This window comes from Serratia aquatilis (assembly GCF_044865145.1).
GTDB classification, from domain to species: Bacteria; Pseudomonadota; Gammaproteobacteria; order Enterobacterales; family Enterobacteriaceae; genus Chania; species Chania aquatilis.
Genome location: NZ_CP173186.1, coordinates 634,384 through 865,069, shown reverse-complemented (window position 1 = coordinate 865,069; position 230,686 = coordinate 634,384). Strand labels below are relative to the sequence as shown.

The following is a 230,686-nucleotide window of genomic DNA, read 5'->3' as shown; positions in this document are numbered from 1 at the left end:
TTAATGAAGGCGAAAATATTTTTCATCCCATTATTCACCGCGTTAGTCTGTCAACCGGCATTAGCCAACAATGTCAGCTTTGTTGCGAAAATTGAAGAAATATTAGTTAATCGTTCAGTAATGAATGATGATTCGGAGTTAATCCGCGCTGAGAAAATATCTATTGACGGTGAATCCCCTTGTGACAACTCGGTTATCTATACCAATGCCGAATCTCTCTCATTAAAACATGATGACTACATAGAGTTTATCCAAAACCTATGGCAGCAGGCGCAAGATGATAAATACTTTCTTTTCACTACCGCAGAGTGTGGTAAACAAGCTTCTAAAATAGCAACAAAAATAGAGGCTTGCAATGAAAAAATATGTGATGCCAAGTATGTGACAGAAGACAATATTATCTGGATAGGTGGTTCGATCGCTGATTTTGAGATATTAAATAGAAAAGACGCGCTTGAGTCTGCAAGATATTTTTTCCGATTGCCACTAGAGCTGGATAAAGAGAAGAATTTATGGAAGATTACCGGTTGGTTTCTTGGCGAAGATCTAGATACCTCAGGGGAAGGTAAGCTTAAAGCTTTTGAGGGTTATACTGATACTAAAGATTTCAGTTCCCAGAAATTCATTTCAAACTTTACCGGCTATTATCAAACAGGCGAAAAGTCAGTAGCATCCAGTTTTAATCAACAAGGCTTGCTCGACGGTGAGTTCACTTCCTGGCATAAAAATGGAAATAAACATGAAAACTATTATTTTATTAATGGTAAAGTCGAGGGTGAATATATTGAATTGAATGAAAATGGCACCATCGCCAATAAAAACCAATTCAAAGAGGGTAACCATATTGATGGCCCTTGTAACCATTATGACAGTAATGGTGGTCTGATTCGTGAGCATAGCTACCGCAACGGTCGTTATGATGGGAAATATGTTGATTATTACTCACCTGGTAAACCTAAGGTTGAAAAGCATTACAGAGAGGGGAATATCTTAGGAGAACAAAAAGAGTACTTTGAGAATGGTAAAATTAAGGCTGTGAGCCATTTTGACGATCAGAGTAGATATGACGGCATTCACGAAGCTTATACCGAATCAGGGGTGTTAATTTCAAGAGACGTATATAATCACAGCAAGAAAATTTCTAGCGAAAAATGGTACCCTACAGGTAAACAACAGTATCTTCAACAGTCTGACGAGAATGGTAATAATCATGGAGACACCAAAAAATGGTCTGAGAATGGGCAACTAATACAGCATATAAAATACGAAAATAATAATATCATTTTTGAAAAAGAATGGACCGAAAATGGGGCGCCGCTCAAGGAGGCCACCTATAAACAGGGTTCAGAAGCTCATATTCAAAAACTGTGGAGCCGGGAAACGGGTCAATTGATTGAGGAAGCGAGTTATGGCAGAACTCAACTTTCTGGTCCAACCAAGAAATGGGATGAAAAAAGCGGCAAGCTGATCTTGGAAACCAATTACAAAAATGGAATAGAAGACGGTCTACGCAAAGATTATGATCCACAGACCGGCGAACTAATACAGGAACAATGGAACGCGAACTTTAGTATACTCCCCCACTATGTAAATAACTCACCATCATTACAGAAATATAAAGATGGCAAGTTGATTACTGCGGGTTGCAATATGGCTATGTTACTGGATAACCCAGAAGAGATTAAAGAGCAGGCAACGAATGGAGTTGCAGATTCGCAGGTTAAACTTGGGTTATATTATAAAGGTTGCTCTATACATAAAGAAGCTGAATCCTGGATGTTGAAAGCCGCAGAGCAGAAGAACAGTGATGCGCTATATTACCTTTCGCAACTTTATCTTCTGGGCGAAACAGATGTAATCCCCCGTGACAGTGCAAAATATTTACAGTACCTAATACAGGCCGCAGAGGCAGGTAATGCTGATGCACAATTTTCTTCAGGAGCAAGTCTGCTGCCAGATGATATTTGCGGCGTATTGATGTCTAGTTGTGACGCTCAATCTCGCTTTGCGAAATCCGACCTTGATAAAGCGTTGTACTGGTTGAACAAAGCTGCCGAGCAACAAGATACTCAAGCACTGCTGACGCTGGGTTCGATATTTGGTTACGGCATAGGCGTGCAGAAAGACACAGAGAAAGCTTTACGCTACTACCAGATATTAGAGAAAGTATCCCCTGAAATCGCGAAGAATAAAATTGACGAGTTGAATGCTCATAACGCATCAAATAACGAAAAATCTTAACCCAACAGACCTTTGCCCGGCAGCCTAGGCTGTGTCCCTCAATTGCACGTGAGCGCCGCTGGTGGTCATTTGCGCACAGGGCAAGGCGTGAGCCGCGAGGTTTGGTGGACCAAATAAGCGGCGAACAACGCAGCAATGCGCGCAAATGGCCCCAGCCCGAAGGGTCGCGCCCCAAAAGCCCGTTCTCTGTGTTGTCGGGCTTGAACAGAGGGCCACTCTGCCCTTCACCCTCCGCCTTGATAACGGGCTTTTGGGTCTGCGACGGCACCACGGGCAATTGAGGGACACAGCCTAGTATTGCCGGGCAAGTGAGGTTTTAATTCGTGTACGCAATCATCAAATTGTTAAGTTCAATGCGCTGAGTGCCGTGAAATACCCCCCTCCTCTGCGGCAAAGGGTTTCATAGCCTGCTGTAAGCGCCGGGATCGCCAAGACGAATATTGTTCGCCACCGTGTCATTAAACAACCAACTGTGCTGCAGAACCCAGGCAATATGTTGGCAAAAGTAGCCAAACCGAGATCGCGTAGATCGATAGCGTCACGCGCAATCCAGAGCGGAAAAATACAGGCTGCAATTAGGGATAGGGGGATAGCGGAGTTATTTAGAGTATATGTTCAAGCCCGCCTTATTTACGGACGGGCTTTGGCAGTGTGGGCAAACGGAGTTCTACCGCCGCGTGATTTGCTTAAAGGCCTTAACTGTATTTTTGATGGCGACTTCGGTCGGTAAACGCTCCATGGAGCTGGCACCATAAAATCCGTGGCAGTCGGGGCAATGCGAAAGAATATAGGCCGCATCCTCCGGCTCCGCGATGGGGCCGCCGTGGCACAGCACAATTACATCGTCGCGCACGGCTTTTGCCGCTGCCGCGCAGGCATTGATCACCGGCACGCAAGACTCCAGATTGTGGGCGCTATCGGCGCCAATATCGCCACCAGTGGTTAACCCCAGATGCACCACAATAATATCAGCGCCCGCATGGGTCATGGCAACGGCATCTTCAGGGTTGAACACGTATGGCGTAGTCAGCATCCCTTTTTCATGCGCCAGACGGATCATCTCCACTTCCAGGCCATAGCCCATGCCTGTTTCTTCCAGATTCTTGCGGAAGTTACCGTCGATCAACCCCACCGTTGGGAAGTTCTGAACACCGGCAAAGCCCTGAGCCTGCAACCCATCCAGAAACAGTGCCATATTACAGAAAGGATCCGTTCCACAGACACCGGCCAAAACTGGCGTTTGTTTAACTACCGGCAGCACTTCATTACCCATATCACGAACAATATCGTTGGCATTACCATAGGGCATCAGCCCAGCCAGAGAACCACGCCCGGCCATTCTGAAGCGGCCACTATTGTAGATCACAATCAAATCCACACCGCCTGCCTCTTCACAGCGCGCGGAAAGGCCGGTCCCTGCCCCGGCACCGATGATGGGTTCCTGACGCAGAACCTTCTGTTTCAGCTTTTCCAACAATGCATTGTATTGTTTCATAGGGTTTTCCCTGGCGTTGAATGATCGGCAGTTGTCTGCTGCTGCATGGCACTATGAAACTGCTCTATCACAAGCGAGCAAAACTCAGGTGCGTTGATGTGGTGAGGCGTTTTGATAATCTGCCGCTGTGCCGTCTGAACCACCGTTGACTCCAACCCGTCGGCAAAAGCAAGCCTCGCCTGGGGATCGTAGAACGGCTGCCCTGGAGCATCTAAAGCCGAGAATCCGCCTTCTGGAATGATGAAGCGTACCGGCCCGTGGCAGAGATTGAGTTTGCGACCAATCCACACGCCAAGCTGGTAGTTCTCCTCTGGTGTCGTACGCATTAGCGTCACCTGAGCGTTATGCTCAACAAACAGCCGCTGAGCATAACGCTCAGGGATACTGTCCTGACCGCTGAAGTTGATCATATCCAACGCCCCGGCGCTGCCCACCCAAGGTATTTGGGTATGCGCAATGCTGTCTAAACGAGTCTCAGGGCATGCCAGCACGCCGCCAAACAGTAAATCGGCCACTTCCGTCAGGGTAATATCAACAACGCCGATGATTTCATGATTTTCAACCAGGCGTTCCATACTGCTGCCGCCATTGCCGGTGGCATGGAAAACCAACGGATCATACTGCTCATTCAACGAGGTAATCAGTTGATTGATGCAAGGAGTTGTTACACCGAACATCGTTAGCCCGAGAACCGGCTTTTGTGCCCGGTCAATATCAACCTCATTGTTGACTGCACCAGCGATCATATTGGCGGCGTTGGTCAGAATGGTGCGTGACAGATAGTTCAAGCCACTGAGATCTGTCACGGTATACAGCATGGCGATGTCCACACCGCCGACATATCCGCCGACGTTACCCGATGCCATTGTGGACACCATTAATTTGGGGATCCCGATTGGCACCGCCTGCATTGCTGCCGTTATCAGCGCCGTTCCTCCGGAGCCGCCGATACCGATAAGGCCAGAGATATCTTCTGCCGTACTACGCAGAAAACGAGTCAGTGCCACGGACATAGCCGTGACCGATTTGCCCCGTACGTTACAAAAAACCGCATCGACGCCATCAGGATGGTAGGCGGCAATCTGGCTGGAACTGATATCAATTTGATTGTTTTTATTCGTAGTGTTATGCGGTTTAGTCGATACATCAATGATATGAGAGTCTACTCCCGCAGCATGCAGACAGGATTTCAGCCAGAGCAACTCCTCTAGTTTGGTATCTGCAGTCCCTATGACATACACAAATTTCGCCATGTAAATCACTCCTTGTAAGGCGTGAAAGATTTATTGATATGATGCAATATAAAGCTATGATAATATTTTATATCTATCAAGATATTTTTTATCCATAAGGATAAAATTGACGTAGAAATGGGGTAACACTATGATTTTATTCGATGAAAACAATCTCTCCCCTATACGCCGCAGAACACTGGAGCGCTTGACCAGTGCGGCACTCAAGCTTTACCAGGAGCAAAAATTCCCCTCTGCGGAACAGATTACGCAGGAAGCCGAGTACGCGAAAGTGACGCTGAAAAGCTATTTTTCTACCCACAGCGAATTCGTTGAGTACGTGGTGAAACAGGTAGTCAACGGCTTTGATAAACCCCCGATGAACAGTAACGCCGAAGAGAATGTGGAAAAGTTGCTGACCTGGGGCTTCAATGAGCTGGATTCGCACGAAGCGCTGATGCGTGACGCACTGCGGATTTCTCAACAGCGCTGGCAAGAGTGCGCCAGCGGGGAACTGGAGAGCAGAGAAGGGTTTTTACTCAAAAAGAGCAATCGAAAAGTTGCCCTATCCGATGCCCTCTCCCCGCTTGAAGAACAGTTACCGCAAGAAACGGTGCAAAAGCTGACGATGTTAATGTCCGTGCTGTATGGAACCGAGGCGCTGACGGTGCTCAAAGACAGTTTTGGTTTAAACAAAGATGAGGTTGTTGATCTAACCGTCTGGGGAGCCAAATTGATGCTGCGGCAGGCACTGCAAGAGAACGGCAAGGGCTGAACATGTGCAGCGGGTAAGAACCGCTGCACGCACCAAGTCCGCGAGGATGACGCCACCCATTCGACCTTACGATTATTCAAAAGCCTCCGAGATCACTGTAAAGTCGAGTCCGGTTGTAGAAGATTTCAATGTCAAAAAAATATCGGCGTGGGCCAGATCGCCAGCGTTCAGGGTGTCGGCTCCGGTCTGTTCACTGTCGCGCACTTTAACCTTTCCAGACTTACCGACCGATTGTTGTCGCGTCAGCATACGCACAGCTATGCTTTGGTGAGATTACAATGCAATTGCATTGTACAATGCAAATGCATTATTATTCCCTCAGGCTTGGCAGACAAGGTTCCTGCCGGATTGATAACCCGCAGAAGGAACCGAGGAGTAACAAAATGATTAGCATAAACAAAGCGGACGTGTCTTTACGTGCTGAGTCCCGTCTTACCGAACGCAGCCAGACCACGATCCCCGCAGCGATTCGCGATGCATTGCACCTGAAACCGGGAGAAATCATAGAATACTCTTTGTTATCAGGTGGGAGAGTACTTATGTCCAGACAAGAAGAGGTACAGGACGATCCTGTAGTGTCTCAGTTCCTGACTTTTCTCGAACATGACATGAAGAAAAATCCGCAGCATCTCCAGTCTGTTCCACCCGCATTCTGGGCGGGAATAAAAGCAATCACTGCTGGAGTAGAGGTCGACTTAGACGCGCCACTTACTGACGATTAAGGATGGTGGCATGGAAACGTTAGTAATTAATGGATGGAAAGTGTTTTTTCATTTGTGTTTTTTGCAGCAGCTCGTTGAGCTAACAGTAACCGTTGGGAAATTAAAAGAGGCCGATCCAGACGGATACAAGAGGAAAGCACCAACAAAGTTGTTAGCTGCAATCAACCGGGTTATTGAGGAGCGGATATCCGCTAATCCTCTTGATCCCCAATTCCGTCTGGGTAATACATTAAGTACCGATCACAAACACTGGTTTCGTGCCAAATTTTTACAGCAGTTCCGTTTGTTCTTTCGTTGTAGCGAACGGAGTAAAGTTATCGTTATTGGCTGGGTAAATGATTTTGACACGCTACGCACTTATGGTTCGAAGACGGATGTCTATAAGGTGTTCGCTGCAAAATTAGCAGCGGGTGATCCCCCTGACGACTGGAATACACTATTCAGCGAAGCTCAGGCAGCAACAAAACTGATGGTTCCTGGCTCACTGCCTGGTTTTCTTAGTCCTTAATATAATAGAGAATTGTAGCCGACACCCTTGGGTGAACTGTGTTTTTACACCGATAAAAAGCCGCATAAAAATGTTCAATGAAAAGCCCTGTGGGGCTTTTCAGCAATCACATCTGCAAACATTAATTACCACATCAAATCATCGGGCACTTTAAAGTCGGCATACGGATCATCTTCATCTTGCTCTTCCTGACTAAGCGCGCTGTTTAATACGATACTGTTCGCGTCTCGCTGGGCAATTTTATCGGCAACGCTCGCGGGGATGATTGCATATTGGCTCTCACCACTGTTATCCACCACCAAACGAGCAATGGCGAGGCGGCCGTTAATCAGCTGAGCTTGCGTAAGCTTATCCACATATATTTTTTTAATTAAATTATTATCTGTGAAGTTAAAACCAATATCACCTTTTGAAATGTCGATTCTGTTCATTTCAATCAGTTGCTTCACCTGAGCTTTATATTCTTTAGATAAGGCAGCTTGTTTTTGTTGTTCGCTTAGCTGTTTATCACGCTCAAGCTGTGCTTTTTTATTTTCTTCCACGGCCTCTCTTGCCTCACGAGCCTGAACTCGTGATTTTTTAGCCGTTCTCTGGACTTTAGCCATTTTCTTGCTGGTCACTAGCCCAGCTTTTAGCATCTGCTCTTGTAAGGTGAGCTTGGTCATCTTCGCCTCTAAACCCGTTGGAAATTTTGGCGATTATACCTGTAATTTTTGAGGCTGTTCCAGTTTGCAGAGCCTGATTACTGTTTGGCTTGAGTTTGGTGTGGTCTATCAGAGGCTTGCGGAAGTTGCTGTCAGGATTAGACACAACGCTCAGTTAATACGGCAGAAAGGAGCGCCCGACAGGTTAAACTATCAAGCGCTCTCTTTTAAGGGAACCAGGCTAGGCTGTGTCCCTTAATTGCACGCGAGCGCCGCTGGCGGTCATTTGCGCACAGGGCAAGGCGTGAGCCGCGAGGTTTGGTGGACCAAATAAGCGGCGAACAACGCAGCAATGCGCGCAAATGGCCCCAGCCCGTAGGGTCGCGCCCCAAAAGCCCGTTCTCTGTGTTGTCGGGCTTGAACAGAGGGCCACTCTGCCCTTCACCCTCCGCCTTGATAACGGGCTTTTGGGTCTGCGACGGCACCACGGGCAATTAAGGGACACAGCCTAGGCTTCTCAGCCCAGATCGCCGCCGGCCACCGGCAGGATAGTACCGTTGATATAACTGGCTTCGTCGCTGGCGAGGAATAAGATGGCGCAGGCCTGTTCATTCACCGTGCCATAGCGATGCATCAGGCTGGTATTGATGGTTTGATCGACAACCTGTTGATACCAGCTTTCCTCCTGCCGTGTTGGCGTCTCGTGATTGCGCGGCGTCAGGCGCGGTGGGGCCTCGGTGCCGCCCGGTGCAGTGGCATTGATGCGGATGCCCGCCTGAGCATACTCAAACGCCAATGACTGTGTGAGTGCATTAACCCCACCCTTCGCCGCCGAATACGGCACGCGGTTTACGCCACGTGTCGCCACCGAAGAAACGTTGACGATCACCCCATGTTGCTGTGCCAACATATAGGGCAATGCCGCTCGGCAGCCCCATAGCGTCGGAAACAGCGAGCGCTGTATCTCTGCAGTAATCTGCTCTGGGCTATATTCGGCAAATGGCCGTGCCCAAATGGTACCGCCGACGTTATTGATCAGAATATCCAGGCAGCCAAAGTGCTCCTGCACAGTGCTCATTGCGTTGCTGGTCTCGGCCCAACTCTCAAGATCGGCACTAATAGCCAGCACTTCGCAACCCTGTTCGCTCAAGGTAGCCGCCAGTTCACTAAGGTACGGCGCACGGTCAATCAGCGCCAGCCGGGCTCCTTCATGAGCGGCCTGTTCGGCCACCGCTTTGCCAATACCCTGCGCCGCACCAGTAATTACCATCACTCTGTTTTCAAAACGCATTTCGCGCATGTTGGCTCCTTATGCCGTTTGGCTGAGTCAAACACCCATCATTTACCGGCCTCATGATGCCGGTTCCATGCACGCAGCAGGCACTGCGGTGTAAGGACGAATGAGCAGCAACCCCAACGCTGCGATAGATAAAGGCGCGATCAGCGCCAGATAGAAACCGGTCGTGCCCCCATGTTCAAGAAACCAACCACCGCTGGCTGAGCCGATAATGGCCCCGAAGCGCCCCAATGCGATGGCCCAACCGGTTGCAGTGGCACGCAATGAGGTTGGATAGGCTTCTGCCACCATATAATTCAGCACAATTTGCTGACCGCCGATGCCTAAACCAGCCGCGCCAGCGAAGATAAACATCAGCGTCCAGTTAGTACCGCTATAGGCAAGCCCCAGGCTCAAAAGAATGCCGAAGATAAACAAGGCCAGTAGTAGCAGGCGTGTATTGACCTTTGGCAAGACCATCGCCAATGGCAGTGCACAAAGGACAAAAACGGCATTAACGGCGACGGTTCCCATGGGTGCTTGCGCAATGGATAATCCCCCAGCTTTAAGTACCGTTGGTAACCAGGATAAAAACATAAACCAGGCTACCCAATTAAAAAGATAAATAATCCAGATAGCTAATGTATTACGCGCCAGCCCTGCGGAAAATAGTGAGGATAAGCGTGTTTTAATATCTCGCTCAGGCACCGTGTAAGTTGTTCCCTTTGGGTGTGGGTTAACTAAAATATTAGCCAGGATCCTGACGACCTTTTCTCTATTTACCACTTTATTCTGCTGAACAAGATAATTCAGTGACTCTGGCAAAATAAAGAACAGCACTATCAGCAATGCCAGTGGGACCACGCCACCAACAACAAAAATGCCCTGCCAGCCGATCACCGGCAGCATTTTGGCGGCAAGCAGGCCCCCGCAAATCGCGCCGATGGGTAACCCCATCAAGACAGTGGTCATAATGACGCCACGTCTATTGGCAGGCCCATATTCAGCCGATAGCGAGAGGATCAGCGGTGTTGCACCACCCATGCCTATCCCTGCGATAAAACGCAACAGCAGGATCTGATCGGTGGTCTGGGCAAATGCTGTAGCCAGTGAGGCAAGACCAAACAACAATACGGCCCCCAGTATTGCCGGTCGACGGCCATATTTATCACCTAGAAGGCCGAGTATCATTGCGCCAAGTACCATACCGACAATGCCGGCGGTCAGAATAGGTGCCAATTCACCGGAATTTAAGTTAAACGCTGAAATAATTGCCGGGCCGGTAAAAGCAATGGATTGAGTATCAAAACCATCGAATAGTGCGATAAGAAAACACAGTGTAAATATACGCCATTGAAAACGGGTAACTGGTGATTGATCAATTAGCAGGGGAATAGAGTATTGATTATTCATATCAACTCCGATTAGTTTTTATTATGTATGTGTTTTTTGTATAGCCGAACACCACCGACTTATATCAATAGGTCAATATTTTTCCCAAGACCATTTAAGTGTCAAAGTTATGCTTTAAAGGTATTGGTAATAAACAGCACTAGGCTGTGTCCCCAATTGTTCGTGGTGCTGTCGCAGACCCAAAAGCCCATTATCAAGGCGGAGGGTGAAGGGCAGAGTGGCCCTCTGTTCAAGCCCGACAACACAGAGAACGGGCTTTTGGGGGGCGACCCTTCGGGCTGGGGCCATTTGCGTGCAGTTAAGGGACACAGCCTAATGGACGGGCTTCGGCAAATCAGCAGTGGGAAATTATTTCAGAATCGTGTGTTGCCTTTCATGCCCTTACGGGCAAAAGTTCTGATGGAAAGTGCCAGCAATAAAAGTTGGCCAGCGCAGCCTATCGGGAAAATTGCCAGCAAAGTCTCGCCAGGCATCGAACTGCAGCGGCTCGGAATGCCAGCAAAACACCGACCTATGGTACACAGCGTTAGTAACTGGGGTTATATGCCGGAACCCCAGAAATTTCCGTCGCAAGAAACGTTGAATGTGACTGCAGGTTTAGAAGGGGCATGAGAGTAAAAATTGTATGCTGAACCTCTTTTATCGCTTTTGATCCATAAAGCACACTGCTGGTATATACTCGCAGTATTCAAATGAGGAGATACCCTATGAAACACAGAGTCAGTGTGACCGTGGACAAAGAGCATTACCAGGTATTACACGCCGCAGGCGTGAACATTTCCGGGCTGGTTAATGACGCTATTGGCCGGGAAGCCCGCCGCATAAAGGCCGAGCAATGGAAAGCGGAGAACCGGGAAGGCATGGAAGAAGTGGCAAATTTCATTGCACAACATGGCTCATTTGCCGACGAAAACCGGAGCTGGTGACATGCAGTTCACGGTTTATGAATACAAACGCGAGAGCCATTACAGACTGTTTGTAGATGTGCAGAGCGACATTATCGAGACACCCGGACGGCGCATGGTGATCCCACTGCTAGAGTCCCGGAATTTCTCGCAGAAGGTCAACCGCCAGTTGTTCCCGGTGGTCAGTGTAAATGGAAAAGACTACCGGGTTATGACGACAGAACTGTCCGGCGTGTCAGCCAGTGTCACCGGCGAGGCCCAGGCTGATGTTAGCGCGGATGCGGAAGCCATCAAAAACGCACTGAACCTGATGTTCTGGGGGATCTGATAACACCTCACTGTCCCACTATGTGACTGGTGCGAATGGACGTAGCCAACACCCATGCAGCTTGAAGTATGACGAGTATAGTCGGGTAGCATCGTGGATATTGCCTTCTATCCATGACGTTGCGCTGTTCTGCTCACCAGACTACACGCTACTTGCCGGAATATTGATATTGCTGTCTGCCAGCGACCCCATGTTGTGATACATGGCGCAGGCAGCATCCACAATGTGCATGGCAATGGCGGCCCCGCTGCCTTCACCCAAGCGCATATCCAAGTGCAGATAGGGTGCCAGTTGCAGATGGTTAAGTGCGATAGCCGCGCCTTTCTCGGCGGAGAAATGGGAAGGCAGTAAGTAGTGACGCACTTCCGGCGCAATGCCGCAGGCCGCCAGCGCGGAAGCATAGGAGAGGAAACCGTCCAGGATCACCGGCAAGCCCGCCGCCGCTGCCCCCAGCATCACGCCGGTCATCCCTACCAGATCATAGCCGCCCAATTTGGCCAGCACCCCTAAGGCATCCGCGGTATCAGGCTGGTTAACCGCAATAGCCCGGCGCACCACCTCCACCTTATGGTGCAAACGCTCGCGGGGGAAATTGGCGCCGATGCCAACCACATCCTGCGGATCACAACCGGTAAAAACGCTGACCAGCGCTGCCGCCGGTGTGGTATTCGCCATACCCAGTTCCCCGACGCCGAACAGCTTGACGCCCAGCGCCGCCTGCTCAAGCGTCAGTTTGGCACTCGCCAGCAGTAGCGTTTCCGCCTGTTGGCGCGTCATGGCGGCTTCGCAGGCGATATTGCCGCTGCCTCGGGCCATCTTCATATTGAGCAGGCCCGGTAAGGGCTCACTGTCGATACCCACATCCACCACGTTGACCCCGGCACCAGCATTGGCCGCCAGCACGCAGACGCCGGTATTCCCTTTCACCATGTTCAGCGCCTGGATCACGGTGACTTCACGCGGGGTGACCGCCACACCCTCGTGATAAACACCATGATCGGCAGCCATAACGATGATCTGCTTACGCATGGCGTTCATTGCCTGGAACCCGCGCATCCCGGCCAGTTGCACCGCAAGCTGTTCAAGACGGCCAAGGCTGCCGGGCGGTTTAAGCAACCCATCAATCCTGGTTTGCGCCAGTTGCATGGCTGCAGCGTCCAATGGTGCGATGGTATCGATTAACGATGACAGTGTTTGCATTGATCTATTCTCTTATTTCCGGTTGCCAATGAGCCTGACTGTTAAACACCCGTAGCGCGGCAAAGCCTTGATGAATATCCAACACGCTGTAGGTTCCCTGCTGGAAATGGAAGTGCCACATTGCTGTCGCAGGCATGGAGAAAAAGCCGGCCATCAGCAGGCTTAAGGTTCCCTGGTGCGCAACCAGTAAGCGGTCCCCATCGCCACCGTCGGCTAACAGTTGCTGCACTTTATGGCCGATACGCTGCGAAAATAGCGGGAAGGATTCGCCCGCCGTCGGGCAGGCATTTTGCCAATCCGCCACCCAGGCGGCCCAGGCATCGCTATCTTGCTGCTGTAAATCACGGTGATGGCGCATTTCCCAATCACCAAAGTTCATTTCGTTGAAACCCGCGTCGGGCTGAGCCGTTAGTTCACGTTGCCCCAGCACGATTTCGGCGGTATGCCGGGCACGCAGCAACCCGCTGCACAGTGCCTGAGTAAAGGGCACCTCGGCTAACCATTCCGCCACCTGTTGCGCCTGAGAAACGCCTTGCTCGGTTAACGGTAAGTCCGTCATACCGCAGAAAACCCCCTGCTGGTTGGCTACCGTTTGCCCGTGTCGTACCAGAAATAAGCGCATCAGACTCACTCACAACAGTGCAATTAAAAACACCAGTTCGGCCACTTCTATCGCTGCACCCAAGGTATCACCGGTCTGGCCCCCTAAACGGCGGTTGAGGTAGGCGCGTAGTAACAGCAACGCAACCAACGCATACCCCAGCGCAAACATGGCTTTGCTCTGTCCCAGCAGCATCACCAATACCGCCCCGAAAGCCAGGGTGAGCAGGGTTTGCATGCCGTTAACCCGTCCGATATAGATATTCCCCAGGCCATCCCCTTCACGGGCATAGCGCTGACGATGCATCAGCAACACCACCAGGCTCCGGCTGGCCACGCCTGCCGCCATCAGCGTAGCCAGCATCGGCAGACCACGCAGCGCCAACTCACTGACCACCAACACCTTTGCCAGCACAATAAACACCAGTGCTAACCCGCCATTGGTGCCGAGGCGGCTGTCACGCATGATCTCCAGCATATTTTCCCGGCTGCGGGCAGAGAACACGCCATCGCAGGTATCCGCCAGGCCATCGAGATGAAAAGCGCCGGTAACCAAGGCCAGCGCCAGCACATACCCCAACGCTGCCAGCGGTAAGCCACACCAGGGGGCCAACAGCGAGAAAACAGCGCCGCCAATGGCGCCGACAATCAGACCAATCAGCGGGAAGCCCACGATGCCTTGCTCGTAATGGTCCAATGCCAGCCCTTGTGTCCAGCGAGCAGGCACCGGAATGCGTGTCATAAACTGCAGGGTGGCCAGAAACATACGTACATTCATTTAATCTTTACCTCAATGCCGGAGATCACCAAAAACACCGACTCCGCGGCGGCTGCCAAGCGCTGATTGACCCGTCCGGCAATGTCGCGAAAATGCCGCGCCAGGCGATTTTCCGGCACAATACCCATCCCCAGTTCATTGGTGACCAGATAGATCGCCGCCGGGCTGCGGGCGCAGGCCGCTAACAGTTCACTAGTTCGCTGCTGGATAAGCGCCTCTACCGCGTCAAAGTCGATCTCTTCAACCGGGATGTCGCCGGTCAGTTCAAACATCAGGTTAGCAATCCAGGTGGTGATACATTCAAGAATAACCGCTTCTCCCCCCGCTACCTGCTGCTCAATCACCCGATCAAGCCACTGGCTTCCCTCCCAGGTGCGCCAGTGCGCTGGCCGCGCCTGACGGTGCAGGCGTACCCGTTCAGCCATTTCATCATCGGTGACCACCGACGTGGCGATATACAACACGCTCTCGCTGCTGCCAGCCGCCAACCTTTCTGCCAGTGAACTCTTGCCGCTGCGCGCCCCCCCGGTGATCAGGATCACTTGGCAACCTCCTGTTGATGCTGGTCGATAATGCGATAAAGCCTTGGTATATCAATATGTTCACGCATGGAAGCGGCCAGAATATCAAACTGCCGCTGCTTATGGTCGGCATAGTTGAAAACCGGCCCATCATAAGGTGGCAGCCCTTTGCGCAGGCGTAAGTCATTCAGCAACGCACGGCAGAACGGGCCACTGTCGAACAGGCCGTGGATATAGCTGCCGATAACGTTACCGGCACGGTTCACCGCACCGTCAAAAGCGCCATCCGGCTCACCGTTACGCTCGGTGACGCGGGCAAATGGCACGGCCTCTGCGCCAAGCCGTGTCGCCCCCATATGGATCTCATAACCAGCCACTGGTTGCCCAGCACAGCCGGCCAAGATACCGGGTAGCACAGGCTGGCAGGTAGCCGCCACCTGAGTGGTGACTTTCTGTTGTGCGAACTGGGTTTCGACATCCAACAGGCCCAGGCCGGCCATCTGCGCCACGCCAGATTCCACGCCATCAATAATCTGTTTCCCCAACATCTGATAGCCGCCGCAGATGCCGACAATCGGCACCCCGGCCTGATGCTGTGCCTGCAATGACGCTGCCAGTCCGCTCTGCTGCAACCATTGCAAATCCCCCAGAGTATTTTTACTGCCCGGCAGAATGATCAGATCGGCCCCCGCCAGCGCCGCCGGGTGCGAAACGTAGCGCAGTCCCACGTCCGGCTGCACCGCCAGCGCATTAAAATCGGTGAAGTTGGCGATGTGCGGCAACTGGATCACCGCGATCTCCAGCGCATCGCCGCGCGCCACCTGGCCGTATTTGCCATTTTGCAGCGCCACGCCGTCTTCATCTTCCAGATCGATATTCAGCCAGGGCATCACGCCCAGTACCGGTACGCCGGTCAAGGCTTCGATCTGTGCCAATCCCGACTGAAGCAGAGAGATATCGCCACGGAATTTATTGATGATCACCCCTTTCACCCGCGCTTTCTCTTCCGGGTGCAGCAGGGCCAGCGTGCCGTAAATGGCGGCGAAGACGCCACCACGGTCGATGTCTGCTACCAGCAGCACCGGCGCATTGGCAATCGCCGCCATCCCCATATTGACGATGTCCCGGTCGCGCAGGTTGATCTCCGCCGGGCTGCCCGCCCCTTCCAGCACCATAACGTCGTACTCGCTGGCCAGGCTGTGGTAAACCTCTCCGATCTGTTGTTGCAGTTGAGGTTTGTATTGATGATAGGTTACCGCGTCCATATTGCAGGCCACCTTGCCCATCAGCACTACCTGCGCCTTACTGTCGCTGGTCGGTTTCAGCAGTACCGGATTCATCCGCACGTCGGGTTCAATGCCTGCCGCTTCGGCCTGAAAGATTTGCGCTCGCCCCATCTCTTCGCCATTGGCGGTAATACCGGAGTTGAGCGCCATATTTTGCGATTTGAACGGCGCACAGCGATGACCATCCTGTGCAAAAATCCGGCACAATCCGGCAACCAGCACGCTCTTACCCACATCGGAGGCCGTTCCCTGCACCATCACACAACGCTTCATCGCATTCTCTCCACGTCACGCTGGCGTAACAGCGCAAACAGTTGTTGTTCCGTTTTGCACAGTGGCAGCCCAAGCTCGCTGTGCAACTTCACCAGCCAGGGTTGTACCAGCCCGGCGGCGGCTAATTGTTCCCGTTGCATAAACACTTCGGCGGTTTCCCCGGCGTTAACTAAGCGCCCCTGTTCCAGGACGTACAGGTAATCACAAATCTGGTAAATCAAATCGATATCGTGGCTGGAAATGATCACCCGTTTACCCTCGGCAACAATGCGTTCGATGATGGCGATCATATGCTGCCTGCCCGCAGGATCCAGCCCGGCAGTGGGTTCGTCCAGTAGCAGATACTCCGCTTCCATCACCAGTGCCCCGGCAATCGCCACGCGCTTTTTCTGCCCGTGGCTTAAATGCTGGACCGATTTATGACGGAAGCCCTGCGCATCCACCAGCGTCAACGCCCGATCCACCCGCTGCGCAATCACCTGTTTATCCATGCCGAGATTATGCAGGCTGAAGGCGATGTCGCTGTCGATATCGGTATAAAATATCTGCTGCTCCGGGTCCTGAAAAACGGTGGCAACCCGCTGGCGCAACGCTCGCAGGCTACCCTTGTCGTAGCGGATCGCTTCCCCCTGCCATAACACTGCACCCTGCTGCGGGCGTACTATACCGGTCAGATTCATAAACAGCGTCGATTTACCGCAGCCGTTGGCCCCCAGCACACCGGTCACGGCGTGCCGACCAAAATCCAGCGTCAAATCCTGTAATACCGGTTCATCCTGATAGCTGAAACTTAATTGTCGGGTGGTTAGCATCGGCGGCCTGATCTCACAGGTGAAAATCTCCCTGATAAAGTTTGATATCCAGCGCAATAATCATCTGTTGGTAGCGGATCATCACGCGGGTAAACAGCATGCTTACCAGCATCGCCATTGAACGGAAGCTGCTCCCCAGCGAGACATAGCCGAAACGCAGGGACTGGGCGCGGTGAATGGCTGCCGCTTCTTCAACGAAGATAAAGATGAACCGCCAGGTCAACAGGATCTGTTCAGTCAACAGGCGCGGCATATGGCAGCGCTTCAATAGCTGGATCATCTGCGGAAAAGGGGTATTGAGCATAAACCAGAAGGTGGCCGCCAGAGCAGCCAGGCTGCGCCATAGCGTCTGATTGGCGGTGTTCAGCCCCACCCTGTCGATGCCAAACCACCAGTTCCCCATCTGTACGCCCCACCACAGGCTATCAGGCTGACGGGCGACAGAGAGCGTAATGGTCAGCACACCAACCAGCAGAAACGTCAGAGGGATCGCCAACCAGCGCAGATAACGCACCGGGCCGATGCGCAGCAGGTAACAGGTCAACACGGCGATCAGCAGCAGCAACAACGCCTGATAAAGCGGCGGCAAAACCATAGCCAGCAGAATAAACAGGCCATAGAGCCACAGCTTTGCCAGCGGATCACGCTGCCGCCAGCGGCTCCGCTCGCTGAGTTGATCAATCCCCAGCATGCTCACGGCGTTGGCCCCGGTAGTAACCCAGAATATAAAAGATCACCGCTGTCCCTAATGATCCTTGCAGGGTAAACAGCAGGCTTTCGATCTCTGCGCTGGCAGGTTGGTACCATGGCGTAAACCACGGGGTGTAATGCGGGGCCGTTTGCTGGATCAGCGCTGCGGCTGCGCCGTCGGAGCCGCCATACTCGCCACCGTGGTTAATAAAGAACGGCAAGATCACCAGTGCGATCACCATTGCCAGCAAAATCAGTGTCTTTTTCATCTCAGTGCCCCGCTGCCGGGATCAGCCGGCGCTTGGTTAGCTGGTCATAAATCATCACGGTAAGCAGCCCTTCCGCAATGGCGATAGGGATCTGCGTCAGGCAAAATACGCTCATAAATTTCACGCTGGAACCGATGATGCCAAACTGCGGATCGGGAAAAGCCATCCCCAGCTGTATCGAGGTGACAAAATAGGTGGTCAGATCCGCTATCGCCGCGCACAGGAAAACTGCTATATCGCGCCGCATCCCGGATTTACAGGCCAGTTGCCACACCAGATAGCCCACTACCGGCCCAATCACCGCCATCGACATGCCGTTAGCACCGAGCGTGGTTAAACCGCCATGGGCCAGCAGCAGTGCCTGAAACAGCAGCACGATGCCACCAAGCACCGCCACGATCCTCGGGCCAAACAAGATCACTGCCAGCCCTACGCCGGTTGGGTGGGAACAACTGCCGGTCACCGAGGGGAGCTTCAGCGCCGAGAGCACAAAAATAAACGCCGCGCACAGCGCCAGTAACACTTTCTGATTGTTGTCTTCGCTGACGATCTGTTTCAGCCGCCGTAATCCGACATACAGGCAAGGCAAAAACAGCATCCACCAGGCCATGGCCCATATCGGTGGCAAGAAGCCTTCCATAATGTGCATGGCGAAAGCGTCCTGGGGCAGCAGGAGCATGGATAATGCGCATGCCAACCCCATCAGCGAAAGTTTGCTGGTTGTTGTTTCCATTACAGTGACTCCTCGCTGAGCCAGCTTTTATTCACCAGAATGGTGGAGAAATAGGGCAACGCGCTGTCGCTTGGCATCTGATCCAGCCGCCGCCAGCACTGCTCACCGGGTAATGAAGCTTCTGCCATCAATACCGCATGCTCAAACAGTTGTAGGCGTGCCAGCAGCGATTGCACCAATCCCAGCCGACCATACACTTTCATCAGCACTACGCAGTCGTGGGTGAGCAAAGCCTGTTCCAGTTCTGCTTCCGGTGCGGTACAAGACATCACCGCCAATGACTGGGACTCCATCGCCAAAGGCACCACCGCGCGTGCGGCAATTGCGGCAAATGAGGTAACACCGGGCACGATCTCCAGCCATTCAGGGCGGCCTAGCCGTGCCAGCAGAAACACCCAGGTGCTGAACAACATGGCATCGCCCAGGGTAATAAACCCCACCTGTTTCCCTTGCTCGACCTCCTGCCGGAGCTGTTGGGCAACGTCATCCCACACCGCCTGTTTTTCCCCCTCTTCAGCACTCATGGGGAAATGGCAGGTACGGATCTCGGTATGCGGCAGCAGATACTCGCGAACTATCGACAGCGCCAGGCTATCACCGCCTTTGCGGCCAGCAGGGGCATAGAGCACATCCAGTTGCCCCAGCAGCCGGGCGGCACGGACGGTGATCAGATCGCTGGCCCCAGGGCCAACGCCTAAGGCATAGAGTTTGCCGTTCATCAGGCTGCCTCCTGTTGGCTTTGGCGCAACGCCGCATCCAGATGATCAACAAACATCTGGCGAATTAACGGGTTTTCACCCAGCCCTTGCAGCCAGCATTGGGTTTCAATGCCTGCCGCCGCTATTTTTGTGCGCCAGGAATCTGGGTCGCTAGAAGCCATATCATTGATGGCATGATCGCCCGCCACCAGCATCAGTGGCATCAGGTGAACCTTACGCACCCGTTGCAGTTGTAAGCGGTCAATCAGCCCATCAACTTCCGGGTAGCTTTCCACCGCGCCGACCAACGCCGGGAAGTTTTGTGCAACCATCAAATGGTCAAGGCAGGCATAGGCAGAAAACGAGTGATGGCTGGCACCATGCCCCATAAACACCACCCGCTCATCGGCAGCCAGCGGTGGCATCTGCGCCTGCAGTGCCGACAACAGTTGCTGATAATCGTCGTAGCTGCTGAGTAACGGTTTGCCCAACACCAGCCGCTGAAAACGATGGCTATAGGCGCGAACCTCATTGGCTATCTTTTCATACTCGTCACCATTGATGATGTGCAGCGACTGGATAGCCACATCCTGATACCCCGCGTCAGCCAAGCGCTTTAGTGCCTGCTGTGGGTTATCGATCTGCAGGCCATCCCGCTGACGCAGTTTGCGAATAATCATTTCAGAAGTGAATGCACGAAACAGTTGACGATCTCCCCAGCAGGCAGCCAACTGCTGTTCGCAGGCGGCAATATTCTTTTGCCGGGTGCTCTCATAACTGGTGCCAAAACTGATCACCAACAACGCTTTCTTCATCTTGTTTTTCCTCGTTGGTTTTGCCACAAAGACAACAACTGGGCGAAGGCATCCAGTGAGCTGACCTGCTCATCCCAGCGTTCTGCCGCCAAGGGCGTTGGGCGGCGCACCACAATGCAGGGAATACGTAATGCCAAGCAGGGCTCGACTTTTTGCAGGTAACCCCCTTGGTTGCCAGATTCCTTGGTAATCACCACATCAGGTTGGTAAGTCTCATACAGCGCCCGGTTTAATGAGGCGCTGAAAGGGCCGCGCAGCGCGATAATGTTATCCACCCCAAGCCCCAGCGCTTCGCATTGCATCAATACTTCTGCGGTGGGCAACACCCTTACCAACAGCTTTTTGCCCCGCAGAGCGCTTTGATACTCTGCCAACTGCTTGCTGCCAGTGGTCAGCAGCACCTTGGGGCCGAGGGTTTGCGCCAAGCGGCAGGCCTCTTCCACGCTGTTGACCTTGTGCAACAGCGGATGGGATAGCCGTTCGATATCGCTCGGGCGCTGGTAACGGGTCAGCCTGATCTTCTGGCGATGGCAGGCGGCAATCACATTTTCACTCAGTGCATTGGCGTAAGGGTGAGAGGCATCAATCACCCAGTGGATGCCGTGCTGTTGCAGATAGTGCGCCATTTCGCCACTATCCATACGCCCTACCACTATCTGGCCAAGGATCCCTTCCGCCAGTTGTCTACCGGCTTCGCTGGCGACCGACACGCTGTAACCTTCACCCGCCCGGTCAAGAAGCTGGCAGATCAGACGGGCATCGCTGGTGCCACCGAAGATGTGGATCACAGTTGATAACCTCGCGGGGTGATCATCAGCCCGTTGCGGCAGTAGGTGGTCTGGTTTCCGACAATCACCAGGCTGGTCATATCAACCGGCGTGAAATCCATCTCGCCGATGGTGGTCAGCCATTTCTCCTGTTTTTTGCGCCCGGCAGCCTTCACCACGCCAACCGGCGTGTGGGGGGATTTATAGGGCTGCATCAAGTCAAAGGCGCGGGCCAGATGCCCTTCCCGACCACGGCTGCGCGGGTTGTAAAAGCAGATCACGAAGTCGGCCTGTGCGGCGGCAATGATCCTTTTCTCGATCACCGGCCATGGGGTCAGCAGGTCGCTCAGGCTGATGTGGCAAAAATCATGCATCAGCGGTGCCCCCAGCAACGAGGCGGCAGCGATACTGGCGGTGATCCCGGCCACCAGCTTCACTTCCAGATCCAACTGCTGTTGGCTAACCAGCTCCAGCACCAGCCCGGCCATGCCGTAAATTCCGGCATCGCCGCTGCTGATCAGCGCCACTTTTTGGCCCGCCATCGCCAGATCGATGGCCACCTGACAGCGCTCAATCTCTTTGCACATACCGGTTTTGATCACCTGCTTATCCCCGGTCAGGGACTTCACCAGATGGGTGTAGGTTTTGTATCCGACAATGATTTCTGCTTCACGGATCGCCTCGATGGCGTCCTGCGTCATCATCGTTTCACTGCCCGGTCCAATACCGATTACGCTTAGCATAAATGCGACACTCCCAATGTCATGGTGACCCCTTGCTCACGCAACGTGTTGCCAACCAGTTTTCCTTCACTCATCAGCCAGGCAACCGGCTGAGAAACGCTGCCAACGCCCACCGTGGCGCGCACAAAATCGGACGATGGAAAGCGCTGTTCATGGCGGCGCAGTTCGTGGCTGCTGAACAGTTCAAACGGCACCCGCCAGCAGCGCGCCAACTGCTGTAACGCCGGTTCATCTTGTTTAAGGGTGACGCTGCCGATAGCCCGTAACGCCATCGGATCAAAATGGTTATCCGCCAGCTGTTGCTGCAGTAGGTCGATCAGGATTTTCAGTGAGGTTGCCCGGCGGCAGCCGATCCCGACCACCACCCGGCGCGGGACCAGCTTGTAAACCGGCAGCGGCAGTTCCGGCAGGCTATCGCGCAGGCTGACGCAGACCAGCGCGTCCAGTTGCGGTAAGTTCTGTAAATCCGCCACGGGGACAAAGCCCCGGCAGTCGCACCTTGCCTGCTCTGCTCGCAACGGTTCATCCCACCACAGCCCGACCTGCTGGCCGCTGACCAACTGCTGATTGACGGTTTTCACCGCGTGCCGAAAATCTTGCATCTCGGCATCCAGTTGCGTGGCCAAGGTGTCCAGCGCCGCCATCTGGTTCACATCGGTGGCGGTGGTGATCACCGGATCGGCCCCCAGCAGCCCGGCCAGAAATAGCGTCAGCGCGTTGCCGCCCCCCACGTGCCCCGACAGCAGGCTAATCACATGCTCCCCGCGCTCATCGATCACCACCACCGCCGGGTCGGTCATTTTGTCGTTGAGCAACGGCGCCAACACCCGCACCGTCAACCCCGTTGCCCCGACCACCACCAGAGCCGAGTAGCTTTTAAATGCCTCGCGCAGCGTCTCACCAAAGCTGCCGTTAAAAGCTTGGAAGCCCGGAGCCAGCAGCTTTTCGCTGGTGAAGCAGTTGAGTGGTAGATGCTCCTGTAAACGTTGCGCCAGGCGTACTCCGCCCGGCGTCAGGCAGAAAAGTGCGATGGACTCAGGCTTGACGATATTCATGGCTGAACCCCGCGTCGTAGAGTTTGGAGTAGTGATACTCATCACCCAGAAAAGCCCCGACCAGGATCAGCGCGGTTTTGTTGATCCCGGCTTCACGTACCTTTTGTGCAATATCCGTAAGCTGGCCGCGCACCGTCTGGCTCTCCTTCCAGGTTGCCTTGTAGACCACGGCTACCGGCGTCTGCGCTGGATAGCCCCCGACGATCAACTGCTCTACCACTCGCCCCATTTCCTGCACGGAAAGGAAAATGGCCATCGAGGTCTGATGGGCGGCAAACGAGGCCAACTGTTCACGGGGCGGCATCGGTGTGCGCCCTTCAATGCGGGTAATAATCAGGCTCTGCGCCACCTGGGGAACGGTATATTCCACCCCTAACTGCGCTGCCGCGCCGAGAAAGGCACTCACGCCCGGCACCGAGACAAAGCCAATGCCATGCTGCGCCAGCACTTCGCCCTGCTCGCGAATCGAACCATACAGCGAGAGATCGCCGGTTTGCAGCCTGACCACCAGCTTGCCTGCACGAACGCCCTCGACCATCAGCGTAATAATTTGCTCCAGCGTCAGGCCTGCGCTGTCGTGAAGTTCCGCCTGTGGCGGGCAGTATTCCAGCAGTGCGGTATTAATCAGCGAACCGGCATAAATCACCACCTGCGCCTGTTGCAACAGCCGGTAACCTTTCAAGGTGATCAATTCGCAATCCCCCGGCCCCGCGCCAACAAACCAGACTTTTTGTGTATCCCAAATGGGTTGGGCATCAGGGTGCTCAGACATCGCTTCCCTCCTTGTAGCAAGAGATAAGATAGGTGGGGTTGTTGGGCTTGAAGTAATGGCCGCTGCCCAGTGGCGTCAGGGTTGAGAACTGCAACTGCTCGCAGCTAATCTCTGCCACTTCGCGCGTCTGCAGGCAGGCCAGCGCTTCGCTAAAGTTATTCAGTAAAATAAAGGTCAGGACCAGACGGCCTCCGGGATGCAACCGGGCCAGAGACCAGTCGATCAATTCCGCCAGTTGCCCGCCACTACCGCCAATAAAGATGGCATCGGCCTTCGCCGCCAGCGCCAGAGGAGCCGTTCCGGCCATTACCGCCACATTGTCACACCCCAGTCGCAGGCAGTTTTCTGTAATCAGCGCCAATGCCGCCGGGTTACGCTCAATGGCGGTCACCTGTAGTTTGGGAAAACGCAGCGCTGCTTCCAAAGCCACGCTGCCCGTACCGGCACCGATGTCGATCAAGTGCTCCGCGCTGGCTAATTCCAAACGCTCCAGTGCCAGCAAGCGCACCGGCTCTTTAGTCATAGGCACGTTTTGTCCGCGTAAAAAAACGTTATCTTTCATTGAGGATCACCACTACGTTGATGTCATAACGCTGCGCTACCGCTTCCGGCTGCAAACGGTAAATCCGTTCCGTAGGCAGTGAGAGGTTCTCACCGATAATCAGGCTACGCCTCAGGCCGCGCTGAATAATGGCGTCCGCAATAGCTCGTGGCCCGATAACGGCATCGGTCACCATCGCGACCTTGTGGTGTTGCAATAGCCAGTCGAAATCAGGGGTGCGGCCATGGCTGCTGGTGAGATAGAGCTCATTCATATCCAGGGCGACTTGGGCGCAAAGATATTGGATGGCACTGATGCCGGGAATAATGCGCAACTCCTGTGGCGGAAAATGCGCCGCCAGCCACTTGCCAATGCCGTACAGCAACGGATCCCCCGAGGCCAGGACGACAATGCGCTGCCGGCGATGGTCGCGGCGTAACTCATGCAACAAGCCGTTAAGATCGGCATCCAGTAGACGGGTTTGCTGGCGCGAAGTGGCAAAGGTCGCCAGATGGCGAGAGCCGCCCACCAGCAACTCCGCCGTGGCGATTGCCGCCTGCGCTTCCAGCGTCAGGAATTGGCTATTACCCGGGCCTACGCCAACGGCAGTGATCATCGCATCGCCTCCTGGATCTGGTTCAGTGGCCGGTTGCAACCCAGGATCTGTTGGTCGAAGGAGAAAAGAATGGCATCGCACACCGGGGGATGGCTGCTGAAGCGCAGCATTTCCTGCACGCGCTGGCAAATACGCTGAGCAATGCGCGGATAAACCGCCTGCCAGCCTTGCTCGGCGATCAGTTCCAAAGCCGCTTCGGTGGTATCGCACCGCTCTATCTGCCGGAGCAGTTGATAAGGTGCCCCCATCAGCGCCAAATGGGCGATCAGGGTTTCCATGCGGCCATCGGCAATATGGCTGTGGGTATGGAAAATCCCGGCGGCCACCTTGATCAACTTCCCGGGGTGCCCCACCAGTAACACATGGCGGAAGCCCAGCCGTACCGTTTCCTGCAGCATGTAACCGACAAAATTACTCATGGTCACCACCCACTGCCCTTCCAGCCCAAGTTGTTCGCGCACAAAGCGTTCGCCGTGGTTCCCCGGCACCAGGATCACTTTATCCAGCCCCGCAGCCCGTTTCATCTCCAGTTCCAGCGCCAGCGAGCGTTTCCAGCTCTCTTCCGACATCGGGGTGACAATGCCGGTGGTACCGATGATCGAAATACCGCCCAGGATCCCCAACCGACCGTTGTAGGTTTTGCGGGCGCGTTCTCCGCCTTCCGGGGCAAATATCTCCACCACTGCGCCGCGTAACGGGCCGATCACTTCACGCACCGCAGCCTCAATGGTTTGACGCGGTGTACGGTTGATCGCCGCGCTGCCTACCGCCAGACCGATACCTTTGCGGGTCACGGTGCCAACCCCTTCGCCCCCACGCAACAGGATCTGCTGGTGGCTAGCCTCCAGAGTGACGCGGGCAAAAATCAGCATGCCGTGGGTGGCATCCACATCGTCACCGCCATCTTTGCGGATCGCCGCCGTTGCCTGTTGCCCTTCGATCAATGGCTGTTCAACATTCAGATTTAGCGCTACGCCGGAGGGGGTAACGATCGAAACCTGATGGATAATCTGCTGGCGTAGCACCATCAGTGCCGCCACCTTTGCCGCCGCCGTGGCACAAGACCCGGTGGTGTAACCTTTGCGATAGCGTCTGCCGTTGTGCCAGACGCTGTCTTGCAGTTCGGCCTGGCTCATAGGCCCTCTCGCATCTGATAGAGCGTGGCATTGATGATCGCCGCAGCGACATTGCTGCCACCTTTCCGCCCGCAGGCGACAATGCTCGGCAGTGTGCTGTTCTTGAGCGCCTCTTTTGACTCTGCGGCTCCCACAAACCCCACCGGAACGCCGATGACGGCTAACGGCTCCGCCTGCTGTTCCAACAGCCGGAACAGCGCGGTGGGGGCGTTGCCAAACACAAACAGCTTGTCACCGGTTTCTGCCAGTGCGATGTCCACCGCCGCCATTGAGCGGGTAATGCCCTGCGCTTTGGCTGCGGACACCACCCGTGGATCGCTGATATAGCAGCGGCATTCGCACCCCATCTGTTGCAACAGGGTTTTATTGATGCCGGAAAGTGCCATGGTGGTATCGGTATAAAGCGTGCAACCACGGCGTATCCCTTCGGTCAGGGCGGGCATCACATCGGTAGAAAACCAGAGGATATCCAGCCAGTCGAAATCGGCGGTGGTGTGGATCACCCGCTTGATCACCGCCTCCTGCCAAGGGTTGGCAAAGCGGTACTCTGGCCGCTGCTGGGCAATTATCTCGTCGATAATGGTGAAACTTTGCTGTTCGATACGTTGTGGCTGTCTGATGTAATCCATATCGTTCCCTTTTAAGCGCCAACCCACAGCAGGCGCAGCGATGCAAACAGCAGCAGCGCCAATAGCGAGGCCATCATCATCAAATGCGTACTGCGGGGAATATCCTCCAGGGCGATGTCCCGATAGTCATCACCGATCCAGGGCTTTTCGACCCGCTGCCCGAAGTAGTCGTTGCTGCCGCCAAGCTGGATCCCCAACGCCCCGGCCACGGTAGCCTCCGACCAGGCGCAGTTGGGGCTGGTATGCTGATAGCGATCCCGCCAACCAATGAGCAAGGCTTGCCGATAATCAAGCCCGATCAGCCAGGCTGCCGCGCTTAACAGCAACCAACCGATCCGGGCAGGCAGCCAGTTGGCGAAGTCATCCATGCGTGCCGATACATAGCCAATGGCGCGGTACTTTGGCGTTTTATAGCCCACCATCGAATCGAGGGTATTCACCGCTTTGTAGGCCATCGCCAAAGGTGCGCCACCGAGCATCAGGAAGAAAAGCGGCGCAATCACCCCATCCACGCTGTTTTCCGCCACCGTCTCTACCACCGCACGGGTAATTTGCGGCGCTTCCAGTTGCGAAGTATCACGCCCGACAATCCACGACAGCTTGCGGCGGCTCTCTTCTAACCCGGCGTGCTGCAACGCGCGGTAAACCTCCATCGCCGCCTGTTCCAGACAGCGCCCGGCCAATAGGGTATAAATCAGCCACACCTCTGCCACCCAGCCCAACCAAGGGTGGATAAGCCCCATCAGTAATAAAAAGCCCCAACTGACCAGCCAGGTTGTTGCCACCACCGCCAGCCATAACGCCCCACCACCGATCTTCAGTGCGCTGTCGCTGTGACATATCCGGCGGATAAGGCGCTGCAGAACATTAATCAGGTTACCGATCCAACGAACCGGGTGCGGCCAGTGCGGTGGATCGCCCAGCAGGCTGTCGATCAGAAACGCCACAAACCAGGCTATTACCGTCATAGCACGCTCCTGGCCGCCATTAGCCAGCGTTCGAGCATGCCTGGGCGTTGAGCAAAATGAACATGCAGGTAGCCCGCCTGGGTACGACCAAGCTGATACCCGCCGCTCCAGCGTTGAACGGCTACGCCGTCGCGCCATTTGGCACAGTCAAATACCGGGGGCAGTGGCGTGGTGAAATCGGAATAGTGGAATTCGTGACCAAGCAGCGTTTCCCCCCTGGCCGCCAGCAAGGTGTCAGTGCTGGCCTGCCACTGGCAATAACCAAAACGTGTCAGCCGCTCCCCCATACGGCTTTCACCGGGTAGAATGCCGCTCATCGGGTGGCGCTCACCGGCGCTGTCGGTTAACCCGCTGCCCAGATACATCAACCCACCGCATTCGGCATAGATCGGGATCTGCTGGCGGTGAGCGGCGTGAAGTGCCGTATGCATTGGTAGGTTGACCGCCAGTTTGGCGGCGTGGACTTCGGGGTAACCGCCGCCAAGGTAGATCATCTGGCAATCTGGCAACCGGCTGTCGTGCAACGGGCTGAAGCGTTGAATACGCACGCCCGCCTGTTCAAGCAACTCGAGGTTATCGGGGTAGTAAAAATTGAAGGCTTCATCTTCAGCCAGCGCCAGGGTTAATCCCTCGGCCAAAGCCGGAGCCGCTAATACCGGTGGCTGCCCCACCGGCTGAGAAGTCAACGGGCTTAACGCCAACAGGCGATCGAGATCGATAAACTCTTCAACCTGCTGTGCCAGCCGCAGCCAGCGCGGGTCATTGCCTTGCGCTCCCTTGGGTGGGATCAGCCCCAAATGACGGGAAGGCAGAGCCACATCCTCCAGCATAGGCAGACGCCCGAGCACCGGCACCGCGCAATAGCGCTCTATCGCCTGACGGATCAGCTGGTAATGTGCCTGTGAATTCACCCGGTTAACGATAACGCCAGCCAGCTTTAACGCCGGGTCAAAGTGGAGAAAACCCAGAATGGTTGCGGCGACCGAGGTGGACACGGCTTTGCCGTCGACCAGTAAGATCACCGGGCAATCGAGCTGTTTAGCCATCGCCGCGCTGCTGCAATAATCCGGATCGATACCATAGCCGTCGTACAAGCCCATCACGCCTTCGATCACCGCAACGTCGGCGTGGCGCATATGTTGGTTATACAGGCCATTGAGCGTGGCGGTTGGCAGCATAAAGGCATCCAGATTGCGCGAAGCGACGCCGCTGACCGCGCTATGCCAGCGGGTATCCAGATAATCAGGCCCGACCTTGAAGGGCTGAACGCGTAGGCCGCGCCGTTTCAACGCCAGCAACAGCCCCAGCGTCAGCGTGGTTTTGCCACAGCCGCTGCCGGTTCCCGCAATAACAAATGCCTGCTTGCTCGTTGACTGCATAAAAAAATCCCGGCCTCTCGGTCGGGATTTGGGCGTCAAAAAGATGCGATCATGCAGCGCAATCGCCACATGCATCTAATGACAACCCACTTCCCACCGAAGGAGTTGAATATTTAACCAACCGGCCGGTCTTCTGGCTTAGCGTCATCCTCATCCACACCCTTCCCAATCTTTCGATCAGTGGTTACCGTGGAATCGTCAGCATCACAGCAGCGGGGGCTGCGGGGGAATTACACCCCCTTCCCAATCACAATCTGAAATTATCAGGTTGCGGGTTATCCGGTTGGCGATAGTGTTTCAGTATTCTTTAGCCGTAGCTATTGGGTCATTCTCCGAACGTATTACTTAATTAACATTTCTGTATCATTAACACTGTTCACTTGCGATGGAATCAACATACGCCAGTTAGTACATAAAAAAAGGCTGAGTTTATTTTTTTGCAGGGAAAATATTGTCACGCCATAACAAAATATTGCTATTCGATATTACAAAATAGCTTGGTGGCGCGGGTTTCATTGCCGTTTCCTGAATTTGCAAATAGCAAAATATTGCTATTCGTTTCCCGCTTTGCAATTTAATCGCTGTTAAACTAATAGCAATAAAGTATACCCAAAAAAATTCGAGTTGCTTGTAGGCGGCAAGCTTACGAGGCCCCAGGAGCATAGATAACTATGTGACTGGGGTGAGTAAGCGCAGCCAACACCCAAGCGGCTTGAAGTATGAAGGGTATAGCTATTATTGAGAGAAATGAGATACGCATTCAGTTTCGAGCGCTAAACGGGGGGGGTTATCTCACAATTAGTGATTACGCTCGAGCAGGGGGCTCAAAAGCCAGCCCCCTGCACCCCGGCCCCTGCCAAATCAGGCGGTCGCTGCGCGACTCCCGAATACTCGGCTCATCCCTGAGCCTCGCCCCTTCGGGGCCGCTGCAAGCAGCGTTCAACTCTGCTCCAGGCAGAGTTGTACTCCGCCACCGCGCATTACGGCCGGCTACGACAGGCGTCCATGCCTGTCTCGCCTGAAACCGCCGTCCGTGGCGGTTTCGCCTATGCGCCGCGTCTGCGTTCGGCGCCTTCAATGGCGTCAACACCAGTGCACACCTCACTATCACCGGAGCTGCAATTTTTTTGTATATACCCGTCGCCCTTCAAGCTGCATGGGTGTTGGCTGCGTTACTCGGCCCATGCTGGGCCTCGCCCCTTCGGGGCCGCTGCAAGCAGCGTTCAAATCTGCTTGGCAGATTTGTCACTCACCCCAGTCACTTGGTTTACCAAGCTCCTGGGGCTTCGCTCAGTGGCCGCCTACATGCAACTTGAAGTAACTTGGGTATACTCTAAATAATTCGAGTTGCATGACAAATATATTCAATTTCTAATGTTTATTTACTCTACATTGCGCTGTTCAACCGCAAGCGAACGAAATACCTGCGGTGTGACGTTATATGTTTGGCGAAACACTTTACAAAAGTAGCTGGTCTGGGAAAAACCTAGGTTCTTGGCAATGCTGGCAATGCTCCAGTCGCTGTGCTGTAGCATCTCTTTGGCATTGGCCATGCGCTGTTGATTGACCCAGACATTAAACCCAACGCCCTGATATTTTTTAAATAGCTTGCTGAAATAATAGGGGCTGAGATAGACCTTGGCCGCTACATCCTCAAGGCGTAGTTCTTCCGACAGATGCGCATCAATATAGCGCAATGCCTTTTTCATTTTCGCTTCATGGGGATTAGGTTGGCGCGCCGTAGCCTGCTCTTTGGCACCATTATTGTCTTTGATCACCACAAAGTTCAGATGTTTCTTCAGACAGTTTTCAACGATCAGCTTCAACAGATCGGCGGAAGCCATAACGCGTGAGAACTCCATCACCTGAACGTTGTGGAATTCATCCAGCAGCACGGGATTTTTCTGCCAGCAGTCATCTACATTCAGAATGTCAATCAGCCCAACTTCCTGTTGTAGCCTGACCTGCCCGCATAACACAAAGCCCACCAAATGACCGGCAATTACCAACGGAATAGAGAAATCCGTCAGGCCAGCGTGGCAACGATAGATACAAGGCTCGTTAGATTTTGAAGCCTCTAGCCCCCCACAGCGGTCGCTCATGCGGCAACGCAGGTGATTGACGGGATCCTGGCGCATCATCTGACAAAATGAAGTGAAATTGAACATGCCGGAGATTTCTTCCCCATGAATGTTCACCACCACAACGGCCAATCCTGTAGCCTGTGCAAAATCTTGGGCTATTTTATCTATGAGTTCTGAGTTGAGTAAACTGGCAGAAATCATGATAACCCCCCTTAAGTATATTTATATTTATTATGATAAGCGGTCCCTTCGTTATCGTTATCAACTTGTTATATTCTTACTCCGCCCCTGGTTATAAAAACGTAAAAAAATAAGATTCACTAATCAGATTAATCAGCAATAATCAAGACTATCAGACTAAAAAAAAACTTAAATCAATTTAAGTCTATTAGCCCAAACAGATCACAAAAATCCTCCTCACCCCGGTTAAGGAGCGAGGAAGATTAAATTCAGATGTTTTCTTCTTCTAATTGGCAGGCATTACAAGGTAGGTTTTTGCCAATTAAATAGCGATATCCGGCAGCCCCCAGGCAAGCACCGATAACCGGGGCCACGATAGGCACAATGAAATACGGTAAATCGCGCCCACCGGTCAAGGCCACGTTGCCCCAACCCGCAAAGAAAGCGAACAGTTTAGGCCCGAAGTCACGCGCCGGGTTCATGGCAAACCCGGTCAACGGCCCCATGGAAGCCCCAATCACCGCCACCAGAATGCCGATCAGTAAAGGTGCCAGTGGCCCGCGTGGTACGCCGTTGCCGTCATCGGTCAACGCCATTACCAGGCACATCAGAATGGCGGTAATAACCACTTCTACCAGAGCCGCCTGTAACACGCTGATGGCTGGTGCAGGATAGGTGCTGAAGATGCTGGCTAGCTGCAGGCTTTCCAGGCTGCCGCGTACCATATTCTTCGCCGCTTCAGTTTCAGCAAACAGGTTATGATAAAGGGCGTAGACCAGCGCTGCACCGCAAAAGGCGCCAGCTATCTGTGACACGCAATAACCCAGCACCTTCTTACGCGGAAAGCAGGCGAACAGCCACATGGCAATAGTGATTGCCGGGTTAAGGTGCCCGCCAGAAATACCGGCGGTGAGATACACGGCCAGTGAAATCCCCAGCCCCCAGACGATGCAGATTTCCCACAGGCCAAAGTTGGCCCCGGCCAGCTTTATTGCACTCAGGCACCCGGCACCAAAGAAGACAAACAGCCCAGTGCCAAGAAACTCGGCAATGCATTGCGCTTTCAATGAATCATTCATAACCTTCCCCTGCTTGATTGGATAGGAGCCTGCACCGCGCCAACCCCGTTTGAAAAAACAGGGCTTAGAGCCTATCCCATTAGGCGTTATTGGCGCAGGCAGTTTGGACACGAACAGCGCGCAGAAACCGCAGCGTACACACAGTACGTGAGGATTTTGAGCACTGCCCAGGTTCAAAATGACCAGTGAAATAGCCCTAATGGGATAGACGCCTAGGCGATGCTAATCACTATAAGGAGCAGGAAAAGGAAAGTGTTGTTGCAATAACTGGCGGGCCAGATAAAAAATTGATTACCTATAATATATTCTTGTCATCGCTTAATCAGAAATTCATTTATTCTCATAGTAATAGGTGAAAATTAACGCCAAAAGAAATAGCAATTTATTGCTATACGCTTCTTTCGTTATTGCTATCCACCTCTCATTTTTCCGAAAACTTAGTCGATAAAAATAATAAATGACCAAAAAATGAAAATTGAAACGCCAATTTTTGTTAATGAGAATTTTCTATAATTCTTTATCAGAACATGAAGATAGAAAATTTCAGTGCCAATTTTTTGTTATTAAAAAACCAACCAGTCTCCGCAGAAAATTCAATTCAGCCATTCTTTTTCGTTGCTTGTTTGTATATTCGCTGCATCACAGTCCAGACAACTCCCAATACGAGGTGTTTATGCAACAAGAAGCATTAGGAATGGTGGAAACCAAAGGGTTAACCGCCGCCATAGAAGCCGCCGACACCATGGTGAAATCAGCCAACGTGATGCTGGTCGGTTACGAAAAAATCGGCTCCGGCCTAGTTACCGTGATTGTGCGCGGTGACGTAGGTGCGGTGAAAGCCGCCACGGATGCGGGTGCCGCCGCCGCTGCCAAGGTGGGGGAAGTTAAAGCGACGCATGTTATCCCGCGCCCACATACCGACGTGGAGAAATTCTTACCGAAGGGAAATAGCCAATGAGCAGCAATGACCTGGTCGACAAAATCATGGCCCAGGTAATAGCGAAAGTCAGCGAACACGCCCCGGCCTCTTCCTCACCAATCACGAACACAACACGAGATACGGTTATGGCAGAAAAGAACTGCAGTTTAACGGAATTCGTAGGGACCGCTATCGGCGATACGGTGGGTCTGGTTATTGCCAACGTAGACAGCGCCCTGCTGAGCGCCATGAAGCTGGAAAAGAGCTACCGCTCGATTGGCATTCTCGGTGCCCGCACCGGCGCAGGCCCGCACATTATGGCGGCGGATGAAGCGGTTAAAGCCACCAATACCGAGGTGGTGTGCATCGAACTCCCACGCGATACCAAAGGGGGGGCTGGCCACGGTTCGCTGATCGTGTTCGGTGGCAACGATGTTTCCGATGTGAAGCGTGCCGTCGAAGTGGCGTTGAAAGAGCTGGATCGTACCTTCGGTGATGTTTATGCCAACGAGGCCGGTCATATCGAGCTGCAATATACCGCTCGTGCCAGCTACGCGCTGGAAAAAGCCTTTGGTGCACCGGTAGGCCGTTCCTGCGGGGTGATCGTCGGGGCTCCAGCCGCCGTCGGCGTGCTGATGGCCGATACGGCAGTGAAATCCGCCAATGTCGACGTGGTGGCCTACAGCTCACCGGCTCAGGGCACCAGCTACAGCAACGAAGTCATTCTGGTGATCTCCGGTGACTCCGGTGCCGTGCGTCAGGCGGTGATTTCAGCCCGTGAGATTGGCAAAACCGTTCTGGCCACCCTGGGTTCCGAACCGAAAAACGACCGCCCTTCTTACATCTGATGCCAAGTGAGGCTGTTTCATGAAATCGAAAAGATTTGAAGCACTGGCAAAACGCCCGGTCAACCAGGACGGTTTTGTCAAAGAGTGGATCGAGGAAGGCTTTATTGCCATGGAAAGCCCCAACGATCCCAAACCGTCGATCAAGATCGTTGGCGGCGTGATCACCGAGTTGGACGGTAAACCGCAGAGCGAGTTTGACCTTATCGATCATTTCATCGCCCGCTACGGCATCAATCTGGCACGCGCAGAAGAAGTAATGGCGATGGATTCGGTGAAGCTGGCGAATATGCTGTGCGATCCTAATGTGTCACGCACCACTATTGTACCGCTGACCACCGCGATGACCCCGGCGAAGATCGTCGAAGTGGTTTCGCACATGAACGTGGTGGAAATGATGATGTCGATGCAGAAGATGCGTGCACGCCGCACGCCTTCCCAGCAGGCACACGTTACCAACGTGAAAGACAACCCGGTGCAGATCGCCGCCGATGCCGCTGAAGGGGCATTCCGCGGATTTGATGAGCAGGAAACCACCGTTGCCGTTGCGCGCTATGCACCGTTCAACGCCATCGCCCTGCTGGTAGGTTCGCAGATTGGCCGTCCTGGCGTTCTGACGCAATGTTCCCTGGAAGAAGCCACCGAACTCAAGCTCGGCATGTTGGGCCACACCTGCTATGCGGAAACCATCTCCGTCTACGGTACCGAACCAGTGTTTACCGACGGTGATGACACGCCATGGTCGAAAGGTTTCCTGGCATCTTCCTATGCCTCGCGCGGGCTGAAGATGCGTTTTACCTCCGGCTCGGGTTCTGAGGTACAGATGGGCTATGCAGAGGGCAAATCCATGCTCTATCTGGAAGCGCGCTGTATTTACATCACCAAAGCGGCGGGCGTTCAAGGCCTGCAAAACGGCTCGGTGAGCTGTGTTGGCGTACCTTCTGCCGTGCCATCGGGCATTCGCGCCATTCTGGCAGAAAACCTGATCTGTTCCGCACTGGATCTGGAGTGTGCGTCCAGTAATGACCAGACCTTCACCCACTCGGATATGCGCCGTACCGCCCGCATGCTGATGCAGTTCCTGCCGGGAACCGACTTCATTTCTTCAGGTTATTCCGCCGTACCGAACTACGACAACATGTTCGCCGGTTCCAACGAAGATGCGGAAGACTTTGACGATTACAACGTGCTGCAACGCGATCTGAAAGTGGATGGTGGCCTGCGTCCGGTGCGCGAAGAAGACGTTGTGGCTATCCGCAACAAAGCGGCCCGCGCCCTGCAAGCGGTATTTGCCGGTATGGGGCTCCCTACCATCACCGATGAAGAAGTCACCGCCGCTACCTACGCCCACGGCTCGAAAGACATGCCGGAACGTAACATCGTCGAAGACATCAAGTTCGCTCAGGAAGTCATCAGCAAGAACCGCACTGGCCTGGAAGTGATTAAGGCGCTGGCACAAGGCGGCTTCGAAGATGTGGCGCAAGACATGCTCAACATCCAGAAAGCCAAGATCGCCGGTGACTATCTGCATACCTCCGCGATCATCGTTGGCAACAGTCAGGTGCTGTCGGCCGTCAATGATCTCAATGACTATGCCGGCCCAGCAACGGGTTATCGCTTGCAGGGCGCTCGCTGGGAAGAGATCAAAAATATTCCTAACGCACTTGATCCTAATGAGATCGACTAAGGGGTTCACGCCATGGTGGATATTAACGAAAAACTACTGCGCCAGATCATTGAGGGCGTGCTGCAGGAAATGCAGACGGACCAGAAAGTGGTCTCTTTCAAACAGGATGCAGCTCAACCTGCACCAGTATCAACGGCGGCAGCCCCTGAGGGTGGCTTCCTGACAGAAGTGGGCGAAGCCAAGCCAGGGAATAGCCAGGATGAAGTCATTATTGCCGTTGGCCCGGCGTTTGGCCTGGCGCAGACCGTCAACATCGTCGGCCTGCCACACAAAAACATTCTGCGCGAATTGATTGCCGGTATTGAAGAGGAAGGCGTTAAAGCCCGGGTTATCCGCTGCTTTAAATCTTCCGATGTCGCCTTTGTTGCGGTGGAAGGCAACCGCCTCAGCGGTTCGGGCATTTCAATTGGCGTTCAGTCGAAGGGCACTACGGTGATCCATCAGCAGGGCTTGCCGCCGCTGTCGAATCTGGAGCTGTTCCCGCAGGCACCGCTGCTGACGTTGGAAACCTACCGGATGATCGGCAAAAACGCCGCCCGCTATGCCAAACGTGAATCACCACAGCCGGTTCCGACGCTGAACGATCAGATGGCCCGTCCGAAATATCAGGCCAAATCGGCGATTCTGCACATCAAAGAAACCAAGTATGTGGTGACTGGCAAGAATCCGCAGGAACTCCGGGTGACGCTTTAACAAAGGAAAACACAATGAATTCCGAAGCTATTGAATCCATGGTTCGCGATGTCCTGAGCAAGATGAACAGCTTGCAGGGGCAAACGGCAGCGGCGACTTCCGCGCCAGCAGCGGGCAGCACTAATAAAGCCAAAGTGGCCGATTACCCGTTGGCCAATAAACACCCGGAATGGGTGAAGACGGCCACCAATAAAACGCTGGATGACCTGACGCTGGCAAACGTGCTCAACGGTAGCGTCACGCCGCAAGATCTGCGTATTACGCCGGAAATCCTGCGTATTCAGGCCGACATTGCGCGCGACGCCGGGCGTGAACGCCTGGCGATGAACTTTGAGCGGGCGGCTGAACTCACCGCTGTTCCCGATGACAAGGTGCTGGATATCTACAACGCGCTGCGGCCTTTCCGTTCAAGCCGGGACGAGTTGAACGCCATCGCTGACGATCTGGAGAAAACCTATAACGCCAAGATCTGCGCGGCGTTTGTGCGCGAAGCAGCCACGCTCTATTTGCAGCGTAAAAAACTCAAAGGTGACGATTAACAGTCATGCTGGCGGCGCCCTCTTGTTGCTGGAGAGGGTGCTTACTATCCGGGAGCACTGAGGACGGGACATGCGCTATATAGCAGGTGTTGATATCGGTAACTCGTCAACAGAGGTAGCGTTGGCACGCTGTGATGCCAACGGGCGGCTGGAGTTCGTCACCAGTACCCTGACGGAAACCACTGGGATCAAAGGCACACAGCGCAATATGTTTGGCATCCGTCAGGCATTGGACATGCTGGTTGCCAAGGCCGGTATCGCGCTCAGCGACATCAGCCTGATCCGTATCAACGAGGCCACCCCGGTGATTGGCGATGTGGCGATGGAGACCATTACCGAAACCATCATCACCGAATCCACCATGATCGGCCACAACCCGAAAACCCCCGGTGGGCTGGGGCTTGGCGTGGGGATCACCATTGATATTGCCGAACTGGTCACGCGGGATCCGGCGCAACCCTACATTCTGGTGGTACCGAAAGCGGTGGATTTTGCCGATGTGGCCTCGGTGGTCAATGCCGCCAACGGTGCCGGTTTCCGCATCACCGCCGTGATTATGCAGCGTGATGATGGGGTGCTGGTCAGCAACCGCCTGACGCACCCGTTGCCTATTGTCGACGAAGTGTTGCATATCGACCGCATCCCGATGGGCATGCAGGCCGCCGTGGAAGTGGCGATGCCAGGCAAGGTGATCGAAACCCTGTCCAATCCCTATGGCATTGCCACCGTGTTCTCGCTCAGCGCCGAAGAAACCAAAAATATTGTGCCGGTAGCGCGTGCACTGATCGGCACCCGTTCAGCGGTGGTCGTCAAAACGCCGGAAGGTGATGTTAAGGCACGTTCCATTCCGGCAGGCCATCTGGAGCTGTTTGCCGATGGACGCAGCCTACGGGTCGATGTTGCCGCAGGCAGCGACGCGATCATGAATGCCATCAATTCGGTTCGCCATATCGATAACGTCACTGGCGAAGCGGGTACCAACATTGGTGGCATGCTGGAGCACGTCCGTCAGACCATGGCAGAACTGACTAATAAACCCACCAGGGAAATCTTTATTCAGGACCTATTGGCGGTAGACACCTCGGTACCGGTGAACGTTACCGGCGGATTGGCCGGGGAGTTCTCACTCGAACAGGCGGTCGGGATTGCCTCGATGGTGAAATCCGACCGATTGCAGATGGCACGGATCGCCAGCGAGATCGAGCAAACCCTGCACATTGCTGTCCAGGTCGGCGGAGCGGAAGCCGAGGCCGCCATTCTGGGGGCCATGACCACGCCGGGAACCCGTGAACCTCTGGCGATCCTCGATTTGGGGGCCGGTTCTACCGATGCCTCGATCATTAACGCCAAAGGGGAAATCATCGCCACCCATCTTGCCGGTGCCGGGGATATGGTGACGATGATTATCGCTTCTGAACTGGGGCTGGAAGACCGCTATCTGGCCGAGGATATCAAGAAATATCCGTTGGCCAAGGTCGAAAGCCTGTTTCACCTGCGCCATGAAGACGGCAGCGTGCAGTTCTTCCCTCAGCCATTACCTGCCGAAGTGTTTGCCCGTCTGGTGGTGGTTAAGCCGGAAAATCTCGTGCCGTTGCCCGGTGAGTTCTCACTGGAAAAGGTGCGCAATATCCGCCGCTCGGCAAAACAGCGGGTGTTCGTCACCAATGCGCTGCGCGCTCTGCGTCAGGTCAGCCCCACCGGCAACATCCGCGATATTCCGTTTGTGGTGCTGGTCGGTGGCTCATCGCTGGATTTCGAAATCCCGCAGTTGGTTACCGATGCCCTCTCTCACTACAAGCTGGTCGCCGGGCGCGGCAATATCCGGGCCTGCGAAGGGCCGCGTAACGCCGTCGCTACCGGGCTGATCCTCTCCTATCTGCGGGAGGCACAGCGATGATCGGCTTAAACGATGCACCAACCATTGTGATCAGCGCAGCCGATGGCGTCACCGAGCAGCAATGGCAACAGGTGCTGTTCGGTATTGAAGAAGAGGGGATCCCATGGCGCTGGCAGCAGGAGGGGAATGACGACATCGTCCAACGAGCCTGGGAAGCCGCTGCCCGTTCACTACTGCTGGTTGGCCTGGCCTGTACCACCGAGGAAATGGTGGTGCATTACCGTAATTTGCCCGCGTCCGAGCCGCTTTTTCGGCTGGCGCGGCCACAGGAAGAGCAACAGTGGCGGCATTTGGGAAACAACGCCGCCCGGTTGGTAAAAGGCTTGCCCTTCAAACCATTATCACCCCGGCCAAATGGCGCGGGACTGAACCCGATGCCCGGCACGCCGGGTAAACCTAGTACAGGAGAGTAACGGCATGAACAACGCATTAGGACTGATAGAAACAAGGGGGCTGGTAGCCGCAATTGAAGCTGCCGATGCCATGGTCAAATCGGCCAACGTACAGCTGGTCGGTTACGAAAAAATTGGTTCCGGGCTGGTCACCGTGATGGTGCGCGGCGATGTGGGTGCCGTCAAGGCGGCGGTGGATGCCGGATCTGCGGCGGCCAGTGCAGTGGGTGAAGTGAAGTCTTGTCATGTGATCCCGCGCCCGCACAGCGATGTGGAAGCCATTTTGCCTACCTCGGCCTAGGCTGTGTCCCTTAATTGCCCGTGGTGCCGTCGCAGACCCAAAAGCCCGTTATCAAGGCGGAGGGTGAAGGGCAGAGTGGCCCTCTGTTCAAACCCGACTTTACTTCGAACGGGCTTTTGGGGCGCGACCCTTCGGGCTGGGGCCATTTGCGCGCATTGCGGCGTTGTTCGCCGCTTATTTGGTCCACCAAACCTCGCGGCTCACGCCTTGCACTGTGCGCAAATGACCGCCAGCGGCGCTCGCGTGCAATTAAGGGACACAGCCTAAGGGTCACTACAGGAGTACGGTGTGAAAACATCACTGGGATTACTCGAAGTCAGCGGGATGGCGCTGGCGATTGGTGCGGCGGATGCCATGGCAAAAGCCGCATCCGTGAAGCTGGTCGGAATGGAGAAAACCAACGGTTCCGGCTGGATGCTGATCCGGCTTACCGGGGATGTTGCCTCTGTGCAGGCCGCCATTGCAACCGGCGCGGCCTTTGCCCAGCAGCGCAACGGCCTGGTTGCTCAGGCGACGCTGGCCCGTCCGGCGGACGGCTTGATGGCGCATTGGCAAGCGCCGTTACCCGTAGCTTCGCAGCCATTGCCCGCCGAACCCATTATGCAGCAACCCGTAGCCACCGAGCCTGAACCGCTCGCACCACAGGAACCGGTTCAACAGCCCACGCAGCTCCTCTCGCTGACACTGGCAAGTTGCAATCTTTGCCAAGACCCCAACTGTGCGCGTCAGAAAGGGGAACCGCGGGACCGCTGTTTGCACAGCACCAAAGGAGGTAAAGCCTGATGGATAAAGCGTTGTTGGAACCCGTTGTCAGCAAGATCCTCGACGAGATGCGCCTTCGTCCGATCCCGCTAGGCGTTTCCAATCGACACCTGCATCTCTCGCAGCAGGATTATCAGCAATTGTTCCCGCAGCAGCCGCTGGTTGAGAAAAAAGCGCTGCTGCAGCCGGGCCAATATGCGGCTGAACAGACCGTGACGTTGGTCGGGCCGAAGGGCCAACTGGAAAAAGTGCGCATCCTCGGGCCATTGCGGCGGCGCAGCCAAGTAGAGATTTCCCGCAGCGATGCGCGCGTACTGGGCATTGCTGCGCCGTTGCGTATGTCTGGCGAGCTGGAGGGCACACCGGGTATCCGGCTGGTGAGCCCATTTGCCGAACTGGTATTGACGAACGGAGCGATCGTCGCCCAACGCCATATCCATATGTCACCGCTGGACGCGCTGATCTACCGGGTACAGCACGGCGATCGTATCCAGGTTGCGGTGCAAGGCGGTGGCCGCCGGTTAGTGTTTGACGACGTGGCGATCCGTGTTTCACCGCAGATGCGCCTGGAGATGCATATCGATACCGATGAGGCCAACGCCGCCGGTGCCGACGATCCCCATGCGTACGCCACTCTGGTACCCCGCTCATGACCGGGTCAGCGGAGCAGATCGCGCTGCTGGTCAGCCAGGTTGTTGCTCGGCTAGCGGAACGGGAGCAGCGGATTTATGCCCTGCGTTTGCAGCAACTGCGCCAGGGGATCGACCCGGTGGTGTTCCTGCGCCATGCCACCTTGCATCTGCAATTGCCGGATCTGGGTTTTATCCAGCGGCTGGCTGAAGGCGATGGTGACGACCCAGCGGTCAGTGCGCTCCATGAGGCTTGGTCGTGGGGGGTGCGGGTACACATCAGCCTGCATCAGCAGTTGCTGGCCGCATTGCCCCGCAGCAAGTTACTGCCGTTGCCGTTGAGCTTCAGTGACCACCTGGGGCATCAAGTCCGGCTGAGTGCCAACAGACTGTTGAGCTATCGCGATGTCGCCACGCTCGATCCCTGCTGGCTGATCGTTGGCCGCAAAACGCTGCTGACACCGTTGGCAAAGGAGTGTCTGCCAACCCGCCATATTCAACTGTTAAGGCAGGAGTAAGTCATGCAACTAGCCAGAGTAGTGGGTTCCGTGGTGTCAACGCAGAAATCGCCGACGCTGATCGGCAGAAAACTGCTGCTGGTGCGGCGCGTTAACGGCGATGGGTCATTGCCCCCTGCCAGCGATAAACCGGATGAAGTAGCAGTGGACTCCGTGGGTGCCGGTGAAGGTGAACTGGTACTGCTCTCTGGTGGATCCAGTGCCCGCCGGGTATTTGCCGAACCCAACGACGCCATCGATCTGGCGATTGTCGCCATCGTCGACAGCGTGAGCATCTATTAAGTGCGAGGGCCATTTTGATGAGTATCTATACCAAGACCGGCGACAAGGGCACCACCGCACTGTTTACCGGCCAGCGGGTGAAAAAAAACCATCCTCGGGTGGAAACCTACGGCACCCTGGATGAGCTGAATGCCACCCTTAGCCTATGCGCACGGGTAGTTCAGCGCCGGGAAAACCAGCAACTGCTCGAAGCGGTACAGCATCAGTTGTTCTATTTCAGTGCCGAACTGGCCAGCGAGGGGGAACCCACCGCCACAGCGCATAAAACCCTTGGCGACCAGCATATTCAACAGTTGGAACAGGCGGTAGATCGCTGCATGTCGGCATTACCGCCGGTGCACGGTTTCATCCTGCCGGGTAATAGTGAAGCGGGCAGCCGCCTGCACCTTGCCCGTACCTTGGCACGCCGAGCGGAACGCCGGTTGGTTGAGCTGGCAGAACAGGTGCCGGTTCGCCAGACGTTGCTGCAATACCTGAACCGGCTTTCGGATTGCCTGTACGCTCTGGCGCGTGATGAAGACCACCAGCACTGGTTGCAGCAGATCACCAAAACGGTCGCGGCACGCTATCTGGCTGCCAGCAACAGCCAATGCTCCCCGGCTCCACAATCCACGTCGGCTGAATTGGCATTTGCCGATGTCCACCAACTGTTGAAACTGACGGTAGCCTCGGCCATTGAGCTGGCCGTACCCGTCGTGGTGGCCGTCGCGGATCGCCACGGCAACATGATCATGACCTATCGCATGCCCGATACCCTGCTGGTGAGCAGCGAGCTGGCACCGAAAAAAGCCTGGACCGCGGTTGCGATGAAAACCCCTACCCACCAGCTTAGCGCCGCCGTTCAGCCGGGTGCCGATCTGTTTCAGTTAGAAGCCAGCCTGGGGGGCAAAATCGTCACCTTTGGCGGCGGCTACCCGCTGTGGCGTAACGGCCAGTTAATCGGCGGGTTGGGGATCAGCGGCGGCAGCGTTGAACAAGATATGACTATCGCACAAATGGCCATCGAGGCTTTACACCTGAGGAATGAATAATGCACACCACAGAACTTGAATCTCTCATTCGCACTATCCTCACTGAAAAATTGACGCCGGACTCTGCGCCAACCCAACGTGCCATTGCGATTTTCGACAGCGTGGATGAAGCGGTCTCTGCCGCACACCAGGCTTTTCTGCGCTTCCAGCAGAGCCCATTGAAAACCCGCAGCGCCATCATCAGCGCTCTGCGTGAACAGCTTAAACCCCATCTGCCGATGTTGGCCGAACGGGGGGCCAGCGAAACCGGCATGGGCAACTGTGCCGATAAATTACTGAAAAATCAGGCGGCGCTGGAGAATACGCCCGGCGTCGAAGATCTGACCACCACGGCGATCACCGGCGATGGCGGCATGGTGCTGTTCGAGTTCTCTCCCTTTGGCGTTATCGGTGCCGTCGCCCCTAGCACCAATCCAACGGAAACCATCATCAACAACAGCATCAGCATGCTGGCGGCGGGTAACGCGGTCTACTTCAGCCCGCACCCTGGCGCGAAGAGCGTCTCGCTGGATCTGATCGCCCTGGTTGAAGAGATCATCTTCAACAGTTGCGGGATCCGCAATCTGGTTGTCACAGTCAAAGAACCCAGCTTCGCCGCCACCCAGGAAATGATGGTACACGACAAGATCGCCCTGTTGGCTATCACCGGTGGGCCAGCCATTGTTGCCATGGGGATGAAGAGCGGTAAGAAGGTGATTGGCGCAGGTGCAGGGAATCCCCCTTGTCTGGTGGATGAAACCGCCGAATTGGTCAAAGCCGCGCAGGATATCGTGGCCGGTGCCTCTTTTGACTACAACCTGCCCTGCATTGCCGAGAAAGCCCTGATCGTGGTGGAGAGCGTCGCCGACCGTCTTTTACAACAGATGCAAGCCTTTGATGCGCTGTTGATCACCCAACGCCAGGACGTAGATCGCCTGCGGCAGGTTTGCCTGCAAGATGGCCACGCCAATAAAGATTTGGTCGGCAAAAGCCCGGCCGAGATACTGGCTGCGGCCGGCTTATCCTGCCCAGCCAAGCCACCACGCCTGCTGCTGGTGGAAGTGGCAGGGGACGATCCGCTGGTCACCACCGAACAGTTAATGCCTTTACTGCCAGTGGTTCGCGTCAAAGATTTTGATGCTGGCCTGACCTTGGCGCTGTGCGTAGAAGACGGTTTGCACCATACGGCGGTGATGCATTCACAGAATGTCTCACGCCTTAATCTGGCCGCCCGCCGGCTGCAAACCTCCATTTTTGTTAAAAATGGCCCTTCTTATGCCGGGATCGGCGTCGGTGGTGAGGGATTTACCACCTTTACCATCGCCACCCCGACCGGAGAGGGAACCACCTCTGCACGCACCTTTGCCCGTCAGCGGCGCTGTGTGTTAACCAACGCGTTCTCTATTCGCTGAGCGAGGATGTATGAAGACCTTTTCGGTACGGACGCGTATTTATAGCGGTGAAGATAGCCTCAAGGTGTTGCAGCGCTTTCGCCAACGTAAGATCTGGATCATCTGTGACGGTTTTCTCGCCACCTCGCCCCTGCTGGAGCGGCTGAAGCAGGCGCTGGCGGAAGACAACCAGCTCAGTCTGTTCAGCGATATTACCCCTGATCCCACCATCGCCACGGTGGTGAAAGGGATCGAGCAGATGCAGGTTTTACGCCCCGACGTGGTGATCGGTTTTGGTGGCGGCTCGGCACTGGATGCGGCCAAGGCCATTGTCTGGTTTAGCCGCCAGCAAGGTATTGAGATCGAAACCTGTATTGCTATTCCCACCACCAGCGGAACCGGTTCGGAAGTCACCAGCGCCTTCGTGATCGGCGATCCGCAGAAAAACATCAAGTACCCGCTGTTCAGTGATGAGATCTACCCGGATATTGCCATTCTTGATCCGGCGCTGGTTGCCACCGTTCCCCCGGCGATCACCGCCAATACCGGCATGGATGTGCTGACGCACGCACTGGAGGCCTACGTTTCCCCGCGTGCCAGCGACTTTACCGACGCACTGGCAGAAAAGGCGGCACAGCTGGTATTTCGCCACCTGCCTACCGCTTGCCGTAAGGGAGACTGTCTGATCACCCGGGGTAAAATGCATAACGCATCCACGCTGGCCGGGATCGCCTTCAGTCAGGCGGGGTTAGGGATCAATCACGCCATTGCCCACCAGCTTGGCGGACAGTTCCATATTGCTCATGGCTTGGCGAATTCCCTGCTGCTGGTACCGGTGATCCAGTTCAATGCCGTGGATAACCGCGCACGTAAACGCTATGCGCGGCTGGCGCAGGTCTGCGGTATCAGCACGCCCCAGTGCAGCGAGCAGCAGGCGGTTAACCAGTTGATCCACCAGATCGAACAGTTGAAAAAACAGTGCGCCATGCCGCGTCATCTTGCCGAACTGAAGATCGATGCCAACCAGTTCGCCGCGAACATTCCGGCGATGATCGCTGCCACCCTGGGCGATGTCACCCTGAAAACTACGCCACGCGCCGCCACGGCCAATGATATTCGCGACGTTATTGAGGCCTTGCTATGAATACCACATTGCTCGATGCCCCCTGTGATGCCGCAACCATCCGCCAACGCGTACGCGAGGCGGGAGTGGTGGGCGCTGGCGGGGCCGGTTTCCCAACGGCGGTGAAATTGCAGGCTCAGGCCGAGATCTTTTTGATCAATGCCGCTGAATGCGAACCGATGCTGAAGGTAGATCAACAGTTGATCCCACAGCAGGCGGCACGCTTAGTGCGCGGCCTGCAATATGCCATGAGCGCAACCGGAGCACGGGAAGGCATCATCGCGCTGAAGGCCAAATACGCTACGGCCATCGATGCGTTGACGCCGCTGCTACCTCCATCGATCCGATTACATATCCTCCCCGACGTTTATCCCGCCGGGGATGAGGTTATCACTATCTGGCTGGCTACCGGGCGTCGGGTTCCCCCGGCGGCGCTGCCTATCAGCATTGGCGTGGTGGTGAACAACGTGCAGACGGTGCTGAATATTGCCCGCGCCGTAGAACAACAGTGGCCAGTCACCCGCCGCACGCTCACGGTGAACGGCGCGGTCGCCAAACCAGTAACGCTAACGGTGCCATTGGGTATCAGTTTCCGTGAGGTGCTGGCGCTGGCCGGTGGTGCCACGCTGGATAATCCCGGCTTTATCAACGGTGGTCCGATGATGGGCCGCCTGCTGGAAGATCTCGATCAACCGGTAACCAAAACCAGCGGCGGTCTGCTGGTTCTGCCTGCCGATCACCCACTGATCCAACGGCGCACGCGGAGTGATGCGGCCATCATGGCGGTGGCGCGCACCGTTTGCGAGCAGTGCCGCCAGTGCACGGAACTCTGCCCTCGCCACCTGATAGGCCATGAGCTCTCCCCCCATCTGTTGATCAGAGCGGTGAATTACCAGCAGGTAGCCACTCCCGAGATCTTACTGAGCGCCCTCACCTGTTCCGAATGCAGCCTGTGTGAAAGCTACGCCTGCCCGGTCGATATCTCCCCGATGCGCATCAATCAGCTGTTGAAGGCGCGACTGCGCCAGCAGGGGGCCCGTTACACCGGTGAGCTGCGTGAGGCGGACCCGATGGCGCAATACCGCATGGTGCCCACCTCCAGGCTGGTCACTCGGCTGGCATTGACGCAGTGGTATCACTCCGCCCCGCTCACTAGCGAGCAGTATCAGCCACAGTGCGTGGTCCTGCCGTTGCGCCAGCACATCGGTGCCGCTGCGGTGCCGACGGTTACCGTCGGAGAAAACGTGGTTCATGGCCAGTGCATTGCGCAGATTCCCGAAGGGGCGCTCGGTGCTCCCGTCCACGCCAGTATCAACGGTTGCGTCACCGAGGTCAGTACCACTGCCATCACCCTCGTCAAAGGATAAGTTATGTCACAAGCCATTGGAATTGTTGAATTAAGCAGTATCGCCAAAGGCATGGAGGTCTGTGACCTGATGCTGAAAAGTGCCAACGTAGAGCTACTGGTCAGCAAAACCCTGTGCCCCGGTAAATTTTTATTGATGGTGGGGGGTGATGTGGGTGCCGTAACGCAGTCGGTGCAAAGCGGCACCCAGCACAGCGGCCATCTGCTGGTCGACAGCATCGTATTACCCAATATCCACCCTTCGGTACTGCCAGCCCTGAGCGGGCTGAATGCGGTTGAGGAGCGGCAGGCGATTGGGGTGGTGGAAACCTGGAGCGCCGTGGCCTGCATTACCGCCGCCGACCGGGCGGTGAAAGCCGCGCATATTACGCTGGTTCGTATTCATATGGCGTTTGGCATCGGCGGCAAATGCTATCAGGTGATCAGCGGTGATATTGCCGATGTGAAAAACGCGGTGGAGGTCGCCAACCAGAGCGCCGGAGAGAACGGCCTGCTGATTTACAGCACCGTGATCCCTCGCCCGCATCAGGCCCTATGGCAACAACTGGTTCAGGGGGCATGATGGAGAAGCCAACCGCGACTGAGCGCGTGATCCAGGAATATGTGCCCGGTAAACAGATCACCCTGGCACATTTGATCGCCAACCCCAATAAAGCTCTCTACAAGAAACTTGGCCTGAGCGAAGCCAGCAATGCCATCGGCATTCTGACCATCACCCCCAGTGAAGCTTCGATCATTGCCAGCGATATCGCCACCAAATCCGGCGCGGTCGAGATTGGCTTTATCGATCGTTTCACCGGTGCCGTGGTCTTCACCGGCGATGTCTCGGCGGTGGAATATGCCTTGAAACAGGTGATTTACACCCTCGGCGACATGATGAAGTTCACCCCCTGTTCGATGACGCGGACCTGATGCCATGAAGCGCATCATGCTGATCGGCCCCAGCCAGTGTGGCAAAACCTCGCTGATCCAGCGCCTGCAAGGGGAGGCGCTGGATTACCGCAAAACTCAGGCCATCGTCTGGCAGGACTGCGCGATTGATACTCCCGGCGAATATTTGGAAAACCGTTGCCTATACAGTGCCCTGCTTGCCAGCGCCTGCGAGGCGGACGTGGTTGGGCTGGTGCAAAACGTGGATGCCGAGCAGAGCTGGTTTGCCCCGATGTTCGCGCAGGTTTTTACCCAACCGGTAATTGGCATTATCAGCAAGGCCGATGCCCTGACACATTCCAATCAGTTGGCCTGGGCGACAGAACGCCTGAATCAGGCTGGCGTACAGCAGGTGTTTTATACCTCGGCACAGACCGGTGCCGGGATGGAAGACCTGGTCCGTTTTTTAAACCACGATGGAGAGTCGTATGTCCGGTAAGATTATGGCGATTAACGCCGGCAGTTCTTCGCTGAAATTTCAGTTATTCGCCCAACCCGACGAGCGGGTAATCTGCCAAGGGCTGATCGAACGTATCGGTATGCAAGATGCGGTGTTCACCCTGCGGGCCGGGGAGCAGAAATGGCAGCAAACACTGCCGATCAAAGATTGCCGTGAAGCCGCCCTGCACCTGCTCAATGCGCTGGTTGCCCACCGTATTCTCGGTTCACTGGCGGAGATCTGCGGCGTCGGCCACCGCGTCGCCCATGGTGGCGAGGCCTTCAGCGATTCCGTGGTGATCACCCAACAGGTACTGGAAAAGATTGAACAGCTTGGCGCTCTAGCTCCGTTGCATAATCCGGTTAATGCCCAGGCTATCCGGGTGTTCCAGCAAGCGCTACCCGATGCCCAGGCCGTTGCGGTGTTTGATACCGCCTTCCACCAGACGCTGAGCGATGTCCATTATCTCTATCCGCTGCCTTGGCGCTATTACGCCGACCTTGGTATCCGCCGCTATGGATTCCACGGCACCAGCCATAAATATGTCAGTAGCCTGTGCGCACAACGCCTCGGACGCCCCTTGGAGTCACTGCGCATGATCTCCTGCCATCTGGGCAACGGTTCCAGCATTTGCGCCATCCACCAAGGCCGTTCGGTGAATACCTCTATGGGCTTCACGCCGCAGGCCGGTTTGATGATGGGCACCCGCAGCGGTGATATCGATCCGTCCATCCTGCCCTACATTCAGCAAACCGAGGGGAAGAGCGCACAGGAGATCAACCAGTTAATCAACAATCAGTCTGGGTTACTGGGCGTCTCTGGTATCTCCCACGACTATCGCGACGTTGAACAGGCGGCGGCTTCTGGCAACCCTCAGGCACAACTGGCGTTAAAACTGTTTGCTGAACGTATCCGGGCGGTAATTGGCAGCTATATCGTGCAACTGGGCGGTATCGATGTGCTGATCTTTACCGGTGGGATCGGCGAAAACGCCCGCAATGCGCGCCAGCAGATCTGTCATCAACTGGGTTTTCTGGGGATTGAGCTGGACGAGGAGAAGAATAATACCAACCAACCCTTCATCCAGCGCGCAGGCTCAGCGGTACAGATTGCAGTGGTGAATACCAACGAAGAGTTGATGATCGCCCGCGATGTCGTCCGCGTGGCCCTCAATGACCCACAGCCTCAGCCCGCCTGATAATGGTATGAAAAATATGATCAACAATGGAAAAGTTTGGCTGGTTGGCGCAGGCCCAGGCGATGCGGCATTAATCACCGTGAAAGGCCTGAATTGTATTCGACAGGCTCAGGCGCTGGTTTACGACCGTTTGGTCAACCCGGAGCTATTGCAGGAAGCCCCCAGCGATTGCGAAATGATTAACGTCGGTAAAAACCCGGATCATCACCCGGTACCGCAGCCAGAGATCAATCAACTGCTGGTTGATTGCGCCCGACGCGGCCTGAACGTGGTGCGGCTAAAAGGCGGCGATCCTTATGTATTTGGCCGGGGGGCCGAAGAGGCCGAAGCCTTGGCACAGGCCGAGATCCCCTTTGAAGTGATCCCCGGTATCAGTTCGTCTATCGGTGGCCTGGCCTATGCCGGTATTCCCGTGACTCACCGTGACTACGCTTCCGGTTTTCATGTTATCACCGGCCATTTGCGGCAAGGGAATCAGCCACAGGACTGGGCAACCCTGGCCAAGCTGGAGGGGACACTGGTGATCCTGATGGGGATGACGCAGTTGGAGGCGATTTGCCAGCAGTTGATCGCCGGTGGCAAACCGGCCTCTACCCCTGCGGCGGTGGTTATGCACGCCAGCCATCAACAGCAACAGATTGCGGCCGGTACGCTGGCCACGCTGGTCGAGCAGGTGGCGGCACAGGGATTAACCGCCCCGGCATTGATCGTGGTGGGTAACGTGGTCGACTTACGGAAGAGATTGACATTTATACCGCAACGGCAGCCGTTAGCCGTTATTCCTGCACGGGTGTTATCCTGAGCACAGATGAGGTCCGGGGGATGAAGAAACCGTGAGTGAACATGGGGGTAACGTACTGGAAATGGCGCTGAAAATCGGCCTTAACCCAGCCGATATTATTGATTTCAGCGCCAATATTAATCCACTCGGCATGCCAGCCAGCCTGAAGGCGGCGATTATTGCCCATCTGACCAGCGTCGAGTGCTATCCCGATGTGGAGTACCGGCAATTGCATGCGGCACTGGCACGGGCGCATCGCTGCCTGCCTGAAAATATCATGGCGGGAAACGGTGCCACCGAGCTGATTTATGCCATTGTCAACCAGATACGCCCGCGTACCGCCCTGCTGCTCACACCGGGTTTTGCCGAGTACCGCCGCGCATTGCAACGCGTAGGCTGCCAAATCCAGGACTATCCATTGGATGAAGCCTGCGGTTTTCAACCCGATGAACGCTTGCTGCACGTTCTGGTCGAGCAGCGCCCGGACTGCCTGTTCCTGGCTACCCCCAACAACCCTACCGGGTTGATGCCAGATCCCACCTTGCTGCAAGACATTCTCGCTATCTGCCGTCAACAGCAGATAGCGTTGGTGGTTGATGAAGCCTTTATCGACTTTTTGCCGGATGTTGCCGGGTTGATCCCGCAGATAGACGATTTTCCCGGTCTTTATATTCTGCGTTCACTAACCAAATTCTTTGCCATTCCCGGGCTCCGGCTGGGCTATCTGGTCAGCAGCGACCGGCAAGGGCTACAACAGATGAAACAGCTGCGCGAACCCTGGACGATCAATGCCTATGCCGCACTGGCAGGTGAGGTGATCCTCAACGATCTCGCCTATATTCAGCAAACCCACCAGTGGCTGGCACAGCAGCGGGCATGGCTATTTGACGCGCTGGCGACCTTGCCACAGTTACGCATCTGGCCTGGTGCGGCGAACTATATTTTCTTGCGCTGCCTACGCCCTGGGCTCGATCTGCAGCAGGCGCTGTTGCAACACCGCATCCTGATCCGCCACTGTGGTAACTACCCCGGTCTTTCCTGCGACTATTATCGCGTGGCGATAAAAAGCGAGGCGGCCAACCGCACACTGATCGCCGCATTACGGCAGGTATTTAACGATGGCTGATGCGAGTTGCCCAGCTTCCTGCGGTGAACTGCTTCAGGGTTGGATACTCGGCGGTGAAAAACTGGTTTCCTGCCCGATAAACTGGTTCAGCCATGTTTCGGTAACCGAAGGAGCGCCGGGGCAGCGGGAACGCCCGCTGATGCGCCAGATGCTGCTAAAAGTGCTGGAACACCTTGGTTTACCCAGCGAGGCCGCACGCGGATTGCGTATCGACTTCGCTTCAACCATTCCGGTGGCAAAGGGAATGGCGAGCAGTACTGCCGATATTGCCGCTACCGCACAGGCCACGGCACGCCATCTCGGGACTGACTTTGATGAAGATACGTTAGCCAGACTATGCGTGCAGTTAGAACCCACCGACAGCACGCTGTTCCGCCAGTTGACGCTGTTCGATCACCAAACGGCGGCCACCCGGCAACCCTGTGGTTGGTTGCCCGCACTCGATATTATATTGCTGGAAAGCCCACTCACCCTGAACACTGCCGACTATCATCGGCGCGACCGTCGCCAAGCCTTGTGGGACAATGCCGCAACGCTGGAACAGGCTTGGGCGTTGTTCTCTCAAGCGGTGAAAGCCCACGATTGTAATAAGTTAGGTGAAGCCACTACGTTGAGCGCGCGTGCCAGCCAGGTTTTGTTACCCAAGCCACGGTTTGAGGAGTTGCTGACCCTCGTTGAAAAGAGCGGTATTTACGGCCTGAATGTGGCGCACAGCGGTAGCGTGGTAGGGTTGCTGTTTGATGCCGATAAGCACGATAGTGAAAAGCTTGATGGGTTACTGCAACAGCGGCGCATCGTTGAAGCTTACCCCCGGCAACACCGGCTACGGCTGATCCACGGCGGCGTGCGCTGATGCTGTCGGGTGTTTTACGCCATCGAACCGTAATATGGTGTCAGTGTCCCGTTAATAGGCTGGAGCACCGAACATTAGGGTTTGGAACATAACTATATAGACACATTTATCAGAAAGCGGTGTGGGATTATTCGATACCGTATTTTTTATCGGTCACGAACTGGGGTTCTTTCCAGTTGGGACCTTTTTTAACCAGCATTTTATCTCCCCATTCAACTACGCCACTCTGACGTAATTGTTCAAATACCCGCATAAATTCACCATTACCAATTACAGAGAAGTTGTGGCGAGTAAAGAATCGATCCATCTGGGGATAACCATAGCCGCCTTCTTTTCTCACCAAAAAGGCAATGACATCAGAAACTTTTTCTTCTTTCGCCAAACGTTCTAAATCGATCATTTTTACATCCCTAATTCTTCTGCAGCAGCCTTTAGAGCTTTACGGATATAGGATCATAACACCCACTCCAGTGGCATCAGGCTACCAGTAGATAACATAATGAATTTATTCAAGATAACCCACTGTGATGGCGACTGTAACGATACTATCCACCTGCTTCATCGTCGTGCCTGTATCGATGGTGTCCAATTTTTCAACCAACTGGATCAAGTCTTTCAGAGATCGGCCAAGACGATCCAGCCGCCAAACAATGACCGTATCGCCAGGTCGCAATACGGTCAGCAATTCGGCTAACCCACGCCGCTCTGCTTTAGTTCCGCTGGCGGTATCTTCAAACAAACGAACACAGCCAGCCTGATTCAGCGCATCACGCTGTAGATCGAGGTGTTGGTCATCGGTTGAAACCCGCGCATATCCCATCAGCATGGTGCGAGTGTCCCCTTATCACGCTAAAACGCAGTATATCGGAACATAGAAAAGCGGATAGATTAAAAGAGCGCCGAATATCATAGTTTTGAGCAAAAAAACACAATCGCAAAAACGTCCAACAAACCCTCGTTTGCTGGACGTTGCTCAAAAACACTAATCAGAAAGTACAGGAGATTAAAGCAGCCTGAACTTTTCTAGCGTCGCTTTTACTTCTTTCTTTAATCCAGCAGAATCCAATTCGCTTTCTCTTCTCTCTGGATCAGATGTATAGCAGTCAGCTAGAATAAAAATCTCAGATGCACACTCACCAACATCTTTGGTATCTTTTGTTAATTCCCCTGACTTGCCTTCCTCCCGCCATGTTTTTAAAAATTGAGATTCAAAATCATCAGCCGTTATTTGTGATGACACTAATTTTTTAGCTAAATCAATCAATTTCATGCTCATTATAAAACCCCTGTATTAATGTAATTGTTATATTTTGGTGATCCCGGCGTTAAATGCCATGTAGTTATAAACACACCATCTTTGTCGAGCACAACAACATTGTTTGTTTTAGTATTAAAGAATACTTTAGACCCTTTTTCCCGTCGGTAAGTACCTTTTTCTACCATCCCTTTATCCGCTAAGTGCGCCTCTAAAGCATCGCGGAATTTAGTCAAAGTTTCACAGTTTTTCTTCGTGTCATTAATACCAAAATCGATGGCATGCTTAAACTTCTTATCCAATTGTTTACGAGTATATCGCCCCGAGTCAAGCGGATCGCTCAGCAGCACATAAATCGGCTCAACACCGCTTCCTGTGGCATCAGGTTGCCAGTAGATGAAGTCTCGAATTTCTTTAAGATCATCCGCTGGGAAGGTGATTGTAACGATGCTGGCAACCTGCTTTATCCCATCAGCATAGTGCCAATATCACGCTAAAAAGCAGTATATCGGAACATAGAAAGCGGATAGATTAAAAGAACGGCGAATATCATAGCTTTGAGCAAAAAACACACAACCATAAAAACGTCCAACAAACCCTCGTTTGCTGGACGTTGATGAAATGACCGCTAACACTTAACGATCATGGGCGACAGCCTCGACAGCAACGATTGTTACCCTTGCTTGAAGCCCGGCTTGCCGTTTTTGGCACGCCATTCTTTAACTGTTTTCACTATATTTACTGAGGTTCCATCATTGCCATTCTCAGGGTAATAAATAAGATCTGACCCACTAGGGTGATCAGTCATAGAAATGAAATGCTCAAGCAAAGCATCTATTTCACTCTCTGTACCTTCATTTTTAATGATAATTTCTACTAATTTAATAAATTCTTGCTCGGTATATTGAGTTAGATTATTTTTCAACTCCATCTCATTTACCTCCATTTTTTGAATGAATTTCGATATGCCGTTTTGGTGTTAACACCCGAAGATTGTCAATGTCATAAACCGCACCACCTTCGCTAATTGGTTTGACATGATGTATTTCAAAAGAACGGCGACCGCCTACAGTATCAACAAATCTTGCTCTAGGTGCCAATTCATCTTCCATTCGTTTTTTATTCGCAGGGATAAACTGCTTCACCAGAGTCGCGTCTTTCGCCACTTCAGTCCAGAACGCCTTACGGAACGCATCAAAGTTCACAAACTCCCGCCCACGAAGTTTATCAGCAATCTGACTCGGGATCGGTGCGCCCAGTTCTTTACCTGCATTGTTAAGCCAACCTTCACCGACAGGTTGACCTTTTCCGGTCACCTTACCCGGCTGATAACGAGGGGGTCACTCAGCATCACATATATCGCTTCAACACCGCTTCCTGTGGCATCAGGCTGCCAGTAGATAAAATCCTGAATTTCTTTAAGATCATCCGCTGGGAAGGTGGTTGTAACGATGCTGGCAACCTGCTTTATCGTCGTGCCGGTAAGCGGCACTCACGGCAACTAACGCGAAGATACGCCCAGGGCCACTGTGTATGACTTTGTAATGAGGCTATTGTGGTACGTTTGGCGAGGTTGGCTTCGCAGGGCGGTGAGGGGTGGCGGTGGACCCTATCAAACCAGAACCGACTGCGCCCAGCAACCGGCTCCCCTCACCTGTGGTGATACTTTTTAGCTATTGTTGGTGGCTGCATGCGCGAAGCACATTTTATTTATTTAGTAAATTGTACTTCGTTAGCGTTTTTTCTACCTCGACCTTAAGTTCATGTTCATCTAAATCACTTTCATCCCGCTCTGGTGAGGATGTATAGCAATCGGCAAGACTAAAAAGCTCAGCTGCGCAATATCCAACATCATCATTATCTTTACTCAAGGTACCATCATCACGTTCTTTTCTCCATAAGGCTAGGTACCTAAATTCATATTCATCTGCAGTCAATTTAGAGTCCAGTAAAGCTCTTGCGATATCGATTAACTTCATGCTCATAGTAACACTCCTTTTTCTATATAATTTTTATACTGTGGTGTTCCGGGTTTTAATTTCATCCCAGTAGAGAAAGAACCGTCTTTTTTTATCACCACAGCATTATTTGTTTTTGAATTAAAGAAAACCTTTGAATCTTTTTCCCTTATGTATGTACCTTTCTCCACCGTCCCTTTATCCGCTAAGTGCACCTCTAAAGCATCGCGGAATTTAGTCAAAGTTTCACGGTTTTTCTTCGTGTCATTAATACCAAAATCGATGGCATGCTTAAACTTCTTATCCAATTGTTTACGAGTAAACCGCCCCGAGTCAAGCGGTTCACTCAGCATCACATATATCGCTTCAACACCGCTTCCTGTGGCATCAGGCTGCCAGTAGATAAAATCCTGAATTTCTTTAAGATCATCCGCTGGGAAGGTGGTTGTAACGATGCTGGCAACCTGCTTTATTTCCGTGCCGGTATGTACTGGAGTAACAGGAACTGGTGAACTATTTCCGGTATTGGAAGGTACCGTTGGCCCAACAGGTACCGGATTAATCAGAATAGTTCGCGATGGCACTGTCCCAACAGCTGGCAGTGTGATTTTATCCAGCCCGGTTTTCTCATCTCGCACGGCCCTGAGCACCGGTACGTTGGCAGAGACACCGTTTATCCCCGTTTTAACCAGACTGACGTACTGCCGGCCATTCTCTGTTACCAGCAAACCACGCACAGGTAAATTGACCGAGGTCATTTCCGGCTGAATGCTAACTTTGCCAGCAGCAAACAGTTGGGCCTGAGCAGCAAACATCTCAATTTCACGACCAGGAACCCTGTCACTACCCAGCCCAGCTTCCTTTGGCCAAAATCCTATAACCAAAGCACTGACTGTCGCCCCGGCTGTGCTGACAGTGGCAATCCGACTCAACTCTATAGCACCTCGCCACAACGCACTGGCTATCGAACCAGCCCCTTCACTGGTCGTAGTCAGAATACCCTCGGCGATAGTTGATAATTGCATCATTCCTGAGGCGCGATTCAGTATCATCCTTCCCGCAGCAGCCAAGGCAGCCTGAGCGGATTTAACCATCGCCGAGGTGTAGATTGGCGTGGGGTTAACACCGGCTACCAACATAAGTGCTGCGAGTTTCGCTCGGGCTTCTGCTTCAGCTTTTGCTCGGGCCTCTGCTTCGGCTTTTGCCTTAGCTGTAATTTCCGCTTCTACCTTATTTATAATTGCAATTAGGGTATTCTTCTTACTACTCACGTCTTCCTTGACAGTCTTTACCCAATCAAGGTACGTGACAAGTTTATTTTTTGCCTCAATCTCCACGTTAATTTTTGGGGGTACTGCTTTATTCCACAAGTCGATGAACCATGGCCCCGTTGTTGATATCGCGACGTCAATCATGCCAGCAGACTTGTCGATAAAATTCGACATTTTATTGTTATTCATAAAATCCAGGAAGGTGATTTCTGTCTCCTGCATTTTTATATTTACGATTTGCTCTTCCTGATTTTTTAAATCGAGATTTATCTGTAATGAATTAATCGCCTCCTGCAATGCTCTTGCAGCTGAGTTAATTTCTGGATTATTAATGAGTTCTGAGTTTCTTAAGCTGGTAAGTAACGCGTTGGCCTCATCCCTGATTTGTTCTGCATTCTGCGGATAAGCATTTCTTGCCTGTTCCAGAATTTGATTTATTTTTGTCTGACTTTCACGCAGAGCAGATAATCCGTAAAAAACCACCTTGTTTGGGTCATACGCTATGCTCCCACCGCCACGCGTTACTCCCCATGGAACATAAACGGGAAGTGGCGCGATGGGGCTAGTCCCAACATTGCCCACGGGGCTGGTAGGGCCGTTTGTGATGGTTATGATGACCTGACCACTGGCCTCATAGGGCACGCCATTGATATAGTATGCGGGTGTTGTCATAACACCATCTCCTTGATTTTATTTACAGTAAAATATTTTCATTTGGCTGTATGCCTGCGAAGCCCCAAGCATCAGTCCTGTTTGCCGCTAGTAGATTTTTCTAGCCTTGCCAACCGAGATTCCAGCTCACGTCTATCTTCAATCCTCTCTGCACGCTCTTCCTTGAGCGCTTCAATCAGCAGTGCCACTACTCCATTAATATTGATCCCCCGGGCATCTTTCAGAACGCTGCCGTCATTCAGTTTTAGCTCAGTCGCGGTTACTGATTGGGGCAATACTTCTTCTATCTCCTGAGCTATTACCCCAGCCTCTGGTACCCCTTGTTTCAGGTAGGTATACCCACTGATCTTTTCCAGCTTCTCCAGTGCGCTATCAATCTTCACGATTTCTGTTTTCATGCGGGCATCGGAGCTGCTGTGCCAAGCACCGTTAGTGTAAGCATTGCCTTTATCTCTAAACGAATACCAACCACCGCCACCACCGTTCATCCCGCTAACATTAAGCGCCATCTGGTGATATTGACCAATAACCTCCTGATGGAAGAGGTTTGTATATAGACCAGCGTTCCCAAGGATAATTAGCCCGTAGGTAAGGCGTTGCGTATTGTTTTCAATGAGCTGGCTTCCAGTGGCTGAAATCCAGCCATTGGCATTGTTTTTTGTCAGTTGCCCCACAGAAAGCTCACTGTTTGGCTTCACTAGAATTTCATTCCAACGCCCTGAAAAATCGCGGTAGGAAAGTACCCCCACATCTTCTTTACCAGGAATGATACGAGAACCGATCATCATCGTAGTAGTCACATTGCCGCTGGTGAAATTGGTATGGATAGCTGGGGCCCCATACGTCTGGCCGCTGATAAGAGTTGCAGGACCGGTAGTCTTGGCCCCAATACCATCATTATGTAATACCAGTGCACCACCCGATATATCAGCACCGTTACGCAGGGAAACTCTGCCGGTAGAGAGATTGAAGGAGAACGGGCGCAGCGTGTTCCACGACCCATCCTGTGCCTGACCGCTTGGCGTGGTCAGGGCATAAAAGTCTTGCCCATCATTACGCAGCATTACGCCGGTCTTGCCGTTTGCCAGGCGAAAACCGTTTGGTGACTTGGACACAATTTCACCATCACTAACGATGCGTTTGCGGAGCGTGGAGACGGATTTCAGTTCAGTAATATCGTCATTAACACCGTTAAGCACCAGGGCATTTTTCTTTTCATCAGCCATTTTTATGTTCCTGTTTTATATATTTTTTTCAGCGCGCAGCTTCAGGTGACCTTCCAAACTTAAGAACGAAAAGGGCACCCGGTGGCCGCTGGCCAGTAAAAACATACAGCAAAGTACTGTATGTATAAACAGTACTTTATTGTGATAAATGGGCGGTGTCAATCGCCTTTTTCATGCGGTAGCTGATACCGAAATTGAGAGGAACTTGCAGAATTTTCAGGGTGGACTGATGCCGCAGCTGTGTGAGCAACGTCGAAATATAGGTTTCTTAGTAATGTGGGTTGGGAAAGATGGAATGCAGGCTGGGGCAATGAATGTGGCTAGAGAGGCTGCTGGTGAAGATCACCAATTGCGGGTTGAAAACTGCCTTTGATTGCAGGGTATTACATCACCCCGCAGTTGCCTTTGCGGGGTGCACTTACGTTGACTGGTTTATTCTACCGTAACGGGTTTAGCTACCAGTGTTGGCTGAACGCTAACGCGCCGCTTGAGTATATAGCACGCCACGATACCGAAGCAGGCCATTACGACGGTATAGCCGAAGTAAAGTTGATAACCGGTTTTCTGGTCGGGGGCATAGTCCATAATGTAACCATTGATCAGCGGGATAAAAATATCCGGGCAATAGCCTATGGCGGAAATCACGCCGATTGCCAGGCCAAGTTTGCTCTCGGGTACTTTCAGGTTCTCGATGATCGCCCAGTACAGACCACGCACGGCATAGGTCAGCAGGCCGACAAACAGGATGAAGAAAATGCAGAACCCAACCACCACACTCGGTGGCAGGTTGACTGAAGGAATACAAATCAGCCCAGCCAGCCCTAATGCGCTCAAGGTCAGTGCGTAAGTTAATATTTTGATATTGCCGAACTTATCCCCCAGGAATCCACCGCCAACGCCACCGACGGGGCGTAGCCACAGTTTGATGGTAGTGATTGTCCCCGCCATTACGGCAGTAAAGCCCCAACCTCCAGACTGTAAATAGCCAGAGAAGCTGTAAGTAGACCAGAACAAGTGGTAGCCAGAGGAGATTATGATAGCGATCAACCAGACTTCAGGCTGCCGCAGGATAAAACCAAGATCTTTGAGTAAGCTCTTATTGTTTACTTTTGCCTGCTTTTCTTCCTTCACTTCAGGTTGTTGATTCTCAAAATAGATACAGATAAAACAAACTGCTGCCAGAAGAATACAGAACCAGGAATACATATGAATAACGTACACCAGCCCCTGAACCACATTCGCATCGTTCGGCCCCACCGTTACCGAGAAGATATATAGCGCGATACTGGCCAGGATCGATTCAACCAAACCACGGCCACCATCATAGATACCGTAGAAGCGCCCGGCCTCATTCTTGGAGGCAAGAAGTTTGATACGCTTCATTACCGCCCCCCAGAAGGTTAGCCCGGTGGTGACCCCCCAGCCGGAGAATATAATCAGTAGCGCGGTGTACGACGGCAAGGTGCTATACCACAAGCCCAACAACCCGGTCCCTAGCAGAGAGATAGTGATCAGTTTCATCGGTTTGATTTTATCTGCCAGCCAGCCGCTAGGGGTGTAGCAGATAAAGAATAGCAGCCCCATTACTGAATATAATTCGCCGAGTTGCACATGAGTTATATTGAAGGCTTGAATCATCGTATCCTGGTAGATTTGCCTTAAATATAACATAGGGTAGATAGCCCCACCTGCGGCGGTCAGCAGCAATATTTGCATATACCTACTGCTATTTTTTACTGGCTCTTTATTTGCTGTATTTTCCATAATTGCCTACCTGATTAATGCTGTTTACCCTTGACCGTCCACACGACGAAACATCCTGCTCAGGTATTTATTCAATACCTGAGCATACCGTCGCCTGCATATGGGATTAGGCTGGAGGAATATTGTTATATACTCGTCATACTTCAAGTTGCATGTGCGTTGGCTTTCCTCGCTCACCCCAGTCACTTACCGGAGTAAGCTCCTGGGGATTCACTGCGTTGCCGCGTTACTCGGCACAATTCTGGGCCTCGCCCCTGCGGGGCCAGCGCAAGCGCTGTTCAAAAACGCATTGCGTTTTTGTCATGCAACTCGAATTATTTAGAGTGTTTCGACGTTCTATTCAGAAAGTCATAGACCTCTGATAGCAATGGGTCTGTGTGGTTTCTTATTTTTTTATAAACGTTTTCATTCATGGCGTCATAGAAAATATGGTTTTCCTGATTAGGGACATATTTCTTATTGATATGCGCCATCTCGCTTTTTGCCTGATTAAAATCTTGCGCCAGTCCTAAACCAACCGCAGCGCACATCGCAGCTCCCAGGCAAGCCGAGCTGTTAGCTTTCAGGGTATAAGTCTCTTTGCCAAACAGATCGCAAATAATCTGCACTAATACATCACTTTTTGCCCCGCCACCGATAATATAAACCTTATTAATCTTGGATGACGTTTCTTCGAGCATGGCGTCAATATGATTTTTTATCGTGTACGCGATGGCTTCTAAAATAGAGCGATAAATATGGTATTTAGTGTGCCGCTGATCAAAACCAAGCATAACCCCCTTGCGGAACTGATGACTAGGCGGGCTCAACCAGTCAAGCAGGGTGAGCAGCCCTTCAGAGCCGGGTGCAATGGATTCAGCAATACGGTTTAATACATCCTCTTCGCTGATGTTTTCCATCTCGGCGATTTTGCTGATATCTTCACCAGCCAGATTTTTAAACCAGCTTACCGTCCACATGCCACGCCGGATCCCCGTGGATTCATAGACATATTTGAACGGTTCACAGGCCAACGTTGGGAAAAAGCTCTCGGCATTGGAGTAATAGTCATGGCGGTAAACCATGGCCGAAATAAATGTCCCCAGCGAGATCATAATTTCATCAGCGGAGTTAATCCCCGCCCCCAGGACTTCTACCGCCTTATCATTGCCGGTCGCAAAGACCTGAATATCTGAACGCAGGCCAAAACGCTCGGCCAGCTCAGCCCTTAGCGGACCAAAGCTTTCACCCGGCTTGATCAGCTCAAACAGTTGGCTACGCTTTAGCCCCTGAGCTGCGATTTCGGCGTCATCTGCCCACTGAAGCGTTTGCCAATCCATCGGCCAGTAAACTTCCTGATTGGAACAGCTATCTTTAAAAGCACCCGTTAGCCTGAACCCAAGGTAACCAGAGGTGGTGGTGACATATTTCACCGCCTCATTCTGATGAACATAGGGTTGCGACATGCGCATGTCCATCCAACTGATAACAGGCTCCGCCAACTCGCCCTCTTCATCCAGCAAAACTCGGCAACAGCGGATGGTACATAACCCGATTCCCTGGATCTGCTCCCGGTCACCGGTGAATTTTTCCAGGCAATTCGCTATGGCACGCTGCAGGCTCTCCCAGAGATCTTCGCCAGGATGAAAAACGACGCCTGGTGCCGGTGTTTCAGTACTTTTTAACAGATCGCTGCCGTAACAAACCTCATTTCCCTGTTGGTCAAAAAGACCCACTTTGGTACTTTGTGAACCACTATCAATGCCCATTAATAGTTTTTTCATTATTCACTTCCATTATTCTTGTTAGTAATGGTTATTTATTAATTCACTCGAATCATGTCATCGAGTATTGGGCATATACCCAAAATAATTCGAGTTGCTTGTAGGCGGCAAGCTTGCGAGGCCCCAGGAGCATAGATAACTATGTGACTGGGGTGAGTAAGCGCAGCCAACACCCAAGCAACTTGAAGTATGACGAGTATACGTTTCATCCTTGTAACGTATGCCATAGTTTCAATACTTATCTGACAAATATAGAAATCAACACCATTCAACAGGCATTAAATATAATGCCTGCTTGTTTAAGGTGATTACTCAAAGAAATGCTCAGTACCCGGTTGTGGATAGATACAACCAAAGTTCATAATACCCTGCGGGTCAAAGGTCTCTTTCAAGCCTTGCAGAATATAATAGGCACTGCCATGTTCTTCTTTCGTCCATTCATTACGGTACTTACCAATACCATGATGATGACACATAGAACCACCCAGTTTCAGCGTTTCTTCAACAATGATCCGTTGAATAGGGTGATGATAAATACGCATCTCATCTTTCGGCTCGCAATGAATATTGTAGTTATAAACAAAATACATATTGGTGCCGTTAATATAGCTGTGTGAGGAGTGGCCGCCCAACATGGTGAGATCTTCACTACGCGCAAATTCACTACGAATACGCTGGATCACACGGTCGTAGATTTTGGGGATCATTTCCCAACTTGCTGAAATTTCGGTGGTGAAACCATCGTGGCGACTGTGGTTAACCATGTCACTCACTTCCTGTTCGATCCTGGCCTGCGACCAGTTTAGATGGTTGAACCAATCCTCAATCAGTTGGCTTTTAACCGGCTTGAGGATCCCGGCAGCATGTTGCTCAATAATGGCGTTGATGCCATCAATGGTTGCTTTGACGATACCGGACGGGCCTTCCACCATAAAGATCAGTACGCATTTGCCTTCATGGAATGCCGAGAAATGCTGTGCCGCGTCCTCTTCTGAGTACACCCGCGCCACAGAAGGACGATATCCCGCAGCCATCACGTCGCGCAGGATCTTGATACCTGATGGAACGTCTTTGATTAAGTGGCCGATAAACCGATTGTTCTCAGGATAGAAGGTGAACAGCTTCACCGTGACTTCGGTGATAAAGCACAGGGTGCCTTCGTTACCAATCACCACATGGCGGATATCCGGCCCACCAGCACGGCGCGGCACGCTTTTGATACGTGAGATATGGCCGTTTGGAAACACACATTCCAGGCCAACCACCATATCCTCAATACCGCCGTACAGGGTTGAAAACTGGCCAATACTGCGCGTTGCCACCAATCCACCGAGTTGTGCAACAGGTTTGGATTGTGGGGAATGGCCGGTTGTCAGACCCAGCTTGCGCACTTCATCTTCCAGCGTTTGCAGGCAAACCCCCGCTTGCACGGTGGCTTCCATATTGTACTTGTCAATTTTGACGATCTGATTCAGGCGCGCCGAATCAATCACCAGGGTATTCTCTTTCCAGTTTTCCAGGCCACCTTCTGTGGCCGTCTTGCCGCTTCTTGGAATAACGTTGATGGCATTTTCATTACAGAACTTCAGTAGCTCGGCAACCTCAGAGGCACTTTCCGGCAGCACTATCGCCGTAGGCAATGGAACATTGAGTTGCTCTTTGGCCTTGGCATATTTTTTATATCTGTCCGCAGCAGCATCATACAGCTTGGCATGTTCAGTGATGATCTGATCGGCCTTCAGCAACTTATGTAACTTTTCTAATGTGTCATGCTTGTTCATAATTAACCTTTTTATCTTTATTAACGCACTAAAAAACCGCCATCAACGGCTATCACTGAGCCGTTAACGTAGTTAGAAGCATCAGAGGCTAAAAATACCGCCGTCCCCATCAGATCGGCGATATTTCCCCAACGATTAGCCGCAATATGGGAAAGTACCCGAGCATTAGCAGTGGGATCTGAACGGGTTTTTTCAGTTAATGGCGTGGCATAATAGCCAGGAGCGATAGCAGTGACTTGAATATTGAACTGCGCCAATTCATCACAATAGGCTTTGGTCAGGCCAACGATGCCGTGCTTACTTGCCGAATAAGCCGGTGACCATTGCCCGCCAAGATAAGAAAACATAGAGGCAATATTGATAATCTTCCCACTACGTTGCGGGATCATATATTTGGCGACTTGGTGAGACATTTCAAATGCCGCGCTCAGGTTAAGGGCGATCATTTTGTCCCACTGTACACGGGTAAATTTAAGCACGTCCGGCTCGTTGATGCATATTCCCGCATTGTTAACCAGTATATCGATGCTGCCAAAGCGCGCGGCAACCTGATCTATTGCCCGCTGGGGTTCACCTTCCTGGGTAATATCGGCAAGAATAAACTGATATTCTGCCCCACACTCCTCCACCAGCCGACGGGTTTCCCCCTCATCATCAGCAATAGCGATAACCGCTACATTGGCCCCTGCCTTGGCAAACGCCACGCTATACGCCTGGCCTAACCCACTGTTGCCTCCGGTAACAATGGCTGTCCTTCCTTTAAGAGAGAACAGATTCAAACTGAAGTCTGTGATTTTTTCCAACATATTTCTTCCCGATCAATGTTTAACTTTTCAATTTCACTCCGCATCATTCTGGTTAACATTTATACCAAAAATTTTCCATAAAAACGTCGTTTCGATCACTTTATTGGAAAATTTAGACAATAAAAGATTTTAAGTTCTATAAAATAGAATTAATTGGTTTTAAATGTTAATTTTTAATTAATTATTAAAATATAATGTTATTATTTTAAATAAAAATAGAGTTTAAAACTTTAAATGAATCTAGAGCAGCCAAAAAAAGCGCATAATAATCCCACCAAGCGCCGATCTCTGCGATAAGCGGGGTACTCATCGGGCAGATTTTCTCGTAACATTAGGCTGTTGGGTGCCTGCTGAATCTTAGGCAATAGCGTAAATTTCAGGCATTGATGGGCTATTTAAATGCTTGTGTCTTACTAGGCTGTGTCCCTGCCAGCCGTGCTGCAGTTCGAGATCCTCAGTGGATCGTTCAGTACATTACATCGGAAATAAATCATGATTAAAGTTGATTACACGAGTCTGAATGTGTTGGAAAGGAAGCTACTGGACAGTACCAAGGAATGCATTCAGCATAATTCAACGGTCTCTATTACTGAACTCAGCACACAGCTCGATGTATCGACCTCAAAAATCTCTAAATTTGTGCGAAAAATGGGGTTTGAGTCGTTCAAACAATATAAGAAATTTCTTATCAGCGGGCAAACTGAGTCCCCGCCGATAAAACCTTCTGACGAATTACAGCGCATATCAGAGTACATCGCCAACTTTGACGACAATCTGGCCCACGATTTCTGGTTAAAAATAAAAGATTGCAATAAGTTGATTATCTACGGATTAGGGCCCTCTTTTATTTGTGCAGATTACTTCGCCTATCGCCTGCGTATTTTTTCTGATGTTTTTACGCTGGCGACCAACGAGATCACCACTGTCAGGAACGCTGATAATAAAGATACCAAACTGCTGGTGCTCTCTACCACGGGGCTATTTCAGTCTTTCGATGATGAGCTTTCCGGCTTGAATTATAAAGAGATTATCTTTTTATTTGAAGAGTTTCGTTATTTTCCTAAACTGCAAAAAAACACGCTTTTTTACCTCACGAACAGCAGTGGAAATAGCACACTCAAGCCCTATGAAAAGTCGCGGACGCTGTTTTTTATTTTTTTGGAAGAGATTATTCAGAAATTTATCCCTAATCACTGACTCGAATAAGTGATTAGGCTGTGTCCCTTAATTGCACGCGAGCGCCGCTGGCGGTCATTTGCGCGCAGGGCAAGGCGTGAGCCGCGAGGTTTGGTGGACCAAATAAGCGGCGAACAACGCCGCAATGCGCGCAAATGGCCCCAGCCCGAAGGGTCGCGCCCCAAAAGCCCGTTCTCTGTGTTGTCGGGTTTGAACAGAGGGCCACTCTGCCCTTCACCCTCCGCCTTGATAACGGGCTTTTGGGTCTGCGACGGCACCACGGGCAATTAAGGGACACAGCCTAGGGAGATTGTGGGAAGCGGTATACCCTTCATACTTCAGAGTGGAGGGTATACTGCCGCTTTACGGTTTGAAGTAACCGATGCCAATGGTTTGGCGAAAATGCCATGTCTGCCATTGCGGCCATAACACTTCGGCGATCATGGCTATTGCTATCCATCGGAACCATGTGGCGAAAGTATTGCTATAACCCTGCGGTTCTTTATAGCCCTTCACCCAACCATCATAGCCGCGCTCACCGAGCAGGGTGTCAGGAAAACCGCCATCGGAATTCTGAAAATCCAGTAGTTTCACCAGCATGCTTCGCAGCCAGAATTCGATTTCGTCACGCCTATGTGGGCAACGGCTACTGCCGTGGGCCAGAATATCGATAATATCGACATCAATGCAGCCGCTGCGAACCGCTATCGGCTGTTCCAGACAACGGCTTATCGACTGGTTGAAATAGGGAATATTTTCTTCCAGGGCATAAAAAACATGAAGGTTATGGGTGGCACCACAAAGGGCAAACAGCAGTGCCTCTTGGCTGAACTGCTGACCAGGGCCCCAGAAACCAGAATAGGGTTCGCTCTGCTGGTTATGCCAGAAGATCATATCCTGCAAGCGCTGTGCTGCCGGGCCGTGCGGGTTCCGCTGTTTTTCAAGCAGCAGAAAGCTGCCGAGATTAACGATGTTATTCCCTTCCAACCAAGGGTCGCGCATGTCACGTTGCCCCAACCACGCCCAGAAAAATTGCGGGTCGAGAAAAGGTGCCAGAAAAGGCAGTTCAAGGCGATCCAGTTGGCCTAAAGCCTCTAATGCTCCCATGCAGTAGTTGGTGGCATGAAAGCGCATATACTGGCGGGTTTGTTCAACATCCGGGCGTTTCCAGGTGTCACTCCAGTCTAAACCGGGCAACAGGAAATAACCGTCTTCCCGTTGATGGCTTAACACCCAGTCTGCCAGTCTGTTTTTCTCTTCAATATGATCGCCCAACAGCACTCGGGCCATGGTTCCGTCATAAGTGCCGGAAAGCAGCATCTGCGGCCACTGTTCGGGTTGATGATATTCGCTGACGCGCAATACGCCAGGGATGCCATCCGGTAACTGCATGCTATTAAGCCAGCGGAGACTCTGGTTTCGGGCCACCAGAATACTCTCCTGTAATAGGCTATCGGTTAAACTCATCTTTTATTCCTTCGCTATTTTATATTAATGCTAACCGGAAAAATAAATTAACGGGAAGTTTTAAGTATCAAGATTATTTCTATTAAAGCTTTGCCGCAGACATATTCGGTATTAAAAAGTGCATGATGATAAAACCAAGCAGATAGGCAAAACCTCCCATCAGGAAAATGGACCAGTAGCTGCCGGTTGCCTGCAATATATGCCCAGTTGCCTGTGCAAAGATAATTGAGCCGATTGAGCCAATCAGGCAACCAATACCCACAACTGCACCTACAGCCTGCTTGGGGAACATATCCGATACGCTGGTGTAGAGATTGACCGACCAACCTTGATGCGCCGCTACGGCAACGCCTATCAGCGCCACGGCAACCCAAAGATTAGAGACGTTGGAAACCAGCAGGATAGGTAACACGCACAGGGCACATAACAGCAAGGTTGATTTACGTGCCTTATTGACCGACATTCCCCGATTCACCAACCATGCGGGAAGATAACCGCCACCGAGGCCGCCTAGCGTCGCCAGAATATTGATCAATACCAGCGGCATTGCCATATGAGCCATATCGATACCACGGGCATCGTGCAGCCATTTCGGTAACCAGAACAGGAAAAACCAGAAGATCGGATCGGTAAGGAATTTACACACCGCAAAAGCCCAGGTCTGGCGATGTTTTAATAAGCCTAACCAACTGACTTTTTGCGAAGTCTGTTTTTCAGTTTCAGGGGTATCATCCTGGTGGATCCAGGCTAACTCCTCCTGATTAACTTTTTTAACCTTACCCGGTTTACCGTATAAAAATAGCCAGAAAGCAATCCAGATAAAGCCCACGGCTCCCGTTACCACAAAGGCTTCACGCCATCCCCATTGCAGCGCAATCCACGGGATAATAATCGGGGCAAAAATATTGCCGACGTTTGAGCCAGAGTTAAAAATCCCGGTAGCAAATGCCCGTTCGCGTTTGGGAAACCATTCTGCTGCCACCTTGACCGCAGAAGGAAAGTTGGCGCTCTCCCCCAGACCAAGAAAAATACGGGCGTAAATAAATCCAACAACCGTACTGGCTGCGCCATGCGCCATTGCCGCGACACTCCAGATCGCCAATGCAATAGGTAATACCAGACGCGCGCCATAAAGATCGACAATCCGCCCGCAGAGAAATAACCCTACGGCGTAGGCGGCCTGAAACGCGGTGACAATATTGCCGTACTCAATTTCGGTCCAGCCAATATCCTTTTGTAGCATCGGGGCCAGCAGGCCTAAAATAGAGCGGTCGAGATTATTTATGGTGACAGAAAAGAAAAGCAACGCACATACGGTCCATCGGTAGCGGCTCATGGTAACGCCTGTTTTTACCGCCTGCTCACTGATATCACTTTGTAACTGACTCATCGTATTTCCCTCCATTGCCAGATAGAAACAGCTTAAAATCACGCCAATTTAGTCTACGGGGTCGGTTCAAAAGCAGAGACTGGCAAGAAATAGAATTGAGATCTCGGCAGGCACCCGGTTATTTTTTGTGAGCGTTGTCGCTGCCACCAGGGGTTATTGTGATGCAGTTCTCACCGAAAAAAATAAATGTGTGAGGAACATCACTCTATAAATCAGACAGATTTAGATGTTGGTCACAATTCTATTTCTTTCGGCATAGCGTGCTATTCGGTCAGCGGAGCCCGCCCCTTTTTCGCAGCCGATACCGGCTATTCTCCCGCAATACTTTTATGCTGATAAGGAGATATCATGCTGGAAAAATCTGACATTGCCGAAAACGCCGTCGAATGCCTGCATAACGAACAGTACGATCGCCCCTATAACCTGCAGAATCTTAATCATCAGACCCTACTGTTCACTGGTGGCCGTGAGCGGGAAAGCCTGGCGGGCGAATGGCGATTTACCCTGGATCTGCATGACACCGGTTTGCGGCAGAAATGGTTTTTGCTGCAACAAAGCGATGCGGAAACGCGCCGAGATCCCTACGACTATGATCCTTTTGCCGGTGAAACCATTCCGGTCCCCAGTTGCTGGCAGATGATTAAAGACAAATGGTTTTATTTTGAAGGGAGCGCCTGGTATACCCGCGAAATTGACTATCTGAGGCAAGATGAGGATGAGCGTGTGTTCTTGCGAATTGGTGCCGCTAACTATGACTGCAAGGTGTTTCTCAACCATCGCTTTATCGGTAATCATTATGGGGGATCGACCCCTTTTTGCGCCGAATTAACCCCGGAACTGCAAGCGGGTAATAATGTACTGATGCTGTGCGTGAACAATAACCGCACTACCGACAGGCTACCGCTGCGCAATAACGACTGGTTCAACTACGGCGGGGTTTATCGTGAGATCGACCTGATCCGAACGCCAAACAGCTATATCCGCGATCTGTTTGTCTACCTGGTGCCGGATGGCCGTTACAATCGTATCGCCGTCAGGATCGCCGTTGAAGGAGAGGCAACAGAGGTCAATTTTATCCTGACTGAGCTGGGTATCAACCAGACGCTACCGGTGGTTGAAGGGATTGCCGAGGCCACACTCCCCGCACACCCGGTGCTTTGGTCACCTGAACAACCCAAGCTATATCAGGTTATGGCAACCTTAGGGCGCGACTGGGTAAGCGATCGCGTTGGCTTTCGGCAAATTGAGGTAGCTGGCACGGATATTCGCCTGAATGGACGCTCGCTCTACCTACGGGGGATTAACTGCCATGAAGACGATTTGCTGCTGGGGAAAATGACCAGTGAAGCCGATATTCGCCGCCGCTTTCAGGATGCCAAGGAGCTCAACTGTAATTACTTGCGCCTTGCGCATTATCCACACCACGAAATGGCCGCCCGCATTGCTGATGAAGTTGGCCTGCTACTGTGGGAAGAGATCCCCAACTATTGGGCTATCGATTTCAGCAATCCGGCTACCCAGCGCGACGCACATAATCAACTGATGGAGCTGATTATGCGCGACCGTAATCGCGCTAGCGTGATTATCTGGTCGGTAGGCAATGAAAACGCGGATACCGATGAGCGGCTGCACTTTATGACCACGCTGGTAGAGGCGGCACGGCAAGCCGACCCCAGCCGTTTGATTTCCGCGGCCTGCCTGGTTAACCACGCCAAAATGAAGATTGAAGATCGTCTGGCGGATCACCTCGATATCATCGGATTGAATGAATACTACGGTTGGTATGAAGAGAATTTTGACGATCTGATCGTTTTGGGGGAAAACTCGTCGCCCACCAAACCGGTGGTGATCACGGAAACCGGTGCCGAAGGTGTTCTGGGGGATCATGCGCCACGCTCCGGCCCCTTCTCTGAACACTACATGGCTGAAGTCTATCGCCAGCAAACCGCTTATCTGCCCAAGCTCAACTATGTACGCGGCTTCACGCCTTGGCTGTTGTACGACTACCGCACAGAAAGACGGCAGAACCCTTATCAGCAGGGGCTTAACTGTAAGGGGTTGATCGCCGCCGACAAACTCACTCGCAAGGCGGCTTTTTACATTCTGCGGGATTTCTATCAACAGTTGAAACAGTCGGAATCGTTAGCTGATTAGTCCTGAACCAGGCTGTCCGCCAGGCTAATCAACCTGGCGGGATCAAACAACATCGCCAGATAGTGAGGCTGCTGCTGTTCGTCTTTGGCTAGCCATTCATCGAGGCGATATGACAACTGCCGCAACTGACGGATCTGCTGTGCCAGCTCAAACGAGGATATGCCACTGCGGCTGCCATAACGTTCAGACATCAACTGCATGGCAACCGCTTTGGCCACGGCGTCAAACATATCGGTATAGTAGGCCACCCGCTCCCAGACCCGTTTAAACAGTGCCCTTTTTTCTTCAGCAATATCAATATGCAGCAACAACTGGTGCAACTGACTGCGGGAATGTTGCGCCAGAAAAAGTGCCCGTTGCTTCTCCAGTAACAGTTGTTGGTACTGTTCGCGGCCAGCGTCAGGGCTATCGGTAGGGAAAAGTGAGCTCGCCCCGCTGTAATCTTCTGAGTGGCGGGCGTGCAGTTGCAGCAGTTTTACCGCCTGGGCATAGCTTTCTGGCACCTGGCTGTTGTGGTGCAGCAGGTGCCCTAATAGATAGGGAGTTTTCCTCATCCATTCATAGCTGCTGGTATAAACCTGATGGAAGGCGCTCAGTTCCGCAGCATCCACCTTGTGGTCCAGCATATCGGTTAACCAGCAGTGAAACGCCTGTTTTTCTGACAGGCACATTTCGCGGCCAAACATTGCCAGCCCATGAAGGTTGACCGAATTCACCGAATTAATCAGCGAACTGTTGGAAATCCATTCCCAACTGAGCCGGCCGGTGATGGCTTCCAGATCGTCACCCGCCACGTTTTCTGCCCAGCTTAGCCGCCCCTGGATCTCTTCCAGCAGATAGCAGGGCAGCAGTGTCCAACCATACTCCAGCCCCCACATATCGAACTCGACCCACTTAATACGGCCCTCCAGATGGGTGAGCAACGGATTATTGGCAAATCCGGGCCGATACCCCTGCGGCACCGCTTTCAGTGAGACCCGTACATCTTTCGGTAGCACCTGCAAAGCGTTAATCAACTGCCAGGGCGCAGCGGCATCGTCCATGTAATCACGCAGAACCATCTTCTTTCCCAGACTACGTAACGTTTGATAGAGGAAGGGGAGCGTTGACGACCAGTTAGCGCGATAGGCTTGATGCCGCGGGAGATTGACAATCACCCCGTCGATACCAGGCAACTGTTGCAATGTTTCAACCAATGCCTGCTGATAGAAGTTTTTCCAGAACAGTTCATCTGCTTGGCTGTTTTCTATCAACGCATATTCAGGGAATTTTTCCTGTAATTTGCCGCCATGGGGCAAAGCCTCACCCTGCAACCAGACGCCGATACCAGACTTATTGCAATAGCGATATAAGCGCTGCAAATACAGCAGGCGTTCCTGCCGTTCACGCAATAGGTTCTCACGGCCATGCAGACAATAAGGGGAAGGTAATACCAGTAAGGCTAAGAGATCTTGCTGATGGATAACCAGACCGTTAAAACGATCCCGCTTCATCACGGTGATCACTTCCTGCAAATGTGGCCAATGCCAGATCAGCGGAGAATTAACTTCCAATAAACGAAGCGGTATCAGCGTTTGCACCGTGATCAATCACTCGACGTGTTAAGCCAGGTTGCATGAAGGCCGCAGAGACAACCCCTGCCACAGAAATTACTGCGTGACAGGGATCCGGCCTGCAGCCAACACACTGGCAACTTGAAGTACGACGAGTATACACATAAAACCCCTACGGGGACGTAGGCTGTTTTATTGCACTTTGATGCTACTCATAGTTAATCACAAAGGTCGCATCAGCATTCGCAACACCCGGCTGCGGATTGTTAGCGATGGCGATATAGTTGGCATAAAAGACCATGGTGGCATCGCCATTCGCATCGGTAGTAATTTCCTTGCTTGCCTGCGTGAGCGGCAACCGGGTGCGGTCGCTGTTACGCAGTTCCAACGCAATATTGGTTGCGCTGCTGCTGCCATTCAGCGCCAACAGCTCGCTGTTACTGGCGGAGGCGGTTCCTGAAAAGGTTATCGACGCTTTACCACTCTCCGGGCAGCCCGTCAGTGACAGGGTAAACGGGATCTGCCATGAGGTGTCCCCGGTATTGCGGATCTGCTTGGTTGCCCAAGTACCCATGTTGACGGTTTTGTCCAGATCGCCCGGTGCGGCAATACAGGTTCTGTCGACAATATTACCTCTAAGCTCTATGTTGATCTCACCCAGCGGAGTATCGGCACGTGCGCCCCCCACCAGCAGGTATGCGATCAGCGTCAGCAGGACGAGTTTTTGCATACTTTGCATAGCGTTATCCTTAGTCATAGTCCACACGCAGGTAGCCGCGCGCAGTAAAAGGCCCAGCCTCAGGCTTATTGCCCGTTACGCTCACCGGTACGGCGGTGATAGTCACGTTAGCTCTGGCTGCATCATCCAGTTGGAAACCGAGCGTGCTGGTCACGTCATTGGGGATAAACACCGGGCCACTGCCCGTACCGCCCGACACCTTGAAGCCAAGATCGGCGTTATCCGAAACCATGATGTCGCCAGAGTTTTTTTCGGCTTCTAACCGCATGGTGAGATAGGCCTGGGCGTCTATGTTGGTACATTTGATCGCCACGGATTTTGTCTGCGGTGTAACCCCTGCCGGGCTATTACCCGCACCCGCCTGGCTGAACAGTACCGAAGCGATATCACCAAAATCGAACTTCACTACATCCCCAAGGTTGAGCTCGCAGGTCTGTGGCACATTAATCTTGCCGCTGTAACTGATGGTATAAACCGGAGTGATCAGCGGATCCGCGTTGGTGGTGGTCACATAAACGGTAAACAACGTCTTTTTGGGGATTACCACCATATTGATAAACGGCCTGGTTATCCTCAGTTTAAAGATTAGTCCACGGTCCCAAATATCAAACTCCTTATTTAGCGGAACACGCTCGTCCTCCCCCATTTGTTCATAATTAGTCGGGGGAAAGAATGTTTTGTCACCAGTGTTACCATGATCTGTGATTTGCATTGCGCCTTGCAGATAATCATTAAGCTGCAAGTACTTAAAATTATCGATAACTGTTACCACCGGCAAATCGGTGACATAGCTACGCATAGTGGTTTTGCCAGTGGTTCCTGGCGGGCAGATAGCCTTAACACCAACGTCTTGGGTTTTGTCGGACAAAATAACAACCTGACCGACCTGATTATTGGATGCGTTAAAGGCATTCGATAATTCATAAGGCACATCCCTAACAACACCATCTTTTGGTGCACATACCGTGGCATACGCCGGGGCACCCGCGATTAACAGCGCCGCCCCGGCTAAATACATTTTGATATTCATTCTGCTTTTCCTGGCTTGTCGGTTAATTACAGGTAGCCGTGGCTACCATGACAGCCTGCTTCAGGTTTTCCTTCGGCAGTGAGTAAGATGCCTTACACTGCGAGCCCGCATCCTTGCCCCATGAGATCAGGAACTTGCCTTGCAGCGGTAACCCACTCATATAGAGCTGACCATCCTCACCCACCATACTGGTGGTTCCGGTGGTTTCCTCACGTACCATTGCGCCAAACGGCACCAGATTATCGCCACGCTTCACGGTGAACAGTGCACGAACGCCAATGCGTGGGTCGAACGTTGCCCGTACCACCGCACCTTCGGTCGGTACTACATTGGCAACGTTGTCAGTAATATCGGTGTTCTGGTCCATCGAGTTGGTATCCAGCGCGATGCGGTTATAGCGATAGTTGGAGGCATACGGGACTACCGCATAACCACGCCAGTCGGTCCTCACGCCAGTCTGGTTTTCCACTCTGACACCGGCGGCACCAGGGGCTTTGATCAGCACGTTGGTATCGCCCAGCGGTTGGCTGAAGGTCACGCCATCGGCATGCCCTACCACCCCACCGGCAACCTGCCAGTTCAGATCGTGCTGCCCTCTGCCGTAGCTATAGCCGAGGCCAAGAGTATTGTAGGTGCCCTGCCAGTTGAGGTTGACATTACCCCCGCTGGTGCTGCCGCTGTTCTGGGTCACACTGTAAGCCAGGTTGCGCCCTTCCAGTAAGGTGCCGCTCAGGCCGGTTCGCACGGTATTTTTCCCGTTGGAATCACGGCTGGCTGCGACGGTGGCATAGGCCCGGTCCAGCAGGGAGTCTGTCGAGTAACGGCGGCCAAACAGCACGCTGAACGGTATCGACACGTTGAGCGACGCGATGCGGTTGTTCTCGTTGGTATCCAGCGTTTTGTTCCAGGCTAAACCGAGGGCATAATTGATCCCGCGCCAACCGCTGGAATACCCCAGTTGATACATCACGTTGGTTCTGGTGGTACCCCAATAAGTCTGCTGGTTGCCAGAAAGATACAGGGAACCATACTCGCCCAACGACTGGGTGATGTTAGCCTGGAAATTCTGCTTCCGGTTGTAACGCAGGTTGTAATAGGTGGCGACGATCGGCACTTTGCTGTAGTTGCCGTCAATCTCCAGCTGATTATCGTACCCTTCCAATTGCTTGTAGGCGACATCACTCAGCGTGTGGAAGCCCTGGGTAGAATAGCGATACCCCAGAACGCGGAAGTTGGTACCGTATTCATTGAGGGATTTGGCATACAGGAAACGGACTGACTGCCCGTCATAGGTGCTGTCATCCGCCAGTTTGCTGTACGCATGGGTAGCATCAAACGAGATAGCGCCCCAGTTACCCAGGTTTTTGCCGATGCCGATGGCCGCAGCGGCATAACGCGCCGCAATCTGCCCGCCGCCGTACACGGTATAGCCGTTCGGTAACCCGCCAATCAAGGTAAGCTGGGAGAACCCCGGCTCTGACTGCTGGCTATTGCCGCTACGGAACGTCCCTACCACCACGTCATACTTGAAGCGCCCTTCGCGCAACAGCATCGGCACGGTAGAGTACGGTACCGTAAACACCTGATTGTTGCCGTCTCTTTCTTCCACGGTCACTTCAAGGTCACCGCTGGAGATACGTGCGTTCATGTCATCAATCACAAACGGCCCCGGCGGCACGAAGTTTTGATAGATAACAAAACCGTTCTGGCGGATGGTGATTTTGGCATTGCTTCTGGCAATCCCTCGCACCGTAGGGGCAAACCCCTGCAACGCATCCGGGTACATGCTGTCGGTAGAGTACATGCGCGCACCACGGAACCCCGTGCTGTCAAACAGGCTGTTGTTGGTGTTACTTTCCCCCATCACCAGGGTGCTTTTCAGCGGAATAATGGCACGCTGAACATAGGTACCGATGGATTTCCAGCGGTTGTAAGTCGTACCATCGCTACTCGTGCTGTAGCTCCACGAACTGTTGTTACGCAGACGCCATGCGCCCGCATTCGCGCCACTCTGCAGGTTCAGGTAATAGCTGTCCCCGTTCGAGCCACTGTTGCCGGAAGCGTTATAGTTCAGCAAGACGGCAGGAATACCTTCGTCCCACTCTTCCGGCGGAATATAGCCACGCACCGCGTTAAGCAGTGAAGCCTGCGGAATATTGATGGTCAGGCGTTGGCGCGCAAAATCAAACGTAACCTCTGCACCGGTGACCTCTTTAACCAGATCCACACACTCTTCGGGCTTGAGTTTGCTCAAGTTGGGGTGGGCGGCAATATTCACACCGATACGTTTCAACCAACGCTGGTCCATGCAGGGCTCGAGCCCGCCTGCCGAGGGTTTGATGCTCGCGCCACTGGGGGCGGCAATGAAATTCATATCCTGGGTAGCGACAAGCTCCTCGTTGACAATAATTTCAACGCGGTAGGTGCCCGGAGCCTGGTTGGTACCTTTTTCAAAACGCGAGAGATCCGAGACTTTGGTCACGTCATCAGATAAAAATGCCGGGTTGAAATAGCTCTCTGCGGAACTCATGCCGGAATAAAGAATGGCCATAAGCGCCGCGGCAAGCGAGCTAAAGTGGGGCATCAGGCCCTTTTCCTCAAATATGTCACGTCTAACTGACCTTTTCATCATTGCCTCTATAATCTTCCGCTGACAAAGAGCTATCCTTTACTGCGTCACACCATTCTGTACTGGCGTCAGTGCACCGTAATCATTAACGGTCTGGAACGAAATACTGCCGGAAACACCGGCTGGAACCACCGCCTGCGCACTGCCCATTGGCGGGATCATGGTGTTAGCCAACTTCTTGCCACCGACCTTCAGGTTGACCATAGAGACGTAATACGGTGATGGGTTAGTGATATTCAGCTTTCCGCCAGACAGGTTAAACCGCACTTGTTTCAGCGCTTCTTCTGGCTGAATAGGCAGGTTTTCTGGGCGAACAAACAGCTTGATACGCGACAGGATCGCTAACTGAAGTACGTTCTTCCCTTCAATGCTATTTTTATCCACCGAGGGGATAGACTTTACGTTCAACCAGAAAACCGTCTCGCGATCTTTCGGCAATGGCGGCCCGGCGTAAATAATGCGCAACGTATTTTCACTCTTGGGCTCACTGACAAACAGCGGAGGAGTGATGACAAAACTTTTTTCCTTCTGACCATTGGTGTTTTCAACCCAGGAGTTGACCAAATAACGGTTTTTTGCATCCGAATTATTCAGCGCTATCGAGGTCTGCTTGGCCAGGGAGGGGTAAATAACGCGTGTTGCGCCCAGGGAGATGCCACCGGGCCCTTTGGCACTGAAGGCTGCCATTGGCAGCACCATAGCTAAAGACATCGCTATAGCTATGGTACATTTAAAAATTTTATTCATAACAAGGGTTACCATTGTATTTTCTATTAAAACAATAGAGAAAAAAGAAATAAATCGGCGTAGTTCAACCGTTAAGGGGGGTATTTCCGATTTTGGCCATTCCGAAAAAAGCAATGGAAAGTTAGCAGACCAGAGGCGTTTAAAATTGTTCACTACTGCTTATACAACCGGTTAAAACAGTCATCTCTGCTGGATTATAATTACGCCACCCGTCATCTTTAACTCTCTGAGAATGAACAAAAACGCGCAATACTTCCTTATTTCGTCATTGTCTTATCAATGTTAAAGAAACAGCCTCATCCATGAGGCTATAATCATCCATAAATGGCTAATAGTAAGCTATTAGTTGTACTGCATAACGAAGGTAGCGTCAGCATTCGCCTGACCAGCGGTAGTTACAGCAGCAGTTGCTTTGTAACGCGCTACGAATGGCAGGGTGTTGGTGCCATCGATCAGAGTCTGTGCAGCAGAGAAATCAGTACCGTCTGGAGTCAGAGCAACAGAAGTACGGTCCAGAATTTCAATGCCTACGCCAGTTGCAGTAGTAGAGTTGGTTGAAGAAGCAATCGCCAACAGGTCTGGGTTGCCAGCAGTAGCAGTACCAGAGAACGCTACAGAAGCAGTCGTTGAAACAGCGGTATCACAGTCGTTCAGAACGATTTTGAACGGGATGTCAGCAGATACGTCGCCAACAGCAGTGAACGCTGCAGTACGGTACTGGCCCAGTGTAACGATCTGGTCAGCAGATTCGGTGCTTACTGCGCAAGCTGCGTTTACCAGTGAACCCTGGAAGTGAACAACGCCACCAGGTACGGTAACTGGAGCAGCGAAAGCAGCACTGCTTGCCAGAACGAGGGTAGCAACCAGAGAAGAAGCGATTGTATTGAGTTTCATTAAAGCATCCTTAAATTAACGATAATTGAGATAATTAACCAGTCAATCCCTGACTGGAACTATCAAATCCTTTAAATCTTATATAAATTCACCATCAGGAAAATCTATATAAGCCGGTAATAATCATGCATCCTTGAATGATTATTCATGAATATTTTCTTGCAGTGTAAATAATTCTAACTGCAGCAAACACGTAAGGTTACCTATACTCTTAATAGTTCGAGTTGGTAAGCTCGGTTGTTCCCGGCAACATAGGTGACTATGTAATCGGGATAAGCGAACGCATGCAACCTGAAGTATGGCGAGTATAAATCTGCCCGTAGCAGATTTCCCCTACTGCTCACAGCCCCTTAATGGGCGAGACCAAATAAAGCAATTAACTTTATTATGCAAGTTAAAAAAATGATAAATAAAATAATTAATTCGGCGGTCCGTTCCTTGGCATTTCGGATGTCATCCCTTAGCGCTAACAAATGTCAATATTTGTCAGGCTTCTTAGTCTGGAAACATCAACTTCGAATCAAATGCTATTTCCATAGCGATATTTAATTTAGAAATATCCTACAGAACGAACGAGCCTTGCGCAATCCATGAGGTTTTATAAGGATTTAATAATGCCAAATCCACCAAATGAAACAAAAACCTTTAAACAAATTTTTTAAAAAACTTAAAATCCAAAAAAAACTAAAAAACCAGAATATTTCACTCTTTTTATTTTAATGAAAAACTCAGCCATTTATCTCTTTTTTTTAAATTAAAAAGGATAAAAAACTGATAAATCTACTTTTCTCACACAAGTTAGCATGTTAACTAACTGTTATAAAAGAATAAAATGAGTGAAACCGTCGGTTGCTGACCACAGTTCACCTGAGTAGGAAAAATCTAAACAGGGTAGGAAAAATCTAAACAGAGTCTGTAACGCTGACAAGCGTTGGAACGCGGAGTAAAACGTGAGGTTTAACGGAGAGGCCCATAAATAATGGGCCTCATAGCGGTAGATTGTGTAGGATGGCTGCTTAGTTGATAAACTCAGCCTAATAGCAACCCATCATCATCGAGTTTTTCGCCGCGAGTTTTTTCAAACATCTCCAGCAGATCGGTTACCTGCATGTTTGCCCGCTCCTTACCGCAGACATCAAGCACTACACGCCCCTGATGCAACATGACCGTTCGGTGGCCGTGATCCAGCGCCTGACGCATAGAATGTGTGACCATCAACACCGTCAGTTGCTGTTCAGCAACAATACGGTCGGTCAAGGCCAGTACAAAGGCCGCCGTTTTCGGATCGAGTGCGGCAGTATGTTCATCCAGCAACAGCAGACGAGACGGTTGCAGTGATGCCATTAGTAGGCTGACAGCCTGCCGCTGCCCACCGGAGAGCAAGCCCATATGGTCACCTAAACGATTCTCCAGCCCCAGTTCCAGCGTCGCCAGCTTTTCACGAAATAGCTCGCGCTGTTTCCCTTTAACTGCGCGTTTGAACCCCCGGGCCTGGCCGCGCTGTAGCGCCAGCGCCAGGTTCTCCTCAATGCTCAATCCTTCACAGGTACCCGCAAGCGGATCCTGGAATACCCGTGCTACCATGCCAGCACGGCGCCAGGCTGGCATTGAAGTGACGTCCTGATCCCCGATAAACAGCCGACCACGATCCGGCGTAATATCGCCGCTGATAGCATTGAGCAGAGTGGACTTCCCCGCTCCATTGCTACCAATCACCGTCACAAATTGACCGGCTTCAATGCTTAAAGATAGGCCGCGCAATACCGGATTCTCCAGCGGGCTGCCGGGATTAAAAGTTTTAAATAACTGCTCGGCACGCATCATGATGGCTGCCTTCCTTGCTTGCTTCTCAGTTTTTGTTTCAACTTCGGCAATATCAGTGCCAGGGTCACCAGTACGGCGGTGATCAGATTCAGATCCTGTGCCTGTAGGCCGATAAAGTCGGCGTTCAGGGCCAGAGCAATCATCAGACGGTAAACTAATGCGCCAATTAAGGTCGCCAAAGTGATCAAATACAGACTACGAGCAGGTAGCAGCGTCTCACCGATGATCACCGCCGCCAGCCCAACCACGATGGTACCGATCCCCATCGAGATATCCGCACCGCCCTGAGTTTGTACGTACAGAGCCCCCGCCAGCGCGATCAGCGCGTTGGATAGCGCCATGCCAATTACCGTCAACCGACTGGTGGGAATGCCCTGGGCTCGAGACATACGGGGATTCGCGCCAGTGGCACGTAGAGCCAGACCGAGTTCGGATGACAGGAATGCATCCAGCGCCAGCTTAGCCAGCACCACCACAAACAGCAGCAGTATGGGTTGGATCAACCAGGAATTATCTTCAACCTGATTGATGAAAGGCGTGAACACACTAGGCATACCAATCAGCGCAAGGTTAGGCGCACCCATAATTCGTAGGTTGATCGAGTACAGTGCAATCATCACCAGAATACTGGCCAGCAGTTGCAGAATACCCAACCGCACATGCAGCCAGGCGGTCAGACAACCGGCTCCGGCCCCTGCGATAGCGGCCAAACCACATGCCAGCCAGGGATTGTACCCGTTAACAATCATGATTGCGGCAACGGCACCGCCTAAAGGAAAACTACCATCGGCGGTTAAATCGGGAAAGTTGAGCAAGCGAAAAGAAATCAGCACTCCCAGCGCCACCAGCGCAAAGATCAGGCCGATCTCCAAAGCCCCCATAAGGGAAATTAGCGACATGCATACCTCATAAAAAACCTTGGCCCGCCAGAACAGGCGGGCCACAATACAGAAGAAAAACTATTCTACGCAATGTGTTACTTGATCACTTCCTGCGCTGACTGCACCAGTTCGGCAGGCAGGGTTACGCCTTGTTTCTCAGCAGCACCGGGATTCACGCTCAGGCTGAGCTTTTTACCCACCTCTGGTGCGATAGTGCCAGGCTTTTCCCCTGCTAACAGGCGCACGACAACCTTACCGGTTTGCCGGCCCAGATCGTAGTAGCTCATACCCAACGCTGCAGCAGCACCACGTTTGGCAACGCTATTGTCGCCAGCGATCAGCGGGATTTTTGCCTGATTTGCCACACCAACCAATGACTCGTAAGTAGAGATAACATTGTTATCGGTGTTGGTATAGATTACATCGACTTTACCCACCAGGCTCTTCGCCGCCGGGGTAACATCAACGGTGCGTGCTGCCGGTACTTCGACCAGCGTCATGCCACGCTTGGTTAATTCATCTCTCAGCTCTTTAACCACTACCGTCGAGTTGACTTCGCCTGGGCTGAAGATCATGCCAACACGCTTGGCATCCGGTTTAACTTTTAAAATTAGATCTACCTGCGGGCCAATGGCTACGCTGTCAGAAACCCCGGTAACGTTGGTGCCACTCGGTTCCCAGCTTTTGACCAGTTTTGCCGCGACGGGATCGGTTACGGTAGTAAACACCACGGGAATACTCTTGGTGGCGGCAATGACTGACTGAGCCGCTGGGGTGGAGATCGCTACGATAGCATCGGGTTTGTCACCAATAAATTTGCGTGCAATCTGCCCGGCGGTGGCCATATTTCCCTGCGCACTCTGGAATTCAATCTTGACCTTATCCTTGTCATAACCAGCATCTCGAAGCTCATCAATAACCCCATCGCGCGCGGCATTCAGCGCCGGGTGATCAACGATAGAGACGATAGCCACAGATTTCGGTGCAGCCGCATAGCTGCTGACTGAGAATAAGGCCGCTGCAAAGGTGACAAAAATCTTTCGATTATTTAAAAACATAGCGACATCCTTTTAGAGTTATAGTCAGTGCCCCAAATAGAGGTAAATCATCCTAGCACAGTGTTTTACAGCCATCTACGAGCCAACATTCCGTTAACAACCAAAATCAAAAGAAACCCTTTGATCGGCTTACGAAGAATGGTGATGATGCTCACAAATCCGATTTTTTGCTCGGGTAAGGAACGAAACCTAAAACAATGCAATAAGTGAGATGAGCACGAATGTTAAAGCCATTGAAGGTGCCGAACGTAAACGCGAGGGTATATACCCTTCAGACTGCTGACAAAGCTCGTTATTAGGGAGAGCGTGCCGAAGGGGTCGTAACGGCGTAAGCCGTCGGAGCGCCCCTCGGTGCGCTAGGCCCGTGTATCTCGGGCTAAAATCAACCTCGAGGGTATATACCCTTTATACTTCAAGTTGCTTGGGTGTTGGCTGCCCCCTGTCGACCCAGTCACATAGTTATCTATGCTCCTGGGCTCTCCAGTGCTTGCCGCCTACAAGTAACTCGAATTATTTTGGGTATAGGCAAAACCGGCAGGGAAGCAACAGCTCCGTGCGAAAGGTGGGTTAAGCGTAGGTGCAGGGCCCGCCCTTGGGCCATACAATTGCCATTTATGATTACTTAAAAATCGCGGTTACCACATCCTGCTCACCCGCGTAGGCGTAACCACGGTACATTCCTTCACTGTTGAAACAAAGGCTGATATTACCCTGGGCATCAACGGCAATCAGGCCGCCTTCACCACCGATCAGCGGTAGCTTCTCCATCACGACCTTATGGGTGGCCTGCTCAAGGGGCAGGCCCGCGTAGCTCATCAATGCGCAGACATCATAAGCAGTCACCATGCGCATAAACATTTCGCCGGTGCCGGTACAGGAAACGGCGGCGGTGTGGTTATCCGCATAGGTTCCAGCACCAAAAATCGGGCTGTCACCAACGCGACCAACCTGTTTATTGGTCATTCCCCCCGTTGAGGTAGCCGCTGCCAGATTGCCCTGCCTATCGAGCGCTACTGCACCAACGGTGCCGAATTTCTTTTCTTCATTGATCGGTGTGGGCTGTGTGGCCAAGGCTTCGCCACTGTGGTCAAGCGCGGTGCCGCCCTGATGATCTCTCACCCGGTAGAGCTGCTCACGGCGAGCTTCGGTGGAGAAATAGCTGCTGTCTACCCGTTCCAGTTCATGCTGCCGGGCAAAATCCTCTGCACCCTCGCCAATAAACAGCACATGCTCACTCTGTTCCATGACGGCACGGGCGGCTTTGATCGGGTTTTTAATCTGGCTGACGCAAGAAACCGCTCCGGCCTGCAGATCTTCGCCCCGCATGATCGCCGCATCCAATTCATGGGTTTCCGCATGGGTAAATACCGCCCCTTTTCCAGCATTGAATAACGGGCAATCCTCCAGCATGGTCACCGCCAGGGTTACCGCGTCGACGGCACTTCCACCATCAGTGAGAACCTGCTGGCTTGCCAGCAAAATAGCGCGCAAGGCGCTATGGTATTCCTGCTCTTTTTCTGCCGTGACGGCCTGGCGGCTGATGGTTCCAGCGCCGCCATGGATCACAATTACGGGTTTAATGGCTTTCATTGAGTAACCTTAACAAGTTGCTGATTACGGGCCGTTACTGCCAGCGGCCTGCTGCGAATCAATTAATTCTCTCCACATGGTGGCAGGCCACCTGGGTGTTGCCGAAGCTGCGCAACTGCGGCTCGTCATGCTGGCAACGCTCATCGGCAAATGGGCAGCGTTTGTGAAACGCGCAGCCCGAAGGCAGATTCAACGGGCTGGGTAACTCGCCCATGATCTTAATCTTTATTTTGCGATCTTCCGGATGGATGGTCGGCGTCGCCGAAAGCAACGCCTTAGTATAAGGATGCAGCGGCTGCGCATACAGCGTAGCTTTGCTGGCGATCTCAACGGCGCGCCCCAAATACATTACCATGACGTCGTGTGCGACATGTTCCACTACGGAAAGGTTATGAGAAATAAACACATAGGTGGTGTTGAACTCAGCCTGTAGATCCATAAAAAGATTCAGTACCTGCGCCTGGATGGATACGTCGAGCGCGGAGGTGGGTTCATCGGCAATCACAATCTTCGGGTTGAGCATCATGGCGCGCGCAATAGCGATGCGCTGCCGCTGGCCGCCGGAAAACATGTGCGGGTAGCGGTGATAATGTTCCGGGCGCAAGCCCACTTTGGTCATCATCATACGTACCCGCTCCTCACGCTCTTTGGCATTGAGCGCAGTGTTAATCACCAGCGGATCGCTCAGTTGTGTGCCAATCTTGCTACGCGGATTTAACGAAGCGTAGGGATTCTGGAATACCATTTGTACCTTGGCGCGCATCGCTTTGCGCTGTGCACTATTGGCACTCACCACATCCTGCCCGTCCAGGATCAGCGAACCCGAGGTGGGCTGTTCAATCAAGGTTAACTGGCGGGCCAGAGTCGATTTGCCACAGCCAGACTCACCCACTACTGCCAGGGTTTTACCGGTCGCCAATGAAAAACTGACCCCGTTAAGTGCCTTGACGCATTGGGCTTTACTCAAGAAACCTTGGCCCACCTCGTAATGACGTGTCAGATCGGTGGCCTGTAATATTGTTTTCATCGTTGACCCTCGGCACTGAGAGGAAAGTGACACCTGACGGCATAGTGATCCATCGCCCTTAGCGCAGGCCTGACGGTACAGCATTGCTCCCGAACATAGGGGCAGCGGGGTGCCAACAGACAACCCGTTGGCCGATCAAACTGCCCCGGCACGATACCGGGCAAGGTAAACAGCCGTTCAGTTCCCTTACTGTGCTCGGGAATGGATCTCAACAGCGCTTGGGTATAAGGGTGATGCGGGCGGCGGAAAATCTCTGGTACGGTTGATACCTCAGCGATTTGCCCGGCATACATTACTACCGCTTTATGGGCGATCTCAGCCACTACCGCCAGATCGTGAGTGATTAGAATCAACGCCATTCCCTGCGTTTTCTGCAAGTTCAGCAACAGCTCCATCACCTGCGCCTGGATGGTCACATCCAGCGCCGTGGTGGGTTCATCGGCGATCAGTAACTTGGGCTTGCAGGCAATTGCCATAGCGATCATCACCCGCTGGCTCATGCCACCCGATAATTGGTGGGGATAAGCCTCTAAACGGCGCTCGGGATCGGGGATCTCTACCAGCGTCATCAATTCAATAGCACGATCGCGCAGCGCACTGCCCTTAAGGCCATGGTGCAACGTCAACACTTCCATGATTTGCCGCCCTACGGTGTAGCTGGGATTGAGGGATGACATGGGATCCTGGAAAATCATGGAAATGTCTTTACCAATTATTTTGCGGCGCTCACGCGGCGACATCGTCAGCATGTCATTGCCGTTAAATTGCAGAATATCGGCAGAAACCCGCCCCTGTTTTTCCAGTAGACCCATCATGGCCATCATAGTGACCGATTTACCCGAACCGGATTCACCGACGATGCCGACGATCTCCCCTTCTTCGACGGACAGACTCACATTTTCAACGGCACGAAAAGGTTTTTCACGCGCGCCAAACTCCACGGAAAGATTACGAATTTCTAACAGACTCATGTATTCACCTTATCCCGCCTGCTTCAGCCGGGGATCTAATGCGTCGCGCAGACCGTCACCGATCAGATTGATCGAAACCACGGATAACAGGATCGTCAGGCCCGGCATGGTAACGATCCACCAGGCGCGTTCCATATATTCACGTGCTGAAGCCAACATGGTTCCCCATTCAGGCTGCGGTGGCTGAATGCCCAGGCCCAAAAAGCCTAACGCGGCAATTTCCAGGATCGCAGAAGAGAAGCTCATGGTCATATGCACAATCAGCGGTGCCATACAGTTTGGCAGGACGGTGAAAAACATCAGGCGCAAGGTACCCGCGCCACCAACGCGGGCGGCGGTGACATAGTCGCGATGCAGTTCCATCATCACCGAGGAGCGGGTCAGGCGGACATAGCCAGGCAAAGAGGCAATGGCAATAGCGATCATGGCATTAAACAGGCCTGGGCCTAATACCGCCATAATGGCGACGGCCAGCAGCAGAGTCGGCATCGACATCATAATGTCCATCAGGCGCATCACCGCAATGCCGATCACTCGCGGGTAAAACGCCGCCAGCAAGCCAAGAATGGCCCCAGGGATCAGTGCAAACACCACGGCGCAGAAACCGATAAATAGTGACAGACGCCCGCCGTACATCAGGCGAGAGAGAATATCGCGCCCAACTTCGTCGGTGCCTAAAGGAAACGCGGCGCTGCCACCGGCTTGCCACATCGGCGGCTGCATTAAATGATCGCGATACTGAGTAATAGGGTCATAAGGCGCTATCCAAGGGGCGAAAACAGCCGCAATCAGCACCAGTAACATGAAACAGAAGGCGATGGTTGCACCACGGTTCGCAAAAAAACTCTGATAAAACTCTTTAAACGGCGAGGGATAGCGATCCGAGAGATCGTCATTTCCTACCTTTGTACCGAGATTATTTAAAATAGTCTGAGTCATATTCAGGCCCTGTTAAGCGTGGCGAATGCGGGGGTTAACCACACCGTATAAAATATCCACCAGCAGGTTGGTCATAATGACCAGCGTAGCCACCAGCAAGATACCGTTCTGAACTACCTGGTAATCGCGCCGACCAATGGCTTCGATCAGCCATTTACCGATACCTGGCCAGGAGAAGATGGTTTCCGTCATTACTGCGCCACCCAATAGTGAGCTGACGCTCAGTCCGATAATGGTTAACACCGGGATCAGCGCATTACGCAGCGTATGACCAAAGATCACCCGCAGAGGAGATAACCCTTTGGCATAGGCGGTGCGCACATAGTCTTCACGCAGCACTTCCAGCATCGACGAACGCGTCATGCGGGAGACAATCGCCAGCGGCACGGTAGCCAGCACTATCGCCGGTAGGATCAGGTGTTTTAGGGCGTTCAGGAACGCGCCTTGGTTGGCATCGGGATCCTGATATTGCGCGATCAGGGAGTCGATCAACATAAAGCCGCTATGTGGCTCAATATCAAAATCCAGATCGATACGCCCCGAGACCGGTGTCCAGCCCAGTTGCACCGAGAAGAACATGATCAGGATCAGACTCCACCAGAAAATCGGCATGGAAAAGCCAGTCAATGACAGCCCCATTACGCCGTGGTCAAGAATGGAACCCCGCTTTACCGCAGCTAATACACCAATCGGAATACCGACAATAATCGCCAGGATCATCGCTACGGTGGCCAATTCCAACGTGGCGGGAAAAAGCGTTAAAAACTCATGCAGCACGGTTTCATTTGAGGTTAATGAAATGCCTAAATTACCGTGCAGCAGGTCAGCCAGATAATTGAAGTATTGCTGATGCAACGGAAGATCCAGTCCCAGCTTTTTGAGCATTTCGGCATGATAGGCAGGATCCAGGCCGCGCTCGCCCATCATTATTTCCACCGGATCGCCTGGAATAAGGTGAACCAGCATAAAAGTGATCAAGGTGATCCCGATAAAGGTGGGGATCAACATCAGTAAACGCTTGATAATAAATTTAATCATCGAAGTACCTGTATCTTGCCTGGGTACGGCAACAGCGGCGACTTGCCGTACCTGTGAAAGCTGGGCGCGTTACTTGCCACCATCAACCGACAGCGTTTGTCCTGATACCCAGCCCGAATCCGGGGAGGCAAAGAACAACACAGCATTGGCAATATCTTCTACCTTCCCCAAACGACGCATGGCGATTTGGTCAAGAATGGCCTGTTGTTTGGCTTCGCCAAATTTCTGCCACTGACGTTCACTGCTGGGGTTGGAGCGGACAAAACCGGGAGCCACGCTATTGACGGTGATACCGAACGGCCCCAGTTCGTGGCCGAGTTGGCGGGTCAGGCCAATCTGCGCCGCTTTCGCCGCCGCATAGGCCTGTATTCCGGTCAGACTGATGCCAAGCCCTGCCCCGCTGGAGATGTTGATGATCCGGCCATAGTGAGCGGTTTTCATCAATGGCGCGACCGCCTGGGCAAACCAGAAGGCACTATCCACATTGACCTGAAACAGAGCGTGCCACTGCTGCGGCGTCACGGTTTCCAGCGCTTGACCTTCCTGACCGCGAACGCCACCGGCGCAGTTGACTAGCACATTCACCTTACCCACTTCGGCAATAAAGGCTTTGACCTCAGCCTGAACGGTCACATCAACGGTACGTACCTGGATCGCGGTTGCACACTCCTGTTGGGTGATTGCCAGAGTTTCTGCATCAACATCACAGGCCCACACTTGCCCCCCTAAGGCGGCGAAAGACTTGGCAATCGCGCGGCCAATGCCTTGCGCTGCGCCAGTTACAACAATGGTCTGCCCGGTAAAATCTAAATTCATACATCACTCCTGGTGAGCTTGGAATGCAATGCGGCAACCTGGTCGAGATTGGCCCACGTTAGCGGTGCACCCTGTTCAATCTGATGAATACCCGCAATCACTGCCTGCAGCAGCGGTGTAGCAATACCCAACTGCTCAGCCTGGCGTACGATCACCCCGAGCTGTTGATCGACTTCGGTTTTGCGCTTGTGAATGGCTAAATCACGCCAGATGCCGCTGTGGGTTTTGGCCGAGCGCTGGTTGAACGCTACCATCGCGTCCATCGAAGCATGGCTTTCCGCCATGGGAGCATCGCTGCGGAAAGCAGGGGGATGGAAACCATTGAACCCTTCCAACGGGATGCATGCGGCATCCGCAACGGCGCAAACCTCTTTGCCTATGGCAATCAAAACGGCGCGATAATCGGCATGAGCCAACACATCGACAATCGATTCATTGGTCAGGGCGGTACCGAACAGCAGTGCTCCGTACCCTAGTTTTCCCCACAGATAGCTGAAGATACGATCCGTTTGCAGCGCGTTCGGTTCAAATACCTGCATCAGTTGCAGGATATCGGCCAAGCGGTGGGTTAAAGTGCCATTCAGTTCACCCACCACCACCGCACCACGCCCGGCATAGTGAATATGACCAGGTTCCAGGATATCGGCACCAAAGTTGATAAAGCAGCCAATACAGCGCGATTCACCGATGATGTCGGCAATGATCAGCTCATTAAGGCCATTTTGTACCGAGATCACTTCGCCCTGCGGCGCGAGATGCGGTGCCAACGTGCGGCAGGCAACTTCGGTATGTTGTGCTTTGGTGCAGAGGAAAATGCGCGGATACTTTTCCGGGATCGCCTCGCCCTGTGCATTGGTTGAAAAGAGCTGTTCCGGTAACACCGCTTTGGCGTTGACGACAAACTCTTCTATCGGCCCGCTGATGCGTAGTCCATGTTGGTTAATTGCTGCCACATGAGCAGGATTGTTATCCACCAGCAGTACATTCTTACCGGCACGGACCCAATAAGCGGCAAGCGTGCCCCCCATCGCCCCGGCCCCCCAAACGACAATCGGTGAGTCACTCATTGCCAAGGTCCTTCCAGGATGGCGCGGGTTTCCGCTACCGCAATTTGCCACATAGCTTCTTCCACTTCGGCAGGACGCTGATAGTAACCACCGAAGTTGCCGTCCCCCAGATACTCCTTGGCCTCCGCCACATTCATCACGTGGAAACGCTGATAGTCGATGGGTGCTTTACGAGCATCCGGGCAAGGCGCATTAGCTAAACGCGTCCAGGGCAGGTTTTCCATCCAACTGGCGTGGGAAGAGGTCGCATCGACCGAGCGCACGTTGGCCAAGGTGTTTGGTGCATTCCACCAGTTGTAGAAGCGTACTTTGACCTCAGGGTTAGCAAGCATCCACTCCGTCGCCGCGCTGTGGGCAGGCTGGTTACCGCCATGACCATTCACCAACACGATACGTTTGAAACCTGAGCGGGCCAGGCTGTCCAGCAGGTCGTGGATCACTCTGACATAGGTTTCCACTCGCAAAGAGACAGTGCCGGGGAAAGCGGCGAAGTAAGGCGTTACGCCAAACGGAATCGCCGGATAAACCGGAATGCCCAAAGGCTCAGCAGCATCCACCGCCACCTTTTCAGCCAGGATCATATCGACAGCCACGCTTAAATAAGCGTGTTGCTCCACGCTGCCCAATGGCACCACCACACGATCGTCCTGCTGTAAATAAGCTTCGATCTGCATCCAGTTCATGTCTGCAATTTTCATTATCTTCCCTCTGGTTAATCAGGTTTACAGTTGATATAGCGCGGTGAATTTCTGTTCCAGATAATCCAGATAAGGCGTGGCATCCAGTCCCTTACCGGTGGCGCGCTGTAATAATTCGTGAGGTAAATAAGTACGGCCATGTTGCAGAATATTTTCCGTCAACCAGTTCCTGAGAGGCAGGTAGTTACCCTGCGCCAATTCGCCAGCTAAGGAAGGTTGCTGCTGCAGGGCAGATGCCATGAATTGTGATCCCATGACGTTGCCAAGGGTGTAGGTTGGGAATGAGCCGATCATGCCTTTTGACCAGTGAATATCCTGCAGCACACCCTGAGTATCGGTGGTTGGCTTAACGCCCAGGTATGCCTGGATCTTTTCTGCCCAGAAGCCCGGTAAGTCGCTGACTCTAAGGCTGCCGTCGATCAACCCCATTTCGATCTCAACGCGCAGCATGACGTGGAAGTCATAGGTCAATTCATCGGCTTCAACGCGGATCAGGCTCGGTTCAGAACGGTTAATTGCCCGGTGGAACTGCTCAAGGGAAATGTCATCCAGCACGCCGGGGAAGGTGCTCTTCAAGGTGGCGTAATGATTTTTCCAGAACGGCAAAGAACGGCCAACGCGGTTTTCCCACAGACGTGACTGCGATTCATGCACGCCATAGCTTGCTCCCGCTACCGCATACAGACCGAACAGATCCATCGTCAGTGCGGTGCCGCTAAGCGCCGGGGAGACACTCTGTTCATAAATGGCATGACCCGCTTCATGCAGCGTGCCGAATAATCCGGCATTGAGAAATTGTGGGTTAAACCGGGTGGTAATGCGCACATCTTCGCGGGTGATGGATATTTCAAAAGGATGGGTGGTGGTATCCAAGCGGCCACGCTGAAAATCATAGCCAATCATCGCCGCCAGTTGTGTGGAGAGCGTGCGTTGCTGTTCAACCGGGAAGTGGCGGCGCAGGAAGCTATTATCGGGTTTAGGCGCAGCATGAACACGTTTCACCAACGGTAATAAACGTTCCTGCAACTGGGAAAACAGACCTTTCAGCGCAGGTACCGTCAAACCGGGCTCATACTCATGAGTCAGCGCTTCATAAGGGTGATTTTCATAACCCACAACGTCGGCAAAGCGGCGTTTTAAATCGATAATTTTCTCTAAATAGGGTTGAAACAGCTGGAATTTATTCTGTTCACGTGCTTCGCGCCAGGCCACTTCCGCCACGGCGACCAACTCTGCCTGTTCGATCACCAGGCTGGCGGGTACTTTTTTATAATGCGCTATCGCCTGTTCTAACGCTTGATGTGAGCGCTGCTTGTGCAAGGTTAAATCCGCTGCCTGCTTCTCTTCTCGCAGAGCGGAGGCCAACTCATCAGACAGGATCATGTTTTGGGCCAGGCTGCTCAGGGTGGCAATTTGTTGACCACGGCGAATGCTGGCACCATTTGGCATGCCGGTGCTGGCATCCCAATTTAATAAGTTAATGACGTTCAGCAGATCGCTCAGGCGAGCAACCTGTTCTTTTAACGGAGTATGGCTCATAAGAATAATTATCCTTTTATTGCTCTGTCAGGCGCACGCAGGCTCCCCCCAGATAAGTTTGGAGGAAGTCAGGAAGAAGAAATATACTCGTCATACTTCAAGCTGGATGGGTGTTGGCTACCTTTACTCACCCCAGTCACTTGATTTACCAAGCTCCTGGGGCTTCGCTCAGTTGCCGCCTACAAGCAACCCGAATTATTTTGGGTATACATGCAGCTCGAATTATTTAGAGCATAATGACTGCTACAGTGAAATTATTTTATTTGGTAATATCCGCGTCGGCGTAGTTATTCAGCGTTAACGGGCTGGCCACCACGCCTGTCACCTTCTTGCTGGTCGCCAGTGCATTAAGCGGATGGAATAGTGGGATCCACGGTAAATTATCCTGGAAGATCACCTGCGCGTGCTTATACATTTCAGTACGCTTGGCAATATCCGACTCTGCGCGGGCATCCTTCAACAATTGGTCAAAAGGCTTATCACACCAGCGGGAGAAATTACTGCCGTCTTCCAATCCTGAGCAGGAGAGGTTATTGGACAGGAAGTTATCAGGATCGCCGTTATCCGATGCCCAACCTAATACCACTGACGTATGCTCGCCATCGCGTGCTCTGCGCAGCAGTTCGCCCCACTCAATGGTTTTGATGTTCACATTCACACCAATTTTCTTGAAGTCTGACTGTAGCATTTCGGCGGTGAGTTTAGGATTCGAGTTGGAACCGCTGGTTCCGGGACGAACCCAGATTTCCATGTCGAAGCCGTTTGGATGCCCGGCCTCTGCCAGCAGTTGCTTGGCCTTATCAATATTCAGTTCAAGAGGCTTGATATCCGTATTATAACTCCACTGCGAAGGTGGGTACGGATTGGTCATTGGCGATGCGGCATCGGCAGTGACCACTTTAATAATATTCGGACGGTCTGCGGCCAAGGCTAATGCCTGACGTACCAACTTATTATCCAACGGTGGCTTTTGCGTATTAACCTGTAAATAGGAACTGGTTAGCGCTTGGCCTTTGATCAGATTTAATTTGTCATTGGCCTCGATGGCTGGCCAATCCTGCGGGCTTGGGTACAGCATAACGTCACATTCACCCGCTTTCAGGCGCTGTAAACGCACCGAAGCATCGGGAGCGATACTGAAAATCAACTGATCGATTTTAGGTTTGCCACGGAAATAAGTCGGGTTTGCTTCGTAACGCACCATCTGGTCTTTATTATAACGTTTGAATACATAAGGCCCGGTACCCACAGGTTTCACATCCATATCCCGCAATTTATTCTCTTTCTCTAACTGCGTGGCATATTCGTGCGAAAGTATCGACGTAAAGCCCATAGCCATATCTGCCAAGAAAGGCGCTTCAGGGCGATTCAGCTCAACGCGGACGGTAGAATCATCCACCCGCTCGACGGACTTAATCAACTCTTTAAATCCCATCGCCTGAGCATAAAACCAACCTTGAACAGCCGTTTTATACCAAGGACTGCTTGGATCGATCTGGCGCTGCAGGCTATAGACCACATCATCAGCATTCATATTGCGCGTTGGTTTAAACCAAGGAGTGGTATGGAATGGCACATCTTTACGCAGATGGAAGGTGTAGGTTTTACCGTCCGGGCTAATCTCCCAGCTCTCTGCCAATGCAGGCCTGAGTTCTGTGGTGCCCGGCTTAAAGTCTACCAGGCGGTTATACAGTGCCTCAGATGAGGCGTCTGCCGTAGAGTTGGCATGATACAAGGAATAGTCGAAGCCATCGGGGCTCGCTTCCGTGCAAACTTTCAGTGTTTTCACTGGCTCGGCAGCATTCGCCATGCTAGCCATCAGCAGCACACTTGCACCGATACTCAACGAGAATTTCTTTATCATGATTGCTCCTGGTAAATGAATTAAAAGGGCTCACTCAGTTGGACGTTGGCGCGTCTGGCGGCATTGCGCAGATGCTGTTCCATTGCCGTCCGTGCTAAATGGGGCTCCCCCATTTTTATGGCTAAAAAGATCCGCTGGTGCTCCGCAAGTGCCGGTTCCATATCGGCAAAACTGCCATGCGGTGGTGTTTTACTCTGCTCATACGGTTGACGGATCAGCTTGATAATCTCTTGCAACAAACGGTTACCCGCGATACGAATGATCTGGGCGTGAAAGTCCAGATCGCACAGCTTGACCAACAGCAGATCGCCCTGCTTCGCCGCCTGATAGGCGTCCGCTACCGAGGCTTCCAGACTGGCAATATCTTCAGCAACCGCGTTCGCGGCGGCATGAGCGGCGGCAAACCCCTCTAACTGCAGACGCATGGCCATTACTTCGGCAAAAGAATAGTTTTCAAACCCCCATTGCCGCGGTTCTGTGGGCGAGCGTGCAGTGACATACACTCCTTTCCCTGGTTTGATACTTAGCAATCCCCGTGACTCAAGATGGCTGAGTGTTTCCCGCAGTGAAGCGCGGCTGAGCTGGAGCATTTTTGCCAGTTCATGCTGCGAGGGGAGCCGCTGCCCCACCTGCCATTCTCCCGCGCCAATCCGTGTTTCAATCTCTTGAATTGCTTGTTGCACTACAGACATTTTGGTTGTCACTACAGGATCCTTAGTGTTTGGCAGACAGGTCAGACAGGTTCGACTTGTTCGCACTTAGAAAATGCTGGATAGGATTTTTTTTGTCAATTGCTGTAATTGACAATAGATCTCACATATTGAAATCTATGTTTTAATAATAAATACAAAAAGTTAATCGATGACTGAGTTTTCATTAATGAGCTGAAAATATGTTAACAGCAGCAAGTGATGCTTTCAGGGCCGGATAAAAAATGATTAATAACTGTGGGGAACGAATATTTCGGGATACCGGTACAGGGATAAATCAGCCAGAGGCAGAGATGATGGCGATGTTTTGTGGCCCAGGATACACAGGCCAAGATAGGGTACATCCTTATGCCCTGCCCAGAACTAGGCTGTGTCCCTTAATTGCCCGTGGTGCCGTCGCAGACCCAAAAGCCCGTTATCAAGGCGGAGGGTGAAGAGCAGAGTGGCCCTCTGTTCAAGCCCGACTTTACTTCGAACGGGCTTTTGGCGCGCGCCCCTTCGGGCTGGGGCCATTTACGCGTATTGCGGCGTTGTTCGCCGCTTATTTGGTCCACCAAACCTCGCGGCTCACGCCTTGCCCTGCGCGCAAATGACCGCCAGCGGCGCTCGCGTGCAATTAAGGGACACAGCCTAATTGAATGTCACCAGCAACTCTGCGGCGGCGTCTACCGGGCCGTCGGGCAGGCTGGCTCCGCCAGAACACAATCGCCAGGTCACCTGTTTATTGATGGTTTGGCTGTTTTGATTATTGCCGATCTGCCCAATCTTCAGCGGCGTATTGTCAAACAGGATCCCCCCCAGGCTGTCACAGGTGCCTGCGGGGGTCACACCGTCGATACTGCCAGTAATATAGCCGCCGCCCTGCCTCAACGCCAGCCGCCCCGGAGCACCGTCAATACCGCTGATAGCTCGCCACTGTACGTTGATATTGGTATTGATGAAGTTTCTCGTCTGCGAACAGGACACGATGAGCGGATAAGTCAGACGGGCCAGTTCTGCACCGCTGCGGCCAGAGTATTGCACATCGCCAAAGTTCACCTCCGTTGGCGTCGATACGCGGCATTCCAGCATAGAGACGCGCACTACCGTGCCAAGGGGTAAAATTTCTCTGATTTGTCTACCTTTACGTGTAAAGGTAGCGGCGTAAAATGATACAGGAAATCGGTACTCACCACTGGTTTGACTACCATCGGCCACAATAGCAAGATCCCCATCAATCTCTGCCTGGTACGGACTTCGATCCTTAAAAAAATTGTCGGCATCTGAATCGTTTGGTGTTAAACACCAAGAAAAAACCGAATTACTCACGGTTTTCCCGTGACTGGTAAGCAACTTGGTGTCGGGTATTCCCAATGTCCCTGTGAAGGTTTCAGGCGTTCCGTCATTGAGAATATAGCTTGTAAAAGCAGTGCTCCGCGGAACAAACCCTATATTCATCCCAACACCAAACCTAAAGACATTATATCCGGCTATCCAGCCCATCAAGTTAGAAGGGTAAATACATGAAGAAGTAGAGCTTGTTACAGATATCATGCCCGATGACATCCAGAGTCCATCGCTTTCTGTTCCGTTAAACTCAACATGAAATGGCAAACCTTCCCACAAAACGCCGGCTCCCCTACCTACGGTGATAACCGGCGCGGCCAGACCAGACGTTGACACTATCTGTAATGTCAGCAGCATACCCACGTAACCCGTAAACCGCGTTTTTTGTGTCATTTTGTACACCCCGTTTTTGTCTCAATGTTTGCCATATCTTCGTTTGAAACAGGCTTTACGTTATTGGCAATTGGCTTTTAATACTCGAATTGGCGTATCTGCGGGTATTTCCGTCAGGTTATACGCAGCATGACATTGCTGGTTCCCCCCATTCCCCCATTTGACCCATAGCGTGCCGCTTTCCTGCAGCCCACTTAGATATACCTGCCCACCATCGCCCACGATACCGGTGTTTGGCGTGCTGCCTGCCGTATCCTTGACCGTAACCAGTGCACCAAAAGACAGCGGAGCACCTTGATGCTGCAAAGTCACTAACGCTTGATAACCGACCCGCAATGAAAAGTTTGCCATGACAACCGCTCCCCAAGTCGGGTAAACATTGACGCTTGACTGGCCCATATCTACATTTTCCGGCAACGTCGAAGGATCCAGGCTGATGCTGTTACTCTGATAGTTCGACAGGTAGGGCACTACCGCATAGCCCCGGCTGTCCGTTTGTATATTGCCAACTATCAGCTTGGAACCGCCCGCCCCTGCCGCATTCACTACGGCGACAGAACTTCCCAACATCTGGCCCAGCGTTATGCCGTACGGATGGATCACTATGCCGCCACTGCCTCCCAAATTCAGGGAGCGGAAAGCCGAGCTGTTGCTGTAGCCCGCAGTGATCGTTCCCTGACCGCCCTGATAGCCAAAGTTTAAAGTACTGGTGTTATTTCCGATCCCGTTCGACCAGCCCTGCATCGCGCTGTAGGACAAGCGGTTATCCAGTGCGCTGCCATTGATTCCGGCCTGCTGCTGGATTTGCCCCAGATTATCCTGTGTCATCTGATAGCTGGCATACATCGGGTTCCCTGAATTGGATGAACTGAACAGGTTCAGTGGCACCTGCACATTGAGCAACAACTGCCGGTTCTCCGCCCAATCCCCCTCCCCTTTGATACTGTCGATGCTGTAGGCAAGGCCGTAACTCACTCCGCGATAACTGACGTTGTAACCCGCTGAAAGCGTGTTCAGCACCCGACTATTCCCCCAGTAATCACTGTGTGAGCCATCCATATATAGCGAGCCAAAATGCCCCAACTGTTGACTGACCCGCACCTGAACAGTGGAACGCTGACGCTCCAGGTTCCACGGTGCCTGGTCGCTGTTGAGCAGATAGTCAAGGCTGTTGAAATCGGCAAAGCTGTAGTAATGGCGGGTGGAATAGCGGTAAGCGGCTAGGTCAATCGAGGTGCCGGTAGCTTGCAGGCTCTTGGCAAAGCGCAGGCGGTAGGATGTACCTTGCTGGTGGCGTTCTTCTTGGTGCAGCCGGGCGCTGGAGGTGGTGATATCTGCCGACAACGCACCAACGGCGCCCAGTGATATGCCCGTTCCCAGCACCATGGCACCGTAATCCTTGGCGACCAAAGTCCCACCGTATAGCGTCACGTCATGGGGCAACCCATAAATGGCCGTTCCCTGCACGAAATGCGCTTCTCGTGAGGCCTCGGTGAGGCCACCATTGTAGCGCCCAGCAGTCAACTCATACTTAAGGCTGCCTGGACGGCGCATCACCGGTAACGATGAAACCGCTATCCTCTGTGTGCGAACCGTACCGTCAGCTTCGGTAATAGTGAGGGTCAGATCCCCCCCTGGCCCGGTCTGATAGAGATCATTAATGCGAAACGGCCCAGGGGCAACATAGGTTTGATAGATGACGTTGCCATTCTCACTGACCGTTACCCGAGCATTGCTCTGGGCAATACCTGTGATAACCGGCGCAAAACCGCGCTGGCTATTGGGCAACATATCATCACTGGAATTAAGCCTGATGCCACGGAAGGGAATACTGTCAAACACCGCGTTATCGGTCGAGTTTTCCCCCACCAGCACTGCCGAACGCCAGGTAGGAATATCGCGTTGCAGAAAGGTGTTGATAAACTGCGTCCGACGAGTGGTTTGCCCGGCCTGACCGCTTTGATTGAAGGCATTGTGCATATACGTCAGAGTGCTACGCAGACGCCAGGCTTGCCAGTTGGCCCCACCCTGCACGTTGGCGAACAGGTTGCTCATAGTGCTACTTACCATCCCGGCCTGTTCACGCTGCCAGTTGCGCCCACCGTTCAAGGTGTAATTGAACAGCAGTGCAGAAACCCCCTCATCCCACAGAGCCGGATCAACCGCATCCTGAACGTTGGGCTGCATGGCGATTTGCGGAATACTCAGATCCAGCCGCAACTGGGAGAAATCAAATTTTACCCGTGATGCCGGGATCAGTTTGTCTAATTCCTGTACCGGCGAATCTGGCGATAGTTTGGCAAAAGCAGGTAACCCTTTGGTATTGATCCCCAGTTGCTGCAGAAGTTCTGGCGTCAGTCCGGGCTGGATGTTGCCATGACTATCTGGTTTGAAATCCAACCGGAACTGGCCACGCTCGACCTGATTTACATACAGATTTACCACATAGTTGCCCGGCGGGATTTTCCCTGGTGTTTCAAACAGGCTCAGATCTATCTCGGAGGGTTGCACCCCGCTCAATGTCAGCAAACCGGGATCAAAATAATCGCGCGCCATGGCAGAGAAACTCACCAGAACCGTACTTACTGCCAGTAAGCGGAAAACAGCACAATCTGTCTGCCGTGGTTTGATGATTCTCATAGTATTTGCTGTCATAACGAAAGCCTGTGCAGTAGCTCCTATAGCATCAGAAAAGTCACAATGCGCGTTGCTGCTCCGGAGTATCCCAACCATCTTCGTCAATCAATTGCCAGACCACCGGCCCAGAAGCCCCGGCGGGCAAAACGTACTGCCGCTGCCCTTTTGGCGGAACCATCAGGCGCAGTTGTGCTTTGTCCACAGCAGTAGCTCCTACCTTCAGGCGTGAGAAGGTCAGCCAGTAGGGAGTGGGATTGTCGGCAATCAACCGGTTTCCCTCACGCCGAAAACGCAGTTGTCCCGCTACGTCCGCTACCGCACGCCGGGATAACCCTTTTGGCCGGTAGAAAACCTTCAGGCTGCTGACCACCGCCATTACCACTTTGCTTCGCGCGTCATCGTGCTCATTGCGGGCCGGGATGGCTTTCATCGAAATAAAAAAAACCGATTCCCGATCTTTCGGTAACGGTTCGCCATTACGCCGGATACGTAAGGTCAGTTCCCCCTGCGGCTCCAAACGCGCCAGCGGTGGAGTCACGATCAACGGCATCAGCGGCTGACCGGTTTCATCCATCTCAACATTGCCACTGGCCGGGTCTACCGGTCTTATACGCGACTGGATCAGATAAGGAGCATGACTCTTGTTGTAAGTCGTCAGAGAAGCCCCTTGCTTTGCGCTTTCGGGGTAAATCACACGCAATACATAAAAGGCAATCCCTGCGGGCTGCCATGAGGAAGGCTGGGTATCCGCCTGTGCAGAACCGTTCATACACAGGCAAACCCCCCATAGCACCAGGAATCGTTGCAGCAAAGGACGTTTTCTCATGGCATATTCTGTTGGGAAATTAAACGCTGCTGACATGAGGGTGATAACCCGCCGTAGTCGGTCACGGTCTGCCAGTTAACATCTCTCTCTTTAGCTGAAACGGGGTAGATCTGTTCACTTTGCGGCGCCAGCATCGCTGGTTGCTTATCGAGATTGACCGGATTGTGGTTGAAGGCCAGGTTGCCTAGCGTCTGGAAGTAAGGGGTTGGGTTTTCTACCTTGACTCCCTGAGCCACCCGATGAAAGCGTAGACTGCATTGAGAGAGGCTCACCAAACCGCTTGGTCGGTAAAATAGCTTGAGAACAAACCGTATCCCCATCGACACCTGCATCGGCTGCACGCGCTGTTCGCTGCCCGCAGGGATAGCCAGCACCGAAAGATAGAACAGCGATTCACGATCCTTTGGCAGCATGGCACCTTGTGAAACAATACGTATCTGCTGAAGGCTATCCGGCTGAAGCCTAAACAGCGGGGGGACAACAATAAATGGAGCCTGCGTGGTATCGTCAGGCGTTCGTTGCACCCTGCTCTGTATCAGGTAGCTTTGCTTGCCACTATTACTCACCGCAAACGTCTGCGCTTTTGTGCTGGGGGCAAAGATAACCCTGGTCTTACTGAGACTGATGCCCCCCAATGCCATTGGTTCTGCAGCAGGCGACGCTTCAGAGATCAACAGTCCAGCACAGAGCAAAGGGATTAGACGTGAAACATCCATAAAAACCTTAGCGAAAAGAGAGTGTGAATAAGACCCGGGCAGTCAGCAAACCCAGACCTGCCTCGGCGCAGGTATCATCCGCACCGCAAGTCATACCAGCATAAAATCGCAGAGGCTGGTCCACAGGATTGACGCCCCTTGCCGCCAGCGGAAAAGTGTCACCGCTTTTTACCTCTGGCTCGCTATATGACGGTGGAACATCGGACTTAACCAGCATCACCCCTACGTTCTTGGCAGCCGAATCACCACTGCGAAATAGCCATTTACCGCCTTGTAAGACACCTTCACCACTGATGCTGACCACGGGGAGCAACCCGTCGATCGAAAGATTGCAATCCCTGACCCATAGGGTAAACGGCTGAACTGCTATCAAAGTTGCCGGTTTTAACTGCGTTCTGGCCACATATCCCAGCGGTAACAGGCTCTTGTCCAGGCTAAAAGAACAGGTGCCACGAATAAGCAAGGCCGAGAAATTAATGGTTACCGCGAGGGCGTTAGTGCTGTTCAATGCCAGCAGAGCACACAGCAACCAGAAGCGCTTACGGCAGATCATGGCTGAACGCCCTGATACCGCCCTCATCACCGATGGTTTCCCATTTGACCTTGCCATGGAGTTCCTTTGCCACGAAGGTGTGTGTGCCGAATGGCGCAATCATTAATGCCTCTGGGGTATTCAAAGGGAGCTTTTTCCCCCCTACAGACAGACTGGCAAAACTGATAAAGTAAGGTGACGGATTATTGACCCGTACCCCCTCCCCGACGCGGGAAAACTGCAGCCCCTTTTGGGCCATCAACGCCGATCCGGCCAGAGTGGATGGGCGATAGAAGAGTTTGATGATATTGCCGACCCCAAACTGCGCAGCTCCCTTGACACGTCCGGCTGACTGGTCGGTATCTGGCGCGTGGCTCGCTGGAATGGCACTGGCGCGAAAATAGAATACCGACTCACGATCCCGTGGGAGAGGAGCACTTTGGCGATAAGTGATACGCACTTGATTAATACTGGCTGGCTCCAGGCGGAACAATGGCGGGGTAGCGATAAACGGTACCGGTTCAGTACCCGCAGGCGTGCGGCTGATAGCGGTTTGCACCAGATAAGGGGTGGTGGTCAACGTATTACGCAACGTCACACTGATGCTACCAGCTCCCTGGGGATAAATCAGACGGGTAGCATCAATACCAAAGCCAGATGCCTGCCCAGCCATCGGCATCACCATTAGGGGCAAAACCGCGGAAAGCAACCGAAGAAACCGAGGCATGAGACAACTCCTGATTGTGACCAGCTCAAAGTGGGCCTGACAGCCCACTTGTAGAGGCTAAGGATCAGTTGTAAACGAACTGGAACAAGATAGGCGCACTCACCCTACCGATATCGGCGGTGGCATCACTGCCTTTGGCCAGACCAGCCTGAAGCGCCAGGGTTTTGCCATTCAATTCATTATCTGCTGGAGGATCGCCAGCTACTTTGGCAACTTCCAAGGTTTCGCCAGATTTTATATAGGTGCTGGTACCAACCTGATTCAACATCACGCCGGTATTATTGGTGCCGCTGCTGAAGATATCTGTATTTCCGAACAGGGTTTGCCCCGTTACCATCAGCCCGGCAGTACCTGCTGCCTCCGGGACTGTGCAGTTATTCAGCCCGACGCTAAACGTGCGCACACTTTCAGCCACAGGCATGGCGACAGCAGTAAAGTCAGTGGGCCGCAAGGTGCCCAAATCCAGGTTATTGGTGGAGATATCCACGTCACAGGTGGTTGATTGCACGTTGCCGGTAATGGTGATTTGAGCGTTGGAGGCCGCCTGTGAATAGCTGCTTAATGAAAGCAGAAACAGTGCGGCTGGTATTAAGATAAAGCATTTATTGGACATAGATAACTTCCTTATAAACAGATAGTAATTTATCCAGCATGTCCAGAAGGAAAGTAATACGCTATTCGCGGGCGAGACAATCCTTGACTGGCTTTTTACATTTATATCTAATGATTCAATTAATGAATAAAGTCACCTGCTAAAGAAAAAACCAATTTCATTTATCAGATGTACCAAATGAATTGCTTACATAAGGGATATTCACTTGGTAAATATCATAATGAAATTAACAACCACCATAAATATGTTTACACCGTATAATTTAACCGTAATTAATAGCCACAAGCTATTATACGTAGTCTTAATTAATAAACATCCAATTTATAAATCATGAGTTATTTTAGCTTGCATATATCCAACAAATGGAACAACTAACTTTAAGGTGAATTAATTTCACCAAAAGTCTAGGCATTGATTAACATAACTACAATTTTCTTGATGTGCTGTATTTTATATCATTTTTTTTGATTTAATTTTACAAGTCATTCATATATATTTTCCGTAATTACTCACTATAATTAGCAGCGACACAGGAAAGCACACCTCTCAACAAAGGAGCATTATCATGACAAGTATCAAAACAATCATTGCCGTTTCTGCACTGTCTCTGATTTCTTTCGGCAGTTTCGCCCAGTCCATTTCGGCAACAGGCAGTACGCTAGACACAGCAGAAGCTAGAATTGCAGCCAAAGCAAAAGCTGTGGGTGCAAAATCCTATACCATTACCAGTGCTCACGTAGGTAATCGCGTTTATATGACCGCCGAACTTTCTAAATAATCTCAGTGCGCATCGTCGGTTATTATTTACACTTCAAATAATTAAAGTCGCAGGAGGGAGGCAGCCATTGGCCCATGAATGGGCCGAATAAAATGACAGCCTCCTGCACTTTGATACGCAACAGGTCTATCACATTGCCATCAGGATCTCGATAAAGTCGTTAGTGATTACGGGAGTCGTTGGTTCATTGCGTTTGATGATATAAAAGTTCGCGCTGATATCGAGTTCATCAACCTCTATCTTCTTAAGACTCAATTGTGAATTGTACTGTGCGACAATCTGATCGGTTAACAGTGCAAGATAGCCTTGCTGCTTAACTAGACACCAGGTGGCCAGGAAAGAGTCGGTTTCTACAATAGAAGCGTGTTGAGCAAGTTGGGGCACAATGTCTTTTATCGCCGCATGGCCGACAGCGCTAGAACGTGGGATCACCCACTTTTTTTCGTCAAAAGGCTGTGCAACAGCATCCTGATTACTTGGTTGATAAAGAGAAAATTTCTCACATTTAAACTCCTCAGTCACCAGATCGACACAGCTAATTCCTTCGCTTAAGCTGCACACCGCCAAATCCAGTTCACTATTCCGCAATTTAGCCACTAATCCCTCTGGGTTATCCTCAACCACCGTGACGCGGGTTTGCGGATAGTGCTGATTAAAGCTTTTGAGTGCTTCAGGCAGATAGCACACCAGTGGATAGGTGCTCATTCCTACGCGCAAAAACTTCTCCCCCGTTTCTTTCATGCCACGTATTTCATAAATAGCATTTCTTAACTCATTGGTGATCGTATCAATCCGCTTATAGAACGCTTCCCCCACCTCGGTAAGCTTTACGCCACGGTTGCTACGTTCTAAAAGACGTGAACCGATGTTTTCTTCGAGCTCTTTGATAATACGACTGAGGGTTGGTTGTGAAATCGCTAACTTCTTGGATGTTTCATGCAGACTGCCACAGCTGACAATTTCTTTAAAAATAGTCAGGTGAGATAGTTTGGGCATACTTTTCATGGTGACATTTTCCCATTATTTTAATTAGTGATATAAAATCATGAATGACGGACTGAGCCAATAACACCTACTGGGGAGGCTCTTAGTCTTGATAACGGAGTCTGCAATGCCTCTGCATGCGCCCCACGAATAATATCGACTAGCCTGGTACAAAGGTCCGGCTATAGTACGCTTGCTTAATCATTTTATCAGCCAGTAAATTATTAACGGTTTTATCCAGTACCGCAGTAGTCACTGATGCTGGCATTAATGTTGCGGTGATCTCTACATCATCATCACCGAAAGGCTCTATATCTAGATGAGAAATAAAGCAGTTCTCAGTTTGCAACATTTTCTTAAATTTAGCCAATGTATCACGCTGTTCATGTTCAAAAGAAATAACACAAATTTGATAGGTAGATTCACCATTAGCATCATTGAATGGCTGTTTGTTGATAATATTGACAATCGGACGTAATAAAGTATTTGCAGCCAAAACATATAACGTTGCCGCCAGTGCATCACCATATAATGCACAACCAGCACAAGCACCTACGGCGGCAGAACCCCAAAGCGTTGCCGCTGTATTCAGGCCTCGAATATTCATTCCTTCTTTCATTATTGCCCCTGCGCCAAGAAAACCCACGCCGGAAACTACATAGGAAATGACTCTGACAGCCCCACTACTTCCATCAAGAGTCATAGCAAGATGGACGAAAATAGCCGCGCTGGTCGCAACCAGAGTATTGGTACGCAACCCTGCGGTACGTTGCCGGAATTGTCTTTCGTAGCCAATTATTGCGCCAAGTAAAGACGCAGTTAAGAGCGATAATAATGTTTGTATGATAGGCATGATAAGCATCAATATGTTATCCGCTTATCATGAGGCACCCATAGCAAGGTAGCTCTTGATAAACAGGTAGTTAAACTGGCAGATTTGTTATCTGCCAGACATAAACTGAATACGTCTTTCTAAACCGAAGCCGCTATCTGATCGCTCAACTCCTCGCCAATCTCCTCTATCAGATCATGCATAGCTTGCTTGGTCCGGTTCTCACGAGGCGTGGTGATTTCATAATTACCGGTAATAGTGCCGGGTTTTGAACCTAGCAAAATAATGCGATCTGACATCATCACTGCCTCATCGACACTGTGAGTCACCATAACCATCGCTCGGGTTTTGATCTGCCGGGTAGACCAGATACGCATCAGGTCACTACGCAGATTTTCCCCGGTATAAATGTCCAGCGATGAGAATGGTTCATCAAGCAGCAGTAGTTCAGGTTCTACCGCGAGTGCGCGGGCAAACCCCACCCGCTGGCGCATTCCGCCAGAAAGCTCGCGAGGATAGGCATTGCGATATTTTTCGAGGCTAATCAGATGCAACATTTTATTAACCTGATTATCGATAGTTTCCTGAGAATAGTTCTGCGCCTGTAGGCCAAAGGCAATATTCTGATAAACCGTCAGCCAAGGGTAAATGGCAAACGTCTGGAAGACCATATTGATCTGCGGGTTCGGCCCTAGCACCTTTTTATCACCCAATGTGACAGTGCCAAAATCAGGGATAATCAAACCTGAAATAATACGTAACAACGTAGATTTACCAGAACCTGACTTTCCTAAAATGCTGATAACTTCTCTATCGCAAACGTGGAAATTAATTCCATCGAGCACGAGGTTGGAGTTTTCAGACATTGGCTGAAAGCTATGGCTTACGTTGCTAACCTCAAGAATTTTTTTCTTTTTATTCATTACATTACCTTTAAAACCCTGCAAATGAGCAGGCAACAGAAAAATCGCTGCCCTTCCATTCTCTTCAGGATTGAAGATATATACGAAAGAGTGCCGTAGTGGTGCCGCCGTATGGTCCGGATCTTTGATATTCTCAGTCAGCTAAACATTGCCTGAAGAAATATATCCGTCCCGCTTTACGTTGCCTGTCAACTCGGCCCCTCCCTGGGCCTGACATTACATATGGGCTACGACGCCTGCTGAGAGATGGCGATTTTGTCGTACAAACGGCCACCTATTTCATCAATAATGGCTGCCATATTGTGCTTGTTGCGCTGTTCTCGGGGTTTATTGATAACGAACTCATCGCCAATCTGCCGGCTGCTCGCATCCATAATGACCACACGATCGGACATCATTACCGCTTCTTCCACATCGTGCGTCACCATAACTATCGCCTTAGTGTTAATCTTCCCACTCGTCCAGATCCTCATTAAATCTGCCTGCAGCTTATGCGCAGTAAAAATATCCAGAGCAGAGAAAGGTTCATCCAACAGTAAAACCTTAGGTTCCACCGCCAAAGCCCGGGCAAATCCGACCCGCTGACGCATGCCGCCGGAAAGCTCACGAGGCCATGCTTTCTCATAACCCTTCAACCCAACCAGTGTTAATAATCCCTCCAGCTTTTTGGCAATCAGTGCAGGTGGTAAGTCTTGAGCCAACAGGCCGAAAGCAATGTTGTCATACACCGTCAGCCAGGGGTAAAGCGCGTAAGACTGGAACACCATGCTGACATTGGCAGCAGGATCTTCAATCAGGTTACCTTCAAGATAAATCATGCCGCTATCGGGCGTAATCAAACCAGCAAACATGCGCAGCAGTGTCGATTTACCAGAACCAGATTGCCCGAGAATGGTGACAAACTCCCCTTGGTAAACACTCAAACTTGCACTACGGAGAACTTCTTTCGGTAGTTTGTTTTCGCCAATGAACGTTTTGCTCACTTGTTTAGCGCTGAGAACCACTTGTTGATGAGTCATTGGTTTTCCCCGAATCAGTCGTATTTAAATTTGGTTTCGGCCACGCGGTAAAGCGGTTGCCAGACAAATATCACGCATAACGCCACCAGCGCGCACATGGCGACACACCCCAAGGCAGCTTCCGGATCATTACCCGCCGCAGTCACCACTGAAATGAATCCTCCCAGCCCGGTGGTACTGATGGTAGTGGCTCCCCACTGAATAACTTCCGCCGCAATGGCACTGTTCCACGCCCCACCCGCAGCAGAAATGATGCCGGTAACGATGTAGGGGAAAATCGCAGGTAACATGTAGTAACGCCACCACTTGAAGCTACGCAGGCCAAAGGTTTGGCTGACTTCCGTGATTTGTGAAGGGATCGCAGTGACACCGGCAATCACGTTAAACAACACATACCACTGTGTGCCAAGCATGATCATCGGGATAGCCCACCAACCGAGATCCTGATGGTAAACCGCAATAAAAGCAGCGATCAACGGATAGAAAATATTCGGCGGAATAGCGGCAAGAATTTGGATGATAGGTTGGAAGAGTTTTACCAGACGTGGATTCATGCCAATCCATACGCCCAACGGGGTGAAGATCACAATGCTGAGTACCATGGCTGCGACGACGCGCGCAGAGGTCAGTAACATCCATTCAGGTAGCATTGCAAAGTATTGCTTAGGAAAGTATTCCCACAACTGGTAGCCATACTTGGCACAAACCACCACCACAGCAAGATACCAGATACTACTCCACAGCCAGTTAGCTTTGGCAATGATGCGGAATAATTTGTGCAGACCAAGCGCATACCAGATCTGTGGCAGCTTAAACAACCACAGGTTGGTCAGCGTGCGCAGGACCACGGCCAGGAAAGCACCAACATGGGAAAATGACAGGCTGTTATAAAACCATGAACTGCCTGCCGTTCTATTGGCCGCCACATCTTCATACTTGAAACGTGCGGTGTAACGAACCAATGGGCGGAAAACCAACTGATCAAGCACAATGATATTGGCAGCCAGCGCAATCACTGCAAATATGATCGCGTGAATATTCTGCTGTGCCAGTGCTTCGGCAATGTAGGAGCCCACGCCGGGTAACTCCACCGATTTGTCACTGACTGGAATTGCTTCTGAAGCGACCAGGGCAAACCACGCGGCCGACTGTGACACCATGGCATTCCACAGTAACCCCGGAACAGAATAGATAAACTCCAGGCGCCAGAAACGTTGCCAAGGGTTGTAGTTAAAGCTACGTGCCGCTTCATCCAGCTCGCGGGGAACAATGCGCAGTGTCTGATACAGCGTCAACATCATGTTCCATGCCTGGCCGGTAAATACCGCAAAGATAGCAGCACATTCCAGCCCCATAACGCTATGCGGATAAAGGCCAAGAAAATAGACCGTGGTAAAAGTCAGGAACCCGACCAGAGGAACAGACTCCATAAAGTTGACGAAAGGCAGAATCACTCTGCGCAGAGGTGCATAGCGTGCCGCCAACACGGCAAAAACGATTGAAAAGAGTAAGGACCAAACCATGCCAATCGCAAATCGCATCGTGGTTCTTAATGAATAATAAAAAAGATTCCAGGTATCCAGACTAATAGTCGCAACGCTATGCTCGCTGAAGGTTTGGTGCATATCTCCCCATGCACGCATAAAGGCAATGACAGCGAAAAATCCTATCGCCAAAACAATGATGTCATTCAAGTAGTACTTTTTGTAAATAAACGTACCGTGGCTTTTTTGCATAATGCCAATCCCATGATTTTTTCGAAATTCCAGCAGAGAGCGCCCGGCCAAATAAGGCGATTCATCTCCACTTAAACGCATATATATACCCAAAATAATTCGAGTTTCTTGTAGGCGGCAAGCTTACGAGGCCCCAGGAGCATAGATAACTATGTGACTGGGGTGAGTAAGCGCAGCCAACACCCAAGCAACTTGAAGTATGAAGGGTATATCCGTTTTATTTCCAGTTGCATGTATATTGGCGGCACGATGTTGCCCATCCTTGGGCCTCGCACCAGAAGGGCCGTTGGCCATGGCAATCAAATCCGTCAGAGACCGATTTATCGCACGGCAACAACCTACTGCAACTCGAATGATTCGGATGTAATGTAGATTTTTATGCTAATCGTAAACGATGGGTACTACTGAAATAAGGCAGGACAAGCAGATATCATTAGTATCTGGGCCACCATGGCCAGCTATTAATGAACTATAAGGTGACTGTGCTGCATTCTGTATCTTTCAGAACGCAACGCGGGTTGCATTACTGAAAGTTTATCAATAGTACTAAGCTAAAACTAAAACTTCCATCGTCCATAAGGACCCCCGTAGTGAAAAATGCGGGGGCATAATAAGGTTTTCCCATAATAGAATGCAAACGGATGTACCCTATTTTTTGGTTATATATGTAACAGGATGATAAATCCCTCTTAAAAATGATACATTCGTAATACAAAAAAATATAAAGGCTAGTAAAGTGAAAAAACCCATCAAAATATTGATGGGTACATGGGAAATATAAGCCCCTATCTTCGTATATTTGCCGCCATTTCATACTCAGATAATTTGAGCTGTAGTAATGCGGCAGCATGTTGAGAAGGAGATGTTTTTTAGTAGGATAACGTCATGGTGACCGTGTCCTTATAGACGCCTGCCGGTACGTTCGGCTGTGATGGATCCGTCGCATAGTAAACCTCAACTACATACTCTTTGCCTGTCCCCACCCCCGCCGTTTTACTTCCATCCCATACCTGAGTGTGGGAGATATCTTTATACATCTGATAACGTAAAAAAGTATCCGAGGTTTGTGATTTCATCTGGTGCCAGCCATTGATGTCATTCAACCCTTGAAAGCTGATGGTATAGGGCGTGGTGTTGGTACAACGCACGCTAATACTTTGTAAATGCCATAGCTCCGATGAAAAGGCACCGTCAAAATTTACATCCGGGGTACTAATAATGCGGCAGTCGTCTTTCAGCGTTGCCTGCAAGGTAACGGTCGGGTTGTTGGTCTGGCTCAGGTCAAAGTCGGGCAGCAATTTGCGGCCTGAGGCCACCTGCCCATTGAGACGAAGATGAATAACATCGGAATAAGTGCCAGGGGTTGGAGGAGATGAGGCAATTTGTTTCGGATCGGTGGTGATATGCACATGTGCAACGTAGTCATACGGTCCACTGTGGAAAGGGAGCCAACGGTGGCAATCGTTATGCGCCTTACAGTCGTCTGGCATTTCTCCATCAGTGACTTTCTGAAAAATCTGCGGCATCAGAGCAGGAATTGAGGGATCCGTTCCCCAATCGTAGGTTAATTTTTTATTCACCGCATCGACGCACAGCAGATTGGAACCATGATTGCCAAGGCAAAAGACAAAGGGCAATAAACTCTGGTTTGCCTGATTTGTCGACATCGCCAGAAAAGATGTTGCACTGGACTGTTGCTCTATCACTAAGCCGATATGCTGAGCATCTCCAGTGGTGACATCAGGGGCTTCATAGCACCAGACATGAACCGCCTGGCTGTAATCCTGCGGAGTATCTGCCAGCTCCAACGGTGAAACGGCACCACCTGCGGTGAAATCGATCACTTCATTGTCCCAGTGAATAGTGCAGATGTGCTTCCAGTCCGCGGTTACCGCCCAAGCGGAAGGCATACAAGTCAGGCTGAGCGCCAGCAAAAGTAAATTTAGGGTTATCATGCGCATGTTGCCACCTCAATGCCGGGTTTATTCTGTGGTGAAAGCCTGAAGGAGCAGCGTCTCTGCCCTTCCGCAACCAGCGTGTAAGTTTTGGCCACCTGTGGTCTTTCCATTGAAACCAGACTTCCATTGCCCAAAAGCGCAACGGTATGGTGATGCTGATCCTGGATCTCGCTTCCTGATGGCAGCGAGACACCCGGCGCCGGAACAAGACGTAGTAACACATGGTCATCCAGGTTTTGCAGAGAAAACTTCGCGCTGTAACCCGAGTTTTCCGGTACAAAGAAACTCTTCCTCACGTCAGTGGCATCGATATCTTCCGGTAAATAGGATGGATCAATCATTACCTGATTTTTTTCATAAGGGATGACATCACTGATAAAACCAACCCCTTGACTGTTCGTTTTACCTTTCAGGGCACCGTCCAGATAATATGGGATCCCCTCCACACCATAGGTGTCTACTTTGACAAACGCATTCCCCAGCCTTTTGGTGAAAAAGACGCTGCGATCCATAAACACCACACTCCCCTGCAACCCAACCCATGGCGTCAGGTCTCTGTAGCCATATGCACCACCACTGGCACTAAACGCCGCCGTTTTCCAGGTAGCAGACATATCGCTGTAGCCCATGCCGGCATTTCTCTCGCGGCTATAATTCAGATCCCAATCAACCCCTAAATCGCTACCGGAGTTATGCGTTAGAGAAACCACATTAGTGCTGGCGTTATTGTTGCTCTGCAGGTTTTGCAGGCCGATCCGGGTATTGCTGCCGAAAGGAAGCGAGATCCCTAACATAAAGTTATCCGCCCGTTCCTCAGAGAAGGCTTTACTGTAAGAAAGTGACAGGCTGAAAAGGTGAGCGACAAGGGTGCTGTAAGACAGATTGGCTATTTTATGCGTAATACCAATGTCGTCACGCTGATAAATAAACCCGGCACCTAGTACGCCAAGCGAAGCACCGAGTGAATAAGAAGCAAAGATCTGGTCCGAGGCTAACGCGCTACCGTAATCCGAATCAAAACTGTCCAGATCCCGGTAACCACCGCTTGAGCGGATATGGCTGATGTTAAAACTGGCGCGCTGGAATTGTTTGCTGTAACCGAGATATTCTCTGGCACCGCGTCGCGAGTGCTGCGCATCACTGATGGTTACCGTGCCGTCAAGACGGCCCCAGCTATTCATATTGAACTGAAATCCGCCTCCCGCCATCGTCAACCCGTCCGCCCCCTCAATATGGGAAAGTGAAGTTAACTGGTCCGTGATGCCGTAGCGATAAGTCCCACTTAGGGCGGCATTCTTGTAGCGATCGTCCTGCCAACCATAATTGTAGCGCAGCGCCCCCGCTGAAAAATTGAAGTCGCTTAATCCGGGGCGCAACATGTCAGTCTGGATACTATAAGGAATACGGCTAGAGACCTGCCGACCATTGGCATCGGTGGTCACCACGGTCATTGTTCCATCACCGTTAATAAAGGGTATGTTATTGATAACATAAGCCCCAGGGTCGACATGAGAACTGGCCGACCGGTAGCCATTCACGAAGAAATCCAGCGAAGAGGGCGTCGACGCTGTGCCTCTCAGACGCAACGAGGGATAAGTAACAATATCGGGGCGTAGCGTGTAGTCCCGACGGAACTGTATCCCCCCCATGTAGACACCGCCAAACCCATTACCCGAATCGGTCTGAATATCACCTAAGATCAGCTTTTGTGCGCTACTGCGGTTATTGAAAACCCAGCTGGTGTTCAGTCGTTTGAATCGGGAATACCCCTGCCCTCCTTGATGCATATTGATATACTGCCCGGAAAGATTCACGTAACCAAAGTGATTAAAGTAACGCCCGTTCATCCAGGAAGAGAAATAACGGCTATGGTGGGGGTGCTCATCATAAATATCGTAATCGAAAACCAACCCTGGGGTAACGTTCTCAGCGTAATAGGGAGAATTCCAGCGATCCGGAATTTCAACGTGCTGTAACGGTATCCAATCTGGTGGGATATCGATCGCCAACTCCAGCGTTTTGGCATTATATGTGGCTTTGACCCCGCTGATTTTGTTGATGTCCACATAATGATCCTTCACCGGGTAGCCAGCATAACGGATGTGCAGGTTGTCTAGCGTCTCTGTGGGCAGTGCAATAACGCTGCCATTCATGATCACCCGCTCAGGAGAAGTTAAATGTTTCCCGTTCTCACTGATACTGACCATGAAAATAGGGTCCTGCCCGGTGTTGCTCAGAGTAGGAATAGTGTCGACGTAGGTTGCAGCATGAACCATCATTGTCGGCATTATCATTAGCATACATGCCGTAATTTTATTCAATACCATTTCGTTCTCGCTCCCAGCCAGGCGCAGGAAATGTTGCCGTTGCTCATCGCGATGGATGAATTTTCAGGGCACTCACCGTTGCAGGGATTAAATGATCATGAGGAAGCTCGATCGCCATTTTGGTATTAGGCAGAACATAGCTGACCGGAATATCCTGGTGATAACAAGAATTCTTACCGCATTGAAAATCAACGGAAGTCATTTTAATATGCGTTTTATCGTGATTCTCTATCAATAACTTATTATTTTTGACAGACCAGATTAAGTGATGTTTTTCTTTTGGTACACCGTCAGCACCAGGAAGAATATCTGGCGGTAACGCCTGCCCATAGGCAAACAGCGGAAGAATGTATTGCATGCGTATTTTTATATTGTTCTGCGTGCTTTCCTGGTTTACATCAGGCGTAGGTAACTCGTCGATAATGACTTTAAAGTCATGTTCTTGAGCATCTTGATTGTTGATGCCATAGATTCTTATCGGAACTTTTTTTTGCGGTGGGATAATGGTAAACGCAGGAACCGTATAGACCTCATTCTGTTCCGCATACAGATTCTTACCATCTGCCTGCCGCCAGTTCAGTACCCGCACTTGTAGACTGACACTATCACTACCCACGTTTTTTAACCAAAAAACGCTATTTTTAGCACTGCCAATAAAAGAAATAGTAACTGGCCAGATCTCCATATTCGCTGCTGCGAAGCAATGAACAGAAAATGCCAGCATGGCAAATGAGAATAGTAGTCTATTCATAAGTTACCCCAAAAATAATTCGAGTTGCTTGTAGACAGCAAAAGAGTGACAAATCGGTCAGGGACCGATTTGAACAGCGCTTGTGCTGCCCGCAGGGTGAGCCTCAGGGATGAGGCTCATTAGGCTGTGTCCCTTAATTGCACGCGAGCGCCGCTGGCGGTCATTTGCGCACAGGGCAAGGCGTGAGCCGCGAGGTCTGGTGGACCAAATAAGCGGCGAACAACGCAGCAATGCGCGCAAATGGCCCCAGCCCGAAGGGTCGCGCCCCAAAAGCCCGTTCGAAGTAAAGTCGGGCTTGAACAGAGGGCCACTCTGCCCTTCACCCTCCGCCTTGATAACGGGCTTTTGGGTCTGCGACGGCACCACGGGCAATTAAGGGACACAGCCTAGTAAGAGACGTTTATAGTTGCTGTGTCCGTATAATGGCCGGGTATAAGTGGCGACGGAGGATCTTTTATTTCTACGTCAACTTCAATTTGTTTATTTAACTCATCGGGAGTGAACATAATTGGGTTTTTCCAATCAATCTTCTTTCCCTCTTTTACTGCAAAAATTTGGTAGGGGATCAGTTGGCCATTTTTGCCATCTAATGCCAATGCCCTACTGCCCCCACTTAATGGATGCTGCCCAGCATCAATACCAATGGTTGCATTAGCTCCAGGCGTACACTGCAGATTAAAATAGATTTGGCGGGAAACCGACCGTTGACCAATCAATAAGTCAGGCAGGTCCACAGAAAGCTTATTGCTCCCTGTGAACCGGCAGCCATTATTTATACTGGCCGTGACATCAAACTTTGCACTGACCTGCTGACCGGCTGCGGCTTGTACCGGGGAGTTCATAACGGATAAACCCAGCACCAGTAGCAGGGTTGTTGAAGCCAATTTGATGCCCATAGCCTTCAGTTACCAGCTTATTGTAGCTTTGATGGTATCCATATACTTCCCTGCCTGGGCATTCTCCGGCAACGTCACCTTAGCATAGATAGCAACATCTCCCGAGCTGGCAATCTTAATTGGCTGATTAGGTTTGATAACATTAGTACCCTCCTGATCGGTGGCGATGGTATAGGGCATTTTGGTTTTATTATCTTCATTCAACATATTGTATATGTCTTTATCACCTTGTTTCCCAGCATCTAATGTCAATGAAGGCTGCGCACCTGCCGTACACTGCACATTCATTTTATCTTGTGCGGTCAGTTGTGAGCCTGCTGTTGCGCCAGTATCAGGAAAAGTCAGTGTCATCCATTGCTGACCATCCGCTATGGCGGATAAGTCACTTGGCTGTTGGGCCGATTTAACAACGCAGCCGGGTAGTACATTCAGGGAAACTGAAATTTCTCCAGAAATAGAATTACTATTGACACTGGCATTCGCTATTACGGGAATTGCCATCATCAGAAGCAGGCTGAGGCTTCCTCTTTTAAAAAAATGGTGTTTCATCTCCACCCTCTTTGGTATTCATTGAAAATTTTCGAACAAACTAAATTAATCACAAAAGCAATGGAATACGTTATTACCAATGAAAAGGATTAAATCTATCGTTTTTATCTATCTAAAATCCTGCACTCAAAAAAACCTAAGCCATTGTTTTTCATTCGATATAATTGATATCACCAGGCATACAGGAAACATTTTATTTCAATACCAAAAATTATCTTACTCTAATAAATCTGGTTTTCTTACTTTTTGATATATTTTTTTACTCATTATTATTCATAAGATAATTTTCATAATAATAGATAATTTCTTCATGAAATAAGCCTTTTATTAATCAATTAGAACAAATATTCAACAAATATCGGCATTCTATGTTTAACCATAGTTATTAAAATATCGGAGGTATCTTTCTTATATTATCTACATAAAATATTTCGGATTACAGCGCAGAGGCACCATAACGGAAGGCTAAAGGATCAGGCCTGATAAATTTTTAACCAAGCGTGCTACCGACATTCCTCTCGTCTTTTGGGTATCAGGCAGACTTCATCACCAGGTGAAAATTAAAGCCGTATATGTTTAGTTGAATATAAGCACGTTAAACTGGCAACATTGTTATCCATAAGCGATGTTAAAACATCATAGTCAGGAGTCTATGCAATGAAATCCTCAACCGCCTTTTTATTACTTGGAATAGTAGCCTCATTTAACTCTTTTGCTACGGGTATTATCAGCCCTCAAAAACCTGATATTTCATGGCAACAGAAAGATAATGAAAACCATTGTATTGGCAATACCTGCTTTAAAATTCAGGAGAATCAACCAAACAAGTTTGACCGGTTGAGCAAAACCGAACGTCGAGAAATAATGGACCCTAACTCACATTTTGATCACGACAATAGCGAAAATAGAAGGAGTTTGACATTACACTTTCATCATAATTAACAGCATCCTAATATTGTGTATACTCGTCATACTTCAAGTTGCGTGGGCATTAGCTGCATCCTCTAGCCCCAGCCACATTGTGGGCTATGCTCCTGGCGACTCGCGGTCTTGCCACCTATATGCAACTCGAATTATTTAGAGTATATCCTTTGGGAGTATTTCATTATTTCCTGGCACATCTCATTCACTGTTGGCTACTTATACTCCCTCATTAGAAAGCATTCATAATGCCCCGTATTATCCAGGCTTAACGAGTTTTCTGTAATTAGTTAAATTATCCCTTCCAGCTATACCCAAGTTACTTCAAGTTGCATGTAAGCGGCAACTGAGCGACAAATCTGCCGGGAGCAGATTTGAACACTGCTTGCAGCGGCCCCAAAGGGGCTACAGCCAACACCCATGCAGCTTGAAGGGCGACGAGTATATACTCTCTACACCGCCCTAACACACTTAATAATAAAAAATTACACTTCCTAATACTAATAGAGTATTAAATACCCTTGCTCTCTTGATGAACCATAAAGCATAAGCTCAATCGCTTCTGGTGAAGAACAATGAACAAAAAAACAACATTAGCCCTTCATAAAAAAATCATATTAGCTTTTTTTTACATACTTGCAGTTAATACTATTTTTGACTTTATATTCTTTATGTCAAACTATTTTTCACCTGCACCACAGTTTAATTTAAAAATTACTTTCTTTGCTTTTATAATAGACTTTCTGATTGTCATTTTTGGATTGATTAGAAAAATAAAACCTGTGCTTTTATTAGTTTTTCCTAGTGAAATAATATACTCCATTTACCTGACCAACTTTACCAGCTACTACTCGAACGCCATTGATTTACTATTGCAATCAATGGTTTATATGATTTATATCTATGGTATCTCTTCTATGTACTATGTGAGTGGGAGCAAATACCTTAAATTTCATTTCAGCATTCCTGGTGTTATAATTACGGCAGCGTTTTCTATTTTTCTATCCATTGTCACTCTCATCAAGTTCTTTTAATCAGGCAATTTACTCCCTCTGTTAGCTGGCCCGGTACTGAGTGAGTAAATGTCTCACTAAACAAATCCCCTCCCCTGGAACTTTGGAAGCATCATAATCAGCGGATCATTCCTATTGCGCTCGGAATAAGTTTCATATAAACTTCGCATCAAGGTGATGGTGTTCCACCTTTCCCAAACCGCCGAGTTCATTCGAACCGGATGATGACACCTGATATACAATTTTGCTTTCTCTATTAGGCAGGTATGTCAGGTATTCTTATGAAAAAAAATTATATTACTCCCCCATCAATACCGTCAGAACAGGCTCAGATCATTCACGTTTTCGGGCACCGTAATCCCGATAGCGACAGTATCTGCAGCGCACTGGTTACCGCAGACTGGCTCAATTATCGCGGCCTCTCCGCTAAACCCTTCCGCTTGGGAGAATTAACGCCAGAAACCCGTTACATCCTCAATTCAGCTGGGGTCAACCAGCCAGACCAGTTAAATAAAAACCTCACTGACGAGAAGGTGTGGTTAGTCGATTTTACTGACGTTGAACAGGGACCGGATTCCCTGCCAGCCAGCGATGTCATCGGTATTATTGACCACCATCGTTTGGGTACGTTGATCACAAAAAATCCCCCTGATGTCTGGGTTCGCGCTGTCGGCTGCACTGCAACAGTGATCTTGCAGATCCTCACCCTCGAAATCCCGATGCCGCTTTCTGCAGCGCAAGCTACGCTGCTGTTGGGAGCCATTCTGAGCGATACTGTTGCGCTCAGCGCTCCCACAACGACAGCTCAGGATCGGGCAGCCGTCGAAACATTGCGTAAAATCGCCCACATAAACTACGACGATTTCGTCAGTGGGCTTCTTGCCGCGAAAACCGACGTCACTGGGCAATCTGCCGCACAATTGCTCAGTCGTGATGCCAAAAACTATCAAATCCACGATTTATCCATTCTGTTATCCCAAATCGAAGTGCGTAACATGGCAGATATTGCCCCTCTCCTCCCTTCTCTGCAGCTGGAGCTAGAACGCACCAAGAGTGGAGCTGGCCTGGATATGGTGGTGCTGATGGTCACAGACATTACGCAGCAAAACTCCATTCTCTATTTCTCAGATAACCAGATTTTTGCCCACCGCCAAGTGGCATTGGCTGGCATGACTAGCAGAAAAAAACAGGTTCTCCCGTGGTTGACAGATCGCTTATGCACAATAGATTTAATGGGGCAGGAAGGGGAACTACACACCCTTAATCCGCAAGATAAGTTATCGCCAACACACCTGTAATCTGGTCTATCTACTACTAGGAGGTGGTGTATGCAAGTATACAGGCACGCGTTGTTGCTGGTTCAGAACGAAACGGATGGTCAGCTAATGTTACATCATGCTGAACGGCTATCGAAAGAAATGGCAACACAGATCACAATTGGTCATATCAGTTCTGACTATCGGGAACTGGATTACACCAGCGACTCGCTTACCAAAGATCGCCAATCTCGCGAAGTAATTGAAGCAAACGCGATGCTTAGCCACTTGGTAAAACTCTCCAATATCCAACTTGACGTGAAATCCATCGTCAGTATCAACCGTTTCAAAGACGTTGAAACCCTGGTTAAAAACGAAGGTATAGATCTGGTCATGTTGGGGCATAAAAACCGCCTGTTCGGGGTTCTTTCCTCCTTTTCCTTAGAGTTCATCAACCACCTATCGGTTGATGTACTCATCAAACACATTCCAACTCCCTAGATAAGGTGACTTCTATGAGCTATGAAATTGAACGCGTATATGCAAGAGAAATACTGGACTCCCGAGGTAACCCGACCATTGAAGTTGAAGTGACGTCGATGGGTGGAATTGTTGCACGTGCGTCAGTGCCTTCCGGTGCAAGTACTGGCTCGCGCGAAGCGATGGAACGTCGTGATGGCGATAAACATCGCTTTGGTGGCAAAGGGGTTCTGGAGGCAATTAACAGCATCAATACAGAAATTAATGATGCCCTGCTCGGGTTTGATGTTCGTCGGCAACGCGATATCGATAATTGCCTGATTGCCTTGGACGGCACAGAGAATAAAGCGCATCTGGGGGCAAATGCGATTCTCGGGGTATCCTTGGCGGTTGCACGCCTGGCGGCACAACTATCGCATATGCCTCTTTACCGCTATCTGGGGGGTATTGGCGCCAATCTGCTGCCCGTTCCCTGCATGAACATTATCAATGGCGGGGTGCATGCCCGCTGGCAAGGTGCAGATTTCCAAGAATACATGATTGCGCCATGGGGCGCGCCTTCCATGCGTGATGCGGTGCGCTGGGGCAGTGAGGTTTACCAGGCCCTGCGTCAGGTGTTGCTGGAAAAAGGGTTATCTACCGGTGTTGGTGACGAAGGTGGTTTTGCTCCTGCTGTTGCTTCAAACCGCCAACCGCTGGAACTGATTGTGCAGGCCATTGAACGAGCAGGGTACAAACCAGGTGAGGATATTGTCATTTGTATGGACCCCGCCTCCAGCGAGTTTTATTCCAATGGGAAATACACCCTTCGCAGCGAAAATGCCGAACTCAACGCACAAGAAATGACGGATTATTACGCTCAACTGGTGAAGGATTTCCCTATCGTGTTGATCGAAGATGGCTTGGCCGAAGACGACTGGGCTGGCTGGCGTATTCTGAGTGATGCTCTGGGCGACAAAGTAGAACTGGTCGGTGACGATATTTTTGTTACCAATGTGAAATACATTCAACGGGGCATCGACGAGAAGCTGGCTAATGCAGCGCTGATCAAACTGAATCAGATTGGTAGTTTGAGTGAAACTATTGATGCAGTGCAACTTTGCCACGACAACGATTGGGGTGCCTTTATTTCACACCGCAGCGGTGAAACCATTGACAGTTTTATTGCTGATATGACCGTGGCACTCAGAGCTGGCCACTTGAAAACTGGTGCCCCCAGCCGAGGGGAACGCATCGAGAAATATAACCAGTTGATGCGCATCGAAGATCAACTGGGCGATGCGGCCATTTTTGCCGGTAAGTCTGCCTTCAAAAAACGCTAGTTTTGTAGTCGATATAATTCGAGTTGGATAAAAGCTGCGAAAGGGCTAGTCACTGAGCGCAGCCAGCGCACCAACAACTTGAAGTATGAAGGGTATATACCAAATGCCTCCTGAGCCGAAGGGTAATGGAGGCAAGTTGGTTATAGCACTGGATCGTTTATCGGTTTATCCTGCCTGAAATGCTTGGCCATCAACGGTTACGCAACACCGGAAGATAAGGGAGCACCAGGATGCACAGAGAACGACACAGCATAGAAAAAATCGGCTGGCTGAGAGCCGCTGTTCTTGGCGCAAACGACGGCATCGTCTCTACCGCAAGTCTATTACTGGGGGTGGCAGCAGCCAATGCCACGCATCAGAGCCTGCTATTGACGGGTATTGCCGGTTTGGTTGCTGGTGCCATGTCGATGGCGACGGGTGAATATGTCTCGGTATCTTCCCAATCAGATACGGAAAAAGCCGCTTTAGCCGAAGAGCAAGCGGAACTGGATGCTGATTATCAAGGGGAACACCGCGAGCTAACCTCTATTTATGTCCATCGGGGCCTTGATTTGGCACTGGCCAAACAGGTCGCAGAAAAACTGATGAACCACGATGCTCTGGGGGCGCACGCGCGCGATGAACTGGGGATATCAGAAATCACCACCGCGCGTCCGTTACAGGCGGCCTGGACCTCTGCGTTGAGCTTTGCTGCTGGAGCGATATTACCCTTACTGGTAGCTTTTATTACCAGAGCTGATTGGGCAATCCCGGCGATTGCACTTTCCGCATTGCTTTCGCTGGCGATCCTAGGCGGCATTGCAGCCAAGGCAGGGGGAGCACCAATACGCCCTGGGGTTATCCGCATAACTTTCTGGAGTGCACTTGCGATGGGCGTATCATCCGGTGTGGGCGCACTCTTTGGTTCAGTCATCGGTTAGGCTGATTTGAGCGCCAGCGGCGCTCAAGTACAATTAAACAGCACCGCTCAAGGCATAGTAATGATTGCCGTGGCCGACCCGAAGAAATCACCGGCCTCAACAGCACCCACTTTAGTTAGCGTAGAGACAAACTCCACGGGCATTTTGACACCGGCTAAAGCGCGTATCCTGATCCCTGTTGAACCGCTCACCCCGCCGATGGTCAAACGAGATTTCAGGCTGCCATCGCTCCGGAGGTTCACCATGCCATTACCGCCCCCTCCAGCAGCATAAACCATCACATCCATGGTTTGGGTGCAGCGGACATAACCGGTTTGCCGCGCCTGATTCCCTTCAATGTCTTTCAACTGAACCTGGCCGTGTGTCAGCTCAAGGCTGGTTTCGGTAAATTCACATTTGCCCACCGGCGGCGGGACAATGCCACATAAACTGCTGGGCATCATCGGGCTGCCACCGGCACCCGAGGTCCCTTTTGAGGCTTTATAATAGACACCGACGCACTCTTGAGTCACAGCAGGACCACTATGGCTTTGGGTACCGCTGCGCGGCAGCGAAAAATTACGCTGAAAAGCAGCGCCAACATCACCGACGGTGCGCAAACTCTGGATATTATCAATATATTCATTGCCGTCCGACACCCAACTGCCTGACTCCCCGCCATCACTGTGCCGGTGGCCGATAAACGCCGTGCATTGTGACCAGCCATAGCACGGATTCGGTGTGGCATCGACGGTGTCCCAGTATTCAATCGTCCACCAGTATTTTGCATTCGACGGTGTCCCTTCACTGCGCGTGATATAAGAGTAAATCGCGCTTTGGGCGCTAAACGCTGTCAGCAGCGTAGCTGTGAAAAGAATCACTCTAATGGCTTTCATAAACACTCCTGTGATTATCCCGTATCCGTCGCGGGTCAATTAGCCACGTCGTAGAGATCTGGGTAACACCCATAAGCAGGCTACTCATATTCCAATAAAAAGGTTGCACTGGCGGTGAAACTACCTGGGTGAATACTTTTCTGGCTGATAGCATCGGGTTCACCCTGTACATAAGCACGCAGGCTCAGGGTATTATTGCCAGCGATTAATCCCTGGTTATAACGCCCGGTATTAAGTGACACCAGGTCGCCCCGCAACGTTTCAATGCCGATGGCAATTCCCTGCGTCTGGCTGGCACCAGATATCGCCAGCAATCCATTAAGCTTGCTATTTTCAATACCGGAAAAGGTCAACTTGACCATATTGCCCAGGCTGATGTCACAATCATCCAGATGTAATATCAAAGGCTCACCCAAGGTGCGGCCATTAAGATAAAGATATTTCTCGACGATCGAACCAAAATCGACGGTGATGTTCTCGTCTGCCACACGCAATGTGCAGGGCTCCGCGACCAAAGCCCCCTTAAAACGAACGTTGTCGACCGCATGGGATAAGCCGGATAATCCGCCAAGTACAACGATCACCGCCAATCGCAGCGTAGAGAACCGTATCATATCGCCTCCCTATTATTGGTAATCAGCCTGCAGCGTAACTGCGGCTTCAAAGGGGCCTTCCGGTAACAGCACACCCGGCTGTTGGACCGGTACCGCAGTGAGTTGCGGCTTGCTCGCTGGCGTAGTAATAAGCTCACTGCCCAAGATAAATGGCTGGCCATTACGCTGGATCCTGATCCCCAAGCCGCTGATATTGGTTTGTACCGCCGCATTATCAAAAGAGGTGCTATTTCCTGTGAGTTTCAGTTTTAATACCCAACTATGGGTATTAGGTTCACAGACCAATTCATAATTGATGTTCTGCATATAATTAATGCCATCCACTTTTTTAATGCCGACTTTTACCCCGAAATCAACGGTAATATTATTGCCACTGTTGATGGTGCAGGGGGGCGGTTCAAGTAATGTTCCCCGAAACGCCACATCTCCCCCGGCAGCCAGCACCAACGGTAAATAACCAATTAAACCCGCTGCCAACAGGGAAAACCGTAAAATCCGCATCGCTTATATCTCCCTGTGTTTACTGGTAATCGATTAATAACGTCGCGGATGCTGTAAACTCACCGCCGGTCAGATTCGCCCCATTCTGCTTGACCAGCACCGCATAAAGCTCTGGCTTACTGGGATAGGTATAGTTAAACCAGGTATTGATATTCAGCGGCTGCGCGCCTCGATATAAAGCGATACCCAAGCCATTTTTATCTGTACGCAGCAACCTCGAATTAAAATTGGCCGTGCTACCCTGCAGGCGCATTTTCAGGTTATTGGATTTCTGAATATCACAATTCAACGTGTAGTTGATGGCCTGTCTGTAGTTAACGCCATCAATACGGGTCGTCATGACCTCATCACCAAAATCCACGCTGATGGTCTGATTATTATTAATCGTGCAGGGTGGTGGGACGATAACCGTCCCTCTGATATTGACCGGCATATTGGCGACGGATGAAGCACTCATTAACAAAATGCACAGCAGCATTCCGGTGCGATATTTCCCCTTCGCCCCTGGACGTCTTTCCCTTTGGCGAGTTCCGCCTGGTATCGGATTGTGTTGTTGCATAGGTTCTCTCCTTGCAGACCTGACCCGCGCCCTCTCCCTGCGACATGGCACGATCGGCTTGGGTTAGCGCTTCTTCTCCGGTACCAGTTGACAGTCTGTCCCGCCGCATCTGAACGTCAGCACCGGGCGTCCGCCATAATCGTTGACATAGGTCAACACCGGCTCATTACCCAGAACAGATGCATTCACCCCTAGTGAAGCGCTCCCTTTAGGATCCAGCATCAGTGGCTCAAAACCTGGTGCGCTGACCCCCTTTCGGCTCCCCACATCCACCAACGTGACATAATATGGCGTCGGGTTGCTTACCAGATACTTGTCGCCCTGCTTGGTCAACTTCAGTTGGTCTTGCCACGGCGTTGCCATCTCGGCGGTAGTTTTCACCAATCCTTTTGGCCGATAGAACAGCTTGATGCGCGTCTGTAAGGCAATCTGCAGCGTATTGGACTTTTCACTTCTTGGCGGGATCTCACGCAGGTTGAAGTAGTACAGGGTTTCACGATCCTGTGGCAATTGGCTCACCGTCGGTAGTGCCTGGATCTTTACCTGGCTCTTCGCCCCGGCCTCGATACGCTGCACTGGCGGCAGCACCGTCAGCGGGCTGGTCACCTTGTTACCCTGTGCATCCTCAATCCAGCCCTGCGCCAGATAGGGCAGTTGCGGGTTGTCATTGTTCACGCTCAGGCTGACTGACTTATCTCCCCCGGCAAAAATAATCCGGGTACGATCCAACGCAATCGCCGCCTGGGCCTGAGTTGTCAGTACGCACAGCAGTGTGCCCGCAATAAGTGCCATTCCTGTATTCACGCTCTTCATTCCATATCTCGTCATCATTTTGTCTCCATGGTTGCCTGAACGGCAGCCAGGTCTGTGGTGTCTGCTTTCGCGGTGATGGTCCTGCATGGCAATAGCAATTCACGCATTCCATCGACGGGTAACACCACGGGCAAGGTCAGCTCGCACTGTGCCCGATCGTCCCAGTGAACCGTCATCGTCTCGCCACGCTCAATACCGCTCAGGTATACGCTGCCGCCATCATTGACGATCCCCACATCACGCTTTTTCAGATTCTGTACTGTTGCACCGAAGGGCGGCATGGTGCCGTCTGCCAAGCGGATCACCGCCATCGCCTTCTCACCCGCGATAACGTCAAATCGCCGATAACCTATAGCCCCTTCAGTCAATGTCGCCTGCACCACCGATTTCAATGCCTCGGCATTGTCCGGCAGTTGATCCAGATCGATATTCACCCGGTTGCGGTAGTAGCTATTCATATCCGCCACCACCGCCTTACCAAAACGGTTGGTCAGCAAGGGTGCGCCGTAGTTACGAATAGGGATACCCGCGACCCCACCAGTATCAACCAATAGGCGGGTGCCACCCGGTATCGCAACCCGGTGCAGCGCTGCACCTTCACGGGTCGCCGTTGCTCCACCCTGTAGCGCCAGCCCCACCGTGGTATAACTCCCCGCCTGGCTACTGGCTGTCGCATTAATCTGCGCCCAATCCCCTTGGTGGCTGTAGAAACCGCTGGCCAGTGCGCCTTTGCGAGTCCAGCCGCTACTTACCTGGTAGCTACCACGGTCGCCCACGCGATCCGAGTAACTCACCCGATGGGTGTTATCATCGCCGTTCCAGGTTCCGCTATAGCTCACCGAACCTCGGTTACCCCAAGGCAGCGACAGCGACAGGAATACCCCGTCGTCATTCAATCCGTTGTACTGATTGCGGTAACCCGTCAGCGACAGGCTCAGGTTTCTGAAGTTGCCAATATTCATGTAACGCATCAGCGACAGGCTGTAACGATCGTTAGCCTGCCGATCCCAGTAGGTCTGATGGTCGTAGTTCAAGTTGGCCGTTAGCCCCATATCACGGAACTGTTGGTTATAGGACACGGTGTACATTTCTTTGCTGTTCTGGCTACGGGTTCCGAGGTTACGCATCTCGAGATATTCCCCCATAGTCATAAAGCTGCGTTCCGAGAAGCGGTAGCCAGCAAAAGTCACCTGGCCGCCTATCTGGTCGAAGTTTTTCGAATAACGCAGGCGGTACGATCCCCCGGTCAAGGTTTCCCCTTGTGGCAAACGCGCCCGTGACTGAGTCACATCGAATGAAAGTGCCCCGAATAACATCAGATCACGGCCGATCCCCAGTGCCAGTGCGTTGTAATCATCCCCGACGACACTGCCGCCGAATAGCGACCAGCCGTTGCTGACGCCCCAGGAAAACTCACCGCTGGCAAACAGAGGGCCTTGTGTGCGATGCCGCCAGTCGGTAGGCCGTCCACTCGCCAGCTTGTAGCGGATCATTCCCGGTCTGGTCAGGTAAGGGATACTCGCGGTACTGATATTGAATGCCTGTACGCTACCGTCCTGCTCTTCGACCCGAACGTCCATCAAACCCGATACGGCGTTATTCAGATCCTGAATACGGAATGGGCCAGCCGGAACCAGCGTTTCATATAGAACCCGTCCTTGCTGGCTGATCACCACACGGGCGTTAGTACGCGCCACTCCACTCACTTCCGGGGCATAACCGCGCAGGTTAGGCGGTAGCATCGCGTCATCGCTGACCAGGCTCACGCCGGTATAGCGGAAACTGTCAAAAATATCGGAATTAAGGAAATCTTCACCCACCGTCAGTTTGGCGCGTAACCGCGCAATGGCCAGATAAGCGGTGTACTGCGTCCATTCAAAATTCTGCTTTACTGGCTGGCCCGATCCGGTCTGATGATCAATCTGAGTCTGCCAACTGGCGCGCAGCCGCCAACTGCCCATATTGGCCCCCGCGACCCCGTTGCCGCTCAGGTTATAGCCCTTCTGAACATTGTCATTCTGGGTCTGGTGCTGAGTCTGAGCATTCAGGTTATAGTCCAGCAGCAATCCAGGAATGCCTTCGTCCCAACGGGCCGGTGGATCCCAGTCGGCAGAGCTGTATTCAAGGTAAGCCTGCGGAACACTGAGAAATAGCGTGTTACTGCCCAAATCAGGGCGCACCGACATTCCCTTCAGGCTGCCAATCACCAGGCACTGGCCGTTGTGCCACCAAGTCAGTTGACGGGTAAACTCTTCCTTAATCCCCATTTGCTCGACCAAAGTAGCCGGGAGGCAGGCTTCACTGCTGGCCGGATCGCTTTCTGCCGGATAAAATCGAATGGGTTGCTCGGGCAATTCCTGTTGATTGACGTTGACCACCAGGCTGTATTCACCCGGCATGACATAACCAGCACGAGAAAAACGCCCCAGATCGATATTGTCGCGCTCCTGCAGATCCAGCACGTCGGTATTAAATTCGATGGGTTTGGCAGCCGATACCTGGCCATTGACCAGTGCCAGCGCAATCAGCAACGGCAACAGGCGGGTGCGCGGAACCTGTGCTCCTACAAGTGGGGTGCTCATCATCCATTGACCTTTATGCGTTAATGACTTTTCCGAACGTTATGGTTGTTATTGAAGGGGTTACCCTGCCGGAAAAGTAAATCTGTCTTGGCCGTGCTACTCAGTAGTACTCAAGTTGGTAGCGCACCAGCGCGGTATAGGTGCCGGTTTGCAGCGGCTGATTATTGCTTACCATACGGGCTGTGTAGTGCAGTCGCATTTCCTTGCCCTGCAACACAGGTGTCTGAAAAGGCAAGGGTTCACCGGGAACAGCTTCTTGCCCTTGTGCATCATTCAGCACCAGCGCAACGCCTCGAGCCTCACCATCAACCCCAAAATGCCCACCTTCATTACGACCATCAAACGTGACCCGGAAATGTTGCTTACCCAGGATAGTGTCGCCGATATGTTTCAGTGCACAGTTCACCAGTACGATACTGAATGGTCGCGCCAACGCCTGACTGTTACTGACAATTTCGTTGAAGGGCAGCCTACCCATGTCAATAGTCTGATCGCGGCTCTTGATATCGATATCGCAGGCGGTAGCGACTATCGCCCCGTTCATGTTGAGGCTGCTTCCACCCCAAACCGGTAAGGCAATAACGCCCCCAGCCAATAGCAGCAACGTGGCAGCAGCAAACGTATTTCCTGACATCCCTGACTCCCGTTGAGGACAAGAAAAAGCTGCATGCGGGAGTCGCATGCAGCCACGTCCGATCTTAGTTATATGCCAGAGTAAAGTTGGTGGTCGAAGTGAAGTCGCCTTCCTCGATATCCGCCAAAGTAGTACCAGCATGACCCTGCAGATAAGCAGAGAAAGTCAGCGTGTTTGCACCAGCCAGGAGGTTTTGAACGGTAGTAGGGGTATTCAGTGTGATCGGCTGGTTAGAGCCATCATACATAGCGATACTCGCGCCATGCGCACCAGTGATGCCCAGCAGGGTATTGGTCGTCCCAGTTGCGCCGCCAGATGGACCACCGAAGGTCACCTGCACCTTGTTTTTGCTGGTAATATCACAACCTTGCAGTTTGATATCAAAATTCAGTACGCTGGATCTGCCGCCATTAACCAGTGCCACATTGGCTACCTGACCAAAGCTCTTAGTCTGATCCAGGCTTTCCGGGGCGATTGAGCAAGGTGCATCGATGATTTTACCGACGAAATGCACATTGCCAGAGCCTGCATCGGCATTTGCAAAAGAGACCATTCCCAGAGACAGAACTGTAGCCAGCGCAATGTTATTCAATTTCATGTTTTCTTTATCCTTAAAACGTTAATTAACGAAAAATCCAGGCATATTAATTCGCCGCAATAAACGGTATCCACTGAAGTGGCGCAGTTTAAGTTGAACGGAGATTGATATACCAGGCAGCATCCTTTCATTTGGTATAAAAGAAGGCATCCCTTTCCTTCCCCTTTTATTTGCGAAGGGGGAAGCACGCCAGAAAAAAAACACAACTTTACTGGCGCCTCATCCAATGAACAAAGCGGAAAAAAGATAAAACCTGTGTAACAGCCCTAAAAAGTCGAATTATTTACCATAAAAATGCCAGCCATCATTTATCTAAAAAGAAGCGACACAATAAAAAACAAGACATTTAAAAGACTATTAGACCAGACTTTTCCCATACCTGTCGCTGAAAAAATTATTGCAAATACACCTTGGATTTTAAAGTATTTTTTCCCAACAAGCGCGATTTCGCCATAAAAGCCTTAATTTTTAACCAGAATAATCCTATTGCGATTACACTGGTCGCAAAATTGGAATATTTAGAATATTACTCTGCTAAGTGCACTCAAAACGATTTCATTGATCGTGATTGCGATTTTTACAAAACAATAGTCCATGGTAGGGTTAGCATGGAAAAATGGAGACTGACTCAAAGAGACACCTCACATTTTGGAAGAACACATTTCTCGTTACCAAAGAGAAAATTAACAGCGCAGGACTAACCTTAACCGCTCAACTTTTTCAAGACACATTAATAGGAGATAGTGAAATGTCTTATCATAATCAAGAAAGGGAAAAGCAACTCAATAGGGTACTCACTGCTCTGCAGAACCTCTGTAAGCGGGACAATCATCACACCTCTATCCCCCCACAAGTGCAATGGCCAAAAACACGAGAGATAGCGGAATACTGCGAAATGACCATTTACCTTGCTCGTTACTATCTGCTACGGTTAGTTGAAAACAAAAAAGCTTATGTTACTGCGGGAGCACTGAATAACAGTTTGCGCTGGTATATTGCGGAACCTCCCTCGGTAGCCAGACAGCATGATAAAAAGGAAGAGCAAGCGGTTCTGCAAGATCATTAATTTTTTCAAACCACAGGTATCTGCCTCATCTTTATTTTTAAGGATATTTATCATCACTGTGTCTGCCAGCCATTTGGCGTATGGCAGACTCCCTGGTAGAAAGGATCCCATACCATGGCGCAGCCACTTTCCATTCTGATCGTCGATTCCGATCGCTATTTCACCTATGGCTTGAGTCTGAAACTGCAGACTTTTTTCAAATCCCGCAAGCAAAACATCCACCTGCTTAAAGAAACACAGACTAATGACAATATTGACATCATTTTTCTAGGCGATCTTGTCACTACTTCGCCCTGGCTTTACCGATTGCATCAGCGTAACTGCCATCCGATGGTGTGCTTGATCAAAGATAAAAGGCGCAGCCCAAACTTGGCCAATCCCGGGATGCAGTGCGACAAATGCAACGCAGGGACGCTGTACCGTCATCAAACTTTGCCCGAACTGCACAATCTGTTGGATGGAATGCTCTCTTCTCGACTCATGTCATCGCTATCCTCCCACCAAAACTGCTCGTGTATGTCGCCACTGACGCGACGGGAAACGGAGGTTTTGCAGTGTCTGTACCGGGGAATGAATGGGCGTCAGACCGCCGAGTATTTATATATCAGTCAAAAAACCGCCAATGCACATAAACAGAACGCGATGCGCAAGCTTAACTTCAGATGTAATCAGGAGCTATACCAGTGGCTGCTTCAAGGAGGGGGACGCTATTTGAACGAATGCTCACAGGCGACGCAAAACGTTTTTCCTCCGTGTAGCGCAGTTCCAGCACCAGTAGGTCCAGTATCATCGCCGCCGTTAACCCTTAGGGAAAGAGTTAGCACCTCTTTGCAGTCGAGTTGTCTGGTTGCTTACGACGCGGGTACCTATGCAGTATCAGGAAAATAGATGCTGATTAGAGGCAAAAAATCACCACAGTGACGTCGCTGCCGATAACCGGTAGCGGCACTCACCAGCAATTAAGTCACCCAGAGTGGGTTATTACTGTTAAAGTTAATAATATCAATATATTAAAATAAAACCGCTCAACTCCCTCTTGTACATTAGTACACATTTTTCTAATAACCCGATTGCTTTGCTAAACCGGTTCTTCTATGTTAGCTAACAAAAAATCTCACCTTAGAGGAATGACTCATGGCTCATCGTGTTTGGGTATTAGGCGACGCCGTCGTAGATCTGGTGCCAGAAAATGCCACCAGCTATCTGAAATGTCCTGGCGGCGCCCCCGCTAATGTAGCAGTAGGCATCGCACGGCTGGGGGGAAATAGCGCCTTTATTGGCCGGGTTGGCGAAGACAGCTTCGGTAGGTTCCTGCGGCAGGTATTGCGTGAAGAAAATGTCGATATCCGTTTCATGCTGCAGGACGCTGAACACCATACCTCAACGGTAGTGGTGGATCTGGATCAGCAGGGTGAGCGTTCATTTACCTTCATGGTCAAACCAAGTGCCGATCTCTTCTTACAACCTACTGATTTACCTGTGTTCAGTGCAGGAGAATGGTTACACGCCTGTTCGATTTCCCTCTCGCGGGAACCAAGCCGCAGTGCCACCTTTGCCGCCATGGAGAATATCCGTAACGCTGGGGGTTGGGTAAGTTTCGATCCCAACATTCGCGAGGATGTCTGGCAGCAACCGGAGGCACTCCTCCCCTGTTTACATAAGGCCCTGCAACGGGCAGATGTGGTGAAGGTTTCTCTTGAAGAGGTTCGATTTATCAGTGGTATGCAGGAGCTTGGCAAGGCGGTGGAGTGGATGATGGAGCACTTTTCGTTTCGTCTGTTGTTGGTAACTCTAGGCAGTGATGGCGTTTGTATGCATGACGGTAAACAACTACATCACTTTGATGCAACACCTGTCACCCCTGTTGACACCACTGGCGCAGGAGATGCCTTCGTTGCCGGCCTGCTGGCGGCATTGGCAGAGCTAGGCCGGATGCCACATGCTGCTGAGTGGGGCGTAGTCATCGCCCAGGCCCAGGCCTGCGGAGCCTTGGCAACCACGGCTAAAGGCGCGATGACCGCCCTACCAAGCGCCCATCAGCTAAACGAGTTTCTGCAACATTACGTCTGAACGATTTCAACGGTGGGCTGAAGCAGGGCCGTGTGGAAAGCGGCTCCCTCGCCCATTTAACACTCTCATCGTCATTTTTGTTCCGTTAACGCTGGTTGTTCTGGCCATAATGCCCCCTGTGTTAATTATTAACACAACAATAGAAATACTTGTCTTGGCGTCAATGAATGCGCGTGACCAGATTTTTCCCTCTTCCGCGAGACTTTTCCCCAAAAATACCGGGTCAGATCATAAGAATTGTACTTTTACACTTTCACTTTTCCCCACTTCCTTTTTCAGCGCTACCCTTCTTGGGGTAACTCTTAACCCTGTAACCCTGATGCGTTACGGAAAATCATTTCTCTTAAGTCCTTATTGAGGGGATCAAGGTGAAGACAAAAACCTCTTATGGCCTTAATTGGCTCCCGTTGTTAGTGATTCTACTTGTTGCCATTTTTTTCTGGCATCTTGCGCCACCTGACGGCCTGAACCTGCCAGCCTGGCACTCTGCCATCATCTTTGTCGCCACTATCGTTTGTATCGTCGTCAATGTATTGCCGATAGGCGCCATTGGTATCATTAGTATCACCGTTTTTGCGCTGACATATGCCGCCGGTGCGACCACCGCCAGCGAAGCGATTCAGACGGCCCTGAGTGATTTGAACAGTTCTCTCATCTGGTTGATTGTGGTCGCCTTTATGATCGCCCGTGGGTTTATTAAAACCGGCCTTGGGCGGCGTATTGCCTTGCAGATGATCCGTATTCTGGGCAAGCGAACTCTCGGATTGGCTTATGGTCTGGCGTTGGCTGATCTGATCCTGTCCCCTGCGATGCCCAGCAACACCGCCCGCTGCGGTGGGGTGATCTACCCGATCGCCGACTCACTGGCCCGTAGCTTCGATTCACGCCCTGAAGACGCCTCGCGCAATAAAATCGGCACGTTCCTGATTACCTGTATAGGTAACGTCAACGACATTACCGCGGCGATGTTTATGACGGCTTATACCGGTAACCTGCTGGCCGTCAAACTGGCCGCCAATGCCGGGGTAACAATCACCTGGGGGAGTTGGTTCGTTGCAGCCGTGGTTCCCTGTCTGATCTCATTGTGCATCGTTCCCTTACTGATCTACTGGCTGGCCAAACCTGAAATACGGCATACGCCGGATGCGCCCAAGTTGGCTATCAGTGAGTTGCAAAAGATGGGGGCGATGAAACCCCAGGAATGGCTGATGCTGGCAACAGTGTTATTGCTACTGGTGCTGTGGATTTTTGGTGACTTTCTCGGGGTGGACGCCACCACTGCGTCCTTTGTTGGCCTGTCTTTCCTGCTACTAACCGGCGTGTTGAGCTGGGGAGACATCAAGAGCGAAAAAGGGGCATGGGATACTCTGATTTGGTTTGCAGCCCTGTTAATGATGGCGAACCAACTGAAAAAACTGGGTTTCACCAGTTGGTTTGGCGATCTGATTGGTAACAGTATCGGCCATATGATGCACGGCACCAGTTGGGTGTTGATCTTGTTACTATTGAATGCAGCCTATTTCTATACCCACTATTTTTTTGCCAGCGGTAACGCGCAGATCGCCGCCCTGTATGCCGTATTCCTCGGCGTGGGTATCAATCTCAATATCCCTGCGGTTCCTATGGCGTTCATGCTGGCCTTCACCAGCAGCCTGTATTGCTCACTGACGCAATACAGTCATGCACGGGGCCCGATCCTCTTTGGAGCCGGTTACGTACCGACAGCGACATGGTGGCGGATAGGCTTCGTCGTCAGTTTACTCAATCAGGCTATCTTTATGACGGCAGGTTTGCTGTGGTGGAAAGCCATCGGCCTGTTTTAATCAGCCCGAAGAGTCCCCCCATAACCCGTCATATCAGCCGAAAAAATGGGCACGCAAACGGTGCCCATTTCGCCTCATCCGCAAATATAACCAAGGATATTCGTAAGATCGTTTTGATGAACACACGAAACCATCCCCCCTTATCAAGATATCAAAAAGCCATCCAGGCGAGGTTATCTGGTTACTAAATGGTCAAAACTCTGGCTTAAAGTACGAAAACTTCCGCTCTCCAAGCTCGCAACTCTCCACCTCCCCCGAATATTTGAGAGCAGGCTCACAATGGCTGAATCGGGTTAGCAAACTTTATTGCCAGCATACCTTTATCTTGTCTATTCTTTGAAAAACCGGTTTAGCAGTTTAGCAAAAAATAGCAACCTACCTCTTGGATGACAGGGAATCATGAAAAAATTACGCTATCTGGCTTTAACAACAGGATTACTACTTTCCGCATCGGGTGCGGCTCTGGCTGCCTCAAGCATGAGTATTGAACAACGCCTCAATGCGTTGGAACAGCGACTACAGTCGGCGGAGCAACGCGCCCAACAGGCCGAGGCGCGTGCAACATCAGCTGAAAAACGGGCTATGCAACTCGAACAGCGAACGGCTAAAACCGAGCAGCAAACTGTACAGGTGGCACAGAGAACGGCTTCCCTTGAAACCCAAAGCGCGCCGGGCTCCAATCTTAAGCTGAATGAACTTGCCGATCTGAAACTCTATGGCGACGTGGAATTTAATCTGGACGGTGCCAGCCGCACGGGCCAGCTCACTTCGTTGAAAAGCAGCGAAAAGAAAAATTGGCGGCCCGGAGATAAGGAACGATGGAGTGTTAATGGCCGGATACTCGTTGGTCTGGATGGCTATCGCCGTAATCAGGACGGTAACTTCTCTGGCTTCAGCGTACAGCCTCTGGCAGATATGACCGGTAAGATGAATCTTGATGATGCGGCCTTGTTCTTTGGCAACGAGAACAACTGGCGGGCTAAAATCGGACGCTTTGAAGCCTATGACATGTTCCCACTCAACCAGGATACCTTTATCCAATACTCGGGCAACACCGCCAACGATTTGTACGCCGACGGTTTCGGCTATATCTATATGATGAAAGAGGGCCGTGGTCGTAGTAACAGTGGTGGCAACGTTATGCTCAGCAAGTACGCGGGAGACTGGTACTTTGAGCTGAATACTCTGGTTGAAGACGGTACTTCCCTGTTCCAGGATCGCCAATATCACGGTAATACGCTGGAAAATAGCAAAAATGTGGCTTATTTGCGCCCTGTTGTAGCGTGGAAGAAACAGGAATTCAGTGCCGCTGTCGCTATGGAAAGCAACGTGGTGAATAACGCCTACGGCTACTGGGATGAGCAGGGCGAATGGGTTAATCAGTCAAAACGTAACGGTTATGGTATGACGTTAAGTTGGAATAATACCGCAACTCATCCAGACAATGGCGTAGTGGCCAATCTGAACACCGCCTATCTGGATGCGTCTGGCGAGCAGAACTTCACCACCGGGATTAATGTGCTGTGGAAGCGTTTCGAACTCGGCTATATTTATGCCCACAATGACATAAAACAATTTAATATCAGTGGAATAAATGTTGACGTTAATTCCCCGCTCAGTGAACCTGGCAAGTATGACATCCATACAATCCATACCTCGTATCTGATCCCCAATATTATGGATATGAAGAACTTCAATCTCTATCTGGGGGCCTATGTCTCAATGCTTGAGACCAACGCCGAAAATAACATCGTCAATAGTGGCAACGATCAGCGTTACGGTGCTCGCGCCAGATTCAAATATTTCTTCTGATGGCTGTTAATCCCCTGCCCGCTGTGGCTCGCCATGGCGGCGTTTTTGCGGATAAGAGAGAGTGAATGGACATTACCGCGATCGCAAATGCGCTTTTACCCCAGCTCGGTGGAAAAGAGAATATTTGCCACTCGCCTGAGGCTGGAAGGAACGGTTTTAATCACGCAGGATCACTGGTTGCTGGCAGTGTGCATGTTAGAATGACGCATCCTACGATGAACACAGATGCCGTCAGTGAAAAAAAGTAAACGCATAACCATCAGTGATATCGCCGGGCTGGCTGGCGTGTCTAAATCGACCGCCAGCCTGGTGCTCAACGGACGCAGCAAGGAGTACCGTGTTTCTGACGAAACCCGCGATCGTATTCTGGCCCTAGCCCATGAGCATCACTACCAACCCAGTATCCATGCCCGCTCATTGCGCTCCACCCGCAGCAATACCATTGGTCTAGTAGTGCCGGAAATGACGAACTATGGTTTTGCCGTCACCGCTCGCGAACTGGAAATGCTGTGTCGTGAAGCAGGTCTACAATTGCTGATCGCCTGCACAGACGAAAATCCAGGGCAGGAAATGATGGCGGTGAACAGCCTGGTTCAACGCCAGGTCGATGGCTTGATCATTGCTTCCTGCCAGCTTAACGATGTGGAATACCAGAAGATCAACGCCAGCCTTCCTGTGGTACAGATTGACCGTCTTATCCCCGGTAGCCAATTGCCGCTGGTTATTACCGATTCCATAGCGCCTACCGCCAGTTTGGTGGAAACCGTGGCGCGCCAGCACCCGGATGAATTCTACTTTCTGGGTGGGCAGCAGCGTCTTTCACCCACGCGGGATCGCTTGGCGGGTTTCCAGCTCGGGTTGGAACGGGCCGGTGTTCCTTGCAAGCCAGAATGGATCATCAACGGTAACTATCACCCAAGCTCGGGTTATGAAATGATCGCTCAGCTGTGCGCGCAGCTCGGCCGGCCACCAAAAGCGTTATTTACCGCCGCCTGTGGTCTGCTGGAGGGCGTATTGCGCTATTTGAACCAGCACCAGTTGATGGAAAGCGAGATACACTTGTGCAGCTTCGACGATCACTACCTGTTCGATTGCCTGACGATGAAGATCGACACCGTGGCGCAAGACTGTCGCAGTCTGGCACAACACAGTTTTGACATGATCACCGCACTGATTGAAGAACGTCCCCTTGAGCAGAACACCTTACACCTTCCGGGCCAGATCCATTTGCGCCATGCAGGTTCAAAAGCTTTAGGCCCTACCTGAGCGGCCTATCTATAACTCAACGCAATATTTGGCATAACTGAACCAATTTATTTTTTGCTGAGGACCCCGTTATGACTCGTGAAATCAACAAAGATACGCAGCTGTGTATGTCGCTGGCTGGCCGACCCGGTAACTTCGGCACTCGTTTTCACAATTATCTGTATCAAGAACTGGATCTGAATTTTATCTACAAGGCGTTCACTACCCAGGACATTAAGGCAGCAGTCGGTGGCGTACGTGCACTGGGCATTCGGGGTTGCGCTGTTTCCATGCCATTTAAGGAAAGCTGCATTCCTTTTCTGGATGAGTTGGATGCTTCAGCCACAGCGATTGAGTCCGTCAATACTATCGTCAATGATAACGGTTTTTTGCGCGCCTATAACACCGACTATATCGCTATCGCCAAGCTGCTGAAGCAATACCAGATCCCTGCGGCCACTTCGTTCGCCCTGCGTGGCAGCGGCGGCATGGCCAAGGCGGTGACTGCCGCTCTGCGCGATGCCGGGTTTATCAATGGCCATATTATTGCGCGTAACTCGCAGGCTGGTCAGGCGCTGGCGTCGCAATATGGCTACCCGTGGCTAGCGGAAATGGGGGACTTGCAGGTTGAGATGGTGATTAACGTTACGCCAATCGGTATGGCGGGCGGAGCAGAGGCTGAAGAGTTGGCCTTTGCACCCGCCACCATTGACGCTGCCAGGATCGCCTTCGATGTTGTGGCATTACCAGCAGAGACGCCATTGATCCGCTATGCACGTGAACAGGGCAAGCAGGTGATTACCGGTGCCGAAGTGATCGCTTTGCAGGCATTGGAGCAGTTTGTTCTGTATACCGGCGTGCGTCCAACCGACGAGCAGATCGCTCGTGCCGCAAACCATGCCCGCAGTTAAGTAAAAATAAAAGGGGCCATCTAGCCCCTTCAGACTGCTGACAAAGCCCGTTATTAGGGGGAGCGTGCCGAAGGGGTCGTAACGGCGTAAGTCGTCGGAGTGCCCCTCGGTGCGCTAGCCCCGTGTATCTCAGGCTAAAAAGCGACTTTGTCATCAACCTCAAGGGCCATCTAGGCTGTGTCCCTTCTACACACTTACAGCACAAACGTTACCTGGCGACACCTTCCATCCCCACCAGCCCGACCTTCAGATAGCCGGAGCTACGCAGCGTATCCATCACGCTCATCACCGTTTCATAATCAACGGTTTTGTCCGCCTGGAAGAAGATGGTAGTTTCTTTATTTGCATGGGTACGCTGGTCCAGCACTGTGGTCAGTTGCCCCGCCAACACTGGCTCATCCCCCACATACATCTGATTGTCTGCCTTGACCGACAGGAATACCGGTTTTTCCGGGCGCGGTTGTGGCTTGGCGGAAGAAGCCGGAAGATCGACACGAATATCTACCGTTGCCAAAGGTGCCGCCACCATAAAGATGATCAACAGTACCAGCATGACATCGATAAACGGCGTCACGTTGATTTCATGCAACTCGCCACTGTCGTCCAGATCTTCATTAAAGCGCATCGCCATGGCTCACCCCACTCGCAGTTGGTGAGCATGTTTGGCTCGTTTGGCCTCGGCCGCAGCCGTCAGATCCAGATCGCGCCCCAGCATCAATAGCACCTGCGCAGCCACGTCACCCACTTGAGCACGATGGCCACCAATAACACGAGCGAAGATGTTGTAGATCACCACCGCCGGGATCGCAGCGACCAGGCCGATGGCAGTAGCGAGCAATGCTTCCGCAATACCCGGTGCCACCACCGCCAGATTGGTGGTTTGTGAGTGGGCAATGCCAATAAAGCTGTTCATGATGCCCCATACGGTACCGAACAGACCGACAAACGGAGAAATGGCACCGATAGTCGCCAGAAAGCCATTTCCACGCCCCAACTGGCGCCCATAAGCTGCCACACGGCGTTCAAGGCGGAAACCGGCGCGCTCTTTAATCCCGTTGTTATCGTTAGAGGCTGCCGACAGTTCCAGCTCGTTCTGCGCATCTTGCAGCAATACCGCGCTGATGCTTTCTTGCGAGAAACTTTGTGCCAATTCGGCAGCATCATCCAAAGAGGTCACATCGGCCAGTGCCTGCTGTTCAAGACGCAAACGGCGCTTGGAGCGGATCAGTTCGCTTCCTTTGGCAAACAGAATGGTCCAGGTAACAATAGAGGCCAGGACCAGCCCAATCATTACTGTTTTCACCACCACATCTGCATGCTGATACATCCCCCAGACAGAGAGATCCATCCCAAAGGTTTCAGGGGGTTGGATAGCCGGGGCTGGGTTAGCAGAGGTAATATTCTTGGGGGTTAATGCTTCGGTAGGGGGGGCTTCTGGCGTGGTTGCCGTTGCTGCCGCAACGCTTTCAGCAACCGCAGGTGCTGTGGCCGGGGCAGACTGAGCACTACCTGCCAACCCTATCATCAAAACCAGCGTGGCAATTACGCCACGTCCCAGCGCCCCAAAACGCTCACGGCGTCCGCCACAAGCTTCCTGATTAATCGTCTTGCCAGCCGTCTTCACGCTGTGCCTCCATCCATCTCAATATTTACGCAAGAATTCAGCGTGCGATCATACCAAACCAATCAGGGATTGATAGTGGTTATCATTATTATTTACGCAATACCGTACCCGTGGATAAAAAAGAGGCTAGCCTGGGCTTTACCATGCCGCTGCGAACATAGCGGTTAAAACGTCTGGATGGCTATTTAATAACATGTTAACGTAAAGCCTATCGCAAAATGGACTTATACACGTCGCCCTTCAAGCTGCGGCGGCGTTGGCTGCCCAAAGGTAAATTCAGCATGAAATCAAAGAATCTCGAAACCGCGCTAATCGGCGCCGGGCGCAGCAAACGCTATACTCAAGGCTCCGTTAATCCAGTGACGCAACGCGCCTCTTCACTGGTATTTGAATCGGTTGCGGCTAAAAAGCACGCCACCGCCAAGCGCGCTCACGGAGAGCTTTTTTACGGGCGCCGTGGCACCCTCACCCATTTCGCTTTGCAAGATGCCATGACCGAGTTGGAAAACGGTGCAGGCTGCGTGTTGTATCCATGTGGCGCAGCCGCCGTCTCAAATGCCATTCTGTCGTTCGTGGGCGCAGGCGATCATGTGCTGGTGACCGGATCGGCTTATGAACCTACGCAGGATTTCTGCACGCATATTCTTGGCCGCATGAACGTAACCACCGGCTATTTTGATCCATTGATCGGGGCCGGGATTGCTTCATTGATCCAGCCTAACACCCGCGTCGTTTTCCTGGAGTCACCGGGTTCCATCACCATGGAAGTGCAAGATATCCCGGCAATGGTCAAGGCCATTCGCAGCGTGAACCCGGAGATTATCATCATGATCGATAATACCTGGGCGGCAGGCGTTCTGTTCAAAGCGCTGGATTTTGATATCGATATTTCCATTCAGGCGGGCACCAAATACATCATCGGGCATTCTGACTATATGCTGGGTACCGCCGTCGCTAATGCCCGCTGCTGGGAACAACTGCGCGAAAACTCTTATCTGATGGGGCAAATGGTTGATGCCGATACCGCCTATATGGCCAGCCGAGGTCTGCGCACGCTGAGCGTAAGGCTCAAGCAGCACGAACAAAGCAGCATTGCCGTGGCACAATGGTTGCAACAACGGCCAGAGGTGGCAGTGGTCAATCACCCTGCGTTGCCGGGATGTAAGGGCCACGAGTTTTATCGCCGCGATTTCAGCGGTTGTAACGGCCTGTTTTCTTTTGTGCTGAAACAGCGCCTGAGCGATACGCAGTTGGCTCATTATCTGGATAAATTCAGCCACTTCAGCATGGCCTATTCCTGGGGAGGTTATGAATCACTGGTCCTGGCTAACCAACCGGAAGAGCTGGAGGCAATCCGCCCGGCAGGCGGCGTGGATTTCTCTGGCACGCTGGTACGCCTGCATATCGGGCTGGAGAACGTGCAAGACCTGATTGACGATCTGGCCGCCGGTTTTGAGCGCCTCACGCGCTAAATTTTCTGGGCGACAGGTCTGTCGCCCACCCTTCGTCCAGGTTTTTACGTCCTCTGACACATTTCTACATTCTGTTTAATGTCCGCTTAGGCTAATAGCGTTACACTAGGGCATGTCCCTCTATTCACTGTTAAGCATTGTCATAAGCACGACAGCCGACAGAAAGTCAGCCCAGGCGCACCACAGGACAAAAAATGGATGTATTAAAAGAAATTATTCACGCACTGTGGACACAGGATTTTATTGCCCTTGCCGATCCCAGTGTAATTTGGGTGGTTTATACCGTACTTTTCGCCACTCTGTTTTTAGAAAATGGTTTACTACCAGCGGCCTTTCTCCCCGGCGATAGCTTGCTACTGTTGACCGGTGCACTGATTGCCAAAGGCGTGATGAGTTTCATCCCCACACTGATTATCCTGACCGTTGCCGCCAGCCTTGGTTGCTGGCTCAGCTATCTGCAAGGACGATGGCTCGGTCATACATCGTTGGTCAAAGGCTGGTTGCTACAGTTGCCGATCCAATATCACCAGCGCGCAGACATGCTGTTCGATCGCCATGGTCTGCTCTCGTTGCTGATTGGCCGCTTCCTGGCATTTGTGCGTACCCTGTTACCCACCATCGCTGGCCTATCAGGCCTGAATAACACCCGCTTTCAGATATTTAACTGGCTGAGCGCTTTACTTTGGGTGGGTTCGGTGGTCACTGTAGGCTATGCTTTCAGCCAGATCCCTTTGGTCAAACGCCATGAAGATCAGGTGATGACAGGATTGATGATCCTGCCTGTGGCACTACTGGTGTTTGGCCTGCTGGGTGCCATGCTGGTGATTTGGCGCCAAAAGCGCGCCTCACGAATTGAGTAATAGACCCAGCCTAGCCCTGCATTATTATGTTGTTATCCCGTAGCCGGGCGATCTCATCGCTCGGCGTTATACCAAACAGACGTTTAAACTCGCGGCTAAACTGCGAAGCACTCTCGTATCCCACCTTTATCGCCGCTGTGCTGGCTTTCAACCCATCATGCACCATCAGCAAACGTGCTTTATGCAAACGATAGGATTTAACGTATTGCAACGGTGAAGTATTGGTTACCGCTTTAAAGTTATGGTGGAATGCGGAAACGCTCATATTTACCTCATACGCCAGTTGCTCGACGTTCAGGCTTTCCGCATATTGATTCTCAATCCGCCGCAACGCCTTGGCAATTTGGCCAAAATGGGTGTGACGGTTGACCAATTCCTGTAATGAAGCTCCGCAGTTGCCCCGCAGCACGTAATAAAGCAGTTCTCGCACAATCTGCGGCCCCAACACGCGAGCATCCAGCGGTTTCGCCATAACATCCAGTAAACGTTCGGTGGCGCACAGCATTTCATCGCTCAGTGGTGCGAGGTTAACTCCACTACTTTCCATCCGGGGTTTCATCAGATAGTCGTCATCACCAATATCGATCAACAGATCCTGCAACATCTGGGTATCGATATTCACCGCCAACCCGACCAGCGGTTGCTCTGGGCTGGCAAAGGTTTCACATTCAAACGGCAGAGGTACAGTCATCAACAGGTAATTGCGCGGATCGTACTGGAAGGCTTTGCTGCCACAGTAGCCAACCTTATGCCCCTGAAAAATAATCACAATACCGGGTTCATACATCACTGCCTGACGCGGACAATGCTCATCAGCATACAGGATTTTCACCTTGGGAACTGGCGAGGGGCTGTAGCCTTTGCCAGTGGCAAAAAGCATCGCCTTGCGCGCCATTCGACCATGCAACTCACTTGTCTGCGTCACGACTTCTCTCTTGCATACTGAATAATCTGACATGGATAGTAGAGCAAAATTTGTGTTTCCTACAGACAATTGTAGGAATAGGCAAGACACTTACAGGAATATGCATTGTGTGTTCGGGCTAAGTTACTGACAATACACACCAGTTACTTTGCGCCATTTGGCGCCCCCCTGATGCCATATAGAGAAAACGATCATGCAAAACTTCATTCTTCATACCCCAACAAAAATCCTGTTCGGTAAGGGGCAGATTGCAGAACTGGGCAAACAGATCCCGGCTGATGCCCGCATTCTGATCACCTACGGTGGTGGCAGCGTCAAGAAAAACGGCGTGCTGGATCAGGTCTATTCCGCACTGGTTGGCCGAAATGTACAGGAGTTCTGCGGCATTGAACCCAATCCAACCTACGAAACGCTAATGAAAGCGGTTGAGCTGGTACGGGAAGAAAAGATCGACTTCCTGTTGGCAGTGGGTGGCGGTTCTGTGGTTGATGGCACCAAATTTATTGCGGCAGCGGCCAATTACACAGCGGATCGCGATCCCTGGCATATTCTGAAAACCGTAGGCAGCAAAGTCACTGAGGCAGTACCGATGGGATGCGTGCTTACCTTGCCCGCAACCGGTTCTGAATCCAACAGTGGCGCAGTGATTACTCGCGCAAGCAGCGGCGACAAACAGCACTTCTTCTCTGCGCATGTACAGCCACTGTTTGCCGTACTGGATCCGGTAGTGACTTACTCATTACCGCCGCGCCAGATTGCCAATGGTGTCGTGGATGCATTCGTTCACACCCTGGAGCAGTATCTGACCTACCCGGTTGATGCCAAAGTACAGGATCGCTTTGCGGAAGGTCTATTGCTGACACTGTTGGAAGATGGCCCGCGCGCGCTGGCAGAACCCGAAAACTACGCGGTGCGTGCCAACGTGATGTGGAGCGCTACCATGGCGCTTAATGGCCTGATCGGCGCCGGTGTGCCTCAGGACTGGGCGACACACATGCTGGGTCATGAGCTAACCGCTATGCACGGTCTGGATCACGCCCAAACTCTGGCTATCGTCCTGCCGGCCTTGCTGGTGGAGAAAAAAGCACAGAAACGCGAAAAATTGCTGCAATACGCCGAGCGTGTCTGGGGACTGCGCGAGGGTTCAGAAGAGAACCGAATCGATGGTGCCATTGCGGCGACGCGCACTTTCTTCGAAAAAATGGGGGTACCTACCCGCTTGTCCGATTACCAACTAGATGGCAGCTCCATACCTGCACTGATCGACAAACTACACCAACACGGCATGACTGCTCTGGGTGAACATCAGGACATCAATCTGGAAGTTAGCCAACGTATTTATCAAGCTGCGCGCTAAGTTCCCTCCCCCTTTCCCAATGTGATTTGATCGCATTGGGAAAATCTCGCCCCTTCGAACTATCAATCCCCCCAGCGGCTAAAATGACTATTTTTAGCTGCTGCAACCCTCATATTGATTTTACTTGAGTATATACTTTATGTAAGTCAGCTGATTTCCTCACTAAACACTTTATAGGTAATTGAAAAATGTCAGAAAAATACATAATTAACTATAAAGTGATATTCATCCCTGCTGAAAATCGCCTAACGCCTTTGGAGGCGAGAGGGAGTGAAATTATTTTAAATGCTCCGGTTAGCCGTATTTTGCTTCTTTTGTTGCAAAATGCTGGGGAAGTGGTTCGGCAAGAGGAGCTTTTTAAAGAGGTTTGGGAAAAGCACGGCCAATTTGTCAGTGCAAACACGCTTTATCAGAATGTCTCTCTACTGCGCAAAGGATTAAATCATACGGGGCTACTTACTGATATTGTCAGAACTGTCCCCAAAAGAGGCTTCATTTTTAAAGGAGAAGTCCAGATTTATCGGGACAACGATAAGCCATCGCAGCCAGAAAACAATAATAATCAATCAATTAATACAGCCATCAATAATGAACCGATCGCAAAGGAGATTCATAACCAAACTATTGACCATACAGAAAGTAAGGTTGTAAATAAAAATTCCGCCGATGATATTTTTATAAAAAAATGGAAGGGGATAAAACTCGTTCCTCTGATCTGCTTTTCATTTTTTTTAATCGCCAGCGTACTAATCTGGACTAAAAAAGAAGATAAATTTATTAGCACACATAATAAAATTGCCAGCATTAATCAATGCGCTATTTATGTAGATCAAGGAAACTTGCGTGCCAGCTACGAGAAATACATCCTTTTTTTAGAAGAAAAAAAAGTCGCCTGTGACCCGACGAAATTCATTTATATTACAAAAAAAATAGCCAGTAATGATGTTCTTATCTTACTTTGCAACACTGAGATTTCAGGGGACGTGAACTGTTCCACCTTGTATAAAATGACGCAAGAAAAGTAGACTTAGTAGAGGATCGTTCTTCCACACGAACAATGTACACAAACCTAAGCGAGATTCTGATTTTCAATTTTTTGGGCTGATACCACCACTGACACTGACGATTATAGCCCCATTCAATATAATCATACACAGTTGTTTTTATCGCCTCTCGACTGCTAAATCTGTTGTTGTCCCAACGAGATAACGTGTATCAAGCAGCATAAATCAACCTTGGGTGACCACTTAGCTCCACCTTTGAAGCGCGACTGTTACTATTGTTATCACGGCTAAAACGACTATTTTTAGCTGTGGCACCCCTCATATTGATTTTACTTGAGTATACTTTATGTAAGGCGACTGACTTTTTCACTAGATAATTTATAGGTTATTGATAAATGACAGAAAAATACGTTATTAACCATAAAGTGTTGTTTATCCCTGATGAAAATCGTCTAACGTCTTTGGAGGCGAAAGGGAGGGAAATAATTTTAAATGCTCCTGTTAGCCGTATTTTGCATCTTTTGTTGCAAAATGCTAGGCAAGTTGTTCCACAAGAGGAGCTTTTTAAAGAAGTTTGGGAGAAACATGGTCAATTTGTGAGTGCGAACACGCTTTATCAGAATATATCTCTACTGCGCAAAGGACTAAACCATATGGGGCTTCGTACTGATACTGTCAGAACTGTCCCCAAAACAGGCTTTATTTTTAAAGGTAAAGTCCAGCTTCATGAGGATAGCCATCACGCCTCGCACCAAGAAAACATTAATAATCAATTGATTAATCCATTCAATGATACCATTGTCAATGACGAGATGACTGTAAAAGAAGCCAATGACCAATCGATAACCCTTCCTGAAAGTCAGGTTGAAAATACAAATACCATATATGTTATTTTTATAAAGAACTGGAAGGGGATAAAATTTATTTCTCTGATATTTTTTTCATTTCTTTTAATTGTCAGCATACTATTTCTGACTAAGAAAGATGATAAATTTATTAGCACGCATAATAAAATCGCCAATATTAATCAATGTGCTGTGTATGTAGATCATGGAAACTTACGTGCAAGCTACGAAAAATACATTCTCTTTTTAAAAGAAAAAAATATTGAATGTAGCCCGCCGAAATTCATTTACATTACTAAAAGCATTGCCAGTCATAATGTTGTCATCTTGCTTTGCCACATTGAAGTTTCTGAGAGCTTGAAATGTTCAACCTTATATAATATGACGTAAGAAAAGTAGACTTAGGCTGTGTCCCTTAATTGCACGCGAGCGCCGCTGGCGGTCATTTGCGCACAGGGCAAGGCGTGAGCCACGAGGTTTGGTGGGCCAAATAAGCGGCGAACAACGCCGCAATGCGCGCAAATGGCCCCAGCCCGAAGGGTCGCGCCCTAAAAGCCCGTTCGAAGTAAAGTCGGGCTTGAACAGAGGGCCACTCTGCCCTTCACCCTCCGCCTTGATAACGGGCTTTTGGGTCTGCGACGGCACCACGGGCAATTAAGGGACACAGCCTAATCTAAGAGCTTTGGGCAGGTTTGCTACTTGCTGATTGAAGGGCAAAGGTCTAAGCACAACATGGCCGTTTCCTGCTAGGCTTTAAGCTGTGCCCGACAATTGCAGGCGTACTCTGTTGGTGGTCACTTGGGTAACCCTCTCTGATTTCCTCCCAGTGCCCAGCCAATCATCGAGCACAGCTTTGCGCCCCGTCTGCGCCTTCCGGTTTTTGCTCGTCAACCCATGGGAGAATACTATGGCAGATCAATCAAGCCTTGTTGCTGACAATACCATTCACGCCTGGGCGTCCTCTGGCAAAGGGCAGCCTCTCGAGCCCTTCAGCTTCGATGCCGGGGCACTAGGCAATGATGATATTGAAGTGGCTATCGATTATTGTGGCGTCTGCCACTCCGACTTATCGATGCTGAATAATGAATGGGGCATGACCCGCTACCCGTTCGTGCCAGGCCATGAAGTGGTTGGCAAAGTGATCCGGCTCGGGCCCAATGCGCTTAACAAAGGGTTGAAGGTGGGGCAGGTTGTTGGCGTTGGCTGGAACCGCGGTAGCTGTATGCACTGCCACCCTTGCCTTTCTGGCGATCAGCACCTGTGCCATAAAGTGCAGCCAACTATTATTGGTCGCCATGGCGGGTTTGCCGACCGTATCCGCAGCCATTGGGCATGGGCGATCCCATTACCCGAAGGCGTCGATGTCACCCGTGCCGGGCCGCTGTTCTGCGGTGGGATCACCGTTTTCAACCCTTTGATACAATACAATGTACGTCCAACACAGCGTGTTGGCGTGGTCGGTATCGGTGGTTTGGGCCACATGGCGATCCGCTTTATGCATGCCTGGGGATGCGAAGTCACGGCCTTCACGTCATCAGCCAGTAAACGTGATGAAGCGCTTTCGCTGGGTGCACACCGCGTAGTTGCCAGTAATGACAGGTCTGCGTTTAAAGCGATTGCTAACCAGCTCGACTTTATTCTGGTCACCGCCAGTGCATCGCTGGACTGGGATGCCTTTATCGGTACACTGGCTCCTAAAGGCCGTCTGCATTTTGTTGGGGCCATACCCGATCCGGTACCGGTTCAGGTATTCTCGTTTATCAGCAAACAGGCCGAGCTTTCCGCCTCCCCTACCGGCGCACCTTCGCGACTGGCAGAGATGCTGGCATTTTGCGCCCGTCATGGCATTGTGCCGCAAGTGGAGCATTTCCCACTCAGTAAAGTAAACGATGCTATAGCACATCTGGCCGCTGGCAATGCCCGTTACCGGATCGTACTGGATATGCACGCGTGAGGAGATAACACATGCAACCCATCATCAAACTCCACGACGGCAACCTGATGCCGCAGTTAGGTCTTGGCGTTTGGCAGGCAAGTATCGAAGAAACGACCTTTGCTGTTAACAAGTCATTGGAAGTCGGCTATCGCTCTATCGATACCGCCGCAATTTACCAGAATGAGGAAGGTGTCGGAGCCGCGCTGCAATCCGCCGCTATCCCACGTAGCGAGCTGTTTATCACCACCAAGCTGTGGAACGACGATCAGGGCGATCCGCAGGCAGCTCTGGAAACCAGCCTGAAAAAGCTGCGCCTCGATTACGTCGATCTGTATCTGATCCATTGGCCAAAACCCGCACAGGATCAATACGTCGATGCCTGGCGTGGTTTGATAAAACTGCGTGAGCAAGGGCTGGCAAAAAGCATTGGCGTGTGTAATTTCCACATGCCGCACCTGCAGCGCCTGTTGGACGAAACCAACGTCGCCCCAGTGATCAACCAGATCGAACTGCATCCGTTGCTGCAACAGCGCCAGCTGCACGCCTGGAATGCGACCCATAACATTGCCACCGAATCCTGGAGCCCGTTGGCACAAGGAGGCGAAGGGGTATTCGATCAGGCAGTGATCAAGCGATTGGCAGAAAAGTACGGCAAGACTCCGGCACAGATCGTGGTGCGCTGGCATCTGGACAGCGGCCTGATTGTAATACCGAAGTCGGTGACGGCGTCGCGTATTCGCGAAAACTTTGAGGTGTTTGATTTCAAACTGGATAAAGATGAGCTGAGCGAGATTGCCAAGTTGGACGTCGGCAAGCGTCTCGGCCCGGATCCAGATTTATTCTAATCGGCTGTATTATCTGCACAAACTCGGCCCAAAAACGGGCCGAGTTCCCCTGCACCTTGCCAAGTGACGGGTGTATGAAGCAATTTTGTGATTTCACAGGTTACGCAAAGCACCATGATCTTCTCTGTTTCTCATCTGTCACGTCTGGCTATATTGCTAGTGCTCATGATGCTGGTCGGTTGTTCCAGCAAATCCCAGCGTCAACATACTGGCATTCATAGCTATAGTGATGAAATCGCAGACGCGGCCAAAGAATATGGCGTCGATAGTAAGCTGATTACCGCCATCATTCAGGTAGAGTCTGGCTTTAACCCACAAGCCGTCAGTCGTTCCAACGCGATTGGTTTAATGCAGCTCAAGGCTAACGGTGCAGGCTGCGACGCCTATCGCTATAAAGGCAAGCGTGGCTGCCCGGATGACGACGATCTGCTGGATCCCGAGACCAATATCGATTTGGGAGCCGCCTATATCAGTTCATTACAACACCAGCAACTGAACTGGATTGAACACCCGGTAACACGCCGCTATGCCACCGAGGCTGCTTATGCCAATGGCGCAGGAGCGCTGTTACGCACCTTTTCCAGCGATCGAAAGAAAGCAATCCGCATGATTAATAGCCTGTCGCCCGAGGCATTTCACTGGCATATACGCCAGCATCATCCATCGCCTCAGGCACCCCGCTACATGCTGAAAGTCGAGGAAGCCTACAGCCGTTTATAGAAGGGCGCTACCGTTCAGGGAGCGCCCATTCGGCTCAGGCCTTGGTGCTGCGAACCGGCTTGCGTGGCGGTTTGTTGGTTGGCGTGCGCTGGCGGGTGATATCCGTATGCTTGGTCAACGCCGGGCGGGTATGCCGTTGTAGGCGTTTGGCTTCGCGCTGCTCGTCAAGGCTCGGTGCTGGAACCAGGCATTCACGGCGGCCACCAATCAGGTGTTTCATCCCCATTTCTTCCAGCGCGCTGCGGATCAACGGCCAGTTGAGCGGATCGTGATAACGCAATAGCGCTTTGTGCAAGCGGCGTTGACGTTCGCCACGTGGAATAAACACCTCTTCGCTTTTATATCCCACTTTGCCCAACGGGTTCTTACCGCTGTAATACATGGTAGTGGAATTAGCCATTGGTGATGGATAGAAATTCTGCACCTGATCGAGACGGAAACGGTTTTTCTTCAGCCACAGCGCCAGGTTGACCATATCCTCATCGCGGGTGCCGGGATGTGAAGAGATGAAATAGGGGATCAGGTACTGCTCTTTACCCGCCTGTTTGGAGTACTGGTCGAACAGTTGCTTGAAGCGATCGTAACTGCCCATTCCAGGTTTCATCATTTTGGACAGTGGCCCTTCTTCGGTGTGCTCCGGCGCAATTTTCAGATAACCGCCCACATGGTGGGTCGCCAGTTCCTTTATATAGCGTGGATCCTCCACTGCCAGATCGTAACGCACACCGGAGGCGATCAGGATCTTCTTGATGCCTTCCAGCTCCCGAGCACGGCGATACAGCTTGATGGTCGGCTCGTGGTTGGTGTCCATATAGGTACAGATTTCCGGATACACGCAAGAAGCACGGCGGCAGGTTTGCTCCGCTCGTGGATTGGTGCAACGCAGCATATACATATTGGCCGTTGGGCCACCCAGATCGGAAATCACTCCAGTAAAGCCGGGAACCTTGTCGCGGATCTCTTCGATCTCACGCACGATTGAGTCTTCCGAACGGCTCTGGATAATGCGCCCTTCATGCTCAGTGATCGAGCAGAACGAGCAACCGCCGTAGCATCCCCGCATGATATTCACCGAGAAACGGATCATGTCATAAGCCGGAATACGCTCTTCACCATAGGACGGGTGAGGCACGCGCTGATACGGCAGGGCAAATACGCTGTCCATTTCCGGCGTGCTGAGAGGGATCGCTGGCGGATTGATCCACACATAGCGATCGCCATGTTTCTGCATCAGCGCACGGGCACAGCCAGGGTTGGTTTCATGGTGCAGAATACGCGACGCGTGGGCATACAACACCTTATCTGCTTTCACCTTCTCAAAAGAAGGCAGCAGTACATAGGTCTTTTCCCACGGCTTCGGTTTAGCAGCACGCACAGTAACGGGCTTGGCTTCTGGCTCTGGCTTACCACCATCGGCGCAGGGCAAATCCTCCCCGTAAGGGTTCGGGATTGGCTCAATGCGGCCCGGTTTGTCCAGACGGGTAGAATCCACACCGCTCCAGCCCGGTAAGGGCTGCTTACGCATCACGGCGGTATTGCGAATATCATGGATATCGGCAATATTCTCACCCGCCGCCAGGCGATGCGCCAGCTCCACCAGCGGACGTTCACCGTTGCCGTAAATCAAAATGTCAGCCTTGGAATCTACCAACACCGAACGGCGCACGGTATCAGACCAGTAATCATAGTGCGCGATACGCCGCAGGCTGGCTTCGATGCCCCCGAGGACGATTGGCACATCTTTATAGGCTTCTTTACAACGTTGGCTGTAGACCAATGTGGCACGGTCAGGGCGTTTGCCCCCCACGTTGCCCGCCGTATAGGCATCGTCATGACGTAGTTTGCGGTCGGCAGTGTAACGGTTGATCATCGAATCCATGTTGCCGGCAGTCACACCGAAGAACAGATTCGGTTTGCCCAGGCGCATGAAATCTTCTTTATTGCTCCAGTCCGGTTGAGCAATAATCCCAACGCGAAAGCCCTGAGCCTCCAGCATGCGACCAATGATTGCCATGCCAAAACTTGGATGATCGACATAGGCGTCGCCGCTGATAATGATCACATCACAGCTGTCCCAACCCAGTTGGTCCATTTCTTCGCGCGACATCGGCAAGAATGGCGCTGGGCCAAAACATTCGGCCCAATAAGGCTTATAGGAAAACAGTTCACGTTCGGGTTGGATCAGGCTGGTGGTGCTCATTACGGGTACTCTTGTACAGGTTAATTTATCGCCGGGCGGCGATTATACGCACTCCATAGCAAAAGAGCATGGTTATTTATCCATTTGCTCAGCTATTCACCTCAAACTCATAAACATCGCTGCGGCACAGTGTTTCACTCAACTCCAACACCTCACCTTGCGCGTTGCGGCTGGTCTGAACAATTCTCAACAGCGGTGCACCGCTGTGCACATTTAGCAAACCGGCATTCTCTTCGCTGCAAGTGATGGCTTTTAAGCGAAAATGCTTTCCATCTGGCACAATACCGCGCGACTGCCACAGGGCATAAAGTGAATGTTCCAAATGTTCAGGGTCTGGCAGGAAACGCAGTGGGATATAGGTGGTTTCCAGTGAAACCGGGTTGCCATCCATCAACCGCAGGCGTCGCAACTTCACCACAGCGCTGTTACTTTCAAGTTCCAGTGCCATGGCAATATCTGCCGGTGCGGTAATATGAGTACGCAACAGCCATTGGTTGCTGACGCTACTACCACTGCGTAACACCTGAGCGGTAAAACCCTGATCCGGGTTAAGAGAATAACCGATGTGCATAGCGACACGCGTGCCACTGCCCTGCTGGCGTATGACCAAATCTTTTTCTTCCAGCAGCTTCATTGCCTTGCTGACGGTCACGCGCGATACATCCAAGACCTCCGCAATTGCCCGCTCCGGAGGTAAAAAGTCACCGACCGCTAACACATGCTGCTTGATGGCGGCCTCAATGGTTGTCGCCAGCTGAATATAGCGTGGTGCCGCCGTTGCCAGCAAAAACTGCTGTTGTAACCAGACAGTAAAATCACTCATAGTCCCTGCTTGTTGATTAGCCGAACGCCTATCCGAAGTCGTTTCTACCATATTTGTCACACCCGAGATTAAGAACATCACTCCGAGTTCCTTGGAAATAGATTGGCATCACACTTCTTAATAATTGGACTTCAATTGGATCTATTTAGCACGTACCGTTATCTTACTGATGCTTTGACACCAGTACGCTCCAACACCAGGGAACACCATTAGATGAAAATAAAACAAAACTCCCACCACGCCATTCTCGGAGCCCTTTATGGGCAAGCGATTGGCGATGCGATGGGAATGCCATCAGAACTTTGGCCATTGCAACAAGTTCGCGACTATTTTGGCTGGATAACTCACTTTCTGCCCGGCCCAGAAGAAAATATAGCAGCAAACGGATTTGTCGCTGGGGAATTCACCGATGATACTCAGCAGGCCGTTGCGCTGATGGATGCACTGCTGGCCGCCAAGGGCCAGGTTGAACCGGAACGCATTGCTCACCACATTATGCTATGGGCAGAGCGGGTCGGGGCCTTTGACAAGAATATCCTTGGCCCTAGTTCAAAAGCGGCGCTGCTGGCATTCCGTGCCGGTACGCCGCTGGCTGAAATCCCTGCCAACGGTGTTACCAACGGGGCGGCGATGCGCGTCGCCCCGTTAGGTTGCATGCTGCCAAGTGGCGATCTGCCTGGGTTTATCGAGGCAGTCCGTCTCTCTTGCAGCCCAACCCACAAGTCGGATATCGCTGTAGCGGGCGCTTTCGCCATTGCCTGGGCAATCAGCCGGGCTATCGAAGGGGCTGACTGGGTAACTCTCAAGCACGAACTGCCAACGCGGGTAGAACAGGTCCAGCAGCAAAAGATCACCACCTTCAGCCCTTCACTCAGCCGCCGTTTGGTTTGGGCAATAGAGTTCGCATCCAGCCTGAGTCATTTGCAGGATAGCGATGCATTGGCCGAGCTTTACCACACCATCGGTGCTGGCATGGATAATATCGAGTCTATTCCGATGGCGCTGGCGTTGGTTGAGCTGGCAGGGACAGATCCCAAACGTTGTGCGGTCCTGGCGGCGAATCTGGGCGGAGACACCGATACCATTGGCGCCATGGCAACGGCAATCTGCGGAGCACTGCACGGAATTGATGCCTTCCCCGCAGAATGGATTGACAAGATCAATCGCGCCAATCAGATTGACTTTCAGCCTTATGCAGAGGCTCTTCTCAGTCTACGCCAACAGGAATAAATCGCACTATGAGTGAAATTAACCGTAATGAGACATGGAAAGTAGAAAGTACGGGGATCGATCGCGTACCCAATGCCGAGCAAACCGGTAAACCGATCGAGCTTTTCTGGGTTTGGTCCGCTGCCAACATCGGTATTCTCGGTGTGGTATACGGAGCGATTATTGTCGCATTCGGTTTATCTTTCATTCAGTCAATTCTTGCTGCATTAGCTGGCGTTGCCAGCTTTGCGCTGGTAGGTTACACCAGCTTCGCAGGCAAACTCGGCCGTACCTCTACTCTCACCTTATCGCGGGTGATTTTTGGCCTGAAAGGCAACATCGCCCCCACCACGTTCAGTTGGATCAACCTGATGGGCTGGGAAGCGGTGAACGTCATTACCGGTACTCTGACCCTGGCTGCCCTTTTCCAGGCGGCGGGTATGGGCGAAAGCGTCCCACTCACTGCTTTTAGCCTGATACTGTTTGGCGGCCTGACCATTGTGGTCAGCCTGCTGGGCCAGAATACGGTGGTGTGGATGCAGAGCTGGTTCAGTAAAGTGTTCGGCACCATGACGCTGATCGTGGTGCTGTATATCGTTTTTAATACCGAGTGGAGCAAAGTACTGGCATTACCCTCTGGCAGTTGGCTGACCGGCTTCCTGCCCGCCGTTTCGGTGATCGCTGCCGGTACCGGTATCAGTTGGGCTATCGCTGGTGCGGATTACAGCCGTTATCAAAGCCCGGAATCGTCGAATAAAAGCATTTTTGCTGCGGTGGTCGGTGGGGCTTGCCTGCCGTTGATCCTGTTGATGTTCACCGGGATCCTGCTTTCTGTGCAACTTCCCGATCTGGCAAGTTCCGCCAACCCGATTGCTCTGATCGGCTCGGTACTGCCGAAGTGGATGGCAATCCCTTATCTGCTGGCCGCTACCGCCGGTATCGTCACCATTGCCGTGCTCAGCCTCTACTCTGCCAGCCTTAACCTGCTGACGCTGGGTGTGAAGGTGAAACAATCCCTGGCCGTTTCCATCGACGCTATCGTGATCCTCGCCATCGCCATCTATGTGCTGTTTATCTCCGGCGATTTTATGGGGCCATTTATCTCCTTCCTGGTGTTCTGTGGCGTGTTCCTTGCCGCCTGGGAAGCGATCTTCATTCTCGATTATACAAAAGTGCGCCGTCATCATGGCTATAACGCCAATGCCCTGTATGGCCTGAATGGTGAAAACCGTGGTGTGCGGGCAGTACCGTTATTTTGCTGGTTCCTGGGTGCGCTATGTGGACTGATGGTGACCAAAACCGGCTTTATCGACGGCCCACTGGCCAAAGGGCTGTTTGCCGATTCCAGCCTGGGGCTGTTTGTTTCATTCCTGGTCAGCCTGTTCGCTTATGGCCTCTATCTGGCCAAGAGCGGAGGACGTCAATGAGTGAGTTTGTTGCAGTAAGGCCGGTTCTGGTTATAGGCGGAGCGGTGGGCGATATCGTCCTCACTCTGCCAAATCTGCCAGTCAGTGGTGAAGATATCGAAGCACAGCCGCAAGATCGGCAAATTGGCGGTTGTGCCTTCAACGTCGCGCGAGCGTTACGTCGCCTACAGGTTCCGGTAATCAACGGTATTCCGGTTGGCAACGGTGAATGGGGAAGCGCCATTGAAGCCGCCATGCAACAGCTGGATCTGCCGGTACTATTACGCCACGGCCAGAAGGATAATGGCTGGTGTCTGGCATTGGTGGAACCAAGTGGCGAACGTACCTTTATCACGGTGACCGGTTGTGAGACACAGTGGAACAAAGCACAGTTAGCCACTCTGCCGCTCACACCGGAAACCGTGGTCTACGCCAATGGCTATGAAATGGCGGGAGAGCCTGGCGAAGCATTACGCGAATGGCTGACACGCCTGCCGTTCGATCAATGGCGGCTGGTCGATCCTGGTCCACGCATCGGCCAATTGGGTGAGGAGTTTTTCGCCATGCTCAGTGACAGCAATACGCTGCTGACCCTGAACCGTGACGAAGTAACCATCCTGTGTGGTGAAGGTGACCCAGTCAGCGCCGCTCAGCGTTATGCCGCTTCACATAACATCACGCTCATCTGTCGTCTGGATCGTGATGGTGCCTGGATCTGTGATGGCCGCAATGCTGCGCAGCATGTTCCGGTCTATCAGGTCGAGGTGATCGATACCATCGGTGCAGGGGATGCTCACAGTGCCGGTTTGCTGGCTGGGCTCTCTGCTGGCTGGCCATTGCCGCAGGCCGTCGATCTGGCTAATCGCGTAGCAGCCTGCGTGGTAGCAAGCGTTGGCGCAGCCGGTGCGCCGGACTGGCAACAGTTACAACAGCGTTTTCCTGCCTGACTTCCCAGGGCCCAGTTATCTTGCTGGGCCCAGATTTTTCCCCTAATGTGCTCTCTGCATTTCCTCAATGGCCTCTTCAGGCCGATGCTGATAGTTGAAAGACAGCGCAAAAATCACACCCAGCGCCAGGGTATAACCGGCAAATACCAGCCAGATACTCTGCCAGTCTTTCACTCCATTCTGGGTAAAGAAATCCACCACTTCGCCGCTGGCAATGGCACCGACATAAGCACCGGCACCGTTAACCATGGTCATAAACAACCCTTGTGCGCTAGCTCGAATGCGGTGATCGGCCTCTTTCTCAACAAAGATGGCGCCGGAAATATTAAAGAAATCAAACGCGCAACCGTAGACAATCATCGAGAGCAGCAGTAGCACGAAGCCAAACCCCGCAGGTGTACCATAAGCCAGGAACAGGAAGCGTAACGTCCAGGCCGCCATACTGATCAGCATGACCTGCTTGATACCATATCTGCGTAGAAAGAACGGAATGGTGAGGATGAAGAAAACTTCAGAGATTTGTGACAGAGAAAGTAAAACCGAGGGATAGCGCACGCTGAAGCTATCCTGATACAGCGGATTGAGCGAAAAATCGTGCAGGAACGGGTTACCAAACGTATTGGTGATCTGCAGTGCCGCCCCCAGCAACATGGCGAACAGGAAGAAGATCGCCATACGTTTTTGCTTAAACAGCACAAACGCATCCAACCCCAGAACGCTGACCCAACTCTGCGAACGCTTGGCATTGCTGGTTGGGCAATGCGGCAACGTGAGGGAATAACCCGCCAGCAGTAACGATACCGCAGAAGCCAGATACAGTTGCATACTGCTCAGTTCAATCCTGCTGAAGCTAATCAGCCACATTGCGAGAATAAAACCTACGGTGCCATAGACTCGCACCGGTGGGAAATCTTTCACCGTGTCGTATCCATGCTTTTCCAGACAAAAGTAAGAAATGGCGTTGGAAAGCGCAATGGTTGGCATATAAACCATGGCATTGAACAGCATAACCCAGAACATCACTAGTGGTTGGTCAACCTGCGCGGCACAGTAAAGGGCCACTGCCCCCAACAAATGGCACAGGCCATAGAGATAATTGGCCTTGATCCAGCGATCGGCGATGATCCCGGCCAGACTCGGCATAATCAGCGCCGCGATCCCTTTCGAACTGTAAACCAGCCCGACCTGTGCCCCACTGAAATGCAGGGTATTGATCATGTAAGATCCCAACGTCACCAACCAAGCCCCCCAGATAAAGAACTGGAGGAAAACCATCACTTTCAACCGCGTTTTTATTGTCATTACCATCACCTTGTTATTCTGACTAAATCGATGATTTAGGCGGTAAGGTAGGGCTTACCGCAGGGTGTTCGGATGGAAATAAGGGTTACAGCGTTTTGAAGAACTCACGAATAAGGCGCATAAAGTCGTCCGCAGCCATTGCGGCACAGCTTAACGTCTGCTCATGGGAAAGTGGGGTATCCGATAATCCTTCGGCATAGTTGGTCATGGCTGAAACCACTAACACTTTCAGACCACAGTGGCGCGCTGAAAGCACTTCAGGCACGATCGACATCCCAACGACGTCACAGCCCAGAGTTTGCATCATGCGAATTTCGGCCGGCGTTTCGAAATTCGGACCTGTGTAGGCGGCAAATACACCTTCCGCCAGTGGGATCCCAGCACTGGCGGCAACACGCGCCAACTGTGCACGCAAATCGCGATCGTAGGCATTAGCCAGGCTGAAGAAGCGCGGACCGAAACGTTCGTCGTTGCTACCTACCAAAGGAGATTCCGGCATGAAGTTGATGTGATCCGTCAACGCAACCAAGCTCCCAGGTGCGACCGATTTTCGCAGCGAACCGGCAGCATTGGTGGCCAGCAGGAATTCGCACCCCAGCAGTTTGAAAGTACGGATTGCGGTGGTCATCACCTGCATGCCGCGCCCTTCATAGAAATGCCCACGCCCTTTCATACACAGCACGGGCACGCCTTCCAACCAGCCCGCCACCAACTGCCCGGCATGGCCAACCACCGTGCTGACTGGGAATCCCGGCAGTTCGGTATAGTCGATGGTCACGCTATCGGTCATGACTTCGGCCAAAGCTCCCAGCCCAGAGCCCAGAATCACTGCCGCACGCGGTTGAAAGCCTGGTAATCTGGCACGCAAAACATCAGCACAAGAAAAAGCATCATCTTGATTAAACATAGTATTCTCTTCTGTGAGAGGGGAGGATTTCCCATAGTAGAGAGCGATAGAGGGCGGAGACCAATACATTCTTGTCCGCTGATTTATTCTGTTCGCCTATAAATAACAGCGCACCGGGAGTGCCTTGCCGATGAAAAAACAACCACTACCCGACCCAAGCCGGATCAATTTTCGTCTGTTGCATTACTTTCGTGTTGTTGCAGAAGAGATGAACTTCACTTTGGCTGCACAGCGGTTGAACATCTCACAGCCGCCACTCAGCAAACATATCAAAGAGCTGGAAAACCAGCTCGGCGTTGAATTATTCAAACGAACTACCCGTTCAATGTCACTGACACTGGCGGGACGTACGCTATTCAACAGCGTTGAAATGCTGCTGGATCAGGCGGGTAACGCGCTGCATCAGGTCCAGCAATTGGGCCGTGGCGAAGCGGGGCACATGGTGATCGGTATGGTGGGCACTTCCGTCTGGGGTGGGCTGATCCCGGCGTTAAGACGCTTTACCGGGCAAACAGAAAATGTGACATGGACATTGAACGAGCAAACGCCCAGCCAGCAGATTATTTCACTGCAGAAGCGACATATTGATATTGGTATCTGGCGTGAGGCAAAACAGCAGGTATTACCTGGATTAGCCTGCCAATTGCTGGCAAGGGAGAGTATTTCCGTGGTGCTGCCTGCCAATCATCCCCTGGCAACGGGCACTGAGATAGCCCTTGGTGCTCTGCAGCGCGATAAATTTATCGTGTTACCGCCACATGAGGCCAGCTTGGGGCTATATCTGCATAACCTGTGTCTGCAGCAGGGTTTTGCACCAGACATTGCCCATCAGGTGAATGAACCGCAAACATTGATGGCATTGGTAGCTGAAGGGTTCGGCATTACGCTACTGCCAGACAGTTACGGGCGCATTCCATGGCCCGGCGTGCGTTTTTGCCCATTGCAGGCGGCACCCTCAGCGGATCTGTATGCAATCTATCACGCCGAAAGTGCCACGCCGGTCGTACGCGCTTTCCTGAAAATGCTGCGAACAACAGTTTAAGACGACGCCTGCACCGCAAATTGGCCGGTTGAACCGCGATCGGCCATTTCCAGCGTCTGGCTGTAGAACAGGAACGGGAAGTGTTCGGAAGAAACCTGATTAAAATACACCAGTAACTCAACGTCACCATCCACCCAGACGGTATCCTTCCAACCCCGGTCTTCTGCCATCGGCTGGGCACCATTGATGCGTTTAATCAGGAATTGCACACCTTGAATATGGAATGCCTGCGGTAAGTCCGCATGGATGTTCCAGCGCTCCCAGCCCCCCTGCATCGTTTGCACATCTATACGGTTCATGTCCCAGAGAGTGCCGTTAATCCCGGGCATTTTGTCACCCAGGCGGAACTCACGCGTACGGCCTATCTTACCTTCCGGCATCTGTTCGGCCAGCAACTGCACAGGCAGATTGTCAGTAACCAGCGGCAATAGCCCCGTCGGTTTGAGCGTCAGTACCAAGGTAGAAATAAGCAGGCTGGAAGGCTCTAACAGGCCACGCAAGCGATCCATAATCCCCGCTGCCTCACCGGCCGTAATGGAAACCTCATCTCCCTTCGACATATCTATCAGTATTTCACGACGTTCACCCGGAGCCAGAGAGAGCTGCTGTACTGCTACTGGCGCTGTCAGGAACCCCTGATCGCTGGCAATCACGATGATTGGCCGCCCATCGCTTAGCTGCAAGGTATAACGCCGCGAATTGGATGCGTTCAACAGGCGCAAGCGCACCCAACCACGGGAAACCTCAATAAAGGGGTTTTGTACCCCATTGACCAGTAGCGTATCACCAAGAAAACCGCCCTGTGCAGGGGGGTTATACTCAGGCGTACCGAAGTTATCCAGCCGTTTATCCTGGATGATCAACGGAAAATCATCGACGCCATAATGGCTCGGCAACGGCAGGTTTTTACTGTTCTCATCTTCAACCAGCCATAAACCGGCCAAACCGTTGTAGACATGGGGAGCCATACGGTTTGGAGTATTGGCATGATACCAACAGGTGGCTGCGGGCTGACGAATTGGAATAACAGGCGACCAATCTACATTAGGCGACATCATCCGTGGCGCGCCCCCCATCAAGGTGCCTGGTACCTGTAATCCACTGATGGTCATTGAAACCGGTTCGGTGAGACGATTGCTGTAAATAAGTTTAACGTCATCTCCGCTATACACCCGAACCGTTGGCCCCAGATACGTGCCATTAATGCCCCAGACAGATACTTTACGGTTGTCCATAAAAGCCCAATGGGCACGCTGCAAGGTTAAAAACAGCGGTTGCCCACGGCGGGACTCCAATAAAGGAGGAATGGGTAAGAGGGTTTGCGTGCCGCTCGCCTCAGCCCTCAGAGGTACCGTTCCAGCGCATAGCGCCAAGCCCGATGCCTGAATAAACTGACGTCGACTGAGTGACATATTCTCTCCATGAAGAAAAATTAAACCGTGTGAAAAGCACCAACGCAATCAAGCCATCGGAGCATAAAATAGTCCCCTTCATTTCAAGGCACTCCTACCAAAGAGCCGGGGCCGCCTTAAAATGAGTGGGATCGACCTGCTGGTTAATTTTATTTTTTGGCAGCGTCAAGCTGGGCAACTTCCGCATCCAGCTGTTCAATCTTCACCAACATCACTTCACGGCAATGAGCTGCCAGTTCACGTACCTGCTCTTTGCTGTAGCCGCTGGTGTCAATCGGTTCCAGCATCTCCACGATAGCATGGCCATTGTTCCAGCGATTCAGGTTGATCTTACCGCTAGTGGTCGAAACACAAATCGGGACAATCGGTACCCCGGCTGCAATGGCGGCGTGGAATGCACCGGTTTTGAATGGCAACAAACCACGGCCACGGCTGCGCGTCCCTTCAGGGAACATCCAGATAGAGATATCTTTCTTCGTAATGGCTTCAACCACCTGAGCAATGGTGCCGTGCGCTTTGGCGCGATTGTCTCTATCTATTAGCAGATTACCCGTTAGCCAATAGATCTGACCGAAAAACGGGATCCACAGCAGGCTTTTCTTGCCCACGGTCACAGTACGTGGCTGCACGGCATTAGAAGCCGTGACCATATCGTAGTTATTCTGATGGTTGGCAATATAAATGCACTTACCGTTATGCGCTGCGCTAGCAGGCTTACGGACTTCAACCTTTAAGCCGAGTATCGTTGACAAGCGGCCAAACAGATGACCAAACGTCGCTACATGACGGGGATTACGCGGGCTGAACAGGCAGTAAATCGAACCGAAAATGCACACCAGAATGCAATAGATAATGATAAAAATTGCACGCAATATTAATAACATAACAACCTCATTAGCACACTGCCGACACAGCATTAACCCCAGAATTGCAGGATAACGACTACGTGGGCACTTTTATGGTAGAGGGCCGCCGACTTCACCCATATCAGTATCGCCCTGCAAATTGCAGCAAATTGGCTGCCAGACGGCGAACGACACAACAAATTTATGCCGTAAAATTTAACTCATTGAAATTAAATAGTGGTAAAAAAGTGGGCGCATTATACTGCGCCCTTTCGATGCATATACTCAAAATAATTCGAGTTGCATGTAGGCGGCAAGTCCGAGAGTCGCCAGGAGCATAGCCTACTATGTGACTGGTGCGAACGGACGAAGCCAACACCCATGCAGCTTGAAGTATGACGAGTATAACACCGGCTTACTCTTCGCTATCACCAGTTGATGGCCGCTCCGGCATATCCAGTTCAACCCGATCAATACGTTGCAGCCCACGCGGTAGCAAGGTGCCTTTACGGCCACGCTCGGCGCGGAATTTTTGCAAATCTTCCGGCCGTAGCTTCAGCTTGCGTTTGCCAACGTGCAGGGTGATCGAAGTTTGCGGCGGCAAGACAAACAGCCAGGCAAGCTTATCTTCACCGCTTGCCGCCTGTGCCGAAGGTATCGAGACAATCTTGTTGCCCTTGCCCTTCGAAAGCTGAGGCAGATCGGCTACCGGGAACATCAGCATCCGGCCAGCAGCAGTAATGGATAGCAGCATGTCGTCATCGCTGTTGATCTCCATCGGCGGTAATGCTTTGGCATTATCCGGCAGAGTAATCATCACCTTACCGGCGCGGTTGCGCGCCACCAGATCGTTGAAGGTACATACAAAGCCATAACCGGCATCGGAAGCCATCAGCAGTTTCTGATCGTCGGCGGCCATCAAGACCTGTTCAACCGTCGCACCTGGTGGTGGCGTCAGTTTGCCCGTCAGTGGCTCACCTTGTCCACGCGCCGAAGGCAGCGTTAATGGATCCAGGGCATAGCTGCGACCGGTGGAATCGATAAATACCACCGGCTGATTACTCTTGCCACGGGCCGCTGCGCGGAAGCTGTCACCTGCCTTGTAACTCAGGCCACTCGGATCGATGTCGTGGCCCTTGGCACTGCGCACCCAGCCCATTTCCGACAGCACGATAGTCACCGGCTCTGACGGCACAAAATCGTGCTCGCTCATTGCTTTCGCTTCTTCACGTTCTGTCAGCGGTGAACGACGGTCGTCACCATAAGCTTGTGCATCAGCCTGGATTTCTTTCTTGATCAAATTATTCAGCTTACGCTCGGATGCCAACAACGCCTGCAGATGATCGCGCTCTTTTGCCAATTCATCCTGCTCGCCACGGATCTTGAACTCTTCCAGCTTGGCCAAATGGCGCAGCTTCAGTTCAAGGATCGCTTCGGCCTGCGTATCAGTGATGCCAAACCGCTGCATCAGTACCGGCTTTGGCTCATCTTCGCTACGGATGATGTGGATCACTTCGTCGATATTGAGGAATGCAATCAGCAAACCTTCCAGAATGTGCAACCGCTTGAGCACTTTCTCCAGGCGATAATTCAGACGCCGACGCACCGTGTCACGGCGGAAAGCCAGCCATTCGGTGAGGATTTCCACCAGCCCTTTAACCTGCGGACGGTTATCCAGACCAATCATGTTCATGTTGATGCGGTAGCTACGTTCCAGATCGGTGGTGGCGAACAGATGGTTCATCACCTGATCTAAATCGATCCGATTTGAGCGTGGAACGATAACCAACCGGGTCGGATTTTCGTGATCGGATTCATCACGCAGATCTTCTACCATCGGTAGCTTTTTGGCCCGCATCTGGCTGGCAATCTGCTCCAACACCTTGGCCCCGGAAACCTGATGGGGCAGTGCCGTGATCACCGCACTGCCATCTTCTTTTTTCCAAATAGCACGCATGCGTACCGAACCACGGCCATTCTGGTAAATTTTCTGGATATCGGCACGCGGGGTAATGATTTCGGCTTCGGTCGGGAAGTCTGGGCCCTGAACAAACTCCAGCAGATCATCGAGCGAAGAACCCGGTTTGTCGATTAGGGCAATCACAGCGGCGGCGATTTCACGCACGTTATGCGGCGGAATATCGGTCGCCATACCCACGGCAATACCGGTGGTGCCGTTGAGCAGAATATTCGGCAAGCGTGCGGGCAACATCTTCGGCTCCTGCATGGTGCCGTCAAAGTTAGCCCCCCACTCCACAGTTCCCTGCCCCAACTCCCCCAGCAGAACCTCGGCGTATTTTGACAGGCGCGACTCGGTATAACGCATTGCAGCAAACGATTTAGGATCGTCTGGCGCCCCCCAGTTCCCTTGACCATCCACCAACGGGTAGCGGTAAGAGAACGGCTGCGCCATCAGCACCATCGCTTCATAACAGGCACTATCGCCATGCGGATGGTACTTACCCAGCACATCACCAACGGTACGTGCAGACTTTTTGAATTTGGCGCTATTGTTAAGCCCCAGCTCCGACATGGCATAGATAATGCGGCGCTGTACCGGCTTTAAACCATCGCCAATATAGGGCAGCGCCCGATCCATGATGACGTACATGGAATAGTTCAGATAGGCGTTTTCAGTGAATGTGTGCAGCGGTAAACGCTCAACACCGTCATGAGTCAGTTCACTCATTACTCAAATATCCTCAGACCGTGGCTTGGCTATCCCTGACGATGGGGCAAAGTGCTGTCCTCTACCCGCAGTATACGCAATGGATTTCAAGATTCTGCCCGCGATAGTAACCCATCTGCGGGGTAGCTGTCACAGTTGGCGCACCGATCCCCCGCTGATGTTCGCGTCTGGCGGAAACGGTGGCACTGATGGGGCTTTTATTGACTTACAGTCAATACTGTTGTGCGTTGTGTCGCATTTTTCCCAGAAACACGATGGATTACACTCTGTTTCAGCAATATGACCTCTGCCCTTTGGTGGCAGTCATAATTTATTTTCATTCTGACGGAGCCCCATACTGATGAGCAATATTCTGATTATTAATGCCAAGAAACAATTTGGCCATTCAAAAGGCGAACTGAACCAGACGCTGAGCGACGTTGCGGAGAGCTTCCTGCGTGATGCCAAGCACGATGTTAAGGTCACCGTAGTGGATGATGGTTATGATATTGAAGCCGAAGTGCAGAAATATTTGTGGGCCGATGCGGTGATTTACCAGATGCCAGGCTGGTGGATGGGCGAGCCCTGGATCCTGAAAAAATACATCGATGAAGTATTCACTGCAGGCCATGGTAGCCTTTATGCCAGCGATGGTCGTACCCGTTCCGATGCCGGCAAACGCTATGGTTCAGGTGGCCTGATCCAAGGTAAAAAATACATGCTGAGCCTGACCTGGAACGCACCGCTGGAAGCCTTTACCGACCTGGAGCAGTTTTTCCACGGCGTGGGCGTTGATGGTGTTTACCTACATTTCCACAAGGCCAATCAATTTCTGGGCATGACAGCACTGCCAACCTTTATCTGTAATGATGTGATTAAACAACCAGATGTCGCCAGTGATATCGCACGTTACCGTGCGCATTTGGGTGAGGTCTTTGCTTAACCATAGCTCCTAGATCATACAGTGGACTGCTGTCTCTTGGGTTAAACATCGCTATCTTGCAGTCGATATTCACTTTCAGCGCCTGTGCCTGTTCGGTAGAGGCGCTGAAATTTGGTAAACAGAAGCCCTATTCCCTTCAGTGCGGCATTGCTTTAGCTTGCCCGTAGGAAAGGGAAACTGGCTAACAAACCTACAAAGTCTGCTCGTTGATATGAGCACTGACATAATCCAGAAAGCAGGTGATACGTGCGGCGAGTTGGGTATTGCGGTAATACACCGCATTAATTGGCTGGCGCACATCCAGCGTTTCCTGTTCCAGTATCTGAACCAACCGCCCTTCCCGTTGATCTTTCCTGGTCATAAAATCCGCCAGCCGAACAATCCCTTCCCCACATAACGCCAGTTGCCGCAGAGTTTCCCCACTGGAGGCAGACAGCGTTGGGGTAATCGCAAAGTGCTCTTCCTGATGATTACGCAGCGGCCACAAATTTAACGATTCAGGTTGAGTAAACCCAAGCAGGCTATGGCTGCGCAGCTCTTCTATAGTGCGGGGTTCACCAAAGCGGGCTAGATATTCCGGGCTGGCGAGGATACGTAACCGGCTGGTTCCCAGTAGGCGCGCATTGATCGTCGAATCGCGCAGTGGACCAATACGGATGGCAACGTCGGTGCGTTTCTCCAGCAGATCGATAATCAGATTATCGGTATTCAGTTCCAGTTCAATTTGCGGAAAACTCTGACGAAAACCCGCAACCAAGGGAACAATAACGTGCTCCATAAACGGTGCCGCCGCATTAACTCGCAATAGACCCGCCGGTATCAGGCGGCGCAGCGCCATCTGCTCTTCAGCATGTTCCACCGCTTGGATAATTTCACGGGCGTGAACCAAAAAACACTTCCCCTCCTCGGTCAACTCCAGACGGCGGGTAGTCCGGCGCAGTAAGGTAGTATCGAGTTTCTTTTCCAGGCGGCTAAGCGCACGGCTGATACCCGAGGTGGTCTGGCCAAGCTGTTCGGCGGCGGCAGTAATCGAACCGCTGTCAACGACAGAGGTGTATGCCAGCAACTCTTCGAGGGTAATTTTCATGTATTCCGCCCTGTGCTATCGGGCGCTGCACGCAGCGCCCTCAAGGGATTGCACATGTTGCAACCACTGAAATCAGACTTAAAGATCGGCCATATCGCCTTTATCTTGCAGCCAGTTTCGGCGATCTTCGGAGCGCTTCTTCGCCAGAAGCATATCCATAATGGCCATGGTCTGATCGACGTTCTCATCATCGACCACCAATTGCACCAAGCGGCGCGTGTTGGGATCTAGAGTGGTTTCACGCAACTGTAGCGGGTTCATCTCGCCCAACCCTTTAAAGCGCTGTACGTTCGGTTTGCCTTTCTTGCGTTTCAGCTGTTCCAGTACACCAGCTTTCTCTTCCTCGTCGAGGGCGTAAAACACTTCTTTACCCAGGTCGATACGGTATAACGGCGGCATGGCAACATAGACATGCCCGCCTTTGACCAACGCTCGGAAGTGGCGCACAAACAGCGCGCAAAGCAGCGTGGCGATATGCAGACCATCGGAGTCGGCATCCGCCAGGATACAGATTTTGCCGTAACGAAGTTGGCTGAGATCCTCACTGTCTGGATCGATACCTATCGCCACAGAAATGTCATGTACTTCCTGCGAAGCCAGCACTTCATCGGAGGAAACCTCCCAGGTGTTAAGGATTTTACCTTTCAGCGGCATGATCGCCTGATACTCACGATCGCGTGCCTGCTTGGCAGAGCCACCCGCCGAATCCCCTTCCACCAGGAACAGTTCGGTCATGCTCAGATCCTGCGAGGTACAGTCCGCCAGTTTGCCCGGCAGAGCTGGGCCGCTGGTCAACTTTTTACGCACCACTTTCTTCGCCGCACGCAGGCGGCGCTGGGCACTGGAGATCGCCAGTTCAGCCAGTTGTTCTGCCGCTTGGACGTTCTGGTTCAGCCACAGACTGAACGCATCCTTCACCACGCCGGACACAAAGGCCGCACACTGGCGGGAAGAGAGGCGCTCTTTAGTCTGCCCGGCAAATTGCGGATCCTGCATTTTTACCGACAACACATAAGCACAGCGATCCCAAATATCTTCTGCGGAAAGCTTTACGCCACGAGGCAAGATGTTGCGGAATTCGCAGAACTCACGCATCGCATCCAGCAAGCCCTGGCGCAACCCGTTGACATGAGTCCCCCCTTGCATGGTCGGGATCAGGTTAACGTAGCTCTCCGTCAGCAGTTCACCGCCTTCCGGCAACCACAACAGCGCCCAGTCCACGGCTTCGGTATCGCCAGCAAAATTACCGACAAAGGCCTTTTCCGGCAGGGTAATCAGGCCGTTCACCGCTTCCATCAAGTAGTCGGTCAGGCCGTCCTGATAGCACCAGCGCTGCTCGGTGTTATTGACCTTGTCAATAAAGTAGATTTCAACGCCGGGACACAGCACCGCTTTGGCTTTCAGCAGATGAGAAAGGCGCGAAACTGAGAACCTTGGGCTGTCAAAGAACTGTTCGTCTGGCCAGAAATGGACGCTGGTACCGGTGTTACGTTTGCCACAGGTACCGGTGATCGCCAGATCCTGTACTTTGTCGCCGTTTTCAAAAGCAATGCTGTAAACGTTGCCATCACGGCGAACATTGACCTCAACACGTTTTGACAAGGCGTTAACCACCGAGATCCCCACGCCATGTAGGCCACCAGAGAACTGGTAGTTTTTGTTAGAGAACTTGCCTCCCGCATGCAGGCGGCAGAGGATCAGTTCCACTGCGGGCACACCTTCATCGGGATGGATATCCACCGGCATGCCACGGCCATCATCAATCACTTCCAGTGATTGGTCGGCGTGCAGGATCACATCGATGCGCTTGGCATGGCCCGCCAACGCTTCATCGACGCTGTTGTCAATCACCTCTTGACCAAGGTGATTCGGACGCGTCGTGTCGGTGTACATACCTGGACGACGGCGCACTGGTTCTAGACCGCTGAGTACTTCAATGGCATCAGCGTTATAGCTGGATTGAGTCATCGTTGATTATTTTTTCGTGGTTAAGGGGAGGGGCCGGAACCGCCAATCAATTCAGTATAACCCTTATGGCATTAAGCTACAGGGTGTCAGTCTCCCGAATTACTTGCCTGAGCAGGTTCATCGGAGCTCGTGCCGTTGCCGATTACCTGCAACACCAAATATTCTGTGTAAGCTTGCAGTATCTGAAGTTGCAACGGCGTCATAGCCCTAAAAAATCCACAATCTGGGGGAAGTAGTGCTCGAAACCGACAAAAGCGTGGTTGCCACCCGACTCCACCGTTTGCCGACAAGCAGTGTAATAAGCCACAGCCTGACCGTAATCGAGAATTTCATCGCCCGTCTGTTGCAGTAACCAGATTAAATCTGGTGACTCCAAGGGGTCAACCTGCATCACTTTCAGATCATAAACGTGGCGTGACTCTAACACATATTGCTGCCCGGTGTAGGGGTTCTCGTTCTGCCCAAGATAGTCGATCAACAGCTCAAATGGCTTCACCGCAGGGTTTACTACTACAGCCGGCAACGCAAAACATTGTGAAAGCCAAGTAGCATAGTAGCCGCCTAAAGAAGAGCCCACGATCCCCATAGTCTGCCCGGCTCTTGCCATGACCAGATCCTCAAGCATTTCGGCAGCCTCAGCCGGATAAGGAGGGAGTTGTGGCACCAGCATGGTAATTTCAGGATGGTGTTCAGCCAGCCAGGCCTTAAACCCGGTGGCTTTGGCTGAGAGCGGTGAGCTGTTGAAACCGTGCAGATAAAGTAATGTTGAAGGCATCAGTAGCCGTCCGAGTTCATATCGGGGCGGAAGTTATCGTTCTCCAGCCGGAATACCTGTGTTTCTACCCGGCCATCAGGCAACAGGTCAAGATAGCGCCACCCAGGAGAAACGTCGTCAATAGTGAAATTGGTACAGTGCGGTTTGAATTGTACACAGGTAGACGGCGATGCCAACAGACGGCGACCTTGCCAGTCTAAATCAAGTTCCTGATGGATGTGCCCGCACAGCACGGTATTCACTTTCTCGTAACGTAACAGAACGGCTGCCAGCATATGTGAATTGCGCAGGCTGTGTTGATCAAGCCAGGTGCAACCGGAAGGCAACGGATGATGATGCAGCAACAGCAGGGTATAGCGCTCTGGATAAGCCCTCAGGCAACGCTCCATCCACTCCAGCTGGTATTCACTCAGTTCGCCGTGCGGCACACCAAAAACCTGGCTGTCCAGTAACAGAACCTGCCAGTTATCCCCAAGCAGGACATGCTTTGAGGGCGTGATCCCTGCACCAGCCAAGGCACCTACCATCGCAGGTTGAAAATCGTGATTGCCAGGCAACCAGACACAGGGCGCAGGTAGGCGGCTAATCCCCTCGGCAAAGTGCCGATACGCCGCCGGGGAGTGATCCTGCGCCAGATCGCCTGTTGCAACAATCAAATCATAGCTACGCGGCTGTGCGATGACCGCATCCAGCACCGCGTGATAACTGGAATAGGTATTGATGCCGAGCAAGGTCTCATTTTTGCCGGCAAAAAGGTGGGTATCTGTTACTTGTAGGATCCTGACCATGGCCCCACTCGCCATAGGCAGTCTTAAAAGGCTTTCCAAATGGTATCCTTTGTTATTTCAGTCTGTCTAACAAACCGGAACCGCCATCGCTCCATGCGTTAAACAGTAGCGCAACCAATCAGCAAGGAACTGGTTAATTTGGTGCTTTTCATCACGTTGATGCAATTTTTTGTTCGGATAATCATAACGCGCTTTAAACCGGTAGATCTGCTGACTCGAACACACTTCCGCAACCAACGCATCGTGATATAGCCGCACCGACATTGCAGGCAGGCTCCAGTAACTGACAGCAGGCAATGTCTGCTCAATCTGTACCAGCGAGGTATAGCGTGTAGATTCAATAATAGTCAGCCGATAATGGGCGCCATTCACCTGATAAGTTAGGGTTTCGCCCACTTCATCGTTTCGCGGCAGCAAACGCCTTAATTGCGCGAAGTTGGTTTCACACAGTCTCATCATTTCAAGAAAATCAGGGGTATAGCGCTTTTGCATTTAGTTGACCCATTCTGCTTTCAGCGATTCATGGTGCAACGCCAGCCACTGCAATGCAATCACTGATGCTGCGTTATCAATCGCACCTTCCTCAACCCAGCGGCAGGCTTGTTCACGGCTGACCACATGGACACGAATATCCTCATCCTCTTCAGCCAATCCGTGGATCCCTTCAGCCTTTAGGGCATCAACCTCCCCCACCATGATGGACAAACGTTCGCTGGTTCCACCAGGGCTGGCCAGATAGCTCAACACCGGCCGACAACGCCCGACGGCGATACCGGCCTCTTCAACCGCTTCACGGCGGCAGACATCTTCGACACTCTCCCCGGGTTCGATCATACCTGCCACCATTTCCAGCAGCCAAGGGGAAAATGAGGTATCAATTGCAGCGATCCGCAACTGTTCAATTAGTACCACTTCATCCCTTATAGGATCATAGGGTAGCAATACTGCCGCATGTCCGCGCTCAAAAATCTCACGTGTTACTTCCCCACTCATTTCACCATTGAACAAGCGATGACGGAATCGATATAAATTAAGTGAAAAAAAACCACGGTATAGCGTCTCACGTGCAATAATTTCTATATCATTTTCGTTAAGGGTAACGGGTGAAGGTTGTGAGTGTTTCATCTGCGAATTCTCCTGATGAGTTATGTCGTTAATATAAACAGTTTTGATGACAGAAACGGCAGAGTTTTCTTCCCCGGCTTTGTGTTAGATTGTGAACCATGATATCAGGTGACGCCTATGCAAACAGTCAAGTCTCAGTCTAGATAGCGTCATAAAAGGTAAAAGTTCCGTGAGATGGCACATTAAGCCAACTTAAGCCATCGGCAGACTCTGCTAGAATTGCCAATTATTCGGTCTATCGTCAGCGCTAACATAGCAATATTGCTGCACAACAAGGAATGCAAATGAAGAAACTGCTCCCCCTTCTTATCGGACTGAGCCTAGGTGGCTTCAGTACCATGAGCCAGGCAGAAAACTTGCTGCAGGTTTACAAACAGGCAAGGGAAAGTAACCCGGATCTGCGTAAAATAGCTGCTGACCGTGATGCAGCGTTTGAAAAGATTAGTGAGGCGCGCAGCCCTTTACTCCCTCAGCTCGGTTTATCGGCAGGTTATAGCTATACTAACGGGTTTCGTGATGCAAACGGCAGCAACAGCAATGTCACCAGCGGTGCTCTGCAGCTGACTCAGACAATTTTTGACATGTCCAAATGGCGTGCGCTGACGCTGCAGGAAAAAACCGCCGGTATCTCAGACGTCACATTCCAGACCGCATCGCAGAAGTTGATACTTGATACCGCTACCGCCTATTTCAACGTGTTGCAGGCAATCGATGTTCTGTCATTCACTCAGGCAAACAAACAGGCGGTGTATCGTACTCTCGATCAGACCACCCAGCGCTTTAACGTGGGTCTGGTTGCCATTACCGACGTGCAGAACGCCCGTTCCAACTACGATACCGTGCTGGCAAACGAAGTGACTGCCCGCAACAATCTGGATAACGCATTGGAATCACTGCGCCAGATAACCGGCGTCTTCTACCCGGAACTGGCTTCGCTGGATACGGATAAATTCAGTACCAAACGCCCTGATGCCGTGAACAACCTGCTGAAAGAAGCGGAAAAACGTAACCTGAGCCTGCTTACTGCTCGTCTGAGCCAAGATTTAGCCCGTGAGCAGATCAAATCTGCGGAAAGCGGCCATATGCCAACCGTGAATCTGAACGCCTCTAGCGGTATCACCAATAGCCGATACAGTGGCTCAAACAGCGGAATGCGTACTAACTCGAATGACGGTCAGAACCAGGTTGGCATCAGCCTTAACTTGCCGCTTTACAGCGGTGGAGCAACCAGTTCACAAGTGCAACAGGCGCAATACAATTTTGTCGGTGCCAGTGAACAATTGGAAAGCGCACACCGTGGCGTGGTGCAAACCGTTCGCTCCTCCTTCAATAACGTTTCCGCGTCCATCAGCAGCATCAACGCCTATAGACAAGCGGTGATTTCTGCCCAAAGCTCTCTGGATGCGACAGAAGCCGGCTATGAAGTGGGTACGCGTACCATCGTTGACGTATTGAACGCGACTTCTACGCTGTACAATGCCAAGCAGTCACTTTCCAACGCGCGCTACACCTATTTAATCAACCAGTTGAACATCAAATCGGCGCTCGGTACGCTGAATGAGAACGATCTGATGATGCTGAATGGGGCATTGGGTAAACCGACACCAACCGCACCAGACGTTGTTGCACCGCCAACCTCATCTCAGGATGCCAGCGTAGACAATTACAACGGCGCCAGCGCTACAACTTCACGTAACTGATCGGTATAGTTATCATGGGGCGCGGCAACACCGGCCCCATTTTTCTTCCTATCGTTCGGCGTTTCAAATCACCTTCACGATATAAAGCCCTCCCGCTATTGAAGCGGGATCATGATATCAACCTGACATTGATCGGATGCTTCATCCCACACGCTATAGCGTTCTAGCGTTGGTAAGTGGCTCCGTATATATCCTGCCGCCGACAAGTCCTGCTGATTGATCTCCGCCCATGCATTCTGCAACGTACCATCAGAAATTTTACCTTTCACTTCAAACAGTAAAAAAGTGGTTGCTGGATATTCATAACAATCAAAACTGTTGAGGCTGGCGCCTTCGACACCCGCCATATAATCGTTACTGCCATCGGTTGCAAAACCGAAGCAAAGCCCTAAATCACAAGGTTGACCAGACAACGCCTCTAACTGTGCTTTGCGACCGTCTGATTTGATGGCGTCCCATATACTACTGCCGCAGGGTGCAACCATACGAATGCCAGTGACGGTAAATGCCTGTTGGTAAATCTGTTGAAAATCCACATGTCCTCCTTTTCCGCTACGCCATCCATAGTTTGCTAATGGCTGAGTTGTAACACGCCCCGTGCCGCATCCAGCATCGCTTTTTGACCAGTATGTGTTTTGGTCATACAACCACTCATGCCCACCACCATCGGGATCCCCATTGTTTTAGCAAGAATGGCGGTATGTGACAGGGCACTACCGCCGCTGAGACAAATACCGAGTACCATTCGCCGATCAAGCATCACTACTTCAGAGGGCATCAGCTCTTCCAAAATCAGTATCGATGGCGCAGTGATCAAGATCGGGGGAATTGGCTGCTGTTGCAGATGGCTCAGGCTACGGCGTAATATGTCACGCACGTCTAACTCACGCGCCCGCATGTATTCATCATCCATCGCACGATAGTCGGCGGCAATCAGCTCCAGTTCTTTCTGCCACGCCTGTTCAGCATTGCACTGATACTGTGCTATGCGAGTATAAGCGGCATGTTGCAGGTCTGGATCGTCCAGCAACATGCAATGCGCGCCAAAGATTGCCGCTTGTGGTTTACCGATCAAGGCACCCGTTCTTTCCGCCAGCTTGTTGAGATCGTTCAGCGTGTGTTGCAAAGCCACCCGCAGCCGCTGCTGCTCATTAAGAACATCATCCGGCCCAACTCGCCGTTCCACAATTTGCGGCCAAAATCGTGCGACCTGAAGGATCGGCCCGCTGCTGATACTCTCTTCGACAGGAATACCGTGCAGCGAAGGCTGCTGCGACTCAGAAACAATTTCACCGAAGTGGTGTTCGGCCAATGCCTTGAAGGCGGCCAGTGCTTCATCAGCCTGTACACCATCAGCAATCAAGCGGATGGTGTCTCCACGGTGGACCTGCAGCAAAGCCAGTTGATTCAGGCTGCGCGGATTAGCACACTGCCCGTTCTTTTCCAAAACCAGTTCAGCATCAAACAGAGCCAGTGTTTCTGCCAGTCGTGCCGCAGGGCGGGCATGCAAGCCATGCGGATTCTGCACTTTCCAACTCAGGCTTTTGCCCTTTTTCAAGGGTAAGTTTAACGGCTTTTGCCCGGGTATCATTTCGCCAAGCTGCGCCTGTTTAGCCTGTAGCGCTCCCTGCGCCTCGGCCAGCACCTGTTCCAGGCTACCGCCAGAGTTGGCCGCCACTAATGCAGCCAACGTGCCTTCTACCAACGGTGCGGAACATAGCGTGACTCGAGCGGCAATTTCTGGGTCCAATAGCTCAAGCGCAGTTTCCGCACTCAGTAATGCACTGCCAAGATCCATCAGCACGACGATTGCGGTGCAGTCGGAGACGGATTCGATCGCTTCCATCACTTTGATCGCGTCGGTACCAATCGGATGTTCTACATCATCAACCCCTGCCGCCAGTGCCAATTTGCAACCGTCACCACGCATCATCTGGCGGGCAAGCTCTTCAACCCCCTTCGCCAATAATGCACTGTGGGAGACCACCACGATGTTGATCATCCAGCCTCCTCAACGACGGCTGCCAACGTTTTTATCATCAGCATCACCGACGTTGCACCAGGATCCTGATGGCCAATACTGCGCTCTCCCAGATAACTGGCTCGCCCTTTGCGCGCCTGCATGGGGATCGTAGCCTGCGCAGCCTGCTCTACCCGCTTGCTTGCCTGCTGTAGCGCCTGCGACAGACTAAGCTTCTGCTGCACCGATTGGTCAAGGCTATCCACCAATGGCTCCCAAACGTCACACATGGTTTTGTCACCCAGTTCCGCCTTGCCACGCATCATTACCCCTTCGGCCCCCTCTTGAATCACCTGCTTTAACTCCGCCAGTTCGAGAGTCTGTTTGGCATTGGCCGCCTGGGCTGCGCACATGAAAAATGTGCCAAAAAGCGGACCACTGGCCCCGCCAACGCTGGAAAGCAACGTCATACCGGTATTTTTGAGAATAGAACCGATATCTTTGTCCGCGACCGCAGGCAATTTTTCTACCACCGTGTTAAAACCGCGATTCATGTTCAGACCGTGGTCACCATCGCCAATGTCGGTATCCAATTGCGTCAAATAGTCACGCTCGCGGGCAAAAACCTCACCACAGCGCATCAGCCAATCTACAACCTGTTGTTTGGTTAACGTCACATTCCCTCCTCAACCCCAACATAGCGCAGGCGTTTTTACCGGCGCATCCCACAGAGATAACAATTCATCATCCACTCGCAGCAAGGTGATAGAGACACCCTGCATATCCAGCGAAGTACAGTATGAACCCACAAGATTACGTTCGATGATCATTCCGGCTTCAGCGCAGCGCTGTACCAAACGGTGGTAGACACCGTACAGCTCAGAAAGTGGCGTTGCGCCGAGGTTGTTGACCAATGCAATCACACGGTCGCCTTTGGTCAAAGCCCGCTTGCCCTGCATCTCATCACGCCATTCCCCCTGCTGACGATCCCAAACGCGAATTGTGCGCTGGTAGGGGCCATGCTCAATCAAGGTGTGAAACATGTCATCCACCGCCTTGTCGAGGGTGGTGAACGCTCGCCGCTCTATTCCAGGCTCACCATGGATGCCAACACCAAATTCCATCTCATTTTCTGCCAGAATAAACGAAGGTTTCCCGGCAGCCGGGACGGTACAGGCACCAAGAGCAATACCTATAGAATGCCCCTGATTGTTGATTTTGTGGCCTAGCGCCACTAACGCATCCAGATCATCACCTCTTACCGCAGCAGCTCCGAGCAGTTTCTCCATCAATATCGTGTTGGCCACACCACGTCGCCCGGCGGTGTACAGGCTGTCTTTAACGGCAACGTCGTCATCCACCAGCACCGTTGCCACCGGCAGGCCACTGTCATGCAACAGTTCAGTTGCCGTCTCAAAATTCAGTACGTCTCCGGTGTAATTCTTGATGATCAGTAGCACACCGGCACCGCCATCAATCGCCTGGGCGCACTCATACATTTTATCCGGCGTCGGCGAAGTGAAGATCTCCCCAGGGCAGGCACCGTCTAGCATTCCTGCACCAACAAAACCACAGTGCATCGGTTCATGGCCGCTACCGCCGCCAGACAGGATCGCCACTTTGCCCGGGGTCGGTCCCGCCGAGCGAGTCACAATCCGCATTTCCTGGTGTACTCGTAGTTCAGGGTGGGCTTCGCCCATGCCAAGCAATTGTTCATCAAGTACCGACTCAACCTTGTTGATAAGCTTCTTCACTGTTTACTCCTCGTTGGGAATAGCGGCGCGAGAACCGCGCCTTGTGATTGATCCGCGTTCCAGCCAGGCTCCATACTGTTGGTCTGTCGTCAGGGGAGCAACAACACTCTGAGGGATATTTCGCTTCATGCAGTTGCAGGCTGTTCGTCACAGTATCGCCTGCCCGTTTCATCACTAAATCGTCAGCGATCACAAAGTCATAGTTACGTAATGGAACGCAGCCTCAAGCATAGCGTTGCAATATGAAACCTCCCTGACGATTTTTTAATCTATAAAGCGAACTGGCGCACAACGTAACGTATAACTGCGTAAAGAGTAGAACCTGCGGGCATTTCCGCTTTAATTGTGACCATGTTTCCCCTATCCTTACGATCAACTACTGGGTAAGGGCGGATACAGCCCGAATGATGGGATTAATATCGATGAAACGAACAAAAAACATTAACAAAGAGACATTCCGCAAATCCTGGCGCAACTACCGTGTAGCGCCCGTGGCTTTGGCGATCAGCGCAGTCTTTATGCTGGCCGGCTGCGAACAGGCGGATGAAACTGTCTCTTTGTATCAGAATGCGGACGATTGCTCCCGCGCTAACCCGTCAATGAGTGAGCAGTGCACCACCGCGTACAACAACGCGATGAAAGAAGCAGAAAAAACTGCACCTAAGTACGCTAACCGTGAAGACTGCGTGGCCGAATTTGGCGAAGCACAGTGTACTCAGGCTCCAGCACCGGCACAGGCCGGTATGGCGGCAGAATCGCAAAGCAGCGGCAGTTTCTGGATGCCACTGATGGCAGGCTATATGATGGGCCGTATGATGGGTGGCGGGGGTTATGCCCAACAGCCGCTGTTCACATCCAAAAACGGTGCCAGCCCGGCAAATGGCAAATTTGTTGACGCCACCGGCAAAAGCTACGGCCCGGCAACGGCTGGCGGCCGCACCATGACAGTACCTAAAACGGCTATGGCGCCCAAACCGGCAGTCACCAATACCATCACACGTGGTGGCTTCGGTGAAACCGTCGCCAAGCAGACCAGCATGCAGCGCAGCAGTGCAACTTCCAATTCCAGCTCACGTAGCATGGGCGGTTAATGCATGAAGCGTGTCACGATTACCGAGCGCCCGGACTGGCGTGAAAAGGCCACAGAGTTTGGTTTTAAGTTCCACACCATGTACGGCGAACCTTACTGGTGTGAAGATGCCTATTACCAGTTCACACTGGCACAGATTGAAGAGATAGAAAACGCCACTGCCGAGCTGCATCAAATGTGTCTGCAGGTGGTAGAGAAGGTGGTCAACAGCGATGAACTGATGGCCAAGTTCCGCATTCCCAAGCATACGTGGGACTTTGTACGCAGCTCCTGGCGTACCAACCAACCCTCTCTGTACTCACGTCTCGATCTGGCTTATGACGGCGTTAACCCGCCAAAATTGCTGGAAAACAACGCTGATACACCCACCTCGCTGTATGAGGCGGCTTTCTTCCAATGGTTGTGGCTGGAAGATCAGATCAAGGCTGGCAAGTTGGATCCCGAGTCAGATCAGTACAACAGTCTGCAGGAAAAACTGATCGAGCGCTTTGCCGATCTGCAAGCAAACCACGGCTTTAGTCTGCTTCATCTGGCCTGCTGCCAGGACAGTGAGGAAGATCGTGGTACGGTGCAATATCTGCAGGACTGCGCGCTGGAAGCCGGTCTGCCGACAGAGTTCCTGTTTATGGAAGAGATCGGCCTGGGTGAACGGGGGCAGTTTACCGATCTGCAAAATCAGGTCATCGGTAATCTGTTCAAGCTTTACCCGTGGGAATTTATGCTGCGTGAGATGTTCTCCACCAAGCTGGAAGACGCGGGCGTACGTTGGCTGGAACCCGCCTGGAAGAGCATAATATCCAACAAGGCGTTGCTACCGTTGCTCTGGGAAATGTTCCCGGATCATCCTAACCTGCTGCCTGCCTATTTTGCCGAAGACGATCACCCACCGATGGATCACTACGTGACCAAACCGTTGTTCTCACGCGAAGGTGCCAATATCCAGATCGTACAAAATGGCCAGGAAGTGGCTCGTGTCGAAGGTCCATACGGCGAAGAAGGCATGATTGTGCAGCAGTTCCAGCCGTTACCGCAGTTTGAGGGGAGCTATACGCTGATTGGCAGTTGGCTGGTTGACGATCAGCCCTGCGGTATTGGCCTGCGTGAAGATCGCGAACTGATCACGCAGGATCTGTCGCGTTTTTACCCACATATCATTCTCGGCTGATAGTTAAGCCGTTGCATATCAAGGCGCGAATTTTCGCGCCTTTTTACATTCAACCGACCTGCACTGAAAGCATACTCAGTGATCCCATTTCGATCCCATCAACCGGGATAGAAATCGGTTCTTGACCATCCCAACTTCCCAGCACATACAACAGCGGTAGGTAATGTTCTGGCGTCGGATTCGACAACGCCGCGCCTTCATGTTGCATAAAGTTTACCAGCGGATGATGCTTGCCTTGAAAACTCAGGTTATCCCGAACGTACTGATTAAATGACTCCGCCCAAGGATATGGGCTGACATCCCCCTGCCATTTCGCCATACGCAGGTTATGCACCACGTTGCCGCTGGCGACGATCATGATCCCTTGTTCACGCAGCGCTGCCAGCTTTTTCCCCAGTTGGTAATGGTATTCCGCTGGCTGGGTACCATCGATACTTAGCTGTACCACTGGAATATCGGCTTGCGGGTACATCTTGATCAGTACGCCCCAACTGCCATGATCCAATCCCCATTCGCGGGTATCAGCGGTCACCTCGATGGGTGACAATAGGTCTTGCAGTTCTGCTGCCAACTCAGGCGAGCCCGGTGCCGGATACTGGGTATCAAACAGCGCCTGAGGAAAGCCGCCAAAGTCGTGAATGGTTTTTGGCTGCGCCATCGCTGTCACCGCAGTTCCACGGGTGTACCAGTGGGCAGAGACGGCAATGATTGCTTTAGGACGCGGCAGTTGCTCACCCAACGTCTGCCATGTCTGCGTATAGCGATTATCTTCCAGCACGTTCATTGGGCTACCGTGGCCGAGAAAAAGCGCGGGCATACGAGAGGTGCTCATGAATGTTCCTTTGGTTAGCGTGGTTTTTCTGCTGACTACATTACGCGCTTTGCTCTACCTAAACTGCCGGATAACCATGACAGAGATATTCAATAAATCTGAATGGTGAAAGCGAGTCATTAAGAACTATTCCAACGTGGTACAGGGGCAATTGGGCACAAAAAAAGCCGCGTTGGCGGCTTTTTCATTTCAGTCAGCCAATCAGCTGGCTTTCTTTTCCTGCGACTGACGGTAGGCCACCAGATCTTCGATAGTCAGTACCGGCATATCATGCTGCCTGGCAAAGGTGATCACTTCCGGTGCACGAGCCATGCTACCGTCATCGTTAGTCAGCTCACACAGTACACCAGCAGGTGTAAAGCCAGCCATGGCAACCAGATCGATAGTGGCTTCAGTATGACCACGGCGGCTCAATACACCGCCAGGCTGGGCACGCAGCGGGAATACATGGCCAGGGCGGCTCAGATCGCTCGGTTTGGCATTGTCTGCAATCGCCGCGCGGATGGTTGTCAGACGATCGGCAGCGGATACGCCAGTGGTCACACCTTGTGCCGCTTCAATCGTCACGGTAAAAGCGGTCTGGAACTGGCTGGAGTTGTTGGTCACCATCATCGGCAACTCAAGCTGCTGACGGCGATCCTCGGTGATACACAGACAGACTATGCCGCTACCGAAGCGAATGGTCAGTGCCATTTGCTCCACGGTCATGGTTTCTGCGGCGAAGATCATATCACCTTCGTTTTCACGATTTTCATCATCAAGCACCATAACACCGCGCCCATTGCGCAATGCATCAAGAGCGCGCTCAACGCGTTCTAACGGCGTGCCGAAATCTGAAAGTAGGGTCTGATTCATGGTAAAAAACCTCATTAAATTTATGGATTACCAGAACCAGGGCTATCTTGAGGAGTGGCTATATAATAACCGAAAAAATAACGCAAGCGAGCGTAAGCCCGACAGGTGTCGTTACTCTCTCCCATCCGGACTATAACCGTCGGCCCCGGAATTACACCGGATCTGCTGACCTCTAACCTGTTCCCGAAAGATAGGTTGAGCGCTCGCGGGCTTTCACCGTATAAGATGATTTACCGCCGGTGGGGACTTTCACCCCGCCCTGAGAATAAGCATATCGACTATAACCCCATCCCCTTCCCGTTTCAAGCCACCACTCAGCAGACCGATCACACTATTGGCCTTACGTCTGACCTTACGTCGGCAGACAAGGTTAATAGTTTATCCAGCGAGCAACTCGCATTACACTAGACGGTACAAGCCACCCAATATCAGAAAGGGAAATGCCATGATTGACCCGAAAAAAATTGAACAGATCGCACGCCAGGTACAAGAGTCCCTTCCTAAGGGCGTACGAGAATTCGGGGAAGACGTTGAGAAAAAAGTTCGTCAGGTGCTGCAATCGCAGCTAACCCGTCTGGATTTGGTGAATCGCGAAGAGTTCGACGTGCAAACTCAGGTACTACTGCGTACTCGTGAAAAGCTGGCATTGCTGGAGCAACGTTTGAGCGAGCTGGAAGGCAAGCAGGGTAATACCCCACCGGCAAAGACTGAAGACGAATAAGTGGGCGGCAAGGGGCGTGGCAAACACGCCCTTACTGCTGTTTGATCACCAGGTAAGGTTTACGCGGTAGCACCAGCCAGATCAGCACCAACATCACTAACGCATACAGGCTTTTCCAACCGATAATCACCAGAAGCAGCAAACACAATGCCGAACCGATAATCGCCATCAGCCGCGAGCGCCCCTGTAATATCCGGCAGCCTGCCAGCATACACAGCAGATAGATCAACACGAAAATGCCATTGGCATACACCAACAGCATATCCAGCGGCAGTTTGAGAGTATAAATCAATAACGTGAAGATCAGGCTACAGCCCACAACCGTACTTAAGGCATTGACAGGTACCCGGCCCGCTGAAAGTTTTGCCAGTGCGCTGGAGGGTTTTCCCTGCGCCTGCGACCACACCAGACGTGCAAAACTCTGGGTGTAAATATTCACGCTGGCAAAACAGGCCAGGTAGCCGATGATGCAGGCGACCCAAAGCGCATGTTCACCAAACAACTGCACCACAATTCCAGGCAACGAAGCGGCGGCAGCCTGTTGCTCGCCATAGGCATGGAAATGCAGTACCGCTACGGTACAGCCCCAATAAACCGCCCCAGCCACCAACAGCCCTAACATTAGAGCACGCGGAAAATCCCGCTCGGGGTTGCGGAACTCGGTCGCCAGATGAGCAAAAGCCTCCAGACCGACGAAACACCAGAACATAACCGCCAATGCATGGAACATATTGGTAGAGGAAATATCACTGACTGCGGGCCATGGGATTTGCGCGGGAGTAATGTCGCCTTGCCACCAGATCGCCGCGACCAATGCCACCACCAGAATGGCGATTAACGTCTGTATATTGGCACTGGATCCGGCGCTGCGCGTACCAAGCAGCCAAATGACCACCAGCGTGGCGATCTGCACCAACAGCAGCCCGTTCGCATCCCAACCAAATGTGGCTTGCCAGAATCCGGCTGCAATCTGTAATGCAGCAGGCAGCCCCACAGGGATCACGGAAAGAAACAGCCAGCCAGTGACTTTCGCCATACGCGGCCCGAAAGCCATACCAACAAAGTGCGCGGCACCACCGGCACTGGGGAAATGGCGGCCCAGTGCTGCAAAAGCAATGGCAATAGGGAAAACCAGCACAATCAGTATCGGCCAAGCCCACAGGCTATCGCTTCCCGCCACCTGCGCCGCCAAAGCTGGCACGGCAAACACCCCGGTACCCAACAGTGAAGTGGACAACAGCCCAACGCCCTGCGCCAAACTCAGCTCCTGCTTTAGTCCACTCACGCTACACCGCCCTGTTTATTACCTTTTAAACGACAACACTCTAATTTATCAATGCGTTAACCGCGCCCATCCTTGATAGCCTTGATGATGTTGGTGGTTGATAACCCATCTTCAAAGTTCAGTACCCGCACGTCGCCACCGTTGGCCCACACCTCGGCACTACCGGCAATTTCATGCGGTTGATAGTCGCCACCTTTAACCAGTAGATCTGGCAGGATATCGGCGATCAAGCGTTGCGGCGTATCTTCTTCAAAAGGCACAACCCAATCCACTGCTTCCAGAGCCCCCAATACCACCATGCGGTTTTCCAACAGGTTAACCGGACGGGTTTCCCCTTTCAGGCGCTTGGTAGAAGCATCGCTGTTCACCGCCACAATCAGGCGATCGCCCAGTTTGCGGGCATTGGCTAGATAAGAAACATGACCCGCATGCAGAATATCGAAGATGCCATTAGTCATAACCACTTTTTCACCACGCTGCCGCGCCTGCGCCACCGCCTTTTTCAACTCGGCTTCGGTCATTACACCGAACCCGGTTTTCGCGCGGCCACGAATGGCATTTTCCAGCTCGATTGGCGAAACGGTAGAGGTTCCCAGTTTACCGACCACCACACCGGCAGCTGCGTTAGCCAGGAAACAGGACTCTTCCAGCGTATTGCCCGCAGCCAGAGCAGCCGCCAGAACGCCGATAACCGTATCCCCCGCGCCGGTCACATCGAACACTTCCTGCGCCTGAGTGGGCAGATGCAGCGGTGCGCGGCCCGGTTGCAGCAGCGTCATACCGTGTTCGGAGCGGGTTATCAGCAACGCAGACAGGTCATAGTCGGCCACCAGTTTCATGCCACGTTCTACCAACTCATCGTCATTCTTACAGTGGCCCACCACAGCTTCGAATTCGGAGAGATTCGGCGTTAGCAACGTCGCACCACGATAGCGTTCAAAATCAGTACCCTTCGGGTCAATCAAAACCGGCATCTTGGCCGCACGCGCCAGGGCAATCATGCCCTGCACTTTACTCAGTGCGCCTTTGCCATAGTCCGATAACACCAGGGCACCAATCTGTGGCAGCGCCTGTTGAATACGCTCCAGAAGCGGTTGCGGATCGACGTTGGAGAAGCCTTCTTCGAAATCGAGGCGGATCAGCTGTTGGTTACGGGAAAGTACGCGCAGTTTGGTAATGGTCGGGTGCGTCGGCACAGAGACGAAATCACAACGGACATTGACTTCACTGAGTTTGGCACTCAACGCCCGCGCTGCATCGTCGATACCCGTCAATCCTACCAGGCGAGAATTGGCGCCGAGTGAAGCAATGTTCATCGCAACGTTAGCCGCACCACCGGGACGCTCTTCAATAGTTTCAACCTTAACCACCGGCACAGGCGCTTCCGGGGAGATACGACTGGTCGGCCCATACCAATAGCGATCCAACATGACGTCACCAACCACCAACACACCGGCGCGGCGAAAATCAGGCAGTGTAACTTTCATCCGAAAACTCCCAATAGGTCGTAAAAATAAATTCGGCAGATATTAGCATAAGCGCCGACAATACCGTTAAAACAGCACATCGGCCCGGCTAACCCAGCCACTTTTTCCAACTAACGCGCACCTGTTCACGCTCTGCAACAAACAGATCCTGGCTGACTTTGCCAGAATGCTCCTGCAACGCCAGATGATGAATTTCATCACGCATGGTGACATAGGCCGTGGTCAGCGCCCGTGCTTCTTGTTCCGGCATGATGTTGTAATTGGCCATCAGTTCGAAGATGCGCACGTTATCCGACCAACGCGTCAAACGCGGTTCACCCGCAGCGTAGCGCAAGACCAGATATTGGGCGATAAATTCGATATCGGTGATGCCCCCCTCATCGGCTTTAATATCAAACAAGTCACGCTGTTTATTGCCCAGATGGTTACGCATTTTTTCACGCATTTCACGCACTTCCTGCTGCAGCTTTTCAGCCTCACGCGTTTTGCACAGGATATCGCGCCGGATCACGTCAAATTGTTGATGCAAAGCGGGATCGCCATACACGATACGCGCCCGAACCAAGGCCTGATGCTCCCAGGTCCACGCCTCGTTGTGCTGATAATCAGCAAAGGCTTCCACCGTGCTGACCAACATCCCCGCCGCCCCAGAAGGACGCAGACGAGCGTCCACCTCATACAGAATTCCGGATGAGGTTCGGGTACTGAACAAATGCATGACGCGCTGCGCCAGCCGCAGATAGAACTGACGACCATCGATACAGCGATCGCCATCGGTCATGACTTCCGGCGGGCAATCCAACAGAAATACCAGATCGAGATCGGAGCTGTAGCCTAGTTCCCATCCACCCAGCTTGCCATAACCAATAACGGCAAAGCCGCGTCCTTCGCGCTCATGCAGATGGGTAGGCTGACCATAACGCGCAACCATGTCTTTCCATGCCTGCTGCACTACCGCATCAATCATCGCTTCAGCCAGGTAGGTTAAGTGATCGCTCACTTTCATTACCGGCAGCGCTTCAACGATATCCGCCGCCGCAATACGCAGCAGTTGCGCCTGTTTGAACTGCCGCAACGCTTCCAACTGCTGCTCTTCGTCATCTTCCGGCACGCGCAGACGATATTGGCGCAACTCGCTGCGGTAGGCTTCCAGAGCGACCGGTTGGTAGAGCGTGGCTGTATCCAACAGCTCATCCAACAACAGCGGATAGCGTGCAAGTTGGCTGGTGATCATCGGGGATGCGGCACAAAGGCGAATAAGGTGGCTGAGAGCGGCCTGGTATTCCACCAGCAGTTCTAGATAGGTCGTGCGGGTCACGATACTCAGCAACAACTGGGTAAGCCGCACCAGCACCGTTGCCGCATCCTTGCGCGGACAAACCTCTGCCAGCAGGCGCGGCAGCAGTTGGTCCAGCACATCCCGGCCTCGCGGGCCAATGGTTCGCTTATCCACATCGCGCCGGAATTCAGCAATAGTGCGCAACAACTGTTGCCGCGCATCCTCGTTCAAATGTGGCGTAAGAGGCGCAAGTTCGTTCTCTTCCAGTTCGTCCTGCCACAGACTGTAAAAATGCTGATAGTCAGGATCTTCGCCTACATCCGGGCTATCGTCGCCGATCAGGTCATCAAATACCGCACGAACCTGGCGCATATGGTCTTCCAATACCACCATCAGCGACGGCCAGTCTGGCTGATCCATTCCCCAAGCGAGTCGGGCCTGATCCAATGCATCCTGCGGTAAGGTCTGGGTTTGCTGGTCAGCAATCGCCTGCAACAGATTTTCCAGCCGGCGCAGGAACAGGTAGCTCCGGCTCAGCTCCGCAACCTGTTGTGGCGTGAGTAATCCCAATACCTCAACCGCCTGCAGCGTCGGTAACAGCGATCGCCCCTGCAGACTGGGTTCACGCCCGCCTCGGATCAGTTGGAATACCTGAGTGATAAACTCAATTTCCCGGATGCCACCCGCCCCCAGCTTGATATTGTCTTTCAGCCCACGCCGCCGAACCTCGCGGGCAATCATGCCTTTCATATTGCGCAGCGACTGGATCACGCTGAAATCGATATAGCGGCGGAACACAAACGGCCGCAGGGTTTTACGCAGTTCCTGGCTGTAGGGATCTTGCGAATCGCCCATCAGGCGGGCCTTGACCATCGCATAGCGTTCCCAATCTCGCCCTTGCTCCTGATAATAATCTTCCAGAGCGGCAAAACTCATCACCAGCGGCCCGCTATCGCCAAAAGGCCGCAGGCGCATATCAACGCGGTAGACAAAACCGTCGAGAGTGGGCTGATCCAGCACCTTGATCAGACGCTGCCCCATGCGGGTGAAGAACTGGGCATTGTCCAGTTCACGCCGCCCACCCTGGGTTTGGCCATTTTCCGGATATACAAAGATCAGATCGATGTCTGACGAGAAATTCAGTTCGCTGCCACCGAGTTTGCCCATCCCCAAGATCAGCAAGGGTTGCGGCACACCGTCACCATTGCAGGGTGTTCCCCACTCGCGGCAACAGGTTTGATAGAGCCAATCACGGGCACTGACGATCAGCATTTCTGCCAAGGCACTCAACTGCTGTAGCGTTTGTTCAGTGGTACATAGCCGCATTGCCTGCGCCCAGGCAATGCGAGCCAGGTTCTCACGGCGGAACAGACGCAACACCCGCATTAACTGCGCTTCGTCGCGCACTTCTTCGAGCAAACCTTGCAGTTGGCCTGAGTAACGCTGCCACTCATCCGCAACCGGCGGCTGTTTACGTAACCTATCCAGCCATTCTGGATGGCCAAGCAGCATGTCACTGACAAAATCGCTCGACGCCAAAACGCTTTGTTCTGCGGCGCTCAGCACCACCCCGTTACCCTGAGTTTCCTGAAAACGCTGCACAATATCCTGTGCCTGAACCTGTAACGCAGCAGAGAGTGGCAACATAGTAAATGCCCCGTTCAGTGGTCTACAGCCCTGCAGACCGGCTTTGATTAACGAACCGCGCCGTTTAACCAGAATGGCGCATGGGATAAAGCCTGTTTACGGCTGGCTTCATACCAACCTTGGCGGCGTTCAGCGACAGCTGATTGCAGTTCACGCCAGTTTTCAATATACGGCCCAGTCTCGCAGTCCGGGTAAGCACCGGAAAGCAGAATGAACGACAACACCTGGCGCGTAAGGCGCGGCAATTGCTCTTGATACTCATCTTCATTGAGAGGGCGCGTGAAGGCTTCTTTCAACTCGGCAGCACTGCGGCTCAACATGATATCGCTGAAGCGCTTGAATGAGCCGTCCAGCTTGGCCTGTGATTTGGCATCAATAAAAGTCCGCCACGCGCCGGTAATTAGCCACGATGTGAGTGCCAACTTACATTGCAAGTACTCTGCGCCATAACATAGCACCTGCGGCTTGGTGGTTTTGTCCACCAGCAGCGGCTCCAACGCGGTCAGCCGAGCCCGCAGATCGGAGCTCGCCTTACGTGGCACTAAACCACCAAAGATCACCAGAGCCTGACGAATCAGAGCGATGGCCTCCATTACCGCACGGCGTGCCTGTTTATCACCACGCAGCCACAGCTCTTCATGATACTGCCAGTGGCTCAGCGCCAGTTCAAAAGCGGCCACCATACCCTGTTCTACCGTGGACTTGGGCGCTGGTTTTAGTACCGTCAGCGGTCGTAACTCACGCTCAACGTTGCCCTGAGCTAAATGGTAACCTCGCGCCGCTTTACTCAGGCTGCCTTGCCGTAACCCCCCCTGTTCTGCCAATGTCATTGCCAACGCCAGCAGATCGCCGGTTTCACCACATTTCAGTTCCAGCTCAAGCTCACATATCTCTTCGCTCAACTCACCCGCCCGCACTTCGCCTTGATCCAAGCCAATCTCAATCTCGCTCTCGCCGTAAGTGACCACCCACTTTTCACGCACAAAGTCGGTACGGAACAGCGGCTGTAGTGCCTTTTGCAACTGCGTCAGCTTGCAGTCTTGCGGCCAGATATCCGCCGGGAATTTTTTCAAGGCCAGCAACGGCTTAGCGATCGCTATGTTGTATTCTGGCCGCTGATGTAATCCCCCCACTACCGAACCCGCAGTTTTGAGCGTCATCTCATAGCTGTCGTCATACCCACGGATACGCAGGCCCATGTCATGCTTTCGCAGGTAGTTATCGGCGGTTTCAAAGTAAATATTGGTCAGCTTCTGTGGTGCAGAATGCTGATTGGGCCAGGCAGCAAACCGCTCAGGGAGTGTCGCAACAGCTTCGGGGGAAACAATAAACTTCAGTTCTATTTCAACGCTCATATTTCTTTTGCACCAATAAGTTAGGCATTCGCGTGAGTGTTCACGGTGGCAAAGCCAGCTCGCCGTAATCAACCCGACGACGCACAGTGGCAGTATATTACCGCGATTGCCCCGGCTTGACTCTGATGACTGCAGAAAAAACCTGTTACGCTATTCAGTGCCCCGCAACGCACAAGATCCGCCATACCAAGAGAGTTCTCATTCCGGTTTTAGCGTTGCACCGCCAGACTGAACGCTCTACTATCGTTCCATAAATCCACACAGAAACGATGAGCTCATGCATAAATTACGCCTGATTTTCCTTACCTTGCTAACGTTGAGTATCACTTGGGGTGCCCATGCCGAAGAGAAACGCTATATTTCTGATGAATTAAATACTTATGTCCACAGCGGCCCCGGTAACCAATATCGCATCGTCGGCACATTGAATGCCGGAGAAGAAGTCACGTTGCTGAGCGTGAATGAGAATAACAGCTACGGCCAAATCCGTGACGCCAAAGGGCGCACCGTCTGGATCCAGCTTGACCAGTTAAGCCAAACGCCTAGCCTACGCAGTCAATTGCCTGAGCTGGAGCTGCAGGTGAAAACCCTGACCGACAAATTGGCTAATATCGATAATAGCTGGAACCAACGCACCGCAGAAATGCAACAGAAAGTCGCCGCCAGCGACAGCACGATCAGTGGCCTGAAGCAGGAAAATCAAGATCTGAAAAATCAGCTGATTGTGGCGCAGAAAAAGGTCAATGCCGTCAATCTGCAACTTGACGACAAACAGCGCACCATTATTCTGCAGTGGTTCCTGTATGGCGGTGGTGTTGCAGGTGCCGGGTTGTTGCTCGGTTTGCTGTTACCACGCCTGGTCCCACGCCGTAAAAATAATCGCTGGATGAACTAAGCTCAATAGATGCAGGATCCTGGGCGCCTGTGAGCGCCCTTTTTATTCGGCATGCTCCGTCAGCCACCGCAGAACCAAAGCCTGTCATCAAGGCGAAAGGCATAGGGGCTTTGGTCAAGTACCTGCTTAAACCAACTATCAAACGCACTCAGGAGCTAAACCGTGAAGATTTACCTGGTCGGCGGTGCCGTCCGTGACAGTCTGCTCAATATACCCGTGTTTGATCGCGACTGGGTCGTCGTGGGTGCAACCCCGGCCGACCTGTTGGCTCTTGGCTACCAACAGGTGGGAAAAGACTTTCCGGTATTTCTCAACCCCAAAACGCACGAGGAGTATGCGCTAGCCCGTACCGAGCGCAAATCTGGCCAAGGCTACACCGGGTTTACCTGCTATGCCGCGCCGGACGTAACTCTGGAAGACGATTTGTTGCGGCGCGACCTCACCATCAACGCTATCGCCCAGAGCGACGATGGGGAGTTGGTGGACCCTTACAACGGTCAGGCCGATCTTGAAGCACGCATTTTACGTCATGTTTCCGACGCCTTTGGTGAAGATCCACTTCGGGTGGTGCGCGTTGCACGTTTTGCCGCTCGCTTTGCGCATTTGGGCTTTACCGTAGCCCCTGAAACCACCGAGCTTATGCAACAGATGGCGCAAAACGGTGAGCTAGCGACTTTAACGGCAGAACGGGTATGGAAAGAAACCGAGAAAGCATTACAAAGCCAGAGCCCACAAGTTTACTTCCAGGTACTGCGCGACTGCGGTGCACTGAAAATCCTGTTCCCAGAAATCGATGCGCTGTTTGGCGTCCCGGCACCTGAAAAGTGGCACCCGGAGATCGATACCGGCGTACATACCCTGATGACGCTGGCAATCGCCGCACAGCTCAGCCCCGAGGTAGATGTTCGTTTCTCAGCACTCTGCCACGATCTCGGTAAAGGGCTGACGCCTAAAGAACTGTGGCCTCATCACTATGGACACGGGCCTGCGGGTATCAAACTGGTTGAAAGACTGTGCCAAAGATTGCGCGTACCCAATCCAGTCCGTGAACTGGCCAAGCTGGTGACTGAATACCACGATCTGATCCACACGGTGTTCAAGCTGCGCCCGGAAACCTTACTCAAACTGTTCGATACCATCGACGTCTGGCGTAAACCTCAACGGTTAGAGCAGATGATCCTCACCAGCGAAGCCGACGCCCGTGGACGTACCGGTTTTGAAAACAATCCTTATCCGCAAGGGGATTATCTGCGTCAGGCCTATCAGGTCGCCAGCGCGGTTTCGGTAAAAGAGGTGGTGGAAAGCGGCCTGCAAGGGTTGGCTATCCGCGACGAGGTCAAACGCCGCCGCCAGCAGGCACTGGCGGAATGGAAGCTGCAGCAGATACCACCAACCTGACAAAAGCCCCTCTTGCCTGAAGCAATGTTGTTCAAAGCAATAGAGGGGCATACGCTTTTACATAAAGTGGTTAAGTAACACCAAGGATCCCACACCGCTCACGACTACCCAAATTAACCCAAGACGGAAACTGATCAGTGTGCAGATAATGGCAGCAATCACTTTCGGGTTATGCAAATCAAATTCCATATGCGAATTCACATCGAGGATTTGAATAATAATGATGGCGGGTAATACCGTGACCGGAACAAAGCGCAGCGTTTTTCTTACCCGCTCATTCATATGCAGTTTCCCAGCAATGCCAATGAATGAGAAACGAACCAGAAAGGTCACGGCGGCCATACCTAGGGTCAGCGCCAGAAAAAAACCATTATTCATGACCTAACCTCCCCACTGAGTTGGGCCTCGCCGTCTTGTTGCTTAGCAGCTTCGGCTTTTTTCTCTTCCGACAGATCCACACATAGCCCGGCAAGCACACCGAACAGCGAGGCCAGCACAATACCCAATGACCAGGGAAGGGCAACCAACAGCACGCCTGACACCGAAGCGACCAATGCCGCCACCGTACAGGCCTGGCTTTTCACCTGCGGCACCACAATGGCGATAAAGGCTGCCACCATGGCGAAATCCAATCCATATTTTTGAATGTCCGGGAAAGAGGAACCAATCCATGCGCCCAGAAAGTCAGCCAACACCCAGATAACCCAGAAGGTGAGCATGGCGGAAAAATAGAACAGATATTTATCACTTTTTCCGCGATCCATTTCTTTTACGGTGGTGGCGTAAACTTCATCAGTCAGACCATAAGACATGAAACACTTTCTCAGGAAAGAGCTCTCCTTAACTTTTCCTGCCAGAGAGGCGCTGTATAACACATGCCGTAGATTGATAATGAATGTGGTGAAAATAATCACACCCAGACTGGTGCCGGTTTTCAACATATTCAGGGCCAGCATCTGAGCCGAACCGGCGATAACAATGCCCGACCAGGCGGTACTCTGCCAGACGCTCATACCCATACTGACACTGAGCGCCCCCACGATGAATGAAAAGGGAAAGTCACCGATGCACAAAGGCATCACCGCGCTCATTCCCCTTAAAATAGCCTCTTTTTTCATAATCTATTCCCACTTATTAGCCAGCGTTGCAATGATTTAAGCTTGCTGACGCTTTTCAGCCATAATGCGAATGATTTCCTTATCGGTATGCGGCATGGCCTTAGTTACTAAGCGGCAGAGATTGTTGATGCTCTGTTCCGCACCCTCGCTGACAATACCGTCATGATCGCTGACTCTGACCCCTTGTTTAGCCATCAGAACAGCCCTGAATGCGCTCATGGTGACGCTGGAAACTTTCATGGCACAACTGTTGGAGGCACCATCACAGATAATGCCGCTAACGTCGCTGATCATGTTGATGATGGCGGTCTGAATAACCTGAAGATCCCGAGTGAACAGCCAAGCCATACCTGCCGCCGCTCCCATAGCGGCGGTAGAGGCGGCGCACAGGGCTGAGAGGCGTGTATAGCGGGAGTGAACCGAGATAGCGGTCAGGTGTGACAGCGCCAATGCTCGGGCCAATTCATCTTCACTGGCCTGCAGTTCGCGAGCTAGCACCACCACTGGCAACGTAGCAGCTACGCCCTGGTTGCCAGAACCAAAGTTGGACATAGCGGTAACCGGTGCTCCCCCCATTCTGGCATCGGAAGCTGCTACCGTTTCGATGGCAATACGGGAAAGCAGATCATCCCCCATCAAGCCCTGACTGACGGCAGTTGATAGGGTGCCACTGATATTCAGTCCATAGGGTTTTTTACGACCTTCTTCAGAGAGCGCCCCATTGAGTCGTGCAGCTTCCAGAATAAAGGCAATGTCTTCAAAACTGGCTCGGTTGACGAAATCGAAGGCTTCCTCAATAGAAAACTGTTTGAGCTCGGCTTCATCGGCATCGCAGCATGTCTGCATGCTGAACGGAATCGGCTGGTCATTAACATAAAGCTCGGTGATGCGGGTATGGCTCTTTCTGATAACCACCCGGCAACGTTGAGTCGCGCCTGTAGCGGTCAGATCGATATGAATAAAGTCGGGGGTATCGCGTGCCGAGATGCTCACCGCATCATTTTTTACCATCGCATCGGCCTGCTCTATCTGAGAAGCGTTAATACCCTTGAGAGTTTCCAAACCTTTATCCGGATCCCCTGCGCAGACGCCAACCGCGGCAGCCATATCAACGCCGGAAAAGCAGGTGCCAGGAATGGTAACGCCTATGGCATTTTTATACAGATTCTCAGATATAAAACCGGATATGTTAAGACAAGGCTCATTTAAATATTTGCTAGCGGTTGCTGCGGCAAAAGCAATGGCTACGGGCTCGGTACACCCCAACGCCGGAGTGACCTCTTTCTTCAGCCAGTTAATAAAAAGATCGTTATTTGTTGCTGACATAATATTACCACCTTGATTTTAGTTATCACTTTAGGATTATGGTAATAAAAATATCGGGGAAACATTTCCTATAATAAAAACCTAAAACCATAAAAAAGAGAAAATTATCATCCTTTACCGAATGATAATTAATGTAACAAAGTAAGGGCGCCGTAATTTAATGACTTTAAATCAGAGAATTAAATGGCGCTAAGGCAAGATGCAAAATAAAATATATCTAGTCGTCACACTTTTAAAAATAGCATACTTTTCTCCCCAACAGAGAAAATGATAATGATTTTAATTCAAGGATAGTGCACTAACAATTCCGCCAGAGGCTCTTTGTCATCCATATTGTCCATTTAACGGCGAATTTAAGGATATACCCAAGTTACTTCGAGTTGCATGACAAAAACGCAATGCGTTTTTGAATAGCGCTTGCGCTGGCCCCGCAGGGGCGAGGCCCTGAATTGGGCCGAGTAACGCGGCAACTGAGCGAGGTGCTTGGTAAACGGTGAGAAAAGGCAGCCAACACTTATGCAGCTTGAAGGTCGAACGCTAAAGAACTGTGGCCTCATCACCACGGCCATGGGCCTGCGGGTATCAAACGAACCTTTCCTTTTTCCCACCTTCGGGAAAAAGGAATCTTATGGCTTAAAATCCTTCCCGCACCAATAAGTCGCGGCTGATTTCAGCAATACTTTTCGCCCCGGTCAGCGTCATCGCTACGCACATCTCTTTTTTAATCAGATCGAGCAGGTTTTCCACCCCTGCTTGGCCTGCGGTCGCCAATGCATAAAGATAAGCGCGCCCCAGCAGCACGCTATCAGCACCGAGCGCGATCATCCGCACCACGTCTAATCCGCTGCGCACCCCGCTGTCTGCAAGGATGGTGATATCGCCCTTTACCGCATCGGCGATCATCGGCAACGCACGCGCTGAGGAGAGTACGCCATCAAGCTGACGGCCTCCGTGGTTAGAAACCACAATGCCGTCGGCACCAAAACGCACGGCATCACGCGCATCATCAGCGTCGAGAATGCCTTTAATCACCATCGGCCCCTGCCAAAAATCGCGGATCCACTCCAGATCGCGCCACGAGATCGAAGGATCGAAGTTGGCTCCCAGCCAGCCGATGTAGTCTTCTAATCCGGTAGGTTTACCAAGATACGTTGAGATGTTCCCCAGATCGTGCGGACGCCCGTTCAGGCCAACATCCCATGCCCAGGAGGGATGGGTAACAGATTGCCAATAGCGCCGCAGTGCAGCATGCGGGCCGCTCATGCCCGAATGCGCATCGCGATAACGCGCCCCGGGTATCGGCATATCCACAGTGAATATCAAGGTGGTACAACCGGCGGCTTTCGCGCGCTCTAACGCATTGCGCATAAAACCACGATCTTTTAGCACATACAGCTGAAACCACATCGGGCGTTTGATCGCGGGTGTTACCTCTTCAATCGGGCACACGGAGACGGTAGAAAGCGTAAAAGGAATACCTTTCTGCTCTGCAGCGCGTGCGGCCTGCACCTCGCCACGACGAGCATACATACCGCACAATCCAACTGGGCCCAGGGCGACGGGCATTGATAGCGTCTCATTGAAGAGCTTGGTTTCCAAGCTGAGCGCTGACATGTTCTTCAGGACACGCTGCCTTAGAGCGACCTGAGCCAAATCCTCTACGTTACGCCGCAACGTGTGTTCAGCGTAAGCGCCACCATCGATGTAATGAAACAGAAAGGGTGGCAATCTACGTTGCGCAGCGGCGCGGTAGTCGGTGGCTGCTGAGATAATCATGTAACGATCTCCCTTACTACAGTGAATTTTCATCCGGCAGGCGGGTAATGCGTGCCAGCCTAGCCTCATCTTCATGCAGGTTTTTTATGGTTGAGTGAACGAATCCCAAATGGGATTTCGCCGCCTTGCCCGCACGTTCAGGATCGCCAACCAAAATAGCCTGCAGCATTTCCTCATGCTGTTCAGTGAGCCGCGTAAAGATGGTCGGCACGGTATACATGCGCTGGCGACTATGCATGACGGAGGACTGCATTAAATCGAAAAAACCACGCATGGTTTGCAGTAAAACCACGTTATGCGAGGCCTCAGCAATCGCCAGGTGAAAGCGTACATCCGCCTGTGCCGCCAGATCGGGGTTATCGCTCTCTTTAAACTCCAGCGTGGCGTCAAAACAAGCCTGTAGTTTCTCTTTGTCTGCGGCAGTGGCACGCATCGCCGCATGCCAAGCAGTGCTGGCCTCGATAGCATGACGGGCTTCCAGAATGTCATAACGGTAGTCAGGGTCGTCGGCCACCAAGGTTCTCAGCGGCTCCACGATGCTTTGCTCCGACCAAGGAGAGAGTTCATCGTAAACAAAGGTTCCGCCACCGCGTCGGCTAATAAGAATTTTTTCGCTAATCAGCTTTTGGATCGCTTCGCGTAAGGAAGAACGCGAGACATCCAACTCGTTGGCCAACTGGCGTTCGGCGGGCAAACGCATACCCGCCTCCAGCTTACGTTCGTGAATCATTGCCTTAAGATCTTCTGCCAGACGATCGGCCAAGCGCAGTGGACGAAACGTTGTCATGGGATCATCCATGTCAGCCAATAGGCCTGCAGCGTAGTGATCACCCCCACCATACAGGTGAAGATCAGACTGTGTTTTACGGTAAAGCGAAATAAGTCTGACTCTTTCCCCACCAAGCCAACGGCGGCACAGGCAATGGCGATGGACTGCGGCGAAATCATTTTCCCGGTTACCCCGCCGGTGGTGTTTGCCGCCACCAATAACACATCCGAAACGCCAATCTGCTGCGCGGTAGTGGCTTGCAGAGCGGCGAACAGCGCGTTAGACGAGGTGTCGGAGCCAGTAAGAAATACCCCTAGCCAGCCAAGGAACGGCGAGAAAAAGGTGAACGACTTGCCAGTATGTGCCAATGCCAACGCTAGCGTTGCTGATAATCCGGAATAGTTTGAAATAAAGGCAAAGGCCAGCACCATACCGATCGAATAGATTGGCAACATCAAGGATTTTATCGTTTCTGCAAATGTGGTGACCGCATCTTTAGGCTTCATCCGTAGGTAGATAATCGAAACGATCGCCGCAACCATAATCGCGGTGCCGGTAGCTGAGAACCAGTCGAGTTTGAACACCGCAGCATAGGGCGTTATGTCTGCTACAACCGGTGGCACTTTAGCCACCAACTTATCCAGGAAAGGCACCGGAAAATTGAGTACCCAATCTTGCAACGCCCCACCTTTGGCAAATAATGCTTTAAACGGTGGAATGCTCCACAGGGTGACCGTCGCGCTCAGGAAAATAAATGGCATCCAGGCACGAATAATCTGTCCTAAGCGATAGTGCTGCTGCACCACCAGCGTTTGAGCGGTAGCTGGACTTTCAACGTTCTCAAAGCGGAAGATGCGTTTGGGCTGCCAAACACGCAAGAACATCGTCAGACATACCAGCGAAACCAATGAGGAGATAATGTCCGGCAGTTCCGGCCCAAGAAAGTTGGAGCTGAGATACTGCGCCAGGGCAAAGCTCCCGCCTGCCACCATGACCGCAGGCCAAGTCTCTTTAACACCGCGCCAGCCGTCCATAATGGCCATGATCCAAAACAGCACGATAATCGTCAGGAAGGGTAATTGACGCCCAACCATCTGGCCGATGACGAAGCTATCTATCCCAGTCACCTGGCCCGCCACAATAATCGGGATCCCCATTGCACCGAAAGCCACCGGCGCGGTATTAACGATCAGGCACAGGCCCGCCGCATAGAGTGGATTGAACCCTAAACCGACCAGCAACGCGGCGGTAATGGCTACCGGCGCGCCAAACCCGGCCGCTCCCTCTAGAAATGCGCCAAAGCAGAAACCGACAATCAGCATCTGTAAGCGTTGATCGGGGGTGATCGAGAGAATCGAAGAGCGAATGATGTCAAACTGCCCGGTCTTGACCGAGATTTTATAGACAAACACCGCCGCGATAATGATCCACGCAATCGGCCATAACCCATAGAAAAAGCCATAAATCACCGCGGCAACCGCACGGTCAATGGGCATTCGGTAAAGAAATAACGCCACCAGTAGGGCAATACCCACGGTGAATGTGGCAGCAATGTGTCCCTTAAGTTTCAGTTTAATCAGGGCAAAGAAGAAAAATAGAATAGGAAGTGCCGCGATTATGCTCGACAGCCAGATATTACCAATCGGATCATAAACTTGTTGCCAGATTTGCACGCAGATATCTCCAGCGATGGTTCGCATGTACCTCCCACTTAATTGGTCCTACCAATAAGGTGAGGTAATATATTTGATATGCGATAGTTAATTTATCGTTAAAGATATGCAATGTTTCTGTTTATAATTTTGCAGTTTTGTGTAGAAGATTCACATTTGTTATTGATTGGTAGGACCAAATGGCATGAAAGAGAGAGAAATGAATCTGAGGTTGATGACAACGTCGCCTTCTAACCCGAGATACTCGGGCCTAGCGCACCAAGGGGCGCTCCGACGGCTTACGCCGTTACGACCCCATCGGCACGCTCTCCCTAATAACGGGGTTTGTCAGCAGTCTGATCTGCGAATAGTGGGCAAAGCCCACTATTGGAGAGGAAGACGTATTTTATGCGTTACATAAACACCATATAAACCGCCGCCGCGACGATAAAACGGTAGATAGCAAATGGCACAAACGAAATACGCTTGATGAGGGTCAGGAAGGTTTTGATCGCAATCAACGCAACGATGAAGGCCGTGATAAAACCGACGGCAAACATCGGCAAGTCACCCAACGAGAGGAAATGCAGGCTCTTGTAGAGGTCCAATCCGCTGGCCCCGATCATCATCGGTACCGCCAGAATAAATGAGAACTCGGAAGCAGCATAACGGCTGACCCCCACCAGCATCCCCCCGGAAATGGTTGAACCTGAACGGGAGAAACCCGGCCACAGTGCCAAGCACTGGAAACAACCGATTATAAACGCCTGGCCATAAGTAATATCATCCAGCCCTTCTGCGCGCGGTTTCTTGGGTTTCAGCCATTCAGCAGCCAACAGCAGAAAGCCACCCGCCACCAGGGCATACATCACGTTTTTTGGTTCAAACAGTGATTTGATAAAATCGTGCAATGCCAACCCCAGCACTACCGCCGGGATCATCGCCAGCAGTATGTGGCCTAATTTCAACTGCCCTTGGGTACTACCTTCGTGCTCAACCGGTTTGCCACCAAAGTGGATACCAATCAGGCCAAACAGACGCCGCCAGAATACAACCACCACCGCCAGGATCGAACCCAACTGGATGATCACTTCAAAGGTTTTAGCCTTGTCACCGGTAAAACCCAACAATTCCCCAACGATAATCATGTGCCCGGTGGAGGAAACCGGCAAAAACTCGGTTAAACCTTCAACTACGCCGAGCACAAACGCCACAAACAATGAATGCATGTCCGCCATCAGTCCACTTACCCCATTTCCTGTTTAAGGTATAAACACAACAAAAAAGCGGCAGTGCTGAATAAATGCCGCTTAAACAATTCTATGCTCGCCACCCCGGCCCTAATTCTTGGGTTTTGAGAAACGACGACAGAATATGATAACTCACCGGGCAGGACGTGTACCACGCTCAATGATCACCCCGACCCGGTTTGCATGGGCAACCGCTCCAGGCTTGCTGACCTTAATACGGACCCAAGGGGATTTAAAGCGCTGGAGCAGAATTTCAGAAACCTCCTCTGCCACGCGTTCCACCAAGGCGAAGCGATTGGGTTGGACGTGCTGGATAACCGCATCGCTGATATCGGCGTAGCTCAGACAGTCATTCACATTATCACTGGCTGCAGCCTTGCAGTTATCCCACCCCATTTCGATATCGAACACCAGTTTCTGCTGAATGGTCTGTTCCCAATCATAAACGCCAATGGTGGTGATCACGGTTAGCTCTTCAATAAATACGATATCCATCACGTCATTCTCAGTTTTTGGCCTTGCCGGATACCACTTCCAGCTGAATATGCGTATTATCCATAGATGTTGCGAGTAAAACGACCATTATTAAACGGAACCGCGTTATGAGTGCTACCGCGCTTGGCATGATTATCTTCGCGTATCTGTGTGGCTCAATTTCCAGTGCGATCCTGGTTTGCCGGATCGCCAGGCTGCCGGATCCGCGTGAACATGGCTCAGGAAATCCTGGGGCGACTAACGTCTTACGCATTGGTGGCCGTTTGGCTGCGGCAACGGTGTTAGTTTTCGATATTCTAAAGGGTATGCTGCCCGTCTGGCTGGCCTATGCGTTGAATGTCCCGCCACTGTACCTTGGCCTGACAGCCATTGCCGCTTGTCTTGGGCACATCTATCCAGTGTTCTTCCATTTTCGTGGCGGGAAGGGCGTGGCGACAGCGTTTGGTGCTATTGCTCCGATCGGCTGGGATCTCACCGGCCTGATGACCGGCACATGGTTGCTGACCGTGCTGCTAAGCGGCTATTCCTCACTGGGTGCGATCGTCAGTGCGCTGATTGCGCCATTCTATGTCTGGTGGTTCAAACCGCAGTTTACTTTTCCGGTAGCAATGCTTTCCTGCCTGATCCTGATGCGCCACCACGACAATATTCAACGTCTGTGGCGTGGTCAAGAGGGGAAAATCTGGGGGAAACTGCGCAATAAAAAGAAAGATGCATCGCCAGAGAATAAAGAAGAATAATCAGGACCGGAGAGCTCCGGCCCATAGCTTTTATACTGCGGGCAACTCTGCCAACGGCCAGCGAGGCCGTACCGAAATCCCTAGCTCAGGGGTTGCGCCGTTTTTCAAACGTATCATCCCTGCGTAAGCGATCATTGCACCGTTGTCGGTACAGAACTCCGGGCGGGCATAGAACACTTCACCACCGCGTTTTTTCATCATTTCCGCCAGTTTACTGCGCAGCGTTCGGTTAGCACTGACGCCACCAGCTATCACCAGACGTTTGAACCCACTCTGATCTAGCGCTCGTTTACATTTGATTGCCAGGGTATCCACGACCGCATCTTCAAAGGCTCGAGCGATATCAGCACGCGTTTGATCATCGTTGCCATTGGAACGTATCGTGTTGGCTGCAAAGGTTTTCAAACCAGAGAAGCTGAAATCCAGCCCTGGGCGGTCGGTCATCGGGCGAGGGAAAACGAAACGCCCTTCCACACCCTGCTGCGCCATTTTTGACAGCATCGGTCCACCAGGATAATCCAGCCCCAGCAGTTTTGCCGTTTTATCAAACGCCTCACCGGCAGCGTCATCGATCGACTCCCCTAGTAAGGTATATTCGCCAACACCGGTCACGCTGATGAGCTGGGTATGGCCGCCGGAAACCAGTAACGCCACAAACGGAAAAGCCGGGGGATTATCTTCCAGCATCGGTGCCAACAAGTGGCCTTCCATATGGTGCACTGGCACAGCAGGCACATTCCAGGCAAACGCCAGTGCTCGCCCTATTGTTGCCCCTACCAACAGTGCCCCAACCAAGCCAGGCCCGGCGGTGTAAGCCACACCGTCGATATCAGCAGGCGCCAGGTTCGCTTCTTTCAACGCCGCCTGAATCAGCGGTACGGTTTTACGCACGTGATCGCGGGAAGCAAGCTCAGGCACTACGCCACCGTAGTCGGCATGCAGCGCCACCTGGCTGTATAATTGGTTGGCCAATAAACCGGCTTGGTCGTCATACACTGCAATCCCGGTTTCATCGCAGGATGTTTCTATACCCAATACTCGCATTACATTTCCCATCATTCACGTGCGACGGTCAGTTTATCACACTCACAGAGCTATTTGCTGCCAGTACGCGACCAACCACACCCAAGGTTGATTAAAAACGAGCAATTTTTTCTGATTAGTCTATAATCTGCGGCCGATGCATAAATGCGCGAGTTTGCCGGAACGCGGCATGTTTCAATTTGCTATGGTGCTTTACAAAGCAGCATCCTTTGAAGTAAAATTCCGCACCATTTTGAAAAGGCTGGCGCTTGGCCAGCAGCAAACCGAATTCCATTGAGGTGAGAGGCACATGCCGGTAATTAAAGTACGTGAAAACGAGCCATTTGACGTTGCTCTGCGTCGTTTCAAGCGTTCCTGCGAAAAAGCGGGTGTTTTAGCTGAAGTTCGTCGTCGTGAGTTCTATGAAAAACCGACTACCGAACGTAAACGTGCTAAAGCTTCAGCTGTGAAACGCCACGCGAAGAAACTGGCTCGCGAAAACGCACGCCGCACTCGTCTGTATTAATCCTTCGGGGGTAACCCCACCGCGTGATTTTTTCTTTCCAAGAACACGCAGACTGAGTAGTTGCATACGAAGGCCGTGCTTTCCGAAAGGAATGCGCGGCTTGTTCTTGTTTATAAGCAGTCGAACAGGGGCTTATGGCTGGACGAATTCCGCGTGTATTTATCAATGACTTGCTAGCGCGCACCGATATCGTCGATCTGATCGACGCCCGGGTAAAGCTCAAGAAGCAAGGCAAGAACTATCACGCGTGCTGTCCGTTCCACCACGAAAAAACACCTTCATTCACCGTTAATGGCGAAAAACAGTTCTATCACTGTTTTGGTTGTGGGGCGCACGGTAACGCCGTTGATTTCCTGATGAATTACGACAGGCTCGAGTTTGTCGAAACCATTGAGGAACTGGCCACCATGCACGGGCTGGAAGTGCCTTACGAGGTAGGTTCCGGGCCGACACCGATTGAACGCCATCAGCGTCAAAGCCTTTACCAATTGATGGAACAGCTCAGTACGTTCTATCAACAGTCATTACACCAGCCTAACGGTACGCAGGCGCGTAACTACCTGCAGCAGCGAGGGTTAAGTGACGATGTCATCCGCCATTTTGCCATCGGCTTTGCACCCGCTGGTTGGGATAATGCGCTAAAACGTTTTGGCCGTGATTCCAGCAGCAAAACGGCATTGAACGATGCCGGAATGTTGGTGACTAACGATCAAGGGCGTATGTACGACCGTTTTCGCGAACGGGTGATGTTCCCCATCCGTGATAAACGCGGGCGGGTTATCGCCTTTGGCGGGCGGGTGCTGGGTGACGGTATGCCAAAATACCTGAACTCACCAGAAACCGAAGTTTTCCACAAAGGCCGCCAGCTATATGGCCTGTATGAGGCCCAGCAGAGCTGCCCTACCCTGCAGCGTTTGCTGGTGGTAGAAGGCTATATGGACGTCGTGGCACTGGCACAGTATGGCATTGATTATGCTGTTGCTTCGCTTGGTACTTCGACAACGGCTGAACATATTCAATTGCTGTTCCGCGCCACAGATAACGTTGTCTGTTGTTATGACGGCGACAGGGCTGGTCGTGAAGCAGCATGGCGTGCGCTGGAAACTGCGCTGCCCTATCTGAATGATGGCCGCCAACTGCGATTTATGTTTTTACCTGATGGCGAAGACCCGGACACCCTGGTACGAAAAGAGGGCAAAGACGCTTTTGAACAGCGAATGGAGCAGGCGCAGCCGCTTTCCACTTTTCTGTACGAAACGTTGCTGCCACAGGTTGATCTGAGCAGCCCGGATGGCCGAGCCAAGCTGAGTACACTGGCGCTGCCCTTAATCACGCAAGTACCAGGTGAAACTTTGCGCCTGTATCTGCGCCAACAGTTAGGCAGCAAGTTAGGCCTGTTGGATGATAGCCAGCTCGATAAGTTGATGCCCAAACAGGCGGAAAATGCGAATACTTATCAGGCGCCCCAGCTAAAACGCACAACCATGCGTATACTGATAGGGTTATTGGTACAAAATCCACGTTTGGCTACACTTATCCCTTCGCTGGAAGGGCTTGAGCAGACTAGGCAGGCAGGATTACCTTTGTTTGTTGAACTTGTGCAGACCTGTTTGGCACAACCCGGCCTGACAACTGGCCAGTTGCTGGAGCTGTATCGCGATAACAAGTTCAGCCCCCAGCTTGAAACCTTGGCGACATGGAACCATATGATCGTTGAGGATATGGTCGAGCAGACCTTTTTGGATACGTTGACCAGCCTGTATGACTCGGTACTTGAGCAGCGGTTAGAAACGCTGATCGCCCAGGCCAGAACACACGGTCTGAGTCATGAGGAACGTGAAGAAGTTCGTTCTCTGAATCAGGTTTTAGCAAAGAAAAATTGAATATCAAACGGCTTAAGTGCCGATAAATGTCAGGGTATAAACCCTGCAACATGTCGCCATAGTGGGCCGCGGCAACAACAAAAACGCCCCAAATGCTATTGTTGGCGGTTTCGCCGACCGACACCAACCCAAATACTCTGAAGTGTGGATACCGTCTTATGGAGCAAAACCCGCAGTCACAGCTTAAGCTACTTGTCACCCGTGGTAAGGAGCAAGGCTATCTGACCTATGCTGAGGTCAATGACCATCTGCCGGAAGATATCGTCGACTCCGACCAGATCGAAGACATCATCCAGATGATTAACGACATGGGCATCCAGGTGATGGAAGAGGCACCGGATGCCGATGACCTGTTACTTGCTGAAAACTCGAACAGTACAGACGAAGACGCTGAAGAGGCTGCCGCTCAGGTACTTTCCAGCGTTGAGTCTGAGATTGGCCGAACCACCGACCCGGTGCGCATGTATATGCGTGAAATGGGTACCGTCGAGTTGCTGACACGTGAAGGCGAAATCGACATTGCCAAGCGTATCGAAGACGGTATCAATCAGGTTCAGTGTTCCGTTGCCGAGTACCCTGAAGCCATTACTTATCTGCTGGAACAATACGATCGTGTTGAAGCGGGCGAAGCACGCCTGTCAGACCTGATCACCGGCTTCGTCGATCCTAATGCGGAAGAGGATATTGCCCCTACCGCGACGCATATCGGTTCAGAATTAACCACCGAAGAACAGGATGACGACGAAGAAGACGAAGATGAAGAAGACGATGCTGAAGATGATAACAGCATCGATCCGGAGCTGGCTCGTCAGAAGTTTTCCGATCTTCGCGAACAGTATGAAGCAACTCGCCAGGTTATAAAAACCAATGGCCGCAGCCACGCCAGTGCAGCAGAAGAGATCCTGAAGCTGTCTGAAGTGTTCAAGCAATTCCGCCTGGTGCCAAAACAGTTCGACTTCCTGGTCAACAGCATGCGTATCATGATGGATCGCGTTCGTACTCAGGAACGTACCATCATGAAGCTGTGCGTTGAACAATGCAAAATGCCGAAGAAAAACTTCGTCACCCTGTTCGCTGGCAACGAAACCAGTGAAACCTGGTTCCAAGCCGCTCTGGCCATGTCCAAACCTTGGTCAGAAAAGCTTAAAGATGTGAGCGAAGACGTTCAACGCAGCTTGCAGAAACTGCGCCAGATCGAAGAAGAAACCGGCCTGACTATTGAACAGGTCAAAGACATCAACCGTCGCATGTCAATCGGTGAAGCGAAAGCCCGCCGTGCGAAGAAAGAGATGGTAGAAGCCAACTTACGTCTGGTGATTTCGATAGCCAAGAAATACACCAACCGTGGCCTGCAGTTCCTGGATCTGATTCAGGAAGGCAACATTGGTCTGATGAAAGCGGTAGACAAGTTTGAATACCGTCGTGGTTATAAGTTCTCGACTTACGCCACTTGGTGGATCCGTCAGGCGATCACCCGTTCTATCGCCGATCAGGCGCGTACCATCCGTATTCCGGTGCATATGATTGAGACGATCAACAAGCTCAATCGTATTTCACGCCAGATGCTGCAAGAGATGGGTCGTGAGCCAACGCCGGAAGAACTGGCTGAACGCATGCTGATGCCGGAAGACAAAATCCGTAAGGTGCTGAAGATTGCCAAAGAGCCAATCTCCATGGAAACGCCAATCGGCGACGATGAAGATTCGCATTTAGGCGATTTTATCGAGGACACTACTCTCGAGCTGCCACTGGATTCTGCCACTTCAGAAAGCCTGCGTTCTGCAACACACGACGTTCTGGCTGGCCTGACCGCACGTGAAGCGAAAGTGCTGCGTATGCGTTTCGGTATCGATATGAACACTGACCACACGCTGGAAGAAGTGGGCAAACAGTTCGACGTTACGCGTGAACGTATTCGTCAGATCGAAGCTAAAGCGTTGCGTAAACTACGCCACCCAAGCCGTTCAGAAGTGTTGCGCAGCTTCCTGGATGACTAAGATTTAACAGTCTATAAAAACCCCGGCTGAGTATATCGCCGGGGTTTTTTATTGCCTGCTATTCAGCACTAGAAATAATTCACGATAACTTTCCACCAACTGCTCTAACGTGGCACGGTTTAATCCGCTCGGGTTAGGCAGTACCCAGACCTCGGTTTTACCCAACATCAACTCCTGACGCCCCCAGGGAACTTTGCGGATACCAAACGCACTGCTGAACGCCTGTTTTCCGAGGATCGCCAACGCTTGCGGTTGGTATTGCAACATCTTCTCTTTCAGAGCCTCACCACCAGCGCGCAGCTCATTGCGTGCCAATTCGCTGGCTTCAACCGTCGGCCGTTCCACCAGCATGGTGATCCCACAACCGGTATCCAACAGGTGCTGTTCCTCTTCCGGTGCCAATAGGCGTTCAGTAAAACTCGCCAGGTGGATCGCCTTCCAAAAACGGTTATTGGCATTGGCAAAGTGATAGCCATGATGTGCAGTGGAAAGCCCAGGATTTATGCCGCAAAATACCACTCGCAGGTTCGGTGCCAATATATCGGTGATCATGGTTTGCTCCGTAAAATCATTTGAAGCGGTTATCGCAAAATCTATCTGCAATTACAATAGGCTATAACTGCGCATAAAAGCATCATATGATTTTTTGACTGTAGACCTACGTCCTGTGATTACCGTATAATCACGCCGCTTGGCCCCTTAGCTCAGTGGTTAGAGCAGGCGACTCATAATCGCTTGGTCGCTGGTTCAAGTCCAGCAGGGGCCACCATATTATCAAGGGGTTACGTTAAAAGCGTAGCCCCTTTAGTTTTTCTGGGATACTTATGGGATACCTCAGAGCGGTAATATCAGGTATCAAGCGACTATTTCTCGCCTGCAAAATTACCGATTATTAATGCAGGATAGGCAACTGCATTGATGGTTAATGAAAAGGTTGCTATGAGAACCGGGGTTTTAAGACCTTACCGGCAGGTCAAAGGAAAAATATGAATTTAGCCAGTATTACCGCCGCTGGCTGGCGGTGTCGCCCTTTTGGCGGAGGGGTTATCCGCTTTCGAATTAACCTGCTTGCTAAAGAATGGTAGCCGGTTTACCCACCGCCGCCCATGAGCAGTAGGTGATTGCCCGGTATGCTGAAGCGTTGGTTTGGTACAGGCTCACCATTTCAACCGAACCGGTTCCGCTTATGCTGCCTACTGGCTCGTCCGTCATCTCGACAGAAGATGATGAGGAAACATCGATCAGAGTACCCTGTACGTTTGCTATCAGGTTCGAGGCGTCAATAAGGGCGGTTCTGGTTGCATACTCGCTGCAGATAACCTGCAACTTCAGCAAATCAATTTGTCGCAACATCTCTTCAGTTATGGACCCGACATTAGCCAGGGGAACGATAAGGTAAGAGGTGGAAATTTTATTACCGTTATCGACGTGCTTACTTACCATGTCTGCTAGATCTGTTGCCGTTTCGGCATCCTTGAGAATGCCAGCCGGTGACAAGCCAGCCACTTCCGAATCTTGAGAAAGGAATTTTTCATCGATCTTGCGAACCGCTTCACTTGTCAGCGTGTTTCTGATAGCTAAATCAGATCCCGTTGTTGCTAGGCGCTCTAATTCTTTGCTGATAACTGCCATTGCTGCAATTTTGAAGATGGATAGCTTATCGTCACTTACCGAACCCTTTCTTAGCGGGATTGATTCACCCTCTCGTAACCAGTCGGCACCAATCGCATGAAATGAGGCTAACGGCACCCCAAAAGGTAAATTCTGAGCGTTTCCTAACAGCTTGCCTATGACGGATTGAGAAAAAATATACTCGCCAAGCTCCCGAGCAATGGGGCTACCTGCTAGTGCAATAAAATCAGCGGTCGTTGCACCAGAAGTGGCGGCTTTCTCAATATAAGCAGAAACAAGCGGGTCGTTCTTCTGTGTTGCCGCTACGGCGTCCGAAAAATACCCTTTATTGGTGCTCAGTGCTCGGGCTGCCCGGATTGCCATTAAACCTTTCATGCTGTTTCCTCGTCGTATGGTTTTTCATATAGGAATGAGGCCAACTTAGCGGCGGCATCAATCCTTAAACTTGTTCCAATATTCGCATCGTTCATGATGTTTTCCAGCACCCTGAGCGGGTCGGAAAAGCTCCCATATTCGGTATCAATTTTATTGTCCATGTATTTTCCTAGTGCTTGACTTTCGGCGGTGACATTGCGGTAAATTTGCTGGCCATCCGCGCTTTGTCGAGCTGCATTTCTTTTTTTCCTTTTTTGACCGGCTTCCCGTTCTGCATCAAGGAATTTGCAGCCTTAAACCTGAGCAGTGCATTTTCCTCGTCGTTGTTCATCATCCAGCGCATGAAATCTTCCGGATCTTCAAAATTCCTTGGAGTAGGTCGCTCAGTCTCGCGCCTTACGATCGCTTTCACCGCTTCTTCCTCTGCCATCAACTTAGCGCGCCGCGCTGCCGTTGTTGGGGAGTAACCCGCACTGATCGCGGCCACTTCTGGGGACTGACCTTCAGCAAGGAACCGGGCAAAGTTGCGTTTTTTCGGTGTCACGTTTCCCCTCGTTATCGACGACAAAAATGCATTTTTGGAACAATTTTTTCTACACGTGAGAGGGGGGGAGGTTTCGTAGCGAGGCGTTTATAAAAATCTTCCCCTCCCCCCCCCCTCCATTAGTGGATCACTGAATCGCTGTCAGCGGGTAATTGCATCGATAGAACAACCAGAACAAAATAGAGAGCCTGATTCAGATCCATACCGGACAACTCTGCTTGCTCTTTGACTGCACTCACCGTGTTGTAAGTGAGCATTCTGGCAGCGCTTTGCCTGGCCTCTTCTGATAGTTCGGCCGCAGCGTGATTAATCTGTTTTAAGTAATGCCGGTGTATCTCTTCTGCAAGATTCATTCGGTCATCTCCAGCAAGCCTTCAATGTCATCCTCGAGGCGCTTTATCCGCTGCTCCATAGCCGTAATGGTTACTGCATGCTGTTGTTCCCGCTCGTCCAGCAGTTCCTTCATAGATTTACCAATGCACTCAACGAGGGACTTTTCACGCTCACTCAATGCCATGGTGTGTTGCCTCCATCTGGCCCAATGCCTTACCCATGATCCCCCTGGCTATTTCGTGGATGGTCGGCGCTACGCCACAAGGTGACGCCTTCTGCGCCTTCTCCTGAATGCGCCGCAGTTCCTCAACCTGGTCGCTGCGTAGTAAAACAACCTGCACCCTTTGCTTTAGTCTCATAGCGGAATCCATACAGTGGTTATACGTCATTGCAATTATTGCAACGAATATAATTATTGTTGCACAAAATGAAACATAAAGAACATAAAAAAACCAGGTTTCCCCGGTTAATCTGATTGTGTGCACTGGTAGCAAATTCATAGAGAAAAGTTTTTTACCCCTCAAACTGTCCGTACTGTCCGCCTTTGTCATTTTTTTAATATAAATCATAAAGTTAACAGGTCAGACAGTTGTTAGAAAACTGTCCGCCACTGTCCGCCCTAACTATCCGCCATGGGTCGGACAGTTCAGACACTTAACGACAACTGTCCGCCCACTGTCCGCCCTACTTAATTATATGTATTTATTATATTTTTATTGTAAGGGCGGACAGTTCAGACAGTTTATTAAAGAAAAAACTATATTCCTTAATCGCTACCCATAGGTTCACCGCTTCCCGTGGCGGCGGGCAACCACTCTTCTGCCTCATCCAGTAACGTGATATTTGACTGGATGCGGCCCCGGGTTGCCTTTTTCTTGGACTCGGATTTCTTGTACTCCTTGCCATATTCAGCCATCGATCCCGGCATATCCTTACCGAACCGGGTTAACGATACCGGCTTACCTAGGCCATGTGCTGACATGTAGGCCATATAGGCGTGATACAGGTAGCGCCGCGGGGCAAAGGGGATAATCTCGGCATTGCCTATGAACATCCCTTCACACTCCACCAGCGCCATGAGGTAGCCGCAAAAGTCCACCAGCGAATCACCCTCACGCTTGATGGCTAATGCCTCCTCAGATTGCCGCTGTTCCAGTAGAAGCCCCTTGGCCTCCTGTTGCTTGGCAAATCGGGTCAACAGGTGCCGGATGATAACGGACAGCTCAGCTTCAATCTTTTCAGACAGCTGCAGATCTCTTTCGGCATCCGGTACCACGTCAGCAAAGTTAAAGATTACCCGCCGCCGTGATATTCCCCCGCTGCGGTCGCTAAAGGTCATTGAGTTGTTATTCACCGCCAGCACTACAGCAGGGATCCGCATCGAGTAAGGCGCTTTGTATTTCGGGTCTACGGCTACCTTGTCGCCGCCTGTAATGGCTTTGATCCCTGCACCGTCACCGGCATAACGGGCCATATCAGACAGCACGATCAGCGAGGCACCAACAATCAGCTCACGTTCCTTCGGGTTCTCCAGTGAAGACATGCTGGCGGCCACCGTATTACCTTTACCGGCCAACATGGTGCAGACCTCGGCAAACACGCTTTTACCACTGCCGCCCGGCCCGGTCACCTCAAGGAATAGCTGCCAGTCATACCGGTTCGCCATCACCATATACAGCGCAGCCAGTACCCTATCGGCTTTGCGAGCATTGCCCCCTGTGGAGCGGGTTAACCACTTCCAAAAACTCGGCGCGTGACTGGCCAGCGTTTCCCCTTCGTGTGCCGGGCTGAACTCGACACCACTGGCGATCAGTAACCAATCCTCCCGGCGGTGCGGTCGGAACTCCCCGGCCTTGGTGTCAAATACCCCATTGGTGAACCCGATAAGGTGCCGTTCCGTGGCCCCCATACGGGGTAGGCTCAGCTTCATGGTATCCACGGCGGATTTAATACCTGGTTGTGAGAACGAGATTTCAGCCTCACGGTAGATAGCCGCCATTTCACGCTGCAGCTCTTTATCGGCTATAGGCTTCCAGATGACGCCGTCATAATGGTGAACGGTGTCAGAGTCGCCATGTATTGCCAGCGCCCCGCCATAGCGATCCAGAAGCACATCACCACGCTGGCTGGCCCCCATCTGGTTAAGGGCCGGGGTTGCCGCTGGTTCTGGCGGTGCCACATTGAATAGGCTGTTAATCCGTTCATCGTCGGCCAGTACAGCCACCAGCTCTTTACGATCGATAAACTCCAGCACCACCGCTTCGCGCTTCTCCCTGGCAGACTCAGGCACACGGCTAGAAATAAAGCCGTTATCCGCCAACCACTCTGGGGAAACATTCCCAACAGCAAGGGCATGTAGCTTTCTTGCCAGATCGTTAAGTGGCGTTCCGGCCTTGGTTTGTAGAATGGCTTTTGCCGCTATGGCCTTCTCTATTGGGCGACCGTTAACCCAGCGATAGACGCAGGAAAACAACTCATTCGGCCATTGGCTGATACTAACCTTCTGCGCTTTGCTCATGGCTGCGGCCTCCCTGTCATGGTGAATTTACCGATCAGCGGGTGATACCAGTATTTACTGCCTATCTTGCGCTTGGCGCCCTTGATGACGATCAGCGCCGCCTTTCTGAAATTGGCTTCATGCACGATGTGGCCGTGGCCCTGTTTGACAATCATCACCCCACTGTTACGCGCCAGTTCTTCCGCCTTGCTGGTGGATAGACCCATTTCAGCGGCCAGAGTGGTTAATGGGGCCATGCCTTCAGGCAAGGTGTCCTTACGCAGCAGGGCGGTTAAAGCCATCTCGAGAGCCTGAACGCGCTTTTCCAGTTCGTTGAATTTCAGAGGGCTGATCATTGCTTTTTCTCCCGTGACCGGCGGCTGGAGATGTTTTCTTCTGCGTCCATGACGCCTTGGGCCATTCTGGCGATGTTTTTCAGCATATCGCCTAAAAAATACATATCCCTTTTGGCTTGATCGCCATTGTAGTTCTCACTTTCAGCGGCCCAAAACATAAGGCTACCTATAGCGGAAATCCCGTCGATAATACTGTCATGAACCCCCGAGGCTACCATCTCAAGCTCCGCGGCCTCTTCTAATGGAATATTGCTGCCGTCATTAATCAGCCAATAAGCATCTTTACGCATGGGTATTCCCCTTCTCGTAAGCTTCTTTAAGTTCACGCAGGCGCACCAGGACTTTATCGAGCAGTACGAAAGACATTTCATTTTCATCATCGGGCCCGCCGTGTAATTCAGCGGAAGCGGCAAGAAGAACCTCTGCGCGGCGAAGCTCATTATCAATCAAGATAGGTTTTTTATTAGACATGGCGCACCTCCAAAGGCAGGCGAGCAGCAAATGACAGGATGAAGTGTGGAGCCAGTAACTTACGAGCTTCGCTTTCGGTGTCGGCTTCTACTGACATACGGCAAGGTGTGGCGTTCATGTTAACCCTGTCCAAGGCCAGGAAGCGGAAGTGATATTTAGGGCGAGTTTGGGTAGACTTGATGTCAGCCATGATCGTTACCTCTATTAACGTTGTGGTGAGAGGCCCGGTTAGTGTTGGCGCACTGCCGGGCTTCGCTATTTGTGTATCACCTGTGGATAAGGTGTGTAGATACCTTAAATCATGGTGTGTAGACAAATCAACTCTTTTTTTTACTTCCCCGCTCATGTATTGTGTGTAGACACAACATTCATTAACAACAGGCTTGCCAATGGCTACAGGAAACAAGAACAACAAATCGCAGCTCAAGAACATACGTTTTCCGCATGAGGTTCTTGAAAGTATTGACGCCAGCGTGGAGCAAGAGAAGAAAGGCAATCCCGGCGCTAATTTCTCGTCATGGGTGCTGGATGCCTGCGGGCGCAAACTTAAGAGCGAGCAGCGCAAGAAGGCCAAGGAAGAGCCAAAGGGCTGAACGAAAATATTCGTTGAGTGGTTATAGCCTGGGATGTGCGCCAATGCCTGGTGCAACTCCCACCATTTGTGGAAGTTGAAAATCACTTGCTGATCGGTAGGGGTGTTAACCAGTACTACACACCTTTTCCTCAGTTTGAGGGAAAGACTTTCTGCAGAAATCCCGGCTTTAGAGCCACCAGCGATGCGAACGTAATCGCACCGGTTGACCCGATCGATCAGTATGATAAGCTGGCTTGGATTCTGTTTTGTGTAGTGACATTGGCGGCCCGGCAAGGCCGCTTTTGTTTTATGTGCCATACCCCACCTCACACCGTTTGAGTTTGACGAACTGATGCAAGGTAAGCGTCCAGATCTGACTTGTGGTAAATAACCTTCTTTTTCCCTACCTTGTAAAACGGGATCGGCACACGGCCAGAGCTAGCCCAATTAGCCAAGGTTTGAGGGCTAACGCCTAATTCGGCGGCAGCTTCTTTGCGGGTAAGTTTGATTTCTGTTGGTTCAATTAATTGCATAAGTATCACCGTATAACGTTGGTTATCAGAGGTGATAAATATGAATTGTGCAGTAACTACTGGATAGATTTACAGCGCGTAATGATCTGATCATAACGCGCGTTTATCTGATCATAACGCGCTATGCGGGTATAACTAATTTAAAAGGTGGGCATGGCCTGACTTTCTGCTTCGGGCCAAGTCCATTTTCTTTAATCCATCTATCGATTGATGGTTCACTTACACCACCTTTGAAATGTTCATATACTTTTTTCTTCATTGCGTTTTTTGTAGTATTGGGATACTCGTTCCATGTTGAAGCCAAGATAGAAACAACCTGCTCATAATGTTTATTTTTCGGGCCAGATGCATTATTTCCATTCTCTGCAGATAATCTCTGTTTAAACTTTGCATTTTCAATAATCGGGCTAATTTTATGTAAAAGCGCCGCATGATTAAATATATGCTCAAAGAAGATTGATGTTTCATTTAATCCAAGCACGCGCATCATAAAAATAAGTCTACATAGGGGAGCCGACATATCACCATCAAGATTAACGTTATCATATCCCCATGCATCTAAATTTCTTACCAATTCAATAAGCTGGTCGTTGTTAAAATTACGAACATCAAATGGCAATTCTACTTTAGACCTTATAGACATAACCTTTGCTTTATCAGTAATAAATTCGTTAATTTCGTCTAATGCTAATAACTTAATTTCATCTTCATGCATCATTGATGGAATCCTTATCTTTTTGCAAAATCGAGAATATCAACTTTCTTTTCTCTTCATCACTTAACATTTCCAGTGCTGCATATAAGTGGGAATCAATGCCTTTTTTACTTTCCACCAGCCCAGCATGCTCAAGAATAGCCCGTTCAACTTTCTTTGCTGGCTCCTGTAGCTCATCAGCGCCAAAGTGTAGATATCCCTGGGTAACGTCTGCGCTGCGTACAGTGCGATGATTCATTAAGCGTTTGAGGATATACGGCCCAACCCCCGCTAATTCAGCCACGGTGCCATATGTGCGTCTGGCGTCGTGACACTTGAACTCAATTGGCATCAATCCATCCGGGTTAGGTTCCGGCACTGTAGCGGCAACAATACGGGCTATGACACGGCGAGGTTCTTTAACAATGCCTTTCTTGCCGTTAAATACTATGGTTTGGATATCGTTTTTCAATCTGAGGCGGCGGCGGAATATCGCCAGCAAGGTATCAGTGATCGGCAACTCCAGCGGATCGCCGTTCTTGGTGGTATCAATCCAGAAGTAGCGCCCGCCAAGATTAACCCGTTCCCATTCCAGGCCAAACACCTCAGCACGGCGCAGGCCTGTAAACAAAGCCATATCGAGCGCATCACAGATCGAGACTGACACATCGTCCCGTATATCGGCCGATTCTTTTCTAACCTGCTCAACAGCCCTCAGCCATCGGCCAAGGTCATTTGTCCTGATCCGTTCGGTCTTCCTGGTGGTACCGTGCCACTGGCGCTTAGTGCTCAGCACCATTGTCGGCGGATCAGGTAATAGAGTTTTTCCCTCTTCATCCCGATAATGGTCATAAGCAAATCGGTAAACAGCCCGGAGAGCACGAGCCCACAAATCAGCCTGCGCTTTACTTCCAGTTCCCACCCCAGCGCGGAGCTGTGACTTATCCCGACCAAACCAAACAGCTCCTTCCGTTACCGCCTTATGACGGGCTTCAACACGTTCCCGGCTGATGTTAGCCATCGGCTGATTAATCCAATCGCCGGAGAAGTTACCCAGAATAGAGCGGTATTGTTTTGCAGTGACAGGTTTCAGTCGGTGAGCGCGGTTATCGATGTACGTTTGCAAGGCTTCGTCCAGGGTTACCAGGCTCATTGCATTTATGCGGCGTACATCGTTGGGATTTTTGCCGCTGGTCGCCACCTCCCCCAGCAAGTCTAAAGCTTTCGCCCTGGCGTTCTCGATACTGAGATCGGGGAAACGCCCCAGCGTGGCCCGGATGAATTTACCGTTACGCTTGCGGGAGATACAAAAACTCTTCACGCCGGAAGCACCGACACGTAGGATTAGACCATTAACAACGGTATCCCGGAACTCCAGACGATCACCAGTTGGATCAGGCTCCAGGGCAACTATGCTGGCTTTGGTAAACTTGAACGGCTTCACAATACGGTATCCCCAAAAAATCGTTTGGTCGCTCTGGGATACTTATGGGATACCTCAGAGCGGTATTTACGAGTATTAATGGGTATTTATACAGTGTCAAGTGTTAGGCTAAATATATGAAAAATAACGAAAGGTAATCATAGGTAAGTCATTAATTTGACACTCATAATCGCTTGGTCGCTGGTTCAAGTCCAGCAGGGCCACCATATAAAACAAGGACTTACGCTAAAAACGTGGGTCCTTTAGTTTTTTGGGGATATGCCGGGGATATTTTGCGCAGGTGATAAGGGTGTTTTGGGCAATGGCAATCCATCATCTGTTACGACAGACAAGTGCTTAATTGGATAAGCATTATTTAGTTTTCTTCCATGTTAGCAAGCCAGTTACGCAAGGTAGTCCCACCAAAACCGATCCTAGTATGCCTATACAGGCACCTACCGCCCTTAGCCAAGAAGAAAACCTAAATCCGGTAGCACTGAAAAACTGCTGCACATCGACAGCTTTGCCAACCGCTTACCACTCAATCAGGAAATTATCGACGCCCTAGCGCATTCTGGAGCGTAAAGCGTACTTGAGCGAGTTGGGGAACACATCAAGCAGTTTATTGAAACCTTTATCGATGGCGTGGGTGGTAGTGTGTGATTTTAAAGCTGGCAACAAACTCTTGGTGCAAGGGGAAAAGGAATTTATAGGGCTATATTCCCATTAATTAAAGGTGATAGGGAATATAGTCCTTTTCGAGGCTGGCAAGGCAAAGCGAGATTTACACAACTGGCGGCTCACGGTGAAGTAGAGATCAAATTGCAAAACATTCAATAACTATAAGAGCCGCCGTCCGTCCGGGGTATAAGCATGGTGGCGGCTATAAGGCAAACGCTCTCTCATTCGACAAGCTCACGTAAACGTTGTGCTAGCTGTATCGGGGCAAGCTCACCCGTAGCAGCCTGGACGGTGAGTTCTTCAAGCGTGTTACCCTCATCGCGAATTAGCACACCGTTGCGCTTTAGGAACGCCATGGTGGTAAAGAATGCCGTTCGCTTTTTCCCATCATTGAAGATATGCCCACGTGCAATAGCAACCAAATAGGCTGCAGCCAAGTCAAACACATCATTCACACCTTCGTAATGAGCAAGGTTGTGAACCCGGTGAATAATGGCCTCCGCCCTACCGGTATCAGGCATACCTGCCACACCGGCATAAAGCTGCAAAATTCTGTCGTGAAATAAGATTATTTCACTGGCACTAACCCATTTCATCTATCGGTCAAAGCCTCTACGGTGCGTCCGTGGCGCTGCATAAGGCTATCGAACTCAGCATCAAGCTTTGCCTTTTGATATGCCTCAAATTCAGCCTTGCTTATTACTATGGCGGCAGAACCATCGCGACGGGTAATCTCTACCGGCTCCCCGCTGGTGGCAGCATCAAGAACTGCTGAAATATTGGCGCGAGCCTGTGTTGACGTATAAACAATCATAACCCCTCCCATGTAATGTACATTTAAAACGTACACTTAAAATGTACACATTGCAAAGGTTGCCACTCTATGCGAAATAACCGGTGCATTCCGGTACAAGGCAACTTTACACTTTTGCCCTTCAGGCTTTGAAAAACCTTAACATTTCTATACATCAACCGGGAGAATCCCCACCCATTAGCATAGACGAAAGCCAGTACTGGCGCGGGTTTCGAATAAGGTGTAAGGCCCGAAAATTAACAGTGCCAAGCATGGCGAAAAACTTGACACTTTATGCGCAGAAAGCGGGGAATTCAGGTTGTTTGACTGTATAAAACTGTATATCCAATAGCTGCAAAAACTCGTCAAACACTTATCCTACAAGGGATAAAGCGTGGTTGACACTTTTCAGAGGAGGGACGAGCCGAAAAAGTGTCAACCTATGGGGTTTAGTTTTTGGTGTCTATTTGACGCTTCCCCTGCAGATTAACGTGTATTAACCGATGGTATGCTGTGGTAGGCCACGATTCAGTTTGACGGGCGGCTAAGTGCCCAGGCTGTGTGAAAACTCTGACTAAAAACTTAAGTGCACAATGCTATGCAAAATCTGAAATCGTTCGGCTGGTTAGCAGAGTCAAATTTTACGTAGGGACGCGGTTTTCAGCTCTGTTTTTGGCAGCTTATGCGATCAAAAACGTTTTCACACAGCCTGTGCCAAGAGCGGACATTTCACACTTCTGCTTATGTGGCCAAAACCGGTATGCCACTACACTTTATAGAATTTATATCAATAGTTAAGATAAAATGAAGGTTAATTGGAGTTTCATTCGGTTACATAGACCCACCGTTCAATTAATGATGGACTCAGAAATTATCACTGCCAGGGTTCATGTAAACAATACAGGTAAAGGAATATCAGATGCCATCTCTATACACACTCAATGATCTTCTCGGGCTGCTTGTTTTTTCGCGGAAATATCACTTTCTCCACAATGATCTGGACTGCCTGATCATTGCATGGGCTGAAGATCAAATCACCGAAGGAAATGATTCGGAGACTCTTTTAATTCTCGCTTCACTGGGGCTTGATAATGAACCTGAACGGACCGAGGTTGAATTATATATGTCACGGTACATGGCAGAGCAGCGGATAGATCTGCCACCGCTAAAAACAGCAGCATTGGTCTGGATCAAGCTATTTATGAGTCAACTTTCCCAGTGTGCGTCCATCCATGATGCAGAACAGAAAATGTATTTTCTGGTGTGTCATTGGCTTGAACCTGACGTAAAGATTTTCGCGGCGGTGGTCGATACCCTGAAATCGCTTTACTGGCATCTCTTTGATGAATGGGAGGGTCCTAGCACAAGCGAAGCAGCAAGGATGGAGGTGTCAGAATTCTTTGAGCTGATTAATCGTGCAATGCTGCCCTATTCCCGTAAAATTGAGAACCCAGATTGGCTGGATCTGCTTGTTCGGTAATTTTTACCAGCATCCTGAAAGGTACCTTTCCTGTGTGCATTTGGCGTGCCCTTTATCGTTCAATATAAAACTCAAGGATTGAGCTTCGCCAGCCCAGCCACGGCCATCTCCAGATAGGTACGCGGCGGCCAAGATTGATGCGGATAAACCCTTTCCCTTGCTCACCAAATCCATAACCCATGGAAGGTGCAATCTTGGCTTGTTGCCGGACGACCAACTGTAAATCGGCATCATCCAGGCCCAGAGCCCGGCAATCAAGCGACACGGCACTGGTTCGCACAGCTATTGCGTAAAAAGAGACTCCATGCGTACACTCAGCATGCATATTACAGCCCAGCCAGCCTGAAACCGGCTCTGGCGCTGGCACGTAAACAGGGTTATTGGTTCGATAATGAAAAGCATCCGTTGGCCCTGACCGACAGACGATAACGCCAGGATCTGGTCTGTATGTATTCATTATTACCGGGTTTAAACGCCTTCGTCCAAAAACTGCTCCCGCACACATTGCGCGGTAAAATGGTTGTGCTGGCAATAATAATGGTCTCGCTGCCAACGTTAGTCATCGGCTATCTGGTTGAAACCGAAGGACGTGAAGCCCTGCTGCAAGAGAAAAAAGCCAAGCTGTTTGCCGTCACCTCTTTACTGGATAATGCCCTGGCAGACAGTTTTACTCTTTATCATGAGCTGCCCAGGGCAGAGCGCATCAAAGCATTGAATCATCATCTGGCACCGGTTACCGATGAGATTACCAGTGCTTTTTCCGGTGTCGGTGCGGGTTACTATAACAAAGAGCTGGATGCCATTATTACTTACGCCCCGCAGGCGCAGTACGGCAATGCGGTCGGTATTTCGATCAATCTCGATCACCCCGGCCATGAAGTGATGGCAAACGGCAAACCGCTGGTGAGTAGCGGTACTCAGGTCCGTGGCAACATTATGAACGCTATGATCCCCATCAAGCGCGATAACCAGATCCTCGGTTATATCTGGGCCAACGAACTGTCAAATGATATTGATCGTCAGGCGCTGTCGATGGATATAAAAATTATCCTGGTGATCAGCATCGGCCTATTACTAAGCTTAGGGTTGATAATTGCATCTTCACGTCGTTTCGCCTCAGATATTGAGGTTATAAAAACCAACCTGGCCAATTTACCTCTGGATCTAAATACTGAGCTTCCTGCAATGCAGGGGGAGATGGGGGAGATCGCTGACAGCGTTAACGCCTTATCCCGTGCGCTGCGTGAAACCAAAACGCTCAATGAGCTTATTCTTGAAAGCGCCGCCGATGGGGTTATTTCGGTCGATATTAATGGCTGCGTTACTATGATCAATCCGGCAGGGGAGCTCATCACCGGTTACAACCGTAGGGAACTGGTGGGTAAGCCTTATGCAGAAGTGTTTGAAAAAGTAGATTTTAATAGCCCGGTTCTGGATACATTATTTCGTGGTATCAAACATGTCGCGTTAGAAATTGATTATCCTGGAAAAACTCGCACCATACAGCTCAGTATCAGCACCAGCCAGTTGCACAATGCGCAAGGGGAAACCTTAGGCGCGCTGGCAATATTCACGGATCTGACCGCCAAAAAAGAAGTACAGCGCCGGATTGAACAGGCGGAACGGCTGGCAACGCTGGGTGAGTTAATGGCCGGGGTCGCTCATGAAGTTCGCAACCCATTAACGGCCATTAGTGGGTTTGTACAAATTCTCAAAGACAGTGAAAAAGATCCACAACGGCTGGAATATACCCATATTATTCTGAAAGAGGTACAGTCGATTAATCGCGTCATTCAGCAACTGCTCGACTTTTCTCGCCCACGTATTGGTCGCTATCATCAGGTTAATTTAAATCAGATCCTCAAAGAGAGCCTGATCCTGGTAAAAACCAAAGGTATAGAAGCAAGAGTTGATTTTCATGTTCATCTGGATGATAGATTAAGCGACATAGAAGCGGATGGTGAACTATTAAAGCAGGTGCTGCTTAATATTTTGATTAATGCTGTCCAGTCTATTGCAGCCAGAGGGGAAATTATTATTTCGACCAAAGTCCTGGATGAAAACCATCAACAAATAACCATTCAGGACAACGGCTGTGGTATTGCTGATGAGATCAAATCGAAGGTTTTCGATCCATTCTATACCACCAAGCCTTCGGGAACCGGATTGGGGTTATCTATCAGCCAACGCATTATTACCGCACACGACGGCGAGATCTGGCTAGAAAGCCAGCCGAATAAAGGAACGACGTTCGTTATTACATTGCCAATAAAGCATGACGCAGGGAGTCTATGATGAAAAAATCCTACCGCATTCTGATCGTTGATGATGAAGAAAACGTTCGCCGCATGCTGACCACGGCCTTTAGTCTTGGCGGCCATCAACCTATCTGTGCCGCTGACGGGCAGCAAGCACTGGAACAATTCAAACAGCAAGCCCCGGATATTGTGCTGATGGATATCCGCATGCCAAAAATCAGTGGCCTTGAAGCACTCCAAGTCATGCGCCAGACATGCCAAGAAACACCGGTAATACTGATGACCGCCTATGCCGCAGTAGAAACGGCGGTTGAAGCTCTGCGCTTAGGCGCTTTTGATTATGTGATTAAACCCTTTGATTTGGATGAGTTGAAAATCATTATCGGCCGTGCAATGCAGTTGCAGGAGATGAAACAGGAAATCAACTGCCTGCATCGCGCTTTATCTGACAGTTACCAGTGGGGCCGATTACTCACTAACAGCGCCAAAATGATGGAACTTTGCCGCGATACGGCAAAAATAGCCATGAGTCACGCCAGCGTGTTGATAACCGGTGAAAGTGGCACGGGTAAAGAGCTGATTGCTAAAGCGATTCATTACAACAGCCCGCGAGCCAAGGGCCCATTTATCAAGATCAACTGCGGCGCGCTGCCGGAATCCTTATTAGAAAGTGAGCTCTTCGGCCATGAGAAAGGGGCCTTTACCGGCGCACATATACAGCGCCAGGGGCTGTTTGAACGGGCCAATCTTGGAACACTGCTGCTGGATGAAGTCGGCGAAATGCCACACAACCTTCAGGTCAAACTACTAAGGGTGCTGCAAGAAAAAGAGTTTGAGCGGCTGGGTGGCAGCAAAACCATTAAAACCGATATCCGGCTTATTGCTGCGACCAATCGCAATCTGTCAGCCATGGTGGAACAAGGCGAGTTCAGACAAGATCTCTTTTACCGCCTGAATGTGATCCATCTTTCCCCGCTCCCGCTGCGCGAAAGACCCGAAGATATCCCGCTGTTAGCCCGGCATTTTCTGCAAAAGTTCAATGCAGAAAACGGCAAAGAGATTATAGAGATCGATGCCAGCGCACAGGCTATTCTAGATGCTTATCCATGGCCGGGTAACATCAGGGAATTATCCAATGCTATCGAACGGGCAGTGATTATGAGTACCGGATTTATCATCTTTCCTGATGATTTGCCGGAACATTTGCAACAAAAAAAGCCTGCTCAACCCAATATTAATCGAGGTGTATTTTCCGAGCAGGGATTGAATTTAAAAGAAAATGTTAAGGCTTACGAACGGGAATTGATCTGCTCAGCACTGGCGGAAAATCAGGATAACCGGGTTAAAACAGCACGGGCCTTAGGTATTAGCCGGCGAGCATTAATGTATAAATTACAAGAGTACCGCATTGATTCGCAATCACAGGCCCCTCTGGATGAGGTATAAATAAATATTAACTGTGCTACTGAAACTGACTAAAATAACGCCTGAGATAACGCTATCTAGATAATCAGGCGTTACTTCACATTTTTATCTATTTTTCACTTATTTATTCTGTTGAAGAACCGGGCAAACAAAATGTGCACCCCTGTGCAAGAAATTGCACACCTCACTGTTAATTAATTCAACACTCCATTAACCAATATAAATACAAGCCATATTATTCCACCAAATATCAATCTGTTAGATTTATCTCAATCAATAAAAAAAGCAGAGTATTAGTTGGCATGGACGTTGCAATTCCTTAATTGAAACTATTTTTTAGTATCAAATATAAGGGATTACTATGAAAAGAAAACTCATCGATATTAAACAGGCTACGGAATATTTCCATGATGGCATGACCATTATGATTGGTGGCTTTATGGGCGTTGGTGCACCACCCCGCCTTATTTCAGCATTGCTGGCTTCTAACGTAAAAGATCTAACCTTAATCACTACCGATACCGCCTTTGTCGATACCGGCGTAGGGCCATTAGTCGCCAGCGGCAGAGTGAAAAAAGTCATCGCTTCACATATCGGCACCAACCCTGAAACCGGCCGCCGGATGATCTCGGGCGAAATGGAAGTTGAGCTGGTCCCGCAGGGCACACTGGCCGAACGTATCCGCTGTGGCGGTGCCGGGCTTGGTGGTTTCCTGACACCCACCGGCGTTGGCACCGTCGTCGAAGAGGGCAAACAGAAAATCACGCTGAACGATACTGAATATCTGCTGGAATTGCCTTTACGCGCCGATCTGGCATTGATACGCGCTCATCTCAGCGACTATCAGGGCAACCTGACCTACCAGTTAAGCGCCCGTAACTTCAACCCGCTGATGGCGCTAGCCGCTGACACGGTTATCGCAGAGCCAGAATCTGTGGTGGATATTGGCAGCATTACCCCTGATTGCGTTATCACCCCCGCCGCGTTGATTGACCACATTGTATGCCCGCAGGAGAACCAATAATGAACGCTAAAGAACTTATCGCTCGTCGCGTTGCCCTTGAGTTACATGATGGGGACATTGTTAATCTGGGCATCGGGTTACCCACTCAGGTAGTCAACTATTTACCCACCGATATTCACATTACCCTGCAATCTGAAAATGGTTTTCTTGGTTTGGCACCGGTTACAGAAGCCCACCCTAATCTGGTTAACGCTGGCGGCTTACCCTGCGGTATTTTGCCCGGCGGTGCAGCCTTCGACAGCGCATTCTCCTTTGCCTTGATTCGTGGTGGCCACGTTGATGTCAGCGTACTTGGCGGCTTGCAGGTCGATCAGCAGGCAAACCTCGCCAACTGGATGGTTCCGGGGAAAATGGTTCCTGGTATGGGCGGTGCGATGGATCTGGTTACCGGAGCACGGCGGGTGATCATCGCCATGGAACATTGCGCAAAAGATGGCTCATCCAAGATCCTCAAGCACTGCTCACTGCCGCTGACCGCTAAAAATAAAGTCAGCCTGGTGGTGACTGAACTGGCGGTTTTCAGCTTCGAACAGGGCAAGCTGGTCCTGAAAGAGCACGCTCCGGATGTAGCGCTGGAAACCATTCTGGCAAAAACCGGGGCAGAATTCTTGGTATCACCAGACTTCAGAGCCATGCCGGTAGCGCTTGAGGAAGGTGCCGTATGATTGGCCGCATCTCCCGTTTTCTAACCGGTTTCGTTAGCCGTTATCTGCCCGACCCGCTGATTTTCGCCATGCTGCTGACGATGCTGACCTTTGTTATCGCACTGGCACTCACTCCGCATACACCGGTTGATATGGTGCAGATGTGGGGTAATGGTTTCTGGAATCTGCTGGGATTCGGCATGCAGATGGCGCTGATTATTGTCACCGGCCATGCTCTGGCAACCTCCGCTCCGGTCAAGCGTATTCTGACACTCACCGCTTCGGTGGCCAAAACGCCAGCTCAGGGTGTGATGCTAGTGACCTTCCTCGGTTCGGTAGCCTGTGTCATCAACTGGGGATTCGGCCTGGTGGTCGGAGCGATGTTTGCCCGCGAAGTGGCCCGCCGTGTTCCCGGCTCTGATTACCCGCTGTTGATTGCCTGTGCTTACATCGGCTTCCTGACCTGGGGTGGCGGCTTCTCTGGCTCTATGCCACTGCTCGCCGCTACGCCGGGCAATCCAGTGGAGCATGTCGCCGGTTTGATCCCGGTGTCCGATACGCTGTTCACTGGCTACAACCTGTTTATCACTTTGGGCCTGATCCTGGTAATGCCTTTCGTCACTCGCATGATGGTACCGAAACCACATGAAGTGGTGAGTGTAGATCCAGCATTGCTGGCGGAAGAACCCAGCTTCCAAAAAACTTTATCTGCCGATGCGCCTGTTGCAGAAAAAATGGAAGAAAGCCGCATTATCGCCTTCATCATTGGCGCACTAGGTATTGCCTATTTAGGCATGAGCTTCTGGGAAAAGGGCTTCAATATCACGATTAATACCGTAAACATGATGTTTATGATTGCCGGTATTTTGCTGCATAAAACCCCAATGGCCTATATGCGCGCTGTCTCTGCGGCGGCTAAGAGCACAGCGGGTATTTTGGTTCAGTTCCCGTTCTATGCCGGTATTCAGCTCATGATGGAGCACTCCGGTCTTGGTGGCCTGATCACCGAATTCTTCATCAACGTCGCTACCAAAGACTCCTTCCCGATTATGACCTTCTTCAGCTCGGCGCTGATTAACTTTGCTGTGCCATCAGGCGGCGGTCATTGGGTGATCCAGGGGCCATTCGTTATTCCTGCGGCTCAGGCTCTAGGGGCCGATTTAGGTAAGTCAGTGATGGCTATCGCCTATGGCGAACAGTGGATGAACATGGCGCAACCGTTCTGGGCACTGCCCGCATTGGCAATTGCCGGTCTGGGGGTCCGGGACATTATGGGCTACTGCGTTACTGCCCTGCTGTTCTCTGGCGTCATCTTCATTATCGGCCTCACCCTATTCTAGCGTCGTTATATAAGGAATCGATTTATGGACAGTATTGTTATCGTCAGCGCAGTACGCACGGCAATTGGCAGTTTTAATGGTGCATTGGCACCGGTCAGCGCGGTAGATCTAGGTTCTCTCGTGCTCCATGAAGCGATGGCGCGAGCCGGGATCGGCGGCGACAGCGTTGATGAGGTTATTTTAGGTAATGTGCTTCAGGCTGGATTAGGCCAAAACCCGGCTCGGCAGGCGCTCTTGAAAAGTGGCATACCTGATACCGTCAGCGCTTATACCGTCAATAAGGTCTGTGGTTCCGGCCTGAAAAGCGTGGCGTTAGCCGCACAGGCCATTTTAGCCGGTGATGCGCAAACCATTATTGCTGGCGGCATGGAAAATATGAGTCAGGCTCCCTATCTGATGGACAGTAAGGCGCGTTGGGGCTATCGACTCGGTGACGGTCAGTTGCACGATGTGATCCTGAAAGATGGTTTGATGTGTGCCACACATGATTACCACATGGGGATCACTGCTGAGAATGTCGCCAAGGAATATGGCATTACCCGTGAAGCGCAAGACGCGCTGGCGCTGTTATCGCAACAGAAAGCGGTAGCCGCTATTGCAAGCGGCGCTTTCGCGAAAGAAATAGTGCCAGTAACGGTGAAAAACCGTAAAGGCGATATTGTCGTCGATACCGATGAGTTCCCTAAAGCCGCCACCACGGCGGAGGGTTTGGCCAAATTACGCCCGGCGTTTAGCAAAGACGGCAGCGTAACCGCCGGCAATGCTTCAGGTATTAATGATGGTGCGGCAGCGTTGGTCGTGATGTCTGAGAAACACGCACGCCAGTCAGGTTTAACCCCACTGGCTCGCATTCGCGGCTATGCCAGTGGTGGTGTGGCACCGGCACTGATGGGGATGGGGCCGGTACCGGCAACCCTTAATGCACTGAAAAAAACCGGGCTGGCACTGTCAGATATCGATTTGATTGAAGCCAATGAAGCTTTCGCGGCGCAATTTTTGGCGGTAGGCAAAATTCTGGGATTCGAGGCGGACAAAGTTAACGTCAACGGCGGTGCTATCGCGCTAGGTCATCCGATAGGTGCCAGTGGTGCACGTATTCTGGTCACCCTGCTGCACGCCCTACAGGCCAGAGATAAAACCTTGGGGCTGGCGACACTGTGTATCGGCGGGGGCCAAGGTACCGCGATGATTATTGAGCGCCTGAGTTAACAATCTCATAATCCAGGCTGTTAATGGTCAGGGGGATCGGCAGCAAAAATGCCCTATCCCCATATAAAAAGCGCCCCGTCTGCCCAGCGCGGGCGCTTTACTCTTACGCCGATCCTCACGGATCACACCTTGCTCTGCGTGCAAATGACCGCTAGCGGCGCTCGCGTGCAAGCCTAAATCCCGCTAACGGCAATAATCAGCGCGTCGGCAATTGTATCCACCTGCTCAGGTAACAGTATGCTGGTGCTGACCCTGATGTGCTGTTGCCCACCGATGCGGCATCGTTCTCCTGGCAGTACCGCAATGCCACGAGCCGCCAGCGTGATCAACGCAAACTGCTCCGAGGGCACCGGGAGCCACAGGCTAAGGCCGTCCTTTTCTGCCAGATGTAAACCGCGATTTGCCAGTGCCAACCGTAGAGACTCCCGACGCTGTGCATAGATAACGCGGGCTTCCTCCAGCCGTTGCTGAGTCTCTGCGTCAGTCAGCAACCAGGCCAACGCCTGCTGCAGTATTCTGCTGCTCCAGCCTGCACCAAAGTTACGGAATGACTGGATCTGGCGGATCATTTCTTTCGGGCCCGAAAGTACGGCCAATCTGAGATCGGGGCCATAAGCTTTGGAGAAGGAACGAACATGGATGGTACGATCCGGGAACCGGCTACCAAGGCTATAGACCGGATGGCGAGACAGTTCACCGATCCCATCATCTTCAACGATCAGCGTTGATGTATTTTCCAACAACCGGGCAAGTTCTTGCCACCGCTGTTCACTGACGCTATTGCCGGTCGCGGAATGGGTGCGCGGTTGATAGATAAAGGCGGCAGGTTTTTTGTGCAGTGCCTCGGCAAGAACGTAAGGAAGAGGACCTTCATCGTCACAAGCAATCGGCACTACCTGTGCATTGATGTTATCCAGCATATCCAGTAAGCGTGCTGCTGTAGGATCTTCAATGGCAACCACGGAACCTGGCTCGATCAGCGTTTGCAGCGTCGAGTGCATGCCGTCAAAGCCGCCATCCGCCGCCAGAAAAGCGGCAGCCTGATAGGGCCAGCTTTGGCTGACGGCCTCTTCCAGTTGGGGAACAATGGGCTCACGTTGGTAGCTGTTAAGGTTATCTACCTGTATCCCTTGCAGAAGCGGCTGCGCCAGATTGGGTAGCAACTGCGGGTCAGGAACCGAAAGCATCAGATCGGCAATAATATGTTTGCCGAAATTACCAATCCTCTCGAAACGAACCGGATGCGGATTAAGTTTATTGCCACAGACCCAGACGCCATTACGCCCGGTTCCTGCTATCACTTTCTGCTTACGCAGTTGGCTCCAGGCAGCAGACACCGTAGCGGGGCTGACGCCCAAAATCTCTGCCAGTTCCCTGACCGAGGGGAGTTGGGAACCAATCTCTATCGCCCCAGAGCGGATTAACGCTGCAGTACCGGTGGCAATTCCGCGAATAGTCCGCTCTTCAATGTGCTGGGCAAACTTCTCCAACTCGATCTTGGTGTTCACAAAATAACCTTTGTTCAATAACAAAGATTGGATTGTATATCCAAATTTAAACAATTAGTATCGAAGAAATCGGAAGCTATTAGTTAATAAAAATTATGTTTTTTTAGTTATTTATTTAAGCCAGCACCGGGGAACCACAGTGATACCAAGAATTAGAGTTGCCGTAAGAGATTGGGATTACTTGACGCCACTTGCACTCGGCGACATAAAGCCCAGCAGATTCGAACTTGAACTACATCGAGTAACCTCATTGGGTGGGGATTTGGCCAGTAGCCCTGATTACGACGCCGGAGAAGTGTCTTTCAGCCGTTATGCCCAATCCATCGCCCGCAATGAGTGTTCATTATTGGCGATCCCCCATTTTTTGATGCGCGGATTTCGTCAGCGTTGCATTATTACCACTGAAAACAGTCCATTAACCAGCCTGGATCAATTAGCAGGTAAGCGCATTGGTTTAACTGGGTGGCAGGATTCAGGTAATACCTGGACACGTGCGCTGCTGCGTGAAGTCGGCATTGAGGTAGAAGATGCAAGGTGGTTTGTCGGGCGTTTGACGGCACAAGACCCGATAGAAGATCGGTTGGCGGGTTTTGGCCGCCCTGGGGTTATTGAAGCCGCACCCGATGAGCGCCCACTGCTCGAACTGCTGAAGGCCGGTGAGCTGGATGCGATTTTTACTGCCTTCATGCCTGAAGATTTTTTTGCGGCTGGCTCTGGCCTACGGCAACTTCAGGTGGATTTTTGCCAGGCAGAAAGCGACTACTTCAAACGGGTTGGTTTTGTACCGGGGATCCATCTGCTGGCTTTCAAGCCGGCGCTGGTGGAAGAGTTCCCCTGGTTGCCTGCGGCCCTGAGCGAAGTGATCGACCACTCGGCGCAACTGTGGCTAGAGAAACGGCTCAAGTATGCCGACACCACACCATGGCTGCTGGATGAGTTAAGACGCACCGCACAGTTATTGCCAGCGAACTGGAACCAGAACGGTTATAGCGTCAATCTTCCGATGATCGATGCTTTTGCCGAGGAGTTATATCGTCAGGGGATTGTCGAACGCCGCCTAACGCCGAGTGAGCTGTTCCCTTTTTGCCAAACTGACCGGGCGTAAGCGGCCTGAAGAGTAGGAGATAGATGATGAAGGTTGCACTGGGGCAGTTTGCCGTTGAGCCGCAATGGCAGTTAAATGCGGATATCTGTGTCAATCTGATGGCGCAATCCGTTCAGGCGGGTGCCGATCTGCTGGTGCTTCCAGAGGGAATACTGGCACGTAATATTGCCGATCCCGATCTCGTGCTGAAATCTGCCCAACCGTTGGATGGCCCCTTTGTTCAACAACTGCGGCAAGCCAGCCTCGGCAGTGAATTAACAGTGATGACCACCATTCATGTTCCTGCGGATGATGGTAGAGTGTTCAACGTATTGATTACCTTACGTAACGGCGAGTTACTCAGCGCCTATCGCAAGCTGCATCTTTATGATGCCTTTGCCGTGCAAGAGTCAAAAAATGTGATCCCCGGTGACGAAGTACCGCCACTGGTGGAAGTCGCTGGTCTGAAAGTGGGCCTGATGACGTGCTACGACGTGCGCTTTCCCGAATTAGCACGGCGTTTGGTGGTAGACGGTGCGCAGGTATTGGTATTGCCCGCGGCCTGGGTGAAAGGCCCACTGAAAGAGTGGCACTGGGAGGTGCTGGTTACCGCGCGTGCCTTGGAAAATACCTGTTATGTCATCGCCGTTGGCGAATGTGGTGAACGCAATATCGGGAACAGCATGGTTGTGGATCCGCTCGGCGTGGCAATTACACGCGCAGCGGAAGGCCCTGCTCTGGTGTTCGCAGATATTAACCCCGAACGTCTGTCGCAGGCACGGGAGGCTTTACCGGTACTGATTAATCGTCGTTTTGGCAGGCCACAGCTAGGCTGTGACTCTTAACCGGAGACGAGCGCCGCTGGCGGTCATTTGCACGCAGAGCAAGCCGTGAGCCGTGATGTTTGGTGTCCCCAATAAGCGGCGAATAACGCAGCAGTGCGTACAAATTGCCCCAGCCCGCAGGATCGCGCCCCAAAAGCCCATTCTCTGCCTTGTCAGGCTTGAACAGAGGGCCACCTCGGCCTTGATAATGGGCTTTTGGGTCTGCGACGGCACCACGGGCAGTTAAGGGTCACAGCCTATAAATGGAATAACATCTTACTTTTGTGCAAGGGAGTTCAAATGATCCGCCATCGTTTATATTCACTCAGCCTATTAATCTCAGCATTGCTGGCCGTTCCAGTCTTTGCCAATGAGAGCACGCCTATTCCAACCCAAAAGAAAAATGCCGAATTACACGCAATGCTGCCCCAAGAGATCCAAACGGCTGGAAAAATGATTTCCGTTAATAACGGCTCTTTCCCTCCTTACCAGATCATCAAAGGTACCAATCAAATGGAGGGGGCCAGTGCCGATTTAGCCCAGGCTTTGGGTGAGGTGATTGGCGTTAAAATCGAGCATGCTTCGGTTAGTGGGCTTTCCGGATTGTTGAGTGGTATTCAGTCTGGCCGTTATCAGTTATCGATGGGGCCAGTTGGTGACTTCCCTGCACGGCAGGCTAAAAACGACTTTATCGATTTCGTGCAAGAATTTGTGGTATTTGCCGTCCAGGCAGGTAACCCACAGAAGATTAATACCCTGGATGACACCTGTGGCAAACGCATTGCCGTAATGTCCGGTGGCTCGGCAGAACAGGTGATCCATAAACAGTCGGAAAAATGTACCGAAGCAGGTAAACCGGCGGTGACTATTCAGTCTTTTACCGATCAGCCAACCTCTATTCTGGCGGTGCGCTCGAAGCGTTCCGACGCTTTCTTCTCCTCTCAGGCTCCACTGACCTATTTTGTGTCGTTGTCCAATGGCGAACTTGAGCTAAGTGGTCAGGGGCAATCCAACGGCTTTGGCGATCTCTACCAGGGGATGGTTATGCCGAAGGATTCTCCATTAAGCAAAGTCTTGCTGGCAGGGCTTCAGGAGTTGTTCGATAACGGAACCTATGCGGCCATCATGAAAAAATGGCACTTGGAAGGTAATATGCTCAAGGTCCCGGGGATTAATATTGCCGTAGGCGACAAGTAATGAGCAAGCCAAGCACGCATAGCGATCCTGTGTCCGCACGGCTTGGCTATACGCAAGCGGATGCTCATCTTCGCGATGTTAAATTGGCACGTGCGCCGCAGAGTTATGGGCGGCGCGTTTCATGGATCCTGGCGATCCTGATCGCCGCCAATGTGATCTGGGCAGTCGCGACCAATAAAAACTTTGAATGGCACGTTGTCGTAAACTGGTTCACCGAAGACACCATCATGACCGGGTTAAGCGTTACCCTGGGATTGACCGTGGTTTCCATGTTATTAGGGACGATCCTCGGCCTGCTGCTGGCGATCGCCCGGCTGTCTGCCAATGGCCTGCTGCGCACCGCAGCCGGCCTTTATATCTGGTTCTTTCGCGGCACGCCGCTGCTGGTGCAATTGATCTTCTGGTACAACATGTCCACGCTGTTTCCGAGGATCACCTTGGGGATCCCCTTCGGGCCGGAATTGGCCAGTTGGAACACCAACGATCTGATCACCCCGTTAACCGCCGCCATTGCTGGCCTGGCGCTGAATGAGGCAGCCTATATGGCTGAGATTATTCGCGGTGGCTTGCTTTCTGTTGATGCCGGGCAGGTTGAAACGACACAAGCTTTTGGCATGAGCCGCAGCCGAGCGTTGCGCAGGATCATTATCCCGCAGGCAATGCGGGCGATTGTGCCGCCGACGGGTAACCAGTTGATCAGTATGATCAAGGCAACCTCGTTAGTGAGCGTTATCGCGATGGGTGATTTGCTCTATTCCGTGCAGGCAGTGTACAACCGCACCTTTGAAATCATCCCCATGCTGATGGTTGCGGTTATCTGGTATCTGTTTATTACTTCTTTACTCAATGTGGGCCAGTCGGCGATTGAACGTTACTATGCGCGGGGAACGACGCGGGCAGTGGTAGCCAATAAGAAACGCCCGCAGGCGGAAGAACGGTCGATAACACAGAGCAACGGAGAGCAGATATGACAGGGTATGGCGATAAGACTGACTCTCCGTTGGTGGTGGTCCGCGATGTGCATAAGTGCTATGGCGATAACGAGGTACTGAAAGGGATCAACCTCGAAGTCTACAACCGCGAGGTTGTGGTGATCCTCGGGCCTTCCGGCTCGGGAAAATCGACGCTACTGCGCTGCATCAATCACCTGGAAGAGATGGATCGTGGTTCGATCATGGTGGGCGATGAGCAGATTGGCTATCAGTTACGCGGGACTCATCTGCACAAACTTTCCTCGCGGGCTATTGCTCGCCAACGTAGCCAGATCGGCATGGTGTTTCAGCAGTTCAATCTCTATCCGCACATGACAGTACTGCAAAATATCATTGAGGCACCGATAGGTGTACACAGGCAGAGCCGCGCAGAAGCCACTCAGTATGCGCTGGAACTGCTTGATCGCGTGGGGCTGAGCGATAAGGCCGATGCCTACCCGCGTCATCTTTCTGGCGGCCAACAGCAGCGGGTGGCGATTGCCCGCGCGTTGGCGATCCGGCCCAGACTGATGCTGTTTGATGAGCCGACTTCGGCCCTCGACCCCGAACTGGTGGGGGAGGTGCTGGCAACGATGCGCGACCTTGCCCTGCAAGGCTTGACGATGATTGTCGTGACCCACGAGATCAGTTTTGCACGCGAGGCAGCGGATCGCGTGGTGTTTATGGATCAGGGATATGTGATCGAATCCGGAACGCCTCAGCAGGTGTTGGTCGAGCCACAGCATCCGCGTACCCAGGCATTTCTCGGGCGCTTTATTTAATAGGCATATTCAAGTTGCAGATAGGCGGCAACCGAACGAAACCGTAGGAGAGCCAATGTTCGATGCTTACCACTGGATTAATGAACCAAAACAATGGCAGTGCGAAGACGGCACATTAAGCGTTGTCACGGATGATAAAACCGACTTCTGGCGCCATACCTGGTATGGATTTGAACGCTTTTCAGGGCATATTTTCGCCACCGAGGTACCCGAGGACTTCACCTTTCAGGTGAAAGTCTGTGCAGACTTCCACACGCTGTATGATCAGGCCGGGATCATGTTTATGGCTGATGATCGGCACTGGTTAAAAGCGGGTATTGAATTCAACGACGGTACTCCAGC

226 protein-coding genes, 1 tRNA gene, 3 pseudogenes and 3 riboswitches (1 of these 233 cut by a window edge) are annotated in these 230,686 nt (G+C 51.6%); of the genes and pseudogenes, 86 read left to right on the top strand and 144 right to left on the bottom strand.

Annotated features, from left to right (window positions below):
• Positions 1–3: 3 nt before the first annotated feature.
• A complete protein-coding gene (locus SAQUA_RS04005) occupies positions 4–2,241 on the top strand; it encodes a hypothetical protein (protein ID WP_380678059.1) in 2,238 nt (745 codons plus the stop codon).
• Positions 2,242–2,908: 667 nt separating this feature from the next.
• On the opposite strand, the gene SAQUA_RS04000 is transcribed toward SAQUA_RS04005, so the two are convergent.
• Both SAQUA_RS04000 and SAQUA_RS03995 read right to left on the bottom strand, forming a co-directional pair.
• A complete protein-coding gene (locus SAQUA_RS04000; RefSeq protein ID WP_380678057.1) occupies positions 2,909–3,736 on the bottom strand; it encodes a phosphoenolpyruvate hydrolase family protein in 828 nt (275 codons plus the stop codon).
• Positions 3,733–4,989 (bottom strand): Tm-1-like ATP-binding domain-containing protein, encoded by a 1,257-nt coding sequence (locus SAQUA_RS03995; RefSeq protein WP_380678055.1) that lies wholly within the window; start codon positions 4,987–4,989, stop codon positions 3,733–3,735. Before SAQUA_RS03995 ends, SAQUA_RS04000 begins: the two co-directional genes overlap by 4 nt.
• Positions 4,990–5,119: 130 nt before the next feature.
• On the opposite strand from SAQUA_RS03995, the gene SAQUA_RS03990 reads away from it, so the two are divergent.
• Positions 5,120–5,743 (top strand): TetR/AcrR family transcriptional regulator, encoded by a 624-nt coding sequence (locus tag SAQUA_RS03990; RefSeq protein WP_380678053.1) that lies wholly within the window; start codon positions 5,120–5,122, stop codon positions 5,741–5,743.
• 72 nt (positions 5,744–5,815) lie between these two features.
• Here SAQUA_RS03990 and SAQUA_RS03985 read toward each other — a convergent pair whose 3' ends face one another.
• Complete coding sequence (locus SAQUA_RS03985; protein ID WP_380678051.1) at positions 5,816–5,992, bottom strand: hypothetical protein; 177 nt, start codon at positions 5,990–5,992, stop codon at positions 5,816–5,818.
• A 134-nt stretch (positions 5,993–6,126) separates the two neighbouring features.
• On the opposite strand from SAQUA_RS03985, the gene SAQUA_RS03980 reads away from it, so the two are divergent.
• Both SAQUA_RS03980 and SAQUA_RS03975 read left to right on the top strand, forming a co-directional pair.
• Entirely contained in the window at positions 6,127–6,465 is a 339-nt protein-coding gene (locus tag SAQUA_RS03980) for a type II toxin-antitoxin system PrlF family antitoxin (RefSeq protein WP_380678049.1), read from the top strand.
• Positions 6,466–6,475: 10 nt separating this feature from the next.
• A complete protein-coding gene (locus SAQUA_RS03975; RefSeq protein WP_380678047.1) occupies positions 6,476–6,973 on the top strand; it encodes a type II toxin-antitoxin system YhaV family toxin in 498 nt (165 codons plus the stop codon).
• Between the two features lie 125 nt (positions 6,974–7,098).
• Here SAQUA_RS03975 and SAQUA_RS03970 read toward each other — a convergent pair whose 3' ends face one another.
• The 3 genes from SAQUA_RS03970 to SAQUA_RS03960 all read right to left on the bottom strand — a co-directional run bounded on the left by SAQUA_RS03970 (position 7,099) and on the right by SAQUA_RS03960 (position 10,306).
• Positions 7,099–7,638: a DUF2058 domain-containing protein gene (locus SAQUA_RS03970; protein ID WP_380678045.1), complete on the bottom strand. Its 540-nt coding sequence runs from the start codon at positions 7,636–7,638 to the stop codon at positions 7,099–7,101.
• Between the two features lie 496 nt (positions 7,639–8,134).
• The gene (benD, locus tag SAQUA_RS03965; protein WP_380678260.1) at positions 8,135–8,908 is read right to left on the bottom strand and encodes a benzoate diol dehydrogenase BenD; all 774 of its coding nucleotides are present in this window, start codon (positions 8,906–8,908) and stop codon (positions 8,135–8,137) included.
• 60 nt (positions 8,909–8,968) lie between these two features.
• The gene (locus tag SAQUA_RS03960; protein ID WP_380678043.1) at positions 8,969–10,306 is read right to left on the bottom strand and encodes an MFS transporter; all 1,338 of its coding nucleotides are present in this window, start codon (positions 10,304–10,306) and stop codon (positions 8,969–8,971) included.
• Between the two features lie 315 nt (positions 10,307–10,621).
• Between SAQUA_RS03960 and SAQUA_RS03955 the strand changes: the two genes are divergently transcribed.
• The 3 genes from SAQUA_RS03955 (at position 10,622) to ccdB (ending at position 11,539) form a co-directional block, all read left to right on the top strand.
• Entirely contained in the window at positions 10,622–10,918 is a 297-nt protein-coding gene (locus tag SAQUA_RS03955) for a hypothetical protein (protein WP_380678041.1), read from the top strand.
• A 95-nt stretch (positions 10,919–11,013) separates the two neighbouring features.
• Positions 11,014–11,232 carry a type II toxin-antitoxin system antitoxin CcdA gene (ccdA, locus tag SAQUA_RS03950; protein ID WP_380678039.1) on the top strand — a complete coding sequence of 73 codons (219 nt, stop codon included), beginning with the start codon at positions 11,014–11,016 and terminating at the stop codon, positions 11,230–11,232.
• Position 11,233: 1 nt separating this feature from the next.
• On the top strand, positions 11,234–11,539 hold the full coding sequence (gene ccdB / locus SAQUA_RS03945) for a type II toxin-antitoxin system toxin CcdB (protein ID WP_380678037.1): 306 nt from the start codon (positions 11,234–11,236) through the stop codon (positions 11,537–11,539).
• A 141-nt stretch (positions 11,540–11,680) separates the two neighbouring features.
• Here the strand turns inward: ccdB and cobT are convergent, their stop codons facing one another.
• The 23 genes from cobT to SAQUA_RS03830 form a co-directional block, all read right to left on the bottom strand.
• A complete protein-coding gene (cobT, locus tag SAQUA_RS03940; RefSeq protein ID WP_380678035.1) occupies positions 11,681–12,739 on the bottom strand; it encodes a nicotinate-nucleotide--dimethylbenzimidazole phosphoribosyltransferase in 1,059 nt (352 codons plus the stop codon).
• A 4-nt stretch (positions 12,740–12,743) separates the two neighbouring features.
• Positions 12,744–13,361 (bottom strand): adenosylcobalamin/alpha-ribazole phosphatase, encoded by a 618-nt coding sequence (locus SAQUA_RS03935; RefSeq protein ID WP_380678033.1) that lies wholly within the window; start codon positions 13,359–13,361, stop codon positions 12,744–12,746.
• Between the two features lie 9 nt (positions 13,362–13,370).
• Positions 13,371–14,117 (bottom strand): adenosylcobinamide-GDP ribazoletransferase, encoded by a 747-nt coding sequence (cobS, locus tag SAQUA_RS03930; RefSeq protein ID WP_380678030.1) that lies wholly within the window; start codon positions 14,115–14,117, stop codon positions 13,371–13,373.
• The gene (cobU, locus tag SAQUA_RS03925; protein ID WP_380678028.1) at positions 14,114–14,659 is read right to left on the bottom strand and encodes a bifunctional adenosylcobinamide kinase/adenosylcobinamide-phosphate guanylyltransferase; all 546 of its coding nucleotides are present in this window, start codon (positions 14,657–14,659) and stop codon (positions 14,114–14,116) included. Before cobU ends, cobS begins: the two co-directional genes overlap by 4 nt.
• The gene (locus tag SAQUA_RS03920) at positions 14,656–16,197 is read right to left on the bottom strand and encodes a cobyric acid synthase (RefSeq protein ID WP_380678026.1); all 1,542 of its coding nucleotides are present in this window, start codon (positions 16,195–16,197) and stop codon (positions 14,656–14,658) included. The genes cobU and SAQUA_RS03920 overlap by 4 nt, the downstream gene beginning before the upstream one ends.
• The gene (locus SAQUA_RS03915; protein ID WP_380678024.1) at positions 16,194–17,009 is read right to left on the bottom strand and encodes an ATP-binding cassette domain-containing protein; all 816 of its coding nucleotides are present in this window, start codon (positions 17,007–17,009) and stop codon (positions 16,194–16,196) included. Before SAQUA_RS03915 ends, SAQUA_RS03920 begins: the two co-directional genes overlap by 4 nt.
• A 13-nt stretch (positions 17,010–17,022) precedes the next feature.
• Positions 17,023–17,700, bottom strand: a complete 678-nt coding sequence (locus tag SAQUA_RS03910; RefSeq protein WP_380678258.1) for an energy-coupling factor ABC transporter transmembrane protein — start codon at positions 17,698–17,700, stop codon at positions 17,023–17,025.
• A complete protein-coding gene (locus tag SAQUA_RS03905) occupies positions 17,687–17,968 on the bottom strand; it encodes an energy-coupling factor ABC transporter substrate-binding protein (protein ID WP_380678022.1) in 282 nt (93 codons plus the stop codon). The genes SAQUA_RS03910 and SAQUA_RS03905 overlap by 14 nt, the downstream gene beginning before the upstream one ends.
• 1 nt (position 17,969) lies before the next feature.
• Positions 17,970–18,701 carry a cobalt ECF transporter S component CbiM gene (gene cbiM, locus SAQUA_RS03900; protein ID WP_380678020.1) on the bottom strand — a complete coding sequence of 244 codons (732 nt, stop codon included), beginning with the start codon at positions 18,699–18,701 and terminating at the stop codon, positions 17,970–17,972.
• Positions 18,701–19,420: a cobalt-factor II C(20)-methyltransferase gene (locus tag SAQUA_RS03895; protein ID WP_380678018.1), complete on the bottom strand. Its 720-nt coding sequence runs from the start codon at positions 19,418–19,420 to the stop codon at positions 18,701–18,703. Before SAQUA_RS03895 ends, cbiM begins: the two co-directional genes overlap by 1 nt.
• On the bottom strand, positions 19,420–20,214 hold the full coding sequence (locus SAQUA_RS03890) for a sirohydrochlorin cobaltochelatase (RefSeq protein ID WP_380678016.1): 795 nt from the start codon (positions 20,212–20,214) through the stop codon (positions 19,420–19,422). Before SAQUA_RS03890 ends, SAQUA_RS03895 begins: the two co-directional genes overlap by 1 nt.
• On the bottom strand, positions 20,211–21,002 hold the full coding sequence (locus SAQUA_RS03885; protein ID WP_380678014.1) for a cobalt-precorrin-6A reductase: 792 nt from the start codon (positions 21,000–21,002) through the stop codon (positions 20,211–20,213). Before SAQUA_RS03885 ends, SAQUA_RS03890 begins: the two co-directional genes overlap by 4 nt.
• Entirely contained in the window at positions 20,999–21,724 is a 726-nt protein-coding gene (locus SAQUA_RS03880) for a precorrin-3B C(17)-methyltransferase (RefSeq protein WP_380678012.1), read from the bottom strand. The genes SAQUA_RS03885 and SAQUA_RS03880 overlap by 4 nt, the downstream gene beginning before the upstream one ends.
• Entirely contained in the window at positions 21,718–22,779 is a 1,062-nt protein-coding gene (gene cbiG, locus SAQUA_RS03875; protein WP_380678010.1) for a cobalt-precorrin 5A hydrolase, read from the bottom strand. The genes SAQUA_RS03880 and cbiG overlap by 7 nt, the downstream gene beginning before the upstream one ends.
• Complete coding sequence (locus tag SAQUA_RS03870; protein ID WP_380678008.1) at positions 22,760–23,551, bottom strand: cobalt-precorrin-4 methyltransferase; 792 nt, start codon at positions 23,549–23,551, stop codon at positions 22,760–22,762. The genes cbiG and SAQUA_RS03870 overlap by 20 nt, the downstream gene beginning before the upstream one ends.
• Positions 23,544–24,113, bottom strand: coding sequence for a decarboxylating cobalt-precorrin-6B (C(15))-methyltransferase (locus SAQUA_RS03865; RefSeq protein ID WP_380678006.1), 570 nt, complete (start codon positions 24,111–24,113; stop codon positions 23,544–23,546). The genes SAQUA_RS03870 and SAQUA_RS03865 overlap by 8 nt, the downstream gene beginning before the upstream one ends.
• Positions 24,103–24,708, bottom strand: a complete 606-nt coding sequence (locus SAQUA_RS03860; protein WP_380678004.1) for a cobalt-precorrin-7 (C(5))-methyltransferase — start codon at positions 24,706–24,708, stop codon at positions 24,103–24,105. Before SAQUA_RS03860 ends, SAQUA_RS03865 begins: the two co-directional genes overlap by 11 nt.
• Positions 24,705–25,844, bottom strand: coding sequence for a cobalt-precorrin-5B (C(1))-methyltransferase CbiD (gene cbiD / locus SAQUA_RS03855; protein ID WP_380678002.1), 1,140 nt, complete (start codon positions 25,842–25,844; stop codon positions 24,705–24,707). The genes SAQUA_RS03860 and cbiD overlap by 4 nt, the downstream gene beginning before the upstream one ends.
• A complete protein-coding gene (locus SAQUA_RS03850) occupies positions 25,841–26,473 on the bottom strand; it encodes a cobalt-precorrin-8 methylmutase (protein WP_380678000.1) in 633 nt (210 codons plus the stop codon). The genes cbiD and SAQUA_RS03850 overlap by 4 nt, the downstream gene beginning before the upstream one ends.
• 11 nt (positions 26,474–26,484) lie before the next feature.
• On the bottom strand, positions 26,485–27,441 hold the full coding sequence (cbiB, locus tag SAQUA_RS03845) for an adenosylcobinamide-phosphate synthase CbiB (protein WP_380677998.1): 957 nt from the start codon (positions 27,439–27,441) through the stop codon (positions 26,485–26,487).
• Positions 27,438–28,820 carry a cobyrinate a,c-diamide synthase gene (locus SAQUA_RS03840; protein ID WP_380677996.1) on the bottom strand — a complete coding sequence of 461 codons (1,383 nt, stop codon included), beginning with the start codon at positions 28,818–28,820 and terminating at the stop codon, positions 27,438–27,440. The genes cbiB and SAQUA_RS03840 overlap by 4 nt, the downstream gene beginning before the upstream one ends.
• Positions 28,821–28,925: 105 nt before the next feature.
• Positions 28,926–29,119, bottom strand: a riboswitch (cobalamin riboswitch).
• 1,083 nt (positions 29,120–30,202) lie between these two features.
• Positions 30,203–31,105: a transcriptional regulator PocR gene (locus tag SAQUA_RS03835; RefSeq protein WP_380677994.1), complete on the bottom strand. Its 903-nt coding sequence runs from the start codon at positions 31,103–31,105 to the stop codon at positions 30,203–30,205.
• A 248-nt stretch (positions 31,106–31,353) separates the two neighbouring features.
• Positions 31,354–32,163 carry an MIP/aquaporin family protein gene (locus tag SAQUA_RS03830; RefSeq protein ID WP_380677992.1) on the bottom strand — a complete coding sequence of 270 codons (810 nt, stop codon included), beginning with the start codon at positions 32,161–32,163 and terminating at the stop codon, positions 31,354–31,356.
• 673 nt (positions 32,164–32,836) lie between these two features.
• Between SAQUA_RS03830 and pduA the strand changes: the two genes are divergently transcribed.
• The 23 genes from pduA to SAQUA_RS03715 all read left to right on the top strand — a co-directional run bounded on the left by pduA (position 32,837) and on the right by SAQUA_RS03715 (position 51,844).
• Positions 32,837–33,121 (top strand): propanediol utilization microcompartment protein PduA, encoded by a 285-nt coding sequence (gene pduA, locus SAQUA_RS03825; protein WP_380677990.1) that lies wholly within the window; start codon positions 32,837–32,839, stop codon positions 33,119–33,121.
• Complete coding sequence (gene pduB, locus SAQUA_RS03820) at positions 33,118–33,930, top strand: propanediol utilization microcompartment protein PduB (protein WP_380677988.1); 813 nt, start codon at positions 33,118–33,120, stop codon at positions 33,928–33,930. The genes pduA and pduB overlap by 4 nt, the downstream gene beginning before the upstream one ends.
• A gap of 19 nt (positions 33,931–33,949) precedes the next feature.
• Positions 33,950–35,614: a propanediol dehydratase large subunit PduC gene (gene pduC, locus SAQUA_RS03815; protein WP_380677986.1), complete on the top strand. Its 1,665-nt coding sequence runs from the start codon at positions 33,950–33,952 to the stop codon at positions 35,612–35,614.
• A 15-nt stretch (positions 35,615–35,629) separates the two neighbouring features.
• The gene (locus tag SAQUA_RS03810) at positions 35,630–36,307 is read left to right on the top strand and encodes a propanediol/glycerol family dehydratase medium subunit (RefSeq protein ID WP_380678256.1); all 678 of its coding nucleotides are present in this window, start codon (positions 35,630–35,632) and stop codon (positions 36,305–36,307) included.
• A 14-nt stretch (positions 36,308–36,321) separates the two neighbouring features.
• Positions 36,322–36,846 (top strand): propanediol dehydratase small subunit PduE, encoded by a 525-nt coding sequence (pduE, locus tag SAQUA_RS03805; RefSeq protein WP_380677984.1) that lies wholly within the window; start codon positions 36,322–36,324, stop codon positions 36,844–36,846.
• Between the two features lie 70 nt (positions 36,847–36,916).
• Positions 36,917–38,743, top strand: coding sequence for a diol dehydratase reactivase subunit alpha (locus tag SAQUA_RS03800; RefSeq protein ID WP_380677982.1), 1,827 nt, complete (start codon positions 36,917–36,919; stop codon positions 38,741–38,743).
• Complete coding sequence (locus tag SAQUA_RS03795; RefSeq protein WP_380677980.1) at positions 38,740–39,156, top strand: glycerol dehydratase reactivase beta/small subunit family protein; 417 nt, start codon at positions 38,740–38,742, stop codon at positions 39,154–39,156. Before SAQUA_RS03800 ends, SAQUA_RS03795 begins: the two co-directional genes overlap by 4 nt.
• Positions 39,157–39,160: 4 nt before the next feature.
• Positions 39,161–39,436, top strand: a complete 276-nt coding sequence (gene pduJ / locus SAQUA_RS03790; RefSeq protein ID WP_380677978.1) for a propanediol utilization microcompartment protein PduJ — start codon at positions 39,161–39,163, stop codon at positions 39,434–39,436.
• Between the two features lie 288 nt (positions 39,437–39,724).
• A complete protein-coding gene (locus tag SAQUA_RS03785; protein ID WP_380677976.1) occupies positions 39,725–40,219 on the top strand; it encodes a BMC domain-containing protein in 495 nt (164 codons plus the stop codon).
• Positions 40,219–40,851 carry a phosphate propanoyltransferase gene (locus tag SAQUA_RS03780; protein ID WP_380677974.1) on the top strand — a complete coding sequence of 211 codons (633 nt, stop codon included), beginning with the start codon at positions 40,219–40,221 and terminating at the stop codon, positions 40,849–40,851. Before SAQUA_RS03785 ends, SAQUA_RS03780 begins: the two co-directional genes overlap by 1 nt.
• A complete protein-coding gene (pduM, locus tag SAQUA_RS03775) occupies positions 40,848–41,345 on the top strand; it encodes a microcompartment protein PduM (protein WP_380677972.1) in 498 nt (165 codons plus the stop codon). Before SAQUA_RS03780 ends, pduM begins: the two co-directional genes overlap by 4 nt.
• A 3-nt stretch (positions 41,346–41,348) precedes the next feature.
• Positions 41,349–41,627, top strand: coding sequence for a EutN/CcmL family microcompartment protein (locus SAQUA_RS03770; protein WP_380677970.1), 279 nt, complete (start codon positions 41,349–41,351; stop codon positions 41,625–41,627).
• A gap of 17 nt (positions 41,628–41,644) precedes the next feature.
• Positions 41,645–42,658, top strand: a complete 1,014-nt coding sequence (locus SAQUA_RS03765) for a cob(I)yrinic acid a,c-diamide adenosyltransferase (RefSeq protein ID WP_380677968.1) — start codon at positions 41,645–41,647, stop codon at positions 42,656–42,658.
• Positions 42,658–44,049 (top strand): aldehyde dehydrogenase family protein, encoded by a 1,392-nt coding sequence (locus tag SAQUA_RS03760; protein WP_380677966.1) that lies wholly within the window; start codon positions 42,658–42,660, stop codon positions 44,047–44,049. The genes SAQUA_RS03765 and SAQUA_RS03760 overlap by 1 nt, the downstream gene beginning before the upstream one ends.
• 10 nt (positions 44,050–44,059) lie before the next feature.
• Positions 44,060–45,172, top strand: coding sequence for a 1-propanol dehydrogenase PduQ (locus SAQUA_RS03755; protein WP_380677964.1), 1,113 nt, complete (start codon positions 44,060–44,062; stop codon positions 45,170–45,172).
• Complete coding sequence (locus tag SAQUA_RS03750) at positions 45,169–46,518, top strand: 4Fe-4S dicluster domain-containing protein (RefSeq protein WP_380677962.1); 1,350 nt, start codon at positions 45,169–45,171, stop codon at positions 46,516–46,518. Before SAQUA_RS03755 ends, SAQUA_RS03750 begins: the two co-directional genes overlap by 4 nt.
• A gap of 3 nt (positions 46,519–46,521) precedes the next feature.
• Positions 46,522–47,079, top strand: a complete 558-nt coding sequence (locus SAQUA_RS03745; RefSeq protein ID WP_380677960.1) for a BMC domain-containing protein — start codon at positions 46,522–46,524, stop codon at positions 47,077–47,079.
• The gene (gene pduU / locus SAQUA_RS03740; protein ID WP_380678254.1) at positions 47,079–47,429 is read left to right on the top strand and encodes a propanediol utilization microcompartment protein PduU; all 351 of its coding nucleotides are present in this window, start codon (positions 47,079–47,081) and stop codon (positions 47,427–47,429) included. Before SAQUA_RS03745 ends, pduU begins: the two co-directional genes overlap by 1 nt.
• A gap of 4 nt (positions 47,430–47,433) precedes the next feature.
• Positions 47,434–47,886: a EutP/PduV family microcompartment system protein gene (locus SAQUA_RS03735; protein WP_380677958.1), complete on the top strand. Its 453-nt coding sequence runs from the start codon at positions 47,434–47,436 to the stop codon at positions 47,884–47,886.
• Positions 47,876–49,084, top strand: a complete 1,209-nt coding sequence (locus SAQUA_RS03730) for an acetate/propionate family kinase (protein WP_380677956.1) — start codon at positions 47,876–47,878, stop codon at positions 49,082–49,084. The genes SAQUA_RS03735 and SAQUA_RS03730 overlap by 11 nt, the downstream gene beginning before the upstream one ends.
• Positions 49,085–49,103: 19 nt before the next feature.
• Complete coding sequence (cobA, locus tag SAQUA_RS03725; RefSeq protein WP_380678252.1) at positions 49,104–49,886, top strand: uroporphyrinogen-III C-methyltransferase; 783 nt, start codon at positions 49,104–49,106, stop codon at positions 49,884–49,886.
• 31 nt (positions 49,887–49,917) lie between these two features.
• The gene (gene cobD, locus SAQUA_RS03720) at positions 49,918–50,991 is read left to right on the top strand and encodes a threonine-phosphate decarboxylase CobD (RefSeq protein ID WP_380677952.1); all 1,074 of its coding nucleotides are present in this window, start codon (positions 49,918–49,920) and stop codon (positions 50,989–50,991) included.
• On the top strand, positions 50,984–51,844 hold the full coding sequence (locus SAQUA_RS03715; RefSeq protein WP_380677950.1) for a GHMP kinase: 861 nt from the start codon (positions 50,984–50,986) through the stop codon (positions 51,842–51,844). Before cobD ends, SAQUA_RS03715 begins: the two co-directional genes overlap by 8 nt.
• A gap of 127 nt (positions 51,845–51,971) precedes the next feature.
• On the opposite strand, the gene SAQUA_RS03710 is transcribed toward SAQUA_RS03715, so the two are convergent.
• The 14 genes and pseudogenes from SAQUA_RS03710 to SAQUA_RS03645 all read right to left on the bottom strand — a co-directional run bounded on the left by SAQUA_RS03710 (position 51,972) and on the right by SAQUA_RS03645 (position 64,340).
• A complete protein-coding gene (locus SAQUA_RS03710) occupies positions 51,972–52,244 on the bottom strand; it encodes a hypothetical protein (RefSeq protein ID WP_380677948.1) in 273 nt (90 codons plus the stop codon).
• A gap of 165 nt (positions 52,245–52,409) precedes the next feature.
• Positions 52,410–52,670 (bottom strand): annotated as a pseudogene (locus tag SAQUA_RS03705) (recombinase family protein); the annotation flags it as partial.
• 177 nt (positions 52,671–52,847) lie between these two features.
• Complete coding sequence (locus SAQUA_RS03700; RefSeq protein ID WP_380677946.1) at positions 52,848–53,120, bottom strand: colicin immunity domain-containing protein; 273 nt, start codon at positions 53,118–53,120, stop codon at positions 52,848–52,850.
• The gene (locus SAQUA_RS03695; protein ID WP_380677944.1) at positions 53,120–53,449 is read right to left on the bottom strand and encodes a colicin D domain-containing protein; all 330 of its coding nucleotides are present in this window, start codon (positions 53,447–53,449) and stop codon (positions 53,120–53,122) included. The genes SAQUA_RS03700 and SAQUA_RS03695 overlap by 1 nt, the downstream gene beginning before the upstream one ends.
• A gap of 323 nt (positions 53,450–53,772) precedes the next feature.
• Positions 53,773–54,030 carry a bacteriocin immunity protein gene (locus SAQUA_RS03690; protein WP_380677942.1) on the bottom strand — a complete coding sequence of 86 codons (258 nt, stop codon included), beginning with the start codon at positions 54,028–54,030 and terminating at the stop codon, positions 53,773–53,775.
• 1 nt (position 54,031) lies between these two features.
• Positions 54,032–54,415 carry an HNH endonuclease signature motif containing protein gene (locus SAQUA_RS03685; RefSeq protein WP_380677940.1) on the bottom strand — a complete coding sequence of 128 codons (384 nt, stop codon included), beginning with the start codon at positions 54,413–54,415 and terminating at the stop codon, positions 54,032–54,034.
• A complete protein-coding gene (locus SAQUA_RS03680; RefSeq protein ID WP_380677938.1) occupies positions 54,412–54,591 on the bottom strand; it encodes an S-type pyocin domain-containing protein in 180 nt (59 codons plus the stop codon). Before SAQUA_RS03680 ends, SAQUA_RS03685 begins: the two co-directional genes overlap by 4 nt.
• A 214-nt stretch (positions 54,592–54,805) precedes the next feature.
• Positions 54,806–55,084: a colicin immunity domain-containing protein gene (locus SAQUA_RS03675; RefSeq protein WP_380677936.1), complete on the bottom strand. Its 279-nt coding sequence runs from the start codon at positions 55,082–55,084 to the stop codon at positions 54,806–54,808.
• Positions 55,081–57,000, bottom strand: coding sequence for an S-type pyocin domain-containing protein (locus SAQUA_RS03670; RefSeq protein WP_380677934.1), 1,920 nt, complete (start codon positions 56,998–57,000; stop codon positions 55,081–55,083). The genes SAQUA_RS03675 and SAQUA_RS03670 overlap by 4 nt, the downstream gene beginning before the upstream one ends.
• A gap of 71 nt (positions 57,001–57,071) precedes the next feature.
• On the bottom strand, positions 57,072–58,226 hold the full coding sequence (locus SAQUA_RS03665; RefSeq protein ID WP_380677932.1) for a tail fiber domain-containing protein: 1,155 nt from the start codon (positions 58,224–58,226) through the stop codon (positions 57,072–57,074).
• A 432-nt stretch (positions 58,227–58,658) separates the two neighbouring features.
• A complete protein-coding gene (locus SAQUA_RS03660) occupies positions 58,659–59,990 on the bottom strand; it encodes a nitrate/nitrite transporter (protein ID WP_380677930.1) in 1,332 nt (443 codons plus the stop codon).
• A gap of 314 nt (positions 59,991–60,304) precedes the next feature.
• A complete protein-coding gene (locus SAQUA_RS03655) occupies positions 60,305–61,753 on the bottom strand; it encodes an FGGY-family carbohydrate kinase (protein ID WP_380677928.1) in 1,449 nt (482 codons plus the stop codon).
• A gap of 308 nt (positions 61,754–62,061) precedes the next feature.
• Complete coding sequence (locus tag SAQUA_RS03650; protein WP_380677926.1) at positions 62,062–63,534, bottom strand: FAD-binding oxidoreductase; 1,473 nt, start codon at positions 63,532–63,534, stop codon at positions 62,062–62,064.
• Positions 63,535–63,554: 20 nt separating this feature from the next.
• Entirely contained in the window at positions 63,555–64,340 is a 786-nt protein-coding gene (locus SAQUA_RS03645) for an SDR family oxidoreductase (RefSeq protein WP_380677924.1), read from the bottom strand.
• Between the two features lie 492 nt (positions 64,341–64,832).
• On the opposite strand from SAQUA_RS03645, the gene SAQUA_RS03640 reads away from it, so the two are divergent.
• Entirely contained in the window at positions 64,833–65,537 is a 705-nt protein-coding gene (locus SAQUA_RS03640; RefSeq protein WP_380677922.1) for a MurR/RpiR family transcriptional regulator, read from the top strand.
• Positions 65,538–65,879: 342 nt separating this feature from the next.
• Here SAQUA_RS03640 and SAQUA_RS03635 read toward each other — a convergent pair whose 3' ends face one another.
• Positions 65,880–66,983: a hypothetical protein gene (locus tag SAQUA_RS03635; RefSeq protein ID WP_380677920.1), complete on the bottom strand. Its 1,104-nt coding sequence runs from the start codon at positions 66,981–66,983 to the stop codon at positions 65,880–65,882.
• Between the two features lie 82 nt (positions 66,984–67,065).
• The gene (locus SAQUA_RS03630) at positions 67,066–68,373 is read right to left on the bottom strand and encodes an MFS transporter (RefSeq protein WP_380677918.1); all 1,308 of its coding nucleotides are present in this window, start codon (positions 68,371–68,373) and stop codon (positions 67,066–67,068) included.
• 348 nt (positions 68,374–68,721) lie between these two features.
• Between SAQUA_RS03630 and SAQUA_RS03625 the strand changes: the two genes are divergently transcribed.
• On the top strand, positions 68,722–70,527 hold the full coding sequence (locus tag SAQUA_RS03625) for a glycoside hydrolase family 2 protein (protein WP_380677916.1): 1,806 nt from the start codon (positions 68,722–68,724) through the stop codon (positions 70,525–70,527).
• On the opposite strand, the gene SAQUA_RS03620 is transcribed toward SAQUA_RS03625, so the two are convergent.
• The 27 genes from SAQUA_RS03620 to SAQUA_RS03490 all read right to left on the bottom strand — a co-directional run bounded on the left by SAQUA_RS03620 (position 70,524) and on the right by SAQUA_RS03490 (position 101,911).
• Complete coding sequence (locus SAQUA_RS03620) at positions 70,524–72,107, bottom strand: hypothetical protein (protein WP_380677914.1); 1,584 nt, start codon at positions 72,105–72,107, stop codon at positions 70,524–70,526. The two genes, SAQUA_RS03625 and SAQUA_RS03620, sit on opposite strands and share 4 nt — an antisense overlap.
• Positions 72,108–72,288: 181 nt before the next feature.
• Positions 72,289–72,810, bottom strand: a complete 522-nt coding sequence (gene sfmF / locus SAQUA_RS03615; RefSeq protein WP_380678250.1) for a fimbria assembly protein — start codon at positions 72,808–72,810, stop codon at positions 72,289–72,291.
• Between the two features lie 19 nt (positions 72,811–72,829).
• The gene (gene fimH, locus SAQUA_RS03610) at positions 72,830–73,849 is read right to left on the bottom strand and encodes a type 1 fimbria D-mannose specific adhesin FimH (RefSeq protein ID WP_380677912.1); all 1,020 of its coding nucleotides are present in this window, start codon (positions 73,847–73,849) and stop codon (positions 72,830–72,832) included.
• Between the two features lie 22 nt (positions 73,850–73,871).
• Positions 73,872–76,478 carry a fimbrial biogenesis usher protein gene (locus SAQUA_RS03605; protein ID WP_380678248.1) on the bottom strand — a complete coding sequence of 869 codons (2,607 nt, stop codon included), beginning with the start codon at positions 76,476–76,478 and terminating at the stop codon, positions 73,872–73,874.
• Between the two features lie 39 nt (positions 76,479–76,517).
• Entirely contained in the window at positions 76,518–77,225 is a 708-nt protein-coding gene (fimC, locus tag SAQUA_RS03600) for a type 1 fimbria chaperone FimC (protein ID WP_380677910.1), read from the bottom strand.
• 342 nt (positions 77,226–77,567) lie between these two features.
• Positions 77,568–78,119 carry a type 1 fimbrial major subunit FimA gene (fimA, locus tag SAQUA_RS03595; RefSeq protein WP_380677908.1) on the bottom strand — a complete coding sequence of 184 codons (552 nt, stop codon included), beginning with the start codon at positions 78,117–78,119 and terminating at the stop codon, positions 77,568–77,570.
• 1,029 nt (positions 78,120–79,148) lie between these two features.
• Positions 79,149–79,943, bottom strand: a complete 795-nt coding sequence (locus SAQUA_RS03590) for an ABC transporter ATP-binding protein (RefSeq protein ID WP_380677906.1) — start codon at positions 79,941–79,943, stop codon at positions 79,149–79,151.
• Positions 79,940–80,842, bottom strand: a complete 903-nt coding sequence (locus tag SAQUA_RS03585) for an ABC transporter permease (protein ID WP_380677904.1) — start codon at positions 80,840–80,842, stop codon at positions 79,940–79,942. Before SAQUA_RS03585 ends, SAQUA_RS03590 begins: the two co-directional genes overlap by 4 nt.
• Before the next feature lie 77 nt (positions 80,843–80,919).
• On the bottom strand, positions 80,920–81,882 hold the full coding sequence (locus SAQUA_RS03580; RefSeq protein WP_380677902.1) for an ABC transporter substrate-binding protein: 963 nt from the start codon (positions 81,880–81,882) through the stop codon (positions 80,920–80,922).
• Between the two features lie 618 nt (positions 81,883–82,500).
• Complete coding sequence (locus SAQUA_RS03575; protein ID WP_380677900.1) at positions 82,501–83,472, bottom strand: isoaspartyl peptidase/L-asparaginase family protein; 972 nt, start codon at positions 83,470–83,472, stop codon at positions 82,501–82,503.
• Between the two features lie 58 nt (positions 83,473–83,530).
• The gene (locus SAQUA_RS03570; protein WP_380677898.1) at positions 83,531–84,499 is read right to left on the bottom strand and encodes a peptide ABC transporter ATP-binding protein; all 969 of its coding nucleotides are present in this window, start codon (positions 84,497–84,499) and stop codon (positions 83,531–83,533) included.
• The gene (locus tag SAQUA_RS03565; protein ID WP_380677896.1) at positions 84,496–85,470 is read right to left on the bottom strand and encodes an ABC transporter ATP-binding protein; all 975 of its coding nucleotides are present in this window, start codon (positions 85,468–85,470) and stop codon (positions 84,496–84,498) included. The genes SAQUA_RS03570 and SAQUA_RS03565 overlap by 4 nt, the downstream gene beginning before the upstream one ends.
• A 9-nt stretch (positions 85,471–85,479) precedes the next feature.
• The gene (locus tag SAQUA_RS03560) at positions 85,480–86,409 is read right to left on the bottom strand and encodes an ABC transporter permease subunit (protein ID WP_380677894.1); all 930 of its coding nucleotides are present in this window, start codon (positions 86,407–86,409) and stop codon (positions 85,480–85,482) included.
• A 12-nt stretch (positions 86,410–86,421) separates the two neighbouring features.
• Positions 86,422–87,447 (bottom strand): ABC transporter permease subunit, encoded by a 1,026-nt coding sequence (locus tag SAQUA_RS03555; RefSeq protein ID WP_380677892.1) that lies wholly within the window; start codon positions 87,445–87,447, stop codon positions 86,422–86,424.
• Positions 87,448–87,516: 69 nt separating this feature from the next.
• Complete coding sequence (locus tag SAQUA_RS03550) at positions 87,517–88,263, bottom strand: SDR family NAD(P)-dependent oxidoreductase (RefSeq protein WP_380677890.1); 747 nt, start codon at positions 88,261–88,263, stop codon at positions 87,517–87,519.
• Positions 88,260–89,330, bottom strand: a complete 1,071-nt coding sequence (locus SAQUA_RS03545) for a ketopantoate reductase family protein (RefSeq protein WP_380677888.1) — start codon at positions 89,328–89,330, stop codon at positions 88,260–88,262. The genes SAQUA_RS03550 and SAQUA_RS03545 overlap by 4 nt, the downstream gene beginning before the upstream one ends.
• Complete coding sequence (locus SAQUA_RS03540) at positions 89,327–90,028, bottom strand: creatininase family protein (RefSeq protein WP_380677886.1); 702 nt, start codon at positions 90,026–90,028, stop codon at positions 89,327–89,329. The genes SAQUA_RS03545 and SAQUA_RS03540 overlap by 4 nt, the downstream gene beginning before the upstream one ends.
• Before the next feature lie 24 nt (positions 90,029–90,052).
• On the bottom strand, positions 90,053–91,567 hold the full coding sequence (locus tag SAQUA_RS03535) for a carboxypeptidase M32 (RefSeq protein ID WP_380677884.1): 1,515 nt from the start codon (positions 91,565–91,567) through the stop codon (positions 90,053–90,055).
• 259 nt (positions 91,568–91,826) lie between these two features.
• A complete protein-coding gene (locus tag SAQUA_RS03530; RefSeq protein WP_380677882.1) occupies positions 91,827–93,431 on the bottom strand; it encodes an ABC transporter substrate-binding protein in 1,605 nt (534 codons plus the stop codon).
• A gap of 20 nt (positions 93,432–93,451) precedes the next feature.
• The gene (locus tag SAQUA_RS03525; RefSeq protein ID WP_380677880.1) at positions 93,452–94,135 is read right to left on the bottom strand and encodes a FadR/GntR family transcriptional regulator; all 684 of its coding nucleotides are present in this window, start codon (positions 94,133–94,135) and stop codon (positions 93,452–93,454) included.
• A gap of 636 nt (positions 94,136–94,771) precedes the next feature.
• On the bottom strand, positions 94,772–95,338 hold the full coding sequence (locus tag SAQUA_RS03520) for an adhesin (RefSeq protein WP_380677878.1): 567 nt from the start codon (positions 95,336–95,338) through the stop codon (positions 94,772–94,774).
• Positions 95,339–95,920: 582 nt separating this feature from the next.
• The gene (locus SAQUA_RS03515) at positions 95,921–98,500 is read right to left on the bottom strand and encodes a fimbria/pilus outer membrane usher protein (protein ID WP_404413134.1); all 2,580 of its coding nucleotides are present in this window, start codon (positions 98,498–98,500) and stop codon (positions 95,921–95,923) included.
• 55 nt (positions 98,501–98,555) lie between these two features.
• Positions 98,556–99,323 (bottom strand): molecular chaperone, encoded by a 768-nt coding sequence (locus SAQUA_RS03510; protein ID WP_380677874.1) that lies wholly within the window; start codon positions 99,321–99,323, stop codon positions 98,556–98,558.
• Positions 99,320–100,039, bottom strand: a complete 720-nt coding sequence (locus SAQUA_RS03505; protein ID WP_380677872.1) for a molecular chaperone — start codon at positions 100,037–100,039, stop codon at positions 99,320–99,322. Before SAQUA_RS03505 ends, SAQUA_RS03510 begins: the two co-directional genes overlap by 4 nt.
• Positions 100,040–100,046: 7 nt before the next feature.
• Positions 100,047–100,592: a fimbrial protein gene (locus SAQUA_RS03500; RefSeq protein ID WP_380677870.1), complete on the bottom strand. Its 546-nt coding sequence runs from the start codon at positions 100,590–100,592 to the stop codon at positions 100,047–100,049.
• Positions 100,579–101,298, bottom strand: a complete 720-nt coding sequence (locus SAQUA_RS03495; RefSeq protein WP_380677868.1) for a molecular chaperone — start codon at positions 101,296–101,298, stop codon at positions 100,579–100,581. The genes SAQUA_RS03500 and SAQUA_RS03495 overlap by 14 nt, the downstream gene beginning before the upstream one ends.
• Positions 101,299–101,362: 64 nt before the next feature.
• Complete coding sequence (locus SAQUA_RS03490) at positions 101,363–101,911, bottom strand: fimbrial protein (RefSeq protein WP_380677866.1); 549 nt, start codon at positions 101,909–101,911, stop codon at positions 101,363–101,365.
• A gap of 565 nt (positions 101,912–102,476) precedes the next feature.
• Between SAQUA_RS03490 and SAQUA_RS03485 the strand changes: the two genes are divergently transcribed.
• Entirely contained in the window at positions 102,477–102,689 is a 213-nt protein-coding gene (locus SAQUA_RS03485; protein ID WP_380677864.1) for a YdgH/BhsA/McbA-like domain containing protein, read from the top strand.
• Between the two features lie 129 nt (positions 102,690–102,818).
• Here the strand turns inward: SAQUA_RS03485 and SAQUA_RS03480 are convergent, their stop codons facing one another.
• The 10 genes from SAQUA_RS03480 to SAQUA_RS03435 form a co-directional block, all read right to left on the bottom strand.
• Complete coding sequence (locus SAQUA_RS03480; RefSeq protein ID WP_380677862.1) at positions 102,819–103,694, bottom strand: LysR family transcriptional regulator; 876 nt, start codon at positions 103,692–103,694, stop codon at positions 102,819–102,821.
• A gap of 139 nt (positions 103,695–103,833) precedes the next feature.
• Positions 103,834–104,526 (bottom strand): MgtC/SapB family protein, encoded by a 693-nt coding sequence (locus SAQUA_RS03475; protein ID WP_380677860.1) that lies wholly within the window; start codon positions 104,524–104,526, stop codon positions 103,834–103,836.
• A gap of 119 nt (positions 104,527–104,645) precedes the next feature.
• Positions 104,646–105,428: an ABC transporter ATP-binding protein gene (locus tag SAQUA_RS03470; RefSeq protein ID WP_380677858.1), complete on the bottom strand. Its 783-nt coding sequence runs from the start codon at positions 105,426–105,428 to the stop codon at positions 104,646–104,648.
• Positions 105,429–105,655: 227 nt separating this feature from the next.
• Entirely contained in the window at positions 105,656–106,447 is a 792-nt protein-coding gene (locus tag SAQUA_RS03465; RefSeq protein WP_380677856.1) for an ABC transporter ATP-binding protein, read from the bottom strand.
• Between the two features lie 14 nt (positions 106,448–106,461).
• Positions 106,462–108,183 (bottom strand): ABC transporter permease, encoded by a 1,722-nt coding sequence (locus tag SAQUA_RS03460; protein WP_380677854.1) that lies wholly within the window; start codon positions 108,181–108,183, stop codon positions 106,462–106,464.
• 869 nt (positions 108,184–109,052) lie between these two features.
• The gene (locus SAQUA_RS03455; RefSeq protein ID WP_380677852.1) at positions 109,053–110,144 is read right to left on the bottom strand and encodes a spore coat U domain-containing protein; all 1,092 of its coding nucleotides are present in this window, start codon (positions 110,142–110,144) and stop codon (positions 109,053–109,055) included.
• Positions 110,135–112,420, bottom strand: a complete 2,286-nt coding sequence (locus SAQUA_RS03450; RefSeq protein ID WP_380677850.1) for a fimbria/pilus outer membrane usher protein — start codon at positions 112,418–112,420, stop codon at positions 110,135–110,137. The genes SAQUA_RS03455 and SAQUA_RS03450 overlap by 10 nt, the downstream gene beginning before the upstream one ends.
• Before the next feature lie 91 nt (positions 112,421–112,511).
• Positions 112,512–113,219 carry a molecular chaperone gene (locus SAQUA_RS03445; protein WP_380677848.1) on the bottom strand — a complete coding sequence of 236 codons (708 nt, stop codon included), beginning with the start codon at positions 113,217–113,219 and terminating at the stop codon, positions 112,512–112,514.
• Between the two features lie 386 nt (positions 113,220–113,605).
• Complete coding sequence (locus tag SAQUA_RS03440; RefSeq protein WP_380677846.1) at positions 113,606–114,115, bottom strand: spore coat U domain-containing protein; 510 nt, start codon at positions 114,113–114,115, stop codon at positions 113,606–113,608.
• Positions 114,116–114,124: 9 nt separating this feature from the next.
• On the bottom strand, positions 114,125–114,664 hold the full coding sequence (locus SAQUA_RS03435; RefSeq protein ID WP_380677844.1) for a spore coat U domain-containing protein: 540 nt from the start codon (positions 114,662–114,664) through the stop codon (positions 114,125–114,127).
• Between the two features lie 657 nt (positions 114,665–115,321).
• Between SAQUA_RS03435 and SAQUA_RS03430 the strand changes: the two genes are divergently transcribed.
• From SAQUA_RS03430 to SAQUA_RS03405, 6 genes are all read left to right on the top strand, one after another.
• A complete protein-coding gene (locus SAQUA_RS03430; RefSeq protein ID WP_380677842.1) occupies positions 115,322–115,606 on the top strand; it encodes a hypothetical protein in 285 nt (94 codons plus the stop codon).
• A 554-nt stretch (positions 115,607–116,160) separates the two neighbouring features.
• Complete coding sequence (locus tag SAQUA_RS03425; RefSeq protein WP_380677840.1) at positions 116,161–116,619, top strand: hypothetical protein; 459 nt, start codon at positions 116,161–116,163, stop codon at positions 116,617–116,619.
• Between the two features lie 143 nt (positions 116,620–116,762).
• Positions 116,763–116,839: riboswitch (Fluoride riboswitch) on the top strand.
• 40 nt (positions 116,840–116,879) lie between these two features.
• A complete protein-coding gene (locus SAQUA_RS03420; protein WP_380677838.1) occupies positions 116,880–117,896 on the top strand; it encodes a manganese-dependent inorganic pyrophosphatase in 1,017 nt (338 codons plus the stop codon).
• 30 nt (positions 117,897–117,926) lie between these two features.
• Positions 117,927–118,355 (top strand): universal stress protein, encoded by a 429-nt coding sequence (locus SAQUA_RS03415; protein WP_380677836.1) that lies wholly within the window; start codon positions 117,927–117,929, stop codon positions 118,353–118,355.
• Positions 118,356–118,369: 14 nt separating this feature from the next.
• A complete protein-coding gene (gene eno / locus SAQUA_RS03410; RefSeq protein WP_380677834.1) occupies positions 118,370–119,656 on the top strand; it encodes a phosphopyruvate hydratase in 1,287 nt (428 codons plus the stop codon).
• Between the two features lie 230 nt (positions 119,657–119,886).
• Positions 119,887–120,576 carry a VIT family protein gene (locus SAQUA_RS03405; protein WP_380677832.1) on the top strand — a complete coding sequence of 230 codons (690 nt, stop codon included), beginning with the start codon at positions 119,887–119,889 and terminating at the stop codon, positions 120,574–120,576.
• Between the two features lie 47 nt (positions 120,577–120,623).
• Here the strand turns inward: SAQUA_RS03405 and SAQUA_RS03400 are convergent, their stop codons facing one another.
• The 8 genes from SAQUA_RS03400 to SAQUA_RS03365 form a co-directional block, all read right to left on the bottom strand.
• Positions 120,624–121,451: an adhesin gene (locus SAQUA_RS03400; protein ID WP_380677830.1), complete on the bottom strand. Its 828-nt coding sequence runs from the start codon at positions 121,449–121,451 to the stop codon at positions 120,624–120,626.
• 80 nt (positions 121,452–121,531) lie between these two features.
• Entirely contained in the window at positions 121,532–122,065 is a 534-nt protein-coding gene (locus tag SAQUA_RS03395) for a fimbrial protein (protein WP_380677828.1), read from the bottom strand.
• A 12-nt stretch (positions 122,066–122,077) separates the two neighbouring features.
• On the bottom strand, positions 122,078–122,566 hold the full coding sequence (locus SAQUA_RS03390) for a fimbrial protein (protein ID WP_380677826.1): 489 nt from the start codon (positions 122,564–122,566) through the stop codon (positions 122,078–122,080).
• 19 nt (positions 122,567–122,585) lie between these two features.
• The gene (locus SAQUA_RS03385; protein ID WP_380677824.1) at positions 122,586–123,125 is read right to left on the bottom strand and encodes a fimbrial protein; all 540 of its coding nucleotides are present in this window, start codon (positions 123,123–123,125) and stop codon (positions 122,586–122,588) included.
• A 63-nt stretch (positions 123,126–123,188) separates the two neighbouring features.
• Positions 123,189–123,938 carry a fimbria/pilus periplasmic chaperone gene (locus tag SAQUA_RS03380; RefSeq protein WP_380678246.1) on the bottom strand — a complete coding sequence of 250 codons (750 nt, stop codon included), beginning with the start codon at positions 123,936–123,938 and terminating at the stop codon, positions 123,189–123,191.
• Positions 123,939–123,952: 14 nt separating this feature from the next.
• On the bottom strand, positions 123,953–126,523 hold the full coding sequence (locus tag SAQUA_RS03375; protein ID WP_380677822.1) for an outer membrane usher protein: 2,571 nt from the start codon (positions 126,521–126,523) through the stop codon (positions 123,953–123,955).
• Between the two features lie 97 nt (positions 126,524–126,620).
• Positions 126,621–127,154, bottom strand: a complete 534-nt coding sequence (locus SAQUA_RS03370; protein WP_380677820.1) for a fimbrial protein — start codon at positions 127,152–127,154, stop codon at positions 126,621–126,623.
• A gap of 64 nt (positions 127,155–127,218) precedes the next feature.
• Positions 127,219–127,752, bottom strand: coding sequence for a fimbrial protein (locus tag SAQUA_RS03365; RefSeq protein ID WP_380677818.1), 534 nt, complete (start codon positions 127,750–127,752; stop codon positions 127,219–127,221).
• Between the two features lie 748 nt (positions 127,753–128,500).
• Here SAQUA_RS03365 and SAQUA_RS03360 point away from each other — a divergent pair.
• From SAQUA_RS03360 to SAQUA_RS03325, 8 genes are all read left to right on the top strand, one after another.
• Entirely contained in the window at positions 128,501–128,818 is a 318-nt protein-coding gene (locus SAQUA_RS03360) for a FaeA/PapI family transcriptional regulator (protein ID WP_380677816.1), read from the top strand.
• Between the two features lie 114 nt (positions 128,819–128,932).
• Entirely contained in the window at positions 128,933–129,706 is a 774-nt protein-coding gene (locus tag SAQUA_RS03355; protein ID WP_380677814.1) for a helix-turn-helix transcriptional regulator, read from the top strand.
• A 246-nt stretch (positions 129,707–129,952) separates the two neighbouring features.
• Positions 129,953–130,888: an aminoimidazole riboside kinase gene (locus SAQUA_RS03350; RefSeq protein WP_380677812.1), complete on the top strand. Its 936-nt coding sequence runs from the start codon at positions 129,953–129,955 to the stop codon at positions 130,886–130,888.
• Positions 130,889–131,256: 368 nt separating this feature from the next.
• On the top strand, positions 131,257–132,711 hold the full coding sequence (locus tag SAQUA_RS03345; protein WP_380677810.1) for a DASS family sodium-coupled anion symporter: 1,455 nt from the start codon (positions 131,257–131,259) through the stop codon (positions 132,709–132,711).
• Positions 132,712–133,110: 399 nt separating this feature from the next.
• Positions 133,111–134,523: a carbohydrate porin gene (locus SAQUA_RS03340; protein ID WP_380677808.1), complete on the top strand. Its 1,413-nt coding sequence runs from the start codon at positions 133,111–133,113 to the stop codon at positions 134,521–134,523.
• Positions 134,524–134,588: 65 nt separating this feature from the next.
• Complete coding sequence (locus tag SAQUA_RS03335) at positions 134,589–134,771, top strand: hypothetical protein (RefSeq protein ID WP_404413229.1); 183 nt, start codon at positions 134,589–134,591, stop codon at positions 134,769–134,771.
• Positions 134,749–135,789 carry a substrate-binding domain-containing protein gene (locus SAQUA_RS03330; RefSeq protein ID WP_380677806.1) on the top strand — a complete coding sequence of 347 codons (1,041 nt, stop codon included), beginning with the start codon at positions 134,749–134,751 and terminating at the stop codon, positions 135,787–135,789. Before SAQUA_RS03335 ends, SAQUA_RS03330 begins: the two co-directional genes overlap by 23 nt.
• A gap of 71 nt (positions 135,790–135,860) precedes the next feature.
• Positions 135,861–136,679, top strand: a complete 819-nt coding sequence (locus tag SAQUA_RS03325; protein ID WP_380677804.1) for a shikimate 5-dehydrogenase — start codon at positions 135,861–135,863, stop codon at positions 136,677–136,679.
• A gap of 208 nt (positions 136,680–136,887) precedes the next feature.
• Here the strand turns inward: SAQUA_RS03325 and exbD are convergent, their stop codons facing one another.
• The gene (exbD, locus tag SAQUA_RS03320; RefSeq protein ID WP_380677802.1) at positions 136,888–137,310 is read right to left on the bottom strand and encodes a TonB system transport protein ExbD; all 423 of its coding nucleotides are present in this window, start codon (positions 137,308–137,310) and stop codon (positions 136,888–136,890) included.
• 3 nt (positions 137,311–137,313) lie between these two features.
• Positions 137,314–138,303, bottom strand: a complete 990-nt coding sequence (gene exbB, locus SAQUA_RS03315; RefSeq protein ID WP_380677800.1) for a tol-pal system-associated acyl-CoA thioesterase — start codon at positions 138,301–138,303, stop codon at positions 137,314–137,316.
• Positions 138,304–138,584: 281 nt separating this feature from the next.
• On the opposite strand from exbB, the gene metC reads away from it, so the two are divergent.
• Both metC and SAQUA_RS03305 read left to right on the top strand, forming a co-directional pair.
• Positions 138,585–139,775: a cystathionine beta-lyase gene (metC, locus tag SAQUA_RS03310; protein WP_380677798.1), complete on the top strand. Its 1,191-nt coding sequence runs from the start codon at positions 138,585–138,587 to the stop codon at positions 139,773–139,775.
• Positions 139,776–139,969: 194 nt separating this feature from the next.
• Positions 139,970–140,635 (top strand): DedA family protein, encoded by a 666-nt coding sequence (locus tag SAQUA_RS03305; protein ID WP_380677796.1) that lies wholly within the window; start codon positions 139,970–139,972, stop codon positions 140,633–140,635.
• Positions 140,636–140,645: 10 nt separating this feature from the next.
• On the opposite strand, the gene SAQUA_RS03300 is transcribed toward SAQUA_RS03305, so the two are convergent.
• The gene (locus SAQUA_RS03300; RefSeq protein ID WP_380678244.1) at positions 140,646–141,530 is read right to left on the bottom strand and encodes an AraC family transcriptional regulator; all 885 of its coding nucleotides are present in this window, start codon (positions 141,528–141,530) and stop codon (positions 140,646–140,648) included.
• Between the two features lie 223 nt (positions 141,531–141,753).
• On the opposite strand from SAQUA_RS03300, the gene yqhD reads away from it, so the two are divergent.
• From yqhD to SAQUA_RS03270, 6 genes are all read left to right on the top strand, one after another.
• Entirely contained in the window at positions 141,754–142,917 is a 1,164-nt protein-coding gene (gene yqhD / locus SAQUA_RS03295; protein ID WP_380677794.1) for an alcohol dehydrogenase, read from the top strand.
• Between the two features lie 188 nt (positions 142,918–143,105).
• Positions 143,106–143,942 (top strand): transcriptional regulator, encoded by an 837-nt coding sequence (locus SAQUA_RS03290; RefSeq protein ID WP_380677792.1) that lies wholly within the window; start codon positions 143,106–143,108, stop codon positions 143,940–143,942.
• Between the two features lie 374 nt (positions 143,943–144,316).
• Positions 144,317–145,156 carry a transcriptional regulator gene (locus SAQUA_RS03285; protein ID WP_380677790.1) on the top strand — a complete coding sequence of 280 codons (840 nt, stop codon included), beginning with the start codon at positions 144,317–144,319 and terminating at the stop codon, positions 145,154–145,156.
• A 517-nt stretch (positions 145,157–145,673) separates the two neighbouring features.
• Positions 145,674–146,720 (top strand): NAD(P)-dependent alcohol dehydrogenase, encoded by a 1,047-nt coding sequence (locus SAQUA_RS03280; protein WP_380677788.1) that lies wholly within the window; start codon positions 145,674–145,676, stop codon positions 146,718–146,720.
• Positions 146,721–146,731: 11 nt separating this feature from the next.
• On the top strand, positions 146,732–147,547 hold the full coding sequence (dkgA, locus tag SAQUA_RS03275; RefSeq protein ID WP_380677786.1) for a 2,5-didehydrogluconate reductase DkgA: 816 nt from the start codon (positions 146,732–146,734) through the stop codon (positions 147,545–147,547).
• A gap of 114 nt (positions 147,548–147,661) precedes the next feature.
• Positions 147,662–148,267 carry a transglycosylase SLT domain-containing protein gene (locus SAQUA_RS03270; RefSeq protein ID WP_380678242.1) on the top strand — a complete coding sequence of 202 codons (606 nt, stop codon included), beginning with the start codon at positions 147,662–147,664 and terminating at the stop codon, positions 148,265–148,267.
• 34 nt (positions 148,268–148,301) lie between these two features.
• Here SAQUA_RS03270 and SAQUA_RS03265 read toward each other — a convergent pair whose 3' ends face one another.
• Together SAQUA_RS03265 and SAQUA_RS03260 are read right to left on the bottom strand one after the other, a co-directional pair.
• Entirely contained in the window at positions 148,302–150,467 is a 2,166-nt protein-coding gene (locus SAQUA_RS03265; RefSeq protein ID WP_380677784.1) for a YgiQ family radical SAM protein, read from the bottom strand.
• A gap of 88 nt (positions 150,468–150,555) precedes the next feature.
• Positions 150,556–151,368, bottom strand: coding sequence for a GntR family transcriptional regulator (locus SAQUA_RS03260; RefSeq protein WP_380678240.1), 813 nt, complete (start codon positions 151,366–151,368; stop codon positions 150,556–150,558).
• A gap of 135 nt (positions 151,369–151,503) precedes the next feature.
• On the opposite strand from SAQUA_RS03260, the gene SAQUA_RS03255 reads away from it, so the two are divergent.
• The 3 genes from SAQUA_RS03255 to SAQUA_RS03245 are packed head-to-tail and all read left to right on the top strand — an operon-like array spanning position 151,504 to position 154,852.
• Entirely contained in the window at positions 151,504–152,520 is a 1,017-nt protein-coding gene (locus SAQUA_RS03255; protein ID WP_380677782.1) for an ADP-ribosylglycohydrolase family protein, read from the top strand.
• A gap of 8 nt (positions 152,521–152,528) precedes the next feature.
• Positions 152,529–153,926: a purine-cytosine permease family protein gene (locus SAQUA_RS03250; RefSeq protein ID WP_380677780.1), complete on the top strand. Its 1,398-nt coding sequence runs from the start codon at positions 152,529–152,531 to the stop codon at positions 153,924–153,926.
• Entirely contained in the window at positions 153,923–154,852 is a 930-nt protein-coding gene (locus SAQUA_RS03245; RefSeq protein ID WP_380677778.1) for a PfkB family carbohydrate kinase, read from the top strand. Before SAQUA_RS03250 ends, SAQUA_RS03245 begins: the two co-directional genes overlap by 4 nt.
• Before the next feature lie 42 nt (positions 154,853–154,894).
• Here the strand turns inward: SAQUA_RS03245 and SAQUA_RS03240 are convergent, their stop codons facing one another.
• Both SAQUA_RS03240 and xapA read right to left on the bottom strand, forming a co-directional pair.
• Positions 154,895–156,154, bottom strand: a complete 1,260-nt coding sequence (locus SAQUA_RS03240) for a nucleoside permease (protein ID WP_380677776.1) — start codon at positions 156,152–156,154, stop codon at positions 154,895–154,897.
• An 85-nt stretch (positions 156,155–156,239) separates the two neighbouring features.
• Positions 156,240–157,061 (bottom strand): xanthosine phosphorylase, encoded by an 822-nt coding sequence (xapA, locus tag SAQUA_RS03235; RefSeq protein WP_380677774.1) that lies wholly within the window; start codon positions 157,059–157,061, stop codon positions 156,240–156,242.
• Between the two features lie 130 nt (positions 157,062–157,191).
• On the opposite strand from xapA, the gene SAQUA_RS03230 reads away from it, so the two are divergent.
• Entirely contained in the window at positions 157,192–158,103 is a 912-nt protein-coding gene (locus SAQUA_RS03230; RefSeq protein WP_380677772.1) for a LysR family transcriptional regulator, read from the top strand.
• Here SAQUA_RS03230 and ftsP read toward each other — a convergent pair.
• From ftsP to parC, 3 genes are all read right to left on the bottom strand, one after another.
• Entirely contained in the window at positions 158,100–159,515 is a 1,416-nt protein-coding gene (gene ftsP / locus SAQUA_RS03225; RefSeq protein ID WP_380677770.1) for a cell division protein FtsP, read from the bottom strand. The genes SAQUA_RS03230 and ftsP overlap by 4 nt on opposite strands.
• A 149-nt stretch (positions 159,516–159,664) precedes the next feature.
• Positions 159,665–160,399: a 1-acylglycerol-3-phosphate O-acyltransferase gene (locus tag SAQUA_RS03220; protein ID WP_380677768.1), complete on the bottom strand. Its 735-nt coding sequence runs from the start codon at positions 160,397–160,399 to the stop codon at positions 159,665–159,667.
• A 376-nt stretch (positions 160,400–160,775) separates the two neighbouring features.
• On the bottom strand, positions 160,776–163,049 hold the full coding sequence (parC, locus tag SAQUA_RS03215; protein WP_380677767.1) for a DNA topoisomerase IV subunit A: 2,274 nt from the start codon (positions 163,047–163,049) through the stop codon (positions 160,776–160,778).
• A 340-nt stretch (positions 163,050–163,389) separates the two neighbouring features.
• On the opposite strand from parC, the gene SAQUA_RS03210 reads away from it, so the two are divergent.
• Complete coding sequence (locus tag SAQUA_RS03210; protein ID WP_380677766.1) at positions 163,390–163,971, top strand: NAD(P)H-dependent oxidoreductase; 582 nt, start codon at positions 163,390–163,392, stop codon at positions 163,969–163,971.
• A 190-nt stretch (positions 163,972–164,161) separates the two neighbouring features.
• Here the strand turns inward: SAQUA_RS03210 and SAQUA_RS03205 are convergent, their stop codons facing one another.
• The 6 genes from SAQUA_RS03205 to nudF form a co-directional block, all read right to left on the bottom strand.
• Positions 164,162–165,058, bottom strand: coding sequence for a LysR substrate-binding domain-containing protein (locus SAQUA_RS03205; RefSeq protein ID WP_380677764.1), 897 nt, complete (start codon positions 165,056–165,058; stop codon positions 164,162–164,164).
• A gap of 78 nt (positions 165,059–165,136) precedes the next feature.
• Positions 165,137–167,026: a DNA topoisomerase IV subunit B gene (parE, locus tag SAQUA_RS03200; protein WP_380677762.1), complete on the bottom strand. Its 1,890-nt coding sequence runs from the start codon at positions 167,024–167,026 to the stop codon at positions 165,137–165,139.
• A gap of 199 nt (positions 167,027–167,225) precedes the next feature.
• On the bottom strand, positions 167,226–167,801 hold the full coding sequence (gene yqiA / locus SAQUA_RS03195) for an esterase YqiA (RefSeq protein WP_380677760.1): 576 nt from the start codon (positions 167,799–167,801) through the stop codon (positions 167,226–167,228).
• On the bottom strand, positions 167,801–168,628 hold the full coding sequence (gene cpdA, locus SAQUA_RS03190) for a 3',5'-cyclic-AMP phosphodiesterase (RefSeq protein WP_380677758.1): 828 nt from the start codon (positions 168,626–168,628) through the stop codon (positions 167,801–167,803). Before cpdA ends, yqiA begins: the two co-directional genes overlap by 1 nt.
• Positions 168,629–168,655: 27 nt before the next feature.
• Positions 168,656–169,081 (bottom strand): DUF1249 family protein, encoded by a 426-nt coding sequence (locus tag SAQUA_RS03185; RefSeq protein ID WP_380677756.1) that lies wholly within the window; start codon positions 169,079–169,081, stop codon positions 168,656–168,658.
• Positions 169,082–169,714: an ADP-ribose diphosphatase gene (gene nudF, locus SAQUA_RS03180; RefSeq protein ID WP_380677754.1), complete on the bottom strand. Its 633-nt coding sequence runs from the start codon at positions 169,712–169,714 to the stop codon at positions 169,082–169,084.
• 284 nt (positions 169,715–169,998) lie between these two features.
• Between nudF and tolC the strand changes: the two genes are divergently transcribed.
• A complete protein-coding gene (gene tolC, locus SAQUA_RS03175) occupies positions 169,999–171,414 on the top strand; it encodes an outer membrane channel protein TolC (RefSeq protein WP_380677752.1) in 1,416 nt (471 codons plus the stop codon).
• A 95-nt stretch (positions 171,415–171,509) separates the two neighbouring features.
• Here the strand turns inward: tolC and SAQUA_RS03170 are convergent, their stop codons facing one another.
• The 4 genes from SAQUA_RS03170 to dhaK are packed head-to-tail and all read right to left on the bottom strand — an operon-like array spanning position 171,510 to position 175,128.
• Positions 171,510–171,950 (bottom strand): GyrI-like domain-containing protein, encoded by a 441-nt coding sequence (locus SAQUA_RS03170; RefSeq protein WP_380677750.1) that lies wholly within the window; start codon positions 171,948–171,950, stop codon positions 171,510–171,512.
• A 35-nt stretch (positions 171,951–171,985) separates the two neighbouring features.
• Complete coding sequence (gene dhaM / locus SAQUA_RS03165) at positions 171,986–173,416, bottom strand: dihydroxyacetone kinase phosphoryl donor subunit DhaM (protein WP_380677748.1); 1,431 nt, start codon at positions 173,414–173,416, stop codon at positions 171,986–171,988.
• Entirely contained in the window at positions 173,413–174,051 is a 639-nt protein-coding gene (gene dhaL, locus SAQUA_RS03160) for a dihydroxyacetone kinase subunit DhaL (RefSeq protein WP_380677746.1), read from the bottom strand. Before dhaL ends, dhaM begins: the two co-directional genes overlap by 4 nt.
• 9 nt (positions 174,052–174,060) lie before the next feature.
• On the bottom strand, positions 174,061–175,128 hold the full coding sequence (gene dhaK / locus SAQUA_RS03155; protein ID WP_380677744.1) for a dihydroxyacetone kinase subunit DhaK: 1,068 nt from the start codon (positions 175,126–175,128) through the stop codon (positions 174,061–174,063).
• Between the two features lie 422 nt (positions 175,129–175,550).
• Here dhaK and SAQUA_RS03150 point away from each other — a divergent pair, with 422 nt between their 5' ends.
• Complete coding sequence (locus tag SAQUA_RS03150) at positions 175,551–176,219, top strand: DUF1190 family protein (protein WP_380677742.1); 669 nt, start codon at positions 175,551–175,553, stop codon at positions 176,217–176,219.
• 3 nt (positions 176,220–176,222) lie between these two features.
• The gene (locus SAQUA_RS03145) at positions 176,223–177,383 is read left to right on the top strand and encodes a glutathionylspermidine synthase family protein (protein WP_380677740.1); all 1,161 of its coding nucleotides are present in this window, start codon (positions 176,223–176,225) and stop codon (positions 177,381–177,383) included.
• A gap of 49 nt (positions 177,384–177,432) precedes the next feature.
• Here SAQUA_RS03145 and ygiD read toward each other — a convergent pair whose 3' ends face one another.
• Both ygiD and ribB read right to left on the bottom strand, forming a co-directional pair.
• On the bottom strand, positions 177,433–178,215 hold the full coding sequence (ygiD, locus tag SAQUA_RS03140; RefSeq protein WP_380677738.1) for a 4,5-DOPA dioxygenase extradiol: 783 nt from the start codon (positions 178,213–178,215) through the stop codon (positions 177,433–177,435).
• A 201-nt stretch (positions 178,216–178,416) separates the two neighbouring features.
• The gene (gene ribB, locus SAQUA_RS03135; RefSeq protein ID WP_380677736.1) at positions 178,417–179,070 is read right to left on the bottom strand and encodes a 3,4-dihydroxy-2-butanone-4-phosphate synthase; all 654 of its coding nucleotides are present in this window, start codon (positions 179,068–179,070) and stop codon (positions 178,417–178,419) included.
• A 109-nt stretch (positions 179,071–179,179) separates the two neighbouring features.
• Positions 179,180–179,341: riboswitch (FMN riboswitch) on the bottom strand.
• Between the two features lie 174 nt (positions 179,342–179,515).
• Between ribB and SAQUA_RS03130 the strand changes: the two genes are divergently transcribed.
• Positions 179,516–179,791 (top strand): accessory factor UbiK family protein, encoded by a 276-nt coding sequence (locus tag SAQUA_RS03130; RefSeq protein ID WP_380677734.1) that lies wholly within the window; start codon positions 179,516–179,518, stop codon positions 179,789–179,791.
• A 31-nt stretch (positions 179,792–179,822) separates the two neighbouring features.
• Here SAQUA_RS03130 and yjeH read toward each other — a convergent pair whose 3' ends face one another.
• The 4 genes from yjeH to SAQUA_RS03110 all read right to left on the bottom strand — a co-directional run bounded on the left by yjeH (position 179,823) and on the right by SAQUA_RS03110 (position 186,844).
• Positions 179,823–181,076: an L-methionine/branched-chain amino acid transporter gene (yjeH, locus tag SAQUA_RS03125; protein WP_380677732.1), complete on the bottom strand. Its 1,254-nt coding sequence runs from the start codon at positions 181,074–181,076 to the stop codon at positions 179,823–179,825.
• 56 nt (positions 181,077–181,132) lie between these two features.
• Entirely contained in the window at positions 181,133–182,563 is a 1,431-nt protein-coding gene (gene hldE / locus SAQUA_RS03120) for a bifunctional D-glycero-beta-D-manno-heptose-7-phosphate kinase/D-glycero-beta-D-manno-heptose 1-phosphate adenylyltransferase HldE (protein ID WP_380677730.1), read from the bottom strand.
• Positions 182,564–182,651: 88 nt separating this feature from the next.
• Positions 182,652–185,489: a bifunctional [glutamate--ammonia ligase]-adenylyl-L-tyrosine phosphorylase/[glutamate--ammonia-ligase] adenylyltransferase gene (gene glnE, locus SAQUA_RS03115; protein ID WP_380677728.1), complete on the bottom strand. Its 2,838-nt coding sequence runs from the start codon at positions 185,487–185,489 to the stop codon at positions 182,652–182,654.
• Positions 185,490–185,536: 47 nt separating this feature from the next.
• The gene (locus SAQUA_RS03110; RefSeq protein ID WP_380677726.1) at positions 185,537–186,844 is read right to left on the bottom strand and encodes an inorganic triphosphatase; all 1,308 of its coding nucleotides are present in this window, start codon (positions 186,842–186,844) and stop codon (positions 185,537–185,539) included.
• Positions 186,845–187,121: 277 nt separating this feature from the next.
• Between SAQUA_RS03110 and SAQUA_RS03105 the strand changes: the two genes are divergently transcribed.
• Both SAQUA_RS03105 and SAQUA_RS03100 read left to right on the top strand, forming a co-directional pair.
• Complete coding sequence (locus tag SAQUA_RS03105; protein WP_380677724.1) at positions 187,122–187,739, top strand: TIGR04211 family SH3 domain-containing protein; 618 nt, start codon at positions 187,122–187,124, stop codon at positions 187,737–187,739.
• A 162-nt stretch (positions 187,740–187,901) separates the two neighbouring features.
• Entirely contained in the window at positions 187,902–189,137 is a 1,236-nt protein-coding gene (locus SAQUA_RS03100) for a multifunctional CCA addition/repair protein (protein ID WP_380677722.1), read from the top strand.
• 57 nt (positions 189,138–189,194) lie between these two features.
• Here SAQUA_RS03100 and SAQUA_RS03095 read toward each other — a convergent pair whose 3' ends face one another.
• From SAQUA_RS03095 to folB, 8 genes are all read right to left on the bottom strand, one after another.
• Positions 189,195–189,515: an AzlD domain-containing protein gene (locus SAQUA_RS03095; protein WP_380677720.1), complete on the bottom strand. Its 321-nt coding sequence runs from the start codon at positions 189,513–189,515 to the stop codon at positions 189,195–189,197.
• Complete coding sequence (locus tag SAQUA_RS03090) at positions 189,512–190,255, bottom strand: AzlC family ABC transporter permease (RefSeq protein ID WP_380677718.1); 744 nt, start codon at positions 190,253–190,255, stop codon at positions 189,512–189,514. The genes SAQUA_RS03095 and SAQUA_RS03090 overlap by 4 nt, the downstream gene beginning before the upstream one ends.
• A 36-nt stretch (positions 190,256–190,291) precedes the next feature.
• Positions 190,292–191,581, bottom strand: a complete 1,290-nt coding sequence (locus tag SAQUA_RS03085) for a serine dehydratase subunit alpha family protein (protein ID WP_380677716.1) — start codon at positions 191,579–191,581, stop codon at positions 190,292–190,294.
• A 633-nt stretch (positions 191,582–192,214) separates the two neighbouring features.
• Positions 192,215–193,357, bottom strand: a complete 1,143-nt coding sequence (gene lldD, locus SAQUA_RS03080; RefSeq protein ID WP_380677714.1) for an FMN-dependent L-lactate dehydrogenase LldD — start codon at positions 193,355–193,357, stop codon at positions 192,215–192,217.
• Between the two features lie 16 nt (positions 193,358–193,373).
• Complete coding sequence (lldR, locus tag SAQUA_RS03075; RefSeq protein ID WP_380677712.1) at positions 193,374–194,144, bottom strand: transcriptional regulator LldR; 771 nt, start codon at positions 194,142–194,144, stop codon at positions 193,374–193,376.
• The gene (gene lldP, locus SAQUA_RS03070) at positions 194,141–195,799 is read right to left on the bottom strand and encodes an L-lactate permease (protein ID WP_380678238.1); all 1,659 of its coding nucleotides are present in this window, start codon (positions 195,797–195,799) and stop codon (positions 194,141–194,143) included. Before lldP ends, lldR begins: the two co-directional genes overlap by 4 nt.
• A 392-nt stretch (positions 195,800–196,191) precedes the next feature.
• A complete protein-coding gene (gene bacA / locus SAQUA_RS03065; RefSeq protein ID WP_380677710.1) occupies positions 196,192–197,016 on the bottom strand; it encodes an undecaprenyl-diphosphate phosphatase in 825 nt (274 codons plus the stop codon).
• A gap of 144 nt (positions 197,017–197,160) precedes the next feature.
• The gene (folB, locus tag SAQUA_RS03060) at positions 197,161–197,523 is read right to left on the bottom strand and encodes a bifunctional dihydroneopterin aldolase/7,8-dihydroneopterin epimerase (RefSeq protein ID WP_380677708.1); all 363 of its coding nucleotides are present in this window, start codon (positions 197,521–197,523) and stop codon (positions 197,161–197,163) included.
• A gap of 107 nt (positions 197,524–197,630) precedes the next feature.
• On the opposite strand from folB, the gene plsY reads away from it, so the two are divergent.
• Complete coding sequence (gene plsY / locus SAQUA_RS03055) at positions 197,631–198,263, top strand: glycerol-3-phosphate 1-O-acyltransferase PlsY (protein WP_380677706.1); 633 nt, start codon at positions 197,631–197,633, stop codon at positions 198,261–198,263.
• A gap of 30 nt (positions 198,264–198,293) precedes the next feature.
• Here plsY and tsaD read toward each other — a convergent pair whose 3' ends face one another.
• Complete coding sequence (gene tsaD, locus SAQUA_RS03050) at positions 198,294–199,307, bottom strand: tRNA (adenosine(37)-N6)-threonylcarbamoyltransferase complex transferase subunit TsaD (RefSeq protein ID WP_380677704.1); 1,014 nt, start codon at positions 199,305–199,307, stop codon at positions 198,294–198,296.
• A 289-nt stretch (positions 199,308–199,596) separates the two neighbouring features.
• Between tsaD and rpsU the strand changes: the two genes are divergently transcribed.
• The 3 genes from rpsU to rpoD all read left to right on the top strand — a co-directional run bounded on the left by rpsU (position 199,597) and on the right by rpoD (position 203,692).
• Positions 199,597–199,812 (top strand): 30S ribosomal protein S21, encoded by a 216-nt coding sequence (rpsU, locus tag SAQUA_RS03045; protein WP_001144069.1) that lies wholly within the window; start codon positions 199,597–199,599, stop codon positions 199,810–199,812.
• Positions 199,813–199,946: 134 nt separating this feature from the next.
• Positions 199,947–201,695, top strand: coding sequence for a DNA primase (gene dnaG, locus SAQUA_RS03040; protein WP_380677676.1), 1,749 nt, complete (start codon positions 199,947–199,949; stop codon positions 201,693–201,695).
• A gap of 158 nt (positions 201,696–201,853) precedes the next feature.
• Complete coding sequence (rpoD, locus tag SAQUA_RS03035; RefSeq protein ID WP_380677674.1) at positions 201,854–203,692, top strand: RNA polymerase sigma factor RpoD; 1,839 nt, start codon at positions 201,854–201,856, stop codon at positions 203,690–203,692.
• 48 nt (positions 203,693–203,740) lie between these two features.
• Here rpoD and mug read toward each other — a convergent pair whose 3' ends face one another.
• A complete protein-coding gene (gene mug, locus SAQUA_RS03030; RefSeq protein WP_380677672.1) occupies positions 203,741–204,244 on the bottom strand; it encodes a G/U mismatch-specific DNA glycosylase in 504 nt (167 codons plus the stop codon).
• A gap of 141 nt (positions 204,245–204,385) precedes the next feature.
• Between mug and SAQUA_RS03025 the strand changes: the two genes are divergently transcribed.
• Positions 204,386–204,461: transfer RNA gene (locus SAQUA_RS03025), tRNA-Ile, on the top strand.
• Between the two features lie 302 nt (positions 204,462–204,763).
• On the opposite strand, the gene SAQUA_RS03020 is transcribed toward SAQUA_RS03025, so the two are convergent.
• The 11 genes from SAQUA_RS03020 to SAQUA_RS02970 all read right to left on the bottom strand — a co-directional run bounded on the left by SAQUA_RS03020 (position 204,764) and on the right by SAQUA_RS02970 (position 210,090).
• Entirely contained in the window at positions 204,764–205,699 is a 936-nt protein-coding gene (locus SAQUA_RS03020) for a phage major capsid protein (protein ID WP_380677670.1), read from the bottom strand.
• Positions 205,696–205,860 (bottom strand): hypothetical protein, encoded by a 165-nt coding sequence (locus SAQUA_RS03015; RefSeq protein WP_380677668.1) that lies wholly within the window; start codon positions 205,858–205,860, stop codon positions 205,696–205,698. Before SAQUA_RS03015 ends, SAQUA_RS03020 begins: the two co-directional genes overlap by 4 nt.
• A gap of 8 nt (positions 205,861–205,868) precedes the next feature.
• Entirely contained in the window at positions 205,869–206,243 is a 375-nt protein-coding gene (locus tag SAQUA_RS03010) for a hypothetical protein (protein WP_380677666.1), read from the bottom strand.
• A 119-nt stretch (positions 206,244–206,362) separates the two neighbouring features.
• Positions 206,363–206,596 (bottom strand): hypothetical protein, encoded by a 234-nt coding sequence (locus tag SAQUA_RS03005; RefSeq protein WP_380677664.1) that lies wholly within the window; start codon positions 206,594–206,596, stop codon positions 206,363–206,365.
• On the bottom strand, positions 206,593–206,760 hold the full coding sequence (locus SAQUA_RS03000) for a hypothetical protein (RefSeq protein ID WP_380677662.1): 168 nt from the start codon (positions 206,758–206,760) through the stop codon (positions 206,593–206,595). Before SAQUA_RS03000 ends, SAQUA_RS03005 begins: the two co-directional genes overlap by 4 nt.
• Complete coding sequence (locus SAQUA_RS02995; RefSeq protein WP_380677660.1) at positions 206,747–206,935, bottom strand: hypothetical protein; 189 nt, start codon at positions 206,933–206,935, stop codon at positions 206,747–206,749. The genes SAQUA_RS03000 and SAQUA_RS02995 overlap by 14 nt, the downstream gene beginning before the upstream one ends.
• Positions 206,936–207,342: 407 nt before the next feature.
• The gene (locus SAQUA_RS02990; RefSeq protein WP_380677658.1) at positions 207,343–209,094 is read right to left on the bottom strand and encodes a phage/plasmid primase, P4 family; all 1,752 of its coding nucleotides are present in this window, start codon (positions 209,092–209,094) and stop codon (positions 207,343–207,345) included.
• Positions 209,091–209,429 (bottom strand): hypothetical protein, encoded by a 339-nt coding sequence (locus SAQUA_RS02985; protein ID WP_380677656.1) that lies wholly within the window; start codon positions 209,427–209,429, stop codon positions 209,091–209,093. The genes SAQUA_RS02990 and SAQUA_RS02985 overlap by 4 nt, the downstream gene beginning before the upstream one ends.
• Positions 209,426–209,719 carry a ubiquinol-cytochrome C reductase gene (locus SAQUA_RS02980; protein ID WP_380677654.1) on the bottom strand — a complete coding sequence of 98 codons (294 nt, stop codon included), beginning with the start codon at positions 209,717–209,719 and terminating at the stop codon, positions 209,426–209,428. Before SAQUA_RS02980 ends, SAQUA_RS02985 begins: the two co-directional genes overlap by 4 nt.
• A complete protein-coding gene (locus tag SAQUA_RS02975; RefSeq protein ID WP_380677652.1) occupies positions 209,712–209,900 on the bottom strand; it encodes a hypothetical protein in 189 nt (62 codons plus the stop codon). The genes SAQUA_RS02980 and SAQUA_RS02975 overlap by 8 nt, the downstream gene beginning before the upstream one ends.
• Entirely contained in the window at positions 209,893–210,090 is a 198-nt protein-coding gene (locus SAQUA_RS02970) for a host cell division inhibitor Icd-like protein (protein ID WP_380677650.1), read from the bottom strand. The genes SAQUA_RS02975 and SAQUA_RS02970 overlap by 8 nt, the downstream gene beginning before the upstream one ends.
• A 199-nt stretch (positions 210,091–210,289) precedes the next feature.
• Between SAQUA_RS02970 and SAQUA_RS02965 the strand changes: the two genes are divergently transcribed.
• Complete coding sequence (locus SAQUA_RS02965) at positions 210,290–210,493, top strand: YlcI/YnfO family protein (RefSeq protein ID WP_380677648.1); 204 nt, start codon at positions 210,290–210,292, stop codon at positions 210,491–210,493.
• A 307-nt stretch (positions 210,494–210,800) separates the two neighbouring features.
• On the opposite strand, the gene SAQUA_RS02960 is transcribed toward SAQUA_RS02965, so the two are convergent.
• From SAQUA_RS02960 to SAQUA_RS02940, 5 genes are all read right to left on the bottom strand, one after another.
• Positions 210,801–211,007, bottom strand: a complete 207-nt coding sequence (locus SAQUA_RS02960; RefSeq protein WP_380677646.1) for a helix-turn-helix domain-containing protein — start codon at positions 211,005–211,007, stop codon at positions 210,801–210,803.
• A gap of 121 nt (positions 211,008–211,128) precedes the next feature.
• Positions 211,129–211,725 carry a hypothetical protein gene (locus SAQUA_RS02955; RefSeq protein ID WP_380677644.1) on the bottom strand — a complete coding sequence of 199 codons (597 nt, stop codon included), beginning with the start codon at positions 211,723–211,725 and terminating at the stop codon, positions 211,129–211,131.
• On the bottom strand, positions 211,715–213,145 hold the full coding sequence (locus SAQUA_RS02950) for an integrase arm-type DNA-binding domain-containing protein (protein WP_380677642.1): 1,431 nt from the start codon (positions 213,143–213,145) through the stop codon (positions 211,715–211,717). Before SAQUA_RS02950 ends, SAQUA_RS02955 begins: the two co-directional genes overlap by 11 nt.
• An 881-nt stretch (positions 213,146–214,026) precedes the next feature.
• Positions 214,027–214,401: a type II toxin-antitoxin system death-on-curing family toxin gene (locus tag SAQUA_RS02945; RefSeq protein WP_380677640.1), complete on the bottom strand. Its 375-nt coding sequence runs from the start codon at positions 214,399–214,401 to the stop codon at positions 214,027–214,029.
• The gene (locus SAQUA_RS02940; protein ID WP_380677638.1) at positions 214,398–214,619 is read right to left on the bottom strand and encodes a type II toxin-antitoxin system Phd/YefM family antitoxin; all 222 of its coding nucleotides are present in this window, start codon (positions 214,617–214,619) and stop codon (positions 214,398–214,400) included. Before SAQUA_RS02940 ends, SAQUA_RS02945 begins: the two co-directional genes overlap by 4 nt.
• 898 nt (positions 214,620–215,517) lie before the next feature.
• Here SAQUA_RS02940 and SAQUA_RS02935 point away from each other — a divergent pair.
• Positions 215,518–216,078 (top strand): hypothetical protein, encoded by a 561-nt coding sequence (locus tag SAQUA_RS02935; protein WP_380677636.1) that lies wholly within the window; start codon positions 215,518–215,520, stop codon positions 216,076–216,078.
• A 71-nt stretch (positions 216,079–216,149) separates the two neighbouring features.
• On the opposite strand, the pseudogene SAQUA_RS02930 reads toward SAQUA_RS02935, so the two are convergent.
• Positions 216,150–216,337: pseudogene (locus tag SAQUA_RS02930) on the bottom strand (aminotransferase); the annotation flags it as partial.
• A 20-nt stretch (positions 216,338–216,357) separates the two neighbouring features.
• Between SAQUA_RS02930 and SAQUA_RS02925 the strand changes: the two are divergent.
• The 7 genes and pseudogenes from SAQUA_RS02925 to SAQUA_RS02895 form a co-directional block, all read left to right on the top strand.
• Positions 216,358–216,492 (top strand): annotated as a pseudogene (locus tag SAQUA_RS02925) (IclR family transcriptional regulator); the annotation flags it as partial.
• A 33-nt stretch (positions 216,493–216,525) separates the two neighbouring features.
• Positions 216,526–218,373: a two-component system sensor histidine kinase AtoS gene (gene atoS, locus SAQUA_RS02920; protein ID WP_380677634.1), complete on the top strand. Its 1,848-nt coding sequence runs from the start codon at positions 216,526–216,528 to the stop codon at positions 218,371–218,373.
• Complete coding sequence (gene atoC / locus SAQUA_RS02915) at positions 218,373–219,782, top strand: acetoacetate metabolism transcriptional regulator AtoC (RefSeq protein WP_380678236.1); 1,410 nt, start codon at positions 218,373–218,375, stop codon at positions 219,780–219,782. The genes atoS and atoC overlap by 1 nt, the downstream gene beginning before the upstream one ends.
• A gap of 340 nt (positions 219,783–220,122) precedes the next feature.
• Positions 220,123–220,785, top strand: a complete 663-nt coding sequence (gene atoD, locus SAQUA_RS02910; RefSeq protein ID WP_380677632.1) for an acetate CoA-transferase subunit alpha — start codon at positions 220,123–220,125, stop codon at positions 220,783–220,785.
• Positions 220,785–221,450, top strand: a complete 666-nt coding sequence (locus SAQUA_RS02905; RefSeq protein WP_380677630.1) for a 3-oxoacid CoA-transferase subunit B — start codon at positions 220,785–220,787, stop codon at positions 221,448–221,450. Before atoD ends, SAQUA_RS02905 begins: the two co-directional genes overlap by 1 nt.
• Positions 221,447–222,769 carry a TIGR00366 family protein gene (locus SAQUA_RS02900; protein WP_380677628.1) on the top strand — a complete coding sequence of 441 codons (1,323 nt, stop codon included), beginning with the start codon at positions 221,447–221,449 and terminating at the stop codon, positions 222,767–222,769. Before SAQUA_RS02905 ends, SAQUA_RS02900 begins: the two co-directional genes overlap by 4 nt.
• A 24-nt stretch (positions 222,770–222,793) precedes the next feature.
• A complete protein-coding gene (locus tag SAQUA_RS02895; protein ID WP_380677626.1) occupies positions 222,794–223,978 on the top strand; it encodes an acetyl-CoA C-acetyltransferase in 1,185 nt (394 codons plus the stop codon).
• Positions 223,979–224,151: 173 nt separating this feature from the next.
• On the opposite strand, the gene SAQUA_RS02890 is transcribed toward SAQUA_RS02895, so the two are convergent.
• Complete coding sequence (locus tag SAQUA_RS02890) at positions 224,152–225,486, bottom strand: aminotransferase class I/II-fold pyridoxal phosphate-dependent enzyme (protein WP_380677624.1); 1,335 nt, start codon at positions 225,484–225,486, stop codon at positions 224,152–224,154.
• Between the two features lie 142 nt (positions 225,487–225,628).
• On the opposite strand from SAQUA_RS02890, the gene SAQUA_RS02885 reads away from it, so the two are divergent.
• The 6 genes from SAQUA_RS02885 to SAQUA_RS02860 all read left to right on the top strand — a co-directional run.
• Positions 225,629–226,591: a nitrate ABC transporter substrate-binding protein gene (locus tag SAQUA_RS02885; RefSeq protein WP_380678234.1), complete on the top strand. Its 963-nt coding sequence runs from the start codon at positions 225,629–225,631 to the stop codon at positions 226,589–226,591.
• A gap of 26 nt (positions 226,592–226,617) precedes the next feature.
• On the top strand, positions 226,618–227,415 hold the full coding sequence (locus SAQUA_RS02880; protein WP_380678232.1) for a deaminated glutathione amidase: 798 nt from the start codon (positions 226,618–226,620) through the stop codon (positions 227,413–227,415).
• Between the two features lie 279 nt (positions 227,416–227,694).
• The gene (locus SAQUA_RS02875; RefSeq protein ID WP_380677622.1) at positions 227,695–228,591 is read left to right on the top strand and encodes an ABC transporter substrate-binding protein; all 897 of its coding nucleotides are present in this window, start codon (positions 227,695–227,697) and stop codon (positions 228,589–228,591) included.
• The gene (locus SAQUA_RS02870) at positions 228,591–229,562 is read left to right on the top strand and encodes an amino acid ABC transporter permease (RefSeq protein ID WP_380677620.1); all 972 of its coding nucleotides are present in this window, start codon (positions 228,591–228,593) and stop codon (positions 229,560–229,562) included. The genes SAQUA_RS02875 and SAQUA_RS02870 overlap by 1 nt, the downstream gene beginning before the upstream one ends.
• Positions 229,559–230,344 (top strand): amino acid ABC transporter ATP-binding protein, encoded by a 786-nt coding sequence (locus tag SAQUA_RS02865; protein WP_380677618.1) that lies wholly within the window; start codon positions 229,559–229,561, stop codon positions 230,342–230,344. The genes SAQUA_RS02870 and SAQUA_RS02865 overlap by 4 nt, the downstream gene beginning before the upstream one ends.
• Positions 230,345–230,399: 55 nt before the next feature.
• Positions 230,400–230,686, top strand: the 5' portion of a protein-coding gene (locus SAQUA_RS02860) for a DUF1349 domain-containing protein (RefSeq protein WP_380677616.1). The gene runs 286 nt beyond the window's last position; 287 of the gene's 573 nt are visible here — the first part of the coding sequence; the start codon lies at positions 230,400–230,402; its stop codon lies beyond the right edge, outside the window.

What these genes read in the sequence shown, in the direction of transcription:
- SAQUA_RS04005 (WP_380678059.1), top strand. Translation starts at nt 4, where the DNA reads ATGAAGGCGAAAATATTTTTCATCCCATTATTCACCGCGTTAGTCTGT.
- SAQUA_RS04000 (WP_380678057.1), bottom strand. Translation starts at nt 3,736, where the DNA reads ATGAAACAATACAATGCATTGTTGGAAAAGCTGAAACAGAAGGTTCTG.
- SAQUA_RS03995 (WP_380678055.1), bottom strand. Translation starts at nt 4,989, where the DNA reads ATGGCGAAATTTGTGTATGTCATAGGGACTGCAGATACCAAACTAGAG.
- SAQUA_RS03990 (WP_380678053.1), top strand. Translation starts at nt 5,120, where the DNA reads ATGATTTTATTCGATGAAAACAATCTCTCCCCTATACGCCGCAGAACA.
- SAQUA_RS03985 (WP_380678051.1), bottom strand. Translation starts at nt 5,992, where the DNA reads ATGCTGACGCGACAACAATCGGTCGGTAAGTCTGGAAAGGTTAAAGTG.
- SAQUA_RS03980 (WP_380678049.1), top strand. Translation starts at nt 6,127, where the DNA reads ATGATTAGCATAAACAAAGCGGACGTGTCTTTACGTGCTGAGTCCCGT.
- SAQUA_RS03975 (WP_380678047.1), top strand. Translation starts at nt 6,476, where the DNA reads ATGGAAACGTTAGTAATTAATGGATGGAAAGTGTTTTTTCATTTGTGT.
- SAQUA_RS03970 (WP_380678045.1), bottom strand. Translation starts at nt 7,638, where the DNA reads ATGACCAAGCTCACCTTACAAGAGCAGATGCTAAAAGCTGGGCTAGTG.
- benD (WP_380678260.1), bottom strand. Translation starts at nt 8,908, where the DNA reads ATGCGTTTTGAAAACAGAGTGATGGTAATTACTGGTGCGGCGCAGGGT.
- SAQUA_RS03960 (WP_380678043.1), bottom strand. Translation starts at nt 10,306, where the DNA reads ATGAATAATCAATACTCTATTCCCCTGCTAATTGATCAATCACCAGTT.
- SAQUA_RS03955 (WP_380678041.1), top strand. Translation starts at nt 10,622, where the DNA reads ATGGACGGGCTTCGGCAAATCAGCAGTGGGAAATTATTTCAGAATCGT.
- ccdA (WP_380678039.1), top strand. Translation starts at nt 11,014, where the DNA reads ATGAAACACAGAGTCAGTGTGACCGTGGACAAAGAGCATTACCAGGTA.
- ccdB (WP_380678037.1), top strand. Translation starts at nt 11,234, where the DNA reads ATGCAGTTCACGGTTTATGAATACAAACGCGAGAGCCATTACAGACTG.
- cobT (WP_380678035.1), bottom strand. Translation starts at nt 12,739, where the DNA reads ATGCAAACACTGTCATCGTTAATCGATACCATCGCACCATTGGACGCT.
- SAQUA_RS03935 (WP_380678033.1), bottom strand. Translation starts at nt 13,361, where the DNA reads ATGCGCTTATTTCTGGTACGACACGGGCAAACGGTAGCCAACCAGCAG.
- cobS (WP_380678030.1), bottom strand. Translation starts at nt 14,117, where the DNA reads ATGAATGTACGTATGTTTCTGGCCACCCTGCAGTTTATGACACGCATT.
- SAQUA_RS03920 (WP_380678026.1), bottom strand. Translation starts at nt 16,197, where the DNA reads ATGAAGCGTTGTGTGATGGTGCAGGGAACGGCCTCCGATGTGGGTAAG.
- SAQUA_RS03915 (WP_380678024.1), bottom strand. Translation starts at nt 17,009, where the DNA reads ATGCTAACCACCCGACAATTAAGTTTCAGCTATCAGGATGAACCGGTA.
- SAQUA_RS03910 (WP_380678258.1), bottom strand. Translation starts at nt 17,700, where the DNA reads ATGCTGGGGATTGATCAACTCAGCGAGCGGAGCCGCTGGCGGCAGCGT.
- SAQUA_RS03905 (WP_380678022.1), bottom strand. Translation starts at nt 17,968, where the DNA reads ATGAAAAAGACACTGATTTTGCTGGCAATGGTGATCGCACTGGTGATC.
- cbiM (WP_380678020.1), bottom strand. Translation starts at nt 18,701, where the DNA reads ATGGAAACAACAACCAGCAAACTTTCGCTGATGGGGTTGGCATGCGCA.
- SAQUA_RS03895 (WP_380678018.1), bottom strand. Translation starts at nt 19,420, where the DNA reads ATGAACGGCAAACTCTATGCCTTAGGCGTTGGCCCTGGGGCCAGCGAT.
- SAQUA_RS03890 (WP_380678016.1), bottom strand. Translation starts at nt 20,214, where the DNA reads ATGAAGAAAGCGTTGTTGGTGATCAGTTTTGGCACCAGTTATGAGAGC.
- SAQUA_RS03880 (WP_380678012.1), bottom strand. Translation starts at nt 21,724, where the DNA reads ATGCTAAGCGTAATCGGTATTGGACCGGGCAGTGAAACGATGATGACG.
- cbiG (WP_380678010.1), bottom strand. Translation starts at nt 22,779, where the DNA reads ATGAATATCGTCAAGCCTGAGTCCATCGCACTTTTCTGCCTGACGCCG.
- SAQUA_RS03870 (WP_380678008.1), bottom strand. Translation starts at nt 23,551, where the DNA reads ATGTCTGAGCACCCTGATGCCCAACCCATTTGGGATACACAAAAAGTC.
- SAQUA_RS03865 (WP_380678006.1), bottom strand. Translation starts at nt 24,113, where the DNA reads ATGAAAGATAACGTTTTTTTACGCGGACAAAACGTGCCTATGACTAAA.
- SAQUA_RS03860 (WP_380678004.1), bottom strand. Translation starts at nt 24,708, where the DNA reads ATGATCACTGCCGTTGGCGTAGGCCCGGGTAATAGCCAATTCCTGACG.
- cbiD (WP_380678002.1), bottom strand. Translation starts at nt 25,844, where the DNA reads ATGAGCCAGGCCGAACTGCAAGACAGCGTCTGGCACAACGGCAGACGC.
- SAQUA_RS03850 (WP_380678000.1), bottom strand. Translation starts at nt 26,473, where the DNA reads ATGGATTACATCAGACAGCCACAACGTATCGAACAGCAAAGTTTCACC.
- cbiB (WP_380677998.1), bottom strand. Translation starts at nt 27,441, where the DNA reads ATGACGGTAATAGCCTGGTTTGTGGCGTTTCTGATCGACAGCCTGCTG.
- SAQUA_RS03840 (WP_380677996.1), bottom strand. Translation starts at nt 28,820, where the DNA reads ATGCAGTCAACGAGCAAGCAGGCATTTGTTATTGCGGGAACCGGCAGC.
- SAQUA_RS03835 (WP_380677994.1), bottom strand. Translation starts at nt 31,105, where the DNA reads ATGATTTCTGCCAGTTTACTCAACTCAGAACTCATAGATAAAATAGCC.
- SAQUA_RS03830 (WP_380677992.1), bottom strand. Translation starts at nt 32,163, where the DNA reads ATGAATGATTCATTGAAAGCGCAATGCATTGCCGAGTTTCTTGGCACT.
- pduA (WP_380677990.1), top strand. Translation starts at nt 32,837, where the DNA reads ATGCAACAAGAAGCATTAGGAATGGTGGAAACCAAAGGGTTAACCGCC.
- pduB (WP_380677988.1), top strand. Translation starts at nt 33,118, where the DNA reads ATGAGCAGCAATGACCTGGTCGACAAAATCATGGCCCAGGTAATAGCG.
- pduC (WP_380677986.1), top strand. Translation starts at nt 33,950, where the DNA reads ATGAAATCGAAAAGATTTGAAGCACTGGCAAAACGCCCGGTCAACCAG.
- pduE (WP_380677984.1), top strand. Translation starts at nt 36,322, where the DNA reads ATGAATTCCGAAGCTATTGAATCCATGGTTCGCGATGTCCTGAGCAAG.
- SAQUA_RS03800 (WP_380677982.1), top strand. Translation starts at nt 36,917, where the DNA reads ATGCGCTATATAGCAGGTGTTGATATCGGTAACTCGTCAACAGAGGTA.
- SAQUA_RS03795 (WP_380677980.1), top strand. Translation starts at nt 38,740, where the DNA reads ATGATCGGCTTAAACGATGCACCAACCATTGTGATCAGCGCAGCCGAT.
- pduJ (WP_380677978.1), top strand. Translation starts at nt 39,161, where the DNA reads ATGAACAACGCATTAGGACTGATAGAAACAAGGGGGCTGGTAGCCGCA.
- SAQUA_RS03780 (WP_380677974.1), top strand. Translation starts at nt 40,219, where the DNA reads ATGGATAAAGCGTTGTTGGAACCCGTTGTCAGCAAGATCCTCGACGAG.
- pduM (WP_380677972.1), top strand. Translation starts at nt 40,848, where the DNA reads ATGACCGGGTCAGCGGAGCAGATCGCGCTGCTGGTCAGCCAGGTTGTT.
- SAQUA_RS03770 (WP_380677970.1), top strand. Translation starts at nt 41,349, where the DNA reads ATGCAACTAGCCAGAGTAGTGGGTTCCGTGGTGTCAACGCAGAAATCG.
- SAQUA_RS03765 (WP_380677968.1), top strand. Translation starts at nt 41,645, where the DNA reads ATGAGTATCTATACCAAGACCGGCGACAAGGGCACCACCGCACTGTTT.
- SAQUA_RS03760 (WP_380677966.1), top strand. Translation starts at nt 42,658, where the DNA reads ATGCACACCACAGAACTTGAATCTCTCATTCGCACTATCCTCACTGAA.
- SAQUA_RS03755 (WP_380677964.1), top strand. Translation starts at nt 44,060, where the DNA reads ATGAAGACCTTTTCGGTACGGACGCGTATTTATAGCGGTGAAGATAGC.
- SAQUA_RS03750 (WP_380677962.1), top strand. Translation starts at nt 45,169, where the DNA reads ATGAATACCACATTGCTCGATGCCCCCTGTGATGCCGCAACCATCCGC.
- SAQUA_RS03745 (WP_380677960.1), top strand. Translation starts at nt 46,522, where the DNA reads ATGTCACAAGCCATTGGAATTGTTGAATTAAGCAGTATCGCCAAAGGC.
- pduU (WP_380678254.1), top strand. Translation starts at nt 47,079, where the DNA reads ATGGAGAAGCCAACCGCGACTGAGCGCGTGATCCAGGAATATGTGCCC.
- SAQUA_RS03735 (WP_380677958.1), top strand. Translation starts at nt 47,434, where the DNA reads ATGAAGCGCATCATGCTGATCGGCCCCAGCCAGTGTGGCAAAACCTCG.
- SAQUA_RS03730 (WP_380677956.1), top strand. Translation starts at nt 47,876, where the DNA reads ATGTCCGGTAAGATTATGGCGATTAACGCCGGCAGTTCTTCGCTGAAA.
- SAQUA_RS03715 (WP_380677950.1), top strand. Translation starts at nt 50,984, where the DNA reads ATGGCTGATGCGAGTTGCCCAGCTTCCTGCGGTGAACTGCTTCAGGGT.
- SAQUA_RS03710 (WP_380677948.1), bottom strand. Translation starts at nt 52,244, where the DNA reads ATGATCGATTTAGAACGTTTGGCGAAAGAAGAAAAAGTTTCTGATGTC.
- SAQUA_RS03700 (WP_380677946.1), bottom strand. Translation starts at nt 53,120, where the DNA reads ATGAGCATGAAATTGATTGATTTAGCTAAAAAATTAGTGTCATCACAA.
- SAQUA_RS03690 (WP_380677942.1), bottom strand. Translation starts at nt 54,030, where the DNA reads ATGGAGTTGAAAAATAATCTAACTCAATATACCGAGCAAGAATTTATT.
- SAQUA_RS03675 (WP_380677936.1), bottom strand. Translation starts at nt 55,084, where the DNA reads ATGAGCATGAAGTTAATCGATATCGCAAGAGCTTTACTGGACTCTAAA.
- SAQUA_RS03670 (WP_380677934.1), bottom strand. Translation starts at nt 57,000, where the DNA reads ATGACAACACCCGCATACTATATCAATGGCGTGCCCTATGAGGCCAGT.
- SAQUA_RS03665 (WP_380677932.1), bottom strand. Translation starts at nt 58,226, where the DNA reads ATGGCTGATGAAAAGAAAAATGCCCTGGTGCTTAACGGTGTTAATGAC.
- SAQUA_RS03660 (WP_380677930.1), bottom strand. Translation starts at nt 59,990, where the DNA reads ATGGAAAATACAGCAAATAAAGAGCCAGTAAAAAATAGCAGTAGGTAT.
- SAQUA_RS03655 (WP_380677928.1), bottom strand. Translation starts at nt 61,753, where the DNA reads ATGAAAAAACTATTAATGGGCATTGATAGTGGTTCACAAAGTACCAAA.
- SAQUA_RS03650 (WP_380677926.1), bottom strand. Translation starts at nt 63,534, where the DNA reads ATGAACAAGCATGACACATTAGAAAAGTTACATAAGTTGCTGAAGGCC.
- SAQUA_RS03645 (WP_380677924.1), bottom strand. Translation starts at nt 64,340, where the DNA reads ATGTTGGAAAAAATCACAGACTTCAGTTTGAATCTGTTCTCTCTTAAA.
- SAQUA_RS03640 (WP_380677922.1), top strand. Translation starts at nt 64,833, where the DNA reads ATGATTAAAGTTGATTACACGAGTCTGAATGTGTTGGAAAGGAAGCTA.
- SAQUA_RS03635 (WP_380677920.1), bottom strand. Translation starts at nt 66,983, where the DNA reads ATGAGTTTAACCGATAGCCTATTACAGGAGAGTATTCTGGTGGCCCGA.
- SAQUA_RS03630 (WP_380677918.1), bottom strand. Translation starts at nt 68,373, where the DNA reads ATGAGTCAGTTACAAAGTGATATCAGTGAGCAGGCGGTAAAAACAGGC.
- SAQUA_RS03625 (WP_380677916.1), top strand. Translation starts at nt 68,722, where the DNA reads ATGCTGGAAAAATCTGACATTGCCGAAAACGCCGTCGAATGCCTGCAT.
- sfmF (WP_380678250.1), bottom strand. Translation starts at nt 72,810, where the DNA reads ATGCAAAAACTCGTCCTGCTGACGCTGATCGCATACCTGCTGGTGGGG.
- fimH (WP_380677912.1), bottom strand. Translation starts at nt 73,849, where the DNA reads ATGAATATCAAAATGTATTTAGCCGGGGCGGCGCTGTTAATCGCGGGT.
- SAQUA_RS03605 (WP_380678248.1), bottom strand. Translation starts at nt 76,478, where the DNA reads ATGAAAAGGTCAGTTAGACGTGACATATTTGAGGAAAAGGGCCTGATG.
- fimC (WP_380677910.1), bottom strand. Translation starts at nt 77,225, where the DNA reads ATGAATAAAATTTTTAAATGTACCATAGCTATAGCGATGTCTTTAGCT.
- fimA (WP_380677908.1), bottom strand. Translation starts at nt 78,119, where the DNA reads ATGAAACTCAATACAATCGCTTCTTCTCTGGTTGCTACCCTCGTTCTG.
- SAQUA_RS03590 (WP_380677906.1), bottom strand. Translation starts at nt 79,943, where the DNA reads ATGATGCGTGCCGAGCAGTTATTTAAAACTTTTAATCCCGGCAGCCCG.
- SAQUA_RS03585 (WP_380677904.1), bottom strand. Translation starts at nt 80,842, where the DNA reads ATGTCGCTAATTTCCCTTATGGGGGCTTTGGAGATCGGCCTGATCTTT.
- SAQUA_RS03580 (WP_380677902.1), bottom strand. Translation starts at nt 81,882, where the DNA reads ATGTTTTTAAATAATCGAAAGATTTTTGTCACCTTTGCAGCGGCCTTA.
- SAQUA_RS03575 (WP_380677900.1), bottom strand. Translation starts at nt 83,472, where the DNA reads ATGAAAGCCATTAAACCCGTAATTGTGATCCATGGCGGCGCTGGAACC.
- SAQUA_RS03570 (WP_380677898.1), bottom strand. Translation starts at nt 84,499, where the DNA reads ATGAAAACAATATTACAGGCCACCGATCTGACACGTCATTACGAGGTG.
- SAQUA_RS03565 (WP_380677896.1), bottom strand. Translation starts at nt 85,470, where the DNA reads ATGAGTCTGTTAGAAATTCGTAATCTTTCCGTGGAGTTTGGCGCGCGT.
- SAQUA_RS03560 (WP_380677894.1), bottom strand. Translation starts at nt 86,409, where the DNA reads ATGACTCAGACTATTTTAAATAATCTCGGTACAAAGGTAGGAAATGAC.
- SAQUA_RS03555 (WP_380677892.1), bottom strand. Translation starts at nt 87,447, where the DNA reads ATGATTAAATTTATTATCAAGCGTTTACTGATGTTGATCCCCACCTTT.
- SAQUA_RS03550 (WP_380677890.1), bottom strand. Translation starts at nt 88,263, where the DNA reads ATGAATTTAGATTTTACCGGGCAGACCATTGTTGTAACTGGCGCAGCG.
- SAQUA_RS03545 (WP_380677888.1), bottom strand. Translation starts at nt 89,330, where the DNA reads ATGAGTGACTCACCGATTGTCGTTTGGGGGGCCGGGGCGATGGGGGGC.
- SAQUA_RS03540 (WP_380677886.1), bottom strand. Translation starts at nt 90,028, where the DNA reads ATGAAAATTGCAGACATGAACTGGATGCAGATCGAAGCTTATTTACAG.
- SAQUA_RS03535 (WP_380677884.1), bottom strand. Translation starts at nt 91,567, where the DNA reads ATGAGCCATACTCCGTTAAAAGAACAGGTTGCTCGCCTGAGCGATCTG.
- SAQUA_RS03530 (WP_380677882.1), bottom strand. Translation starts at nt 93,431, where the DNA reads ATGATAAAGAAATTCTCGTTGAGTATCGGTGCAAGTGTGCTGCTGATG.
- SAQUA_RS03515 (WP_404413134.1), bottom strand. Translation starts at nt 98,500, where the DNA reads ATGAGAATCATCAAACCACGGCAGACAGATTGTGCTGTTTTCCGCTTA.
- SAQUA_RS03510 (WP_380677874.1), bottom strand. Translation starts at nt 99,323, where the DNA reads ATGAGAAAACGTCCTTTGCTGCAACGATTCCTGGTGCTATGGGGGGTT.
- SAQUA_RS03505 (WP_380677872.1), bottom strand. Translation starts at nt 100,039, where the DNA reads ATGGATGTTTCACGTCTAATCCCTTTGCTCTGTGCTGGACTGTTGATC.
- SAQUA_RS03500 (WP_380677870.1), bottom strand. Translation starts at nt 100,592, where the DNA reads ATGATCTGCCGTAAGCGCTTCTGGTTGCTGTGTGCTCTGCTGGCATTG.
- SAQUA_RS03495 (WP_380677868.1), bottom strand. Translation starts at nt 101,298, where the DNA reads ATGCCTCGGTTTCTTCGGTTGCTTTCCGCGGTTTTGCCCCTAATGGTG.
- SAQUA_RS03490 (WP_380677866.1), bottom strand. Translation starts at nt 101,911, where the DNA reads ATGTCCAATAAATGCTTTATCTTAATACCAGCCGCACTGTTTCTGCTT.
- SAQUA_RS03485 (WP_380677864.1), top strand. Translation starts at nt 102,477, where the DNA reads ATGACAAGTATCAAAACAATCATTGCCGTTTCTGCACTGTCTCTGATT.
- SAQUA_RS03480 (WP_380677862.1), bottom strand. Translation starts at nt 103,694, where the DNA reads ATGAAAAGTATGCCCAAACTATCTCACCTGACTATTTTTAAAGAAATT.
- SAQUA_RS03475 (WP_380677860.1), bottom strand. Translation starts at nt 104,526, where the DNA reads ATGCCTATCATACAAACATTATTATCGCTCTTAACTGCGTCTTTACTT.
- SAQUA_RS03470 (WP_380677858.1), bottom strand. Translation starts at nt 105,428, where the DNA reads ATGAATAAAAAGAAAAAAATTCTTGAGGTTAGCAACGTAAGCCATAGC.
- SAQUA_RS03465 (WP_380677856.1), bottom strand. Translation starts at nt 106,447, where the DNA reads ATGACTCATCAACAAGTGGTTCTCAGCGCTAAACAAGTGAGCAAAACG.
- SAQUA_RS03460 (WP_380677854.1), bottom strand. Translation starts at nt 108,183, where the DNA reads ATGCAAAAAAGCCACGGTACGTTTATTTACAAAAAGTACTACTTGAAT.
- SAQUA_RS03455 (WP_380677852.1), bottom strand. Translation starts at nt 110,144, where the DNA reads ATGCGCATGATAACCCTAAATTTACTTTTGCTGGCGCTCAGCCTGACT.
- SAQUA_RS03450 (WP_380677850.1), bottom strand. Translation starts at nt 112,420, where the DNA reads ATGATGGTTCATGCTGCAACCTACGTCGACACTATTCCTACTCTGAGC.
- SAQUA_RS03445 (WP_380677848.1), bottom strand. Translation starts at nt 113,219, where the DNA reads ATGAATAGACTACTATTCTCATTTGCCATGCTGGCATTTTCTGTTCAT.
- SAQUA_RS03440 (WP_380677846.1), bottom strand. Translation starts at nt 114,115, where the DNA reads ATGGGCATCAAATTGGCTTCAACAACCCTGCTACTGGTGCTGGGTTTA.
- SAQUA_RS03435 (WP_380677844.1), bottom strand. Translation starts at nt 114,664, where the DNA reads ATGAAACACCATTTTTTTAAAAGAGGAAGCCTCAGCCTGCTTCTGATG.
- SAQUA_RS03430 (WP_380677842.1), top strand. Translation starts at nt 115,322, where the DNA reads ATGAAATCCTCAACCGCCTTTTTATTACTTGGAATAGTAGCCTCATTT.
- SAQUA_RS03425 (WP_380677840.1), top strand. Translation starts at nt 116,161, where the DNA reads ATGAACAAAAAAACAACATTAGCCCTTCATAAAAAAATCATATTAGCT.
- SAQUA_RS03420 (WP_380677838.1), top strand. Translation starts at nt 116,880, where the DNA reads ATGAAAAAAAATTATATTACTCCCCCATCAATACCGTCAGAACAGGCT.
- SAQUA_RS03415 (WP_380677836.1), top strand. Translation starts at nt 117,927, where the DNA reads ATGCAAGTATACAGGCACGCGTTGTTGCTGGTTCAGAACGAAACGGAT.
- eno (WP_380677834.1), top strand. Translation starts at nt 118,370, where the DNA reads ATGAGCTATGAAATTGAACGCGTATATGCAAGAGAAATACTGGACTCC.
- SAQUA_RS03405 (WP_380677832.1), top strand. Translation starts at nt 119,887, where the DNA reads ATGCACAGAGAACGACACAGCATAGAAAAAATCGGCTGGCTGAGAGCC.
- SAQUA_RS03400 (WP_380677830.1), bottom strand. Translation starts at nt 121,451, where the DNA reads ATGAAAGCCATTAGAGTGATTCTTTTCACAGCTACGCTGCTGACAGCG.
- SAQUA_RS03395 (WP_380677828.1), bottom strand. Translation starts at nt 122,065, where the DNA reads ATGATACGGTTCTCTACGCTGCGATTGGCGGTGATCGTTGTACTTGGC.
- SAQUA_RS03390 (WP_380677826.1), bottom strand. Translation starts at nt 122,566, where the DNA reads ATGCGGATTTTACGGTTTTCCCTGTTGGCAGCGGGTTTAATTGGTTAT.
- SAQUA_RS03385 (WP_380677824.1), bottom strand. Translation starts at nt 123,125, where the DNA reads ATGCAACAACACAATCCGATACCAGGCGGAACTCGCCAAAGGGAAAGA.
- SAQUA_RS03380 (WP_380678246.1), bottom strand. Translation starts at nt 123,938, where the DNA reads ATGAAGAGCGTGAATACAGGAATGGCACTTATTGCGGGCACACTGCTG.
- SAQUA_RS03375 (WP_380677822.1), bottom strand. Translation starts at nt 126,523, where the DNA reads ATGATGAGCACCCCACTTGTAGGAGCACAGGTTCCGCGCACCCGCCTG.
- SAQUA_RS03370 (WP_380677820.1), bottom strand. Translation starts at nt 127,154, where the DNA reads ATGTCAGGAAATACGTTTGCTGCTGCCACGTTGCTGCTATTGGCTGGG.
- SAQUA_RS03365 (WP_380677818.1), bottom strand. Translation starts at nt 127,752, where the DNA reads ATGAAATTGAATAACATTGCGCTGGCTACAGTTCTGTCTCTGGGAATG.
- SAQUA_RS03360 (WP_380677816.1), top strand. Translation starts at nt 128,501, where the DNA reads ATGTCTTATCATAATCAAGAAAGGGAAAAGCAACTCAATAGGGTACTC.
- SAQUA_RS03355 (WP_380677814.1), top strand. Translation starts at nt 128,933, where the DNA reads ATGGCGCAGCCACTTTCCATTCTGATCGTCGATTCCGATCGCTATTTC.
- SAQUA_RS03350 (WP_380677812.1), top strand. Translation starts at nt 129,953, where the DNA reads ATGGCTCATCGTGTTTGGGTATTAGGCGACGCCGTCGTAGATCTGGTG.
- SAQUA_RS03340 (WP_380677808.1), top strand. Translation starts at nt 133,111, where the DNA reads ATGAAAAAATTACGCTATCTGGCTTTAACAACAGGATTACTACTTTCC.
- SAQUA_RS03335 (WP_404413229.1), top strand. Translation starts at nt 134,589, where the DNA reads ATGGACATTACCGCGATCGCAAATGCGCTTTTACCCCAGCTCGGTGGA.
- SAQUA_RS03330 (WP_380677806.1), top strand. Translation starts at nt 134,749, where the DNA reads ATGCCGTCAGTGAAAAAAAGTAAACGCATAACCATCAGTGATATCGCC.
- SAQUA_RS03325 (WP_380677804.1), top strand. Translation starts at nt 135,861, where the DNA reads ATGACTCGTGAAATCAACAAAGATACGCAGCTGTGTATGTCGCTGGCT.
- exbD (WP_380677802.1), bottom strand. Translation starts at nt 137,310, where the DNA reads ATGGCGATGCGCTTTAATGAAGATCTGGACGACAGTGGCGAGTTGCAT.
- metC (WP_380677798.1), top strand. Translation starts at nt 138,585, where the DNA reads ATGAAATCAAAGAATCTCGAAACCGCGCTAATCGGCGCCGGGCGCAGC.
- SAQUA_RS03305 (WP_380677796.1), top strand. Translation starts at nt 139,970, where the DNA reads ATGGATGTATTAAAAGAAATTATTCACGCACTGTGGACACAGGATTTT.
- SAQUA_RS03300 (WP_380678244.1), bottom strand. Translation starts at nt 141,530, where the DNA reads ATGGCGCGCAAGGCGATGCTTTTTGCCACTGGCAAAGGCTACAGCCCC.
- yqhD (WP_380677794.1), top strand. Translation starts at nt 141,754, where the DNA reads ATGCAAAACTTCATTCTTCATACCCCAACAAAAATCCTGTTCGGTAAG.
- SAQUA_RS03290 (WP_380677792.1), top strand. Translation starts at nt 143,106, where the DNA reads ATGTCAGAAAAATACATAATTAACTATAAAGTGATATTCATCCCTGCT.
- SAQUA_RS03285 (WP_380677790.1), top strand. Translation starts at nt 144,317, where the DNA reads ATGACAGAAAAATACGTTATTAACCATAAAGTGTTGTTTATCCCTGAT.
- SAQUA_RS03280 (WP_380677788.1), top strand. Translation starts at nt 145,674, where the DNA reads ATGGCAGATCAATCAAGCCTTGTTGCTGACAATACCATTCACGCCTGG.
- dkgA (WP_380677786.1), top strand. Translation starts at nt 146,732, where the DNA reads ATGCAACCCATCATCAAACTCCACGACGGCAACCTGATGCCGCAGTTA.
- SAQUA_RS03270 (WP_380678242.1), top strand. Translation starts at nt 147,662, where the DNA reads ATGATCTTCTCTGTTTCTCATCTGTCACGTCTGGCTATATTGCTAGTG.
- SAQUA_RS03265 (WP_380677784.1), bottom strand. Translation starts at nt 150,467, where the DNA reads ATGAGCACCACCAGCCTGATCCAACCCGAACGTGAACTGTTTTCCTAT.
- SAQUA_RS03260 (WP_380678240.1), bottom strand. Translation starts at nt 151,368, where the DNA reads ATGTTCTTAATCTCGGGTGTGACAAATATGGTAGAAACGACTTCGGAT.
- SAQUA_RS03255 (WP_380677782.1), top strand. Translation starts at nt 151,504, where the DNA reads ATGAAAATAAAACAAAACTCCCACCACGCCATTCTCGGAGCCCTTTAT.
- SAQUA_RS03250 (WP_380677780.1), top strand. Translation starts at nt 152,529, where the DNA reads ATGAGTGAAATTAACCGTAATGAGACATGGAAAGTAGAAAGTACGGGG.
- SAQUA_RS03245 (WP_380677778.1), top strand. Translation starts at nt 153,923, where the DNA reads ATGAGTGAGTTTGTTGCAGTAAGGCCGGTTCTGGTTATAGGCGGAGCG.
- SAQUA_RS03240 (WP_380677776.1), bottom strand. Translation starts at nt 156,154, where the DNA reads ATGACAATAAAAACGCGGTTGAAAGTGATGGTTTTCCTCCAGTTCTTT.
- xapA (WP_380677774.1), bottom strand. Translation starts at nt 157,061, where the DNA reads ATGTTTAATCAAGATGATGCTTTTTCTTGTGCTGATGTTTTGCGTGCC.
- SAQUA_RS03230 (WP_380677772.1), top strand. Translation starts at nt 157,192, where the DNA reads ATGAAAAAACAACCACTACCCGACCCAAGCCGGATCAATTTTCGTCTG.
- ftsP (WP_380677770.1), bottom strand. Translation starts at nt 159,515, where the DNA reads ATGTCACTCAGTCGACGTCAGTTTATTCAGGCATCGGGCTTGGCGCTA.
- SAQUA_RS03220 (WP_380677768.1), bottom strand. Translation starts at nt 160,399, where the DNA reads ATGTTATTAATATTGCGTGCAATTTTTATCATTATCTATTGCATTCTG.
- parC (WP_380677767.1), bottom strand. Translation starts at nt 163,049, where the DNA reads ATGAGTGAACTGACTCATGACGGTGTTGAGCGTTTACCGCTGCACACA.
- SAQUA_RS03210 (WP_380677766.1), top strand. Translation starts at nt 163,390, where the DNA reads ATGAGCAATATTCTGATTATTAATGCCAAGAAACAATTTGGCCATTCA.
- SAQUA_RS03205 (WP_380677764.1), bottom strand. Translation starts at nt 165,058, where the DNA reads ATGAAAATTACCCTCGAAGAGTTGCTGGCATACACCTCTGTCGTTGAC.
- parE (WP_380677762.1), bottom strand. Translation starts at nt 167,026, where the DNA reads ATGACTCAATCCAGCTATAACGCTGATGCCATTGAAGTACTCAGCGGT.
- yqiA (WP_380677760.1), bottom strand. Translation starts at nt 167,801, where the DNA reads ATGCCTTCAACATTACTTTATCTGCACGGTTTCAACAGCTCACCGCTC.
- SAQUA_RS03185 (WP_380677756.1), bottom strand. Translation starts at nt 169,081, where the DNA reads ATGCAAAAGCGCTATACCCCTGATTTTCTTGAAATGATGAGACTGTGT.
- nudF (WP_380677754.1), bottom strand. Translation starts at nt 169,714, where the DNA reads ATGAAACACTCACAACCTTCACCCGTTACCCTTAACGAAAATGATATA.
- tolC (WP_380677752.1), top strand. Translation starts at nt 169,999, where the DNA reads ATGAAGAAACTGCTCCCCCTTCTTATCGGACTGAGCCTAGGTGGCTTC.
- dhaM (WP_380677748.1), bottom strand. Translation starts at nt 173,416, where the DNA reads ATGATCAACATCGTGGTGGTCTCCCACAGTGCATTATTGGCGAAGGGG.
- SAQUA_RS03150 (WP_380677742.1), top strand. Translation starts at nt 175,551, where the DNA reads ATGAAACGAACAAAAAACATTAACAAAGAGACATTCCGCAAATCCTGG.
- SAQUA_RS03145 (WP_380677740.1), top strand. Translation starts at nt 176,223, where the DNA reads ATGAAGCGTGTCACGATTACCGAGCGCCCGGACTGGCGTGAAAAGGCC.
- ygiD (WP_380677738.1), bottom strand. Translation starts at nt 178,215, where the DNA reads ATGAGCACCTCTCGTATGCCCGCGCTTTTTCTCGGCCACGGTAGCCCA.
- ribB (WP_380677736.1), bottom strand. Translation starts at nt 179,070, where the DNA reads ATGAATCAGACCCTACTTTCAGATTTCGGCACGCCGTTAGAACGCGTT.
- SAQUA_RS03130 (WP_380677734.1), top strand. Translation starts at nt 179,516, where the DNA reads ATGATTGACCCGAAAAAAATTGAACAGATCGCACGCCAGGTACAAGAG.
- hldE (WP_380677730.1), bottom strand. Translation starts at nt 182,563, where the DNA reads ATGAAAGTTACACTGCCTGATTTTCGCCGCGCCGGTGTGTTGGTGGTT.
- glnE (WP_380677728.1), bottom strand. Translation starts at nt 185,489, where the DNA reads ATGTTGCCACTCTCTGCTGCGTTACAGGTTCAGGCACAGGATATTGTG.
- SAQUA_RS03110 (WP_380677726.1), bottom strand. Translation starts at nt 186,844, where the DNA reads ATGAGCGTTGAAATAGAACTGAAGTTTATTGTTTCCCCCGAAGCTGTT.
- SAQUA_RS03105 (WP_380677724.1), top strand. Translation starts at nt 187,122, where the DNA reads ATGCATAAATTACGCCTGATTTTCCTTACCTTGCTAACGTTGAGTATC.
- SAQUA_RS03095 (WP_380677720.1), bottom strand. Translation starts at nt 189,515, where the DNA reads ATGAATAATGGTTTTTTTCTGGCGCTGACCCTAGGTATGGCCGCCGTG.
- SAQUA_RS03090 (WP_380677718.1), bottom strand. Translation starts at nt 190,255, where the DNA reads ATGAAAAAAGAGGCTATTTTAAGGGGAATGAGCGCGGTGATGCCTTTG.
- SAQUA_RS03085 (WP_380677716.1), bottom strand. Translation starts at nt 191,581, where the DNA reads ATGTCAGCAACAAATAACGATCTTTTTATTAACTGGCTGAAGAAAGAG.
- lldD (WP_380677714.1), bottom strand. Translation starts at nt 193,357, where the DNA reads ATGATTATCTCAGCAGCCACCGACTACCGCGCCGCTGCGCAACGTAGA.
- lldR (WP_380677712.1), bottom strand. Translation starts at nt 194,144, where the DNA reads ATGACAACGTTTCGTCCACTGCGCTTGGCCGATCGTCTGGCAGAAGAT.
- bacA (WP_380677710.1), bottom strand. Translation starts at nt 197,016, where the DNA reads ATGGCGGACATGCATTCATTGTTTGTGGCGTTTGTGCTCGGCGTAGTT.
- folB (WP_380677708.1), bottom strand. Translation starts at nt 197,523, where the DNA reads ATGGATATCGTATTTATTGAAGAGCTAACCGTGATCACCACCATTGGC.
- plsY (WP_380677706.1), top strand. Translation starts at nt 197,631, where the DNA reads ATGAGTGCTACCGCGCTTGGCATGATTATCTTCGCGTATCTGTGTGGC.
- tsaD (WP_380677704.1), bottom strand. Translation starts at nt 199,307, where the DNA reads ATGCGAGTATTGGGTATAGAAACATCCTGCGATGAAACCGGGATTGCA.
- rpsU (WP_001144069.1), top strand. Translation starts at nt 199,597, where the DNA reads ATGCCGGTAATTAAAGTACGTGAAAACGAGCCATTTGACGTTGCTCTG.
- dnaG (WP_380677676.1), top strand. Translation starts at nt 199,947, where the DNA reads ATGGCTGGACGAATTCCGCGTGTATTTATCAATGACTTGCTAGCGCGC.
- rpoD (WP_380677674.1), top strand. Translation starts at nt 201,854, where the DNA reads ATGGAGCAAAACCCGCAGTCACAGCTTAAGCTACTTGTCACCCGTGGT.
- mug (WP_380677672.1), bottom strand. Translation starts at nt 204,244, where the DNA reads ATGATCACCGATATATTGGCACCGAACCTGCGAGTGGTATTTTGCGGC.
- SAQUA_RS03020 (WP_380677670.1), bottom strand. Translation starts at nt 205,699, where the DNA reads ATGAAAGGTTTAATGGCAATCCGGGCAGCCCGAGCACTGAGCACCAAT.
- SAQUA_RS03015 (WP_380677668.1), bottom strand. Translation starts at nt 205,860, where the DNA reads ATGGACAATAAAATTGATACCGAATATGGGAGCTTTTCCGACCCGCTC.
- SAQUA_RS03005 (WP_380677664.1), bottom strand. Translation starts at nt 206,596, where the DNA reads ATGAATCTTGCAGAAGAGATACACCGGCATTACTTAAAACAGATTAAT.
- SAQUA_RS03000 (WP_380677662.1), bottom strand. Translation starts at nt 206,760, where the DNA reads ATGGCATTGAGTGAGCGTGAAAAGTCCCTCGTTGAGTGCATTGGTAAA.
- SAQUA_RS02995 (WP_380677660.1), bottom strand. Translation starts at nt 206,935, where the DNA reads ATGAGACTAAAGCAAAGGGTGCAGGTTGTTTTACTACGCAGCGACCAG.
- SAQUA_RS02990 (WP_380677658.1), bottom strand. Translation starts at nt 209,094, where the DNA reads ATGAGCAAAGCGCAGAAGGTTAGTATCAGCCAATGGCCGAATGAGTTG.
- SAQUA_RS02985 (WP_380677656.1), bottom strand. Translation starts at nt 209,429, where the DNA reads ATGATCAGCCCTCTGAAATTCAACGAACTGGAAAAGCGCGTTCAGGCT.
- SAQUA_RS02980 (WP_380677654.1), bottom strand. Translation starts at nt 209,719, where the DNA reads ATGCGTAAAGATGCTTATTGGCTGATTAATGACGGCAGCAATATTCCA.
- SAQUA_RS02975 (WP_380677652.1), bottom strand. Translation starts at nt 209,900, where the DNA reads ATGTCTAATAAAAAACCTATCTTGATTGATAATGAGCTTCGCCGCGCA.
- SAQUA_RS02970 (WP_380677650.1), bottom strand. Translation starts at nt 210,090, where the DNA reads ATGGCTGACATCAAGTCTACCCAAACTCGCCCTAAATATCACTTCCGC.
- SAQUA_RS02965 (WP_380677648.1), top strand. Translation starts at nt 210,290, where the DNA reads ATGGCTACAGGAAACAAGAACAACAAATCGCAGCTCAAGAACATACGT.
- SAQUA_RS02960 (WP_380677646.1), bottom strand. Translation starts at nt 211,007, where the DNA reads ATGCAATTAATTGAACCAACAGAAATCAAACTTACCCGCAAAGAAGCT.
- SAQUA_RS02955 (WP_380677644.1), bottom strand. Translation starts at nt 211,725, where the DNA reads ATGATGCATGAAGATGAAATTAAGTTATTAGCATTAGACGAAATTAAC.
- SAQUA_RS02945 (WP_380677640.1), bottom strand. Translation starts at nt 214,401, where the DNA reads ATGAAATGGGTTAGTGCCAGTGAAATAATCTTATTTCACGACAGAATT.
- SAQUA_RS02940 (WP_380677638.1), bottom strand. Translation starts at nt 214,619, where the DNA reads ATGATTGTTTATACGTCAACACAGGCTCGCGCCAATATTTCAGCAGTT.
- SAQUA_RS02935 (WP_380677636.1), top strand. Translation starts at nt 215,518, where the DNA reads ATGCCATCTCTATACACACTCAATGATCTTCTCGGGCTGCTTGTTTTT.
- atoS (WP_380677634.1), top strand. Translation starts at nt 216,526, where the DNA reads ATGTATTCATTATTACCGGGTTTAAACGCCTTCGTCCAAAAACTGCTC.
- atoC (WP_380678236.1), top strand. Translation starts at nt 218,373, where the DNA reads ATGAAAAAATCCTACCGCATTCTGATCGTTGATGATGAAGAAAACGTT.
- atoD (WP_380677632.1), top strand. Translation starts at nt 220,123, where the DNA reads ATGAAAAGAAAACTCATCGATATTAAACAGGCTACGGAATATTTCCAT.
- SAQUA_RS02905 (WP_380677630.1), top strand. Translation starts at nt 220,785, where the DNA reads ATGAACGCTAAAGAACTTATCGCTCGTCGCGTTGCCCTTGAGTTACAT.
- SAQUA_RS02900 (WP_380677628.1), top strand. Translation starts at nt 221,447, where the DNA reads ATGATTGGCCGCATCTCCCGTTTTCTAACCGGTTTCGTTAGCCGTTAT.
- SAQUA_RS02895 (WP_380677626.1), top strand. Translation starts at nt 222,794, where the DNA reads ATGGACAGTATTGTTATCGTCAGCGCAGTACGCACGGCAATTGGCAGT.
- SAQUA_RS02880 (WP_380678232.1), top strand. Translation starts at nt 226,618, where the DNA reads ATGAAGGTTGCACTGGGGCAGTTTGCCGTTGAGCCGCAATGGCAGTTA.
- SAQUA_RS02875 (WP_380677622.1), top strand. Translation starts at nt 227,695, where the DNA reads ATGATCCGCCATCGTTTATATTCACTCAGCCTATTAATCTCAGCATTG.
- SAQUA_RS02870 (WP_380677620.1), top strand. Translation starts at nt 228,591, where the DNA reads ATGAGCAAGCCAAGCACGCATAGCGATCCTGTGTCCGCACGGCTTGGC.
- SAQUA_RS02865 (WP_380677618.1), top strand. Translation starts at nt 229,559, where the DNA reads ATGACAGGGTATGGCGATAAGACTGACTCTCCGTTGGTGGTGGTCCGC.